A 230,686-nucleotide genomic window follows, 5' to 3' on the forward strand; every position below is an offset into this window, starting at 1 on the left:
TAAGTTTAATTGCCATTAAATTTACCTTTTTAAATAGTCGAGAATCACTTTTAAAAGATTGCTTTATTTCAATAAACTGCAACTGAAAAACAACTTTATAGAGAAGCTAACTTAACTACTTGTTACGTTTCCACCTTCTGCAAATAACTATCCTCCAATCGCGAAAGTGATTATTTAACCTAGATCAAACTTTGTTAATGTTTTGTGCTAGTTTGCTGTGATTTGTTAATAAATGTGTGTTTTTTGTTTTAAGATGGGTAAACCACAAACATGATTCAACCTTATAATTTTTATGGGTATTAATATGACTAATCGTTACAAAGCATTAATATATGCAGCCTTAATTGGCCTGATCACAGTGATTATTTTTCTTGGTTTTTTAATAGGCTTTGATAACAAAATATCTTGGTTATTGATTGCCTTATTGATTGCTACTCCTTGGGTCTACAATCTTAAGAAAAATGGCAAAATAATAAAGTGGAAAGCTGAATATTCTGTCGGGGTAAAATCTTTAGATCTTGACCATCAGAAACTGATCGCTTTATTAAATCAATTTAATACCGCATATGATTACGAGATGGGCGAAGCCTTTGAGCACCAAAGTTTGAAAGATTTAATTGCATACACTGAATATCACTTCGATCGAGAAGAACAAATGATGAGTGATTGTAACTATCCTGATTTGGAAGAACACAAACAACAACACCAACTCATGATAGATAAAATTAAACAAATAGAGACAAAGTATGATGCTATTGGCCATAATGCGTTTCAAGAAGTAAGCGAATTTTTGAATGGCTGGTTAATCAACCACATCAACGGTACAGATAAACAATACACGCGCCACTTAAATAACCACGGCATTAGTTAATGCCTGAGCATATAAATAAAAACCCGGAGAAAAGTAAATCTTCTTCGGGTTTTTATTTATATTTATCTATTTATCTATTTATCTAGGTAAATAGAAAATCATAAACACACAAAAAATAACAATCAGCCAAAACGCTTTATGAAATAATTTTAATCCACGTTTACGGCTTTGTGGATGATATTCAGCAATTGGCATTCCACAATTTTTACAGTCACTCTGGCCTGCTTCATTTAACGTTTGGCAATACAAACAAGGCGTCTTTTGGTCCGACATAATCACTATCCTAGTGTGCTGTTAATCTGTGGTAGATCTGTGGTAAACAAACAGGCAATTCTGTAGGGCTATGCATCACGGTATAGCTATACCGGCCAAAAATATAAGGCAAATATTCTTCGGCATCTGTATCTACAGTAATACAAAATGGCTTTAAGCCGGCTTGTTTTGCCTCGACAATGGCTTGTTTAGTATCTTCGACACCAAACCTCCCTTCATAGTGATCAATATCATTAGGCTTGCCATCAGTAAGTATTAATAATAATTTTTGTGATGACTTTTGTTCAACCAATATTTTAGTTGCCTGTCGAATTGCGGCGCCCATACGGGTATAGAAACCTGGACGTATCGCTTGGATACGGCCCCGTACATTATCATCGTATGACTCTTTAAAGTTTTTTAATAACGAAAAGCGTACATGTGAACGTTTAACCGATGAGAAACCATACATTGCAAAGTTATCACCCACTACATTTAACGCTTCACCAAACAATAATAAGCTATCGCGCACAACATCAATTACTCGCATGTCATTATTAATATGCGAGTCGGTAGACATTGATAAATCGGCAAGTAATAAACAAGATAAATCGCGGTTATTACCGCGAAAACTCTGATAAAGGCCTTTTTCAGCGGTTGCTGAAATTTGTCGCTCAACATGAAAATCTAACCAAGCATTTAAGTCTAACTCTTCACCTTGCGGCTGGCTTTTTAACCAATAGCGCATGGTTTGCAATTGTTCAAATTGCGCTTGAATATTTTTTGCGGTTTTTTGCAAATGGACAGGTAATTTTTGTGCAACAGCATCTTTTGGCAGCATTGGCTGTAATAAGCATCTATCTACGACTAACTGCTGCTTACGATAATCCCATTCAGGCAACTTTATGCCTTCACCTAATGGTAAGTCATCTTCTGAGCTTGATGGTAAGTCTAGATCTATTTTTATTTGGGCGCTTTTTTGATCTTGTTGTTTCGAAATCGTTATTTTGTCTAAATCGTCGGCAACTTTCTCGCCGTCATCATCATCGCTGTCATCTGTACCACGATCAAGATTAGCAAACTCGCTCCACGAGAATAAACTCTCTAAACGGAATATCATCATGCCATCACGACTATCTGAGGATTCAACTCGTTCAGTTTTTTTACGAGCTGCCTTATCTTTCTTTTTACTGTTTATACTAGCCTGCTCTTCAGCTTCATCAGGTCCATCCCCATACTCAGCTTGTATTTGGCCATCAATCTGTGCTGCTGGATAAAGCCATAAGAAAACCGCTTGCGGGGCATAGTTAACCGTTGGAAATGAGTTTACTGAACCAGGATTTATAATTGCTTCAACGATAGCTTTTTCCATTGCCTGTTCCGCACTTGGTAATTTTTCAACATTAGGGCGTAATTTTACAAAAGCTTGCGCTAATCGTTGGTAACGAGGCTTCAATGCCGGAAATTGAGTTAGCACGTCAGCGACTAATTGTTGGTTATCAATAGCCCAATGTTTAAAACGTCCGCTATGATGCGCAGCAAGAACCGCAAGCCAAATATATAGGTCAGCATTAAGTTCTTGCTCAGGGAAAACAGCTATAGATTCAGGTAAACGAAGGCTATCTTCATCTTGCCAAGCAAGACTTAGCTGTTGATTGTCGCCTGAAATTTTTTGTAAAAAACTACGTCTAGATAAATAATCTCGAGTACTTGCAGCTTCAACTCTTTTAACCGCGTCACCGCCTAAAGCCCGAAATACCACACCAACCGATTTACTCACTTGAGTAAAGTTCACCCGAGCGAGATCAAACTCAGTACTTGCTTTACGGGTGATAAATTGATGCCAAAGACTGCCAACCCATTCTTCCATAATTACCCAATAATAGTTATTTCAATTGTGGTTATTATAACTATCTGCTAACAACAGGTTCTGATTTGTATCAACAAATCATTAACCATTATCTTTGGTGATTTACATTTATTCATATCGGAAGTGAGCCAATCTTTTTACATCCATGTAAGCTTGGCATTATTTCTTCCCTGAAATAAAACAGAATTAAAAAAGCCAGTTACTAGGTAACTGGCTTAATATCTTTAGTGCTATTATTTTCTGCAGAGCTAAGCTCGCGTTAATAATTACATAACTTTATGCTGTGGCTTTTTCTTTTACCCAAAAGCTTGAGATGTAAGCGATTAGACCTAATAAGAAAATAACACCAGCAACTTCACGCATCCAATAGAATATGGAGAGTTTATCTTGAGTGGCCATAAAGCTTAGCGCTTCGCCTGTTTCAGGTAAACGTTGTAACCATACTTGTAAAACACCTGCACCGGTTAAGAATAAGGTGATAAAGACCATAGCAACAGTCATTAACCAGAATCCCCACATCTCACGTACTTGCGCACGGTTACAGTTAGCTTCACCAATACCACGTAACTTAGGCATAGCGAATGAAATGATAGTCATTACGATCATCGCATAAGCGCCATAGAATGCCATGTGACCATGAGCAGCGGTTATTTGTGAACCATGAGTGTAGTAGTTTACCGGAGATAAAGTATGTAAGAAGCCCCACACACCAGCACCCAAGAATGCCATAACTGCAGTACCTAACGCCCATAATGTAGCGGCTTTGTTAGGATGTTCACGACGACGACGGTTAACCATATTAAAGGCGTATAATACCATCGCAAAGAACGGTAATGGTTCGATTGCTGAGAAGATTGAACCTACCCACTGCCAGTATTCTGGAGTTGCTAACCAGTAGAAGTGATGACCAGTACCTAAAATACCTGAGATTAACGCCATCGCAATGATTACGTATAACCACTTTTCTATAACTTCACGGTCAACACCAGTAACTTTGATTAATACATAAGCCAAGATTGCACCCATGATTAATTCCCAAACACCTTCTACCCATAAATGTACCACGAACCACCAGAAGTATTTATCTAATGCTAAGTTAGTTGGGTTGTAGAATGAGAATAAGAAGAATACTGCCAAACCAATTAAACCGGTCATTAGCACCATGTTAATCGCAGTTTTTCGACCTTTTAAAATTGTCATACCAAGGTTAAATAAGAAACCTAAACAAACGACAACGATACCTATTTTGGTAATTGTTGGCTGTTCAAGGAACTCACGCCCCATAGTTGGCCATAACTCGTTAAAGGTAAAGTCAGCTAAGGTTGAATATGGTACAAGTAAGTAACCTAAAATAGTTGCTACACCTGCAGCAGCAAAAACCCAAAATAAGATAATTGCTAGTTTAGGACTGTATAACTCCGTTTCAGATTCCTCAGGAACCAGGTAATAAGCAGCCCCCATAAAGCCAAACAACAGCCAAACAATTAGCAAGTTGGTATGCACCATTCGAGCTACGTTAAATGGAATTGCGCCGGCGAGGAAATCGCCTACGACATATTGCAATCCCATGATCAGACCAAATAAAATTTGTCCGACAAATAAGATTAAAGCGAACACAAAATAAGGTTTTGCGACAGCTTGTGATTGATATTTTAATGTATTCATCTGTCTTACCCTTCTATGTTTGGCGGCCAGCCGTTAATGTCCATCTCTGAGGTCCATTTTAAGAACTCAGCTAAATCTTCAATTTCTTGATCATTTAAGTGGAAATTAGGCATTTGACGACGACCTGGTATATTTAACGGTTGTGCTTTCATCCAACCATTGAAAAACATTTTAAAGCCGGCTTCGCCACCGCGACGTTGAAAAACATTACCAAGTTCTGGCGCAAAATACGCACCTTCACCTAGTAAAGAATGACAGCCAATACAATTGTTCTTTTCCCAAAGGTGTTTACCACGCTCTACGGATTCGGTTATGTTTTGACGATTATCTCTTTCTGGCATTTCTTTTGTAGTATGAAAAGTTAAAGCAAGAAATACCAAGAAGAAGAATACACTTCCACCATAATAAATATTTCTCGCCATGCCTTTAGTAAAACTTTCTGACATGGGTTGCTCCCTTATAGTATTTAATAAAGCAAATACATCTTAAAGCTCTATAGCGGTGCAAATCTTGATAGAAATCAAACTAATGAATATTGTTGCGAAAATGTTTCAAAATATGTCGATTTGTATTTGTTGTTTAACTGTATTGCGAGGGAATATTTAGAAGATAGGCAGCTTTTTAACCATAGCCCGAGCAAGGTTAAGCATGCCAATTAATACAAAACCGGTATGCACTAAGATGAAATACAGCAACATTGCCATCAATTGAAAAGGCACTGTATCAGAAAGTAAAATAAAGATTAAAGGAGTAAAGACCACAAGCCCAACGGCAACAGAAAGTTGCACCGCGCGATACAGATGAATTCTTACAATGGCGCTTTGTTGTTTGTATTTAATAAGCATCCATAGCAATGCAATAAATGACAAACCGGGTAATACTAATAAATTAGCCAGAAACAATGATTGACAGGTAACGGCTAAATGTACAGATGACTTTGGATTAATTAACATAATGATCTCATACACTTAGCAGCTACAATAATTTTAACTATATACCGATGCTCAACTCACTTCAACATGCGCTTGGGGTATAAGCAACTTGATGATAAGCCACTATCCATCAAAATAAATGCGGGCAATATCCATTAACGCTTTAATCGTTTCAGGATCATCGGACAACGGCTCTGCTAAACAACATTTGCAAACCTCTAAAGGATCCATGCCACTTGACATCATTTTGGCCGCGTATATCAGTAAGCGGGTAGAAACCACTTCATCTAAATCGTTTTGCTCTAAGCGGCGTAATGCTTGGGCAAGCTCAACTAATGTAAAGGCTAAATGACCTTCTACGTTCGCTTCACTCATTAGTATTTGTTGTTCAACTTCTTTTTCAGGGTAATCAAAAGATAAAGCGACAAAGCGTTGTTTCGTACTAGGTTTCATCCCTTTTAATAAGTTTTGATAACCAGGATTGTAAGAGACTACCAACATAAAATCAGGATGAGCATCAAGTAACTCTCCCGTTCTTTCTAATGGCAAAACTCTACGGTCATCGGCTAAAGGGTGCAAAACAACCGTTGTATCTTTACGCGCTTCAACCACTTCATCAAGGTAACAAATGCCACCTTCTCGTACAGCTCGAGTTAATGGTCCATCTTGCCAATAAGTGCCTTCTGGGCCAATTAAATGGCGACCAACGAGATCTGCAGCAGTTAAATCATCATGACAAGCAACAGTATAAAGCGGCTTATTCAGTTTTTTTGCCATGTGTTCAATGAAGCGAGTTTTACCACACCCTGTTGGGCCTTTGATTAAAATTGGCAAATGATGTTGATGAGCGTATTCAAACAAGGACACTTCATTGTTCTGCTCTTTATAATACGGTACATCTACTGATGTGGTGGTTAGTTTTAAATTTGTAGTACTCATAAAATCTCAATACCGAACTTACATTGAGCATAAGTTACTCTTATGTTAACCGTGGTGCAATTGAGATACGAGCTTAGTTGATACAGATCAAGGTAAAAACAAGTGTGGCCTGACAATTGTCAAGCCACAGGTAATTATTGTTATTCTAACGCACCACCATCATTGAGGCGCTTTTCGGATTTGATAATAATTCGGCAAATACCTGCCAACGTTTTTGTTCATCATCACCACTTCTAAACTCTACATAGTCTTTAACCAGATCTTTGCCAAGATTATAATTAATCACATAAGCGCGGTAACGCTCAATAAAACCAACTCGTTGATTAGACTTTTCTGGAGTACTTAGCTCATATTTCATTAAGAAGTCTGCAGCTTGTTCCTTGTCAATTTGTCCATCTAAATAACGTTTGGCTGCTACATTACCAGCGTATGATAGTTTTCCTAATAAACTTTCAACCTGATAGTAAGCTTCAGCCTTTTCTGGATCCAAACCTGCTAACGGGAACAATACAGCTTTTTCAAACGCCATACGTTCAGTATGATTAAATGCCACCTCAATACCGTAATTGGCACTGCCTTCTGCTAATAAAGATAGTGGTGAATACAAAGGATATACTGAATATTCCAACCAGCCTTTACCATTAACTAAATGTTTTTCCATTAATGAGTTAAACACATGGTGACCGGGGTAGCCCTCATGACTAGCGAGATCAATAGCGCGATCTATTTGGATCGGAAAGTCGGTATTTACCTGAATCAAACTGAAGCTATTACCTTTATACCAGTTATAACCACTCCAGGGCTTATCATTCACATACTCTATGGTAAACGACTCATTCTCTGGTAAATCTATATTAGCTTTAGTGCGCTTTTGTGACTCTTCTATCGCAGCAATAAACACTTTACCAAGTTTATCTAATGGAATAACAAACTGATCTTTGAACGCTTTTAAACGAGGGTTCAATTCACCTTCGCCTGGCAACAATTCATTCAGTTCGGCCAACGCTTTATCAAAATCAGTTTCGCTTAAGTTTGGCGATTTTGCATCATAAAGTGCCATTGATTCTTGATCAAAAGTAAATTCTTTGCCGCTTAATTGCTGAATAAATGCTTTTACCGAGCGCACCTGAACAACTAACATATCTTTACGAAGTTGCTCGCTGGCAATGGCTGTAGAATTGTTTAAGTCAAGCTCCAGTTGCTCGGCAAAACTTAATAGTTTATCAAGCGGTTGTTTATCTGCAGCTTCTTGCCACTCTTTAGGGCCATAATAGGCATCAATATAATAGCTTTGATGCTTACCTACATGTAGCGCTAGTTTAACGTAACGCTCGGCTAATTGGTTCATATCCATTACCACCTTACTGGATTCACTTGCACTGTCTGAAGTGGAGTTACCACCACACGAAAATAATGTTAACGCTATAAGTATTGTTATTATTTTGTAGGGTTTAATTAGAGTTTTCATTTGCTGCTCCAGTTAATTTAGGTTGCGTAATACCATTAGAAAGACTGGCATAATATTTCGCCAATTCAAGCATATCTTCTTCATTTAAACGACTGACCATGCCTTGCATAATGGGGTCTTTGCGTCTTCGGTATTTAAAAGCCAACAGTTGTTTGAATAAATATTCTTGGTGTTGACCAGCAAGATTAGGATAAATAGGCACATCTGATAGGCCATTTTTACCATGACATGGTGCACAAAATTCTATTTGAGTTTTTAGTTTTTGGTGTTTTATTAACAACTGCTGCTCGTCAAAATTAATTTCTTGCTCAGCAATTTCCAGCATATCAGGGCTAGGCTCTACGGCATCAATAGTTGGTTCTGATTTGGTCAGTATTTCAGCGTTGGTTTCTGCAGCCCAGGCATGCAAGTTAAAGGTAAAAATGGTTAAAAATAGAACAAACTTCATTATATTCAACTATTAAATTTAGGGCACAAAAAAAGCGCATCAAATGCGCTTTTATCTTCTAATGTCACTTACTTAATGCTTGCGTAATATGCAGATAAGTTAGCGATATCTGCGTCAGTTAATGGCATAGCCATGCCTGACATTACTGGGTCTTTACGAGTACCAGATTTAAAATCTTTAAGTTGCTTGGCAAGATAAGCTTCTTTTTGACCCGCTAAGTTAGGGTACATTGGTACAGCTGAAATGCCGTTAGCGCCGTGACAAGCAGCACACATTGCTGATTTTCCTTTACCGGCTTCTGCGTCTGCAGCCATTGCTGGAGCAGCCATTACTACTGTTGTTGCTAGTGCTAGAGCTAATTTTTTCATAGATAAATACTCTTCTTATGTTTATAAACATTATGTTAACTGTAATTGATTATATGGAAAAAAAATTAACCTGTCTGCGATTTTTTTAATAAAAACTTGATCTTGATTAAAATATTTGTGCATTTGCGGCACAATTCGATAAAATTGAACAAGTTATTCTTGTAAATAAGTTGTTAACTTTGAAATTTAATAATACCTACCATCAACTAGGCGACAAGTTTTATCAAAGCGCGATCCCAGCCAAGGTATCTAACCCAACCTTATTGCTTTGGAATGATACCCTTGCCGGTAATTTGAACTTAGAGGCATCATTTTGTCGGGATAAACTTGCGCTCGCCCAATATTTTTCTGGCAATAAAATACTTACTGGCTCAGAGCCTGTCGCGCTGGCTTACTCTGGTCATCAATTTGGCCAATTCAATCCTTATATGGGCGATGGTCGTGCCCATTTATTGGGTGAAGTATGTGATAAAGGCAATACTCAACGTGACATCCAACTTAAGGGCTCTGGACAAACGCCATTTTCAAGAAGGGGGGATGGCCTTTGTGCCATAGGTCCGGCAATTCGTGAATATATAATGAGTGAAGCCATGTATGCTCTAGGGGTTCCCACATCTCGTTGCTTAGCTGTTGTGTCTACTGGCGAAACGGTCTATCGCGAATTACCAAAACCTGGTGCTGTTGTTACGCGGGTTGCCGCTAGCCATATTCGTGTAGGAACATTTCAACATTTTGCCGCTCGAGCCGATGTAGAGTCGTTAAAAGCATTGACCGAATATACAATTAATCGCCATTACCCAACTATTGATATCAAGGCTGATGACTATATTCTAGAATTGATAAAGGCAGTTGGCGCCAATCAAATAGAGCTTGTAGTGCAGTGGATGCGAGTTGGCTTTATCCATGGAGTGATGAATACCGATAATTGCGCTATATCAGGCGAGACTATTGATTATGGCCCATGTGCAATGATGGGCGTTTATCACCCTGGCACCGTATATAGTTCTATAGATAAAAATGGCCGTTATGCGTTTGCTAATCAACCAAACATTGCGCAATGGAATATGGCGCGCTTTGCCGAGAGTTTAATTTCATTAATTGATGAGGATAATGAAAAAGCAGTTGAGCTGCTTACCCCTATCATTTCGCAATTTTCTGAAGATTTTAATAATGCTTATTATGCAATGTTAGCAACTAAACTTGGTGTGCATGACTTATCGTTAATCGATAAGGCATTTATTAAAGAATTGCTCGATATTTTGCAAAACCAAGAACTTGATTACACCTCAACATTTGTACAGCTCACCCACTCTTTAAGTGACGTAGAGCAAGCTGAAAACTTAAAGATATCCTTTGGAAAATGGTACAATGATTGGCGAACCCTTTTACAAGATGGCAAAATAGATAACAATACCGCGCAAGCATTAATGCAAGTTAATAACCCTGTGGTAATACCTAGAAACCACCACGTAGAAGCCATTTTAACTGAGTGTGAAACTAGCGGTGATTTAAGCAGAGCAGACAGGTTTTTACAAGTGTTACGTTCACCCTATAAACAACTGCCACATACCAGTGAATTTCAAGACTTACCTGAAGATGGCGATGTAAACTACCGTACTTTCTGTGGAACTTAATAGACATGCAACAAATACAAACAGCCAAATTAGATAATAACAATCTGCTGCTCATTTCTTTTACCCGAGGCTGGGATCAAGATGATATTAATCTACTGTCACAGTGTATTTTCAAACACTTGCCTGAACATCAAATAAAAGAGCATATTCAGGGGGCGGACCGAGAATATTTCCGCTTTACTTTTAACGACGAATACCTAGTACTGCAATTTGAAAGCTATAGTGAATCTTGCTGGATAGAGCCTGAAGATCAGCTTAACAGCCAACAATTGCAAAAAATCAACTCATTATTAAATAACTAATTTGGAGCGTTAAATGAAATTTATCTTAATTGTATTACCATTGTTTTTAACCGCCTGTGTTTCAATCCAAGAAAAGCAGGAAGCTAATGTTACGCCACAGTTAGCAGACAATCTGGATGAAGGAAATTATAAAGACGAAGATGAAAATATGGTTATTATGATGGGTAACTGTAAAGGACTGGAGAATAGTGACTACTGTGATTCACTTAAAAAGAATGAAGAAGATAATCAAAAACAACTTGATGAGTCACTGAAAAAACACAGTAAAAAGTAGAATGCAATAGTCATTTCAACCTTGATTTGAACCTCTATCTAATTGATCCAATAAGAAATAGAAAAAAGCACCATCATCCCCAATGAGAGGAACGTGATGTGGGATCTCCTGAAGCGTGCTGTAACTTAATTAAAGTGAATCTTTAATCAAACCACAGTTATTTAGTTCGGATTATATCCTACACCATACGAATATTTTGCTAATGTTTTCTTCATATGTCAGCATATAAATCTATATTCATTTAAGAGGAATATTCTGTGATTAAACCTACTGTTTGGATTGAAGCAGGTGTAGTTATTATATATGGCTCTAGTCTAGATGCAGCTCCTCACAGTCATCAAGCGATACAAGTTACCTGGCTGCAAAAAAATTCGCTTTGTAAATTTAATGGCAAAAACATTGCGGAATTAATTATTATCGACTCTAAAGTTGAGCATCAATTGCATATGTCTGCAGGATGGATACTTCTAATTGAGCCAAAAAGTGATTTAGGGCGCGAGTTGTCCAAGCTACTTGCAGGACAATCGTTCAAAACATTTAGCTCAACCTTTTCTATGACTTATAAACCGCTAACACGAGCAGACGACGTAGGTAAGTTTTTAACACCTTTATTCAAGGAATTAAACATGACCAACCAATCCTTATCTGCCAGTAAAAGTACGGTAGTAGATACTCGCATTCAACAACTATTAAGTGATTTAGACCAATGTTTACACGGTGACTGTATTAAACCCTCGAGCTGGCGAGCTGCTGAAGTCGCGCAGCAACTCGCTTTATCTGAAAGCCGTTTTCTTCATTTGTTTAGCGAAGAATTAGGTATAGCATGGCGCCCCTATTTGTTATGGCGCCGTATTATGTGTGCGATTCAAGCATTATTAAATAATGTCTCTGCTACTGATGCAGCTCATCTGGCAGGGTTTAGTGACAGTGCTCACCTAAGCCGAACATTTAAAAATACCTTTGGTATGACAATTAGGCAAGCTCATGCTTTGTTCAGCAAAGATTAGCTAGTTTATTCAAGTTTCTGGTTTAGCGATTGGATATGCTGTGCACATATTCATTGAGCGAGAGTTACCCATGACTAAATTATCAAAAGATTTTCTTATAGAAACCCCTATGCTGGATTTTAACCATCCGCAGATACAAACGTTGATTGAACAACGAAAATGGCGAGAGTTGTCGCGCTACGATGCAATAGGTGCAATAGGTGCAATTTACAATTATGTGCGTGACGACATTCGGTTTGGCTATAACGCAGATGACCGCTTATCGGCAAGTCAGGTGCTTAAAGATGGTTATGGGCAATGCAATACTAAAGGTACATTATTAATCGCTCTATTTCGTGCGGTTGGCATACCAACACGATTTCATGGCTTTACTATCTACAACGAGTTACAACGCGGCGCAATTCCTAATTACTTATTTGCCATAGCACCTAAGCGCATTATCCATAGCTGGGTTGAAGTTTATCAAGACGAACGCTGGATTAATTTGGAAGGGTATATCATCGATAAACCTTATCTTAAGCAAATTCAACATGGTTTTGCCAATCGATGTAAACAATTTTCAGGCTTTGGTATTGCAACTAAATGTCTTGCCGCTCCTAATATTGATTGGCAAGGTGAAGACACTTATATACAAAGTGATGGTATTGCCGATGATTTTGGCGCATATACCCAACCCGATGACTTTTACTCAAGCCACGGCAGTAACCTTTCGGGGATTAAAAAGATTCTTTTTCGTTATGTACTTCGCCATTTGATGAATTTAAACGTGAACAAAATTCGTTCTTATGGCGTTGTCCTAAATGACAGAGCATAGAGAAAAGCTTGTATTTTTATGTGGAAAAATCAAATCGCTGCTTTAGAATCAGCTAACGTTAATAGTAAATTATTTTTATTAGCTAACTTTATTACATGATAATTTATGCGACAAACCTGTCATCAGCTATGTTCAAGTTAATAACCGGTGTTGAACGGACAGCTGACGATAACGACTTGCTAAGCGAAAAACAATGATTGGCTATATTCGAGAAGCGATGGCTAACTGGTAATTATCCGCTTAAGCAGCTTTAGGCAAAAGTTGACTTTGGTTCAAATTACTTCGTAGTCGATTTCCATAAAGCTTTCAACTTCGTGAATCCAGTAATTATTTACAAAACTCTGATGGTCATCATGATCACAGTAAAACTATAATCTTCGTAGTTGTTAAACTCCATTGACAGGCCAAAGTCAAAGCTATTTTGATCACTTATTTGACGCAGTGCTTCAAAATTATTTACGGTAGAAATGGAAGCCAAACTTTTTGCAGTGTTGATAAAGTTTTTTTCATTTTGTGATCCTCTTTCGTGCTTTAAACGTAGCGAAACCAATAAAACTATTTACAGTCCCACTTTAAATGCGTGTATAGACTCAATTTAGCTAAGTTAAAACTTTATCATTTCTATAAGTGACTCTTGAATTGCTTCTATTGAGCTGTATCTAGGATTGTAATTTAACAACTGTCGCGCTTTTAAGTTGCTGCAATTGCTATTGTGGCTTATGTGCTCGACTGTTGCATTATAGTCATCTTCACTTACAGTATTTTTCAATTCAGCTAGTGGTAGATAACGAATATTTACTGGCTTTGATAACCAATCAGCAATAGCTTGCGTGTAGCCCCTTAGGGTTAAAGCTTGGTTAGAAACTGCATGAAAACTTTCACCTAACGCATTATTTCGATGTAATATTGCTTGCATAAAAACCTGAGCTACGTCATCAGCATGTACATGATGAAGAGTTTCCAAGCCTAAGTTTGGCAATAAAACTTCATTGCCTTCTTCAATATCAATAAAGAACTGTTCATTAAAATTCCCGGCCGGGTTTAAAGGGCACCAACCAGGGCCAACGATATGGCCGGGGTGAACAATAGTGGCAGGAAAACCTTGATAAATATATTCATCAATCAGGTAAGACTCTATTGCAGCTTTATTTATTCCATAATCGCCGAGCGGAAACTTTTGTTGCTCTTCCGTTGAAGGAACAAATCTTGTATTGCCATGAACCCAGATGCTGCCACAGTGGAGTAGTTGTCTTACTTTACCTCGAATAGCATTAACAAGCTGTTGAGCACTTTCCTGGGTAAAACAAATCAGATCAATGACAATATCAGGATTTAATTGCGCAATTTCATTGCCAAACTCACCTGTTTGTTCAAGCTTTTCTCGATCAAGAGAAATTGATTTAACACTGCGCCAAGCTGGATTAGTTTTATATGGAGTATTTGCATGTCGACTAACCGCAAAAACTTCAAAGCCAGCGTTGACTAATTTTGGTATCAAAAAACTACCAATGTGGCCTGTAGCCCCTATAACAATAACGCGCATAAAATTTCCTTTCGTAATGACCAATAGCAGGCATATTGATAGCTAACAATTGCTCAGATTAAGTTCTAGACTGTGGCTTTAGTTGCTCCGGTACTAACACCGCCATCTATGAGCAGTGTTTGCCCAGTAATGTATTCACTCGATTTTGAAGCTAGAAAAACCACAGCACCATCAAGATCATGTGGCCTTCCAGGTCTCCCTATAGGTATTCGATCACAAATATAATCTAACCATTGTTTATTTTCGTACAACACTTTATTTTGTGCCGTTTCAAACCAACCCGGCGCCAGACAGTTGACCGTGATGCCTGACTTGCCCCATTCATCTGCCAAACTCATGGTAAGTTGCTTAATACCACCGCGACTAGCGCAATATGGTGCTAAACCGGCAAAGCCTGATACACTCGTAACGGAGCCAATATTAATGATTCGACCGTATTGCTTTTTAAGCATATGCTCTGCTACTTTTTGAGCAACAAAAAATGATCCACGTAAATTGGTATTAACCACTGAATTCCAGTCAGACCAACTAACTTCAACTGCAGGTTTACGAATATTACAGCCGGCATTATTTATCAGAATATCAATCTTTGGAAAGACAGAAACTGCTTGTGAAACCATATTTTCGATGCTCTGAAGATTTTCAACATCCAAATCTACAGTAATAACTTTTCGCCCAAGGGATTTAATCTCTTGGGCAAAAGGCTCGATATCGGTACTGTTTCTCGAGGTGAGCACTAGATCTGCACCAGCCTTGGCTAAGGCCAATGCAAAGTATTGCCCTAAACCTCTACTAGCTCCGGTTACAATGGCGACATTATTCGTTAAATCAAAAAGTTCACTCATATTATTTTGTACCAATAGCGGAGGTAACTTTATCAACTAAGTAAATTATCGACTGATAATCTATGCCTGAATGTTGTGTTAAGCCTATTTCACAGGTTCTACTGTTACTGTACCCAACACTACAACCTTGTGGAACTTGCTCCTTCAATGTTGCCAAAGCATTTTCATTAAGCTCAGGTGTTGTGAAGCCTTTATCACCAGCAAAACCGCAACAGTAAATATGCTCAGGTATTTGAACATCACGAGCACAGCGATTTGCCAAATTGATCATTTTATCGCTCAAGCCCATACGACGACTGGTACAAGTAATATGAAGCATGATGGTTTCGTCAACAGGCGTAAAGTTTAAATAATCAACTAAAACATCCTCAATAAAACCTACTGGTTCGTATATTTTTAAAGCACCATATCTATCATCATCTGCAGTTATCATGGCCTTACAAGGACTGGTATCAATTAATATTGGGTATTCACCGTCATTACTTAGCTGATTTAATTGTTGCAAGGTTGAGATACGTTTTTCTTCAGCTTGTGCAAACATGCCTTTACTGTTAAAAGGCATGCCACAGCATTGCCCGGTAAAATCAGGACTGATGATCTCAAAACCGGCTTTTTTCAATAACTGATAGGTTTTATCCGGTAAGGAATCTTGTTCCTTAGCATCAATTGCAGGACCCATAGAGCGACTAGCACAACTAGGGAAATAAACAACTTTGGGGCGGTCACCAATGATCTTATGTACTATAGATACTGGTCGATAATTTGCCCTGTTTGGTGTTTCTTTACTCCACAGAGGTATAGTATCAAATGATAATTTGCGCAATAGCACAGCTATGCCAGCGTGCATTTTCTTGCCAAATATATTTTGCAAGAAAGCCATAAAAGCCAGCACCAAACGGGTAGATTTTTCAATTAATGTAAAATTACTAGCGAGTAATGCCGATATTTTTTGAAACTTTTGGTTGCTCTCACTGCGCAATTTTCTCACCAAATCACCTGTATTTATACCCACAGGACAGCGTTCTGCACACAAACCTGTAGCGGCACACGTTTCAATGCCTAAATAATCAAATTCAGTTTCAAGCTCTTTTAATAACTTAGAGTTTTCATCAGTTTTTCGTAACCTTTGTATCTCTCTATAACTGGTAATACGCTGCCTTGGCGTAAAACTTAATCCATTAGAAGGGCACACAGGTTCACAAAAACCACATTCTATACATTTATCAATTAACTCATCGGCTGCGGGTAATGCTTTCAATGACTTAAGGTGAGCTTGCTTATCCGCATTAATGATCACTCCCGGATTCAATATACTTTTAGGGTCAAATGCAGTCTTGATGTTTTGCATCAGTTCAAAACCTTGTTGGCCCCACTCCAGTTCAATAAAAGGTGCCATGTTACGACCAGTACCATGCTCAGCTTTTAAAGAGCCTTGATAATCAATGGCAACCAGCTGGCAAACATCATTCATAAAATCATCATAGCGCTGAACTTCTTTCTCGGTTGAGAAATCTTGAGTAAAGACAAAGTGCAAATTACCATCCAGAGCATGGCCAAAAATAATGGCTTCATCATAGTGGTATTTGTCAAATAAGGCTTGCAAGTGGGATACGCCGCCGGCCAGTTTATCGACCGGGAAGGCAACATCTTCTATGATCACCGTAGTGCCAGTTTCTCTAACCGCGCCTACAGCGGGGAAGGTCTGTTTTCGAATAGCCCAAAGCTTGTTGTAATCACTGCTGTTATCTGAAAAAGCGACGCTGTTACTTTGCTCAAACTTAGATAACAACGTAGTCAAATTATCAACTTGCTGATCCAGTAAATTTTGATTGGCAGCTCGAGTTTCAATTAACAACGCTGCCACGCCCTCATCTAGGTTGTAGATGAATTCGGGTAAGCCTGCCATTCCTCGAACAGAAACTAACGAACGACGATCAAGAAGTTCCACTGCGGAAACATTGGCATTGGCAAGAGCACTTACAGCACGACAAGTGGTATCAATATCAGGAAAAAGTACTAATGAACTCGCCCGGTATTTGTGTTCAACCACAGTGTTATAGGTAATGGATGAAATGAAACCTAAAGTCCCTTCCGAGCCAATCATTAAATGCGCAAGAATATCAATTGGATCGTCAAAGTCAGTTAAAGAATTTATTGCATAACCAGTAGTATTTTTTAAACGGTACTTATGCTCGATTAGCTGTTTCAGCTGTTCATTGTCTTTAGTCTTGGTGGATAGTTGTTTGAGATCGGCTAACAATCCGGCATGAGTTTTTCTGAAGCTTTCAACACTTATTTGCTCGGCAGTATCAAGCACAGTTCCATCATGTAAAATCACCCGAATACTGTCCAAAGTATGGTAGCTATTTTGCGCTACACCACAGCACATACCACTTGAGTTATTCGCGGCAATTCCCGCTATTTTACAGGTGTTGATTGAAGCTGGATCAGGTCCTAATTTACGTCCATAAGGAAGTAAATACTTGTTGGCATCCCCACCTATAACTCCAGGGCCTAGTTTAATTTTCAGGCCGAGATTTAAAACCTCATGATCGCGCCAGTTATTCGTTAACATGATTAACACTGAATCAGATTGAGCTTGTCCGGATAAACTCGTTCCTGCAGCTCGAAATGTTACTGATAATTTTGCACTGTTCGCTTTTTTCATCACCGCAATCAATTCCGCTTCATCATCAATCTTAACGATAATTTTAGGGAGCAATCGATAAAAGCTAGCATCAACTCCATAAGCTAGCCGTCTGGCATAATCGGTAATAATGCGTTCTTTAGGCAATATATCAGCCAAATTCTTAGCAAAATTTTGGTATGGAGCAGGCAACATTAAAAGCTTCCTTTTTTAAAAGTACTAATATCTTTGATAAAGCTACTATATCGAAACAATGTACTTATTCACTACTTAGAGGTTGGCTGTTCATTGATATTTTTTTAACGTTACAAAGCCTAATACCAAAAAACATGATTCACTTTAATACTTTATAACCTAATGCTTTATCTGAAAAAATTAGCTATATAAAAAATAAATACAAGGTACTTTTATGGCGTAAAAAGTCCTTCAGTAAATAATTCCATGTTAAATCAGTATCAATAACTCCCCATATATGGCTTAGCGGAGTATCGATGATTATCGATATAGTAATGAAAACTTAGCAGCCTTTATGAGAAGTAAAATGACAAAAGCAAACCTTTCAATCAACAATAAACTGGCTATCGTTACCGGAGCCAGTTCAGGGATCGGCAAGGAACTCGCCATATATCTAGCCAAAAACGGTTGGAATGTAGCCATTAATTATGCAGGTAATGCGGCAGGAGCTGCAGAAGTGGTCAACGAAATTGAAAAACTTGGGCAAAAAGGTTTCTCAAAGCGTTGTGATGTTGGTATGAGTGTCGACGTTAACGAATTTGTCGCTGCCATTGAGCAAGAATTTAACCAAGCTCCGTCATTATTAGTCAATAATGCAGGATGTCAAACTTGGTCACCATTTTTGCAGTTAAAGGAAGACGACTGGGACAAAGTCATTCGCACTAACTTAAAAGGCTGCTTTCTTCTTACTCAAACGGTCGCCAAGTTAATGGTAAAACACAACGAAATGGGTTCGATTATTAATATTGGATCTGGTTGTAACAAGGTTCCGTTCCCAAATCTAGTTGATTATACCGCCTCAAAAGGTGGTATAGAAATGCTAACGCGTTCAAGTGCTATCGAACTTGGCCAATATAACATCAGAGTAAATTGTGTTGCTCCTGGTGCCATCGAAATCGAACGAACCAGGCTCGAAGATCCTGATTATGCAAAAACTTGGGCGAAAGCCGCGCCGATTAGTAGGGTTGGTAATCCAGAGGATATTTATAATGCAGTGGAATTTTTCGCTAGCGAAAAGTCAAGTTTCGTTACCGGTCAGACATTATGGGTAGATGGTGGCGTTTTCACTTCTCCTAATTGGCCAGAAGTGTATCGTGACTCTGATGATTAACGTGTAAACAATATCGTTTTTGTGTGAATAAACTCAATGCTATTCACACAAGGCATCGTTTTTTACGGAAAGGTTACTGATTCTTTCTACTTCACCACTTTATGCTTCTGTTAAGGTTTTTATTATGCCGCAAATCAAAAACAATGTGTGTTTCTTATTATGTTTTCTTATTGTTGGCTGTGACAACTCTAGTACAGAAATAAACATCCCTCTAGCTCCTATTAAAGCAATTCAACATACCACTATCAGCGAAGAGTGGATCGAACAAGAAAGGAACCTTTCTGGATATTTGCGACCAATTAAAATATCAAATTTATCTTTTAACGTATCCGGTAAAATATTAGATATTAGTGTCCATGTGGGCGATAAAGTCACTGAAGGACAAGTGTTAGCGACTCTTGACCCCATTGAATTTGAGTATCGCTTAAATCAAGTGAAAGCAGAGTTGGCGAGTGCAAGATCTGAGTTTAATGCGCAAAAAGAGCACTATCAGCGACAAAAATTGGTTTTTGAAAAAAAGATCATTAACAAAAGTGCATTCGAAACTGCATTATCTAAATTTGAACAAGCACAAAGTGCGGTAACCTTATCAGAATCGTCTGTTGCTCTCGCCCTTCGAGATTTAAACAATACAGTACTACGCGCACCATTTAATGGGGTTGTTACCCAGCGACATGTTGAAAAATATGAAGAAGTGACTAGCCGAGAGTCTGTCGTTGAAATTCAAGGGCAAGAGCAATTAGAAGTGGCATTTTTAGTACCAAGCAACCTAATTGGTGAAATCAGCCAAGGCGATAACATCGCCATCCGTATTCCTACCGTTGGCAAGCAAAAATACTTGGCACACATTACCAAAATAGGGATGAAATCCGATCTTCGCGGAGCCTACCCCGTCAGTGCAAAAATTAACAAACCAGCTCCAGGCTTGCACTCTGGTATGGCTGCAGATGTAATGCTTACCCTGTCTCATAGATCAGCAGGTATTGTTCTACCTGAGTCAGCAGTCATCATTGCGCCAAATGGCAACAAGCAGGTATTCATTTATGATGCAAAACAGCAGAAGGTGTATGCCCGAACCGTTTCTACGCAATTCAAAAACTCCAATACTGTGGCGATCACACAAGGCTTAAATCCCGGAGATATTGTTTGTACTGCCGGCTCTGAATTTCTTCGCGAAGGTCAAACTGTGACCTTGTATCAAGCCGTGCATTGATAGTATCTGGAGAATTCTGATGAACATTACCAAACTTACCCTAAACAACAGTAGAATGACCTTCGTACTCATGGCCTTGATAATCTCACTGGGACTTATGGTCTATACTGATTTTCCTAGCCGTGAAGACCCATTGGTAAGAATCAATAAGGCGATGATAATCGTTAAATTTCCTGGCCTTCCTCCAGAACAAGTCGAAAACCTGATAACCAAAAAGGTAGAGGAAAAACTCAGAGAAATCCCTGGTATAGAGTTTATTAATTCGGTTTCTAAAACCGGTCAAGCGGTTATTACGGTTAGTGCATTTGAGCATATTGAAGATTATATAAAAGTTTGGGATAAAGTCAGACGTAAACTAGATGAAACCAAGCAGGTATTACCACAAGGTGCGATAGGCCCTATTTTCAATGATGATTATGGTGATGTTTCTATCTTTACTGCAGCATTAACCGGCCAGAATTGGAGTATGGCTCAGTTAAGGGCACATGCTCGGAAAATAAGAGACAGGTTATACACCATCAATGGTATTCGGCGTGTCACCTTACATGGTTTGCAACAAGAAAAAGTCTACGTTGAAGGTGTGAGCAGTGTCGTTGAATCGAACAGCATTGACTTTATCAATCTGGTCGGTTCCATTAAAGATCAAAATTTGATCATTCCTGCCGGTAAAGTATTAACTGATGTCCGTGAAATTACCGTAGAAACCAGTGGTAAGCTGCAGTCTAAGAAAGATTTGGATGAGCTTGAAATTCGCTCGACAAACGGTGGCACAGTGCCGTTAAAAGATTACCTGTCACTCCGTTCAAGTTATGGTGAGCCGTCGACCGAACTCGCCTACTTCAACGGTAAACCTGCGGTTGTCATTGCGGCTTCGATGCAGATGGGTAGAAACATACTGGAGCTTGGTCCACAACTTAAACTGCTGTTAAAGCAGGTGAACCTTGAATTGCCCGTTGGCATGCAATTGCAAATAGCCACATTTCAAGCGGATGTTGTCGAACACTCGATAGACAGTGTAAAAGAAAGTTTGTACCAAACATTGCTGATCGTATTAGCGATTGTGATCCTAAGTCTAGGAGTTACTGAAGGCTTAATTGTTGGTATCACTGTGCCTTTAACAATTTTGGCATCCTTGCTGGTAATGTTCTTCCTGGAAATAGATTTACAGTTTATTTCTTTAGCAAGTTTGATCATCGCTCTTGGGATGCTGGTAGATAATGCCATTGTCATTACTGAAAACATACATTTACGCCTTCATGCCGGAGAGAATCGCCGCAAGGCCGCCTTAAATGCTTGTCAAGAATTGGCCTGGCCGTTATTAACCTCAACATTAACAACTGTTTTGGCTTTTTCACCAATTTTATTAGCGCAAACTACAGCCGGTGAATATACCCGCTCATTAGCACAAGTAGTTTCCATCTCACTGTTGATCTCATGGCTACTTTCTCTAACTGTCGTACCATTACTGGCGGTGCATTTCATCCGTAAAAAACAGTTGCATGCGCCTTTTATTCTGATCCCAATCTATCAAAAATTTGTCACTTGGGTAGTTAATTTCCCTAAGCGCTTTCTGTTGGCGATCACTGCAACATTTATGTTCTCTGTATATATACTTTCTCTGGTACCTGTTGAAATGTTCGCGGTGTCTTCACGCTCTGAAGTACTAGTCTATGTTGACTTACCCGCAGGCTATAACGTACGACAAACAGAACAAGCTACATCAAAGTTAACCGACTGGCTACTCGACAGTGAACACAACCCTGATGTTAATTATGTTTCTAGTTATATTGGCACAGGCGGCCCAAGGTTCTTCTTATCAATAATTCCAAACAGCCCTGCACCAAATAATGCCTTTATGATTGTTAATACCCAATCGGCTGATAGTGCGAGTAACATGCTTGCCAAAATTCGAAATTATGCCGCAAAAAACCTTGCTCATATCAACATCAGAACTGAGCTCATATCTCGGGGAACTGTACCTCCAGGGGTAGTACAACTTCGCTTTACCGGGCCTGATGCCGATCAGTTATTTGCCCTGAGCAAACAAGCCGAAGCAGCACTGGCAGATATTCCTGGTGCATTGCATGTACGCAACAGTTGGGAAAACAAAACATCTCGTTATCGTATTAATATTGATCAAGCAAAAGTACGCCGCAGCGGCATCACCTATCAAGCAATTTCGCAATCCTTGCAAGCAACATTTTCAGGAGTAGAAATCACCACGATCCGTCGCGATGACACACTCATACCGGTAATTATGAAAGTTAAATCTACCAGCAGAGAGATGGCCAAAAGCAGTAATCCGCTTGACTTGGTTAAAGTCTATTTAAACACTGGAGAACCTCAATACGTGCTACTTTCGCAGGTGGCCACTATTGAATCGGTAAGCCAGTTTGGCAGTATCGTCAGACGAAACATGCAAAAAACCATCACTGTCGAAGGCAAACACAGCCGTTGGAAAGCACCTGAATTACAGGCGGCATGGGATAACAAAATAAAAGATATATACGAAAATTTACCCTCTGGTTATAGCATTGAATTAGGTGGTGAGTTGGAGGGCTTTAAAAACAGTGCCGGCACATTATTTGTTACCTTACCGTTATTTATCGGACTAATTTTATGTTTGATTGTCAGCCAGTTTAACTCTTTTCGAAAAACCTTAATTGTTGCCTGTACAATTCCTCTTGCCTTTTCTGGCGGCTTTATCGGTTTATATTTAACCGGTGCCAACTTTGACTTCATCGGCGCTCTCGGCTTCATTTCACTGGCTGGGATCATCATCAATAACGCCATCGTGTTAATTGATAAAATTAGTGCTGAACAGGTACGGGGGAAAACAAAATTAGACGCTATTTTATCCGCTAGCACTAATCGTCTTCGTCCTATTTTAATCACTACAGTAACGACAGTACTGGCGCTTATACCATTGATGATGATGAGTGAAAGCTTATTTTATAGCATGGCAAGCGTGATAATTTTTGGCATGAGCTTAGGCACAATCATGACTCTGGGAGCAGTGCCAGCATTGTACATGATATTAATCAAAGGCAGTAAGACATCAGCTAATCAACTAAAGGAAAATCGATGAAACCTCAAAAAACACCAATAATAAAATTGTTGCTAAATGGCTTTGCGTTAATTCTTGTATTCTTTAATTTACTTGGCTGCCAGGGTATTTCAACCACGACTGCAGAATTAAACAAGCAAGGCAACGAGCCCTTTTATGGCGCTAAATTTGAACCCGAAGCTGGTCGAGCAATACATGGCTGGGGGCAAATAACCCATGGTTGGAACACTAATCACCCGGGTGCTATTGGTGATAAACAAGATTACTACGATTACTTAGCAACAGTTGGCGATCACGCCCCCGCGATTGTATCATTTTATATCCATCCTCAGCGCAAAGATGGACAGCAACAACTTGACGGTTTTATTGAACGTTATAAGAAATTTGCTGAAGAAGATAGCTGGCAAATGGCACAAATTGCCTATGATTTTGATCCAGAAATGACCTTGTCAGGTCAAGGAGATAAACAACTAGAACAATTTTTTAGCGCTGTGTCAGCTATCGGAAAACCAGTTTTAATGCGCATCGGCTGGGAATTTAACAATCGCGGTCATTTTGATCCTAAAGGTTATCGAGAAGGCTATCGCTATATAGTTGATAAAATGAGAGCGATGAATGTTACCAATGTTGCTACCTTGTGGCATGCATCAGTACCTGATTTAAATGAACTAAGCGGTATGCCAATTCTTGAACCGCATGATTATATGGATTATTACCCTGGCGATGATTATGTCGATTGGTGGAGCATCAGCCAATTTAGTATTGAATCATTTCGCTCTCCAGGCAGTATTGAATTTTATAACAACGCTGCTGCTCGTAAAAAGCCGGTATTCATCGGTGAGTCATCACCATGGTTTACGGTTGGTCGGAGCATGAAATTTCGCGACCCTGAATCTTTCGACGAATCGATTGCCTGGTTTGACGCTTACTTCACCCTGTTCCATGAATTTCCACAGATAAAAGGCATGAATATCATCATTGTTGACTGGCAACGCTGGAATTGGATTTGGCCACAACTTACCGGTGGCTTTAACAACACCCGTCTTGATTTATGGCTATCATTGCCACAGCGCTTCCAACAATGGCTGAATGATCCAAAATTTATTCATGCGAATGAAGCAAAAGTACTATTTAACTAAACAATGATTTCCTGGTTAACAACACATATAGGAGTAAACAACCATGTATTTAGGTATTGACCTTGGTACCTCAGGGGTAAAGGTAGTAGTTATAGATGAACAGCAACACCTAGTTGCACAAGCTACAGTTTCTCTTAAAGTATCTCGTCCTAATGAGCTATGGTCGGAACAAGAGCCAGAACACTGGTGGCAAGCAACCAATGCTGCTATGGCCAAATTAAAACGTAGTTATAGCAGTACATTAATGCAAGTAAAGAGTATTGGTTTATCTGGGCAAATGCACGGTGCTACTGTATTAGATCAAAATAATAAGGTGCTGCGTCCAGCAATTTTATGGAATGACGGTCGCTCAGAAAAACAATGTATTGAGATTGAGCAGAAAGTAAAAAATGTGCACAATATTACCGGTAACTTGGTTATGCCAGGTTTTACTGCGCCTAAATTATTATGGCTACACCAGCATGAAAATGCATTATTCAACAAAATAAATAAAGTACTGTTACCAAAAGATTATTTACGTTTTTTAATGACCGGGGACTTTGCTTCAGATCTTTCTGACAGTGCCGGCACCCTGTGGCTAGATGTTGAAAAGCGTCAGTGGTCTACTGAAATGTTATCTGCATGCCATTTAAATGAATCGCAAATGCCAGCGCTATTTGAAGGCACTGAAATTACTAGTTTGCTAAGCAAAGATGTAGCCGATAATTGGGGGATGAAACGTGTTCCTGTAGCAGCTGGCGCTGGCGATAATGCTGCCGGAGCGGCAGGGATTGGCGTTGTTAACCAAGGGGATGCATTCCTATCTTTAGGAACATCTGGTGTTTATTTTGTTGCCAATGACGCATATAGGCCCAACCCAACGGGTGCACTGCACACTTTTTGCCATTGCTTCGAGAATCGGTGGCATCAAATGTCAGTAATTCTAAGTGCTGCCAGCTGTTTGAGTTGGGTAACAAACTTAACTGGAGCTAAAAGTGAAGCCGAGTTACTGGCAGAAGTTGCAAAATTGGACTTTAATATCCCTTGTGAGGTAACGTTTTTACCTTATCTATCAGGGGAACGAACACCTCATAATAACCCGCATGCTAAAGGAGTGTTTTTTGGTCTTTCACACACTACCAACCGTGCAGTTCTTTGCCGAGCAGTTTTAGAGGGGGTAGCCTATGCTTTTGCCGATGGTCAACAGGCTCTGATCGATGCAGGTACAGTAATTAATCAGGTATCTGTAATTGGTGGCGGTTCACGTAGCCAGCTTTGGGGCAAAATTTTAGCAAGTACCTTAAATAAAACATTAGTTTATCGAAAAGACTCTGATGTAGGTCCCGCATTTGGTGCCGCCAATTTGGCTAGGCTTGCGATAAGTGATGAAGCGGTAAGTGATGTTTGTATTGCAGGAGAGGTCATTAATGTGATTGAGCCAGATCCAGAATTAGTCCAACAGTGCTCAGAAGGGCTCGCTCTATATAGAAACTTATATCAAAGCTTAAAACCGCATTTCAGCAATATATAAGTCAGCTCAACGAACATCTTTTCAGTTGTCATATTTGATAGATGTTCGTTCTCCTATATTTTTTTACCATTTTGTTTACAAAGAAAAATCACCTTACGTTAAAAAAGTATTATTCACATTGTAACTGTAACGTAGCCCCGCATAGTGTATAGCCAGTAAACTTATCTACAATATCCCTAAAGTAGATACGGCCATGACTGACAAAAAATCTAATTCAAGAAAACGCTTACGTAGTGAAGAATGGCTTAATGAGCCAAATCATCCAGATCAAACTGCCATATATTTAGAACGTTATATGAATTACGGCCTCACCCGTGAAGAGCTGCAATCTGGCAAACCCATTATTGGTATCGCGCAAACAGGCAGCGACTTAACGCCTTGTAATCGTCATCACGTTGCTCTTGCACAACGGTTAAAAGAAGGGATTCGTGATGCTGGCGGTATTCCATTGGAATTTCCAGTTCATCCTATCCATGAAATGGGCAAGCGTCCAACCGCAGCTTTAGATAGAAATCTAGCTACATTAGGTTTAATTGAAATACTTTATGGTTACCCACTAGATGGCGTTATTTTAACGACTGGCTGTGATAAAACCACACCGGCAACACTGATGGCTGCGGCAGCAGTTGATATCCCAACCATTGTTTTTTCTGGTGGCCCTATGCTTAACGGTTGGGATAATGAAAAGCGCATTGGCTCAGGCAGCATTATTTGGGAGTGTCGAGAAAAATACGCCGCAGGTGAAATTGATTATGAAAATTTCATGGAACAAGTGTCGTCTTCAGCGCCAAGTTCAGGGCATTGCAATACCATGGGCACGGCATTAACGATGAATTCTTTAGCAGAAGCATTAGGCATGTCACTGCCAGGTTGCGCAGCAATTCCGGCACCATATCGTGAACGAGCCCAAATGGGCTATTACACCGGTCGACGAATTGTAGAAATGATCGATGAAGATTTAAAACCTTCCGATATCATGAGCAAAGAGTCATTTTATAACGCTATCCGGGTTTGTAGTGCTATTGGTGGTTCCACCAATGCGCCACCTCATATTCAAGCCATTGCTAATCATATGGACGATATTGATATTTCAATTACCGACTGGCAATTATACGGTGAATCAGTGCCGTTAATTGTTAACTGTCAGCCTGCTGGGGAATATCTGGGTGAAGAATTTCATCGTGCTGGAGGAGTGCCAGCAGTAATGGGCGAGCTACTTAAGACAGGCGCAATATCACCACACGCGATGACAGTGACCGGCAAAACTGTTGGTGAAATCTATGGCAAAGCCAGTAGTAAAGAGCATAAGGTGATTCGCCCAACCACAGAGCCGTTGATGGAAAAAGCCGGTTTTGCCGTAATGTCAGGGAATATTTTTGACTCTGCAATTATGAAAAAATCCGTTATTGATGAGCATTTCAAATCAACCTACTTAAGCGATCCAGAACATCCGAATGTGTTTGAAGTACGCGCCATTGTTTTTGAAGGGCCAGAAGATTATCACCACAGGATCAACAAACCTGAATTAGCCATCGATGAACACTGCATGTTAATTATTCGAAACTGTGGCCCTGTCGGATACCCAGGATCAGCAGAGGTGGTAAACATGCTACCCCCTGATTATTTGGTCAAACAAGGTATTACCTGTTTGCCCACCATGGGAGATGGACGTCAAAGTGGCACATCAGCGAGCCCATCCATTTTAAATATTTCACCAGAAGCTGCGGTTGGTGGCGGCCTGGCATATTTAAAAACGGGCGATATGCTCAGAATTGATTTAAATAACAACACAGTAAATTTATTAATCGAAGCACAAGCATTCGAAATCCGTAAAAAAAGCATGGAACGCATTCCAATTGTTAATCAAACGCCATGGCAAGAAATATATCGAAGTAGAGTTAATCAGCTTAGTGAAGGCGGAACATTAGTCACTAAAGATAAACATACCCGTATAGCCAGTAAACACGGCATACCTAGAAATTCGCACTGATATTTAAGAGTAAAAGTACTATGAAAAATTTTGAATGTATTTGGGATGCAAAAGCTGAGCTGGGTGAAGGTCCATTGTGGCATGAAGAAGATAATGCTTTGTATTGGGTTGATATAAAAAACTCAAATTTGCATCGCTTTCGTTTCGATAGAGACGGCAATGAATATAAGCACAGTTGGCACTTTCCTGGCTCAATCAGCTCCGTAGTGGTTGCTAAAAAAGGTGGTTTGCTTGCTACCTTTAAAAACGGAGTTTTCCATATCAATCTCAACAATGGAAAATTAACCCAAATCCGCGAAATTGAAGATCATTTAGAGAGTAATCGTTTTAATGACGGTAGTTGTGATAGCCAGGGAAATTATTGGTTTGGCAGCATGGATGAGAATCAATCCGCTGACACCGGCAGTTTTTACCGACTAAAGAATAATGGCCAGTTGCAACAAATGACTCAAATGGGTAATTGCAGTATTACCAATGGTCCCACGTTTAGTCAGAACGGTGAATTTATTTACTTCACCAATACCTTAGAAAAAACAATTTATCGAGCTAATTTATCTGAAAATTGCGACATTTCAACACCACAAGTACACATTAAATTTGGTGATGATGATGGTCATCCAGATGGTATGTGCACAGACTCGGAAGGCTTTCTGTGGGTATGTCACTACGGCATAGGGCGTGTTAGTCGATTTAATTTTCAAGGTGAATTAGTTAAAGAAATTTACTTACCCGTACCAAATGTCACCAAATGTACTTTTGGTGGCACAAACTTTAAAACCTTATTTATTACCACCGCAATTAATGGCATGAGTGCAGAAGCACAATTACAATTTCCATTATCGGGTGGTCTTTTTTCGATTGACGTTGAGCAACAGGGTTTTGCTTATCCAGCGACAGCAATCCATTGTTAACTAGGAACACATGATGAAGCTACAAAATAAGACAATATTAATTACTGGCGCAGCACAAGGTATAGGCAAAGAAATGGCATTGCTGTTTGCCAAACAAGGTGCCACGGTTATTGCAACAGATATAAACGCTGATCAATTAGAAGCATTTGAAAAAATTGAGAATATTAAGACTTATCCGCTTGATATTACTAATCAGACTCAAATTCAAGCTTGCACAGATAAGTTTCCCAACATCAATGTATTGGTGAATTGTGCCGGTGTTGTTTTCAATGGCTCTATTGAAGAGTGTTCAGAAGAGCAATGGGCAATTAGCTTAAACGTTAACATCACTGCGAGCTATCACCTGATTAAAGCGGTATTACCAGGCATGGTTCAACAGCAACAAGGTTCTATTATTAATATTGCCTCAGTTGTTTCCAGTGTAAAAGGTGTGCCGAACCGTTTCGCCTATGGCACCACGAAAGCTGCGCTAATTGGCTTAACAAAATCAGTTGCCGCTGATTACATAGCTCAAGGCATACGATGCAATGCCATTAGTCCGGGCACTATCCAATCTCCGTCTTTAGAACAACGTTTAAAAGCGACAGGAAACTATGAGCAAGCGTTACAAGGTTTTATTGAGCGACAACCGATGAAACGGTTAGGCCAACCTTCTGAAATTGCAGCGCTTGCCAGTTTATTGGCATCAGATGAAGCAACATTCATGACTGGCGAAAATATTGTCATTGATGGCGGCATGAGTTTATAAATTTAACAATTTAGTTAAGCCGTTAATTTTTTAACGAATTAACGGCTGAACATCTAGCTTTAATCAATAAAACATTTATTCCTAACAACATTAAGGAACAATATGTCTCAATCAATTATCGAAAATCCTATTCTCAAAGGATTCAATCCTGACCCTTCGATCATTAGGGTAGGTAATGATTACTATATCGCAACGTCAACGTTTGAGTGGTTTCCTGGCGTGCAAATATTCCATTCCACCGACTTGGTCAATTGGAAGTTAGTGGCAAGACCATTAAATAGAGTGTCGCAATTAGACATGCTTGGTAACCCTGATTCTTGTGGTGTCTGGGCACCATGCTTGTCTTATGATGATGGCACTTTTTATCTTGTCTACTCTAATGCCAGAAGGTACTGGAGCCATTGCAAAGATGTGCATAACTATCTGGTAACCACCAACGACATTCTCGGTGACTGGTCTGAACCAACATATTTAAATAGCAGTGGTTTCGATCCTTCATTGTTTCATGACAGTAATGGCAATAAATGGTTAGTTAATTTACGTTGGGATCATAGACAACGAGAAACAGGTTTAAATCTAGACCCGGAAGTTTATTTTGGCGGTATTGTGTTGCAACAGTATTGTCCTGAGAGTAAAGAACTAACCGGTCCGGTAGAAAAAATATTCAGTGGTTCGTCCTTAGGCCGTACCGAAGGACCTCATCTATACCAGCGTGATGGCTATTATTATTTATTAGTTGCGGAAGGTGGCACCGGTTACGACCATGGCGCGTTATTACTTCGTTCTGAAAATATTGAAGGACCCTATGAAGCTGATCCGCAAGGGCATTTTTTAACCTCTAAAGACAGTGATTGCACCTTGCAGCGAGCCGGGCATGCGGACATTGTCGAATGTGCTGATGGCAATACCTTTATTGTGCACTTATGCAGTCGCCCGCTTGAAAACAAACGTAGTGTTATGGGACGGGAAACTGCAATACAGCAAGTAAGCTGGAATAAAGACGGCTGGTTACGATTAGTATCTTCAGATGTCACGCCAGAAGAAACGATAGTTTTGCCTGATAATTCGGCTATACCCGAACAGCTTACCGAACACTTTGATGATTTTGACAGCACAGCGCTATCGATAGACTTTCAAACACTAAGAATTCCTCTCGATGAATCTAGCTTGAGTCTTATTGAGCGACCAGGTTATTTACGCTTAAAAGGCAGAGAGTCTCTGGGTAGCTCTTTTGTGCAAGCTTTAGTTGCCAGAAGACAGCAAGCGTTTCGTTATAGTGCGGCAACTAAAGTAGATTTTTCTCCAGAAAATTTTCAACAAATGGCTGGGCTAGTCTGCTATTACAACAGCAGTAAATACTATTATTTGCATATTACTCATCATGAAGATTTTGGCCGGGTAATTGAAGTAACAGGTTGTATCGGAGATAACGCCGCTGAATATTTTACTTCGGCACCAATAAACATACCCGATCACGGTGAGATATATTTAAACGCTGAAGTCGACCATGGCAAATTAGTCTTCTTCTACGGGACCTCTAAAGATAACTGGCAAAGAATTTATATTGACCTAGATTACAGTATTCTTGCTGATGAAACAGGTAATGGTGGTGAGCACGCCAACTTTACCGGCACATTTGTAGGCTTGTGTTGTCAAGACTTATCAGGCAAGAGACACGCCGCAGATTTTGATTCCTTTTTATATGTAGAGCGTTAACCACTTTATCAATGTAGGGAGCTATCGAAACTTCCTGCCTCGACGTTGCTCATGCTTAATGATAGTGAGCAACTAATCAAATTATTCTAGCAATAAAATTATTTAAATGGAGAACCAAATGAGCGAGCAATTTTTCAACAACGTCAATAAAATTCAATTTGAAGGCGAAAATAGCACAAACCCACTAGCCTTTAGATATTACGATGAAAATCAAGTCGTACTTGGTAAAACGATGAAAGAACATTTACGTTTTGCTGCCTGTTATTGGCATAACTTCTGCTGGAAAGGCTCTGATATTTTTGGTGCTGGGACCTTTGATTTGCCTTGGATTCAACCGACAGGAAACCAACTACAATTAGCCGAACAAAAAGCTAAAGTTGCTTTCGAATTTTTCGAAAAACTCACCACGCCATATTTTTGTTTCCATGATACAGATATTGCCCCAGAAGGTAGAACACTAAAAGAAAGTCATGCAAACGTAAATCACATCACTGAGATTTTCCAAGGCGAAATGCAACGCACCGGCGTTAAATTATTATGGGGTACTGCTAACTTATTCTCTAACCCGCGTTTTTGTGCCGGTGGTTCAACTAACCCAGATCCTGAATTATTTGCCTATGCTGCGGCACAAGTTAAACACGCCCTAGAAGTTACTCACCGCTTAGGCGGAGAGAATTATGTAATGTGGGGTGGTCGAGAAGGCTACGATACGTTACTAAATACCGATCTAAAACAAGAAAGTGAACAATATGCCCGCTTTTTAAAAATGGTTATTGAACACAAGCATAAAATTGGTTTTAAAGGGACTTTACTCATTGAACCTAAGCCACAGGAACCAACTAAGCATCAATACGATTATGATACGGCGACGGTAGCAGGTTTCTTACATGAGCATGGCCTGCAAGATGAAGTTAAAGTGAATATCGAGGCAAATCACGCTACATTAGCGGGCCATAGTTTTCATCATGAAATAGCTACCGCCTGTGCTAAGGGTGTTATGGGCAGTGTCGATGCAAACCGCGGTGATATGCAAAATGGCTGGGATACAGATCAATTCCCTAATGATGTAGCAGAGTGCACGTTAGTTATGTACGAAATTCTTAAAGCCGGCGGCTTAACTACCGGTGGTTTTAATTTCGATACTAAGTTACGTCGTCAATCATGTGCTCGTGATGACTTATTTATTGGTCATATTGGCGGCATGGATACCATGGCTAAATCATTATTAAATGCGGCGAAGTTAATAGAAGATGCGCCATTATCTAATTTTGTCGAGCAACGCTATGCCGGTTGGAAAAATGAATTAGGGCAAAGCATTCTTAACGGTACTGCAAATTTAGACAGTTTGTCGCAACTTGTGCTTGAGCAAGATATAAATCCAAAACAAGTGTCTGGCCGACAAGAACTGTTAGAAAACATCGTAAATCGTTATGTTTAATGAGGTTGGAATGAATTTATTAGAACAACTTAAAAAAGTTACCGTTGTCGTTGCCGACAGCGGTGACGTGGATTTGATCAAAAAGTTAAACCCGACGGATGCAACCACCAATCCATCACTAATTTTACAAGCGGCCAAATTGCCTCAATATCAACACTTAATTGCTGATGCTATTGAAAAATCCGATGATGATATTGATGATATTTGCGATCAACTGATCGTTAATTTTGGCTGTGAAATATTAAAACATATCCCTGGTCGTATTTCTTCAGAGGTAGATGCACGTTTGTCCTTTGATACAGTGGCCAGTATCAATAAAGGTCGCAAGCTAATTAGTTTATACGAAAAGGCAGGGATAGATAAAAGTAGAGTACTGATAAAACTCGCTTCAACCTGGCAAGGAATTAAAGCTGCTGAACAACTCGAAAAAGAAGGGATTGCTTGTAATTTGACCCTTTTATTTTCAATGGCCCAGGCCATCGCCTGTGCCGAAGCTAAAGTTACCTTAATATCTCCATTTGTCGGTCGTATTTTAGACTGGTACAAAAAAAATGAAGGTAAAGATTACACTGGCTCTGATGATCCAGGGGTGATGTCAGTTACCCGTATTTATAACTATTACAAAACATATGGTTATGAAACCGTAGTAATGGGCGCCAGCTTTAGAAATACCAATGAAATTATCGAATTAGCCGGTTGTGATTTACTGACTATTTCTCCCAACTTACTTAACGAACTGCAAGATACAAAAGGGCTACTTGAAACAAAACTATCGCCAAAGAATGTTGTTACTAAAGATGTGAATGACCTCATTTCATTAAATGAATGTACTTTTACTTGGCAACATAATGAAGATGCCATGGCTAGCGAGAAACTATCGGAAGGTATTCGAAATTTTGCCAAAGATCAAAATATTTTAGAGCAGCTCGTTACTGAACTTGTAAATAGTAAAGCCGTAGCTTAATCGCTTTTACATGAAATAAACCCTTTCAATAATCGCCCTACCCTGGGCGATGCATTCAAGCAATACATAATCTGAGTTTGTGAGAATTTACAAATTTAATGAATTACATTATCAAGACTGACAACTAAGTTCTCTAAGCAGAAGGTTTAGGTTATTGATATTCAGGCACCGCACAAAAGCTGAATACTGATTTCTGAAGAAAACTATAGGAAAACTCAAAAGCAGACGTTTGAAACTTTTAAATTCCGGCTTTTCAGTTATTCGATTCGGTTCTAAAAAGGAAGGCAAAATGACAAGCTCGATCCGTCAGGTCAGTGCCAATAGCGGTAGTAGAAGAACCTTGATTTCAAAGTTTCAACGGTCTGCTTAGGAGAAGTGATTTGTTTGCTTCCTAAAGCTCCGAATCGGTATTTGTTAGGAGCCTTAGTATCCGTAGCACAAACCTTCAGCTTTGTGGCAGCACTCGCCCATTAGCCATTGAATTTATTACTTAGCATTTTATGTGGTGATTAAACAGTCTATTCGGTTCGCAAATAGGAAGCTAGCTTAAAAACATTTGTGATATATTTTCTAATGAATTAGACAACTATTAAATCCCGCTTATTCGGGCGATGGTTTCCGCTTAAAATATAAAAACGGTTTCCTCAAGATACGAATCCAGAAGTTGATGACAAATAACGGATCTCGATAGACTTAATTCCAACAGGCAGTGTTGTTGATTAAGGTCAAATAAAGTCTATAAAATACATCTATTCATATTCAATAGAGCAAGATCAGTAGTAAGATAATAGCCCTCATTTCAAAACTAAGTTATTACCATGATAGTTGATCTAAATAGCCGTTACGGCTTAAATCCCGCGCATAGTGAAGTGGTAGAGGCATGCAAAATAATTAAGCCGTGCGATACTTTAGATATGGGGTGTTCGAATGGGCGTAATGCTGTGTATCTCGGCCAACTCGGATTTAACGTTACCGCCATAGATACTAATCCCAGTGCCATTGATATGCTACAAAGTATTAGTATTGAAGAGAAGATGAATAATATTAAGACTCATGTGTACGACATTAACAATGCGAGCCTTAGTGACGACTATGGTTTTATTTCCTGTACTGTAACCTTAATGTTTATCGACCCACCTCGTGTTGATGCTATTATTGCTGATATGCATAAGCGTACTCTGCCCGGTGGTTATAACCTAATTGTATGTGCCATGAGCACTGAAGAACACCCATGCCCAGTTCGCTTCCCATTTACCCTAGAAGCGGGGCAGTTGCGTGAGGCTTACGAGGGGTGGGAGCTGATTAAATACAATGAAGATGTAGGTACTATGCACAATGGCGCTAAATTGCAGTTTGCGACCATGTTGGCGCGAAAACCTGGCTAAAACAAGTAAGACATCCATTGTTACAGTCTTTTCAGTAGGTAAATCGATACTGCGTTTCGCTCCACAACGTGTTTCTTTTTACCTGCGAACGTTATCGGTACAAAACCTAATATGAACCAACCTAATAGCTTTGATGGTTAGTGTCTGCTGTGTGGCAATTACTGATCAAACAAAATGTACGATTAAGTCAAAACTAATATTCAGTATTGCCAGACCAAGTATGAGCTACTACACATAATAATGTTAACACCAAGCGACTTTGTCGTATCTTAATTACCAAGCGATTCTGTCGTAATCGCTAATTACCAAGGGAAATTGACGGATCTATTTTATCAGTCTTTCTTAAGTATTCTGTTTTGAATATTTGAGGAACGCAGAGGATGATCGTGATGGATTCCAAAGCCCAACTCACCGTTGATATTATTGCTAAAGTCGCTGAGCACAAAATGACTATTGTTAATGCGGCCAAGCTCCTCAACAAATCTCGAAGAACCATAGAACGTTACCTTCAACAATATCTGAAAGTCGGTATTCAATTTGTTGTTCATCGAAATACTGGCAAAGCGCCTGTGAATAAAACGCCGGATTCGCTCAAGCGCCAAGTCCAGGCACTGATCAAAGAGAAATACTTTGATGTGAACCTACTGCATTTAGCCGAGTTGCTTGAGGTTAATGAGCATATTTTGGTTAAGCGAGAGACACTACGGTCTTGGGCACACAACATTCATCACGTAAAGCGAGCCAAGCGCAGACGAGCTAAAGCACGTAAAAGACGTGAACGTATGGAGTCACCAGGTTTGTTGCTGCAAATGGACGGTAGCCCTCATCGTTGGTTCGGCGATAAAAAGTCTTGCCTGATCGCGATGATTGATGATGCCACCAGTGAAGTGCATGCTGAGTTTTTCCCGTCAGAAACCACGGTTGGTTGCCTGAAAGTGATGCGGGACTGTATCGAGTCCAAAGGACTCTTTAAAGCGCTATATGTGGATAGAGCGGGTATCTTTGGCGGCCCAAAACGCTGCAACTTCTCACAAATGCAACGGGCTTGTGAAGAGTTAGGGATTGAAATTATCTTTGCTAATTCACCGCAAGGTAAAGGCCGTGTTGAACGTGCCTTTAATACCTTCCAAGACCGCCTTGTGCCAGAGTTAAGGTTAAACAACATTAAAGACATGGCAAGTGCTAATGCGTACCTGAAACATGTGTTTATACCACAGTTCTGGCAATCACAGATTCAAGTCAAAGCCAAAGATCGGGCATCGGAGTTTACGCCATTGCCCACGCACATTAACCTTGATGATATCTGCGTGATTAAAGAGCACCGTAAAATACGAAACGACCATACCTTCAGCTATGGCAACAAGTTGTACTTGATTGATTCGCCGCTAAAATATTCCATTGCGAATCAAAAAATCGAAGTTAGAAACACCAGTAAAAAAGGATTTACGGCGTACTTCGCGGCTCGCCGCTTACAGGTATCTGAAGTCGTTGAGACCAGCAAGTTCGATACGGAAGAGCTCGAAATCCAAAAGAAACTGGACGTGTTAGCACTGGCTGAAAAATTAGGTAATATCAGTGAAGCATCGAGATTGAGCGGTGTCTCTCGCGATACGATTTATCGCCATTTAAAGCTAGTGAAAGAAGGTGGTGCCGATGCGCTTAAACGGCAAGAAACACCAAATCTACGACATAAAAACTGTGTGGATCTTGATGTCGAGAAAACCGTCATAAACTTCTCTCTTGAACATCCACATCTTGGTCAACAAAAGGTCGCTCTACAGCTAAATGCTAGATACGGTTTAGATATCAGCCCTAACGGTGTTCGAGGAATATGGCTTCGGGAAAAAATGAATACAACGGCATTGCGTGTTGAAAAGTCACTGTCATTACTGAAAACGGCCTAATAACGGCCGTTTTATTGCTGACATGGTGGTGAACTGATAAGGTTGCTACGACAAAGTCGCTCGGTAATTAGTCCGACAGTCTCCCTTGGTAATGACACTACTACACATAATAACGGAGCATGCCTATCACATACTCCGTTCTGGGTTTTAATTGCCTTAAAAGCTCATTGGGATGAACTTAACCATACCTTCAGGGTACTTTTCTACTGGTTCACGTTTCTTAAGTAATACGTCATAGATACCTTGGTTAGCAGCTTTATAACCTTCGATAAAGTTTGTATAAGGTTTATGAGCCGTTGTTACAAAGCCGTGGTGGAAGTTTTCACCATCAAACCTACCTAGTACAGGGTCATCATTGTAGGCAAAGTAATGTATACCAATGCTATTAGGATGCGCTGCTGCTTTTTCAGCATAGTACTGATAAGCAATAGCTCTTTCTGCTTCTGTTTTCGTCCAACGAGCGCCGTAAGTAGGATGCCCACCTTCCATTGAGCCGTGATGAAATTCACCAATAAGAATTGGTTTTCCACCAGACATATCTGCGGCAATATCTAGGCGCATAGTAGGGTCATCAGTATAGTTGTTCATTGAAAACACATCTAAATATTGACTACCTGCAAAACGCCATTTTTGTTTTAATGCACTAGATGCCCAGCGCATCCCCATATTCAAATGGTTAGGATCTACTTTCTTCGTGGCTGCAACAGGCACACGGATATACTCTTCAAGCAAAGTTGTTGAGAATGTTTGTAAATCATTTCCTGCCGTTTCAGATAACTCTGCAGCGCGTCTAATTGGTTTATTTAAATCACTAAACTGTGCAAATTTGGTATTCCATGCCTGATTAAAGGCTTGAATATCACCCTCGTATTGTTTAGTTAAAAACTCTATAAGTTTTCTCTTAGAAACAAAGCCATCACCTTTAGAGAGTAGTTCTTCAGCTAAGTTAATAGTTGGAATATATGCCCAACCGGGCTCATTATTCATGAAATAGCCAATTAAATATGGGTCATCTTTATAGGTTGCTAATTGTTGAGCAAAAGCCTTAGATTTATTCGCATACTCTTCACTGAAAACATCTGGGAAGTCTCTAAATATACGCTTGCTGGTTACTGGGAATTTTTCCATAGGCATAACATAAGGTGTTTTACTGCTTCGAGCAAAATCCATATCAGACCAATTACCAATAGTATTTACGTTCCATTCAATTAAACGGCGCGCCGTAATATCACTCCATTTCTGGTGCCAGTTTTCACCAAACGCTTTAATTAAATTGGCCGTACCAAAATCGAATAAGTTAGCGCTAGATAATCCTGTTTCAGAGCGAATATCTGAAATGTAATCAGCCTGAATCCATGCCTTTGAATAAGTAGGGTCATCTTCACTTGGTAACCATTCATGTAAGCCTTTTATACCATCAATATTACCAGCAACACCTGCGCCAACTATATCAATACCAATACTGTAAAAAGCGTATCCTTGCGGATCAACGAGGAACCATCGTTCATCATCAAACTGGGTACGAAAATAACCTGTCGCATCATATTTCTTGGCTTTAATGCCGCCAAAATGACTTAAGGTATCCGTCTCTCTCTCTGGTACGGCTTTACTTGCTTCGCTTTTTAAATATTGAATCATGGCATCAGCATCAGAAAGCTTGTCTTTAAAATCAACAACTGTCCATTGGCCAATTTCATCAACCATTACTTTATCGCCAACCGGATAATCTGGCTCGATATCAGTAAACATGAATTCATCTAAAATAACCGTTTGCTCTCCACCGTAAAAATTCGTTACTGAAACAGCAAACCTTGCCCATTCATCGAGGTGAACACCACTACCAAAAGCAAAACCTATTAAAGAACCTGGGGTTTTCGGTGTACCACGACCTTCTGCCAGCAGTGTCAGAGGAATTGCTCGACGAGAAGGCAAATCTGGGAAAATACCATCCGCTATGGTTAAATCAGGTCTTTGTCCTTGGTTATTTTTGGACCAAAAAAGCATACTAGTACCTAGCGCTTTTTTACCATCACCCTTGCGCATAAAAGACAACCACTTATCTTTACTCAATTGACTTAATTTGTCGCTCATTAACATCAAAGTACATGGTTGCGCTGCAATTTTTATTTTAATTTGATTCGCTTTCAAGCGTTCGACTTTACAACCATATGGTTGAAAATCATCCCAAGTGATATCGTTAATAACAACAGGTTTAACTGCTTTAACTTCTGTTATAACAGCTTTATCATCAACAGCTGTTTGCTGCTTATCAGCACAAGCTGAAAGCAATAAACCGCACCCTGCACTGACAAGCAATGCTTTTAACAATGTTTTAGACATTTTGAATTTCCTTTTTGGTAAATTTTCATGCTTATTTTGGAGAGTTCAGCACATTATTTTGGCAATCTTCTCTTAGCGTTTCTGGCACAGGCCACGGATTGTCTTGTTGGCACTGCGCGGTGCAGCTGGCATTGTCGGCGCTGTTGTCACTATTGTCACAACGATTGCTGATACACGCCTTAACCTTTTCACCGCCGATAGAAAACATATTGTGAATTACACATTTCTTTTCATCAGCATTTGGATAATTAACGTTACTGGTCAAAACATTGACCTTGCTCGGTTTGTTTTTGATAGTTTCAGGCCCCAACTCTTTAGCCAGTACTTCTTTACCCAGTAAATAATGGATACTATTACTTAAAAACAGTTGGAAATTTTCATCTTCCAATGTTTCTTCATTATGCCCAAGAGTTGTACCAATCACTTGCCCTTTGCCTGATTGATATAACCAAGCTTGGGTATGATAAGCCTTAGTTTCCACGCCAAAACTTTTTAATAATGGAGTTGTTTTTTGATTTTCACTAAGGGTGATATAGAGTTCGTCACTGGCAACTTCCCAGGTATCCGAGATATCATTAACAAGCTCATGATCACCGACTTTTTCGATATTAAAACTACGCTGGGTCTCATGACGTAAAGTATGTAATCCTAAAAACTCTGACCACTGAGGATCAAATTGAAATGAGTGCATAGCACAATGCAGTGCAATTGCCGGTATCGATTTTTCTGTGACCGGCGTAATTAAACTTTGTACGAGTTGTTCATCTCTTTGTGCTGCATGACAAAAATTATAAACAAGCAAGTCATACCCTTTTGAAAAATCGGTGGTTTTCAAGCGTTCAACATCGCCAACAATAACGTCGACATCGGCATTAATTGATTGTTGGATGGTTGAACTTAACAGTTTAATTTGCTGTTGATAGTCATGAAACCAACCAACGCTGGTTACGTATAATACTCTGATTTCTGCTGTCGTTTTTTGTACTTGCTGTGCAGGCGTATTCGGCTTGTCACATGCTGCCAATAAAAAGCATAAAGACAATAAAGTGATGTTGATGATTACTTTAAAATATTTCATAAAAGCTGTCCTGATTGGGAATTCAATGTTTTCAAATAATTTAAACTTGTGGTTAACTCGGTGAAAATATTGCCGCTGGTATGATCTTGTTCGACAAATCCACAGTTAACCCCGGCAGATTGTGCGGCTGATAGTATCGCGGGAAAATCAATAATTCCCTGGCCTAAAGGTTGAAAAAAACCTTTTTCCGCAGGCTCTTTCATTGAAGGCATTTGTTTAAGGTCTTTTAGGTGTAGTAAATGGCAGCGAGAACCTAACTCGGTGATTAATTTCGCCGGCTCTAGGCCTGCATACTTTACCCAAAACACATCAAGTTCAAACTTAACCTTTTCTGAGTCTAATTCTTGCAAAAACAGCTCAAACGGGGAATGTTCATCGAATCGGTTAAATTCAAAATCGTGGTTGTGATAGCAAAGTTGAATACCAGCTGGCTGGCATAACTCTCCAACCCGGTTTAAGTGGTCGCTTAACTGCTTATATTGTTCAAGATTTTGTCGTTCATCCTCAAATAAATACGATAAAACCAAATTTTTCACACCATGTGAATTTAACGTTTCAATCAATTTTTCTGGTGAGCTTAACGATGTTGGTATATTCATATTTAATCGCTGCTGACCAGTTAAATATGGTGATAGCACATGGGCACTAGTGATAGTTAAATCTTCAGCTTTAGCAAGGCTTGCCTGTGCGGCTAAGGTAGTCACATCAAACCATTCAACATGCTTATAACCAATCGCTGCCAGCTTTTCAAAGGTAGCACCGGCATTGTTACCGAGGTGGTCACGCACACTGTACAGTTGCACTCCCGGATTATCGATTAAAACCGATGCTTTAGTAGACTGCTGCTGTGTTAATTCTTTTGCCATAGCGTACTTATTTGATGCTGTTAACATTGCACTAATACCTAGGGAGTACTTAAGTATATTTCTGCGGGAAATATTAGAAATGGGCATTACGCTCTCTCCATAGTCATGTCTGGTCTGGCACTTAGCTGTTGTTGAATATTTTTTAATTGCACATTATTTAGTTTATATTTTCGAACCAACCCGAAGGCAATTAGAGATGCCGTAGCAGGAATGATGGTAAACAGTAAATTAATGCCTTCTAGAGCCCTTTCGGTTTGCTGCTCCGCCCCCTGATAACCGTAAAAAGCCAAAATCCAGCCTGCAATTGCCCCCGCAACAGACATACCTAGTTTTAGAATAAACAACGAACCCGAAAAAGTGAATGCAGTCATCCGCTCACCAGTTTTCAATTCACCATAATCAACAGTATCAGTCATCATCACCCAGATAATAGGCGTGGTCATCTGTTGTAAAAAGCCGATCAAAAATTGAAAGCCAAAAGCTAAGAGTACGTAACTGTTATCGAGGAAATACAAAGCAAAGCATAAGCAAGCAATGGTTAACGTGGTGTAGCTATATACCTTTACCTTGCAAAATTTGTCGGTGATAGGTTTGGCAAACAAAGTACCTAAAAACATCCCCACCATCCCCGTAGTGACAAATGCGGTCGCCAAATCAGGGCGGTTTAATACATAGTTGACGTAATACAAAGAAACAGTGGCTCTTAAAATAACTGCAAACATCACGATAAACGTAATAATACCAACAACAATCCATTGGTCATTTTTCAGCAACATTTTTAAATCATGTTTTATCGAATAGTCCGCTCTCTTAGGACTTGGAATGCGCTCTTTTGTGGTGGCAAAGCAAATAATAAATAAGCCAACACCAATCATGCTCATTAAAATAATGGTAAATTGATATCCTTGCGCTTTGTCACCATTGCCAAAAAAATCAACCAATGGCAAAGTAAATGCGGTGATCATAATGCCGGCTAGCGACGCGAGAGCAAATCGATAGGACTGAATTGAGACTCTCTCTTTTGGATCTGAAGTTAACACTCCACCAAGGGCACAATATGGAATGTTAATAGCCGTATACATGATCATCAATAAACCATAGGTGACAAAAGCATAGACCAGCTTGGCGTTCTCACTCCAGTCAGGAGTGGTAAACGTTAAAATACAAATAGCCGCATAAGGAATACAAAGCCAAACTAAATAAGGTCGATATTTACCCCATTTTGTTTCCGTTCTATCCGCAACCGCGCCCATAACAGGATCAGTGATTGCATCAAGTAACCGCACTGACAAAAATAGTGTGCCAACTGCGGCTGCTGAAATTCCAAAAATATCAGTATAAAAGAAGGCTAAGAAGGTCATAACTGTTTGAAAGATAATATTACTTGCGGCATCGCCCATGCCGTAGCCTAATTTTTCAGTTACCGATAATTTTATATTTGACTGAGTCATTATTTAATTTCCATCAAGTAATGTTAGTTAAGCTTTTCAATATCATAGAATACAATCGCACAAGGTGTTAACAAGTGTTTTAAAGTCAATTCTCCGTCGCATTCAACGGTTTGTTCTAAAAATAGAGCTGGCTCAGATGATTCAATTAGTTCATTAACTTGTTTAGTAGATAAATACTCCGGTGAGTCCATAGCCTGCCAACTGCGATAGCTGTTACCGACTAGCTTATCGACCCGGTAGCCTTTAATTTTATATTGACCACTAACTTGTGTTAAAGCGAAGGACTCTTCTTTATCTTGCTCATCAAGTACATAGTCTGCACCATTAAAATCAACACTTATTGGCTCATTAAAGTTCCAGCTTAACACTCTGATATTTCCAGATTTTGAGCGCGTCACCCAATTTGAATCACCAGTACCAGGTAAAACATTGTCATACAGCTTTGCTAAAAACTCATAAGCGTGAAAGGCTGCTTTTTTAATACCATGCATATTAACCAAACCATATTTTCCGGAATAAGGGCTATTTCCAGGGCCTGTTTCTTCAAAAATATCAGACAGGCACCAGAACGAATACGAGTCAACCACACCACTTAAGTCTTTTAATGTTTGCAATAGGAACGCAGCAGTAAACTCAGAATCTTTACCATATCTGTCTTCATGACATGGCGAAACATTCCATTCAGAGTAATGAATTTCAGCTTTAGAAAACGTTGAATTTCGTACTAATCTAACAGTTTCAAGGACATCACTAAGCATAGCTTTTTGCCCTCGGTACTCTAAGTTAAATACATTGGCATCAGTTTCAAGGGCTGCATCGGCACAGTAATGATGAGTTGAAATAAAGTCGATCGGTAGGTTATTTTCTTCGCAGAAATCAATGATTTCCTTGATCCAAAGATTTTTTGATGTTGACGGTCCACCAACTTTCAAGGATGGATCAATCGTTTTGATTGCTGTAACGGTATGGCGATATAATTCAAAGTAATCTGCTTGACTGCCCGACCAAAATAGATCTTTAAGATCAGGTTCATTCCATACTTCAAAATACCATTGGCGAACTTCTTCTTCACCATAACGATTGATTAAATGACTAACAAAAGCAGTGATCATATCAGACCAAAGCGTTAAATCTTTCGGAGGACTAATATTCGCCTGATAATGAAATATAGTTGACTCGTCGCTTGCCAGAGCACTAGGCATAAAACTAAGCTCTACATAGGGACGCAGACCTTGTTCAAGGAAAAAATCGTATATTTTGTTAACATTTTGAAAATTATAAGCCGGTTTACCTTCAACTTCTTTATAAACGCCAACCCAATCATGAAAGATGCCGTGACACCTGAGACTATTAAAGCCAATCTGCTGCTGCACCGTACGAACATGCTTGCGAAAGTCTTCACGCAGAGTTAAATAAGCATGACAAGAGCCAATGCTGCTTTGGAAATATCGATCAAATTTAGTCGATTCACCATCTATGTTTATTTCTTTATTCGACACTGATGTCATAACTGCCTCAATACGAAATGTATTTATAGTTAATACAATTCACTTTATTCTGTTGAAATCGTGCTCCTAGAGCACCTAAATGTAATTCAATCCTAAACGCCCTTCACACAAGAGTAATCGATTACATTAAATACTAAATAAAGCCGCCATAACTGCGGGTTTATTTAGCTAAAGTTTGTTGCCAATTGTTTTACCGCATGATCTACGGCTCTTGCTGTTAACGCCATGTACGTTAATGACGGATTCACGCAAGAAGCGGACGTCATACAAGAACCATCGGTGACATAAACATTGGCCACATCATGGCATTGATTAAAATTATTCAATACGGAAGTTTTAGGGTCGTTCCCCATGCGGGCAGTACCCATCTCATGAATTGCGCCGCCACCAGGATGAATATGTGTTGACAGTTCAATATCAATGGCGCCACAAGCTTTTAAGATAGCCTCGCCTTCTTTGGCCATATCTTCACGCATATCGAGTTCGTTTTTACTCCATTCGAAGTTAAATTCCACCTGCGGAATACCGTAGCTATCTACTTTGCTTGTCGATAATTTCATATAGTTTTCAAAACGAGGCAAACACTCACCAAAGCCGATTAAGCCAACGCCCCAAGGTCCAGGCTGCTGTAAATCTTCTTTAAAATCTTTACCAAAACCTGATTTGGCAGCATGAGTTCCCCGCCAGTCCATGCGCCCTCCCCAACCTTGATATCCGTATCCGCGAAGAAAACTAGTTTGCTGTTTGTTGAGGTTTTTGAAACGAGGAATATAAGTACCATTAGGTCGATTGCCATAATGATAATCTTCTTCACTACCAGGAATGACTCCCATCGCAGACATACCGATAGTATGGTCCATTAAGTAGTGTCCTAATACGCCACTGCTATTGGCTAGCCCATTGGGAAAATTCTCTGATTTGGAATGCAGCAGAATTTGCGTACTACCGACAGTGGAGGCACATAAAAATACTAACTTACTGGTAAATAATATTTTCTCTTTGCTATTAGCATCAATAACTTGCACACCGGTAACTTTCTTGGTTAACGGATCATAGTCGAGCTTTTCAACAACACTGTGGCTACGGATGGTTAGTTTACCGGTTTTTTTTGCCGCTGGTAATGTTGAGCTCTGACTACTGAAATATGAACCTGTCATACAGCCTCGATGACATGGCCCGCAGTAATGACAAGGGGCACGACCGTTATGTGGCTTTGTTAAAATAGCGCATCGGCCAATAGTCATCATCCGATCATCGAAATGCTCGGCGATGCTATTTTTCATGTCTTGTTCAATTTTGGTGAATTGCATTGGCGGCAAAAATTCACTATCGGGTAATTGTGGCAAGTTTTCGGCTTGGCCGCTTACGCCTATAAATTTTTCTACGTATGAATACCAATCTTTAATATCATCGTAACGAATCGGCCAATCAACCCCATGATTGTCTTGTTTATTTGCTTTGAAATCTAGTTCACTAAAACGATAAACTTGACGTCCCCAAGTTAAAGAACGACCGCCGAGTACATCACCTCGTAGCCAATAAAACGGTTTATCTTCGTTATAGTCATAGGGGTTTTTTAGATCATTATTGAAAAAATGACGCGTTAGCTCACTAAAAGCATGATTGTTCTTTTGAACAAAGTACTCTTTATCATAAAGCTCCCGATCAGGCATATTTCGATATTTAAAGTCCCAAATGCCTTTATGTTCGGTAACATAATCTTTGACGTGTTCCACCGGACGACCACGCTCAAGTATCAAAACATTTAAGCCTTTTTCGGTTAATTCTTTTGCCGCCCAACCTCCGGAAATACCAGAGCCGACAACAATTGCATCATAATTTGTATTGTTCAACATAACTCTTACTCGCTCTGCTATTTAATAGAATGGCGCCCAGGCTTTACCCACTTTACTCAAAGGGTAATCACCGACAAATTTTCCGGCCATATGATTATGTACAAGGGCTTGAGTTGCTCCAACCTTAGAGGTAAAGAAGCCAACTACCACTAATTCTCTTAACGTCGTAAAAATTGGCTTTGACGTTTGCTCAGGCGACGTTTTCTCATGCGTCGTTGTCTCATGTAACGCTTTCTCATGCTTAACTGCTTGCATTTCAAATTCTGTCAAAACACTATCTAGTTGTACTGGTGACGCTTGTACTAATGGGCAATTGCATTGCTTAATGCAAAAGCTGTCCATCGCTTTTAGTCCTGAGAAAAACGCTAATCGCTCCTCATCGTTATACCATTGAGAAACAATAATATTGATAAAATCAGGTACACCAGCATCTATCGCACCTGGAGTATCTGTTTTCGGGATAATTCGCTCAGAAAGTAAAGTTAAAGCCGACAGTTGTTGCGAGGATAACTTCGACATGTTCGACGTTACTTTGTTACTTGCACCTTTCAGTACTGCCGCGGTTACTGAAGTTGAAATGCTAGCTCCAAGTACTATAGCCGCTTGCTTTAAAAATCGTCTTCTACTCATGAGTTCTCCAAAATTAAAGGCCTAATGAACCATTAGGCCTTAATGTTAATTAAAAAGAATAACCAAGTGTTACACCATAAGAGCTAGGCTCTGCAGGAAAACCAACATCAACACCTAATCCTGACGTTTCAGCATCATTACCAAAGATTAAATACTCTTCATCGGTAATATTTTTCGCCCATGCGGTAATACTCCACTTACCAGAATTACTTCGTAATCCTGCAAATAGGTCAGCGGTCACATAGCTATCTAAAACAGCTTTATCTCTTTCACCATTATATTTAGCCGTTGCACGTACAAACCAGTCTAAAGATGTATCGGCAAATTCATCTGCGTATTCTACAAATAAGCTGCTCGTCCATTGTGGATTACCTTTTAAAACTTCTCCGGAGACATCTTTTGTCGGGATGGTAGAGGTATCACCACCAGCACCTGGCATTACACGCGGGTCAATAATAACAGGACCAGCTGTTGCGTATCCGGCATCAGCAAAGGTAGTTGGTACATTTTCAAGGCTGCCAACTTCAATGTGGTTGTAAGCAACAGAGCCTTTTACCGTCAGTTGTTCTGATAATAATACGGTAAACTCAACTTCAGCACCTTTAGCTTCGGCATCACTGCCATTTAAGCGCACATTACCCGCTGGGGCTGAAACAACAAAAAATGGAGCAAAAGCGACAGCTTGTTCAGTTAAGAACATGTTGTATTGGTAATCATCAAACTCTTGATAAAATACTGCCGTATTTAACTGGAATCGGTTATCCCAAAATTGAATTTTCGAGCCAATTTCAATGGCGTTACTTGTTTCAGAATCGTATTTATCGTAACCAGCTTCTTTATAATGTTGTGGAGCAACCACATTAAAACCACCGGCACGGTAGGCTCGATCAAGAGAAACATAATAAGTTTGATCAGTTGTAGGCATATAACGAAGCTTTAAACTTCCAGAAAAGCTTTCAAAATGTTCACTATCACGACCTTGAACTTCACCTAGAATACTATCTACCTGTGTGGTTGTTGCTGACTTTCTGTCATCGCTGTAGCGTAAACCAAAAGTAACGGACCAATCATCATCTAAAAAGTAGGTGTTGTTAGTGAAAATACCAAAGCTTTCAGTAACATCGACGCCGCTAATGTTTTGATTAAAGAAACCATTATCAAACAAGCTGCCACCGGCTAATTCTTGATTAGAATAAAATAGCCCTGCCATAAACTCAAATTTGTCATTATCATAAGAAGTCACTCTAAACTCATGGCTTTCACTTTCTAATTTTTGATCAATAGTTAAAATTGATCCGCCCATGCCAACTTCAGCAGGAGAAAAATCATTATCTCTAGGTCCAGTGAATTCATAATCCTGCATAGCACTAATTAAAGTAAATTCTAAGGAATCTAATTCCCAATCAATTTGAAGAGAGACAGATTCATTTTTATCTTCAGCGATTCCAGGATCATTTTCGAATGTTTCGAATTCATAAATACTATCACCCATCAGTTGCAGAGGGTTGCCGACTTCAGAATCACTGTAATTAACATTAAGAATAGCTGAAAGGTTTTCCATTGGCGTGTATAACAATTTTAAACGCGCTGCCGAACGCTCTCTAGAGTTGGCATCTTTATCAAGTAATTTATTTTCAATGTAACCGTCAGATTCTGAAAACAAACCAGAAACACGAGCGGCGAGAACATCTTCGATAAGAGGAATATTTACAGTACCCTTATATTCTTGGGTATTCCAAGAACTGTAAGTTGCTTCAACGTTGCCACCAAACTCGAGTGAGTCCGGAGTTTTAGTGATAATGTTAATAGCACCTGCGGGAGCATTTTTTCCGTATAGAGTCCCTTGTGGGCCACGTAAAATCTCAATTCGTTCAATATCAAGCAAAGAGCCAAATGCTGAACCAACATTATTCTGTACTACACCATCAATAAATACCGCAACAGCAGGATCTAATCCAGAAATAGATTTAGCACCAATACCACGAATGCTAATACCCGCATCGTGACCTGATTCTCCAGAGATGCTAAATCCAGCAGTCATTTTTTCAATGTCTGTCAGCTCAAAAGCGCCTGACTTTGATAATGTATCAGCATCAAAAGTATTAACCGTTAAAGCAACCTCTTGTTGTGATTCCAAACGTTTTTGTGCTGACACTGTAATGACTTCAATGGCCAATTTCTTTTCAGTATCCGCTTGTGTGTTATCAGCTTCTTCTGCCACAGAATAGCTACTTAAAGATGTAGCTCCTGCTAACAGCATCGCTTTAGTTAATATATTTAGTTTCATGTTGTCTCCCACTTCTCATTATGAATGTTGTAGTCAATTTTTAAAAGTAATTGATTACATTTTTACTAACCTTAATATCCCCAGTTTCTTAGCACTGTCGTCAATAATGCTAACATCCTGTTTTAAAAGATTATTTTTCTTATTAATAAAGCAACGATAATAATCGTGCCTTATATGTTATTTTGATAATTCTTTAGAAGTCACAAGTACTGGTGAATAGCCACCTTTTAAGCGCTCTCGATACCAAATAGCCCCAAAAACAAATAGTAAAGACAAAGGAAACAAGGCTATAGACTGAAATGTAGTTCTTGCGGCAGAAATTAATGCCGCATTTAAAGATTCTCCTTCCAATAGAGAAAACGCTTGTATGCCGCCAGCAAAATCTTGTTTAGCTTGGTCAAAAATCCCGCCCAATTCAGGTAACACAAAGTTAATAGATAATGCCCCTGCAGCGCCCATTAGACCGATAAAGAATGAGCCACCTCGAGGGTATCGCTCAGATGCGGTTGCCAGCATAGTAGGCCACATATAACAAACCCCAATACCCCATATTGTCGCCGCAAGAAATCCCGTTAATGGTGAATTTGCAAAGCTAAGAAGATATAGACCTGCGGCAGCAAGAGCACAAGAGCACCATAATAAACCTACCGGAGAAATAAAACGCAGTAGCACACCTGAAAAGTGACGCATTACAAACATTAATCCACTTACATAAACGAGTAATAAAATGCCGTCCATACCGACAGTGCGAGTAAGTACCAAATCAACTAATTGACCCGGAGCTAATTCTGAAGCTGCGGTTAATATCATTGCACCTAACCAAACGAAAAAGCTTGGTTGACGTGTAATTTCAGTGAGCATTTCTTTCATACTCACACCCGCAGCTGCCCGCTCAGTTAAAGGAAATTTCATACCAAAAACCATATAGGCATAAACCAATGAAGGTAGTAATACTAATGAAAATTGTACTTTCCAACTCAAGTCGAAAGCCGAAAGAGCTACACCTGAAAGTCCACCAACCACCAATCCTGCTGGCCACCATGCATGTAGGATATTCAAGCGATTGGTTTTATCTTCAGGATATAACGATGTAGTCAATGGATTTGTGGTTCCTTCGACTAAGCCCCAACCAATACCACTAATTAGCATTCCACCCCATAAATACCAGTAAATATCACTTCCAACAGCAAAAGCATCGGCAAAAATCACGATTAATGTTCCGCCAATAAAACAAACTGCGGATAGCATCAATAACCTTGACATACCAATAGCATCCAACAACGGACTTGAAAAAAATAAAGAAAATGCAAACCCTAAAAAGCTAATACCAAGGATCTCTCCTATCATTATTGTCGAACTCGCTAAATCAATTGCATCTAGATAGTTTCCCTGTATATCCCCAGCAATTGATGCTCTTAATGCAGCACTCAATCCTGAAGTAAATAATGCGATAACGCTTATAAGGAATATTTTTTGACGGTTAATTCCGTCATTTACATTTTTTGTCATGCTATCTCTCCAAAAGTGAACCTAAATATTCACTTTTAAATCGTCGAAATATTAGGCTTGTCATTTAAATGTAATCTATTACATTAAGAAGATCAAGGGCATTATGTAATCAATTACATTTTAATTTAAGCTTCCCTTTTCGTTAAATTAGCGTGCGAACCATGTAAATAATTAATCTAAATTGCTAATTTCTGAAAAAAACATAGGCAAATCCCTGAGTTTGAAGTAAATTTAACAATGAAATCGATACCATTTAGTTAACCAAATAGAAATTTATATTCATATGTCATCAGTTAAAGCAGTAGCCAAAGAGGCAGGCGTATCAACCGCAACCGTTTCACGTTTTTTAAATACTCCAGAGCTATTAACAGAAAAAACTCGAATAAAGGTAACTGCTGCAATTAAAGCAACTGGCTATTCAATGAACAGCCTTGCAAGAAACTTTCGCCGCGGAAAATCCAATACGATTGTTGTTGTTATGCCTTCAATTGGGGTTCCTCACTTTGGTAGTGTAATGAAAGGCATTGAGACGGTAGCCAGCGAAAAAGGCTTTAGTATCATGATAATAGACACTCAATTTAATACCTTACCTGCTGATAAAATGGCCGGTATGTTTTTTTCAAATCAAGCTGATGGCATAATATTATTGGGAAGTTCTTCACCGTTTAAACATGCCTTATCACACGCAAGTAGCCCAGAGAAGCATCCTCCTATTATCGTAAGCTGTGAAAATGCTACGCCTGAAATAATTGATTTTCCAAGTGTTAGAATAGATAACAGAGCTGCATCTATCGCGGCAACTAATCATTTAATTTCTCTAGGGCATATAAGAGTTGCATTTATTTCTGGGTCATTATCAACTGGCGTTTCTGGCGAACGCGAATCTGGTTATCGACTTGCGATGAATGAACATAATTTAGACACTTGTGAAGATTTAATTTCAGATGGAAATCTTACAATTGAAGATGGTAGACGACTAACTCGACGACTCTTAAATCAAAATCAACGACCAACCGCAATTCTTTGTGCCAATGATGAAATGGCCCTTGGTGCGATATACGAAATTAAGAATTATGGCCTAAAAGTGCCTGAAGATGTATCTGTTATTGGTTTTGATGACATTCGTTATGCTGAGATAAGCGATCCGCCGCTGACCACTATTGCCCAGCCCGGCGAGGAAATTGGTGAAAAAACCATGTATCAATTATGCAATGTAATTGAAGGCTCAAAAATTGATTCGACTCCGGTGATTGTTCCGCACCAGCTTATTATAAGAAGTTCTACAGCCGCTCCTCAAACTAAATAATCCCATAAATTTCACTATTAGGTGCTCTCTCTTGACACAATGTAATCAATTACATTATGCTGATCTACACAGTTTTATCAGATCAAATCAGAATGGAGAGCACAAATGAATTGCGCAATGAACATGTTTCTGTGGACCACCCACGTTACCAAAGAACACCTGCCAGAACTGAAGTTAGTCAAAAATAGCGGCTATAATATGGTTGAAATTCCAATTTTGAATGTTGATGACATCAGTCATTACCAATGGTTAGGAGAACAACTAAAAGACATTGGCTTGATCCCTTTATCAATTACCGCAAGAGGAGAAGAGGACAACCCCTGCTCACCAGATCCTGCAGTACGTCAACTTGCTGTTAATAATAATAAGCGAGCAATAGACTGTGCCAATGCATTAGGCGCAAATAAAATATCCGGTTTGCTACATACCGCCTTAGGTGTTTTTACCGGCCAGGGACCAACCTCCCAAGAATGGCAATGGAGTGTTGAAGTAATGAGGGAAACCGCTGCCTATGCACAGAAGATGAATATTGAAATCAGCCTTGAGTTCATTAACCGCTTTGAGTGCTACTTAACGAATACGACAGCTGATATGGCACGTTTGGTTAAAGATATTGATTATCCCAATGTTGGGATCTTATACGATACCTTCCATGCCAATATTGAAGAAAAAGACGTTGCAGAGGCCATTCGAGAGAATGCTCACCTAATTAACCATGTCCACATTTCTGAGAATGATCGTAGCACTCCTGGTAGCGGTCATGTGCGCTGGGATGAAACCTTTGCAGCACTAGAAGAAGTTGGTTATAACGGTACTTTTGCCGTTGAGGCATTTGGCTTGAATTTACCTGAACTTATACCAGTGGTTAAAATTTGGCGAAAAATGTATGAGTCAGAAGAACAAATTTGTCGAGATGCCTACCAATTCATTAAAAGTTATCGAGTAAAAGATTAACTCGATAATCACAACTACTGGGTATTTATAAACAAACACTAAAAAGCGAGTCAGTTTTACTGATTCGCTTTTTTAGTTGTGACATTTATAAAAACTCTGAATATTAAATAGTTATTCGTCTGCAATAACTTGTTGAGTTTGGCTACCTAATCCATCTATCGATAAAGTGATTTTATCACCTACATTCAAGAATACTTCAGGTGATTGCCCCATACCAACCCCAGGAGGTGTACCAGTAGAGATGATGTCACCAGGCTCTAATGTAACAAACTGACTTAAATAGCTAACCAGAAATGCAGGCTTAAAGATCATCGTTTTAGTATTGCCATTTTGATAACATTTTCCATTCACACTTAAAGTCATGCCAAGATTGTGTACATCTTCAATTTCATCACTCGTTGCCAACCAAGGACCTGTTGGACCAAAAGTATCGCTGCCTTTGCCTTTATCCCATTGACCACCGCTAATTTCCAACTGGAAATGTCTTTCTGAAACATCGTTAATTAAACAATAACCGGCGATATGGTTTTCCGCTTCGGTTTCGTCTACATATTTGGCAGGTTTACCAATGACAATGCCTAACTCAACTTCCCAATCCATTTTGATACTACTTCTTGGCTTCACAATATCATCATTTGGACCACAAATAGCACTCGACCATTTTGTAAATACAATAGGCTCTTCCGGAATTGCCATATTAGCTTCAGCAGCATGATCTGCATAATTTAAACCGATACAAATAAACTTACCCACGGAACCAACACAAGAACCAAGGCGAACATCTTTATCAACGATAGCTAGTTGCTCTACATCAACGTTCGCTAACTTTTGCAAGTTTTCAGGCAACAGCTGATCTCCTGAAATATCACTAATTACTGTTGATAGATCTCGAATATTGCCTTCACTATCTAATACTGCCGGTTTCTCTTGGCCTTTTGGTCCGAAACGCAATAATTTCATTTGTTTGCCCCTTGATAATTAACTTATTAAAAATGAATACTGGAATATCACTATAAAGCGTAAACGCCCCGCCCCTCTACTTAACCCTTAGCCTTTTACAGATACTTTTTTAGCCTTAAAGTCAGCAGGTAGAACTTTACGGGCTAAAAAAATACCTGTGTAACGATAATTGTCAGGTAGTCTTCGTTTTAATTTGTCTATAGTTTTATAGGTAGTTTTTCGTTAACTGCGACTCTTATAAGTCATGGAACTAAATATGTGCCAGCTACAAGAATTTGAGCTTAAAAATAGTCAAGGAACCCAAGTAAAAATAATCAATCTTGGGGCAAGGCTTGTTGAATTCATTGTTCCAACCAAAAAGTATGGCCAAATCAATACCATTTTAGGTTATGACAAACCAGAACATTACCTTAATGATTCCATGTATCATGGTGCCATTGCAGGCCAATACTGCAATCGGATCTCAAATGGAAATTTTTCATTAGACAATCAAGCGCATCATCTAGAAATTAATGAACATCCTAATCATCTCCACGGTGGCGAAAACGGGTTTCACCGAAAATATTGGGATGTTTTAGAACACAGTGATTGTGAATTAAAAATGCAATTGAAACTTAAAGATGGTGAAAATGGCTACCCGGGAAACACCACAGTTACGTTAATTTATCAGTTAAAAGCTGATCACACGTTAAAGATATATTGGACTGCCATAAGCGATAAAAATACTGTATTTAATATTACCAGCCATAGTTATTTTAATTTATCTGGGTTTGACGAAATAAAAAATCATTACCTTAAAATTCCAACCGGTTTTTATACACCACACAATGAACAGCAAATCCCCACAGGGGAGATAAAGTCGACTGTAAACACCCCTTTTGATTTACGAGAATTTACTAAATTAGATAGCATCATCAATAGTGAACACCCAGAAATAGTTTGTCATGGCGGGTTTGATCATAACTGGGCTTTTGGCAATGCTAATGAATTAAAGTTGCTAGCTGAATTATACAGCTACGATACTGAATTGTTGTTACAAGTACATTCAACATTACCCGGCTTACAATGTTACACAGGAAACCAACTTGCGTTGTCAGGTATTCACGGTGCGCATGAGGGAGTCTGTTTAGAGCCTCAGTACTATCCTGATTCACCTAACCAAACTAACTTTCCCAAGTGTACTCTTAAAGCTAATCAGCCAATGACGCACGAGATAAATTTAACATTCAAAGAAATAACAAAATAAATACTTAACTTTAATGAGGATATCAGTATGACTAAAAAGCTAAAAATGGGGATGGTTGGCGGTGGCCAAGGCGCATTTATTGGCGCAGTTCATCGTTTTGCAGCAGCTTTAGATGGCGAGATAGAACTAGTATGCGGTGCATTTAGTAGCGAGCCGAATAAGGCTCTTGCATCAGGTAAAGAGCTAGGTATTCCTGATAATCGAAATTACCCAGGTTTTCAGGAGATGTTCGCTGCTGAACAGCGCTTGCCTGAAAATGAACGTATGGATTTTGTCGCTATTGTCACGCCGAATCATATGCACTTTCCTGTGGCTTGCGCTGCTTTAGAATCGGGCTTTCACGTCATTTGTGATAAACCCGCTACTTTAAATTTAGGCGAAGCAAAAGAGTTGTCTGCAATTGTTGCTAACACAGGACTGCTTTTTGGATTAACCCACACTTATACCGGTTACCCAATGGTGAAAGAGGCACGACAAATTGTTGCCGATGGAAAACTTGGAAATTTGAGAAAAGTTATCGTTGAATACACTCAAGGTTGGCTAACTGAAGCAGAAGACAGCAATAACAAACAAGCCGCTTGGCGAACAAACCCTAAAACGTCAGGCATAAGTGGCTGTATGGGAGATATAGGCTCCCATGCCGCAAATTTGGCTGAATATATTTCCAGCGAAACCATTGAACAGTTGTGTGCAGAATTAACAACATTTGTTCCGGGTAGATTGCTTGATGATGATGGCATGGCATTAATGAAGATGAGTGGTGGCATAAAAGGGATTTTACATGCTAGTCAGGTGGCCTGCGGAGAAGAAAACAATTTAACGATCAGAGCTTATGGTGATAAAGGCGGATTAGAATGGCGCCAACAAGAGCCTAATAGTCTGGTATTAAAATGGTTAAATGAGCCGATGCAAATTATGCGAACTGGTGGTAATAACTCAGCTCTCGCGACTGCAAATACCCGAACACCTATGGGACACCCAGAGGGTTATCTGGAAGCATTTGCCAATATATATCGAAATTTTGTACTTGCTGTGCAAGCACACAAATTAGGCAAAAACTCATCACCAAAGGCTTTCGATTACCCTGGCATAGAGGATGGTGTTCACGGCATGGCGATTATTGAAAGCCTCGTTAACAGTCATAACTCAAATGAAAAATGGCTAACAGTAAATTCTTAAAGGAGATAGACAATGAAACAAATTAAAGGCCCTGGTATATTTCTTGCTCAATTTATGGGCGATAACGAGCCATTTAATAGCTTTAGAAGCATTTGCCAATGGGTCGCGAGTTTAGGTTACAAAGGCATTCAAATACCAACTTGGGACCCGCGTTGCATGGATCTGGTTAAGGCTGCTGAAAGCCAAGACTATTGTGATGAATTAAAAGGAACTGCAGCCGAATTCGGTCTCACTATTACCGAATTATCAACACATTTACAGGGACAACTGGTTGCTGTACATCCTGCATACAATCCTATGTTTGATGGTTTTGCTCCTGAAGCAGTTCGAGGTAATGCTAATGCCAGAACAGAATGGGCTATTGCACAGATGCACCTTGCAGCTAAAGCAAGTGAGCGATTAGGACTAGCAACTCATGCAAGTTTTTCTGGCTCTTTCTTATGGCATACTGTTTATCCATGGCCACAACGACCTGCAGGGTTGGTAGAGAGCGGTTTTAAAGAACTGGCAAATCGATGGTTACCAATATTAAATTCTTTTGACAACTCAGGTGTAGATGTATGTTACGAACTGCACCCTGGAGAAGATTTACATGACGGTGTGACTTTTGAAAGATTTTTAGAAGCCACTGGGAATCACTCAAGAGTAAACATTTTATATGATCCGAGTCACTTTGTATTACAGCAGTTGGATTATCTAGCGTTTATCGATATTTATCACGACAGGATCAAAGCTTTTCATGTAAAAGATGCTGAATTCATCCCCAATGGGCGCAGCGGTGTTTATGGTGGTTATCAAAGTTGGGTAGACAGACCAGGCAGATTCCGTTCACTTGGCGACGGACAAGTGGATTTTAGTGGTATATTTTCTCGATTAACCTCGCATGGTTATGACGGTTGGGCCGTACTTGAATGGGAATGTTGTTTGAAACACCCAGAGGATGGAGCTAAAGAAGGTGCGCCATTTATTGAAAAGCATATTATTAGGCCGGCAGAGCATGCCTTTGATGATTTTGCCAGTGGCGGTGAAGATGAACAAACCAATAGAATCATCTTAGGTTTAGATTAAGTTGAACAATTAATTTTTATCTTATAACCTTTAAAGGTACTAATGTAATAATGGAAAATTAAAGCTATGAACCCTCTTTTTGAAACCGTACAGCTTGAAGGTAATAGTTGCTTTAAAACGCAACACTTTGAATGCGGATACTTACAAGATGATCATAGTTGGCATTATCATCCAGAATGTGAACTTACCTTCATTGTTAAAGGCAAAGGCACTCGTTTTATTGGCGACAGTGTTGAGCATTTCGATGAAGGTGATTTAGTATTAATTGCTCCGAACATCCCTCATTGTTGGGCTAATAACAATAAAGATGAACATAATGAAATTGTCACAATGCAGTTTTTACCAACCTGCTTAGGTGACGATTTTCTAAATTCACCTGATGCACACGTTCTCGTTGAAATGTTTTCAAGAGCTAAACGAGGGATGCAAATAAAAGGAAACGTTGCTGCTCAAGTAGGCCAGTTATTAATATCTTTACATGAAAAAAATGGTCTATCAAGGCTCTCGGGCTTCATTGAAATTTTAGATTTAATCAGTCAAAGCAATGACAACTCTCTTCTCTCCAGTGAGCTATATGCTATCGATAATAGTGAATTCCATAGCGGCCGAATGCGCAAAGTCATGGAATACATTCAAGCCCATTTAATTGATGAAATACGACAAACAGATATTGCAGAATTAGTACACATGACGCCTCAAGGCTTCAGCCGTTTTTTTAGAGCCACCACTGGCCGAACATTTGTCTCATTCGTAAATATAGTTAGAATAATGGAAGCCTGTCGCTTACTGGTTAGTTCAGAAGAAGATATTACTACTATCGCCTTTGAATGTGGCTACGGTAATTTGTCTAATTTCAATAGGCGATTTATGGAACAAAAAAACTGCACCCCTACAGAATATAGAAATAATCATAGCTTAATCGCAACAAATCCTGAATAGATTTGAGTTTCAGCTATGGAGCATTCTGATCTCTTTACCATAATTGCCCATTGCCTGCTTTAGAGCCCATAGTTGAGTTTTTATTTTCATATCATTATTAACAATAATGGAAAAATAAATTAAAGTAGAACAATCTAAAAAAGAAAAGAATTAATATGCATAAATTAAGCATCAGCCATTTGCAAACCGTTGTTTCAATTTCAGAAAGTGATGGAAATATTACCAACGCAGCGCATAAGCTTAATCTTTCTCAATCTGCTTTGAGTCATCGCCTTAATGAGGCTGAGGCACGGTTAGGACTATTACTATTTGAGCGAAGAAATAAAAAGCTTACATTATCCAAAGCAGGAAAAGTACTAGTCACTTCCGCTCAATCAATTCTCAAACAACTACAAAATACAGAGCTTGATATTGAACGCATGATGGATGGCATAGATCAGGTTCTAAGGATAAGTACCAGTAGTTTCAATTGTTATCATTGGTTTCCAAAAGTATTAAAGTCTTTCAATAAGTCTCATCCTGAAGTCGACATTGAAATAGTGGCTGATGCATCACTTGATCCACTAAAAGCATTGAAAGATGGCACCATTGATTTGGCGATTACTCATTTAAAGCCCAATAATATCAACTTTAATGTTGTTGAATTGTTTGAGGATGAGATGGTGGCAATTATTCCAGCCAACCATTCCTTAAAAGATAAATCGTTTTTAATAAATGAAGATTTTGAAAATCACGCTTTTATTACAAATGCTACTACGCCACAAGAAGGACGAGAGTATGACCTTTTCTTTAAGCACTCATCGGTACAACCAAAGAAAATACTATGTGCCGGGCATACTGAAGTTATTGTTGATTTGGTTAAGGAAGAATTGGGCATTTCAATACTTACACGCTGGGTAATGAAACGCTTCAAACTACAAAGAAAAATCATCGAAAAGCAATTAACCGAAAAGGGAATTTTCATCCAATGGTACGCAGTAATTCGAAAAAATGATCCCTCAGAAAGTAAGGTATATCAATTCCAGAAAAAGTTAGAAAAACTAAAACTGTAAAAGCTTCTAATAATATAAATAGGTCTTTACGGCCTTTCTCCGTTTAGAATTTTAATGAAGTCCTTATCATCAATATTCCCCCCGGTAACAACACACACTATCTTTTTGTGATTGTTTGAGTTTTCCATTGCTGCTGCTACAGATGCAGCCCCAGCACCTTCAGTAATTATTTTGTTTTTATGAAACAATAAACCAATCGTCTGGCTAATTTTGTCGATATTAACGACTGTATTTTTTACAGAAAGCTGATTTACAAATGTAAATATTTGCGCAAACACCGAATCTCCGCCGATACTTTTGATATAGGTATTTTCAGTCTCAATACGTACCGGTTTTTTCGCCGCTATAGATTGTGCAAGTGGTGAGCCATGACTCGATTCAACGGCTGAAACTGTCACGTTGGCCGCCAGCTTTTGAATGGCATTGGCTATACCTACTGCGCATGATCCTCCACCAAAAGGAACATATATTTCATCCACATCAGGCAAGTCTTCTAGTATTTCCATCGCTATAGTGCCGTTTGCGGCTAAAACTTCATTATTCAAAACCGTATGGATTTCAGTTTCTTCAGTACTTAACTCTTCATCTTTGTAAAGGCAGCGCCACCAGGTTTCAGTAGGAAGATAACGTATTTCCCCGCCTAATTCCCTTATACCGCTTAGTTTTGCTTCAGGAGCTCCTAGATAAACGTAACCAACCATTTTCACCTTTAATTTATTGGCTGCCCAAGCCAATCCCAAAGCCATATTACCTGAACTTATAGTAAAAACGCCTTTAGTCAGTTGCTTTTTTGGCAAGCTGAGCAGGCTATTTAAAGCGGGTCTAATTTTAAATGCTCCTATTGGCTGTAAGTTTTCTAATTTCAAATAAATCTCATTGGAGCCCTCAATATTCAGCTTAATTAAAGGGGTTCGAACAATATAGGGAGATATTTTCGTCCTTGCTAAGTTAATTTGTTCTAACGAAGGTAGTGATAATTTGGCCATAAGTAGTCCCAGTAAGTAATACTGTAAAGTAAAAAAGAGTAAAGTTAGCTAAAGCTAATTAACGTTCGAGGTAAATTAACTTGAAGTTGGTGCTGGTTTTGATTTGAACTTCTTGTTTAGAAAAAACAAAAAAAGCGGTACGACATAAATAACTAGCATGCAGTAAGCCAATAGTGAATAACCATTAGCAATTAAAGCGATCATCCCTACCTTGCTCAATACAAAACTAATGCCCATTAAACTCGTGCCAATGACAAGGGAAGATTTTATTGAAAGAGGCTTATTTTGCTTATTGATAACAAATTTATTCACTCTTTCAAGGAAGCCTTCTATTAAACCTAACGCAGTTGCGGTAAACGTTAGGAATAACATTAAAATATAGAACGGCATTATTGTAGATAAACCCATTTCTGCAATTACAGAAAAAATCGGTAAAGATTGCTCTGTCACACTTGGGTAATCAGACAATAATATAAAGTGGATCATAATACCTGGAATGATTAAAATTGCGGCGGCAAGAACGCCTGATATTGTAGCTTGCTTGCTTGTTTTTATACCTTTACAAGCAAATAGCAAACCTGGTATTACTGCAATGTTATATAAAGTAAATTTACTACCAGACAAGAACCAACCGGCTTTTATTTCTGCTTGTTGCAAGTTTGAAACTATTTGCTCCCAACCTTCAATAAAAACAAAAGTTACTACCACACTCAATACTAAATAAACGCAACTCGTACTAAGCACCAGAAAGTTTGCAACATGTTTACGCCCAAAAGTAAGTAACGACAAAATAAGTACAAGTAATAAAATAATTCCCGCTATCTTTGGTAATAATAAGTAATCGGCAATTAACTTTCCTGCTGCTGCACTAATAATGCTGAGAACTAACACTAAAGATAGCAGGTAAGTAATTTCATAACTTATAGCAAACTTGCCGATAAGATTAGAGAAAAAGTTTTGGTAATCGAATGCTGCGAACTTCAGAGAAAATTTAAAGCTTAAGCTAATTACTAAAGAAAATAATATAAAAGCAGTTAATAGTCCTAGCAGACCGCCAACACTACCAAAGTTGGTAAAAAATTCGACAATCTCTCTACCAGTGCCAAAACCTCCTGCCATTAAGACCGATTGAATAACAAAGCCTGGTAAAAAATAGGTTTTAAAAATATTTGTTACTACCACAACTTTCTCCGAAAATATCTAAACGTATTTGATTTATTAAAACTGTAGCAATTTATCAAAACAGTTAAAAATGAATTTTTTGACTTATCATGATGAAAATAATGAGTTGGTTTGTTTATTTTGAATAGTGTAGTTTTTATAACAAGCGTCAATGCAAATGGCTTTAATGAGTGGGCCTTGCGACAAACAATTCCATTAAAAGTTTTAATATTTAAGAAAAGGTGACTAATGAATACCTCCCTTATCGTCAGTACTTGGTTACATCTAGTCAATCGGATGAAATCATTACTTCAAAAGAATCTGATTGCCCCAGCTTCTTTGTTTAAAGGACTAAGCTATCGCTTTATTAGCTTGGTATTACTCGTGAGCCTCTGTGCTTGTTCACCAATACAAACAGAGAAAAACGAGACCAAAGAGTTACCAGATAAACAGTTACCACAATTATCTGAAAATAATGCTGCAGTTAAGCCAGATGGCACAGATACAGGCATATTACCTGAGTTTTATTATGTTGATAAAGTATTAGGGGTATTGCCCAAAAAGTCATTAACTCCTTTAAGTGAAGCAGCGGGCAGAATAGATGGTGAAGTCGAACACCCTGATCCGTCGACTTTCGGGTTTAACAAAACGACAGGAAAATACACACACCCTAAATTTGCGCCAGAAATAAAAGGGCCTAAACCATTTAAAGGCAGCCTAACGTATATCGATATGGAGCAATACAGTCAAAATATCAAAGTAGAAGCCTTCTATCCTTATGTGACAAGTACCGGTCACACTTACCAATCGGTATTAGATTTTGATGGTCGTCGTTATATGTACAATAGTGGATATCCTAACATGCATATTTATGACATTACGGATCCGCGTAAGTTAATTAAAGTTCCTACTCCCAAAGCGGTGAAATCTGATGTGAATGGAGAAGATGACATTTCTTTATGGGGCTTTTTCCGCTATGTACCACGGCTTGATAAATACTACACCATTAAAACTTATTCTCCACCATACGTTGGTTATCTTGAGAACAAATATTTAGATCCTGATCGAGTAAAAGGTATACGCAACTGGCCAACGTTAAAAGGTTTTAGGGTTTTTGAAATGACTGACAAAGACAAGTTTGAATTAGTTGCGTCTGTTACTTCAGATCCAAATGCTACTGTTGAACAGCGCCCCCAGCAAGGTGGAGGCTGCTCTGAGTTCGCTTGGGATGGCAACAGTAAGTATATGTTTATTACCTGTGCTCCTGATGATAGCTATGGCAATCAGCCTTATCGCAGCATGCTCTATAGTTATGGCATAAGTGCTTATGACATGACTGATCCAAGCAAGCCCAAATACCTATCTACATGGCATGTACCTGGCCAGTTATTGAGCGAGCAAGAAGCCTTTAAAAAGAATCCTCGCCATAGTAATAAAGCATCCCGTTTAGGTGCAAGGGCTATGTTTGTGCCTAAATATCCAGATTTTGGCGGTAAATACGGCTATGTTGCCATGGGCGGCTGGGGTTTTCATGTTGTTGATATATCAGATCCTAGCAATATGAAAACTGTTGGAAAGATAGATGACTTCCCTATGTCGGTGAGTGGTAACGAGGGGGATAGTGTATATGTTGACGTAGTTGCTAAAACAGGACATGTTTATTTTAATGGCTACCCCTTTGTTGAAGACTGTTATGAACCATACAAAGATATTTTTTCTATTGATGTCACGGAGCCAACCAAGCCTAAAGTGGTCAGTACATTTGAACGCCCAACCCCTCCACAAGAGGCAACATTTACTGATTATTGTCAACGCAGAGGCAGCTTTGGCCCTAAACGCCCTGGAGCATCTGGTCGTTCTATTCAACCAGGAACGCCAAATGAACGTTATGCACCATGGTCATTTTACAATGCCGGCTTACAATTATTTGATTTAAAGGATCCTAACAATATCAATGTGGCTGGCTACTTCGTCCCCAAAATGATGGATCCTGAAATGAACTGGCACTTTGGCAATCCAACCAATGCTGTTTTTGTCGAGTGGGACAGAAACTTAATGTATTTATTTACTAACCATGGATTCTATGTTCTATCAAGTCCTTTACTCGGTGACCCCCTGTTTGAAATACCACCTGGGCAAACAAATGTTGGGCGGATAAAGCAATGACGTATTGCTCAAAAATACTGCCTTAAATACAAGCATAGCAAATAACTAAACCGCAAAAACAACTGTAACCAATTGAATATATTGGGTATTTATAGCGGGTAAAATTCAAGCTCAGTTATAATAAAAAACATATATAAACAAGTACACAAGTTATTTTACCTATATAACAATGTGGCATAGCTTGAAAAAAGCAAGTGGTTATAGACCAAATATTAATCACTGAAGCTTAGACAAAATTACAAAACTTAATGCCCCCAGTTCAAATGGGAAGGAGAAAGAATATGAGAAGTTCAAAAGACAATATAAAATTTAGCCCAATAGCGATATGCGTGGCAATTGCGTTAAATGCGACAGCAGTATCAAGCTATGCTGCGGATAGTTCACAAGCAGCTGCGCAAAATGCCAGTAATATTGATAATCCAAAATCTACCGACACCTCAATAGAAAAAGAAACTAACTCAATTGAGGTAGTTACAGTAACAGCACGACATAAAATAGAAAGTTTACAATCTACCCCCATTGCTGTTTCGGCTTTCAGTTCAGACCAAATGAAAGAGCAACGAATTGTTGGACTTGATGACATATCAAGCCGCGTACCCGGTTTTCAAATGAACATGTACAATTCAGCTGAGCCAGAGTTATTCATGCGCGGAATTGGTAGTGATGTTGAAAGTGCTGGCGCGGCAACTGCGGTAGGTATGTATATTGATGGCGTGTACATTTCACGTGGCACAAGTGCAGCAATGGACTTATATGACCTGCAAAGTGTAGAAGTATTACGCGGACCTCAAGGGACACTTTATGGAAAAAACGTTGTTGGTGGTGCTATCAACTTTATCACCAAGCGTCCTGTCGATGGCGATATGGAAGGAAGCATGGAAGCAACCGTTGGTGACTATGGCTTAATGGAAGTCAAAGGATACGCTACAGGTGGTTTAACCGAAAATATTGCTGGTAAACTTGCTCTTTCTGGCACCACTCGCGACGGATATGGTGAAAATACTCATACTGGCAATGATGCCGATGAAACAGAGCGTATGTCTGCCAGAGGGCAATTACTGTATACGCCTACGGATGATTTAGAATTTTTATTAACGGCTGCGGTTTCTGATCTTGAAGGTACACCCAGAGTAAAACATATTGGTTATAGTGCCGGCAGGAACGCAGCTTTTATAAGTACCGACCCAAGAAAAGATACAGTCAGTGAAGACGGTTACGAAGAATCAGATAACTCGTCTGTCAGTTTACAAATAAATTGGAGTTTTGATAATTTACAGTTCACTTCAATTAGTGCTTATCGCGATAATGAATATAGTATTTATGAAAATGGGGCCGCCGGTTTGGTTGATGATACTATTCACTTCGATCCTTGGGGTGACCCAGCAAACAACAATCCTTTGGGTATAGACGATGATTGGATTGCAAATACTCAAGTAGATGACGAATGGTTAGTATTGAAAGCAGAAGAGTCAGATCAAATTTCACAAGAATTTCGTCTTGCTGGTGACTTAAATGAAAGCTTTAGCTGGTTAGTTGGTGCTTTTTACATGGAGGAAGATATAGCCCGTAATGAACTTGTTGATTATTGGTTTCATACTCAATGGGGCACAACAGCAGGAAATAGAGCGAACGATAATAGCTTAGGTAACACAACCCATAACATCACCACAAGCTATGCAATATTTACCAATGCGACTTATAACTTTACCGAAAAATTATCAATGACTACAGGGATCCGTTGGAGTAAAGATGAAAAAGAATTTAGCGGTACAGCTTTTGGGCGTCGTTTCGACAATTGGGATACCCTGCATGAAGATTTAGATGGCAATCGAGTCGACAGTTATGCTTTTGAAACCTCTGATTCATGGGATGAATGGACACCTAGCTTAAATATTGACTACCAAGCCAATAAAGATGTTTTCTTGTATGGCTCAATTGCTAAAGGTTACAAAGCTGGTGGATTTAATGGGGAAGGCCCAGAGAGTGCTAAGGAAGCGATTGTGCCATTCCTACCTGAAGTTGCATGGAACTATGAAACTGGTTTTAAAGTACAAGGTTTTGAAGATCGCTTGCGAGTGAATGGTGCCATTTTTTATACAGATTATACCGATATTCAAAGTGCTGTATGGGTTGATGGTGGTGGAACAGGCATTCCAAACTTAGTTGTAATTAATGGTAGTGGTGAAGCTCAGGGCTTTGAACTGGAAGTTACCGCATTAGCGACAGATAACCTGACACTTTCAGGTAGTTATGGTTATTTAGATACCGAATTCACCAAAGATGTATTTATCGATGATGATAATTTAAACGGTAATAAGATGCGTCGAACTCCTGAGCATTCACTAAATATTAATCTTGCTTATGAGTGGAAATTTTTCGAGTTAGGTGATGCTACAGCGCGCTTAAGCTATCAATATCAAAGTGACTTCTTTTTTGATAACTCTAACGAACCGCTAACTATGATTGACAGCCAATATACTTTTGATGCGGTCTTTATGCTTCGAGATTTCGATAATAATTGGTCTCTACAGTTATGGGCGAAGAATCTCACCGATGAATTGAATGTTGCATCTAAAACACTTTATGCCGCATGGGACGATACCGTTTACAACGTTTACACGCCACCACGTACAGTAGGAATAACAGCCACTTATAATTTTTAAGTGGAATAACAGTTTGCACACTTCTATTGCTTTTTATTGACCGTTTATGCGGTAACTCATCTCAATAAATAATGTGGTATAGAAGTGTGCCTTTTCTACAAAGGTGTTATTAATTGGAATACTAAATAGAAGCTAGTCCTAAAATTCGAAAATCATAGTAAAGATGCTGTTACTTTCGCTTTGCGAAGAAAGTGATCATTAATTCATGCTATCGAACAAACGAGTTGAAAAGGTAAGCCAAGAGAGCTTTATTATTTAGGTTAAAAATGCCCAGACTTACGTTGGGCATTTTTAAATAATTGTTATCTTAACAATCTTCATTGTTCATTTTGAGTAACCGGGAAACCCATTTTCTCAACCATTCGTACCCAAGGTTTACGCCATCCGCCCTTTTCATCAAGGGTATCTAAAGCATACATGGTGATCTTGGCGCCAATCCAACGAAATGGCTCTGGCGGAATATAGCCAGGTAATGTTGTCGCAAATTTCATTTTAGTTTCCGGCGCATCGGTTTGCAATAGCACTTCCAAACCAACCCTTGCGCCAAAGCGCGTGGCGGTTACACCAAACCCAGAGTAGCCACCAGCATAAATCATATCGCCATTATAATAATGCTGATAATGAACCGCCATGCGGGTTGTTAGTGCAATGGGGCCACTCCAGGCGTGCGAAAATTTAATATCAGTTAAGGTTGGAAACGTTTTATAAAAATTGTCGACTAAACGTATATAATTGTCTGCCACTTTATCTTGTTTTGGGTCGGTGTGATTATTGAAAAAATAACCTAAACGGCCTCCAAAAAGAATACGGTTATCTGCAGTTAAACGCATATAATTCAATTGCGTACGAGTGTCGTATATACCTTGACGATTCTTCCAGCCAATGACTTCCATTTGCTCATCGGTTAGCGGTTCAGTAACGACGATACGGTCACGAATCGCTGAAACCCGTTGCGTAATTTTATCGCTACCTGCAGCAAATGCGTTAGTGGCTAACAGTACTTTTTGGGCTTTTACTGAGCCTGTTGGCGTTGTTACCAGCACACCTGGTTTTAAGTGCGTTGAACTAACTAAAGGGCTATATTCAAAAACCCGAACTCCAAGCTGCATTGCAACTCTTTTAAGACCCCAAGCTAATTTGGCAGGGTGAACAGTACCGCTGCGTTTTTTCGACCATAAACCACCATGAAATAAAGGCGAATTAATTTCGTTTTTGATTTCATTTTTATCTAACAGGTGGGCATCATGTCCGTATTTTTTATATAATTTGTACTCACTTTCTATATCAGCAATACCTTCATCACCGATTGAAACGGTTAGTTCGCCGCCCCATTCAATATCACAATCAATATTATGACGTTCAATGGTATCTCTAAAACCATCCATGTTGTCTTTGCCTAAGCGTTCTAGCTCATCCATCTCGTCAGGAAACAGCTTGGCTGCATTTGCTAGCCCATGCATAACTGATGACGATAAAATAGCTGCAGGTCGACCTGATGCACCAATGGCAATGCATTGTGCTTCAATAATTACTACATCAAGTTCAGGGTTAGCTTCTTTGGCCTGTACCGCCGCCCAAAGGCCGGTAAAGCCAGCACCGACGATCAGCAGATCACAATTAATATTGTCTATAAGCGCAGGTTCTGCAGCAGGGGCAGCTTCATTATCTAACCAATAAGGAAAGAATTTAGTTTTTAGTAATGCTTTTTCTGCATTTGATTGTATCGCCATAATAATATTGTCCATTATATGAGAGAGGCCAAAAAATTTATCAGTTTGATGATTTTGTGTTGTTAGATTGCCAAGTGCACAAAATATTAACAATCCCACTATTAGGGGATAGAGGTTTTTCAACTTAATGAGCTTGCTGTGAAGTGCACAAAATATTAACAATCCCACATTCACTTAGGGGATAGAGGTTTTAAGCGTAATGAGCTTGCTGTGAAGTGCACAAAATATTAACAATCCCACATTCACTTAGGGGATAGAGGTTTTAAGCGTAATGAGCTTGCTGTGAAGTGCACAAAACATTAATAATCCCCCATTCACATAGTGGATATAGGTTTTAAGTTTAATGATCTTGCTGTGAAGTGCACAAAATATTAACAATCCCCCATTCACTTAGGGGATAGAGGTTTTTCAGCTTAATTATCTTGCTGTAAAGTGCACAAAACATTAATAATCCCCCATTCACATAGTGGATAGAGGTTTTAAGTTTAATGATCTTTCTGTGAAGAGCACAAAATATTAACAATCCCCCATTCACTTAGGGGATAGAGGTTTTTCAGCTTAATTATCTTGCTGTAAAGTGCACAAAATATTAACAATCCCCCATTCACTTAGGGGATAGAGGTTTTTAAGTTTAATTATCTTGCTGTGAAGTGCACAAAATATTAACAATCCCCCATTCACTTAGGGGATAGAGGTTGTTAGGAATAAAAGCTTTTTAAGGCTTAAGAATGTTTCAGTTTAATGGCTATGGATCTTAGAACAGATAATAAACTTGTTCTAAGGTTCAAAGTGATGGACAGATGTTGCTAATTACTACAGCAATGTACTTATCTAAATATTTCGGCAACTAGTAACTTTATTAAAGGGTTCTCCTTTGCTTGTTTTTTATAAATGACCATATTATCTAAAGTGTAGTCAAAACCTGGTACGTCCAGCTTTTTAATACGACCTTGGTCAAGCCATGTTTTGGCAAAATAATCAGGTATAAAGCCAACATAACCACCCGACAACAGCAATACCATACGTCCTGACATATGGTTGGCTACAGCACGGTTAGGAAATTGGCTAAAGATTTTATGGAGCGTATTATTAACCGCATGACTGGTCGTAATTAAGTCACATTGCAAGACTTCTTCGGTAGTTACCTTACTGTGATTGAATAACGGGTGTTTATCGCCACAATACAAACTACCACAATGCGCATACAAAAATTTGTACTCTAAACCTGGCCGTTTACTATAAGCAACATTAATAGCGATATCGGCTCGATTGTTCATGATGTCCAGATCAATCTCATTAGGCGCATGTGCTAAAACTTCCAATTCGACTTGCGGGGCTTTTTGTCGAAAACGGGCAATCGCCGGAGATAATTTTTCTTGTGTCAGTTGCAACCAGTCGTCCGGCAGAGCAATTCTTAATTTACCGGTTAATTCTGACTGAATGGCATTAATGCGGCTGCGAAAGCTATCAAGCTGGGCAAACAGCTCAACGATGGCAATGTAAACTTCCTTTCCTTGTTCAGACAATGAAAATACCGTTCGACCACGGCCACGATGACAAAGATTAATACCTAAACGTTGCTCTAAGTCAGACATGTGAATGCTAATAGTTGAACGATTTATATTAAGCTCAAGCTCTGCCGCTCCATAGCCTCCACATTCAGCCACAGCTTTGAATACCCGCAGCAAGCGTAGATCTATATCACTAAGCTGCCCTCGTAATGTAGGTTTTGTATTCATAGCTTGCCTTAATCAATCAAGTTAACTTTTTAAAGTTGACGGAACATTCATATTAGTCATTAAAGCCAGTGTTTTAAAGAACTTTGTTATGTTTGATAAAATCAAACATAACTTTGAATGTTCATTATATATTTTAACTTAAGGATAATTGTACAGTGTTCAAACTAACAATGATTAAAGCTACCAAATTGAAATATGGGAAGGGCAGCATGCAAAATAGTAACAATACAAACACCGAAAGTGATATTGATAAGGGCATTGAAGAATCCATTCAACCTAATCAGGCGTTATCTTATGAAGCGGCCATTCGATTTTGGTTAGCATCAAATAGTCCCCAAGACTAGGATATTCATCATGCAACAAAGGTATAGTAAAGGGCAAAATAGACAGCTTCTGACAGCATTTACGGCAATGCTTGAAGAAGGGGAATTTCGCACTCAAAACGAATTATCAGATCAGCTTTCGCAGTTGGGCTTTAACTCTATATCGCAACCAAAAATATCAAGAATGTTAAAGCAAATGGGTGCAGTTAGAATTCGTAATGCAATGAACCATTCAATTTATAGTTTACCTATTCACTCTGAACAACAAGAAATTAAAGACTCAATAAATGCGTTAGCACTTGAAGTAATTAATAATGGTGTGCAAATAATTTTGAAAACAACGTTTGGTGGCGGCGCAATTTTGGCTAACATTCTTGACGATCTTGACGACTCATTTGGTATTCTCGCAACCATGGCAGTTGATAGCACGGTACTGATTATTCCAAGAGACATAAATAACATTGATGAACTTAGCAATTCTATAAAGAAACTTGTTTGTTTAACGTAAAATAAAGCTGTTTACATGGGTTGTTGCATCGACAAACTCTATCCCCCTTTAATGGTATTACATGTTAAGCCTCTATTTGAAATAATACATTCAGATCACGGGGGCATACTTGTAGGTTTCATTGGCCATTAATTATTTGGCACTTTAATAGGTATATATTATGAGAACTAGAAAAGATCGTATTCGTCATGCGATTGCTTTTGAAATTATTGGTTTAGCAATTCTTATTGGCGTAATGGGTCAGATGGGCTATGACATGGCGCATGTAGGATTAATGGGAGTTTTCTTCTCGATTATCGCCACGTTCTGGAATTACGCCTTTAATGTCGGCTTCGATAATTTAATGTTGAAAATATTGAATACCATCAAGAAAACCTTCTGGTTGCGCGTTATGCACAGTTTGGCATTTGAAGCTGGATTATTAGTAATCACTATACCTGTTATCGCCTGGACGTTAAATCTTAGCTTATGGCACGCTTTTATGATGGATATTGGTATGGTTATTTTCTATGTTGTCTATGCTTATCTTTTTAATCTTGCTTATGACAACATATATCCCATCGATGAAGGGCAATTATCCTAATGGTGATTTACTTATTAATTCACCACTATCTTTGTAGTCTAAACAGCCCACAGTTTTAGCCTCTTCAAATAATTGGGGTCAGGTCTAAATTAAATAATTTAGATCTGACCCAAATTATTTCAGTTCATTATGTTTGCGGTTTATAAAGTGCTAACAGCTCGCCAACTTTCTTCCTATTAGTACCTTTTTGACTGATCGTTCGCGCTACTTTAACCGACTTAATTTTAGAGGCATGTTCGTAAATTTTACGAGTCCAAATGGTGTCATGGTTAGAAATTAATACCGTAACGTTTTTTTCTGCAGTTATTTCTTCTGCGGCATTGGCTAAATCAGCTTGTTCATCTAAACCGAAACCATTACCGGCATAACTAGTAAAGCTGGCAGTTTTACTTAATGGCACATAGGGTGGATCGCAGTAAATCACATCGCCATCTTTAGCTCTGGCAAATGTGTCACGGTAATTTTCACAAACAAACTCCGCTTTTTGTGCTTTGTCAGCAAAGTTAATTAATTCATTCTCAGGAAAGTATGGTCGTTTGTATTTGCCAAACGGCACATTGTAGCCGCCTTTAGAGTTATATCGACACAAACCGTTATAACCATGCCTATTCATGTATAAAAACATTAAAGAGCGCTGATAAGGGTCGTCAGTAGCGTTAAACTGCTTTCTGATCTCATAGTACTCTTCACTAATATTATATTCAGGCATGAACAACCTGGCAGCATCATTAATAAACTGCTCAGGTTTAACTTGCAGGGTTTTATAAAGGTTGATTAAGTCTTTATTAATATCATTGAGAATATAGTTAGAATAATCAGTATTGAGGAATATGGAGCCGGCACCAGCAAAAGGTTCGATCAAGCAACTACCTTTAGGCAGCATTTTTCTGATCACATCGCTGAGGGTATATTTACCGCCCGCCCATTTTAAGAAAGCCCTTTGCTTGTTGATCATATTATTATTCTTATACTGCTTTATCGGCTTACTTATCTTAGTGGGCGATTTTGTGTTTGAAATATGTGGAAAGCGTAATCAGATCACGTGATGTAATTGCTCATGAGTAATGTTATCAAACATTTCAGACTTTCCAATGGCAGTAGGAATAATCAAACGTAATTTACCGCCTAAATTTTTCTTATCACGCGCCATGTGTTTGATGAAATCATCAAAGGTCATTGATGCCGGAGCTTTAATTGGTAGGTCAAAATAGACAATTAAATCGATAATCTGTTGTGTCTCGGCACTACTGATATAATTTAAATGTTCGGCTAATTGCGCAGCCTGCACCATACCGGTGGCAACCGCTTCACCATGTAGCCAAACACCATAGCCCTGTTCGGCTTCTATGGCATGACCAAAGGTGTGGCCTAAATTTAATAATGCGCGAACGCCAGATTCTTTTTCATCCTGACTAACAATGTCCGCTTTATTTTGACAACAGCGTTGGATCATCTCGGCTAAAACAACTTTATCTTTTGCTTTAATCGCTGCTTTGTTGTTGCTTAGCCAATCAAAAAATTCTTTATCGCCTAAAATACCGTATTTTATTACTTCTGCCATACCCGCGTTAAATTCACGCACAGGTAAAGTAAATAAGCTATCAATATCAATCAACACCGCTTTAGGTTGATAAAAAGCACCGATCATATTCTTACCAAGCGGATGATTTACAGCCGTTTTACCACCAACAGAAGAATCAACTTGCGATAGCAACGTTGTTGGTATTTGAATAAAATCAATACCACGCTGATAACATGCTGCTGCAAATCCGGTAATATCACCAATGACACCACCACCTAAAGCAATTAATGTTGAATCCCGGCCATGAGTATTAGCGAGCATATGCTCCATAATTTTTTCAAAATTAGCGAGACTCTTCTGCGCTTCACCATCAGCTAAAATTATTTCATCAACAATAAAATCAGACAATTGTTGTTTTAATGCTTCTAAATAAAGTGGCGCAACAACAGTGTTAGTAACAATACAAACACGTTTGCTATTGATATGTTTAGGCAAAGGGCTATTGTTTGATAATAACCCTGATTCGATATAGATAGGATAGCTACGTTCATCTAATGAAACGTTTAGGCTGGCCATTTGGTGTTAAAAGTCCAGACGTTCGACGATTTTATTGGCGACAATTTTTGCGCTTTGGTCGTCAGTTTGAACGATCACATCAGCAATTTCTTCGTATAAAGGATTACGCTCTACCGCTAGGTTTTCTAGCACAGTTCGCGGCTCTTCTTTGGTTTGAAGTAATGGACGACGACGATCACGCTGGGTGCGGGCAACTTGCTTATCGATAGTAGTTTCTAAATAAACTACAACGCCGCGTGCTGATAGGTGATTACGAATTTGATCGCTAATTACTGAACCACCACCAGTGGCTAGTACTATGCCCTGCATCAAAGATAAATCTTCAATTACAGTTTCTTCACGCTTTCTAAAGCCCTCTTCACCTTCAAGATCAAACACCCATGCGATGTCTGCACCGGTACGACGTTCAATTTCTTGGTCTGAGTCAAAAAATTCTAGGTGTAGCTTATCAGCTAATTCTCGACCAATTGTGCTTTTGCCTGCGCCCATTGGGCCAATTAGGAAAATGTTACGTTTTTCTGCCATGAGATTCTTTAATACTCGTAAATTGTTATACCAAAGCGAAGAATATTAAGTCAACTTGGTATTTGTTAACGAAATTGAGGACACTCCTCGAAAAAATTAAGGGCGCAATTATCGCAATTCTTATAGACAAATTGCAAGCATGCGCCTTAAAAAAATACAATCTAACGTAATTTACTTATTGTTAAAGTCGATTAGCTAGATTGTTATTTGCGATTTCGTTTAAAATTTTTCGGTTACTATTCTCGGTGTTACGAAGATAAGTAGTTCTTTTTTCTCATTAAATTCTGTCGTAGTTCTGAATAACCAGCCAACATATGGAATATCGCCCAGTACCGGAACTTTCGAAATTGAATTGATCACTTGTTGCTGATAAATACCGCCTAAGACGATAGTTTCACCATTATTTACTAAAACTTGCGTACCAATTTCCTGCGTATCAATTGCTGTGGCTAAACCAGTACCTGTAGCGATAGTGTCACCACGGGTATCTTGAGTAATAATTAAATCAAGGATGATACGATTATCAGGAGTAATTTGCGGTGTAACTCGTAAGCCTAAAACTGCTTTTTTAAAGGTAACAGAAGTTGCTCCACTTGACGCTGCTTGCACAAAAGGAATTTCCGTACCTTGTTCAATATACGCTTCTTTTTGATTCGAGGTAGTAATGCGTGGACTAGCAATGATCTCTCCTTTGTTTTCTTGCTCCATTGCCGAAAGTTCAAGGTCAAGAATGGTACCATCTGCCAATCGAGCTACTTGGAATGCTATTGCTCCGGCGGGATCGGCAACAGGTAAGTTAACATTTAAACGGTCGTTGATTGATGGAACAACACCAGCATTCGCTAGGTCAGCTCCCTCTAGGCTACCAGAACTAGACGTATCGCCACCGTTGTGAGTTACTCCCCAACGAATACCTAATTCTTCACTGATGTTATCTTTAACCGTTACCATGCGTGATTCAATCACAACCTGGCGAATGGGGATATCAAGCACATTGATCATCCGCTTTATATCTTCAATACTGTTGGCCGTATCGCGAATTAATAAGGTGTTGGTACGCTCATCAACAGTTACGCTACCACGCTCAGATAAAAGGCTAGTGCCTTCATTTTTAAGTAAATTTGAAAAATCAGCCGCTTTCGCATAATTAATTTGTACATATTCTGCATAGAGAGGTGCAAGTTCGGATACTTGCTGCTGCGCTTGTAATTCTTTTGCTTCACGGGCAACAAGTTCATCATTTGGGGCAATCATTAAGATGTTTCCATCCATACGCTTACCTAAGCCTTTTACTCTTAAAATGATATCAAGCGCCTGATCCCATGGAACCCCATCTAAGCGTAAGGTGATATTGCCATTTACCGTGTCTGAAGTTACTAGGTTAAAACCGTTATAGTCAGCAATAATCTGCAATACTGTGCGGATTGGAATGTCTTGGAAGTTTAATGAAATGGCTTTGCCGTTAAAGTCTTCGCCATCTTCTAAATACGACTTTTTTTCTTCCTCTTCTTTCACTGTTAAAGAGAAAATATTGTCAATTTGGTTATGCTCAATGGTAAACGGCTTATTGGTACCTATTTCCAAGCGTGCATTGTTGCCTTCTTTAAAGGTTTCTATGCTAGTCACTATTGTGCCAAAATCGGTAACATCCAGTTTATAAAGCAATTCTTCCATAATATCGGTGTTATGAAATTCAATATTGATTTTGCCTAGTTTGTCTTTAACATCAACCGCAGACATGCTGTCATCTAAGAAAACTAATACTTGCCCGGCGTTTGCTTCACCTTTTCTAAAATCAATCGCTTGAATGTTATTAATAAATTCGCTGGCAACATCGGCTTGTGGATCTGTTTTATCAAACGTAGATAGGCTGTTTAGTAAAAGTACGAATTTACCTTCAATAATTTCCGCTTGATACAATTTCAATTCTTTAAGAAAAACCGTGGCTTTAATTTTTCCAGCAATTTGCTGTACATCGATGTTTTTAATGCCCGCATGGTTTACTTGAGTATCAGCTAGAGGGGTAGCAAACTCAGTAGCATTGAACATAATTTCAATACGAGCAGGTTCAGTAAATGTTTTTACCACCGGCTCGGCGGTTAACGCTTGCTCAAAACCAAAAGTAAATTCAATTTCATCTGCAAGAAGTGTGTTGTAATAAATATCATTAAGTTTACCTTCGGCATAACTGCCAAAAGAAACCAACAATAATACTGCAGACAATACAAAACCAAGCGCTCCCTGTCTTGATTTGTTTGGTGATTTTATTTTTATTTTACGACTAAACATTAATTCCCTTACCCCTCTTGATCCGGCTCAACCATAGAAACAGTTGTTTCTCGTTCAACCCAACAGCCTGCGCCATCTGGAATCAATTCTACTATTATTATTTCTTCTTGGCCGACATTGGTAATTCGACCGTTATACAAGCCTAAATAGCTGCCAATAGATACTCTGTGGAGAGTTGAATCTGCCGCTTCTACTAATGCCCAAATAATTCCTTCTTCACCTAAGGTACCACGCATATTTAAACTTTCTAAAGCAAATTTTTCTAACGGTTGCTTTCTTCGACGTGGATCCGGGTGTAAACAATCTGACATTTGTTGCATTTTTTCCTGAATTGCTTCAGGTTTTGGAGCAACAAACGGGCTGCGCAATGCAAATGCCGAGTAATCAAAGTGATTAAACTCGGTTAACGGTGGCATTGGCTCAATTTTATTTGGTGTTGATGCCTTCACTTTATCAATATGGGCGTGCAAGTCTGTTAAGTCATCAAAACAGGCTGATAATAAAAATACTGAAAGTAAAACTAAATAACGCATTATTTACCCTCCCTGTACTTATACGTTTTAGCTTGCAGTGTTAGCGTTAATGAATTTTCAAAGCCATTGTCATCACCAACAATAGAAAAATCATGCAAGGTTACAATACGCGGTAACCCTGAAATCTTACTTACGAATTCACCAAAGTCGTGATAGGCACCAGTAACTCTCACCTCTATCGGTAATTCAGTATAGAATTCTTGTTGAATTTCTGGCTGCCAATTTAACTTAACAAAATCTAGGCGGCTGGTAGTACCAACAAAAGTAATATCATCAAGTAATCCAGGGGTTTCATGACTTTCAGGCAAGCGTTTAATTTGCTTAGAAAATAATTCTTCCGCTTCAAGCATTTGCTCTCTGAACAACTCTAAATTAGCAGCAACAAAGTACTTGGCCTGGTAATCGGTCTTTAATTTACTTTCTTGTGCCGCTTCACGTTCCAGCTCAACAAGTTTATCACTTACTAACAGGTAATAAACAAAGTAAGAAACGAAAGCGACCAAAACAATGGCAAGTATTATTTTTGCCGCTTTTGGCCATTGACCAATATTATTCAGGTCAAGATTATCAAATTGGGAAAGATCTAAATCCATTATCGACCTCCTGCATTGCTGATTTGTTCGCTATCAAGTAAACCTTGAATACGTAAACTCATTTTAAAATCACTTAACAGTTTGCTTGATTTACTTGAATTGGTAATAGATTCAAGCTCTGCATCGGCCAATAAGTTTGAACTTTGAATTTCACGGATCATATTGGCAAGATGGTTATTCGATTCACTTTTACCTTGTATCAACAACTCATTGCCTTGTTTTTCAAGCTTAACTATATAAACCCCTGACGGAACAATTTTAGCAATTTCATCAAGCACTTGCGTACCAACATTACGACTCTTCTGTAATTGTTCGATCAACGTCATACGTTGTATTAAATCTTTTTTCTTCTCTTCCAGAGTTTTAATTTCAGCAATCCGGGCATCTAGAACTTTAATTTCATTGGTTAAGAATTGATTACGAGCACGTTGACCATCAATTTTTGCCTGATAAAACTGGCTGATTAAAAATACAACCAAAAAGCTGATTAGTGCTAAAAACGTTAGTATTGAAAAATATTGTTGCTGCCTTAAACGCTGAGTTTCTTCACGCCAAGGCAATAGATTTATATGTGGCATGGTGAAAAACTCCTTAATGCAAGGCCAGTAGCAACCATTAACTGAGGTGCAATCTGGGCTAAGACGTTTTCATCTATTTGCTCACCGATAGCCATATCATTGAATGGATTTGCAATGACGGTGTGAATGCCAAGCTCCGCCGAGAGTAGCTCTTGAATATTTTCAAGTGCCGCGCTACCACCAGAAATCACTAGGTAATCAAGCTTTTCCTTACCACTAAAGGTTAAATACATTTGAATTGCACGACGAATTTGTTGAATTAATGTCGTTTGAAAAGGCGCTAACACTTCAAAAGTGTAGGTAGGTGGTAAATCTCCGCTTAATTTTTCTTTTTCAGCATCTTCGAAAGTTTTATTATAATAAGAAACAATAGAACGAGTATATTGTTCGCTACCGAATAGTTGGTCGCGTGTATAGATAGTGTCGTTACCTTCATTTACGGTAAACAAAGTCATGGTTGCGCCAATATCAATAAAAGCTACAACTTTTTCCGGGGCATCATCTGGCAGCGTTGGCAAGCATAGTGCTGAAGCTCGACTTAGGGCATAAGATTCAACATCAACAACTTTGGTGTGAAATCCGCCAGCATCAAGAGAAGCAACACGAGCTTCGATAGTTTCGGTTCGTACAGCACTTAATAAAACATTGACTTTACTAGGGTCGGCTTCATTAACATCGAGTTTTTCAAAATCAAGACTAACTTCATCGAGAGGATATGGGATTAAGCTATCAGCTTCAATCTCAATTTGGCTTGCTAATTCGTCATCATTTAATGACACGTCCATGTAGATTATTTTAGTAATAACAGTAGAACCAGAAACCGCAACAGCTGCATTTTGTACAGCTGAAAGTACTTTTTTGCGTACTTTTCGAATTACTGCCCCGACCGCTTCAATATCTTGAACTTTTCGATCGACTACAGCGCCTTTTGGCATAGGCTCTACTGAAAATGCATCTAGTTGGTAACCGTTTTTATCTTCACTAATAAGAACAGCTTTGACCGAATAAGATCCAATGTCTATTCCGACCATTTTAGACGCATTTTTATTCCATAATCTACTTAGCATAACTTCCTGTGATTATTCTTATTATTTTTCTTATTTAAACATAATATAGCTAAAAATACATTTATTACACTAAATATCTATATATACTAGTGAATTATATTAATATCTTTTTTACCATGAGTTGAATTTTAGTGCAATTTTTCAAACGTTTAACGCAATTATTTCTCTTCGGCATTCTTCTTGTCAGCCTAATTATAGGCGGCTTCTACCTTACCATGCGCAGTGACCTTCCCAGTGTTGAAGTGCTAAAAGATGTTCAATTACAAATACCAATGCAAATTTATAGTAGCGAAGGCGAACTCATTTCACAATTTGGCACAAAAAGACGAATTCCGGTCGAGTTGAAAGATATGCCACAGCAACTCATAAATGCCGTATTAGCGACTGAAGACAACCGCTTTTATGAACATTTTGGTGTGGATCCTATCGGTATGACACGCGCTATTATAGGCCAAATTACCGGTAACGATGCCGGTGGAGCCAGTACTATTACGATGCAAACTGCACGAAATTTCTTTTTAACACGCGAGCAAACCTATATTCGAAAAATACGAGAAATTTTCATCTCTTTGCATATGGAAAAGCTGTTAAGCAAAGACGAAATTTTAGAACTGTACCTCAATAAAATCGAATTAAGCCATCGCGCTTTTGGCGTAGGTGCTGCTGCCCAGGTTTATTACGGTAAAGAAATAAATGAACTTACCTTAGCTGAAATTGCGGTGATCGCCGGCTTACCAAAAGCGCCAAGCACATATAACCCAATTAGTAACCCTGAGAAAGCCAAGTTTCGTCGCACCACAGTATTACAACGTATGTTAGTAAGTGGTTACATCTCCGATGCAGAATACCAACAGGCAAACAACGAAGAAATTCATACTAAAAGGCACGGCGTAGATATTAAGCTAAGTGCGCCTTATGTTGCTGAAATGGCCAATAAAAAAGCACTGGAAATGTATGGCACTGAAGTCGCTTATGGTAAAGGCTTAAAGATATATACCACGGTGCAATCAGACCTGCAACACGCAGCTAAAAACGCTGTTATCAGTAATATATATGCATATGATGAACGTCACGGCTATCGCGGTCCAATTAAGCGTCTATGGCTTAATGAAGCTGATAAAGCTTATTTATTAGCAAGTGCGAAAAAGCGTTTAAGTGAGAATGACTTTGAAGCTTACGAACAAGCTTTAATTAAAATCAGCAATAAACAACCTGATGCAGAAGACATAGCTGACCATTTAAACAAGGTTCCTGTTTATAACGATTTGCTTGTTGCCTTAGTCACCCACGTTGAGGAACAGCATGCACAAGTTCAACTTAACAATGGTGATATTGGCACGATTGATTGGCAAGGTATGTCTTGGGCAAGAGCCTATCTTGATGATAAAACTCAAGGTAAAGCACCTAAGCTAGCCCAGCAAATTCTCACCAGCGGTGATGTTATCTATGTTAAGGCGACTACAGATAACGTCTATCGATTAAGCCAGTTACCTGAGGTTTCTGCTGGTATTGTTGCTATTTCACCAGATACAGGCGCTATTTTAGCCAGTGTTGGTGGTTACAGTTTCAGCCAAAGCCAATTTAACCGGATAACCCAAGCGAACCGTCAAGTGGGCTCTAATATCAAGCCATTCGTATATTCTGCAGCCCTCGCCAATGGCTATACCTTAGCCACTATTGTTAATGATGCACCAATTAATCAGTGGGATAAACGATCAGGTTTTGCCTGGCGACCAAAAAACTCTCCTGCCGTTTATGAAGGACCACTACGAGTAAGAATAGGTTTAGCCAAGTCTAAAAACGTTATGTCTGTCCGCTTATTACGTGGCATGAAATTAAGCACATTAATTAAACATTTAGGCAAATTTGGATTTAATCAATCCGCGTTACCAAAAAATGAATCAATTGCTCTGGGCTCAGCTTCAATGACACCTATGCAGGTTGTTACTGGCTTTTCAGCTTTTGCCAACCAAGGTTATTTAGTAGAGCCTTATATTATTGACCGAATTGAAGATGCTGATGGGGAAGTTATTTATCAAGCCCAGCCGAAGGTTGCTTGCTATGAATGTGAAGTTGCACAAGCAGAGTATGCCAATAGCTTCGATGCCAGTGATGATATTGATGTTGAAATGATCACTACTCCTTTAGCTCCTAGAATTATTAGCCGAGAAAATGCTTTCTTAGTTACCGAAGCGATGAATGGTGTTATTTGGGGCGGTGGTGGTGACTGGTCCAAAGGTACAGGTTGGAGCGGTACAGGTTGGCGTGCAAAAACGCTGAACCGTCGAGATATAGCAGGAAAAACTGGTACAACCAATGAATCTAAAGATGCCTGGTTTAGTGGTTTTAGTCGTAGAATTGCAGCAAGCTCTTGGATTGGCTTTGATGATCCGAGTCGTAATTTAGGTCGGACCAATGTGAATAGTAATTTAGGTAGAAACCAAACTGCAGGCGGCGAAGCTGGGGCAAATGCCGCCCAACCTTCATGGATTAAATTTATGGAAGTTGCCTTAACTAAGTATGATCCTGAAGCATTTTTGCAACCAGACAATATAGTCTCCATTCGTATCGATAAGTTAACAGGTAAAAGAACCAATCAAACCAATAGAAGCTCAAGGTTTGAGTACTTTATTAAAGGGTCAGAGCCAACCGAGTGGGTTGATAAAGATAATATTGAACAGATAATAGAAAGCCAGGAAGAATCAATCGAAGAAGAAGAGTTGTTCTAAATAAAATACAATTAATGCAGTCAGGGAAATATTGTTATGAAATATAAACTGTTAGCGCTAAGCATAGCGTTAAGTAGCACAGCAGCGATAGCTGAAGAAGAAGTTAAGATTTGGTCGGGAGATGTAGATTTTGGTTACACTAACCTAACAGGTAATACTGAAGAAACAACCACCAGTGGTAAAGTTCATGTTTTACGTGAAAGTGCGCCGTGGAAATATGTTGCTCATTTCGAAACCTTATATTCTGAAAGTAATGATGAAAAAAGTGCTGAGCGTTGGGGTGCATTCACCCGCTTAGAGTATAATTTTACTGAAAAAAACTATGTTTTTGGACGTATATCGTACGATGAAGATAAATTCAGTGGTTATGATTCACAAAGTACAGCAACTGCTGGTCTTGGTTGGAATTTGATCGAATCTGAAGACATGGATTGGGATTTTGAAACCGGTGTTGGTTATCGTTCGGCTAAAGTTGAAGATCCATTAGTAGCGGAAGATGAAGAAGAAACCATAGTACGACTATCGACATTATTTAGCTGGAAATTTTCACCTACAGCCTCTTTCGTACAATTATTAAGTACTGAAATTGGTGAAGAGAATACTATTAGTCTTTCAGAGTCGGCACTTAAAGTTCAAGTGATCGGCCAGTTATCTTTAAAATTAAGTTACATAGTTAAACATACTGAAGAAGTACCGGTTGATACCGAAGACACTGACACTGAAACCGTAGTAAGTGTCACTTACTCATTTTAACCTTTATAAGAATGGAGACCTAAGGCCTCCATTCTTATTCACTTTGCTTATTTAATTAGCCAAGATTTGTGAACATAGATCCTAACCACTAAAAGAACCCTAATGGATTTACATCATAGCTCACCAATAGATTTTTAGTTTGTTGATAATGCTCTAACGCAACTTTATGGGTTTCTCGACCGACACCCGATTTTTTATAACCGCCAAACGCTGCATGTGCAGGGTACATGTGATAACAATTAGTCCACACTCGGCCAGCTTGTATTTTTCTGCCCATACGGTAAGAGCGATTCATATCTCTGCTCCACACACCAGCACCTAAACCAAATTCAGAGCTATTGGCTAAAGCTAACACTTCGGCTTCATCTTTAAACGTTGTTAACGAAATAACCGGTCCAAAAATTTCTTCTTGGAATACGCGCATTTCATTAGTACCTTTTAACAATGTAGGTTGAATATAAAAACCATTGTCTAAGTCTTCACCTAGCTGCTCAATATTACCGCCCATTAATACTTCGGCACCTTCTTCTTTGCCAATTTCTATATAGCTTAATATTTTATCAAACTGCTGCTTAGACGCTTGCGCTCCCACCATGGTGTTAGTATCCAAAGGATTACCACGAGTGATTAACTTTGTTCGTTCAATCACTTTGGCGATAAACTTATCGTATATTTTTTCATGAACAAATAACCGAGATGGACAGGTACAAACCTCTCCCTGATTAAAATAAGCGAGCACTGCGCCTTCAATACATTTACTTAAATATTCGTCTTCAAAATCCAACACATCTTCAAAAAATATATTTGGCGACTTACCACCTAGTTCAACCGTTGAAGGGATAATGTTTGCCGCAGCGCATTGGAGAATTTTTTCACCAACGGGAGTTGAACCTGTAAACGCTATTTTAGCTATACGCTTACTACTGGCTAACGCCTGCCCGGCTTCAGGGCCAAAACCATTCACAATATTCAGCACACCTGCGGGTAACAGATCTTCAATTAACTCCATCAGAACTAAGATAGATGCCGGAGTTTGTTCTGCCGGTTTAAGTATTATGCAGTTACCACCAGCAAGGGCTGGCGCCAGTTTCCAGGCAGCCATTAGAATAGGAAAATTCCACGGAATGATTTGCCCAACCACACCAAGTGGCTCGTGAAAATGATAAGAAACCGTTTTTTCGTCCAATTCAGCTAATGAGCCTTCTTGCGCACGTAAACAACCGGCAAAGTAGCGAAAATGATCAACTGCTAATGGAATATCTGCCGCTAGGGTTTCTCGTACAGCTTTGCCGTTATCCCATGTTTCGGCAATCGCGAGTAATTCAATATTTTGCTCGATACGATCGGCTATTTTAAGCAGAATATTTGAGCGTTCCGTAACAGATGTTGTGCCCCAAGCCTCTTTTGCTTGATGTGCGGCGTCGAGTGCTAGCTCAATATCATCGCCATCTGAACGAGGTATTTGGCATATCACTTCACCATTTACCGGGCTAATATTATCAAAATATTGACCGTTTCTAGGCTCTACCCATTTGCCACCAATGTAGTTTTGATAACGAGATTTAAAGCTCATTACCGCTTTATCTGTGCCTGGTGCTGCATAAATCATAATACCTTCCTCTAGTTGTTTTTTTAATCTATACACCTTATCTTAGTAGGAGAATTAACATTCGACTATGCTGATAATTCAAAAAAGTTGACTGTCAGTTCACTCGTTTCGAACAACTTAATGGTATTAAAATGCTCAAGGAACTCGTTGAACATAAGCGAAGGTTACCCAACGTACTGGTTGAAAATAAAATCAGTTTTGCCGGCCCCGAATCTGAGCTTAGTATTTATGATACTTATCAACAGGCTTCCCGAGTAAAGCTAAAATCAGATCAATTACTTTTTTGTGGTATGGTAACGGGGAAAAAAATCATGCATGCCGAGAATGATTATTATCACAGTGACTTTTTCCCCCATGAATCTTTCATTATGGCACCAAGCCAAGAGGTAGAGATTGATTTTCCGACTGCAGACCTTAACAACCCGACAACATGTTTAGCGATAGAAATATCAAAAGAACGGGTTAATCAAGTAGCCGATAAATTGAATTCATCAATGGCAAAGCAAGAGGTATTTGGTCATTGGCAATACAATGAACAACTTGTGCATACTCATCACAATGCAGAAACGCAGGCATTATTAAGTCGTATTGTTGAAATTTATACTGAAAACCATCAAGATCGTAGTTATATGATTGACCTGGCTGTGTCAGAATTGACAATTCGCTTATTACGTCATCAAAGCCGAGATTTCATTCTATCATTCTCTGGGCAAGAGCCTGATAATAATGGTTTAAATGCAGCACTTAATTATATGGTTAAGCATATCAACGAAACCTTAGATGTTGATCACTTATGTCGGTTAGCCTGTATGAGTCGAACTAAATTTTTTCACAACTTTAAAGTTAACCTTGGTTGTAGCCCCATTGCCTTTCAACAACAAATACGCTTGAAACAAGCGGCGATGCTGATTAAAAGCGGTCTACAAATTACTCATGTTTGTTTTGAACTGGGTTTCTCAAGCACTAGCCACTTTAGCCGTAGCTTTAAGCTATTCCACGGTTTAAGCCCGAGCCAATATAAAGCCAGATCTGATCAAAAGTAATGGCGCGGTACAAATACTAAGCGGCTTAATCAATAGAAAAGGGATCAAACGATCCCTAATATAAAAGTAAACTACAAAAATAGATGTAGTTGCAATAAGTTACCTTACGTATAATATGCCAGCGAAAGGCAACATTAGTACTAAGATTTATTGCTTAATTTTCAACTGGGGATAGACCTTGTTCTCTGGCTTTTACGGCCTCATTCAGATCAAAACCACTCCCTTTCCAGCTTTTAGCTTCTTCTAAGTTGAATAATTGATTCTTCCAACCCGAAGCTTCGTCTAACTTAAAACCCGCTTCCGACCATTTAGTTGACTGCTCCGGCGTAAACCCCCCACCTTTCCATGCCTGTGCTTGTTCTACTGTAAATTCAATGTCTTTCCAAGCATTGATTTCACGTTCAGACATCCCTTTCCATGTTACAGGAGGCGGTGGTGGTGGCTCCGATGCACACCCTACGATTAAGAGTAAAAGTAAAGCTAAGCTCATCTTTTTCATATTGCGAACCCCTCGATTAATGATTATCAAAAAATGAAACCGATATAGTATGTATTTCAAAACGTACTAGAGAGTATGGTACTTGATTCAATTTACAACAAGTTATTGCTAAAGATAGTTTTATTAAATATTAAAATTTTTTGATTACCAACTTTTGGCTAGGACATAAAAAAGGGAGATGATTTATCAGCATCTCCCCTGTCATCACAATCAGTCTATTGAATTAACTTTCAACTACTTCAATACTACCTAATATTTGTGGCAGGTTATGCTCACTTAAGTTGTACATTAACGCTTCTTCATCGCAGTTATCTTGCTTAGGACATAAATCACAATCTTTCATTACTTTCTCTGGTAAAGAGTCTTTATCTCCAGGAATAAAGTCTAATTTTTCAAAGAAGGTTGGCTTACGAGTTAATACAAATACTTTTAATAATGCCATTTCTTTGGCTCTGCCTAATAAGTATTGACATAACTGCTGTCCATAGCCTTTGCCTTGATGGTTAATGCTTACTCCTAATGAGCGTATTTCAGCTAAACCAGTACTGTAAATATAAAGCGCTGCACAAGCACAAACTTGACCGTTAACTTCTATTACCGCAAAGTCACGAATACTCTTAATTAAGTCATCTTCTTTACGAGGTAAGTTTTCTTCGCGCGAAGACCAGTAATTAACAAGCTTAACTATTGCGCGTAAATCAGTAAGTTTCGCGTCCCTAACTACATAGTTGGCAGTGCCAAACTGGCGGCGATTGCTATCAATCACTTTTTGCACCGGCTCAATACCGGTACCACCAAGGATGTTACGTTTATCAACTAAATACTCCAGTTCTAGAACGGGATAAACATCAGCTTCAATTAATGGCGAAAATTGCTTAAATTCATCAAGTCGTAAACTCTCTAATGGCTCACCTTGATTAATGGCATAAAGAACAGCAGACCCGGTAATATCGTGCGCAGTTCTAAATGGTACGCCTTTACCTACTAGGTAATCAGCAAGCTCAGTTGCATTTGCATAACCGCCACGCGCAGCTTTTTGACATTCGGCACTGTTTAGTTCAATTGAGTTCACAACTTCTACGGCCATGACTAAACAAGATAGCCATTGCTCTAACGCATCAAACAGGCCTTGTTTGTCTTCTTGCATATCTTTGTTGTATGCAAGAGGTAAGCCTTTAAGTGTAACTAGCAACGCTTGCAATGAACCATATACTCGGCCACATTTACCGCGTATAAGCTCTAACGCATCAGGGTTTTTCTTTTGCGGCATTAAAGAACTACCAGACGTTACCTGATCGCCTAACGTAATAAAATTAGCTTCGCCGGAGTTAAAGAAAATTAAATCTTCTGAAAAACGTGATAAATGCATCATGCCAGTGCTGGCAGCAAACAATAGCTCTAACACGTAATCTCGATCAGATACCGCATCAAGCGAGTTCATACACGGGCCATCAAAACCTAATGAATGAGCTAACTCAACTCGATCTATTGGATAGGTTGTACCTGCCAATGCACCACAGCCTAACGGCGACTGGTTCATACGTTTACGTGCATCTTCAAGACGTGAAATATCACGTTTAAGCATTTCAACATACGCCATACACCAGTGCGCAAAACGTACCGGCTGAGCACGTTGCAAATGAGTATAACCCGGCAATATATGCTGTTTGTTGTTATCGGCTAAATTAATTAACTGCTGTACGCAGGTTTTTAGCATATTCAAAACAACATCGGTTTGTTCACGCGACCATAAACGTAAATCAGTAGAAACTTGATCATTACGGCTGCGACCAGTATGGAGTTTACGAGCAGTGTCACCAATAACTTCGATTAGCTCTGACTCAACCCAACTGTGGATATCTTCAGCTGTTGCCTCGCTAAAATCAACGTCTCCAGATTCCACTTTTTCAGCCAAGTCCAGTAACGCTTGTTCCATTTTCTGTTGTTCTTCAACGGTCAATACACCAGCTTTTTGAATCGCTTTCGACCAACCAATAGAACCTTTAATATCTTGTTGAGCCAAGACATAGTCAAACGGCAGAGAATCGTTAAATGCTTTAAAGATATCACTGCTGCCCGACTTAAAACGGCCACCCCATAATGCTGCCATATTACTTCTCCTGCTGTTTTAACGCGTTTATGCGGCTTGATAAGCTGAATAAACGGATAAAGCCTTCTGCGTGTTTTTGGTCATACACATCATCAGCACCAAACGTAGCAAATTCTTCAGAGTACAAGCTATTAGGAGAACGACGTTGTGTGACATTCGCCTGACCTTTGTAAAGCTTCACAACTACATCACCGGTTACTTGCTCAGCAAATGAGTTAGTTGCCGCCATTTGTGCTTTTGCCAGCGGAGTAAACCAACGACCATCATAAATAACATGTGAATATTCTAAGGCAACCGACTCACGGAATTTTAACGATTCTTTATCAAGAATTAATGACTCAAGACCTTTGTAAGCAGCCATTAATACTGTGCCGCCAGGAGTTTCATAACAACCGCGAGATTTCATCCCTACTAAACGGTTCTCAACAATATCGATACGGCCAACACCATGAGCGCCAGCTTTATCATTAAGATACACTAATGATTCGTACGCAGACATTGCTTTGCCATCTACTGATACCAGCTCACCCTTATCAAAAGATAGCATTACTGAACCCGGTTCATTTGGCGCATCCATTGGATCGGTAGTCATAGTCCAAACTTCTTTAGTCGGCTCACACCACGGGTCTTCTAGCTCACCACCTTCGTGTGAAATATGCCAAGCGTTTGCGTCACGAGAGTATATTTTAGTTAATGATGCAGCACATGGAATATCACGTTCTGCCAAGTAATCAAGTAGGTCTTCACGAGAAACCATATCCCATTCACGCCATGGCGCAATAACGGTTAATTGTGGAGCAAGGGCCGCAAAGCAAGACTCGAAACGAACTTGGTCATTACCTTTACCAGTACAACCATGACATACGGCATCAGCACCCACTTTTAGCGCTACTTCAACATGTGCTTTAGCAATAACAGGACGAGCCATTGACGTACCTAGTAAGTATTGACCTTCGTATACCGCGCCAGTTTTTACAATCGGGAAGATATAGTCTTTTACGAATTCTTCTTTTAAGTCAACAACGTGACATTCAGATGCACCAGAAGCGATAGCTTTTTCATGAATGCCTTCAAGCTCCTCTTCACCTTGGCCAACGTCAGCACAAAAAGCAACAACTTCACAGCCTTCATAGTTTTCTTTTAACCATGGAATGATCGCCGATGTATCTAAACCGCCTGAATACGCTAATACTACTTTTTTAATTTTCTTGCTCATTTTCTTTCTCTCAATTCTTTAATTTTTAAATTTGATTAGGGTTAGTAAGGTTTATTTGAATAAGCTTACTAAAACTGAATTTTGTGCCCACATGCGATTTTCTGCTTGTTGAAAAGCGATTGATTGCGGTGAATCAAACACGCTAGTGGTAATTTCTTGTTCCAAATGTGCCGGCTGACAATGCATTACTGCAGTAGCACCTGCTTTTGCCATTAACTGCTCATTAATTTGATACGGCATAAATTTTTCTAGGATGGCATCAACTTTAGTACTGTCACCCATAGAGATCCAAGTATCGGTATAAATAACTTGCTGATCTTTTGCATCTTCGATATTAGTCGACACCGTTAAGGTTGCGCCACTTTGCTGTGCAAGCTTTTGTGCCTCGGCTACTAAATTACTTTCAGGCTCATAGCCTTCTGGCGTAATTACTGTAACATTCGCACCTAAAATACCGCCCATTAACATTAATGAGTTTGAGACATTATTGCCGTCACCGATATAAGCAATATTTAAACCTTCAACGCTGCCAAAGTTTTCGGTAAGTGCCATATAGTCAGCTAATGCTTGGCAAGGATGGTATAGATCACTTAAGGCATTGATTACCGGAATGCCCGCATGCTCGGCCATTTCATCTAATACTTGTTGTTTAAAAACTCGTGCAACAATAGCATCGGCCCAACAAGCCAGGTTTTTAGCCACATCTTTTACACGCTCACGTTCACCGAGCTGACCATTTTGCTGGCCAATATAAAGGCTATGACCACCTAATTTTTGAATGCCAATATCAAAACTGATATGAGTACGCAGTGATGGTTTTTCAAAAAGCATAACCACAGATTTACCCGCTAATGCTTGCGAATATTTACTCGGGTTGTTTTTAATATCAATAGCTTGCTCTATTAATGCGATTAATTGTTGTTTGTCTTGCAGTTGGTCTGCTAAAAAATGTTGTAATGACATAAGTATCCTATTTGAAATCTGTATTTAACCTGTTCTATTAAAGAACTAACAATTTGGTTCAATGCGAGTGCCAAAAACGTTCCCTTGCTGCAGCGTAATTAACTGCTCAGGCGTCTTCCAACTGGCAACCGCGATACTTCGTCGTAATTGAGTAGCAGCAGTAAAAGCGGCGTTTACTTTAGCGATCATACCGCCATCGATAACGCCTTGTTCAATAAGCTGTTGCGCATCATTATAGTTCAGGCTTTCTAAATATTCTCCTGAAGCTCCTTTAACACCAGCAACATCGGTTAGTAAAATTAGATTGCCATTAACTAATTGACTAATAGCAACGGCCGCATCATCGGCATTTACGTTAACCAATTGGCCATTATCTAAACTGCCAATTGATGAAATAATGGCAACGTTATTACTGGCAACTAAGCCGTTAATAAATGCGTTATTATTTGCTTTCGGCACACCAACACAACCTAAAAATTCTTCTGCCGGTGTACATTTGATCATTTGTCCATCATGTAAAGCCAAACCTACGGCAGATATTCCAACGGTATTAGCACTGGCAACTAATGCTTTATTTACCGTGCCAGCTAATGCGCCGGTAATAATTGCCATATGCTCTGGTTCACTTACCCGTAAACCGTTAACTTTTTTACTGGTGTAGCCTGCTTTGGCAAGTAGCTCATCTGCTACACAACCACCACCATGAACTATGATAATTGCCTGGTTGGTGTTTTGTAGGGTTTTTACTACTTTAAATAATTCAATTAGTGCTTGTGGCGATTCCATGATCGCGCCACCAATTTTAATAACTAAAGGCGTGCTCATTTAAGCACCTCCTTGGTTATTTGAATTAGTCATTGAATTGGGAAGCAAACCGTAATGTGAATCTAAACCTAATGTTAGGTTAAAGCACTGAATCGCTTGTGACGCCGCACCTTTTAATAAGTTATCGATCGCACAGCTAGCCACCAATACGTGCTTTTCTTGATCAAACTGCCATTTTACATTGGCAAAAGGCGTGCTGCTTACATCGTCAATTTTTGGCCAGTCGTTACTTATTCTAACTAGCGGCGTATTGCTATAGGCATTTTTAAACGCTTGCTCTACTTGCTCAGCAGTTACGTCGGTTTTTAAATTTAACGTCACCGTAGACAGCAGCCCACGTTTATAAGGGGCAATATGCGGATTAAAAATCACTTGCTGGCCACATTCCTGGCTAATTTCAGGTTGATGACGGTGCTGTAAAATGTTGTAAGCTTTTAAACTTAATTCATTAAAGCTGGTCGCCAGTGATGCTTTTCTACCTGCGCCACTCACACCGCTAATACCATTAACAACAATTAAACCATCGTCTTGTTGTAAGTTATTTTCAGTAATTGGTTTTAAGGCTAATAAACTTGCTGTTGGGTAACAACCAGGAACGGCAACAAGGTTTGCATTTTTAATCGTTTCGCCATTAAATTCGGCTAAACCATAAATTGCGGCATCGAGTAAATCTTGATGCTTGTGTTCAAAACCATAATATTTTGGATAATCAGCGCTTTCGCTTAAACGAAACGCGCCGGAAAGATCGAACACTTTAATGCCGGCATTTACAAATTCAAATGCCCACTCTTGTGAATATTCATGAGGCGTTGCAAAGAATACAGCATCTAAATCTAAATTCTGTTCAAGCCAGTTTTTTGAGAACGGTTGCAATGGTTTATCGCATACAGATTGCATGCGCGGGTAAAGGTCAGAAAATAGTAATCCACTCGATGCACTACCTTCAGATACCAACACCTGAAAATCACTAATTTTGTTATGTTGAGTTAATATTTCAACTAATTCAGCGCCGGCATAACCACTAGCACCTACAATCGCTACTTTCACAAATTTACCTTTTTGCAATTTTATTCATTAAATTATAATCAATATTTGTTTATCTAGTGAACTTAATCAGCTGTAGAGTACAAATAAAAACACTGTATTTACCTAAAGTTACCGGTTAAAAAATTATTTAGTAGCCAGAAAACTTAAGCTTGATTACACTGATAGTGTGAAAGTAACAAGTATTGATTATTTATGCAACATTTTAGCATAAGTATTTTGCAATTTAATATGGATTAATTATGTCTTTACCAAATTTTCAACAAGCCTTAACAGAATTGATTGCCAGTCCATCGATTAGTGCCACTTCAAATAAATGGGATCAAAGCAATCAAGCAGTAATTGAACTATTAGCAAGCTGGTTTAGTGATTTGGGCTTTAACATAAATATTCAACAAGTTCCCGACAGTAGAGGAAAGTATAACTTACTTGCCAAACTTGGCGAGGGTGAAGGCGGATTATTGTTATCTGGACATAGCGATACCGTCCCTTTTGATGAAAAAGGCTGGGATAGCGATCCGTTTACCATTACCGACAAAGCAGACAAGTTTTATGGCTTAGGTACTTGTGATATGAAAGGTTTTTTTGCCTTCATATTACAGGCTTGTAAAAATTTACCGGTTAAGGGTATGCGTAAACCTTTGTACGTATTAGCAACCGCCGATGAAGAAACTACCATGGCCGGTGCTCGCTTTTTCATTGACCAGCAATTAGCAAAACCCGATGTGGCAATAATTGGCGAGCCAACAAACTTAAAACCAGTGATCATGCACAAAGGCCATATGTCGCATCGAATTTCAGTAAAAGGTAAGTCTGGCCATTCAAGCATGCCGCAAAAAGGCGTAAATGCTATTGAGGTGATGTATTTCATTATTGAAAAATTAATGACCTTAAAAAAAGATCTCAAAGATAAATACATCAATGAAGCGTTTACCGTTACCGAACCAACGTTAAACTTTGGTGCCATAAAAGGTGGTGACAGCGCCAACCGGATATGCGGTGACTGCTATTTAGATATCGACTTACGTGCCCTACCAGGCATTAAAGATGATGAACTTGTGCACTGGTTAGCCGAAGCATTAAAGGCTGTTGCTGAAAATTACCCGGGCAGAGTATCAATGGAAGAACTGCATGCCAGCTCACCAGCATTTGCAGAAGATGAAAACAGCGAATTAGTGCAACTTGCTGAAAAATTCTCAGGTCATTGCTGCCAAGCAGTAAATTACGCCACCGAAGCTCCGTTTATTCAACAACTCGGCTGCCAAACAATAGTATTAGGGCCAGGTTCAATTGACCAAGCTCATCAAGTAAATGAGTACTTAGCGTTTGATCAAATTAAACCGACCGAAAAAATATTACTGCAGTTCATCCAACAATATTGCTTTTAACAGTATAAGGCTCGATTAAATACTACGTGATTAACCTTAAGTTCTGAAAAGGTCACATAATGGCATCATAGGTTTGATTCAAGACTTCAACGCTAATATTGTTATTTTGGTAGTTACCGACAATTCGCTTGAACTTAAGCTGCTTACTGCGAATAAACTCAATAAAGGTTCTGGAGTAACTGGGTATGACCTTAGCAATGGTATTATCGAATGCGATGTGGAGAAATTTTGATTGAAAAATAATCTCGCTGTCCTTGAAATAAACAAAGCTTTGTCGTTTAGCGTGCATATTTTCCAATACATAAAAATGTGCGCCATCAATGGTTTGATCATGCTCAATGGTGCGGAATTTGAATTTAGTGATGTCGTCAGCAAACTTTGGGTAAGCTTTAATGGCAGCGATACTATATTCATCGGCAAGTATCTCTATACCTTTATCGGCGTAGACTTTGAGACCAGCAATTTCATAACCGTGAGGATGGGTAACATAAACTGAAGTAATTTTATTTTTTGGAAATTGTTCACCAATAAGTTTAATCGTTTTTTCTGCTAAAGCGGGATAGCCACTGGCACCAAACACCATAATTTCATCGCCATTAACTTTAAATAAACTGTTGCGCCAAGCTGAAGAGTCGGTAACAAGATAAAGGTCTCTGGCAATTTCTTTTGAAACTAGCACGCCATCGCCTTCTGGAATTTCAGGGCCATATCCTGGTGGCACTTTAAGTTTGGCAGGTTCCACTTTCTCAATGATCTCAAATTGATCATTGTAAATGCTGTAGTATGGCACCGCTGCGCCATCAATATATTGGTGTACGGTTCGAGCATAGGTTAACCCCCTTGCCGTTTGATAATCTTCATAGGTAAGGATTGCTCGCTTCAGCTTGTCGTTGAGCGACACCAATTGCAATGGAGCGTTACTAAATTCATAAGCGACAACATTATCATCAGCCGTTTTATGGGTGAGCGTTGTTGTCCCCAATTTTTTGTCTTGGCGAAGGGTAATATTATCTTCAATATTGGTTTCCTCAAGTAGCGGCCTTACCGCTAGAAAGTCGACATCCAGGAGGATATAGCCCATTCTATAAAATTGCCCCTTGCCTTGATTGATAGTACGCTTGCCTAAATAGCTACCATTCATTTCATAGGCAAAACTTTCAGTATCATTTTCAAAATGAGCCCGGTCGAGTAGCAGACCACCGGAAGTGTAATATATATCATTGTCGTAAAAGTGCTTGTTGACCAAATCAATTTCAACCGTTCTTTGTGCCATAATTCTATTGGGTATTTGGTAGTCCCAATAATCATGGGATCGGTATTGTCTGTTTAAATAGTGATGGCTCAGTGAGAAGGCATTAATTGACAGTGTTTTTTGATAGTGTATTTTGAGCTTAGCGACAAAGTCTTGTGCTTCTTCTGCCGATGCCATTGCTGTCATGACGGTGAGTAGTGACAGAAAAATTAATGCTTTGAGGTAATAAATCATAATAAATATTCCTATAGGTAAACCGTATCGTTGTGCTTTTGTATGGCTAATATAAAGCAGCGAATAGCGTTGCAATAGGCATGCGATGTAAAAAAATTTAAGCTATATTTTACAAAAGTTTACATTTACTTTAGCAACTCCTATCAGTTGAAAATTAGCGGGGCAGATCTTCTTTGTTGCAATCAAATGCTCTGGCCCGATGAATTTCAATCGAGGTAATGCTAATTTAGTCGTTGCGCTCTTTTTTCACTGTATCTAGCCTCGATTGAAAACGCTTTTGCTGCCATTCAGGATTCAATTCTTCGGCGAGCCTTACCGCTTTTCGATGTGCCGTAATCGATTTATCGTACTGTTTCATCGCATTATAAACTTGTCCTAAACCGCTGAACGATGCTGCCGATTCTGGGAAATCATTGGTAAGTTGCGAGTACACTTGCAGCGCAGCCTCTGTTTTCCCTTCATTTAAAAGCAGACTCGCCAGGTTAAGTAAGGTATTTTCTGGTATGTTTTTATCGGTACCGTATATGTTCGCACGTTTTTGATAATGAGCTTCCATGCCGTGCATACCACCAAAATCCATGTATTCGTTATAGCTTGCAAAACGAGGTGCTTGGTAGCTACTAAAAACATGAGTCATACCATTATATAAGGCGGGGATAGATGTTGTCATATGAGTGTGATTGGCAAGAAACTCGTAACGCCAGTCTAGATTTTTAGGTGGGTTTGCTGTTAATAGTTTAACGAAGTTATTGAATGCATCTGAATATAGTTTGCTTTCTTCGGCTTCGTTAGACAAGGTAAAATAGAGTGATTTCTCAGGTGTTTGTTCCGTCTTACTATTTGCTAAAATTTTATTATAGATATCTACTTCATCGTATTGTAAAGGCGCACTCGCAGAAATATAGTTTTTAAAAAGTTCAGGGTGGCTTGCCAGCAACTCAATGGTTAACCACCCTGCCTTGGTATGACCAAATAAGGTATTTAAGCCTGTTGTTCTATAGTTTTCATCAACATAAGACATCACCTCGTTTTTGACAAACCGGGTAAATTTTTCCTTTCCACGATCAGGATCATGATCCATATTATCATTATTTGCAATGGCAACGATAATCAGCTCAGGCACTCGTTGCTGCTGTTGTAATAACTGAGTTGAAATTATTGCATGGTTAAAATGCCGGCCACCATCGATCAAGTAAAGTACAGGGTAGGGTTTATTTGACTCGGTATAGCTATCTGGCAGATGTACTAACAGGTGTCTATTTTGTTCCTGCGCTTTAGAATATATATGAATGCGACTAGCATCCCCGATTGATATGGCTTCTTCAACAACGTTCGATGCAGTCGCGGGCAAGCCAATACAGGCAGCGATTAGTAAAAAGGGGGTTAAAATTTTCAACATATTATTTCCCATGATTTTAAAAGAATAATTTTTAATTCAGTTAATTATTGTTTAGTCATTGAACTCTTTCATTCACTTTATCTAACCTCGATTGAAAACGCCTTTTCCGCCATTCAGGACTGTGCTTTTCACCAAGCTTCACCGCAGTTTGATGCGCCGTAATCGATTTGTTGTACTGTTTCATTGAACTATACACTTGTCCTAAACCGCTGAACGACCTTGCTGATTCGGGAAAGTCATTGGTTAGTTTCGAGTACATTTGTAGCGCAGCCTCAGTTTTGCCTTCACTTAACAGCATGCTCGCAACGTTAAGTAAGGTGATTTCTGGGACATTTTTATCAGTACCATAAATCTCCGCCCGTTTCTTATAATGAGCTTCCATCCCTTGCATACCACCAAAATCTAAATATTCTTCATAACGGGCAAAACGCGGGGCTTGATAGCTCTTAAACACATAAGTCATACCAGGGAAAAAAGTCGGGTAATATATGGTGCTATGGGTTTGATTATCAAAAAACTCATAATGCCAATTGAGTTTTGCTGGTGGGTTTTCTGTTAATAACTTAGCAAAGTTATTGAGTGCAAGGGTTACCTCCTTGCTTCGCGCTTCGTCTTCACTAGCCAAGCTAAAGTAGAATGATTTTTCAGCGGTGTTCTTTACCTTACTGTTGGTGAGTATTTTTTCATAGATACCTATCTCATCGCCTTGTAAAACAGGGCTTGCGGCAATGTAATTGTTAAAGAGCTCTGGCTGAGTTGCCAATGAATTAGAGGTGAAATACCCAGCCAAAGAATGACCAAATAGGGTATTTAGCCCTGTTATTCTGTAGTTTTTATCAACATAAGGCATCACTTCGTTTTTGATATACAAAGCGAAGTTATCCTTTCCTTCATAACCAAGATCACGCTGTCGGGAACTATTATCACTACCCCAAGTACTGGTATTGGTAATGGCAACGATAATCAATTCAGGCACTCTTTCATCGTTTTGTAATACCTGAGTAGCCATTATTGCATGGTTAAAATGTCGCTCGCCATCAAGTAAATAAAGTACCGGGTAAGGTTTATTTGACTCGGTATAGCTATCTGGCAGGTGTATTAACAGATTTCTATTTTCATTCAGCACGTTGGAATCTATCGAAATACGACTAGTATTTCCAATTGTTCTGATTTCTTCAACAACGTTTGCTGCCGTCGCAGGCAAGGCGATACACGTAGCCATTAGTAAAAAGGGTTTTAAAATTTTCAACATATTATTTTCCATGTTTTAATAGAATAATTTTTAAATCTTCAGATTAGATCGTATTGATGCACTTCAATTGAATATAACTAAGCTTAGGCGCCATTAACGCCTCTATCACCGGCGCAATTTTTTTTCATCCGAGAGTCTTGACTGGTGAACATTGACGCTATTTCTGGGCTCAATGTTTTGAGAAAGTCATCAACATTACTTGTGTAACAAGAACCTTTACCAAGTTCTGAGTTTATTTCTCCATGCGATAAATCTACGGCTAGAATTTCTACATGAGTTCCAAGGTCTTTGGCTTTTTTAATGAAATTTTTAGATTCAATACATGCATCATCACTTCGACGTGAGCATACTGCTAAAAACGGCGGTAATTTATCGTTTAGTGCATAGAAAGGAGATGCCTTTTGCCAATAATCAGGATTTTCACCAAACCTCTCTTTATAAAATTCAGAATCTTTTTGAGAGGTTAGTCTTTTCACCACGTCATAGGTAGACGTATCCATCGAGACAGTGCCTAACCAAGGTATTATCTCATTTCCGGTGATAGTACTGTAATTAGATGATATAAGAGAAACCAAATGCGCTCCTGCGGAATGCCCCATTAATATAAACTTTTCTGGAGAACCGCCCCATTCACCAACACGTTGCTGAGCAACAAGCAAAGCTGCTTCCACATCTTTTGCTTGTCCAATCGGCCCAATTTTCGGCAGTGTACGATAATTGGTAGAAATAAAGATAAATCCTCTTGTCACCCAGTGAGCCACCTTGTTTTCAAATTCGGCTTTAATAGCCTTATCTCCTCCGCTCCACGCACCACCATGTATCATGAAAATTACTGGGGCATCTTTTGCATCAGCAGGAATATAAACATCTAGAGTCTGATCTGCATCCTTACCGTACGAAATATCAGACAATACTTTAATGCCAGAAGGAACTGCATAACCATTTAAAGAAATTAGAACTAAAGACAGAAGAATGAATGTTTTGATGTTATAAAGCATAATGAATTTTCCTATATTCAAACAGTTTGAGTTGTGCTCTTATATGGCTAATATAGAAAACCGTTTAGCGTTAAAAAAGGCATATTTAGTAAAAATTCGAGGTATGATATTTTACAAAAGTTTACATTCGATTTTTGTCGAAATCCTGTATCTTGAACAATTAGGGGAATAATCTCATTAGCAACAACAATAAAAACAAAAAGGGCACAGCTTGAGTATCAAACCGAAACTCCTCATTGTAGAAGACGAACCCAGTATATTAAGAGGCCTAACCGATCTATTTATATTTCACGGTTATGAGGTTGAAAGCGAGAACAACGGAAAAAAAGGCTTAACTCGAGCATTGGATGGCCAGTATTGCTGCATTATCCTGGATGTCATGCTGCCATCCATGAATGGTTTTGAAATCTGTAATATCCTCAGACAACATTCTCGTAGTCAACTCATTATGATGTTAACGGCAAAAAATTCAGAAGAAGATATTATTAACGGTTTGACACTTGGAGCAGACGACTATGTAGCCAAGCCGTTTTCAACCTCTGAACTGGTGTTACGGGTAAATGCGTTGATCAGGCGTTCAGGTTGGACGGGCACAGATAACCGCTTGGTATTAAGCGCTGAGGTGTCGATTTGTACGCAAACATTATTCGGTAGCTCATATCAGCAGGAAACAAAATATACTCGCCGTGAAATTGAGATATTAAGTTATTTACTGCGCCAGAATAACCCCGTCTCCCGTGATGAGTTACTCAAGCAAGTATGGGGATATAAGACAACAAGTGATATAGATACACGCACGGTTGATATTCATATGGCAAAAATTCGCAAGAAAATAGAAGTAGACCCTAAGTCCCCCAGACATCTAGTGACTCACCGTGGTGAAGGGTATCAGCTTTATGTTATTTAGTGTGTTGTCTAATATACTGTCTGTTACTTTGGTTAATATGACGATTATTACGGTGTGTAGTTAAGTTGATATTTTCAGATAAACGGTTGCTTAATTATTCTCAGCGGTTGCGTCGTTTACGCTATTTAGCCATAGGTTTGTTACTGTTTCTATCAATCCCTATTGGCACGCTTCTGTATTTCGGTTTTCAGCAAATCGAAGATAACTTACTCACTGAATATCAGCGCGAAGCAAGTAATCTGGCTCTGAAAATCAACAGAACCCTGTATAAGAAACTAACTTTTACCAACACCCTGTCGGTGCATGATTTTGACTATTATCAACAAGTGTATAATCCGGTCACCAAGCAGCAACAGCAAGTACTATCGCCCCTCTCAAGCTTAAGTCATTTACAGCTAAACAATGAGCAACCGATAAAAGGGTTAGTTGGCTATTTTCAATATGACAGCCAAGGCCGTTTTAATAGTCCTATCTGGCCAGAACCTTTATCAGAACAGGATTTATCTGATAAGCGCCTAACAATAGATGATGCAAACAAGGGCAACCAACAGGCGTCCTATCCAAAATTAAACCCGGAATCAGTTGTACGCAAGAAAGCAATGTTTAAGATTTACCAGATCCTGTCTCAGTCTAAGGCTTTAAGTCAAATGATTGAGGGAGGGGACGATAAAAATAACCACTATTTTAGTATTATTTTTGATATCCCTGATTATTTTATTTTTTATCGGATTGTCTCAGTTGCAGAGCACAGCCGGTTGCAAGGGTATCTGGTAAAACGCCAACCTTACCTGCGTGAACACATCAATGACACCTTGGCATGGAGAAGTTTTAAGAGCCCGGTATTAGTTAAGCTACAGGATGTGGAATATTCCGCTCAAACAGAGCTTTTTTTCTATGAAAACTTACCTGACGGTCAAGCTACAGTGAGTCATCCCTTACAACCAGACAGCGACTTTGAACAGCAAGCTATATACCATACTAAGCTGCAATGGCCATATGAAGGTTATTCATTGTCCTTGTCGACGTACTCGTTACCTTTGACGTCGGCTATGGTGTATAGCGGTATTTTTATTATTATTCTGATTGCCGCAATATTGTCAGCTTGTTTTGGTTTTTATCGCTTAGGCGTTAAGCAGCTGGCATTGGCCGAACAAAGGCTTAACTTTGTTTCTTCGGTCAGCCATGAGCTAAAAACACCGCTAACCTCAATTCGTATGTATTCACAAATGCTCAAGGAGGGGATGGTAATATCCGAAACACACCAGCAAGATTATTACGCATTTATCTATGATGAAAGTGAACGTCTTACGCGATTAATCAATAACATCTTGCAGTTGTCTACACTTAGCCATCGACAGCAAAAAATACAGCCGGAACATACCCGACTCACTATTTTACAGGATGTAATTCGTTCTAAAACATCTTCCATCATTGATAATAGTAATTTTCAGCAGAATATAGTGATGGAAATAGCTGACGCTGAAAATATGCTGGTTTTTGTCGATCTGGACGCTTTCTCCCAAGTGGTCATCAATATTACCGACAATGCCGTTAAGTTTTTTGACCAGCAGCAGATTAATGATCTTTCTCGACAAAAAATTGATTTTATATTTCGCCAGCACCCCAAACATAAGCACCTGATTCAGCTGGAAATACGGGACTATGGTGAAGGAATAACCCTGGAACAGGAAAGTAAGATTTTTGAGCTTTTCTATCGTGGCGGTGATGAATTAACCCGGACCACGCAAGGAACGGGGATAGGATTGGCTTTAGTTAATGAGCTGGTACTGGCACAACAAGGGGAAATTAAACTAGAAAGAAAAGAGCCTGGGCTAGCTATGTTGCTTTCATTTCACGCTAAATATTGATTAGGTAAATTAATGGATAGATATTGGATGTCTAACAACTAATAAGGCTAGAATTGAGTTATATTTTAGACAATCTAACGTCCGTTTTGGCACTGTGATCTTACCCCAAAAAAATGGAAAGCTCTAAAAACTAAAAACGTCAGTAGGATTCAATCCAACTGACGTTTTGGGTAATAATTGAAACGGTATTTTTGTTTCTAGCTGCTAACTTCAAAACCCTACGGGCGAACGCCTAACGTATGGCAAATTGCATAAGTTAGTTCAGAGCGATTAAGCGTGTAGAAGTGGAAATCATTAACGCCTTCACTTCTTAAAATCTTAACTTGTTCCATCGCAATGTTAGCACCAACCATGTTACGAGTAGTTGGGTCATCATCAAGACCTTCATACATTTTACCCATCCAATCTGGTACATTTACGTTGGTCATATCGGCAAAACGTTTTAGCGTGGCAAAGTTTGATACTGGTAATATGCCAGGCACGATTTCAACATCAATGCCAACTGCAACACAGCGATCGCGAAAGCGTAAGTATGAGTCCATATCGAAGAAAAATTGGGTAATAGCACGGTTAGCACCAGCATCTACTTTTCGCTTTAAGTTTACTAAGTCAAACTGTGCATTTGGTGCTTCTGGATGCGTTTCAGGATAAGCAGCAACAGAAATATCGAAATCGGCCACACCTTTTAATAATTCAACCAAATCATTTGCGTACATATCTGGCTTTTTACTGTTATTTGGTAAATCACCACGTAAAGCGACAATGTGGCGAACGCCACTTTCCCAGTAGTCTTTGGCAATATCAATTAACTCTTCACGGCCCGCATCTATACAAGTTAAATGTGGCGCAGCAATCAAGCCGGTATCCTTTTGAATACGTTTAATTACCCCATGAGTTCGGTCACGAGTACCACTGCCAGCACCATAGGTTACTGAAACGAAGCTTGGATTTAATGGCGCTAAACGCTCAATAGATCCCCATAAGGTGTCTTCCATCGCTGGCGAATTTGGTGGAAAGAATTCAAATGAAACATTCAAATCATTATCAATATCTCTTACGGTTCTGTTTAGTAAATCTAATTGTCTAGCTCTGGCATTCATTAGTTAATCCCCTTAATTTCTACTTCTTTGGTTTTTACAGCAAGTTCACGACATAGGTTAACTAAATCTGAGTGTAATCCGCCGGCAGTTACGTCACGACCAGCGCCAGGACCTTGAATAATCAATGGATTATCTTGATACCAGTTGGTTGTTAATAAAAATATATTGTCACATGGTGTTAAGTTAGCAAACGCATGTGCATTTGCTAATATTTCTAGTCCTACTTTGGCTCGATAGCCTGTTTCTGTTTTGCTAAAACGTGCAACGTAACGTAAACAACCGTTTTGTTGCTTAGCTTCCAGCAATTTATCGGCAAAGTATTCATCAAGTTCATTCGCTTGTGTTAAGAATTCATCTACAGATAAGTTTATTAGAGAGCTAGGTACTAAGTTTTGGCACTCTATATCTTCAAGTTCCAATTCAAAACCGGCAAGTCGCGCTAAAATAAGTAATTTACGCTGTACATCCAATCCCGATAAGTCATCACGAGGGTCGGGCTCGGTAAAGCCTTGCTCTAACGCATTTTGTAATAACTCTGAAAACGCTAAGCTGCCATCAAAGTTAGAAAATAGCCAAGATAACGTACCTGAAAATATACCGGCAACTTCATTTATAGTGTCACCACTATTAAGTAAATCTTTAATCGCATAGTTTACTGGTAAACCGGCACCAACTGTGGTGTTTACTAACCACTGGCTGCCCGTGCTCTGTTGCGTGCTTAATAATTTATTATAAGTTGCAGTGCTACTTGAACCGGCGCATTTGTTGGCACTAATAACGTGAATGCCTTGCTCGAAAAACGCTTGATATAGGTTACTAAATTGCTCACTTGGGGTTATGTCGACCAGTACTAGCTCATCATACGGATGATGTGATAACCATTCCAAAAGTAGTTGGTTATTGTAAGCTAAACCGTCTTTTTGAAATAACTCCAGGGCCTGATTAACCTCAATTCCGTCGGTGTTAATCAATGCTTTTTTTGATGTTGCCAGCCCCACTAAGTGTACGTTTTCAAGCGCGTGCACACGAGCTAACTGTGCTGGCAGCAACTCAAGAAAACGCTTACCAATATTGCCAAGTCCGGCGATCACCACACCAATGTTACGCGAGTCTTTGGTTACTTGTGAATGCACATTATTGATTAATTCAACGGAGCTTTCATGTTCAAAAAATGCTAATAAACTATGACCATTACTTGAACCAACAAACTGAGCAATATCAGTATGCTTAAGCGCTCGTTTAAAGCGGGCTTTAATTTCACCTCGGTTAGCAATTTGATAACCAACAACGGCAATTAGCGAGACATTTTTTATCGAAAACTTAATCCCTTGCTCTTGCAAGTAATGTAATGCTAAATCGGCAAACTGTTGCGAAATGACAAAACAGGTTTTATTTTGGCACTGGTAAATTGGCTGAAAACGGGTATTTATTTGTTCTAGGATTCTCGCGTCAAATTCATCAGAATCAATTTTGATCAGTTCATTATTATGCGTTACCGAAATCTCACTTTTGGCTATGTCACCAAACGCACCAATTTCAGTACCGCTATCTTGTGGCTCAAAACTACTTGCTACATTCAAATGAATATTATGGGTAGTTAATGGCTTCAGCGTATTGGCATGTAATATAGGATTACCCAAGCGGCCTAACTCTTTGGCTACTGAATTTTCTAGACGAAATAATTTACGCGCCGTGTTCACAATTCGCGGGTCGGCACTATAAACACCGTTTACATCTGTCCATAAGGTAACATTTTTAGCATTTAATAAATGCGCCGCTATGGTGGCAGAATAATCACTACCATTACGGCCAAGCGTATGAGAATTTCCAAGCTCATCGCTGGCGATAAAACCGGTAAAAATATTTAAATGATTTGCTAACTTTTCAGCGTTTATATTTTGCTTACTTAATTGCTCATTTAGCTGAAAGTTGTTGGTTGAATCGAGTATAAATACGTTTCTCGCATCAATAGCATTAGCTTGGCAAACATTATGGCTTAGCACTGTGGCTAATAATCTTGCCGACCAAAGTTCGCCAAAAGCAAGTACGTCATTACGGTTACTTGTAAAGGCATTGCTAAATTCAACATCAATAAAAGTAATATCTTTATCTAACTGTTGGAGTAACTGCGCAGCTTGAGAACTATCAAGCAACTCATTGATTAACGCAGCTTGGTCATTTTTTAGCTGTTCAAGTTGGACAGTAAATTGATCTTTATCATCAACACACTCAAGCAATGAAAACAATTGATCCGTGGTTTTACCATTGGCAGAAACGACAATAAAGTCATTCAATTTAGCATTGTTTTTAATGATCTCAACGACTCGATTAATGCATTGGGCATTCGCTAAACTGCTGCCACCAAACTTATGCACATTCGTTGTGACTTCAACTTGTTTTAAAGGGTTTAATGAAGCGCTATATTCAATATTTTGTACTTGCTGTTGCATTATTTACTCACCGCTTGTGATGCATTTAATGCATTATTTAAATCTTCAATAATATCGCTGATATCTTCAAGACCAACCGATACCCTAATAAGCGTTTGGTTAATACCGGCAGCCTTTTGCGCATCAAGATCCATCCCTGCATGGGTCATAGTTGATGGATGAGAAATCAAGCTTTCAACACCACCTAGTGATTGTGCCAAAGTAAATAGCTTAACATTGGCAAATAATGCTTTAACTTGTGCTTCGCCGCCATTAAGTTCAAATGAAAACATGCTACCAAAGCCAGTTTGCTGTGCTTTGGCAATGTCATGCCCAGGATGATCAACTAGACCAGGATAATGAATAGTGCTAATAGCTGGGTGGCTTTGTAAAAATTGTACTAACTGCTTGGTATTTTCATCATGTTGCTTTAAACGAATAGGCAATGTTTTAATACCGCGTAAGGTTAAATAACTATCAAATGGCGAACCGGTAATGCCAATACAATTTGCCCACCAAGTTAAGGTTTCGCCCAGCTCTGCATCTTTAGTAACCACCGCGCCACCAACTACATCTGAGTGGCCATTAATAAACTTAGTGGTTGAATGAATAACAATATCAGCACCTAAATCTAACGGACGCTGTAATAATGGTGATAAAAAGGTATTGTCTACAGCAACCAAGGCGCCAACGTCTTTCGCTTGCTGACAAATTTTAGCAATATCAACCAGGCGTAATAATGGGTTACTAGGGGTTTCTAATAAGACTAATTTAGGCTTTTTCGCTAATGCATCACTAAGTTGCTGTTCATTAGTTTGATCAACTACCTGTAATTTAAATACTCCGCGAGCAGCTAAATGGGTAAATAAACGATAGCTGCCACCATAACAGTCATGTGGAATAAGTAAGGTGTCTTCGTTAGTTAGCAATTGGCAAACTAAGTGAATCGCAGACATGCCCGTACCAGTGATCACGCCAGTGCTACCACCTTCCAGGTCAGCAATAACCTCTGCTAAAGTTGTTCGCGTTGGGTTACCGCTTCTTGAATAATCATACTGACGCTTTTCATTAAAGCCTTTCAAACTGTAAGTGCTCGATAAATGCATAGCAGGTACAACAGCACCATGATGTTCATCACTATTTATGCCAGCTTGTACAGCTATGGTGTTCAATTTATCGTGTTTCATATTAAGCTCTTTGTCAGTTTTTTTGATTCAAATTTAAAATTAGATGTTTAGACGTCTATAAATCTAAACGTATTCGTCTTCGAGGTCAAGAAGTTTTAGCCATCTAAACATCTTTGCTTTTAGATGTTGACTAGAATTATATAACTAGTACAATTTAGTTATAACAAGAAAGAACTAGAAAACTTATTGAATTGGGGAAGATCGATGGCTGAATGGAATGGGGAATACATCAATCCTTATGCACAACACGGTAAAAAAAGTGAGCAAGTAAAAAAGATCACAGTATCTATACCGTTAAGAGTATTAAAAGTTCTTACCGACGAAAGAACTCGCCGACAAGTACAAAATTTACGTCATGCGACCAATAGTGAATTACTTTGTGAAGCATTTTTACATGCATTTACCGGTCAGCCGTTACCAGACGATACAGATTTAGCCAAGGGTAACGAACAAGTGTTACCGGAAAGTGTTCGTAAAATATTAGAAGAGCAAGGTGTTACTGATTTTTCTGAGTATGAAGAGCAAGAATAAGTAATTCCTTTCACATAAAAACAGCACCTAGTATGGTGCTGTTTTTGTTTAAAAGCTTAGTAAAATAATGATCAATATTATACCAATCTGCATAAAGAATGACTCACTCAGCGATTGTTAAAAGAGTTTTAGGCAAGGCTTTCATTTTGTACTGTGGTTATTCCACTGAAAAAATGTTTAACGCAGCATAAAACTCTTTTAACATCGCCCTTTGGGTGCTTATCAAACCCACGATAACGGCCCTAAATTTAAAGAAGATAGAATAATATCTACTTCAAATTTTGGTTGCTCTCGAGCGTTTGAAAAGCACTGAGTTGACCATATCTTTATGCAGAATGGTATTATTGAGTCACTTTAATCCGTTCAACTAAACTTGCAGACTTTTCATCTTCTTTAGTAACGAAATCTAACTGTACCAGCTGATTTTTTAAGCCATGACTCGACGCTTGGTATTGCCATTGTCTTAAAGCTATTTTAGCTGACTTATCGAATATTTTTTCAGGTTGGGCACTAATCACAATTACGTGTTCGACCTTACCGGCAGCAGATACATCAAATTGTAATACTACTGAACCATTCAAATTTTCTGCAACTGCTTGCTCTGGGTATATTGGTTCAACTCGCATCAGCGGTGAAATAACGTCCTCTGAACTTTTTGCTTTTGACTTATGATCGGCATCAGCAATAGCCATACTACTCAATAAACTGGCAATTACCGCTAACATAGTCACTTTGATGAAAGGCTTGTTCTGTTGTTTTTGTTTAATAAAATTTAATCTTTTTAACATAGTTTGCTTCTCTGTGTAGTGGGTGTAGGCATAAAGCTGATTACTGGTATTTTCTATACTCAGCAACATCGCTTTACTGTATTGAATTTTCTCTTCAGTATTTTTGTTGCTTAAAACGTTTTCATCACAAGAAATTTCTTGCAACCTTCTATAACTTTTATAACCAAGCCACATGAGTGGGTTAAACCAAAACAAACTCAGTAGCATTAATGCAATAAAATTACAGCGCGTATCTTGGCGGTTAAAATGTACTACCTCATGCTCGACAACCATAGCTAATTGCTTGACACTGTACATTTTTTGATAATTTTCAGGCAATATGAGTTTAGGAAAGAACAGCCCCACCAACAATGGGCTGGCGACCTTGCGACTAACATAAGGTTGTAATGAATTCGGTAATTTAAGGTCTTGTGAGCTATTGTTGATACGACTTGAAAGTTCTGAAGTTCGTAATTGTAGGTGCGATAAAATGCTAATCACAATAACTATAATGGCACCAGACGCCCAAATGGCGAGCCAATTAATATTAATACCTATATCAACATTATTACTATTAATTGCGACTAAATAACGGCTAATTTGCGGTGCTAGTTCAGCCTTAAGTATGTCTGGCATATTTGCCAAAAGTAATGCGACAGGAATAGCCGCAAATAGACTATAACAAAACTTAGCGCCAAGTGCGGGCAGTAGCTTTGCTTCAGCAAAAATTAACAATATTAGCAATAAAGATAAAACCAGTTGTTGCTCAATAAGCCAATCAATCATTATCTTTCTCCCATTGAGCGATGACCTTCTTGAGTTCATCGATATCATCTTTTGATAGCTTTTCAGTTTTAGCAAAACCAGCAACTAAAGGAGCAATTCGTCCGCCAAAAAAGCGCTCTACCAAACTTTTCCCTTCTTTGTAGGTATAAGATTCGCGCTCAAGAAGCGGTGAATATAGATAATGTCGTTGTTGCTTTTCAAAACTGATGGCCGCTTTTTTTACCATACGATTCAATAACGTCTTTACGGTTTTGTCGTGCCAGGTTTTTTCTTCATTTAATTTACTGATTATGTCGCTTGCACTAGCCGGGTAATTTGCCCAAAGAGCTTCCAACACTTCAAATTCTGCTTTGCTAATTTCTATCATAAACCTACCGATTACACTTGTAATTTCAATTAAGGATTACACATGTAATTGATAAACGCAAATGTTTTTTATTTTATGGTTTTGATAGCAAATAAAGAATTGAGCGCATTTGACCGTGTAAAGTATCTTCAACATAGGATATCTTTACCTATGTTGAAGATACTTTAAACATTGAGGGACTTCATTATCCCTAACGGTAATGAAGTCATTATTAAGAAGGTGATAAAAAGCGGATCTAGCCTATAACAACTACCAGCTTTTTGATCAAAACAGATCTGTGGATTAAGCGTGTGGGGTTAAAATCACTTTGCCGTCGCTCTTATGCACAGCATAATGTTCAAGAGCTTTAGGAAAATCAGCAAAACTAAACTGGCCATATATGTCCGTTTGAAAAATGCCCTCGGCAAATAGTTTCTGTACTTTTTTACTTAATGAAAGCACTTGCCATGGTTTAGCATTGCCAATGTAGGTCGCCAGCCAAAAGCCTTCTATTTTTTGATTCTTAAAAATAACATCGGCAACAGAAAATTGACCGCCAATGGGGTCTTGGGTTTCGGTTAATCGACCATAAACGATGCCAGTAGATCCACTTGGCATACAGCTCATCGTTTTCGGCGTATCAACATCGGCAACTGCATCTAATAACACTGTTGCTTTTAACTTTTTACTCGCCTGTTTCAACTCACTTTGAAACGACTCAGTGCTGGTTAAAATGACTTTATCAGCACCAAGTTTTTTTAATACGTCAACATTCGCTTGCGAACGAACGGTAGCAATGGTTTTTACACCCTGCATTTTTGCATAACGAATTACCCCCTTGCCTACTTGGCTTGCCGCAGCGTTAATAACAATAGCTTTCGCCCCAAGTTCGATAGCACGTTCAACCAAACATACTGAAGTACATGGGTTCACAATGATTGTAGATGCTTGTTCGTCGCTTATTTCTTTGCGAACAGGTAAGCAATAGTTCGCTTTAGTTATTGCATACTGAGCCCAAACACCATCTTTACCCGGCGTAGCTGACAGAGCTACACGTTTACCACTTAACCACTTACCATATAGCCCGGCATTCGCAGCGACGACTATCCCACAACCTTCAAAGCCGACAAAAGCACCATCGACGGGAGGAAGGCCATATTTACCCATTAAGTAAACCAAATCAGAGGGGTTAATTGGCGCTGACAACATTTTTACTAACACCTCACCTGGCTTTAAATTTGGTATTGGCTTTTCGATAAGGCTGATGCGGTCACTTAACGGTGCTTCTAAGTCGTCAATTAAATTTAAACTGAAGCCAATATTAATAACTGGGGTTGCCATGAGTTATCCTTTATTATTTTACTTATAAAATGTTTATAAGCCTCTTTGCCATTCTTGGCGTAATGGAATGGCATCATTTAAAGCCATATTCACTTTCGTGAGCAGTTGTTGTTTATCTTTACCTAATATTCCTTTTAATACCAGATAATTAGAGGCATGATCGGAGCGGAAAATGGTTTTCTCTAATTCTAAATGCTCCAATAACGTGTGCATTTCTACAAATAACTCTTGCTGCTTAAGTTGTCTGAATTTACCGTCAAAGTTTGTCGCAAAACGCTCTTCCCCTAATGGAAAAGATACCACTAACGTTGATAAATAATCAGGTTGCGCCGCATTCATTAATTTTGCTGAATTAATAGCATGTTGCTCGGAATACTCTGGTCCACCTAAACCATTTAAAATCATTACCGAGGATTTCATTCCTGCTTGCTTTATTTTATTCAAAGCAATCAATGAGCTGTCAAAAGTTTCCCCTTTTTCAATGAGTTCCAGCACTTGATCGTCGCCACTTTCGCAGCCAACATACATTAAGCTCAAGCCTAGCAGTTTAAGCTCACTCAGTTGCTCGACAGTTTTATTTCCTAAATTACGAGGTAAGCAATAACTGGAAATTCGACTAACATTTGGAAAGTATTTACGGACAAGTAATAAGATATCCTTCAGACGATTAAATGGTAACATCATGGCGTCGCCATCAGCTAAGAACACTCGTCGTACCGGCAAGCCAGATTCTTTAATGGTGATTAACTCTGTCTCAATAACATCGAGTTTTTTCGGTTTAAATTTTTTGTCTTCGTCGGTATACATATCGCAAAATGTGCATTTATTCCACGAGCAGCCATTGGTAACTTGTAAAATTAAACTTTTCCACTCTGATGGTGGTCGAAATACCGGTTGGATATAATCTAATGGATACATGTAATAAAATTCTACTAATTTAATTGTTGGGCTAAATAATCAATAAAGGCTCTGATTTTGGGTGTTGCGCCTTTACGGCTGGGATATATCGCATAAAGGTTCACTTTTCTTCCGTCCCAATCAGGCAGAACTCGCTGCAAATTGCCAGTGGTTACTTCTGCCTTGCATAAATACTCTGGTAGCAATGCTATGCCCATATCTGATAATGCCATTTGTTGTAGGGTAGCAAAGTCATTACACAACATTGAGGGAGTAATATCTAGATGAATTTGACGCTCAGAGTTAGATAAATGCCAACGATGCTTTTCATTTCTAGCATTCATATAAAGACAACTATGCAGCTGCAAGTCATCAGGATTTTTTATCGGCATCACCTTATGTTTTTCTACATAACCGCGACTGGCAAACAACGCTAATTTTACTGTCGTTAAGCGCTTAGTAATTAAGTTCGAATCAGGAGACTCTCCAACTCGAATGATCAGATCGAAGCCCTCTTCAATCACATCAACACGACGATTGGTTAAATTTATATCAAGATGAACATCAGGATATTGTTCACTGAACTTTGCTAAATGCGGACTTATTAAAGTTTGCCCAAGAGTAAGTGACGTACAAAGTTTTATCCAACCTTTTGGGTTATGACTTAATGTTTCAATACACTCTTGAGCGCTAGCTACCTCGTCAGCAATGCGTACACAATGATCATAAAAAATTCTGCCAACTTCAGTAAGGTTTAAAGATCGGGTCGATCGTTCTAACAACTTTGCCTGTAAACCTGTTTCTAAACGCGAAATTTTTCTACTAATATTAGACTTTGGCAAGCCAATTTCATTAGCCGCAGCCGTAAAGCTCCCCTGTTCCACTACTTGGCGAAATACCATCATATCGTTTAAGTCAGTCATAACGTTTTTATATGCACACATATTCTGTCATTTTATTGTTACCCAATATAGAACAATTAGTTACCTATTTACATATTTATCTGCATTGTTAAAACCAATAAACTGTTTAACATCTTAATGAAATACAGAGCAGCGGAGAAATATGATGGAAATATTAAAATTTAATGACTTAGCAAAAGGCGGCTTTGCCGGTTTAAAAGAACGCCAATTTGTTACTGACCGTCGTGTTTTCAAACACGCAAGAAAACAAACTTTTGATGGTATTGGTAATTTCGTTTATTTAGCCGATGCCAACTTTAATGCCAAAGGTGAAACCGGAATGCATCCGCACCGAGAAATTGATGTAATTTCAGTCATGGTTGATGGCCGTATTAGTCATGAAGGCTCTTTAGAACACGGTCAAGGCTTATCAGCAGGTTACACACAAGTGCAACGCGCTGGCGGAGAAGGTTTTGCCCATAATGAAATTAATCCTGACAACCAACAAAACCATATGATTCAACTATGGGTATTACCCGATGAAGCTGGTGAACCAGCAGGTTATAAAGTTTATAAGCCGCAGGTAGGCAAATTGCAACACATATACGGCGGCAGTAAAAATCAAAACAAAACGTTTTATAGCCGTACATCAATTGCTGTTGCTAACGTAACAGCTGGCCAAACCGTGAAACATGAAGGCGAAGTAATAGCCTTTTTAAGTAAAGGAAAGGGGATTTTTAATAACCAAAAAATTAATGCCCGTACCGCCATAAAAACTATTGATGGTGTAGATTTTATCGCCGAAGATAACGCGCAACTTATTGTTGTATACGTAAATAATAAGGATTAGGCCGTGAGTGAGGAGAACACATCAGTTCTGAATAGGCACATGATGGCATTATTAACCTTTTTGGCTTTATTACCACTAGTGTATTTTATCCCTCCCTATGTCGCTAGGTTTACCAGTAACCATTTATGGATAACGGTTATTTCTGTCGCGATAATTGTGCCAATAATTACCTATGTATTACTGCCAGCAATGGTGAAAATGCTAAGCAGTAAATAACAAAACCCTAAATTGAACATTCAATTTAGGGTTTTATTTATTCAATGATTTATTTTAATAAACTAAATAATTAGAAGAAAGCAGCTTGTGCTTCACTGCTAATATCAATACCACTTACATGAGCGCGTTGTAATAATTCCCAGAAATAACGATACGTTGCTCTGTCGTGTAATTCACCTTTATGCTGAATTGGCCCCCAGCTGTTCGCTTGAGCAGCGAGTAAAATAGCTTGTGCATCTTCTACTTCTTCATAGTTTGGCTTCATCGCATCAACAATTGCGGTGATCTGCGTTGGATAAATACTCCACATACGCATAAAACCAAATTCGTTGCGTGCACGGCTAGCATCATCAGTAGTTTGTTGAGTATTTTTTAAATCAAGAGTCACGTTATGCGCTGGAATAACACCATTTGCAAGAGCGGCAGCAACCATTTCAGTTTTAGCTCGTTTGAGTAAAGCGTGGTCGAACTGACCAGGGCTGCGCATACATGATGCAGGAATAGCACCGTAGTGACCGGAAACAAAATCCATCATACCAAAATCAAGTACTTGCACCCAATCTGTTGCCGCAATTTGCCAAACATCGCGTAAAGCACCGTGGGTTTCAACCAATACATGAACCGGGATTTCACGATCGATTGCATGATAGGTAACAAGGCCTTGAATATAAGTCACCATCTCTTGAATTTGGCGACCTTCAGTGCATTTTGGCAGGGTGATATAGGCAAGTTTTTCACCACAGCCAGGGATTAGAATATCTAAATCTTTCTTCCAATGAGGGTGTGATGGATCATGAATACGCACACCCATCATATTAAATTCATTGTCATCACTACCTATGATGCGAGCTACCATTTCAGCATGCTCCTGCTCTGAACCTGCTGCAGCACCATCTTCACAATCACAGGTAATATCAAAGACTGGTCCAGTGTCTTTTTGCATTTGCATCGCTTTGAGGATCAGCTTTTCTGAACCGGCAAAATGCTCACAGCTTGGGATCACTGGAAATGGTTTTTCCGCATCAAAAAGTGCGTCATTTGGATGTACAGTTGCAGACATTGAAAATTCCTCAAGTTTAGTTTGAAAATGTAAATTAATTACAGAAGTTCGGTAGCAAGTCAATGCTTGCTCAACAAATTTAGACTAATTGATTAGTGCCGTAGCAATTATTTTAACAACTACCACTAATGGATTAGATACTTTTGCACTAAAATTGTTATACCTTAATAGTATAAAGTTAGTAAACAACGCACTGTTACCTATGTGACAGCGACGTATTAATCATTTGTTGTAACTTACACTACAATATAAAAATGAAAATTCAAACACTTTTTTAAAACTATTGTTTGAAATATTTACTCTAATCGTGTAACTATAGATAAAAGTTTTCATGAATATGACAATTTTTTTCATTGATTGGCTATTAAATAACCTTGGAGAGAAGTAGATGAACTATCATAACGAGTTCTTAGAGCAGGTAGACGAAGAAGATGTACTCGGTGGTACATGGCCGGGAATTCAGTTGTACTATCCGCCAGTCAAATACTCTCCCAAAGATGAAGAATATGAAAATATGGAGCAAGCGGCTGAGCGTATGCGCAAGCATGCCCATAACTGCCAAGCCCATACGCTATTATTCGATTTGGAAGATGGATGTCGTCAAAAAGAAATGAGTCGTGAGTTATTGCTTAACGAGCTACCTAAATTTCCAGAGCGCGATTTTCAAATAGCCTTGCGTATTAATCCATTTCGTACTGATGAGTATGAAAAAGATTTAGAAATGATCATGAAAGTGGCTGAGCACATTGATGTAATCGTACTTGCTAAAGCAGGTGAAATGTATGGCGCCGCTGAAATCAGAGATCTTTCTGCCTGGTTATTAGGGGTTAATCCTAAAATTGAAATACAACCAATTATAGAACACCCGAGAAGCTTAAAAATTGCTTCGGAGCTCATGGCTTTCCCTGCGGTTAAACACGTGGTATTTGGTATTCACGATTTCTCTAAAGCAATGGCGATTCACTTAACACCTGAAGGCTGGATTGAAGAGTTACTCACTTACTTAAGAATGCTGCTACTTGAAGCAAGAATAGCCGGTAAAGGTGTTATTGGCGGGGTTGAAGTATTAATTAACGATACACCAATGCCCGAAAAGTTTATTGAACCTGACGATGTACGTCGCTGGTTAGATTTACATGGTGACCGTGAATCGCACGTCGTCCATGGTCATGCAGTGGTTGAAACTCAAATGGGTTTAACCGGCAAACAACTTATTCACCCGTACCATATTCATTTATGTAAAGTGGCATTCACACCATCGCCGGAAGTTATCAAACGCAACGTGAATATATTGCAAATGGCCATAGATGCTGATGCATTATTGGGTGGTGCAATAAAATATGATGGTGAAATGCTTGATCCACCAATGTTTGGTAAAGCATTGCAAACACTATTAAGAGCCTATGCATTAAAATCTTTAGATGAAAAAGATAAAGAATTTGCTATAGATGTATTGAAGAAACTGCCAATCACGGTTATTCGTGAAAACTGGCCATACGGCCGCATTTAACCGGCGTTTATGAGGATAGAATTATGATTAAATTTGATGATTTATTAACACAAAACGCAAATGGTTGGCAGTGGCACATACCTAAGCATTTCAATATTGCCTATGCCTGTGTGCGCCAGCATGTGGAACAAAATAATGGCAACAAAACAGCGTTGATCATTGAAGATGACAAGTTAGGTACATGCGAGCTCAGTTATGCTGAGTTAGACAGTTTAAGTGGTCGTTTTGTTTACACGTTAAAAGAGCTTGGCTTAAATGCTGACGATAGAGTATTAATTCGTTTGCCAAACTCTAGTGATTACCCAGTGAGCTTTTTTGGTTGCTTAAAACAAGGCGCCATAGCCGTACCTACATCAACGTTACTTTCAGCCCCAGAAGTTGCTTACCTGGCCAAAGATTCAGGTGCAAAAGTTTTGGTTACCGCCAAATCAATGTGGCCTGAGCTTAAGTCTATTTTAGCCGAAGACACCCAGCTTAGCGCGGTATTATTAGCTGGCCCAGGTGAAATGCCGAGCGATTGTGTTGGTTTAAATGTACAGGTTTTGGATTTAGAAGAGCTGCTAAATACGAATCCCATCGATGACTCTATTGTAGCAAGTACACCAGATGATCCTGCCTATTTAGTCTATACCTCAGGTACCACTGGGTATCCTAAAGGTGTGTTACATGCACATCGTTCTTTAATTGGTCGTTTACCGGCAAGTCGTTTTTGGTTCGATTTTAAGGAAGGCGATCGCATAATGCATTCTGGTAAGTTCAACTGGACTTACGTATTAGGCTCAGCATTAATGGACCCACTATTTCATGGCCATACCGTTATTGTGCATGAAGGCGCTAATGACGCTTCTACCTGGCCAAACCTTATTGCTAAACATGACTGTACGATTTTTATTGGAGTACCAACAATTTATCGTCAAATTATTCAAAAAACAGAATTTAAAGGCAGCGATGTGCCTTCGCTACGCCACTGTATGAGTGCTGGTGAACATTTAAGTGATGAAATGCTACTAGCTTGGCGTGAACGTTTCGGCATGGATGTTTACGAAGCTATCGGCATGTCAGAATTTTCTTACTATATTTCGCAAAATAAACAGCAACCTATTCGCCCAGGTGCGGCAGGCTTTACTCAACCTGGCCATGATGTAGTATTGTTAAATGAAGAAAACAAACCCGCACAATCTGGTGAAGAAGGTATGATTGCCATTCCAGAAAGTGATCCGGGACTGTTCTTAAACTACTGGCAATTACCAGAAGAAACAGAAAAAGCCAGACATAGTGGCTATTTCTTTACCGGCGATTACGCAAGAATTGATGAAGATGGCTATATTTGGTTTGTGGGTCGTAAAGACGACATCATTAATACCTTTGGTTACCGGGTATCACCACACGAAATTGAACGAGTGATAAAAACTCATCCAGATGTGGCCGATTGTGTTGCTTTGGGTGAAGAACTTGGCAAAGATAAGGTATTAGTTAGTGCCTGCATTATTTTAACGCCAAACGCAACGACGACTGAAGCAGAGATATTAAGCTTCGGTAATAGCCATTTAGCTAAATATAAAGCGCCTAAAATTGTGCACTTTTACGATGATTTTCCACGTACTAAAAATGGCAAAGTACTACGCAAACAAATGTTAGCTGAGCTTGCTGAGCAAAACAAACAACCAGCCACACAAGGGGCCTGAATATGAACTGCAAAACTCAAGAAAATTTTCGACCAAGACGCAGCGCATTATATGTTCCAGCACATCATGAGCAATACATTACGAAATCACGTGGCTTGTCTGCAGATGTAATTATTTTTGATTTACAAGAATCAGTTCCGCCTTCGCGTAAAGTAGAAGCAAGAGCACTATTGGTAGAACAATTAAAAAATAGTGATTTTGGTTACTCAGAAAGAATTGTTCGTGTTAATAAGCTTGATTCTCCTTGGGGTAAAGCTGATATAGCCGCTATTGCAGAGCTTGATATTGATGGTGTTTTGTTTCCAGATATTGAAAGCGGTGAAGAATTAACCTTAGCCATTGCCGCGTTAGACAATGCAAATGGTGAAAACAAATTAGTGATGGCTAATATTGAATCACCACTTGGCGTATTACGCGCGGAAGAAATTTGTGCTGCCAGCCCAAGATTAACAACCATAGTAATGGGCACAACTGATCTTGCTAATTCATTGCGGGTTAATGTAACGCTTGATCGACAAGGGTTATTAACCTACTTGTCAATGTGTATTTTGGCCGCTAGAGCGCACAACAAAAGCATCATAGATGGCCCACATTTTAACTTAAAAGATGTAGTTGCTTGTGAATATAGTTGTCGCCAAGCTCGTGATCTTGGGTTTGACGGTAAAGCAGTAATTCATCCAGTACAGTTAACGTATACCAATGATGCTTTAACGCCAAAAGGCGAAGATATTCGCAAAGCCAAGGGCATTATTTCAGCCATGGAACAAGCAAAATCTGATGGTCAAAGTGTTGCGGTGATCGATGATAGATTAATTGAACCATGCTTAGAACAATGGGCAAATCGAGTAATTTGTTTATACACAAAAGTGAACGAAATTGGTCAAGGTGAATTAACTTTAGGTTAATTGCTATTTAAAACAAGTAGTAAAGGTAAACGAGCAATGACAATACAAACAAACTATTTGCCAACACCGACAGGTCTTTATTTTGAAGATTTTGCTGTCGGCCAGCCTTTGGTTCATGGTGTGCCGCGCACTATTACTGAAGCAGACTGTACCCTTTATACGGCGCTAACTGGTTCTCGTTTTGCCTTGCATTGTGCCAAAACAGTCGCAAATGTTGTTGGCTTTGCCCAAATGCCAGTCGATAACTTTTTACTGTTTCACATAGCTTTTGGCAAAACTGTTAACGATGTATCATTAAATGCTGTGGCAAACCTTGGCTATGCCGAAGTTACTTTTAAGCGTCCAGCATTTGCTGGCGATACTATAAAAGTAGTCAGTGAGGTTATTGGTTTAAAAGAAAACTCTAATGGCAAAACCGGAGTGGTTTATGTGCACTCTACCGCGGTAAATCAAGATGACCATATCGTGCTTAGCTTTAAACGTTGGGTAATGGTTCATAAAAAAGATGTGCACACTAAATGCCCTGCACCGCAACTACCAGAGCTAGCGAGTGAGGTTACTGCAACACAGCAAGTAATTCCGGCTCAAATGAATCTTGCTGATTGGCCAGACTATGCCAGTGATTCACAGCTGAAGGCATCTGACTTTAATGTTGGCGATACCTATTTTCATCGCGACGGCATTACCATTAATGATTCCGATCATTCGCTAGCTACTCGTTTATACCAAAACAATGCACGAGTTCATTTTGATCAACACATGATGGACAATTCAAAGCACGGTAAACGGTTAGTGTATGGTGGCCACATAATTTCATTATGCAGAGCACTCAGCTATAACGGCTTAGGCAATGGTATTTGGTTGAGTGCTATCCATAGTGGCAGTCATTGCAACCCGTCATTCGCGGGTGACACCATATATGCACAAAGCAGTATTCTAGAGATCACTGACGTAGCTGAACGTGATGATTTAGCGTTAGTGAAAATCAATATGCTTGGTATAAAAAATAATAACCCTGAGCAAATGGAATATTTAACTCAAACTATTGATGGTAGAAAAAAATATCACTCGGATGTGGTACTGGATTTGGTGTTAACCATCATTATGGTTAAGTAATACCAATTTGATTATGTATGTGATCTACTTTTTCATGAGGAAAAATGGATAAATACAAGGCATAAAATTTAGTAAGTAGTTATTCGTTTTAACCATTAAAAATGAGCAGATATTTAATCAACTTGGTAAAAGTCTCCAGCAAATTTTAACAACTTAAAAGATGGCGTATAATATCCCAACCGTTATGCGTCATCGCCTTAAGGTAAGAAGTTATACAACTCGATTTCCCTCTTAAAATCAATAACATTCCATGCGCATTATACCATTCTGCATAAGGAATGAATCACTCAGCGATACTAAAAGAGTTTTAGGCAAGGCTTTCATTTTGTACTGTGGTTATTCCACTGAAAAAATGTTTAACGAAGCATAAAACTCTTTTAGCACCGCCCTTTGGGTGATTATCAAACCCACGATAACGGCCCAAAATTTAAAGAAGATAGAATAACTATCTGCTTCAAATTTTGATTGTTCTAGTGCGTTTGATAAGCACTGAGTTGACCATATACTTATGCAGATTGGTATTAAAGAATATGCTGAATAGCAGGCATAAAAAAAGCAAGACTAACAGCCTTGCTCTTTATTCTAAATTCTTAATGTTTTTGGTTGGTAAGCCAACCTAAACAATCAATTATAAAGGTTTGATGTTCTCTGCTTGAGGGCCTTTTTGACCTTCAGTTACAGTGAATTCAACTTTTTGACCTTCAGAAAGAGTCTTAAAACCGTCAGCAACGATTGCACGGAAGTGAGCAAAAACGTCAGGACCATTTTCTTGTTCGATAAAACCAAAACCTTTAGCTTCGTTGAACCATTTAACTGTACCAGTAGTAGTGTTAGACATAATAATATCCTATTTAATATAAAGTAATTTAAGCCTTTCTTATGAAAGACCAAGATGTTGGAAGCAAACTATCAAATATCAAACAGGAAGAAGTTTTAGAAAAACATCAACTTGGCGTACATAAATCAAGGTCGAACTTTCAAGCAAGGTGAATTATATACTAGTTTGATTTTTAAGCTAGCCCATTATTGTTATAAATTTGTTAATTTTTGTATTTAACTAAAAAAAATTACCAAATAAAGGTTAGTTTGAGTGCTCATTCGTCACTATATTAAGTTTGTCTCGCCTACTTACATCTCCCATGATACGGTTCATTCATTTAAATCGCCGATAAAATCAACTATTGCCACAACCACAATGTGGTGACAGATAATAGGGCAATACATGTATTCATTTAATGACTTAGATGACATCAACGAACAACTCATACCATTAAAGATAATGGCCGATAAAGAACTGGCTTCTGTGCGTGGTTTAAATGGGCTGGTTTTTACCCCCCATTTTGATGAGTATATGAAGGTCTGCATCAAAAAAGCCGAAATATTACGGTTTTTGAAAAACACTAACCTTATGCCTTTATCACCTGTTGAAGTTATTAGTGCAGATTTAGAGCAACTTTATAAACGAACACAAAACAATGCAGTGGTTGAATATAAAGGCAATAGCTATCAACGTCGCTTTACTCCATTGAAATTAAGTAAATCCGGTAAAAATGTGCAAAAGTGGGCCAAATTTTGGCTGTTGCAACAAGACAATGGCGATATAAATAGTGACTGGGAACAACAAATAAAAGAGATTTGGCCGCAATACTTTTTAATCCGCTCCATCTTAATATAGCAAAATCGTAAAGCCGAACGGGTTTAATCAAGTGCGAGCCTAACTTAAACCACATAAGTCTTTAGCCAATATCCGTATTACTAAATTTCTTGTGTGTACCATCACAAAATGGGGCGTTGGCCGTATGCTTGCACGCACAGAGAAAGGCATCACCATCCTCATTGGCACGAAACGCTTTCGGTTGAAATTCTGAGCCCTTATGTGAACCATCACAAAATGGTTGCTTGGCGGATTTACCACAAGTACAAAAAAAGTAATCTTTGTCTTTTATTAAAGTAACTTTCTTGGGCTTATTATCCGCAACTATTGGTTTGGTCATATCTGGCTCTATTTAATCTATATTCAACATCTATGTGTACTTAAGTATAGGTTTAAAATTGAAAACTTTTTTCAACCACACCAAATGTGAGAATCATAATCTGTCCTATGTTTGCTTTTTCTACTAAGCCAATACGTAGAAAACAGTTGGTTGTTGTCAGTAGATTTTATACTATCAACACATCTCTTTTACCTCGGTTAAGAATTCTCTAAATGCAAATTACCAATGATGAACGCGATGCCGTTTATAAAACCATATTCTCGCGCCGAGACGTACGAAGTGAGTTTAAGCCAGATGCAATTCCAGACGATGTATTAACTCGCATATTAACCGCGGCTCATCATGCACCCAGTGTTGGTTTTATGCAGCCTTGGGATTTCATTGTGGTTAAGAGCCAACAAACCAAAGCTAAAATAAAGGCAGGGTTTGATTTGGCGCATGCAGAATCAGCAGCAATGTTTAATGATGAAAAAATGTCAAAATACACAAAGCTGAAATTAGAAGGAATTTTAGAGTCTCCTATAGGAATTTGTGTTACCTGTGATAGAAGCCGCAATGGCCCGGTGGTAATTGGCCGCACAATAAACCCCGAGATGGATTTATACAGTACAGTTTGTGCAGTGCAAAACTTGTGGCTAGCGGCGCGCGCTGAAAACTTAGGAGTTGGTTGGGTAAGCATTGTCCACGACGATGTGCTCAAAGATGCCTTAAATATTCCTGACGACATTAGTATTGTTGCCTACTTGTGTATTGGCTACGTATCGCATTTTAATGATAAACCGGAATTAGAAAAATTAGGTTGGTTACCAAGGCGTAATATAGATGCTGCCGTTCATTTTGAAGGTTGGGGTAAAACAGCTAATTAAACGGCTTATACCAAGCGACATAAAATAATGATCACTCAGCGATAGATAAAAAGGGTTTAGGTAAGGCTTTCATTTTGAACTGTAGTTATTCTACTGAAAAAATGTTTAACGCAACTTAAACCCTTTTTAGCATCGGCCTTTGGCTGACTATCAAAGTCACTATAACTTCAGGAAATTTAAAGAAGATAGAATTATTATCTACTTCAAATTTCATTTGTTCTAGCACCTTTGATAGACACTGTGTAGACCATATATTTATGTCGTTTGGTATTAACTTGTCCTAATGAACAGCCACAATGCCTATTTGTACTCAATAAAATGTTTGCTGGCAAGTCATCAGCCAGCAAAGAATTTCATTAATTATTAGAGGCTAACGTTATAGATTAGCTACCTCCTAAATGTTTAGCCAAAAACTTGTCTACTTTTCGATAAAGGTTGTAAACATTTTCTTGTTCTCTAAAGCCATGTGCTTCATCTGGTTCAATTATTGATTCATATGGATAACCCATTTCATCAAGTTTTTCAGCAACCGCCTCATAATGGTTAATGGTTACGCGCTTATCCATACCACCATGAACAAAGAGTAACGCCGCTTTTAATTTATCTAAATGATAAATAGGCGATCTTGCTTTTACAAACTCCTCATCATAGGCATTCCAAGCTTCTTCTAAAAAACGTTTTCCACTGTCGCGAACTCTAAAATCAGTATTGTTCCTGAATATCTCAATATCATAGACACCTGCATATGGTACGGCACATTTATATAAATCGGGCTCCATCACCGCGCCCATTAACGATGCATAACCACCGTAACTAGCCCCATAAATACATATTTTATCTTTATCTACTATGCCCTGTTCGATCGCCCAATGTACTGAATCGGTGAGGTCATGCTGCATTTCTTTACCCATTTTCTTGTAACTATCATATAAAAACTTATCACCTCTGCCACCTGAACCACGGAAATTCACTTGCATTACCGCGTAACCGCGATTGGCAAAAAACTGAGCTTCTCGGTCATACCGCCATTTATCAAAAGGACCATATGGACCACCATGCACAACTTGCACTAAAGGTAAATTTTTAGTTTTTCCTTTTGGCAGAGTTAAATAACCGCGAATTTCCAAGCCGTCACGGGCAATAAAGCTGAATGGATTCATCTCTGTTAGCAGCTTTTCATCACGATCAGGAGAAGTATCTAATAAATAGGTTAAAGAGTTTTTCTTACGATCAAATAGATAATAGGTGCCAGAGTTTTTGTCACTGACTACCTTTACTAACGTAGTTTCTTTATTTTTTGTACTATTAACCAGTCTAACATTAGAGTTTGGAAATGCTGCTGCAATGCCTATTCGGAGTTTTACTTCTGGATTTTTGTAATCGAAGTATGTACTTTCAATTTTACCTGGCATACGTTTAATGCCTATCAGTTCAGGGGAGGTGTAATCGTGATTGTTTATATAAGATGATATCTCGGCATCCCCCTCTATTTTCAGAACTGTTTTATAAACTCTGGTTAAAGGGTTGTACAATACTATTTCATCATTTTTATGTATTAAAACTTCTGTATTGTCTTTGTTGAATCTAAGGATTTCAAAATTACTCCTTCCCTTTTTTCTAGTATCTTTATCAATTATCGTTTCATGCAGTTGCCAATCATCATCATGACTGTCGCGATATAAAACTTGTCTAGTAGATATATCTTCGTCGACATCATAATCACCTACAATTGAAAATCGCACAATATTATCATGATCCAATTCCATCGAGGCATTAGACTTATGTGCTTTTTTATATACTATTTGTTTACCAGTAAAAATGTTTAATTTATAAAGGGTTTGGAATGCACTATTTGAGATATAGGCTAGCACATGCTTATCATCATCAGGCAGCCTGTCAGCTAAGCTAAAGTTTCTAGGTCGATCAGCGGCTTTTCCAGGTCTAGGCGGTGTTGGCAGTAACTGCCGTTTTTTTGAACCATCGGCATTTACGGCAAATAGAAAACCTGTGCGTCTTGGCTCTAGGAGTGGACCAACACGAGTTACCATTTCGGCATAAGCACGTTCATCGGTTAACCAACCAATACTGCCAACATCTTTGTCATCACCAAAGTGACTTACCGATAATATTTTATTGGTTTTGGTTTCCATTATCGCTAATTTTTTCGAGCCTTTCATTTTTAAACGGGCAGCGATATATTTTCCTGTTGGAGATAACACCATGCGATCAAACTCTGAGAATTTAAAAAATGTTTCAACGGGTAATTTAGGAGCTATTTCTTCTTTAGCTATGGCAACTTGGGTAACTGAGCAGCAAACGATAAGGCTGTAACATAAGAGCGTTTTTGCGATGTTCATTTAAATCCTTTTCTACATTTCAAATGTATATGTTAATTGAGTTAAAGGTTATTAAGAAAACCCAACATGAAAACTATTTATAAATTAAAACCTGTAGTGCGACAATGGTATTGATATCTAATAATTCTTTAATTTCTATCGTTTTATTTATTATTGAATATAACCCTTCAAACTAAAGTCGAAAATACGGTTAAATTACTTTCTAAAGTGCAATTTCTAAGTAGTACTGATATTCTTTAGCGACAGTTTAAAATCAAAAATAACAATAATAAAATCTCTATGGATTACACAACTACCGTCCTCATCACTCTCGTTATCTACAAAATTGTCCTAATTGGCATAGGCTTTTATGCCAATAAAAAAACCAGTTCTACCGAAGATTATTTTATTGGAGGCCGAGGTTTAGGGCCTTGGGTGGCAGCGATTAGCTCAGCAGCCAGTGCATCATCAGCATGGACACTGCTTGGTATGAGTGGCGCAGCGTATGCAATGGGTTTACCAGCCATTTGGTTGGTACCGGCTGTAGTCAGTGGTTATATATTTAACTGGGCTTGGTTAGCCCCAAGACTGCAAAAAAAAGCAGAAGCAGAACAGTCAGTGACTTTAACTGAATTATTGGCTCATGGCAGTGGACAGTTTAAAAAACCCATTTTGTGGCTGTGTTCACTATGTATTGTTTTTGCATTTACCTTTTATGTTGCGGCACAATTTCAAGCGGCCGGTAATACGTTTGCCACTACTTTTGGTGTTTCAATGGAAAGTTCCATTGCTTTGGGCACAACTATCATTCTTATTTATACATTACTAGGTGGATTTTGGGCGGTCAGTATTACTGATACTTTGCAAGGTCTGCTAATGGCTGTTGCCGGAGTAATTTTACCGGTTGCAGGTTTGCTCGCTGTCGGCGGTTTTGCTGAATTATGGCAGCAAATGCAAATGGTTTATTCTGGTCCACAATTACAACTCACCGGTGAGCATTCCGGCTTTATAGCTCTGGCATTTATTATCGGTTTATTTGGCATTGGTTTAGGCCAACCCGGGCAACCTCATGTCGTCAACCGAATGATGGCTTTAAGAGATCAAAAATCAGTAGCACAGGCAAAAATTATCGCCATTGGCTGGGCTGCTATTGTAGTTGGCGGAATGTTGATAGTTGGCTGGTGTGCCAAAGTGCTAATTGAGCCAGTTGCAAATAACGAGCAAGCCTTATTAGAGGTTACCAATGTATTATTTCCTCCAGTAATTGCCGGTATTATGATTGCAGCGATTTTGTCAGCAATTATGTCAACAGCCGATAGCCAATTATTGGTTTCAGCTTCGGCAATCTCTTACGATATTGGTGATGATAAAAATCATAAAAACAGTTTGTTATATTCACGTTTAACTGTCGTGATTATGTGCGTCATTTCAATGCTAATTGCCATCTACATCCCCAAAGATATATTTACTCGCGTGTTATTTGCCTGGAATGCGTTAGGCGCAGCATTTGGGCCTTTATTAATTGTGAAAGTCATTAGTAAGTCTGTAGAGGGTAAGTATGCTTTTGCTGCGATATTTACCGGTTTTACTTTGTCGGTAATATTAAGTTTATTTCCGTCTGCACCTGGAGATTTTTTAGAGCGCATAATTCCATTCGTATTAGCATTCATTCTCGCTTGGTTAGGTCGAAATAAATAACGTTGTGTAGATTATGATCACTAAAATAAAATTGTTACTTGCTGGCGCATTACTCTCAACATCATTAGCATATGCGGCTGTAGATGAAATACCGGTTGTAGGCGCCATTTATAACAGTTCATTAGTGGTTAAAGAACATATTGTAAAAGATATAAGTTTATCTACGGTTATTGCCCGTGACGCGTCGATATACACTTTTGCAGGATTAACGTTAGATGCTTATATTTTAACCTTACCGTTAAAAACTAAAGTTAAAAAAAATGTCATCAAACGCCTGGCCTATCCTGAATATTCGATTACCTTAGGCAGGTTTCTTTACCACTTTTATCAACGTTATACAGGAAGCAGCAACGTTGAATTATTTAATGACTATATTCAGTCGGTTTATAGCGAAGCCGAAATGGCTCAATATCAACACTCACTGTTTAGCAGTATTGAAAAAACAGCTGTTATTAAGCCTGAGCAAGAGCAAGAAAGCATTGTTAATGATGAGCTCATTGCTGCGCTAGTCACTATCTACGATATCCTCTTCAATAATGATGACTGGCAACTAGGCAAAAAATTGCCCGATAGTTATCAATACATAACAAACAGTCCTAAAGATTTAAAAATAGTTAATAAAATTCAACCAATAATTATTAGCTTAATGGCTAAGTATAATCAGTCGTTACCAGCGGGCGATTTCAAATCGGCCATTAATGCCATAATTAACGATGCCAAGCCTGAGTTTATTAATACAGTAAATAATAAAGCACAAGCTATAACAGTTACGTTAATTGATTTCATTCGCCTTAATACCCTGAAAAGTTATCGACAATTTTCCCTAAAACAGCAAAGAATAGATGCTTTTGACCGCTGGATGATTAAGCAATTTAAACATCAACCTGATAATTTAATTGAATTCTTAAATGCTCAAAACCAAAAACGCTATGGCGTACAAATTGTTGTAGATGGGCTACAACAAGGGTTAGTAAAAGCGTTAGTGAAGGAACAACGCGGCCCGTTTATAAATCAGGTACAGAGCAATTTAAAGCAAAGTAAGCAATATCAACCTAAGTTTGAACCAACATTTCCGCCTGAACATAATCAACAATTAGACTACCTAAACTCCCTTTCATCAGGTAAAGACAGTGATAGTAATTACTTACCTTTTTTCAAATCTTTATATCAACAGCATGCCGCCAATATCGCAGAGTTTGGCATATCATCAACACCTACAATCAGTGTCCGAAATTTACCTGTTGTATTAACAGGTGCCAAAGTTGCAGGCCAAGGTGGTACCGGTATTCCTAATTTTCATTTTGTCGATCGGACCAAAGACCGGGCCTATTACTTTTTTGGTAACGATGCGCTGCAACTGGACAAGTTAATTGCGGAAAACCAAGTACAAACCATGTTTGACCGGTTAAATTATTTAAAAACGTTGAATTGTAATGGTCAATACGATTGGAACGCCCATGTAAGTTACGACGGACTAGTCAATTTGGCCGCGGGGGAGTTTAAGCGTGACTATGGCGAGCAACGTTGCTTACGTGAACTTGGCCAAAGAGCCAAGGTAGAACAACAAGTGTTTGCTGCGCGGAATGAATTGATTAAACTTATCGGAGAATATCAGAAAATTAGCGCTTGGATGTTTTTAAGCAAGATCACCAAAAAACAACTGGTGAAAGAAAAAATTCACTTACTCGCAAAACTTGCTGAAGATGGCATGCCAGATTTTGTGTCAATGTATATTCCTTGGCCCGATCATTTTGCTCACTTTAAAGGGCCATTTAGTGATGAAATTATTGCTCCAACCGGCGAATTAAATCGTCTTGATTATTGGTTAACACAGTTGCAAAAAACCTATAAACGGGCCGGCGTATACAATAAAACCCTTTGGGGAATGGCTGGCGATCATGGCTTGGCACAAGTGTTTTATACCTTAAACCCTGAGCAACAAGTACTTAATAACCTAGAAAAAGAATTAAATGTTTCTTTGAATATAGTCAAAATTTCCAGTGATGAAGGTGAAGGCCCGAAAATTACCAATGCGATAAATTACCCAAGTTCGAAAAACGTTGACGTGGTAGTAGCATCTACTGCTGGTGGTAATTACATGATGGACTTTTTCAATTCGAGTAAAGGTTGGCAGCAGCAGCCTCTGTACAGCGAATTACAACAGTGGCAACCAATAAGCACCTCAACTATTGCACCAATAGCTATGATTAGCGAAATAAGTAACCGTTTAAAAGAAAGCCTTGATTATTTAGCGGTGCGCGAACAGCAATGTGATTTAAGCCAATGTAAAATCAGAATTGTTGGTCATCGTAATAACAAGCGATTGGACGAAATAATTATTCGTGAAGATGATCGAGTGTTCTATGGTTTTGCTGACAACCTGCTTGAAATGTCTGTTCAGACATTGCCGCAGCTGCTAGATATTCAGCAGCAAAATCCATATACAAAAGCACTCACCAGGATTGAACAGGCTGAGAAACAACAACTACTTAAGCAATGCTTAATTTCTGCTAACCAACATAACAGTGACTCTTGGTGTACGTCCAGTCAATGGCGCCAACTCACCAGACTTAGCCCAAGACCCGATTCAGTTAATCAACTAGCCCATATCTATGATGAAGATAGAGCCGGTACCGTCAATTTATTTCCCCAAGAAGGCATTGGTTACAACACCTCAGTACCTGGACGTCATGCCGGTGAACACTATTTAGAAAAAGATGCGTTTATCGGCTTTTGGGGTACGCCCATTACCAGCAGAAAACAAATTACCACAGCGGAAAATGGCTCACTGGCTCCCACTATTTTTGAATACTTAAGTGGTAATAAAGTGCAAGCCGGTGAAAATGGCTGGGGGTTCCCTTCGCTGTTGCCGCAATTAATACCTGCACAACTTCCCTCTTCGCAACAAGTGTCAAGAACAGTGAACTAGTATCATATAGGTCAGAGCAAACTTTAACGGCTCTGACCTTTGATTTAAGATGGATATAGTTTAAGCTGCATGTTCATTTAAATTGAGTAGTAAAAAATGATGAAATTTATAAACCTTTCTTTGACCACAAGCTTTTTTGTCGGCTTGTTAACTCTAAGCATGCCAAGCAATGCAACCATTGTTTTATTTGAAACTAATATGGGTGATTTTGAAGTAAATCTTCTGGATAACGATACCCCTAAAACCGTTGCTAATTTTTTAAAATATGTCGAAGCTAAAGGTTACAGCAATGCGATAGTTCATCGCTCTATGCCAGGCTTTATCACCCAAGGTGGTGGTTTTACTTACAATACTGAAACCACAGCAGTAGAAGATGCAATGTTATTTGCCAGCGTAGTTAATGAACCTGTGTTTTCTAATGTTCGCGGCACCATCGCGATGGCTAAAAAAGGAACTGATGAGAACAGCGCAACTAATCAGTGGTTTTTCAATGGTGCTGACAACGCAGCAAATCTAGATAATCAAAATGGTGGTTTTACTGTATTTGGTGTAGTTACTGGCGATGGCATGGAAATTATTGATGCTATCAATGACCTACCTACATATTCAATTCAGGGATTGTCAGCATTTACCGATACACCATTACAAACAGAGCCAACAGGTAATGGTATTACCGATGAGCATTATGTGATTATTGAATCAATTACCGTTGTTAATGCTAATCAAGATACACAACCTGCATTGCCGCCTTTATCAACAGCTAAAGAAGAGGATGATTCTGATTCATCTGGTGGCAGCAATGGTTTATACATGCTTGGTTTATTAGCCCTTGTTAGATTATTCCGTCGCAGCTAATTCTGTCAGGTTTAACTAAGCAAGTATTATGAAGTTAAGAGTATTTATTTTTAAAGCGCCTTTTCGGGTTGTTCGAATCCAAAGAAGGCGCAGTGTTTATCGATTTAAACGACAAATGCTTACTCTAAAAATAGCTCTAAGCCAAGAAAAGCAAGAAACCAAAGAAATGTTGGCGATATATAAAAAGTATACTCGCCGCCAAGCATCGCCAGATGAAATGAACATGGCTAACAAGCAATTTATCGATTTGTTAAAAGGCTTAGGGCTTGGTGTTTTCGCTGTATTGCCATTCGCACCAATTACCATCCCGGTAATGATAAAGTTGAGTCGTTTAGTTGGCGTTGAAATACTGCCAAGTTCATTTAGCTCTGAGAATAAAATCAAGAAACAAAGTAACAGAATTTAAAAAGGACGCTTAGCGTCCTTTCATATCAATTCTCTTAATTAAATGTTCAACTTTTTCATGAGGAAAAATGGATAAATACAAGGCATGAAATTTAGTAAGTAGTTATTCTACTTATAAATTTTATAACGTAGTAGTTATTCATTTTAACCATTAAAAATGACCAGTTAGTTATGAGACTTGGTATATTTTATCTGTTTGTTACTTCTTTAGTTCGATATTTTTCAAACCAAGCCATTATATTACCGACCTTTTGAATTAAATTACTTGGTCTTCTGGCAATGCCATGCCCAGACTTTTTAATTTTCACCATAGCTGATTCTACCTTTTGCAGTTGCAGCGCTTGGTAGTATTGCTCGGTTTCACTCATTGGTGTGCGATAATCAAATTCGCCGGTTAATAACATGGTCGGTGTTTTCACATTACCTACCAATGATAACGGCGAACGTTCCCATAAGTGCCCAGCATTATCCCACGGCATTCCCGGCAGCCAGTATTGACTGAAATAAGCATAACCATCGGCGGTTAAGCTAAAACTCATCCAGTTAATCACTGGTTTGGCAACAACAGCAGCTTTAAAGCGGTTTGTTTTACCAATGATCCAAGCCGTTAATGTGCCACCACCTGAGCCACCAGTAACAAACAATTGCTCTTGATCGACATACCCCTCTTCTATAATGCCATCAACTACATCCATTAAATCGGTATAGTCATTTGATGGATAATTGTGATGAATTAAATTGGCAAAGTCCTCACCATAAGATGTGCTCCCTCTCGGATTGGCCCAAACAACCACGTAACCTTGTGCGGCCATCAGCTGTATTTCCATCGCAAAATTAGGACCATATGCAGCGTGTGGGCCGCCATGAATTTCAAGGATCAGTGGATATTTTTGGGCTGGGTCAAAGTTTGGCGGTAATGCAACCCAAGCTTCAATTGATTTTTCATCTAAGCTGGATATGACTGTTAAGCCCCTGACTTTTGCCATGGTTTTATGAGCAAATATATCCTCATTCAACATCGTTAATTTTTTAACTTCACCTTTGGTATTTACAATCGCTAAGTCGGCCGGTCTATTTGGGTTACCTTGCGTAAATACCACTCGGCCATCACCGACGGCTTTATAATCACCAGAGGTATATGGCCGACCTAAAGATTGACCACCAAGTGGAGTTTTCATTTTGGTTAACTGACCGGCTAAATCAACAAAGCCAAGTTGCTGTTGACCATGATCAGCAAATGAAAAATATAAGCCTGCACTATCTGCACTCCATTGAATGTTACCCACTGAGCGGTCAAGTGTTGGTGTTAAGTCGATATTATCTTTACCATCGATAGTCATCACACTTAAATGCATATTCTGACTACTGAGTTTTTTATCTACAAAACCTAAATAAGCAATGTGTTTACCATCAGGGCTAATTAACGGCCGAGCTTCTGGCCCTTGGCCTGTAGTTAATTGGGTAAATACACCGTCGCTGACATTAATGGCATAAATATCAGTTTCTCTTGGTCTTAATTGCCAGTTTTCATTGCGGTCTGCATCGATAATAATTTGCGTGCCGTCTTTGGTCCAGTTAATAGGCCCATTATGATGAAAATCGCCAGAGCTAATTTGTCTAGGGCTGCCGCCATCACTTGGCACCACATAAATATGGCTAAATCCGGGTTTAACATAGCCACCGCCATCGTTGCGATAATTAGTAGTATCTATGTAGGTAGCCGTTCCAGCCCATTTAGCGCCGTCTGGTTTTTTCGGCATGTCTTTAAATAACGACTTGCCCTTACTTGGCGTAAACATAGAAAACGCAATCTGCTTACCATCAGGAGACCAAGAAATTGCGCCGGGAGAGTGTTGTAAATTCGTAACTCTTGCTGTTTGGCCTGTATCCAGCCATCGAACATATAACTGAGTCGAACCTTCAAAAGCAGATGTATAAGCTAAGCGTTTACCGTCGGGGGAAAATATTGGTGAGCGATAACTTTCTTTGCCCGAGAGCAGTGGCCGGTGATTGCTGCCATTCAAATTCATTTGCCATATGCTAGTACGGGTATTATCGCCAATAATATCCATTGAGCGGCGCTCATAAATGAGCGTATTTTTATTCGGGTGAACTTGTGGAGAAGCTGCGTATTCAAGTTCAAAGACATCGTTATAATCAATAACTTCTGCTGCGTAAGCGCTGCCAGTTGCTGCCAAGCAAACCAACAATAACAAATTATTTTTTAATAATTTATTACTCAATATCCATTTCATAACTCTACCTTATAATTACTTAAATCAAACACTTAACAATTACAAAAAGTGTTTTATAAATTTACTTTAGCTTATAGACTGACAATAGTATATAAACTAGGAAGACGCCATAAATAAACAATACATAAGAGATTTATAATGAAGTTAATCATGCGAAGCGAATTTGATAATTTACGGTTGAATAATAAGCACAGCTATGAGGTTGATACCAACACAGACAAGCAAGTGGTAAAAATATATTGTGGTGAAATACTTATCGCCAAAAAAATAACACAAAAGAAATCGATTCGTTATTTTGCTATCAAGGGTTATAAAGACTACTTAACCGAAGAATAAACAACATGTGTTGTTAATTATTGCTAGTTTATTAAGTTATTTGCCACTAGTTTTCGCTAAATGAATTAGTTGCTCTAAATAGGCAGGCCTCTGCTCAGAGCTACGCAAACCAACATATATACACTTATGCACACCACTCTTGCCTAACCGAACCGCTTTTATGGGCATTTGTTGCTGAAACTCGTTAACTAGCCATAAAGGTAGTGCGGCGACACCTCGATTAGCGTTAACCATTTGTAACATTATCTCTGTATTTTCAATAGTTTTGTGTTTTTTAATACTCGCTCCGGCTGGAGTAATAAACTCATTGAATATATCCAGGCGGCTTATTTCAATAGGATAGGTAAGCAAAGTTTCGTCGGCCAAGTCATTGACATTAATCCATTGTTGATTGGCTAAACGATGCTGATTCGAGACCACCAACACTTGCTCATACTCAAAAACAGGTATGTATTGCAGGCCACTTTTGTGCAATGGGTCTGGGGTAATTAATAAATCAATATCGTACGATAACAAAGCCCCTAGCCCACCAAACTGAAACTCTTTACGAATATCTACATCAACGTCAGGGTATTGCTTTAAAAAAGGCGCAACCACCTTCAACAGCCACTGGAAACAAGGGGAGCATTCCATACCTATGCGCAAAGTTCCTCTTTGGCCAGCAGCAATATCTTGAATTTCTAATTCAGCATGTTCAAATTGTGGTAACAAGCGGTTTGCTAAGTTTAATATTCGCCGGCCTGATTCTGTCAATTGTAGCTTTCGTCCATCTTTGATCCATAGTTGTACAGCTAATTTTTGCTCCAATTTTTTAATCGAATGGCTTAAAGCGGATTGGCTCAAATACAGAAAATTAGCGGCCTCTGTTAATGTTCCTTGTTGATTTACCGCTCTTATTATTTCGAGATGATGGCGCTCTATCATGTTAAAACTTGCCTATACAGATGAATAAAATTCATAGAATAATGAATTAATACCAATATTATTAATTGAATTGGGTGTCTATTATAGCCATTAAATTAATCAAATGGATAGATAGATGGCTAAACTACATAATCTTGGTTTTCCTCGCATTGGCGAAAACCGACAATTAAAATTTTCACTTGAGCAATATTGGCAAGGAAAAATTGACCAATCAGCTTTACAAGTTAGTGCTAAACAAATTCGTGCTAATAATTTAGATCAGCAAAGTAACCTAGATTTTGCGCAAGTGGGCGACTTCTCTTTTTATGATCATATTCTTGATACCAGTTTTTTATTGGGTAATGTACCAGCAAGAGCAAACAGTAAAACTGATCAATACTTGGACGATTATTTCAGACTCGCGCGTGGACAAGCGCCAGGGGATGACAGTTGTTGTGGTATTGCCGCCGGCGAAATGACCAAGTGGTTTGATACCAATTACCATTATATTGTTCCTGAGTTTAATAAAGACACCACGTTTTCTTTACACGCAGACAAACTTATTAAACAGGTGCACGAAGCTAGAGCAAAAGGTTTTGTCACCAAGCCGATAATCATCGGACCGATTACTTATCTTTGGTTAGGTAAAGCCAAAGATGACATTAACCCACTTCACTTGCTCGATACCTTACTACCTGTTTATCAAGAATTATTAGATAAATTGGCTAAATTAGGCATTGAATGGGTGCAAATAGATGAACCTGCCTTAGTAACCGATTTAGACAATGAATGGTTATTAGCCTATCGCTATGCCTATCAATATTTAAAAGAGCGAGAAGTTAAAATATTGCTAACCACATACTTTGGCTCATTGGAAAGTAACTTGCCAATTGCTTGTCAATTGCCAATTGATGGTATTCACCTGGATGCAATACGCGGTAAAGCGGATATTAGCAAAGTACTGCCTCTGCTCAATTCACAGCAAGTTTTATCTGTGGGCATCATTGACGGTCGTAATGTTTGGAAAACGGATCTAAACAAAGCGTTAGATTTTATCGAACCGCTTGCTGAAAAGCTTGGTGATCGACTTTGGCTAGCGCCGTCATGTTCACTACTGCATGTGCCCGTTGATTTAGCTTTGGAAAAAAATATTCCTGAAGAGGTAAAAAACTGGCTAGCTTTTGCCAAACAAAAACTTGCTGAATTGACTCTGTTAGGAACCGCAATAAAATTTGGCCGTAGCAAAGTTGCTGCTGAACTTGCCGAGAATTCTTACTGTCTGACAGCAAGAAAATCTTCAGCATTAGTAAACAATACAGTAGTTACCAAGGCCGTTCAGCAAATACAAAAATCAGATAAACAGCGCATATCTGCTTATCGACAGAGAGCTGAAATACAGGCAACAAAATTCAATTTACCAAAGTATCCAACCACCACAATAGGTTCATTTCCACAAACCAGCGATATTAGAATCGCACGCCGAGAATTCAAACAAGGCAAGATAGACTTTAGCGTTTACCAACGACTGATCAAAGCTGAAATACAGCAGTGTATTGCCATTCAAGAAGAATTACAGCTTGATGTATTGGTACATGGTGAAGCCGAACGTAATGATATGGTTGAATACTTTGGTGAACAACTTTCAGGATTCGTATTCAGCCAGTTTGGCTGGGTACAAAGCTACGGCTCACGCTGCGTTAAACCGCCAATTATTTATGGCGATGTTAGCCGCCAATCCAGCTTAACTTTAGACTGGACCATTTATGCACAATCGTTAACAAAGAAACCATTAAAAGGCATGTTAACCGGTCCGGTAACCATCTTAAACTGGTCTTTTGTCAGAGACGATCAAAGTAGAAGTGAAACCTGTGAGCAAATTGCGCTAGCGATACGAGAAGAAGTGATCGAGCTGGAGTCAGCAGGTATTGGCATTATTCAAATTGATGAAGCCGCATTGCGTGAAGGACTACCATTGCGCAAAAGCCAGTGGCAGGATTACCTGAACTGGTCGGTTGACGCTTTCAAACTTTGCGCTAATGGCGTGCAGGACAATACCCAGATACATACGCATATGTGCTACTCCGAATTCAATGACATTATTGAAGCAATAGCAAATATGGATGCCGATGTGATCACGATAGAAACATCGCGTTCCGATATGGAGTTGTTAGATGTATTTGATCAGTTTTCTTATCCTAATCAAATTGGTCCAGGTGTATATGATATCCATACGCCAAACATACCGACGGTTGACTCTATAGTGCAGTTGATGGAAAGCGCTAAAGGGAAAATACCAGCCGAGCGATTATGGCTAAACCCTGACTGCGGCTTAAAAACCAGAGGCTGGCAAGAAGTTACGCCAGCACTTGAGAACATGATGGCCGCGGCACGTATTTTACGTCAATAATGATGAATTAATTTTCGGTACAAACCAATCCATACAGCCTCAAATTATTTTGAGGCTTTTTATTAACCGTGATTATTTCGGCGCTTCGTTATCGAACGATACTTTGCGCAATAATTCGTGAAAATATTGTATACCTTCGATGTAATCTTCAATTCTAATTCGTTCATTAATACCGTGCACCGTTTTGCGCGTTTCAGGGGTAAATTTAATCATCAAAAATCGATATACCGAATCTGTTAACTGATAAAAGTATTTCGAGTCTGTACCGCCCATTACTAAATAAGGGGCAACTAAAGCATCAGGGGCAAATTCTCGCACTGTCTGTGAAATCCATTTATAGCCATTTGATTGTATACTTGAAACTGTTGATGGATTGTTATTCATGTACAATTCATAGCTTACCCTGTCATCATCAATGATCTCTTTTACAGCAGCTAAAACTGTTTCATCTGTTTCACCGGGTAGTATTCTAAAGTTCACTACAACACTTGCTTTTGTGGGTAGAATATTTGATTTACTACTGCCTTTCATCATAGTAACCGCTGTTGTGGTACGTAAACCCGCAGCAGTACTTTGATTGGCTAATAACTTTTGTTTAATAATAGGCGCCATAAGCCATTGGTTAGCCATGGCAAACCGGGTTTTAAAGTCAGCATAACTACCTATAGCATTAAAGGTTAGGTTGGTATAACGCAATGTTGCAGGAAATTTATTGTCTTCGAGCTTTACTATTGCTTGCGCTAAAATACCGGCGCCGGTATTTTCTGGCGGCATTGATGAGTGCCCCCCATCTCGTTCGGCAATTAAACGAATATTCATAAAGCCTTTTTCAGCTATACCAATAATGCCAACCGGTTGTGCAACGGTATCAATATAACCTTCTAAAATAGCTCCGCCCTCATCAAGCACAAATTCAAAATAAACATCCTTATTTTGAAAGTATTCAGCAACTTTTTTTGCCCCTTGGCTACCGCCTATTTCTTCATCATGGCCAAAGGCAAAATACACCGTCCGTTTCGGTTGTTTTCCGGCAGATAAACTGAGTTCCATAGCTTCCATCAATGCCATTACTGTTGATTTATCATCTATTGCCCCACGCCCCCATATTTGGCCATCAGCTACGGTTCCGGAAAATGCTTGATGTGTCCATTTATCCAAGGTGTCTTGATCGACTGGCACTACATCCATATGGCCCATAAATAATGCCGGCTTTAAATTCGTGTCACTGCCTGGAAACTTATATACCAAGGAGTAATTATTAATAACCTCGCGATTGGCAACTTTATGAATCGTAGGAAAACTAGCCTGTAAATGCTGATGAAAAGTAAGAAATGGCTCAGGTACAACTGGCGCTGGATAGTCATGCGAAATGGTAGCTATTTGGATTGCTTTGGAGAAATTAGCAACCACTTTATCTTGATCAACCGCGACCCGTTTAGTTTGTATTTGTGGGTGATATTGTTGATCCTTAAATTCCGTATTGGCCCGATAAGCACCAAACAGATAAATACCGATAACAGCAAAAATTATCAAACCTATTAGTTTATTCATATTATTCTCTGTTAATTAACACAAACTTAATCAACATTAGCATAAGATAAGAAGAACACAAAAAGAGGCTTACCTTGGTCAATATTATTGCTATGATGATTTTTTGGATACTAATAAAAATAAAAAAACTATAAGGATAGTTACATTGAAAAAGAGATTAATTGCCACCGCTGTTGTATCGGGGTTATTGGTTGCACCATATTTTTCCGGCAAGTTGGCGCAAACGGAAATGGAAAACATGGTTGCGAAGATGCAAAACCTGCCAAATGCGACTGTAAGTATTAAAAATTATCATCGTGGATGGTTCAACTCTACAGCGGATATAGTAGCCACAATAACCCAAGATATTGCCGAGCAAGTACAACCTCTACAAATTACCGTAACGTCAAAGCAAACCATGCAACATGGTCCAGTTTTGTGGCAGTCAAACGGATTGGGGCTTGGCTTAGTTGATATCAATTATGATTTTGATATTGCGCATAATCAAACTGATGCATTAGATATTAGCCATACCTTCAGTGAAGATAAACTCGCAAGCTACGTGCGTATCGGTTTTAGCGGTGCCATGACTTCTTCAATAAACTTAAAGCCGTTTCAAATATCAACTGAACAAGGCACGTTTGATATTCACGCGATGAATGTTGATTCTGTGATGACTAAAGATGGCAAGCTACAATTTTCAGGTGATTGGCAAGGCGTAGACTTTAGTGAATTTGATGAAAAAGTTTTAGCCATTGGAAAAATGCAATTCTCAGCTGAACATCAAGTAGTTAGGGGTGACTTACTGAGTTATAACGCATTAACAGTTGGTGATACCAACTTCACTCTAGCCAATCTTGATATTTTAGGTCCAACACAAGCTGAACAAATCAGTATGAAAGACTTAAGCGTTATATCTGCTAGTCATGAAAAAGATGGCCTAATGTATGCTGATGCGGATATTAAAGTAGCCAGCATCAATGCTATAGGTCAAGAGTTTAAAGACTTCTCCTATTTAGTTAGCTTTAATAAGTTAGATTTAGATGTGTATCAAGAATTTCAAAATGTATTACTAAATAATAATGATCCACAAAATCAAATGCAATTGGTGATGGAGATTCAAGCTTTACTACCAAAACTTTTGGCTGCAGGACCTGAGCTTAAAATTAAAAAGTTTGGCATGAAAACCAGCCAGGGTGAAATTGACAGTCAGTTAAATATTGAATTCGATCAAAGCTTGCTAGATGCCAATAATCCAATGAGCATAATGATGGCCTTAAAAGCTGATGCTAATGGCAGCGCGCCGGTAGAGTTCTTTAATGCCATTGGTATGGCGCAAAATATTGAAGCATTAATAATGCAAAAAATGTTAGTTAGCGACGAAGATGAAGTAACCTTTGATTTTACTATTGCTAATGGCCAGGCATTAATTAATGGTATGCCAATACCGTTAGGCTAAATCTTAACGTTATTTACTCTAAAAGTAGACAAAAAATGCCGGATGAAATTGAATTCATCCGGCATTTTATTTATTTGAAACTAAATTTAGTTAAACTTAAGCTTCTACAACATCTTGGTTGATTTGGCCAAAAATAGATTGGCCATCGGCAGCAAACATTTCAATTTGAATGTTGTCACCAAAGCTCATAAATGGCGTGCTTGGTTTACCATTTTCAATGGTTTCAATCATACGAATTTCAGCAATACAACTGTAGCCTACACCACCTTCAGCAACGGGTTTGCCTGGGCCGTCGTTCAGTTTGTTGGAAACAGTACCCGAACCAATTACAGTTCCAGCTGCCAATGGACGAGTTTTAGCTGCGTGAGCAACTAATTGACCAAAGTGAAAGGTCATATCAACGCCGGCTTCTGGCTTACCAAATAGTTCATTATTGTACTTTGAGCATAATGGTAAGTGTAACTTACCATCTTTCCATGCGTCACCCAGTTCACTTGGTGTTACACAAACAGGGCTAAATGCGCTTGAAGGTTTAGATTGGAAAAAACCAAAACCTTTGGCTAATTCACCAGGAATTAAGCCACGTAACGATACATCATTAACAATCATTACTAAGTTGATGTATTTAAGCGCGTCTTCATTGCTAACGCCCATAGGCACATCACCGGTAATTACTGCAACTTCGGCTTCAAAGTCGATACCAAAACCTTCTGTTTGAGGCATAACAATTGGCGAGCGTGGTGCTAAGAAACTGTCTGAACCACCTTGGTACATTAAAGGATCAGTCCAAAATGTTGCTGGCATTTCAGCATTACGAGCACGGCGAACCAATTCAACATGGTTTACATATGCACTGCCATCGGCCCATTGATAGGCTCTTGGGAGTGGTGAATGACAAGCTGTTTGATCAAAATCTACACCGGCAATTTTACCTGATTCTAATTCAGCAAACCGTGCTTCTAATTGTGCTTCAACCGTTGCCCAATCATCTAATGCGGCTTGCATTGTTGGCGCAATATCAGTGGCACTTGCCATTTTAGTAAGCGCGGTGTTAACCACATGTAATTGGCCATCGCGACCTGATTTAATACTTGCTAATTTCATTATTTATCACCTAGAAAACTTTTTTCATCAAAATCAGCACCGTTGTGTAACCATGCAGCATGATTTGGTGCTTTTTTAGTTATTGCCCATTCATCTAACATGGCTGGTGCAACACGCTTTAGTTCTGCCATCATACCTGGTTTTGCCGTCTGTGCAGCAAGCTCCATACGATGGCCATTTGGATCAAAGAAGTAAATTGATTTAAAGATAGTATGGTTAACTGGGCCCAACACTTCAACACCAGCATCTTCAAGTTTCGTTTTAGTCGCTAATAACTCATCCATAGACTCTACTTCAAAGGCAATATGTTGTACCCATTCAGGCGTATTAACATCACGTCCCATTTTCGGAGAGTTAGGTAATTCAAAGAACGCCAATACATTACCCTGACCTGCATCTAAAAATACATGCATGTATGGATCTGGTGCCTTTGTTGATGGTACTTCGTTTTCAGCAATTGCTAATTGAAAATCCATACCTAACATGTCGCGGTAAAATTCTACCGTTTCTTTTGCGTCATTGCAGCGATATGCTACATGATGAATACGCTTGATAGCCATAATCTACCTCTTACTTGTCTTGACCAATTACGCCACGTTCAATTTGATCGCGCTCAATTGATTCAAATAATGCTTTAAAGTTACCTTCACCAAAACCTTCATCTTCTTTACGTTGAATAAATTCAAAGAAAACTGGCCCTAATAAAGTATCAGAGAAAATTTGTAATAGTAAACGTGGTTTACCGTCACCAGTTGTACCATCGACTAAAATACCACGAGGTTGTAATTGATCAATTGGCTCGCCGTGACCTGGAAGGCGATCTTCCAACATGTCATAGTAAGTGCCCGGAGGGGCTGTCATAAACTTGATGCCCTGCGCCTTAAGTTTATCCCAACAAGCAACAATATCATCACAAGCAAAAGCGATATGTTGAATGCCTTCACCGTTATATTTCATTAGGTATTCTTCAATTTGACCGCCGCCGCCAGCTTCTTCGTTTAATGGAATACGAATTTTTCCATCCGGAGCTGTCATTGCTTTTGACGTTAAGCCAGTGTATTCACCTTTAATATCGAAGTAACGAATTTCACGGAAGTTAAATAAGTTCTCGTAGTATTCAGCCCAGTAAGCCATACGACCACGGTAAACGTTATGAGTTAAGTGATCTAGCGTATGGAAACCACAACCTTCAGGGTGACGGTCTACACCTTCAATCCAGTCAAAATCAATATCATAAATAGTGTTAGTACCTTCATATCTGTCGATTAGATATAAAGTAGCACCGCCGATACCTTTAATTGCCGGTAAACGTAATTCCATTGGGCCAGTTGTTACTTCAATAGGTTGAGCGCCTTGCTCAATAGCACGGTCGTAAGCTGCTTTTGCATCTTTAACACGAAATGCCATGCCACATGCTGATGGACCATGTTCTTGCGCATAGTAATCAGCATGGCTTTTTGGCTCATAGTTGCTGATTAAATTGATGTCGCCTTGACGCCATAATTCAACTTGCTTTGATTTGTGTTTAGCAACCAGGGTAAAGCCCATAGATTCAAATACCGGCTCTAAAATGCCACGCGTTGGTGCGGTAAATTCTACAAATTCAAAGCCATCTAGGCCCATTGGGTTTTCAAATAAATCAGTCATGTTCTCTCCACCATGTTGAGCACTATATAAATTGTTGCTGCGCTCTTATCTTAGTTATATGTTATGATTAGTTACAGATGAAACCATTTTAGTTTCATCTGTAACTAATTACAATCAAGGCACGTGTTATGACCACAGCAAATGATGGCACTTTATCTTTACAGCAATTTCTACCGTATCGCTTGTCTGCGTTGGCCAACCGTATTTCTCAGTCGTTAGCAATTAAATATAGCAAACAATATGGAATTAGCGTGCAGGAGTGGCGTATTTTAGCTGTGCTTGGCGAGGGAACTAAACTTTCCGCCGTAGCGATTACGAATCGTATTGCGATGGATAAAGTAGCAGTGTCTAGAGCGGTGAAAAGGCTAATAGAAAAAGGCTTGGTAATTAAGCACTTAGACAGTAAAGATCAACGCAGCCATGAATTGGCTTTATCTAATGAAGGTATTGAGATGTACCAACAGCTTGTGCCAATTGCCTTAGAGCATGAGCAACAAGTGACTGACAATCTCACTTTAAAAGAACAGCAAAGCTTACTTAAGTTGTTGAGTAAGCTGGATAATGCGCCGCTATAACGATAATGTTGATGTAAACAATTCGATACACTTGTGCAACAACTCCTACTTTTTGGCTGAAATTAATCTATTGAATCTCAATCGCCCCTAAATCAGGCTTGTTGCGAATTGGATTATTCAATATATCCCGATTTACCTTAAAGCCGATTTCCAATCCAATGTTATCGCCTGGCAAAGCTTTTATTGCAATGCCTTTACCCTTAATTAATGAAGCAGCTGTCGGGCGATAATCGCTCTTATTTAATCCGCCAGCGTTGATAAATCTGGCATTACCAAACAGCGGATTGCTATCTTTGATGGCTATGTCGCTTGGCCAATTTTTCTGATTTAAAAACAGGTTGTTGGTAAATACAACATTTTCTATCGGCTGGTTGTTGGCAGTATCCGCCCGGTATTGATCACCCAACACGGCTTCACTTTTACCGACAATATGAAAAATATTATTGGCGATGAGAATGCCTTTTGCTTTGTTATCGATCGCAATTTTAGAGATTATGGTGTCATCAACATATATGGTGTTGTTGTAAAAATAGCTATGAAATGGACCACTTCGTGTTTTATTTTTTCCGCGGTAACCACTCAGCCAGAAGGTTTTGCCCTGTTGAAATGCCCCATCTACACCTTTCACTCGTCGGCCATCATTTACACTAATGTTGTAACGATAGGCGTTGTTAAAATTGTTGCCTAAGATCTCACAAAAACCACCTGCATTGTTGGCGCTAAAATTGTATTGCACCACTACATTGCTGCAGTTGAAATCGATATGCACCCCGGCCGAATCCCCTGGACCATTGGCATTTTTAAACTCATTATGTTCAATCAGGATGTTATCGCTGCCCCAGGTCCACAAACCGCTGCCGCGGCCCCACTTTCTTGAATCATTATTACTGCCCGAATAATTCACTCGGTTGTGCGCGAAGTAGCCATTTTTGACACCGCTTAGCTGTATACCTGGTCCACCCGTTTTCAGCACGTCATTATTAATCACTCGAACGTCTTCAATATTTTGATGTTTTGAGGTGAATTTGATACCGGTGTGAGATACGTTTGAAATGGTGCTGTCGCTGATCTCCAGGTCTATGAACGACGCTCGTTTTAAGTTATTGATGACTCGAATTCCCCAGCCATAACTTTGTTTACCATTGGCGGTTTTGACTTCATCGCTGCCGCGTTGAAAACCCGCCTGATGATAAAAAACGTCCTTTATTTGCAAGCGCTTTAATACGATGCCCGGATACTCTCCCGGCAGTGTGGTTTTCACTAACACCCCCAGTCGCATCGCCGGCTTCGCCTTATATTTAACAACTTTATTGTTATGAGCAACAATTGGGGTAATTGCAGACAAGGCTAAATCGCTTACTTCGATATAGCTGCTATTGATTAACGAAAGTGCCGTGTGCTCTTTGCCGGCATCAATGTAAGCGGACTGATCGTTAATGCCCGTCTGAGCATAACTAGAAACTCGTATTGGCTTGTCTGGCTGACCATGTTGCCCGCTTAGTAACAATTCACCATAAAATTGCTGTCCTTTAGCCAATAACAAATTATCACCGGGTTGATAATGTTGCTGACTCGCTTTGCTTAAAGTTTGCCAAGCATCAAACTGAGATAAACCCGAGTTCTTATCATTCCCCTGAGGATGCACATAATAATCTGCTGCGTATACATTGCTGATCAAGGCAATAATTATCATCATGGCGGTTATTATTCGCATCATAATTTTTCTCATTTAGTTGTTAATTCAATCTGCTATTATTTTTGATAAATACGAACATAATCAATTTCATAACGCGACGGAAAATAGCTCTGAGCAGGGCTCCCGCCTTGCTCTCCACCAATAGCCAGGTTCAGAATAAGATAATGCGGCTGTTGAAATGGATGACGTGGCACTACGCCTGCCGGGTTAACCGCCTTGGTGAGGTCAATGGTATTGATTAACTCACCATCGACAAACAGTTTGATCGAATTTTTATTCCAATCCATCCGCCAAAGATGAAAATCTTGATCCCACCCCTTATTTTTAAAACTTGTCAGCGGTACTTTTACAGTATCCCAAATCGCTTTGTTATCGCCCCAGGCGGCATTTGCCAAAATTTGCCCCTGATAATATTCCATCAGATCAATTTCGCCTTTGCTTGGCCAGTTTCCGGTATTGCCGAGGAACCATATCGCCGGCCATAATCCATCTTCTGCACGAATTTTGGCTCGCACTTCAAAACGACCATACAACCAGCTATGTTTGCCTTTGGTGGTAACTGACGCCGAGGTATAGTCAATATGTGCTCTGCTATTACGCCAGTTTTCGCTATTGGCTTGATATTTTGGATTTAGTTTTGACTCACGTCGACCTTCAATAATCAGCAATCCGTCATCACAATAAGCATTGTCCTGTTGATACCACTGCAATTCATGGTTACGCACAAAACCTTGTTCATAATCCCAGTCGGCATTGCTTAATCTATTCTGACAGTTAAATTCGTCTTGCCACACCAGTTGATAATCCCCTAACTCCGCGGGGCTAGACCAACTTAGTGGGGCCAGCAAAGTTAGACAAAAAGCAAAGTAGCAATATGTTTTCATAAGGACCTCATCGGAGTTGGGCAAACAATTGCATTACCCAACCAGTTAACCAAAAAGTCTATTATTGTTTATCTACCGAGGTAAATATTGAATAACGCTCACGGTTTTGTTTTATCCATTTCGAATGGGTTAAAAACACCGGTGCCTTTAGTTCATTTTCCCAAGCGAATAGTTTCTTCATTAATGACCTGACCAACTCTGGTTTGGAACCGGCTAAGTTATGCTCTTCAGCAAGGTCATTAGATAAATCATAAAGTACCGCCGGTCTATCTGGGTAACGTACTAACTTATAATCGTTATCACGAACCGCGGCAAACGCCGACCGACGCCAAAATAGCGTTTGGTGCGGTTGTTCCGAATTTTTTTCAGATAAAAATGGTAACAAATCAACGCCATCAATTGGATTTTTACCTACTAAGTCAGCTCCGGCAGCAGCTAACGCTGTTGGTAATATATCTAAAGAGGAAATCATCTTTTTATATTCACTATTAGCTTTAATTTTACCCGGCCAGCTCATCGCAAAAGGAACCCGTACACCGCCTTCATAAAGGGTACCTTTCACGCCGGAAAATGGCTTGTTAATCGAAAAGTTATAATCTGAGGGGCCACCATTGTCATTTAAAAATACCACTAAGGTATTTTCCGTTAACGCAAATTCATCCAGTGCATTCATCACCTCACCAACTGACTCATCAAGCGCTAAAGTCATGCCAGCTAAGGTACGACGATTTTTATCTTTGATATGACTGAGCAGTTCTTCATGCTCGGGTTTCGCTTCCATTGGTGCATGCACTGCCGTATAAGACAGATATAAAAAAAACGGCTGCTCCTGATTTCGACGTATAAAATCGATAGCTTCATCACCCAATTTATCGGTTAAATAACCTTGATAATTTTCGGCATTTTGATTTCGATAAATACGACGATAATCGGTATTTTGCTTGTCGTTTTCCCAATAGCTTCGTCCACCACCCAATAAACCATAAAACTCATCAAAGCCACGCTTATTCGGATGAAACTGCGGCTCAAGACCCAAGTGCCACTTACCAATTAAACCCGTACGATAACCCGACGCTTTCAAATGGTCGGCAATGGTTTTTTCGCCCACTAACATGCCGCTGTATTCGGCGGTGTCGCCTGGCTCTGGCGTTACCGGCAAATTGTATTCATGACCAAATCGCTGTTGATAGCGACCGGTTAGCATACCCGCACGCGACGGGCTACACACAGAAGCCGTAACGTAGGCTTGCGTAAACTTAACGCCACTGTCGGCCAATTTATCAATATTAGGTGTGGCAAAGTTTGCTTTACCAAAGATATTGCCACTAAAACCAATATCAGCATAGCCGGCATCATCCGACATGATCACGATAATATTAGGTTTAGACTCTGCTCTTACCGGGGCGATCGTTACCGCCATGACTAAGCCAAGGACATTCATTGCCAATGTTAGTAAATTTCTCTCTTTAAACATGTTCACTTATTACTCCTATTTACTACTTTGACAACGGCTTAAAGAAAAATACAAATTGGTAATCTTTAGGCGGTATTAAATATTCTTGATGCGGTTTAGCACCCCAACTATTGTCACCGCCCACGCCCATATGCAAAGCATCAAGTCTAAGGGTGGTAACCGCTTTTTGCGGTACTTGCGCAGAGTGTTTTGGGATTACTTTGCTATCAAATAAATCAAACTTTTCAAAAGGCAATGCCGAGAATGAGAACAGTTGCTCAGACGTCACCAAAAAACCGGCGCCGGTTTGGTTGGTTAACGACACCCAGCGGGTATCAGATTTAGTGCCAGATTCTTGTGGTCTAGAATAATCGTGCACTTGCTCATTCACCAGACCTTGATATTCAGCCACTGCCGCACTTTGTTTTCGGTCGGCATAATTCTCAAAAGGGCCGCGGCCAAACCAATTAACCTGGCTAAACCCTGGCGCAAGTTGCAAGTGTAATCCCACACGTGGCAAAACCTTCAAACCAGATTTTAACGGCGTGAGTTCGCTGGCAAGCTTAAATTGACCATAACCGTCAAATGTATAGGTTAAGGTTAAATCTGCGACATCACCAGCCAGACGATAGCTGGTGGTCACGGATAGCTGATTGTCAGTAATTTCACTCACAGCTATGTTTGTCAGTTGTTGGTTCTTTGTAGCACGAAGCCACTCATTGTTCTTCTTAACCCAGGCGCGATCATTATCGGTTAAGGTGCGCCAAAAATTTCCGCTAATGCCGGCACTAATCAACTCAACACCTTGATAAACGAATGAAGCTAACTGACCATTGTGCTGATTAAAAGTTGCTGAAAATTGTTCTGCTGAAACCTGCAATTCACCACCCTCTTCAGTATATTGCAATGGTTTTTGACTGCTCAGTACATTGGCAAAGCGCGGACTGGTCAATTCGAACTGGTGCCAGGCAACAACATGATTAGTGTCTATCAGAGGGTGGTGTTCGCCTGTTGCTGTGGCCTTTACCGTCAAATGATATTCAGCATTGTTGCTGATAGATTGGTTGAAACCAAGCAGCTGAACTTTAGCGCTTTGACCGGCTGGTACATTGAATCGGGCAATATCACCGGAAGCGATAAGCTTGCCATTTTTCGACAAATCCCAGGAAAATTGCAAATGCGAAACATCACTGAAGTTGTAGTGATTGGTTACCGTGAGTTGCTTATTCTCTCGGTCAAAATCGGAAAAATAAAGTGGCTGATATATTTTTTTCACTTCAAATAAGTGCGGATTCGGCGTGCGATCCGGTTGAATTAAGCCGTTTGCCAAAAAGTTGGTATTACTTTTCTGTTCGCCAAAATCACCGCCATAGGCCCAATACTCTCGCCCTTCGTTATCCACTTCGGCAAAGGTTTGATCTACCCAATCCCAAATAAAGCCGCCTTGCAATTGCTTATGCGCGTACATTACCTGCCAATACTTGTCTAAATTACCCATACTGTTACCCATGGCATGGGCATATTCGGCCATGATCAACGGGCGTTCAGGGTTGGTTTTAATATAATTGGCAAGCTCCCAAATACTGTCATACATTGGCGTATAGATATCGGAATAATCGACTATTTTATGGCCTTCAACTGTACCCCAGCCGCCATAGGTGACGGGGCGAGTTGGATCATTTTGCTTTATCCATGTTGCTGCATCAGAAAAAGCCTGACCAAGCCCCGATTCATTACCTAAAGACCAAAAGATCACCGAAGGATGGTTTTTATCACGCTCTACCATTCGGCTTACTCTGGCAAGATGAGCCGCCTGCCACTCAGGTTTAAAGCCCAGGTGGTGGTGTTTTTGACTCTGCGCTCGATTAAATTTCGATTTTGGCTTTTTAATTACCACTTTATCATCAATTTGCTGACGCTGATCCGGCTGATTACCAATTTGCATGTATTTATGCGCCTCGATGTTCGCTTCATTTAACACATACAAACCATATTGATCGGCTAGTTGGTAGAAATAACTATCATTGGGGAAATGGGCGGTACGCACGGCGTTGATATTGTTCTGCTTCATTAACAATACATCTTGCAACATCGAGTCTTTGGTTAACGTTCTGCCGCCTTGTGGATGGTGTTCCACTCGATTGACACCACGAATAGTCACCGGCACACCGTTGACTAAAAACAGGCCATCCTGCATCTTTAAGTTGCGAAAACCTACCGGTTGTTCAATCGCTTGCAGTAATTGCCCTGACTGGTCTAACAGTTGTAATTTCAACGTATACAAGTGAGGTTGTTCAGCGCTCCACTGTTTCACCTTGGCAATCTTTTCGGAAAACGTTACCGCAGTGGCATTATTTTTTATGCTACTTTGCTGTTGATAAATGCTGTTGCCATTATCGAGTAATTCCACTTGCACACTACCGGTGATGTTTTGCTGTTGATGATTGGTTAAATCCACCTGCAGATTTAGCAGACCCTGTTGATAGCTATCATCCAAATCTGCCGTTACGGTGAAATCGCTGATGCGAGTATTCGGGGCAGCATAGAGATATACGTCTCTCTCGATGCCGCTTAGACTCCAGCCATCCTGATCTTCTAAATAACTGCCGTCCGACCAGCGGTAAACTTCTATTGCGATTTTATTTTCACCGACTAATAAATAATCGCTAATATTAAATTCTGCCGGCAGTTTAGAGCCTTGGCTGTAACCTACTTTGTTGCCATTAACCCAAAGGTACATTGCCGAGTTCACCGCACCAAGATGAATAAATACTTGTTGATCCTGCCAATCTTGCGGCACTTTAATGTGTTTAATATAAGAGCTGACCGGGTTATAACTGTGGGGAATATTGGGTTGCTGTGCCGGGAACACGTATTCAATATTCATATAATGAGGAATGCCATAACCTTGTCTTTCGACATTACCAGGCACATTAATGCTACTCCAGGCAGAGTCATCAAAATCAGTTTGGTAAAAGTCCACCGGTCTTAACGCCGGTTTCTCGACCCAATTAAATTGCCATTTACCGTTTAACGATAAAAATCGCTTTGAATTTATCGGTTTACTATCTACAGCCAATTCAGCCGATTCATAGGCAAAAAAAGATGCATGAGCAGGCTGCTTATTGATTTCAAATATTTCCGGATTTTCCCAGTCAACCGTCGACTGTTTGGTTGCACTTACTGTCGAGGCTTCTCCCTGTTCATCTTTTGCACAGCCCGTCAATAAGCCAAAACAAAAAGCCGCCAGTGCCACTTTGCTACGTGTTAACTTTATAGGATGAGCGTTTACCTTGGCGGTAAAATAGTTTATGCATTTAGGCATCATTATACTCCAATGAATTGTTGCGCTAGTTTAGTAACCTGAATTAATTATTTCAGTCAGCCTAAGCTGCATTTGTTGAACAAGTTTTGGATTCGCACTAGCAAGGTTATTCTGCTCAGTAATGTCTTTTGAAAGATCAAAAAGTTGTGGCTTTTCAGCAAAACCACCTTCGATGTTCTTATGAGCTAAAAATGCTGCAACATTGTTATTTTTTACTGGTGCGATATATTTCCACTGGTTAACCCGCAGAGAGTTAGTCGCCACCGATTCCTCTATCAATGCCTCTCTAGCTATTTCCTCTTCACCCAGCAATACAGATAAATATTCAACGCTATCTACTGCTTCATTATCTTCGAGTTTTACGCCAACTAGTTTTGCCACAGAAGCGTAAATATCCATTTGCGACAATAATGCATCACTTACCTTAGGCTTTACTTTTCCAGGCCAGTAAACAATGGTAGGCACTCGGGTGCCGGCTTCAAAGGCACTGTATTTTCCACCTCGAAATGGTCCCCATGGCTTATGATCACCAAGCAATTCGATTGCCTGGTCGTCATACCCATCGGTTAATACTGGGCCATTATCACTGGTGAAGATGATTAAGGTGTTCTCGGCTAGACCTAATTGTTCAAGCTCGCTCACTACTTTGCCGGTCATCCAATCCATTTGCGCTATCGCATCGCCACGCGGCCCCATACTACTTTTCCCTTTAAACCTTGGATGCGGCAAACGAGGAACATGAATATCATGGTATGAATGGAACAAGAAAAACGGCTTGTTTTTGTTTGCGTGGATGAAATCAATCGCTTTGCCAGTAAAAACATCAGGGAAGTCTTCGTCTACCCAAAGAGCAGATTCACCGCCGCCCATAGTACCAATGCGACTAACGCCGTTAATGATGGTTTCACTGTGTTGCTCATCGGCTACAACTCTTGCTAAATCTGGACGTTCTAAACGAGTTGGACGCTCGCCGACCTTGCCTTTATAGCTTACGCTAATTGGATCATTAGGGTCTAAATTTACCACTTTGGTGTTTTCAAGATAAACCGTTGGTACCCGATCGCCAGTGGCAGGTAGTAAGAAGCTATAATCAAAGCCGATATCAAGTGGTCCTGGGCTCACATCGCCATTCCAGTTAACATCTCCGTCGCCTAAACCAAGGTGCCACTTACCAATGACCGCGGTTTGATAACCCGCTTTTTTTAGCATTGCCGGTAATGTTGCTTTTCCTGGACGAATGAGTGAAGGTGCATCTCCTGGCAAAATTGCCGCATTATTGCGAAAGCCATGTTCACCGGTTAACAGTGAATATCGAGAAGGGGTACAAGTGGCCGCTGAGCTATGGGCGTCGGTAAACCTAACACCATTTTCGGCAAGCTTATCAATTGATGGCGTTTCTACACCGACGGCTCCATAACTGCCGACATCACCATAGCCAAGATCATCAATATAAAAAATAACGATATTGGGTTTAGTATTTTTCTCATGCAGCACATGGTTACCATGATTAACCTCATCACCACAACCCATTTGCAGTAACGCCAGAATTGCTGTGCTGAGCGCAGATATTTTTTTTAACATTATTATTTCTCTTTGAACAATTTAAATGAATGCTGTTTGGATAAAAAATTATATTTTTAGAAAACCTTTCGCTTCAACTTAATAAGACGAATAAGGTGTTAATTTCCGCCATATAAATTTAATGTTTTCGAAAAAGTTATTGCAGAGGGGGACTACTGAGCAAAAATTGTTGAAGGAAACATATGGGTGCGATGTAAAGGGTTAAAAATTGAAAAACTGCTAATTTATAATTCTACGGACGATTAAAAACGATAGACTAAACCCAGGTTATATTTGACCCCGGATTCAGCAATGTAATTGACCAACTTTTCGTACTTCATATAGCGTTCTGATCTTGATTCGTTAAGATTTATGGCCGAGAAGTTGATTTTTAAATTACCGTTAATAGAATAGTTTGCCGTTAAATCTAACTGGCCTCGTGCTTTTTCTATTTCAGGTAGTGTTTCTGGACGGTTAAAACCAAGCGCAACACTGGGTCTGCGCACAAAGTCATCGCGCCAATTATAGGCTAGACGGATGCTAAAAGTATCATCATCATAGTAAGCGGCTAAGTTATAACTATGCTCTGACAAGCCAACACGGCCAATTGGATCGCCTTCTTCATCAAAGTTATTTGAGTCTTCATCGGTATAGGTGTAGTTGATGCCAAACCCAGTATTTGACAACAAGCTTTGCAAGTGAGCGAAGGAATGTTGTAGATTCAGCTCAACGCCATTTATTAAGGTGCCTTCTTGGTTTTGTGGCTGAGTCGCCAAGAACAACTGACCGCCAATTTCCACCGCCATTTTATCCGCAGCATCAACAAAAATAACCGATTCTAAATCTTTACTAAACAGGGCAGCAGAAAACATACTGCTTTTCGAGTAATACCATTCATAAGAAATATCGTAGTTGATTGTTCTGATTGGCTCCAATTTTGGATTACCCATATTGGCTGTTCCGACATAACCTTCTATATCAGCGTTATAATTCAGCCTAATACTTGGAGATAAATCAGCTAAATTAGGACGAGAAATGGCTTCATAAGCGGCAAAACGAATTAACATTTCATCAGTTAAACTCAAATTAAGGTTCAATGATGGCAATACATCTTGGTAATTACCATTCAAGCTAACCCATGAAAAGCTTGTAGGCATGCCGGCAACTGGAGCATTTTGCAAGTAACCTGAAGATTCTGTATCAGTGACTACGTATCTAACACCGAAATTACCAAAAAATGGCATGTCTCCCCAAAAAGTATAAAAGTCGGCTTTAAAATAAACCGCTTCGGTGTCTTCTACTACATCATAGCGTGAACCTTCAGTTTCATAATACCCCGAGCCTGAATTAGGGTTAATCGCCCTGATATCATGCATGTTAAAATACTCAGTAAAGGTATCACTACCACAACGAGTTGTCGTCCAGCTGCTCGGTAAGTTACTCCTGCCGACATCTATACCGTCATGAGTAAAACATTGCATCAGATCGATTGCAGTTTGAGCATCTTCAGGATCATCATTAGCATCTGGATTTACTTTTATCTGTTGAATATCAACCGCAGTAACTAACCCATTGGCGGTAAAACCATCTTTTTGGTTGGAGTTGATATAAGAGGCACGTTCAAATTCTCGAGTCGCGACTCTGGCACCTACTTTTATTGATGTAAAAAAATCACCTTCAAGATCATAGGTGAAATCTAATTTGTAGGCCGAGTCTTCATTTTGGGTATCATCGGCATTTCTTTGCATCTGGAAATAATTCAACCGGTCATAAGATAAACTGGTTGGATCCAATGCGACTAGCTCATTAAAACTGGTTGCTGGTTGCAAGCCATCAGCAGGGTGTTGTGGCGATTGGTAAAACGTGGCATTTGGAATATCGCCATTGCTAAAATCATAAGCAACGAGACCAGCCCAATCAGCGGGATCAATATTACTATTTGAGTCCCAATCATAACCCATGTTTAATTGTGCCTGTTTGGTTTTACTTGAACCGTTCGAGGTACTGAAGGCAAATTCTGTTAGCAGGTCGTTGCTGAGTTGGTAGTCTACACCAACCGTGACGTTTTCGGACTCACGCCAGGTATTTCTGACCGAAGGCGCACCGCCCATCCTAACGCTCGTCGCGCCTATCAAGCCACTTTCAAGCATATAAGTATCATCACTAACGGGCGTTAAACTGTAATCCGCGCCATTAATGGGAAACGAACGGGCGGCGTTAAACGCCAGACTCATCTGTGAGCCATATAAATCTTCGTCACTATCAGCCGTTGAATAATCAAAGTAAACATTTACCTTGTCACTTGGTTGCCATTGCGAAGTAAAGTTTAAAGAGTCTCGTTGTGATTCAACATAACGTGAAAAGGTTCTTATACCGCCGGGCGTATAATAATTATCGTGTTGATCAACAACGCCATCTTGGTTTACGTCAATACCATAAACAGTATCGCCATTGTCGTCATCGCTACTTAAATATTGAAACGACCCATCGGCTAAAAATTGATTGTTGCTATTATTGCCCGCAGGGATTTGGCCACCACTTCGACGAAACCATTGCGCCGGGGCAGCGCCAAAACTGCCACCACCAAACACATCGGTTTGACTGATGATTTCTTTATGGCCAAAATTGATGACAAACCCCACATCACCCACAGCCGTGTTTCTAAAGTTTTTCGCAAAAAAACCACTGAAATCAGGTGCGGTTTTGTCGCTAAATTCATTATATTTAACCTTGGCGGTAATTGAGCCAACTTGATCATCCTGAATATTTAACGGCCGTCGAGTTTTTAAATTAATGGTACCACCGAGCGAACCTTCTATTTTATCAGCGGTTGGCGCTTTTAATATCTCGATAGCAGAGAATAGTTCTGATGGAATGTCTTGAAAATTAACACTGCGATCGGCGCCAGAGCCTGATGCCGTCTGCCCGTTGATCTCGACATTGTTATTAGAAAGGCCACGTATTTGTATCGAGGTACCTTCGCCATCTGGCGCTCGCGTCATTTGAATGCCAGTAACCCGTTGCAGTGCTTCAGCAATGTTTTCATCGGGTAACTGGCCAATATCTTCGGCTGAAATACTGTCTTTGATTTCGGTGGAAAAGCGTTTATCGTTTATCGATTGGGCAATACTGCCTCTGACACCTGAAATAGTAATAACTTCCATTTCATCTTTTTCTGAAATGTTCTTTTTAGTTATTTGAGTCATGTCTGACGAAGATGTAATGCCGCTCTCCTCGTCTGAAGTAACAGCCGCGGCTTCATTATTGCTTAACTGCGTATCGCCAAAATTTTGTTCTATAACGATAGAAAATAGCCCACTATCACCCATTTCAGCTTTAAGACCAGTATCGGCCAATAACACTGTTAACGCTCGGGAAACTTTATACCAACCCACAACTTCATTAGTTGTTACTCCCTCAAGCTTATCCAAAGGAAACAGTAAAGTGATATCAGCCTGTTCAGCAAACGCTATAATTGCCGAATCAGCATTCTGTTTAGGCAGGTTGAAATTTACAATGGTATTTTTGCTATTGGCAAAGGTTGTAGTCGATATAACCATCAGTAATATTGCGAGTAAATTTGACCTTTGCATACAAGTCGAATTTTTACGCCACTTTAACACAATCAAAAAATTAAACATTAGTTTGACTGACGACATTTATTTATAAACAACATTAAAATGCATCCGCAACAATTAAACATAACCAACTGAAATATCTACATATTTAAAACATACTTACGGAAAGATATATGAATACCCAGCCGAGAAGTGAAAAATACATGATAGCCAAAACGCTAGCCAATATACAAATATAATATTTTTAATATTCGAAGTGGCGGATTTTTATTGCTCATTCGTCTTAATAAGAAGCCATAGAAAAATTGTGCTTATAAACCGCACGTTGAAAACAATGTATACTAACAAAGGTAAGTGTATGCTAACAAATTATGTGATGCCTGGAGACGGTATGTTTCATCAAATATATTTGGCCTCGAGAGAGAGTTTGCGAAGAGTTGTTGCGCGCATTGCTCCGCCAAGTGAAATTGAAGATATTGTTCAGGAAACATACGTAAGAATATGCCAGGTGAAAAACCCTGAGGCTATCACATCGCCAAAATCATTTATCTTTACTACAGCTAAAAATTTGGCTTTAGATTACCAAAAACAAGCTGGCGTACGTTTAGTTGACAGTGTTGATGACTGGACTGAATTTGAACGTGTTATCAACGACGCCAGTACCGATGAAGTATTTCAGGCAAAAGTGGCTAGTGATGAGTTTGCCGAGCTTTGTGAAGCAATTAGATTATTGCCGGTGCAATGCCGGAAAGTTTTTGTGTTAAAGAAAGTGTATGGCTATTCACAAAAAGAAATTTCCCATCAATTAGAAATTAGCGAAAGCACGGTAGAGAAACATATATCGTCCGGTACCAAACGCTGTATGCAATTTAAGCGCAACAGAAACAAGATTAACGAAGCTAAAATGAATAATTCAAAAGAAGGATTTGGAGGTGCGTATGAGTAATATACACCAATTACATCAACAGGCTGAGCAAGATGATTTAGTATTAGATCAGGCCAGTGACTGGATTGCTAAAATGGATCGTGGGTTAACCACGAAAGAATCTAAACAATTTCAACGATGGATACACATGTCACCCGAACATATGAAAGTAATGTTTGAAGTGGCGCAAATGTGGGATAAATTAGATGAGCTAAATCGCTTGTCAGACATCTTTCCCAAGTCGGCAGTAAAAGGTAATTGGTTTTCCAATCAATTTAAAGCCATTGCCGCTTCGGTTGTTTTCTTGGTATGTGTTTTATTACTGCAAACAGAGCAACTACCATTTTTGCATGGACAACAGCAGTACACTACGTTAGCAACACAATATGAGACTGAGGTTGGTGAAAGCAATACTATACACTTACCTGATTCCAGTGTTCTAGTGCTAAATACTAACAGCTTAGTCAATGTAACATATAGCGAAGAGGCTCGTACTATTGAATTACAACGAGGCGAATTGCATATTGAAGTCGCTCATAATAAATCTCGTCCACTGAGAGTATTAGCCGCAGGAAAAGTAATTCAAGCTGTTGGTACTGCATTTAATGTACAAGTAAGTGATAAGCTGGTTGAACTGATTGTGACCGATGGCAAAGTATTAGTAGACTCTCAAAATTCACTGACGCAGGAAAGCCCTATCAGTAACAGAGCGATTCCCGTTGCTAAAGGTGAAATGATTGATTTACATATCTCCTTACCGGTCGCAGAAGGTGTGGTAAAAAAAGTTGAGCAAAGTGAAATATCCTCGAAGTTATCTTGGCGTAAAGGTAATTTAATTTTTAGAGGCGACTCATTAGCCGACGCCATAAAAGAAATCAGTCGTTATAGCGATATTTCCTTTGAGTTAGCCGACGATGAACAACTCAGAAAGATTAAAGTAGCCGGAATGTTTAAAACGGGTGATATCGATGGACTGTTATCGGTATTAGAAAAAAGCTTTAACATTGAGTACAAAAAAGTCAGCGCTAAAAAAATCACCTTGGCATTAAAAGGTTAAGCCGCGATGAAACTTCGTTCACTTGCGATTAATGTATCAGGGCTCATTTCAGCTCTGATACATTTGGCCTATTTAGCAATCGAAGATGAAATCATTAGTTAAATAACAGGCAAAACTTGGCTTCTTTAAAGTTATCCTACAACCTGGCCTTTACAAAATAGTGACGTAAACTAACTTGGTTGTCCGTCACCAAGAAAAACGCAATTCCTCAAGGTTTAGCATGATTAAATTGTTCTATTTATTATTTTTCATTTGTATAATTTCTGGCTGCGCAAGCACGCACAATTCAGCAAAGCACGTATTTATTTTGTCTGGACAGTCAAATATGGTCGGTTTAGATGTGGATACTTTTTTCACTCCGAGGATTATTGAAGCATTTGGCGCTGATAATACCATTGTCGTTAAAGACGCTAAAGGTGGGCAACCGATAAGGCGCTGGGACAAAAATTGGCAGCCATCATTAAATAATGTTTCGAAAAACTATCAGGCAAAAAATAATGGTGATTTATATCAACGCTTAATTGCCAAGGTTGAACTTGCCATTAAAGATGAACAAATTGCCTCGCTGACCTTCCTATGGATGCAAGGTGAGCGTGATGCCAGAGAACAACATGGTCATTTATACCAACAAAGTTTTCTCAATATCGTTGAGCAACTAAAGCGCGACCAGGGCCAAGAAAAAATGAATGTGGTGATTGGTCGGCTGAGTGACTTTGATCTGGCGAATAACAAATATAAGCACTGGACCTTGGTCAGAGACGCGCAGGTACAGTTAACAAAACAGTTAGACAACGCCGCTTGGGTAAATACAGATGATTTAAACGATGGCCTTAACCGTCAGGGAAAAGTGATTAATAATGACTTACATTACAGCCAACAAGGCTACCAACTTTTCGGCAAACGCCTAGCTGACGCTGCAATCGCGTTGCTCAATGAATAGCAATACTATAAAACTAAAACATAGTGTGGCAAGTTGCGCTGCAAGTATACCTGGCCAGATCAGCAGCCGTATTTTCAAAACATAAATAATTTCTCAAATATTAATAAATAATCACCAAACATCTATGGTTTATGCAGCCCGGAGGATCATATCCTCCGGGCTTTTTTCGAGATCCTAGTACTCGCCCCAACTTGGAATAGATCGATCACGGTTCAAACATAATATTTTATGAAAACTACGGCGGATTTTTTCGACTCATTCGTCTTAACATTTAGCCATAAATAAAAGCGACCGAAGTTATCGGTAAACGCCGGGCTGACGTCGCAATAATAAAAAATTTCTCAAATATTAATAACTAGCCTACCAATAAGAAGGATTTCACCTTCACCGAGGCAAAACTAAAAGCCTCTTATAGAGAGGCAAAACAACTGAGGAAGAAAGTAAGATGAAACAACAAGCAACAAGTGTGATCACCGCAATAGCAATAGCGTGTGGCTCTATCAGCGCCTTGGCCGCAACCGTGGATCCACAAACCCCCGTTGACGCTCTGCCAGCATCAGAAGAAACAGGTTGGAGTTTAGAATTTACTGATGAGTTTAACGGCGCCAGTTTAGATGCAACGAAATGGAGTATCGATGTAAGCACCAAGACTCGGTCGCCACGCTGGGATCGCGGTATTGATGATTGGTGGTTTGTAGCTGAGAACGTTTCAGTCGATGGCATTGGCAACTTAGTGTTAGATGTCAGTAAATTTGATGCCAATACCATGCACACAGGTTCCGTGAGTTCAAAAAACCTTTATGAACCTACCTATGGCTATGTGGAAGCAAGAATACAAATCGCTGACAGCACCAAAGACACCCACACCGCGTTTTGGCTGCAAGGTCAGAATCAAAGCAATGTAGATGGTACCGGTAACGATGGCGCGGAAGTCGATATTTTTGAGTCCGCATGGTTTAGCGATAGCACCAAAGCGGTTGTGCATATCGACGGCTACGGCGCAGATCATCAGGCAAATACCAAGCCGTATAAGACACCTGGCATTCATAGTGGCTACCACACCTATGGTATGGAATGGAACGAGCACGTGATGAATATTTATTATGACGGCGTGTTGAAAACTCAATATGAAGGCACTTGGGTTCCGCAAGTCGCCGAATTTCTCTGGCTCTCAGACGGGGCAAGTTTTGGTGATATCGGCACCTTTAGCAGCGAACCTGTGGGTTGGTTAACCAGTGCAAAATTTGATTATGTTCGTACCTGGCAAGCAGTATCGGTTACTGACTTAGTGCTTGTTGGCGGCGCAAAAATGAACGGTGATTTCAATTCTGCAGCCGGCACTGCAGTGACCTTTGCCAACACCCCAGGCTGGTACAACCTCGGAGGTGCACAAACACAAGTTGCTACCAATAATAATATTACTTTTGATGCCAGTCAGAACCTTGTGGCCACATCCGCTCGCATTGCCGCACTGAATACCGGTTATGCTATGGTTGCAGGTGATGCCTTTGATATCAGATACGTATGGAAAGATGACTGGAACTGGGTTGATGCTACAGACAACATCAGTGTTAGCTTGTTTGTTACCGATGATGATACGCTTGCCGGTGTGCGTACCGATTTAGTCATAGATGTCTCGCCACTTTCTTCACAAAATGGTAGTTATGAAACCGTTGCTCATGACGGAATTTACACGGCGACAGCATTGGATGCAGGTAAAGTAATCTTTGTTGCCATTCAAGGGGACAGTGCCGGTTATGCCCGTGTTGATAATTTTGAATTAGTCAGACACTCTGCACCAGCAAGCAACGACGCGCCAGCGTTCACTGTGAGTCCGATTAACAAAGCCAATGCCACGGTAGATGTGGCTTACAGCGGCTCACTCGCAGGCTCGGCGACGGATGCCAACGGTGATACATTAACTTATCGTTTAGTGTCAACACCTACCTGGTTAACCCTTGCCTCGGATGGCACCTTTTCAGGCACGCCAACGCAAGCAGCAGCAGACAGCTGGACGGTAGAAGTCAGTGATGGTACAGATACGGATACAACAACATTAAATATCACGGTAGATCCAGCGTCTTCAGAACCCGCGACATTATTTAGTGATGATATGGAAAGTGCCAGCCTAAGCGCCTGGACGGTAACTGGAGATGCCAGTGTTAAAACCCCTGCCGCATATAATGGTACTTATGGTGTTGAGCTTAAAAAGACGACTATCATCGACCGCATTGTCAGCACGTTAGGTTACACTAATATTACGCTGAGTTATGCTCGTCGCACGCTGTCGCTAGCCGGCGCTGAAAACCTTAGAGTGCGTTGGAAAATACAAGGAACCGGCACTTGGTATGACCTGGAAACCCTTAATACCACAGCCTATGCGAACCATTCTAAGCTGCTTCCTGTTGCCGCGGAGAATACCAGTATCGTGATTCGATTCGTCACCAATGCCAACAAAAACAATGAAAAAGCATATGTCGATGACATTGTTGTGACCGGTGAATAATCACTAAACATCTATTGTCTATGCCGACCGGTGGATTTTATCCTCCGGTATTTTTTTAATTTTTCGGTCAGAGGTTCAAACAAAATAACCTAGATCTTTGATTAGTAATAATTATAATCACCTTTGCCTATGATAAAGGTTATATAACTGGCTTGTTGGAATAGTTCAGGAATTGTTTTCTGCTTGTTTTTTAAGGTGGTGCGAAAATTTTCTTCAGTGTCGTTACCCTCAGGCTTGTCTTGTAGGTTGTGGTGATGACCAAAACGTTGTTGATAACGACCAGTTAACAGTCCAGCCCTTGACGGACTACATATTGACGCAGAAACCTAGCCTTGGTCAAAACGACACCGGTTTCCGCTAACGTATTTATTACTTATTGAACCGTTATGCTAGTAACATCACTGACTTCCAATTCTTCGCCAATAATTTCATTTATCTGCCGACGCAACTTGACTTTTACTGGTTGATTTTTTGGTTGATAAGCAAGATTGTGCCATTCATAAGGATCATTTTGATGATCATAAAGTTCTTCCTGACCATTGGCATAACGGATATAACGCCAGTTTTTTGTTCGATAGGAATAAGTTTGTTTTGCCGGTCGCCATTCTTTCATGCTGCCACCAAAATTACCGATGATGGATAGTGCACCATTAGGGCCTTGCCACATTTGCGTTGCCGGGTTTTCCAAAAACGCTCTTAAGCTATGGCCTCCTAGCGGTAGTGCTTGATTACTTTTTTGATGATTTGCAGAAAATTGCACATAATCCGCTAGCGTTGGATAAATATCGATTAACGATACTGGATGAGCGACTTGGCGGCCATTATGTGGATTACCAGGAAGACGAATGATCAGCGGAATACGGGTACTTTCTTCCCATGGTGAATTTTTAAACAGATAGTTTTTTTCGCCCATTTGCCAGCCATGATCACTGGTAAAGACCACAATAGTGTTGTCGCGCAACTTCGGGTGACTATCAAGTTGGTTCAGCACCTTGCCAATTTGCTCATCAACAAAGCTAATGCAGGCAAGGTAAGCTTGTAAAAAATGCTTAATAGCAATTTCTCTGTCGCCCTTATAAGAAGCCAGTAACTGCTTATAATAATTCAAGCCTTTGCTGTCAGCGGCGATATTATTCTTTAGAAAGGTATCGCCGTTATCGCCGGCTAACCAAGGCGGTATGATAAGACTGTTGAGTGGAAATAAGTCAAAAAATCGATCGGGGGCATATAATGGCGTATGTGGACGGACAAAGCCAACCCCCATGAAAAACGGCGGTTTGTTTTCTTGTCGTGCCAGTTGCTCAAGCTGCTGTATTGCCCATTGTGCATGCAATTCATCTTGCGTTTTACTGCGGTTGTTATCATTAACATAACGAAAGGGCTTTTTATCCCAACCATAAACCCAGCCAATAGCGTCTTTTTCACCAGTCGATTGACCAACATCAGATAACCGACCGTAACCACCGTCGACAGCACCAATGTCACTATATGGTGTGGGCACCGTCGGTACGGCCCCCATTGTCTCACCATCGAAATAAAACGGACCATAATTATGGTTGCGATTCATGCCCCACTTTTGCCAAAGATTTTGACGCTCACTGTGCAGCAATTTACCCGTGCCTAAAGTGTAATAGCCGGTTTCATTAAAGCGCTCAACTAAGGTTTTATTATCTTTTAATCCCTTGATTTTGTAATGAGCCTCCCAACCAAAGTCTTTTGATCGATGCGGATAGACCCCAGTAAACATGCTATTACGTGACGGTTGACATACTGGTACATTCGAGTGTGCATTGCTAAAGCGCACACCACTTTCGGCCAGCTTATCGATATTCGGTGTTTTCGCTTGTGGGTGACCACCAAATATACCTTGGTAGTCGTTTAAATCGTCTACCAAAATCAACACAACATTAGGTCTGGTATCCGGTTTATTGATTTTTTGGTCCATTTCTGCGGCGAATATGCCTTGGCTAAAAACGGTTAAAGTGAGAACCAATCGACAAAGCATGTGCATAATTATTTTTCTCTATTCTTATTCTTCTTATTCTTATTCTTATTCTTATTCTTATTCTTGGCACTTTGACCTTGTAGCGGCCTAAAAACAGGATCGATCAATTCAGTCTGCCACGCTTGCATTTCTTGCTTGTGCTGTTTGAATTGCCCCTTGTTATATTTAAGCAGATTGCTTGTTTCGGCTAAATCATTGTCTAAGTTATACAGATGATCGCCCACTTTTTTAGAATGAATCGCTTTGCTGTATCCTCGACGAGTGGCTAACGTGCCTTGGTCGAAATTCCGCCAGAACAACACTTCATGGGGTAACCCGTCATCCTTTCCTGTTATGTAAGGCATTAAATTAACCCCATCTAACGGACGTTCTTTTGCAATCGGGGCATCGGTTAATCCGGCAAAAGTCGCTAAAATATCTAATGAACTTACCGGGTTGCGATAATCTACCCCAGCAGGGATTTGGCCAGGCCAGCGAACCGCAAACGGTACGTGAATACCACCTTCAAAATAGTCACCTTTGTGACCACGTAGCGGGGCATTATTAGAGGTATTTTTGCGTGGGCCACCATTGTCAGATAAGAAAAACACTACGGTATTATCGTCAATATCCAACTCTTTTAGTTTCGCTAATATACGGCCAACACCATCATCAACCGCCGTGATCATGGCCGCATAAGTACGACGGTCTTTATTGTCAATATGAGTATTGCGGTCTAAGTATTGTTTTGGTGCCTGTAACGGGGTATGCGGTGCGTTATAAGCAAGATATAAAAAAAATGGATTTTCTTGTTCTCGTTCGATAAATTTTACCGCTGCAGTTGATAACTCATCGGTTAGGTAGGATGAGGTTTCGACGCGCTTGTTATTTTCTAGTAGTTTGGTTTTGTACCAGCCAAAATTTCCTCCCGCCTCTTCAATAGAATTAAAGACTAGCTGCTCGGGAAAATATTCATGGCCACCGGCCAGAAACCCATAAAAATGGTCAAAGCCGCGGTTATTCGGATGAAATTGCTCATGGGTGCCCATATGCCATTTGCCGATAATACTGGAGGTATAACCGACTGGTTTTAGCACTTCTGAGATCATTTTTTCCGATAATGGTAAACCTGACTGGGTATCGGTTGGGTCGATTACCGGATTGCGACCAAAGCCAAATCGCCCTTGATAACGTCCAGTTAATAAGCCGGCTCGACTCGGACCACATACCGCGTATGTGACATAGCCATTGGTAAACCTGGTACCTTCAGTCGCGATTCGGTCAATGTTGGGGGTAATGATGTCGTCACTACCATTAAAGCCGACGTCGGCATAACCTTGATCATCGGTTAGTACCACAATAAAGTTTGGCTTGTTAGCGGCGAACAACTGTCCGCTACAAAGTAACAAACCAGTTAAAATTATATAGTTTAAAATCTTCATCAGTTAAGCCTGTGGGTTATTGTTGTTTGTATAGTGACGTTAACTTTAGTGACAAAGTCTCTGTCTAAATATCGAGGGACCAAAATTGTAAACATTCATCATCTGCTCAAGAAACAGATGATGAAATATTATTAACATTACACTGCATGCCGATATGATTTACATGCTTGCTAGCTTAGTTCAGTTCTTTTATTACGACATTGTCGACAAAAAACATCTCACCAGGAGCGTTACCCTTCCAAAGAACAATGCGATGCTTTCCGGTTTCAATACAATCATAGGTGAATGCTGTTTCAGTCCATTCAGTAGTAGTAGGTAGAGCAACCAACATAGTTGCGGCACCATTGCCCGGTTTCTTCAGGGCTACGTTAGTCGCTTCTGCGGGGGTGTTGTGCCACTTAGAATACAAAGATACAGAATAAGATTTACCCGCTTCCAGTTGAAAATCTTGGAACAAAGACCCGTCAGAAGCATTAACTTTACCGGCATAATTACCATCATATGGCAGGGTAACATCCATCGTTACCACGTTATTATTATAGCCACCCCAAACGTCTGCAGTTAACAACTCAAAGTTGGGGTCGACGATGATATTGTCAGGATCTACAGGTGGTAACACAGGACTTTTACCCGGTCCAGCGTTGGTATTAGGCGTATGGTCCGCATAAAATTGACCTAATGGTGTAAGAGCATCGTTTTCATCAAATAACGCTGACGGCCATAATGCGTTATAGCCCGCAGAACTTTGACTAGCACTAAACCAGCTGTAACGAAAAACATTCGCATTGCTGTCAAGAGCCGGTAATACTTCCTGCATGAAGGTTAATACTTTTTCTGGCGTATATTTGTTAGTTTCTTTTGACTCAGCGGTCCAATCGGCAACAGCAAATTCGGTGATCCAAATAGGTATGCCCCATTTTGCATAAACCTCATCAATTTTTGTTATTAATGCATCAGCGCTTGCACCACCGTAGGAGTGCATGGCGATATAATCAATTTTTAAACCTTGTGCTTGCGCTTTGGTCATAAAATCATCCATCCAGGGATTATCAACACCGACTGGAGCAGGACTCACCAAAGGAGCACCTACCGCTTCTAATTGAGTCCAGTTAGCGATTGCTTCATCAACTGTCATATTAGACTGTTCAACGCCATCGGGCTCGTTAAAACCCAAGAGGTATTTAAATTTACCATCGGCATAATCTTGTGCCAGCTCGATGACTTGCTCATCGGTTAAACTGCCACCCCATTTCATCGGCACAAATTCAACATCATCGGGTTGTTGTTCGGTGATTGTGTCTAAGCCCCAGTTATAATTCCAATGTGGTTTTACAGCGGCAACTTTATCAGACCAAGATATTGTCTTTTTAGAAAATGCTGCGCCTTTTTTCTCGGCTGGCTCAGGTTCTGGCTCAGGTTCTGGCTCAGGTTCTGGCTCAGGTTCTGGCTCAGGTTCTGGCTCAGGCTCTGGCTCAGGCTCTGGTTCAGGCGCAGGTGCTGGAACTGGTTCTGGCTCTGGCAGAACTTTTTCATTTTTTGCATCATCAGCACCACAACCGGCCAGTAAGGTGCTCGTGCTTAATGCTGTTAACATTAGCAAAGTTGATATTTTCATTGCTCAATTCCTCTTTCGTTACTTGTTGTTTTCGTTGTTTTTATTAATAAATTACAGCTACATATTAGTTTTGTTATTACTAAAATTTGGCTGCACTAATTTCGCGGAAAAATATTCCACAATTTTTTATTTGTGCTGGTATAAATTATGTAGCCTAATCTCTAGCAGAAGATTACTGACTAGTTTTAATAAACGTCATTAGAACTTTGGTTGCCACGGTTTTTTATTGCTAGATTTCTCTTTGAGAAACTGGGCATCAACCTCTTGATACCATTGCAATAATAACCGATATAACTCAGTCACTTTTTCTGGTTTTTGCGCCGATATATCGTTTTTTTCTCCGAGATCTTTATCTAGATCGTATAGCTGCACAGCACCAGTTTCTAAGCGCTGTATTAATTTATATTTGCCTAAACGAACCGCTGATGCAGGCAAACCGCCTTGATTGCTATAGTGTGGATAGTGCCAAAATAATGGTCGCTCAATTGTGGCATTTTCATCTAACAATAATGGCAATAAGCTCTGACCGTCCAGGTTAACGACTTTGGTATCAGTTAGGTGATAAATTGTCGCAGGAATATCCATGCCAATAACCGGAGTGGATTGCATGGTATTCGCCTTGCTCATCCCTGGCACTTTAATCATTAACGGTACCTTGATGCCGCCTTCGTAGATCCAGCCTTTACCTCCCCTTAGAGGTAAGTTACTGGTCGGCAAACCTTCTGAAGTTGCAAGACCACCATTATCAGAAGTAAAAATAACCACGGTGTTATTAGCCAAGCCCGCTTGTTCAAGTTGAGCTAATACTCGTCCGACATTGCTATCCATTTGCTCGACCATTGCCGCGTATGCTGGTTGGTTCTGTACTTTTCTTACTTTGCGAACCGTTTGCAGTTGTGGCAGAACTTGTTCTTCTTGGCCAAATTCTTGTTGCTCGGTTAACGTGCGTGTCAGTTGTTGATATTTTTCTATCGAATGCTGTGGTGCTTGTAATGGCACATGCACAGAATAATAGGAAAGCACGAGTAAAAATGGCTTATCTGCTGCGCTCTTTAAGGTATTAATGGCTTCATTGGTTAAACGTTGGGTTAAATGTTCACCCTTTTCACCTTGTACTAACCTTGGATTTGAATAAGGAGCGAAATAGCCGCCTTTAGGAGAGCCGGCAGCCCAGCCGGCAATATTAGTATCAAAACCTTGGTTTTCAGGCCAAAGTTTTTCGTCTTCACCTAAGTGCCATTTTCCAATAAAGGTCTTTTGATAAGATTTCGGTAAAGCCTCTGCTATGGTTAGCGCTTCTTTGGGTAAATAATCAATACTATTAGCAACCTGATAGTGACCAGTAAGACGTTTGCCGTTTTTATGATGAAACCAGTCTGTTGCTTTCAATCTCGCCGGATTTACGCCGGTCATCAAGGCAACACGCGATGGGCTGCAAACCGGATTGGCGGCATAACTGTTAGTAAAATTGACGCTTTGCTGAGCAAGCTTGGTCAGGTTGGGGGTCTGATAAAAACTGTCGGGATTATTCGGTTCTATATCCATAAAACCGAGATCGTCGACCACAATCACTAAAAAGTTCCAAGGTTTTTCATTTATGTCATGAGTTTTATTTTCAACCGCTTTAGTTGAAACAATACTGAAACACAGCAAAGCCGATAACAACATGCTTATAGGTGTCTTTTGCAAGTATTTTATCGATTTCAATGGACTCTCCATATAGATGCGTCAGCACAAGCAGCAACAGGATTTAAATGACTCATGTTAAAACTCTTTTGATTACACTAAGAACAAATAAAGCAGAATTAAAGAAAAGGAATAGATAAATTTTGCGATAACATGAACGCTATTCCTTTCCTCAAAACCAGCCAAACTGCACTGGTTTTGAATCATTACTGAGACATTAGAAACGATAAACAAGACCTAAGTTATAACGACGGCCTGACTCAGAAAGATAGTTATTCATATCTTCATATTTCAAGTAACGTTCACTCACCGAATCATTCAAGTTAATAGCAGAGAAGTTAAGTTTAAGGTGCTTGTTAAAGCTATAATTAACGGTTAAGTCTAATTGGCCACGAGCATCTTCATATTCAGGTAATGCTGGTATTGCATTCCAACCAAGTAATACCGTTTGACGCTTAATATACTCAGAACGCCAGTTATAAGCTAAACGCACACTAAGACTTTTATCGTCATAAAATGCCACTAAGTTTGCACTGTCTTGTGATAAACCTTTACGGCCAATTGAGTCGCCTTCATCATCTTTAATTTTGCTCGGCTCATCGGTATAAGTATAGTTTGCACTCACCCCTGTATAAGACAATAAGCCTGGTAGCGAATCAAAGGTATGAGTAAGACCTAACTCTACACCTTCCAGTGTTGTGCCTTCAGCATTTTCTAAACTATTAACACTCCATTTTTCTTGGTCACCATTTGGTTTTTCGATCCAGATAGTGGTTCTATCCTCAGGTAACTGACGGGCAATAGTCGACTCAATATCCTTATAAAATAGTGCCGCTGAGAACATACTGCTGTCGCTGTAGTACCATTCAAATGATAAATCGAAATTAGTGGCACGAACGGGATCTAAGTCTGGATTTCCAGATTGACCAGTGCCAACAAAGCCATCTTCAAGATCATCCTGATAGGTTAACTTCAATGATGGTGAAATCGCGGCTAAACCAGGACGAGACATCACTTTTGCAGCAGCAAATCTTAATACCATTTTCTCATTTAAGCCTATATTAAGGTTTAAACTCGGTAAAAAGTCATCATACTCGCCACGTATGGTGGCCCAGTCAACTGTGCCGCCAACATCTTTATAACCTGATGAAATAGTTTCCGTTTCAATATAGCGACCACCAACATTACCAAACAAAGTCATACCTGAGAATATTTCAGTATAAAAGTCAGTACGTATATAGGCGGCTGAAGTTTTTTCGGTAACATCAAAACGAGCGCCTACGGTTTCAAACATAGGAATACCATTAGCGCCGATAGCTCTCATTGGCGCAAGGTTAAATAAATCAGTGTAATAATCACTGCCACACTCAGTTGTTGCCCATGATTGTGGCACGTTGCCAGAGAAGTTATCTAATTTTACACCTTCGGTAGAAAAGCAGTCATCTTGAAGCTGTTGTGCAACTTCGGTTTGAGTCATACCACTATCAGCAAAAAGATCATCACCATTAGCTGCAGGGTCAACGGACAAACTTTGAATATGAACAGCTGTATTAACAACATTGCCATCTATATCTGTTGCCGAGTTTGTCGACTTTTGGCTTTTATTGATGTAAGAAATTTTGCCAAAACTACGTTCCGCTTTACGGACACCAACTTTAATACCAGTGAAGAAATCACCATCTAAATCTAAGGTAACATCAATTTTAAATGACTCATCATCTTGTTCAGTGTCATCAGCATTACGTTGCATTTGAAAGTAACTTAATTTGCTTTGTTCTAGACTGGTTGGATCCATTATTTCATTTAATGGGCCATTACCATAAGGTGAATCATATGAGGTATATGTACCTAAATCAGTACCGCGCAAGTCAAAACTTGTAACGCCTGCCCAATCATTACCGTTAAATTGGTTATTTTGATCATAGTCGTAACCCATATTTAACTGGGCTTGCTTGGTATAACTTGAACCTTCAGAAGTAGAATATTCAGCCGAGACATTTAAATCATCGGTAATTTGAATATCACCGCCAATAGTAAACTTCTCTGACTCACTAAATAATTCTTTTTCTGATGGAGCACCACCCATTCGAATATTTGCACCAGAAATAGTTCCGGCATCATAGAGATGACGTTGAATACCATCTGCACTGGTACCAAGGGAAGAAAAGTTTTGGGCAAAACCCATGGTTGGCATGGCATTAGTAAAAGCGGTATTAAATTGGGTGCCGCTATCTATTTGTTCACCATCAGTGATGGTGGTATCAATGAAAAAGTTCATCTCATCGTTTGGTTGCCATTGTAAAGTGGCATTTAACGAGTCACGAGTAACCTCAGTATTTTTAACGTAAGAACGGAAACCGCCAACCATATAATAGTTATCATTAGCGTCGATAACGCCGTCCTTATTAACATCAATAGGCGCGGTATCTAAGCGGTGAGTATCGTAATTAGTATTTTTAAACGGCGATTTAGCGCCAGCTGATTGATCTACCCGATACCAGTTACCTGGGGCATCATCCCAATCACCACCACCAAAGGCTTCTGTACGTTTATGTGATTCTTTACGAGCTACGGTTGCTAAAAAGCCAAAATCACCAAGAGCGGTATCACGCCAGTTTTTAGCTCCAAAAACGCTAAAATCAGGTGAGGTTTCTTCTGCTAGCTCGGAATGTTTTGCTTTTGCTGTTACAGATAACACGCCATCTTTTTGAATGCCTAATGGACGACGGGTTTTTAAGTTAATGGTCCCCCCTAAAGAGCCTTCAATACGATCAGCAGTAGAAGCCTTCAATACTTCAATACCTGAAAATAACTCTGAAGGTAAATCTTGGAAGTTAACACTACGGTCAGAGCCGGTACCAGAGGAAGTTTGACCGTTAATTTCTACGTTGTTATTTGAAATACCACGGATTTGGACAGTAGAGCCTTCACCATCAGCATCACGAGTCATTTGAATACCAGTGACCCGTTGTAAGGCTTCAGCAATGTTTTCATCAGGTAACTGACCAATATCTTCTGCTGAAATGCCATCCATAATTTCAGATGAAAAACGTTTGTCATTCATTGATTGCTGAATACTGCCACGAACACCTGTAACAGTGATAACTTCTACTGCGTCTTCTTTATTATTTTTTTCCGCTGTTTGTGCTTCTTCTGCTGCCAATAATGGCATTGCACTAACACTAATCGCTAACAAACAAGCTTGACTTACCGTTGTCAGTTTGAATTTTTTCATATTATCTTTTTGCATAATAAACTCCCCTCTGTAATTACATTGTGTTTTAGGCTTACATTTCGCTGTTACACGCCTGTAATTACATAAATTTAATCTTAAACTTTAATTGCCATTACTCTTGGTTAAAGAGAATGAACTCAAATTAACTGGTCAATTAACTGGTCAATTAACTGATAATGGTTATTCAACTTCTAAGAGAACAACTTCATCTAGATAAAAGAATGGCGGTGTACCACCAGCATGCCAAAAAACTACTTTATACTCGCCGGCACCTGCTGATGCAGCAAAGTTATGCTCAGTTGCAGCCCAATCACCGTCGACAAAGTTGATATCTTCAGCGAAAATTTTAGTGCCACCTTTCTTAACAACCGCTTTCATTGGTGCTGTACCGGTGTGCCATCTCGCGTTATAAGTCAGTTTGTAGGTTTTATCTGCTTCTAAGTTAAAGAACTGAAGTAAAGAGCCATCTTGATTTTGGTTAATTCGGCCAAATTTAACACCATCGGTTGCTTGTATCTCTGCGGTTTCTATCTGACCTGAACGGTTGTAACCTTCCCATGGCGCTAGAGTTGCGTCTTCAAAATGGCCATTAATAATAAGGTTGCCTGGTACTAAATCTACAAGAGGAGGGGTTTTACCGCCGCCAGCATAACCATTCGGAGTATGTACTGCATAAACTTCACCTAAAGCCGTAATGGTAGTTGCACCTGTTTCCATATCACGGGCATCAAATAAAGCCGATGAGGCTAAATTGTGAAAATTATCAGCCGCTGCGTTAACACTAAACCAGCTATAGCGGAAAACATGTTCATTTTCATCTAGTGCTGGTAAAACCGCTTTCATGAAATCAATCACTTCTTGATCACTGTACTGGTTCTCTTCTTCCGTAGTTGCAGTCCAATCAGCAACAGCAAATTCGGTGATCCAAACCGGCTTACCATAAGCGTTATATACTTCATCAACCTTCGCTAAAAAGGCACCAACATCAGTGCCGCCATACCAATGCATAGCAACATAACTAACTTCATTACCGCGCGCGGTCATGAACTCTTGCATCCAATCATTTAAAGGATCAACTGTTGCAGGGCTAACCATAGGAGCGCCAACAGTGACTAATTGGTCCCATATAGGTAAAGATTCTTCAACACTTAGATTTGCCTGGTCTTCACCATCAGGTTCATTAAAGCCTAGTATGTATTTAATATCACCATCTGCGTAAGCTTGGGCAAGGGCAGCTAATGCCTCGTCACTTAATGCCCATTTCCCCCATTGCATTGCAACGAACTCTATGCCATCAGGTTGAAAAGAAGCACTTTTGGTTAAGCTCCAGTCATAGTTCCAATGTGGCTTAAGATCTGCAGTTTGATTTGACCAAACTAAATCTTTATTGCTAAAAGCTGAACCTTTTTTAGTCGCTGGAGTTTGATGTGAATATTCTTCTTCATTCGATTCTACTTCCGCTTTGGAGCCATCCCCCCCACAACCTGTTAAAAATAGCGTCATGGCAAATAAGCCAGATGATATTGTTTTAATATTCATAGCGTTCATGTTCCTATCGATCATTTTCATTACCTTATTTGTAATACCTGTTACAGCTGCTACCTTGCTTGTTTTATTATTTTTCTCAAATATCATCATGTTTGGTAAATTAAGCTCAGTAAATTTTGATTCCCGTTTGTACGTTATTTTGTCGTACAGTAATTAAAACGATTGTGAAAAAAATTTCCGCCATATAAATTTAAAAATAAGTTAAAAATTTGTTAACGCTACGTTTGAATAAACGCGTTTTAAGGAAGCTAGCTGGTACTAAGGTGCTAAATATTTATTGTTGTTTTTTAGTTAGAGTTGAAGTTGAGAATTTCAAACAAGGCAAAAATTGATGACACTAAAAGGTAAGGTTTCGCTAATAACAGGCTCAACCAGTGGTATAGGATTAGCTACCGCACATGTTCTTGCTGAACAGGGGATCAACTTAGTATTACATGGTCTTGCCAGTGACGCCGAGGGCAATAAATTAGCGCAGCAGTTTCAACAAAATTACGGCATTGAAACTCTGTTCGACAATACCGATTTAAAAGACGAAACCGCGTTAATTGCCTTTATGGATAATGCTATTGAGCAGATGGGTGCAATCGATATTTTGGTCAATAATGCCGGGATACAACACACCGAGAGTATTGACACTTTTCCTGCCAGTAAATGGAATGATATTATCGCGATTAACCTAAGCGCCGCATTTCATACCATGCAAAAGTCAATTCCTAAAATGCGAGAACAAGGTTGGGGCCGAATCGTTAATATTGCTTCCGTTCATGGCTTAGTTGCCTCTGCCAATAAATCAGCATACTGCGCAGCAAAGCACGGCATTGTCGGTCTAACCAAAGTCGCTGCACTCGAATGCGCAGAACATGGTATTACGGTTAATGCTATTTGCCCTGGTTGGGTTGATACACCACTGATTAACAATCAAATAAATGCTATGGCTGGCAATGATAAATTAACCGTAAAACAGGCAAAATATAAATTAATCACTGCCAAACAAGCATTACCTGAAATGACCGACCCTTTGCAGGTAGGCGAATTAGTGCTGTTTTTATGCAGCAACACTGCCCGTACAATAACAGGCTCGGCAATACCTATTGATGGTGCATGGACAGCCCAGTAACATTTACTCTATTAGTTTTGTGAATTTGGCGATACTACCTAGAGTTTCTGCATCTTTAACAATATGAGCCAATAATCTATCTATGGTCGGACTCCCTGCCGCAGGTGCCGTACCAGAATGTTCTGCTGAAAAAACATAGCCTTGTACATTTTCGCCGGCACTGTCTTTGCCTTGTGCCAGTAATGCGGTTAGTTCAATAGTATCTTGATCGACTCCCCACTGTACTTTTGAATGGTAACCTATCTTAGGTGCCGGTAAATCTTTGATATCTTCTGGGTTAAATTCCGATTTCATCGCCGCCATCATCAGTCGTTTAGCAATAACTTCAGAAATAACGTAAACATGTCCAGCTCCCTCTCCTTTGCTATCAACAGAGCTGACCGTTCCTGAACAAGCAATTAAAGAGAAAGATAACAGTAAAAAGCCAATAGTTTTAAAAAAGAGTTTCATAATATTCTCTATATTTTCATGTGTTAATATTGTGCTAAAAAAATTCTAAAAATTTATTCACAAAGGGCGCGTACTTTCACCATGGCATGATCGATTTCAGCATCAGTTGTGGCTGCTAGTACCGTTTGTCTAGCTTCTTTGCATTGTTGGGCTTGTGATTGCTGTTGCTCGACCACTTCCTCAGAAGAAAGTGCTTTATGGCCTGATTGTAAACAGAAGGTAGAGGATACCGCCCTAATGTTGGTGTGATTGTCATCAGTTTCGATGGCGACGCAGCGACCTTCGCCAATCCCCCCCTCTTCCATAGCTATTTTCTTTTGTACATCATTTACGTCTATGGTGTATAAAAACACCCGTCGATCGCCTTCTATAATTGAAGTGATTGCAAACCCTACCGCGGCACCATCTAAAGTCGCCTGAGTATTGTTGCCAATTGCCATCCCTAACGCGCCGCCGATTATTGTGTTTTGTAAAATATCAGAATCGGCGGTGGTGATGAGAACCGATTTTACATTGCCATAGCTGATTTGGTGCTGCTCATTTGCCAAAGCATTAGCAGACCATGCAAGTGCTAAAGTTTGCATAATCATTAAACAGAGTATTTTGATCATGTACTCTCCTTATTTAATCAGGCTTAACTAACAAAATTGCCAAGGGTCATAAGCCACTAATATATATCAATAATAAAGTATAGAGAGGAATCCAGAATAGGCTAGGCAGGAATGAAAAACAGTTAATAAGCTAACTGCGAATCTACGTTATCCTTATGTGCTATGCTGTTTTGGATAAAAAATTCGCTATCGAATGGTAAGTTTGTTGGCATTCTTCCTCTACCAGAGAATACAACAACATATAGGCGTGAATCATTCCCTCAAAATGTATGCTTTCAACCTCAACACCTGCGTTTCTAAGCGCTTGGCCATAGGCTACCCCTTCATCTCTTAATGGATCACAACCACAGGTAAACAATAAGGTTTTTGGCATAGTCTTAGCGAAGGCCCCATTTAAAGGAGAAACCGACTTTATAAATTCATCATTAATCGTATTATTTTGAAAATACTGTTCGAAATACCATTTTATTTTTTCTTGTTCAAGCAAGAAACCCTGACCATTTTTATCCATAGAAGCACTACTCATCGAGTAGTCGACACTGGGGTAAATTAATATTTGTTTATCAATTTTCAAATCGCTATTTGTTATACTGCGCTGAGTCAGTGTGGTGCAAATTGCCCCGCCAGCACTATCACCGGCAATATAAACTTGCTCACAATATGCCATGTCAGTAAGCAGCTCTTTATAACGCATTAGTACTTGCTGGCAATCATCTATGCCGGCAGGATAAGGATGTTCAGGTGCTAAACGATATTCGACACAAATTACAATGCATTGACAAATACTAGCAAGGTTACGACTGACAGGGTCGTACAATTCAACGCTACCGCACATATGGCCACCGCCGTGATAATGAATCAACACCGGTAATTGTTTTTCTGGTGCTGGATTGTAAATAGTTACCGGAATTTCTCGGTTGTGCGCTTTTAAATGCCTATTAATAACTTTGGCAATTTTGGGGCCTTGCGGCATAAACGCCGACAAATTATTTAAATTTATGCGCGTTTGTTCTGGCGTAAAAGTAACGTTATTACTTTTTGCCTCACTGATTGCCGCATTCACTTGTACTAAAAACGCTTCTAACTTTGGCGACACTGAACCGCGCATAATTTATTCCTTGATTTCTTTAGGTTCGGGCAGAAAAAAACTGCCAAAGAAAAACGTTGAACTTAATGCCGTGATCATTATCAATGAGCCAGTATAATCGCCATTGTTGGCATCTACCAGTTTGCCAAACACCCATAATACTATCGTTGCGACAAGATAACTGCTAGACCAAAACAGACTGAAGATCACGGTAATTTTTTGTTGATTCATCCGCGGCAATTCGTGTGGAATGGTAACCAGTGCGGTAACCGGAAAGAAGATAAAAAAGCCAAGCACAATGGCTGAAATTGATTGCACTAAAGCGTTTGCGCTAAACGACAACCCTATAATGGTTATCACCATCATCAAGCCCGAGAATCGGATCACCGGAATACGTTTGGGGAATTTTTTACTGTAGAGAATGCCGGCAATGGTACCAATAATACCAAAACCTATCACCCATTTGCTCTCGCTGATGCCGGCTTTTGGGTAAAAGGTAAATAAACAAATATAAAACGCCAGTAAACCCGAATAAGTAAACGCATAAGCCCAGTTGAATTTGTCTTTAAAGCCGTCAAGGTAACTGTAACTGGTAGATTCCTCGCTTTCTTTCTCTCGATTCTTGCCATTTGTAGCTTGTGAATCTGTTGTATCAAATTTAACCAGTAACCAAGCCACAGCAAGCACTAAACTGGCTAAAGAAAATATCAGCAAACTGGTTTGCCAATTTCCGGTGAGTTCATTGAAATCACTCATTGACCACAAAATTATTGCCGTACCTACATTAAATGCGACCGCATTAATCCCATTAACCGTTGGCCGCTGTTCGGCATCAAACCAATGCATCACGATAGGGTTAAAATAAACAATCATGAACGCACCGCCTAAGCCCATCAAAAACCGACTTAGCAATAGCACTTCATAATTTGTCGCAAAAGGGGTAAATAAACCAAAGGTTATTAATGCACAAGCAATGAAAAAAGCCTTTTTGATGCCCATTTTAATCGCCAGCCAAGCCGCGGTAAAGGTACCCACAATTTTTGCCAAAGTGACAGAACCACTAATAAAACTTGCCGATGCCAGGCTATCAATCTGCATTGCCGCCATGATTTGATTCATGCTCGCAGTACCACCAACCCATGCCATAGCAAAAAGAACATAGCTAAAGAAAACAATGGCTTCGACAATATATTTGTTACTGATCTGCATATATGCTAATTTCAAAATAAAGAATAATTACTATTCAGATTACCTTAAGGTGTCTTATAAATAAGTACTACCTTAGTGCACTATCGGTTAAACTCTAGCGTGTTATTCTGCTTATATACCTGTCAAAGAAGCGCTTGAATAGCGACGTGTATAGGAATTACTATCATCGAGTAAAAATCGATGCCACATTGCTTATCTTGGGGATTTATCTTTGTTAGTTTGGCTGTCTTTAGATGCATGGTTAATCACCTTCATTTCTATTGGTTATTTGGCGCTGCTGTTTATTGTTGCCTATTGGGGGCAACATAAAACTAATAAGAGATGGTTCAGTAACCCTTGGGTGTATAGTTTATCTTTAGGGGTAAGTTGTACTACCTGGGCGTTTTATGGCACCGTTGGCCAAGCTGCTACTACAGGTGCCTGGTTGGCACCAATTTACATCGGTTCAATTCTTTGTTTAATTTTCGCCTGGCCCACGTTAATGCGAATATTACAAATAGTTAAACAGCAAAATCTTACTTCAATAGCCGATTTTATTGCTTGTCGATATGACCGCTCGCCAAAAATTGCCGCCACGGTAGCCACCATAGCCTTAGTCGGTACCATCCCTTATATCGCCCTGCAATTACGGGCGATAAGTACCAGCTTTGATTTACTGACTGGAACTTATCAAACAGGTATAGGCACAACATTTACTGTATCTTTAGTTTTAATTGTGTTCAGTATACTATTTGGAACTCGCCAACTTGCTGCCAGCAAACAAAACCAAGGATTGGTGCTCGCTATTGCGTTCAGTTCAATCGTGAAACTTTTTGCGTTAACCGCTGTCGGGATTTTTGCGACGTTTTTCATATTTAATGGTTTTACAGATTTATTCAGCCAACACGCGTTAATACAAGGAGATACTGATAGTTCTACGGGTAGCTCAATATATCTAGGCGTTTCTCATGCAGTACTTGGGGCAATTACTATTTTTATTTTGCCGCAACAATTTCATTTAATGATGATCGAAAACCATAACCAACAACAATTAAAATCTGGTCGATGGTTATTTTGTTTATACCTGATTTTAATTAACGTGTTCGTGCTGCCAATTGCATTAGCAGGACAACTAACATTTCCCGGTGGGAGTGTTGATGCTGATACTTATGTGCTTACTATCCCATTATTTTATCAACAAGCTTGGTTGGGTGTATTAGTTTATGTAGGCGGCTTAGCCGCAGCAACGAGTATGGTGATTGTTGCCACAATTGTATTAAGTACGATGATCTCGACTGAAGTATTAAATCCGATGATATTGCGCTTTCGACTATTTAATTCAAAACAAGCACCGCAACTATCAGGGCTGTTATTAAATCAAAGACGATTCGCTATTGCGACGATTTTACTATTAGCATTCGCTTTTGAACGCTACATTCATCATCAAAATCATTTGGCTGCAATCGGTTTACTGTCTTTTGTGCTATTGGCGCAATTTGCGCCAGCTATTATTGGCGCCCTTTATTGGCGAAAAGCCACCACCAAAGCGGCATTCATTAGTTTAATAATAGGCAGCTCTGTTTGGCTTTACACTCTATTGTTGCCAACCGTTTTCCCACAAGCAAGCTGGGTTAGCGTTGGGCCATTAGCATTAAGCTGGTTAAAGCCTACAGCCCTATTTGGCCTTTCATTTCTCGATAATATTAGTCATGGGGTATTTTATAGCCTACTGCTAAACCTGATCAGTTATATCTGTATTTCACTATTCACGCATCGCAGTGTAGGTGAAAAGCTACAAGCTGAATTGTTTGTCAATAAAAGCCAAAGCCAATTTGAACGACATCTGTCTAAAGATGATCTTTATAATCTATTACAGCGCTTTATCGATAAGAGTGCGGCACAAAATTTCGTCCAATATTACAGAATAAATGCTGATTTAAGCGACGAAAAACTGGTTGAATATACCCGTTTACAGTTATCTGGAGTATTAGGATCGGCATCAACAAGCATGGTGATGAAGGCCGCCTCCAGTCAACAAAAAATGCCCCTGGAAGATGTGGTGAGTATTGTTGATGAAGCGAGTCAAATGTTTGAATTTAACCGTGAATTGTTACAATCTGGCGTTGAAAACATCGAACAAGGCATCAGCGTAGTTGATGCCGATATGCGTTTGGTCGCTTGGAATCAGCGCTATATTGAATTACTGGATTACCCGAAAAATGTTGTTAAAGCGGGCATGCCTATTGAACAACTGCTTAGAGTTAACATTGACAGTGGCGTCATTGCTGGCGATGCAGCAGAGCATTTGATTAATAAACGATTACAACATATGCGCAGTGGCAGCTATCATCATTTCCAACGAGTTATGCCAAGTGGCATCGTACTTGAAATCAGAGGTCAGGCGATGCCAGGCGGTGGCTTTGTTAGTACATTTTCTGATATCACCGCCCATATTGAAGCGGAAAAAGCGTTACAACAAGCGAATCAAACGCTGGAGAAAAGGGTCGAAAATAGAACCGCTGAATTACTAACCGCTAAAGCTGAAGCAGAGGCTGCCAACAGCAGTAAAACTCGTTTCTTAGCCGCAGCGAGCCATGATTTAATGCAGCCATTTAATGCCCTTACGTTATTTACTTCAATGTTAAAGAAAAAGGTGCAAGGCGATGAATTAGCATTATTAGCCAATCAAATTGGTGATTCGCTAAATGTTGTTGAAACACTATTGTCTGATTTAGTTGAAATTTCAAGACTTGATAGTAGCCCGCAAAAGCTAATTAGAAGCAATTTTGCTATTGATGAATTGTTAACGCCATTAAAAAATGAGTTTACCGTATTAGCAGAGCAAGCGGATATTAGCTTTCACTACCAGCCTTGCAGCGGTTATGTAGACAGCGATAAGCGTCTGTTAAGACGTATTCTGCAAAATTTTTTATCAAATGCAGTGCACTATTGTGTGCAAAGAGCAGGAATAAAAAGCAGAATTTTACTCGGCGTGCGACACCGACCAAATCATTTAAGCGTTGAAGTCTGGGACAATGGGCCTGGTATCGCAAAAGATAAACAACAAACCATTTTTAAAGAGTTTGAGCGCTTAGAGCAAAACCGTGACATTCCAGGGCTGGGCTTAGGCTTAGCTATTTCAAATCGCATGGCGGTAATGTTGGGGGTAACCATTACAGTTAAATCAATAGTTGGAAAAGGCACAGGCTTTATTATTGAGTTGCCAAGAGTTGAGCCAATTGATGCTCCGGCACCTGAAAGTAATATCCAATCATTAGATTCACAAAGGAAAAGCTTTAACAACACGCCGATTTTATTAATTGATAACGATAATTTAACCCTTTCAGCCATGTCATCATTGCTTAGCGATTGGGGCTGTCGTGTAATTACGGCAAGAGATGAAACGTCTATGCTAGCGCAGTTAGCAGCGAATACTGTTGTACCCAAGTTAGTTATTGGTGATTATCATTTAGATGATAATGAAAATGGTGTCGACTTGATTTCATCGCTATTCAAACAACGGCAATGGCAAACTCCCTGTGTGATATGTTCAGCAGATCCGTCCGAACAAGTAAGACAACATACCAGCGATGCGCAATTTTATTTCTTAAGAAAACCGGTAAAAGAGTTGGCTTTAAAGCGTTTAATAAAACAATTAATACAAAACTAACTTGCTCAATAGATTATAAATTAAGTTGTAGTAGCTCATATTTGACCTAACACTATAGAATATTAAGCTTAACCTAATCGTACAATAGGTTAGGTCATGTTGTGCCACTAAGCGGAACGTTTGGTTTGGCCTACAGGTATTCAGGCACCGCATAAATGCCGACTCAGAGCCTTCGGAAGCAAACAAATCGATTTCTTCTGTGCTGACCTTTGAAACATTGAAATTCGGGCTTTTCTACTTATTCGATTTAAATCTAAAAGCAAACTGTCTTGAGGCTGGGTCCTGCCCTTCAGGATTTACGAATGGTGCTTGTCATAATTAATCCTTTATTTGGCCTTGATATTTGATTATGGATAAAATTAGCCATTTGTCCAAAATCTTGACAGAGATGACTCTGAGATCTACGTTTATTTTGGTAATGATTTAAAAAGGAGGTTTATTATGATTGCTAGATTGTCGTGTTTAATACTATCTTTATTATTGGTGATCGGATGGCGACAAAAGACACTTTTTATTAACAAATGAAGTATTTCGAAAAGTTTGGCCTTTATTAAATCTTTATGGTGATCACATCGGGAGATCATCTTCATTTTTTATATGAATATTGCCTTAGGGTTATTGTGATGCGACTTAAAATAAAATTGCTTGTTGTTTTTTATAAGTTAATCATTTTCTACAAAAAAGTAGTTAATTTTTTCTCTAAACGAATTTTTAAAAAACCAACCAATGATAGAAATGCTACTGCTATGAATAACAAAGTCATTAATGATGCAGCTGGAAAAATTGGTGTTTCAATAAGGAAGATGCCTCACGGTTACTTTCAGCTTAAATATGATAATTCTGTTCACTATTCAAAAAGTGCAGACTTTAGTTTTGAAAATTTAATGGCTTATAAGATGTGTGGCAATAAACTCCTGACATCAACAATACTCGCAGAAAACGAGATCCCGGTTCCAGTTTTTAAGGCATTTTCTCAGGATGATTATGATAGGGCGCTGGAATTTTTTCTCTCCCGAAATAAGCCTGTGGTTGTGAAACCTTGTAGTGGGACATCTGGTGGAAAGGGTATTACTGTTGGGGTGTCTTCTCCTTCTGCTTTTGCACATTCCTTCGCGAAAGCTTTGTGTTTTTCGATATCAGTGATGGTAGAGGATTTTGAAAAAGGTGAAGATTACCGATTTACAGTTCTTAATGGCCGGGTTCTGACGGTGGTTAAGCGTCTTCCCGCCTACGTTGCTGGAGATGGAGTAAATAATATTGGCTCATTGATTTCTCTCAAGAACAAAGCTTTTTTTGACCCAACGGCGGATTCGAAAATGTTTTGCACGATTACTGTTGATGCTGACTTGGTAATGTGTTTGAACGATCAATGTTTGACTCTGAAATCAATCCCAGAAAAAGGGAAAAAGGTCTGTTTACGAAAAATGTCAAATGCAAGTCAAGGTGGAGAGGTATTGGAGGTCACTGAGCAATGTCACAGTGATTATTTAAAAATGGCAGTGAGAGCTGCCAACTTAATGAAAACAAAACTTTCAGGAGTTGACTTTATCATTGAAGATATTAGGTGCCCTTACGAAAGGGGGAAAACGTTCATAAATGAGGTTAATACGACGCCTGCTCTATATATTGTGCGTGAGCCTGGAGTCAACGGGGTAATAAATTCCAAGGTGGGCGAGGAAATATTAAAGTATGTATTTGATATTGTGACTAGCAGTGATGACGATTAGTAATAATTTTTGTGAAAATAAACATTTCCTTCACGAGCTTGAGATAAGGGATAATATCGGTAATGAGGTTATCTTAGATATAATTAAAGGAGGTCCCTCATCTCGCTCAGCTCATTGGGGATGACGGTGCTTTTTCTCTACTTCTAATTGTGGCACTGAAAGGACTGTTCAAGCCTGGCATCCCGTCCTCAAACACACCTTGTTTTACCATCGAAATCGAATAAATAGAAAAGCCCGAATTTCAATGCTTCAAAGGTCTGCACAGAAGAAATCGATCTGTTTGCTTCCGAAGCCTCTGAGTCGTCATTTATGCGGTGCCTGAATACCAATAGGCCAAACCAAGCGTTCCGCTTAGTGGCAAAAGTGAACATCCTTATTTCAGTCATGACAGTCAACGAATTGTCAGTTTTAATAAACTTCTATTATCAAATTTGTAAAATCAAATGCTGACTAACCCAATTAAGTGTATTAACTTTCTACGAGTGCTTCATTCTCTGCGGCAGTATGCATTAGTTCTTGGTAGGCTAGCCCTGCTAAAGTTCGGTTGTTTACCTGTAACTTTTCTAAAATTGCCGACACATGTTTCTTTACTGTGGTTTCTTGTATTTTTAGATCGTAAGCGATTTGTTTATTAAGTTGGCCATCGGCAATTTGTGCCAAAACGTTATACTGCTGTGGTGTTAAACTTGCTAATTGCTTCGCCAGTTTTTGATGGTTCAATGCAGCTTGTTGATCGACACCTTCTTGATTATTTTCAGGTAACCAAACATTGCCCTCTAACACACTGTCTATTGCGGTCGCAATTGTGGTTAAGTCTGCCGATTTAGGGATAAATGCTGACGCGCCAAAGTTAATTGCTTTTTGCATATTGTCACCATTACAGTCTGAAGAAACCATAACAATAATCAAATCAGGATAATGATTCACCAGCTGAGTTAGGCCGGTAAAACCGTCATTGCCAGGCATATGTAAGTCTAAAAATATTATTTCAAGCGTTGGAGTTTGTTCAATTAATTTAAGTAATTCGCTGAAGCATTCCGCTTCCAACATACCGGCATTGGGGATGCAGTCAATAATTGCTTGTTTTAATGCGGCTCGAAACAATGGATGATCATCGGCTATCGCAACCTGTGCCCCTATCATATGTACCCCTTACTAAAATATACTTATTTGATTATGAAAAAAAGTGCCAACATTTGCCAGCACTTTATTATTACTAAGTAGTCACTACTAAATAATATACTTTCTAGAACTGGTAGCCCACGGTGAATGCGACAGTTTGCGGGTCACCATAATAACCAATGAGGGTATTGTCACCACCAGTACCAGGCAAGTAACTACCGTCATCTTGTGGTGTTACAAAGGCATATGTACCCACCAAGTACTCTTCATCAGTCACGTTTTTCATATGCAAACCAGCTTCCCAGTTGCCATCATTGCTATACCAGTTAATGCCTAAATTAACTAAACCATAACCATCTTGAGTCAATAAATTACCCGTTTCAGTTAAGTCATATTCGCCACGATAATAATAGTTACCGTTAAAAACAAAACTGCCTAGGTCGGTTTCAAGGTCATAGTTTACGGCAAAATTGGCGGTAGTTTCAGGCGTGTTGGATACCGTAAAGTCATCCGAAATATCGTCATAACCAGTACCATTCCAAGTTAGAACTTCGTTAAATTCAGTATCGATAACTCCGACTGACAAATCAAAACTTAATGATTCTGTTGCTGCATACTGTATTTCAAGTTCAGCGCCGGTTGCTTCTGAATCACCTATGTTGCCTAAGCGCTGATCTACTACTGTAAGATCTTCGTTAGGAAAGACACTAATATATTGACGATCTTTATGCTCTAACATAAACACAGTGGCATTTACTCGCAGGGTATTATTCCATTCACTTTTCATGCCCAGTTCAAATGAATCAACAATTTCAGGATCTGCTGCAGGCTCAGCTGTGGTTGCACGAGGATTAAAAGTGCCAGATTTAAAGCCTTGCGAATAACTGGCAAATAACATCATGTCATTGCTGTATTGATATTCAACCCCAACTCTAGGGGTAAAACGTGACCATTCTTCAGAATCGTCTAACACTGTATTAATACTTCCAGCTAGTGCTGCATCATCACGCACATAACCTGGCACCCAACCAGATTTTGGGTACACGGTTTCAAAAAAGGCAGCAGTGTTTACCGTAGCTTCTTTTTCTTCTGTGGTATAACGTGCACCTAAGGTCATTGATAATTTATCAGTAAAATCATACGACCCTTGCGCATACACAGCATAAGATTCACTGTTATTACAACCACTTTTTTCAGCGGTAAATCCTGGTAGAGTTAAAGCGTTACCTAAAACTTCTAAAATAGCATCGTAATGACCACACGATTCACCATCGAAATAATACAAACCAGAAACCAGTTGCAGTTTATCTGAGTTATAATTTAACTGAAATTCTTGTGAGAATTGCTCATCATCATAAATGGCGGGTACATCAAAAATGCGCAGACTGGTGTTGTCAAAATCGATATTAGTCGGTGAGTAACTTTCGCGTGAAGCGGTTACTGATTTTACTGACCAAGTATCATTGATGTCATAAGAGACGGTAAGGCTGACCCCTTCAGTTTCTACTTTATTCCAGGTTGGCAAACTTGTGTATGAGTCATATACGCTATCAGGTACTGGTGCGTCAGTTAATAAACTTGGTAGTAAGCGATAGCCACCTTTTGAATTTGAATCATCGTCAGTTTTATCGTAGTTCAACCGAAAAAATAAATCGTCTGTAGGCGTATACTCTAACGTTAAGCGACCAGCAAATACGTCTTTATTATAATTTTCTCTGTCTTGGCCATCTAAATCAGAAGTTATGTATTCACCATAACCATCACGTTGCAGGCTAGCACCGGCAAAACCTAAGTATAATTTGTCATCAATTAATGGGATTTGCCCAGAAACTTTAAAATCTTGGCGAGAATAATCTCCCACCGTTGCTTGTACTTTAAACTCAGCATCGCCAGTCATTTTTCGGGTAACGTATTTTACCGCGCCGCCAATTGTATTTTTACCGTAAAGTGTACCTTGTGGACCACGTAACACTTCAACGCGTTCAACATCGATAATATCTAATACCGCACCTTGTGGGCGCGCCATATATACGTCATCAATATAAATACCAACACCTGGTTCATAACCCCATAATGGATCTTGTTGACCCACTCCACGAATAAATGCGGTTAATGTTGAATTTGTACCTCGGCTTTTTTGCAAGGTAGTATTTGGTGAAAACTGTTGTAGCTCAGTTAATACACTGACGCCATTTTGAGCTAACTGTTCAGCGCCTATGGAGGTAATGGCAACCGGCACTTCTTGTAAATTCTCAGCTGTTTTACGAGCAGTAACTTCAATATGTTCAAGACCTGAATCTGAAGTATCCAGGCCTTGTGTATTGTCTTGTGCAAAAGCGACATTACTTGATAATGCAGTTGCAATTACCAATGCCATATAGCTAAGTTTATGTTTGCCGTGTTCCATAGTTATTCCCATTTTGTATTTTATTATTGTAAAAGTTAATACCGCTTAAAGTTAATAATTTGTTAATAGCTTTCTATGGTTTAGACTCTATCGCACTTTTTACATAAAACAATTTGTACTATAGTAGTATACGCCCTACACCTTTGAATTTTAACGTTTATTTAACATTTTTAAATTCTATATTGCTATTTAAAACTAGTTTACAAACCAAAAGTTGATGATTTCATTTGCTGCAGATAACGGTGTTTTTAACAGAAAAGGAGCCTCGACTCCGCCATTTTCAACTGTGTCATTAATGGCCAAACCATGCCCCATTTCTGCAATTTGAAATAGTTCAACCGCTACAATCCCGTTATCACTTCGCCATTGGCTTTGCTGGTAACCTGAATGCTGAATTGGTTGTGATTTTGTTGAAATGCCATGCAAATGCACCCACTGCTGAGCGATACTTGCCGCGTTTATTGGCGCAACAATCTTGTCTTGCTCACCTGTCCAAACAGAAAGACGCGGCCAATATTTTTGCTCTGGTTTAAGAGCTTTCGCTTGTTGTACTAGCTCTTCAATAGTTTGCGAAGGACCGTTTCGCATACAAGAAATGGCTTTGGTTAAATTGTCTGCACAAGGGTAGGCAATGCCGGAAATAACAGCGCCAGCGTTAAATAAATCAGGGTAATTTATTAACATAGCACTCGCCATCGCTCCCCCGGCTGATAACCCTACTATGTAAACATTTTTAGCCTGGGTGGTTTTTTTCAGGGTTTCTATCATTTGTTTTAACGATAGAGATTCCCCTTGCTCAAACTGCTGATCTTGCGGTGAAAACCAATTGAAGCAGGTTTGAAGATTATTTTTTTTACTTTGCTGAGGGATAAGGAGATGAAATTGCTGTTGCTTGGCCAAGCCTAAAAAGCCGCTTTCAATTGCCAGTTGCTTGCCGTTTTGTGAGCAGCCATGCAAGAGCACCACTAAATTATTACTTACCTTGGCACTGGCAAAATAGCTCGCTGTTAACTCGCCTGGGTTGCTGCCAAAGCGGGTTAAATTATTGAAGTGTTCTGATAACTGCTTGGCCATTAAAGAGGTAGAGAATAATGACAATAGCAAACAAAGCTTTACGACTAGCCGCATGAAAAATCCAATTAAACTTTTTCATTAATAATGGCTAGCCGTGCCACATACATCAATGGCACTTTAGTTCCATAAGCTAAAAGAGAACTTCTGCTTTTGATTACTGTCAGTTTAATATTATTGTGAGAGTAACAACTTGTATTCTCAATACTTACTCGCTAGTCTTTAATTCGAGATTAACAACGATCGAAAATACGAATGTTCATATTTAGCCAGTTTAAGCCAACAATAACCACTACATTAACCCTCCTATTTTTTAGTTTTTTAATAACGTCCTGTTCTCCTGATGGCACAAACACAGCCAAAACAAATGTTGAACGTTGGGAAAGCCAAGCCAAAGCTATTACCATCATGCGTGATGAATGGGGCATTCCTCACGTATATGGTAAAACCGATGCAGACGCAGTATTTGGGATGGTATATGCCCAAGCAGAAGATGATTTCAACAGAATCGAAATAAATTACTTAAATGCTATGGGGCGCCTGGCTGAAGCAGAAGGTAAATCTGCTCTTTATCGTGACTTACGGATGAAATTATTCATCAATCCAGAGGTATTGAAACAGCATTTTGATGCCAGCCCTGAACCAATGAAAAAACTGATGGTTGCCTTTGCTGATGGTTTAAATTACTACTTATACAAGCACCCAGAAGTGACGCCAAAAGTTATCAGCCATTTTGAACCTTGGATGGCTTTATCATTCACTGAAGGCTCTATTGGCGGTGACATTGAACGAGTTAATTTAGCTGATTTAAAAGACTTTTATCAAGGCAACAAGTCTGCAACTTTAGCCATGAGTAAACCTTTCCCACATGCCGAGCCAACAGGTTCAAATGGTTTTGCCATTGCGCCTGGCAACAGTAAAACAGGCAATGCCCTATTATTAATTAACCCACACACTTCTTTTTACTTTCGTGCAGAAATGCACATGGTAAGTGAGCAAGGTTTAAATGCCTACGGCGCAGTCACGTGGGGACAATTCTTCATCTACCAAGGCTTTAATAGCAACACTGGCTGGATGCACACTTCAAGTGGTGCCGATGCCATTGACTGGTATGAAGAAGACATCGTTCAAAAAAATGATGGCGTTTATTACCGCTACGGCGATGAATTGAAAAAGCTTACATCGCAAGTAATAAACCTACCTTACAAAACTGATACGGGAATGAAAACCAAGCAGGTTACTGCCTACTTTACACATCATGGGCCGATCGTTGCAGGCACAGATAATAAGTGGCTTAGCATTAAGTTAATGAATGAGCCCGTAAAGGCATTACAGCAATCTTATTTACGAACTAAAACTACTGATTATGACAGCTACAAAGACACTATGCGCTTTCATACCAACTCATCAAACAATACCGTTTACGCCGACAATAGCGGCAATATCGCCTATTTTCATGGGAATTTCATTCCTAAACGCGACACTAAATTTAATTGGAGTAAGCCAGTAGATGGTAGTGACCCAGCCACAGAATGGCAAGGGTTACACAGCATTGAAGAGACGGTTGGTATATTAAATCCAGCCACGGGGTGGCTACAAAATACCAATAATTGGCCTTATTCGGTTATCGGTGACACAAGCCCGAAACAAGATGATTACCCCGCATATATGGCCACATTTCCTGAAAACTATCGTGGTGTTAATGCGGTAAACATCCTGAAAGATAAAAAAGACTTTACCATCGATAGCTTAATTACCGCGGCTTATGATCCCCATCTTGCAGCGTTTGACGCTCTATTGCCGATTTTGTTTACCCAATATGATTTATTAGATGATGCCGGCAAAGCTGAATTAAGTAAGCAAATTGAGATGCTAAAAGGTTGGAATAGAAAATCGAGTATTGATAGTAAAGCAACATCACTGGCAATATTTTGGGGCCGAGAATTACGCGAACAAGCATTGCAAGATGACGCGGGCCTAGCAAGCTACAAAATGAGAAATATCACCTTTGATCAGTACATGCTCGAAGTTGCCAATAATATAGGCATACTAAGCTTAAAAGTTGCAGTTAATAAATTAACTACGGATTTTGGTCAATGGGATACGCCTTGGGGGGAGATAAATCGTTTTCAGCGCTTAACTGGTGATATCGTACAACCGTTTGATGACTCACAACCGAGTTATCCGGTTGGTTTTGCTTCATCTCGTTGGGGCTCATTAGCCGCTTATGGCCAGCGTACGTTCAACAACACTAAAAAAATCTATGGTACGCGCGGCAATAGCTTCGTTGCGGTTGTAGAGTTTGGTGACAAGGTAACCGCAAAAGCTATCACAGCAGGGGGACAAAGCGGCGATCCACTATCGCCACATTTTAATGATCAAGCTGAACTGTACTCACAAGGTAAATTACGCCCTGTGCATTATTACCTGGAAGATGTGAAAAAGGCAGCAAAAAGTAGTTATTATCCAGGACAGTAACTCTAGTTAATTTGATTAAGTTATTACAATAAAAGCATAATTTAAAAACCTTAAAAGCAAAGGCTTGCCTAGAATACAAGGTTACAAGAAAAATTGGCAAGAATAGTCGGATATGTGTCATTTAGCCAAAACATGTTAGCTGTTATGATTTATTCATACTAACTAAAAGGAACATATTATGCGTAATTTATTAATCTCACTTTGTTTATTTATCGTTACACTGACCAGCTTTAGTACTTGGGCATTTGAAAAGAAAGAACCCTTTAAAGTTGGAATATTAATATTTGATGAAGTGCAGATAATCGATTTTGCTGCACCTTACGAAGTGTTTGGTCATGCAAGATTTGAAATTCATACCGTATCAGTCACAGGTAAACCAATAACGACCGCAATGGGGTTAAAAGTGAGCCCGGATCATAGTTTCAGTAGCCTACCTGAGATGGACGCAATTTTGGTTCCCGGTGGTGATGTTTCCATTGTCCGGAAAAATAAACAGGTACAAAACTGGTTGAAAGAACAATACGGGAAAGTGGATCATGTACTTTCAGTTTGTACCGGTTCGAATATTATAGCTGAAACCGGTTTACTCAATGGTCTCAATGCCACTACATTTCATCGCGACCTCGATAATTTAGCCAATAACTTCCCTGAAATTAATGTATTGGATGATCAACGCTTTGTTGATAATGGTAAAATTATTACTTCGGCAGGCCTTTCCTCAGGGATCGATGCTTCATTATATTTGGTTAGTAAAGTTAATGGCATAGAATCGGCTAAGACCATTGCAATGTTTATTGAATACGATTGGAAGCAAAGTGATGTGTTTATTCGTGCTGCTATGGCAGACAAACATTTGCCAACTAATGATTATCAATGGCCGGCAGATGCTAAGTTTTCAAATGCTATTGCCTTTGGTGATAAAAACAATTGGTACCGAAGTTATGCAGTAGAAACATCAGAAAATATTGATAAATTACTTAATGTTTATAGCAAGGCAATGCTAGCTAATACTGACTGGGTATCGAAAGCATCTAGTGCAAAAGATACTGTGTTGTGGGAAAAAACTATCAACGATAACTTGTGGCAATTAAAATTGAAAGTGTTGGCAGACGAAGAGGGTAAAGCAAACAAGCTTATTAATACTCTTACAAATACAAGTGCAACAAAAAATATAGCTTTGGCTCAAATAAAATGAATCGCAGTATCGGTACTCACAGCAAAGTCATAAAAAAAATAGGATGCTTAATATTTGATGGCTTTAATGCTCTGGATGTTGTCGGCCCACTTGAAGTTTTTTCTATCGCCACGGAGCAAGGTGGTATTAACTACCAAATATGTATGGTGGGTCTGGAGCAAAAGCAATATACCTCAGAGTCAGGGGTACGTATTGTGGCTGATTTGTCGATAAATGAGATTGATCATTTAGATACATTAATTATTCCTGGTGGTGGAGGTGCAAGAAATTGTGAATTGCAATCTTCACACCAAGATTGGTTATTGTCTATGCAGGCAAATTGCCGCAGAGTAGTTAGTATTTGTACGGGGGCTTATTTACTGGCCTCAACCAATGCGCTTGATAATAAAAAAGCGACAACTCATTGGCATTACCTTGATGATTTTCAAGAGAAATTCCCCAATATTAAGGTTGTTAAAGATGCGTTGTTTATTGATCATGGCAATATAGCTACCTCAGCGGGAATAAGCTCAGGTATAGACCTTGCGCTCAAACTAGTTGAAGACGATTGTGGCGCAACTATAGCTGTAAATGTTGCTCGATTTCTTGTAATACACTACCGTCGTTCAGGTAATCAAGCTCAGTACTCAGTTCCGTTACAACGCCAGCAAAATTGCAGTAAAGAATTTTCAGATTTAACCGGCTGGATATTACAAAATTTAACCGAAGATCTGTCAATAGAAGTGCTTGCAGACAAAACAGGAATGAGTCCGCGAAACTTTTGTCGGAAATTCAAAAAACAAATGGCAGAGTCTCCTGCTAAATATGTTGAAATACTACGGTTAGATTACGCGAGACAATTATTAACTGAGAAAGATTGGCGACTTGAAAAAATTTCACAGTGCTGTGGGTATCGTAATATTGATGTTTTTCGCAGGGCTTTTGAAAGACGATTTATTATCTCACCTAATGTTTATCGGGCTAGGTTTAGCTAGTGCTAGTCCAGAATAGAGTCGTAGCTAAGGCGATCCAATAAGACCAGGTGTGCTTAACGGCCATAGGCGTTTATTCACTCTAAATAACTGTATCAAAAACTATTAATATCTGAATGATATGTGACAATTATATCTATCTACTATTGCCTCAATCTATGTAGAAGCTTACATTTTTAGGCCCATAGGTTAATGTACATTCAGATTTAATAAGACAATTGGTTAGATCAAAAAATGTCACAAAGAGGGAATTTCAGGCTCACAATTATTAATTTAGGTTTATGATCAGTATTGCGACAATGTATGGACTCCTCCAACCTATAAGCTAGGTTGGAGGAGTCCATATACTTTGCTGACGTGAAATAGTTATAGAGCTTGTTGGTAGAATATTCAACTCAGCCTCCCTCAACAGACATTACTATAGTAACGTAAAAAATTAAATGGCAAAATTAGCTATACCATTACACACATCTGAAGTGCTTGCTGAATTAAGAGAAAATCGGAGACCATTAAATGATTATCGCTCAATATTTATAGACAGAAAATACATAAACTATAAGTATAATCTATGAATACTAAAGGTGTAGATGACTATATCACACCACTTATCATACTCAGCATTATTAGTATGTTGTATTAATCAATGACTTCAGTAGTATCATTGATTCGATCCATAAAAATATTGTCATAATTCCAGACCAGAAAATTCCCCTTATTTGATTAAATTATTTTCATTGAAAACTTGCTAACGCAGAAATCATGTTATATGCTTATATGAAGACTGATATGAAGATCGGCAATTGAACGGCGATTAATATTATCTCAGTTTAAAATTAATATCGGAGGGTTGACCATGAATGTTCTAACTTTTGATGAAAAAACAAACCAGTCGGCTATGCCAGTTGTTACTGAATCGCGAGTGATTTTTCGCCGGTTCAGAACTCTAACGAAAATAATCATCACCTTACTAATAGTTATTGGCTTCTTGAATACGGCAATGAGCTCGTCAGACATTTATTTCACTCTGGCATCGATGATATGGTTATGGCAAAGTTCTCTGGTAAAAATTGAGTTTACAATTTTTAATAAAATAATTCGCCAAGCCAAGTAAAGTCATAATAAAAGCAGCTATTAAGATCTCAAAGCAGTTGTTGTTCACCATTAATATTCAATTCCTCTCCTAAATTTCATCAAGATTAGCTGACAGATCATGCTAATCTCGACGTAGAACATCATAGAAATTAATAAAAATGTCCCATCCTAGAATGCGTTGACGGTTTTAATGAAAGTCCAAGAGCCTTTCTTAGATAATAAAACGCTTTATTACCACTGCACCGTAATTGCAGGGCTGTTTCACGTATTGAGGAGTTCAGTCAAGTAACAAACAACTCACCTGAACCTATTCATTCGCCCTAATGGTTTTATAGTACTTAATTAAACCGTAAGTCGAACTATCGTGGTTAATATTAAGTTCTCCATTTTCAAGTTCTTGTTGGATTTTATTTGCCAGGCCTTTACCCAATTCAACCCCCCACTGATCGAAAGAACATATTTGTAACAGAACGCCCTGAACAAAGATTTTATGTTCATACAATGCAATTAAACTACCAATCGTGTGTGGTGAGATACGCTCCATTAGCAAGGTATTGGTCGGACGGTTGCCTTTGTGCACCTTATGTGGTGCCACTTTGTTAATGTACTCTTGTGTTCGGCCTTTCGCTTTTAAATCAGCACGAACTTGCTGTTCATCTACGCCTTCCATGAGCGCCTGAGTTTGGGCGAAGAAGTTAGACATCAAGGTTTCATGGTGCCCTATTACTGGTGTGACACTTTCAACCGAGCCAATAAAATCAGCAGGCACGATATTATTACTTTGATGCAGATACTGATAGAAAGCATGCTGGCCGTTTATTCCCAGTTCACCCCATATTGACGGCACGGTTGAGTAATTAATCTCATCACCATGCCAGGTCACTGATTTGCCGTTGCTTTCCATTTCAGCTTGTTGCATATAAGCCGACAACATATGCAAAGATTGGTCATAAGGCAGTATCGCTTGCGATTGCGCGCCCATAAACGTACAGTTCCACACACTTAGCAACGCCAAAATCACCGGTGCATTTTGCTCTAACGGGGTTTGACAAAAGTGTTGATCCAGTTGTTCAGCACCTTCGAGTAACTCGATGAATTTATCAAAGCCAAGATCGATGGCAATCGGTAAACCGATTGCTGACCAGAGTGAAAAGCGGCCGCCGACCCAATCCCACATATCGAAAATATTTTCTTCAGCAATACCAAACCTCACTGCATTTTCTTTATTACTCGAAACCGCAACAAAGTGTTTGCCAATCGCCGATTGATCAAACGATGAAGCAACCAGCCATTTCATTGCGGTATTGGCATTGGTCATGGTTTCTGTGGTGGTAAAAGTTTTACTGGAAACAATGAACAGCACTTTTTCTGGGTTAAGCGGCCGCAGAACTTCGGCAATTTGAGTACCATCAACGTTCGATACATAATGCACATTAACGCTGTTATCGCTGTATTGTTTCAGTGCTTCGGTGACCATCTGCGGCCCCAGGTTCGAGCCGCCGACACCAATATTGACCACATCGGTAATGCGTTTGCCGGAATAGCCCTGCCATAAGCCCTGTCGAATTTTATCACTAAACACTTGCATTTTATCCAAGGTATTTTGTACGCATGTTGAGATATCGACGTCGTCGACAACAATGGCTTTGTTCGATCGATTGCGCAACGCGGTATGCAACACCGAACGCTCTTCGGTGCTATTAATGCGCTCACCATTAAACATTTTTTCACGCCAGGCCTCTACTTCACACTCTTTGGCCAGGGCAATAAGTTTTGCCATGGTGTCGTCAGTGATCAGATTTTTTGAGTAATCGAGCAACATCGAAGGCAGCTGCACAGAGAATTTATCGAAGCGCTGGTCATCATTAGTGAACAGCTCATTCATATGATGTTGCTTCATCTGTTGCGCATGGCTTTGTAGTGATTGCCAACTTTTCATTGCCGCTCTGGTGGTCATATTTGTCTCCGTAACATTTGGCTTGATTACTATTTCGTTATTCACGAAACATTTTACACCGCCAAGATATCAGTCTTCATATGAGCAGACAAGTTATTTGTAATGAAAACACAGAAACCATCAATATAAGGCGTGCCATTGTCAGTTATCATATAAGATGGTAACATCATTAGTAATCGTCATTCATTAACCAGGAAGTCTGAGTTTTCTTTCGGTTAATTAATGAGAGTTAATTTGATCATCACCAGAGGGCCTTCGATGTTTACTAAAAAATCGCTCAATAAATTTTTCAAGCTATCGCTAACGTTGCTGACCACACTAGGCGGCGTATCGTATAGTTATGCTGAAACCGAAAACACCAGTTCACCGAACATTGTTATTATTTACACCGATGATTTAGGTATTGGTGATGTCAGTGCCTATGGCATGGGAAAATTATCGACACCCAACATTGACAGTATTGCCGAGCAAGGCATTAGGTTTAGCAATGGCTATGCGACGGCGGCTACTTGTACACCGAGCCGATTTTCTATCCTTACCGGCCAATATCCCTGGCGCAAAGGTGCGGCGATTTTGCCCGGTGATGCACCATTATTAATCGACCCAAGCAAAATTACCTTGCCGAAAATGCTGAAAAAAGCGGGCTATCGCACTGCGGTTATCGGCAAATGGCACTTAGGTTTAGGCAGTGGTCAAATGGACTGGAATGAACATATCCCATTAGGACCAAATGAAGTTGGTTTTGATTATTCATACATTATGGCCGCCACTAACGACCGCGTACCTAACGTCTATGTGAAAAATGGCAACGTAGTGGGATTAGAAAAAAATGACCCACTGCAAGTGAGCTACCAGAAAAATTTCCCGGGTGAGCCAACGGGTATCGACAACCCGGAATTACTGACAAAAATGAGCTTCAGCAATGGTCATTACCATAGTATTAATAATGGCGTGCCTCGTATCGGTTACCAAAAAGGCGGTAAAAGTGCGCAATGGATAGACGAAGAGATGTCAGATTTGTTTTTAAATGAAGCGCAAAACTTCGTCAAAGCCAATAAGAGCAAACCATTTTTCTTATTCTACACCTTACATCAACCTCATGTACCACGGATCCCCAATCAGCGTTTTGTTGGAAAATCGGGTCTTGGCCCACGTGGTGATGCCATTTTGGAAGCCGACTGGGCGATAGGTGAATTTTTAACAACCTTAGAACAAACCGGTTTAACAGATAATACCTTAGTGGTTTTTTCTTCCGATAACGGCCCCGTTTTGGATGATGGTTATCACGATGACGCAGTAACTAAATTGGGTAAGCATACCCCTGCGGGCAATTTACGCGGCGGTAAATACAGTTTATTCGACGCAGGCGCGCATATTCCATTTATGATTAGCTGGCCAGGTAAAATTAAGCCGGGTGTATCTGATGCGCTTGTTTCACAACACGACCTTCTCGCTTCACTAGCAAACTTAACCGGGCAACAAATTGCTGCCTCCGATAGTCAAGATCACCTTGATGCCTTATTAGGTAAATCAAAACAAGGTCGTCAAGGACTTGTTGTTCAGGCATTAGGGGGAAAAACGGCTTATCGAGAAGGGAACTGGCTATTCATTCCGCCCTACTGGGGCGATGAAAAGCTTGCCAAAGAAGACGTGGAAACAGGTTATTGTTCTTGTTATCAACTGTACGATCTCAATGAGGACCCAGGACAAATGCACAATGTTGCTAAAGAATTTCCTAATGAAACTAAAGCAATGTTAACGGCATATAGAACTGTCATGGCAAGCAATTAAGCTAACTTAATTAAATCGGCCAGTATAAAGGTATTTACTGATTATATTGGCCCTTTTTATTAAAAAATATCAATATTTACTTCAGCAATAAGTGTAATATAAAAAGCGATTTATAGCGGCCAAATCTCGTACTAAAATGAAAGTTAATATTGCTTAAATATAGCCTTTCATTAAAACTTAAACAGAACCACATCAAAATATTTCGTAAAAATTTTTCATTATACTATTTAGCTCATCCAGTATATAAAATTTAAATTTTAGACTTAATTTCAGATACTTACATCGTTTCCTCTTGTGCATTAATGAATAAGCCACACCACTTAATTTCATTTTATTTCAAAAACAGTTGATTATAATCTAATCTGATTGTATGTTGTATGACAACTGATAAGTTAAACATTAAATAATTACAAACGCATAAAGCGAACTTAACTTACATCCCCCTGTAACCGGGGTTAAATAAAAAGTAAGTATCTAATCCATTTAAGTGTATTATTTCTAATATAATAAAGGTGTTATAAAATGATTCAGACTAAACTCGATAAATTCAGAATAAAACAGGCGCTGGTGCTAAGTAGTACATTAATAGCGGCCCTTGGTAGTTCTGCTTACGCTGCCGATGCGGATATATGGCAGCAGTATACCGGAGTTATTTCCTCTCCAACTATCCCTGTATTACCCGACTATTCCTATGCAGGTTATAAACTTGGCATGGAGGGGATACCTGAAAATCATACTTTAGATGTGTTCAATGTTACTGATTATGGCGCAATAGCTAATGATTTAGTTTCTGATCAGAACGCCATTCAGTTAGCAATTGATACGGCAGAAGCTAATGGTGGAGGTGTGGTTTTTTTTCCTGCTGGTGAATTTTTGGTTAATACCGATGCTGAAAGCACTAGTACCATTCAGATAAGCTCATCAAATATTATCCTCAAAGGAAGTGGCTCAACACCTGGCGGCACAATTATTAAAATGCAAAATCATATGTTGCTGCCTGATGGTGCCCAGCCATGGGCTACGCCTAATATGATCACCTATTCAATTCCTTCTTCTACCAATGCGATTACCTCCATCACACAAGATGAAAGCAGAGGCAGCACTATTATTCACGTTACAGATGCAAATATTTTCGCAGGTGAAAAATACCTTCGACTAAAAATGACTGCAAATCTGACCGCCAACTCTGATTACCTTGATAACAGAACACCAAACAGTGTGTGGTCTGCTATTAATGATAACGGCGTTGAATTAAGCGAATTCCATCAAATCGTCGCAATTAATAGTACTGACAATACAATTACCCTAAAAGATCCCGTTGTTGATGATATCGATGCGAGTCTCAACTGGACTGCAGAACCTTATACCATGATGGAAAATATTGGTTTTGAAGATATTCATTTTAAAGGTAACTTCACTGACAACTTTGTTCATCACAAAGATTATATTCATGATTACGGTTGGCATGCTGTATCTATGGTACGTGCTGCTAACTCTTGGGTGACTCGTTCTCGATTTACCAATGTAACCAGACCTGTAGGCATGTCACTGTCGTATGCTTCGAGCATACATACCATATTAGCTGATGGCAATGGTGGCCATGCGCTGACCAATATTGGTGGAAGTTCTAGCCGAATTTTACAGGGTTTGATCTGGGATAATACTTCCAATGGCTTTTATCATGGTGCTGATATGTCAGGCCGTGCAAATGGCTCAGTTACCTGGAGAGTGGAAGCAGAAATGGGTAATGGTTGGGACTTACACGCGGCTCAGCCACGTACAAACTTGATCGATAATTATGCCAGTGCTGGTATCTCCAGTTCTGGTGGGCACTATTCTAATAACCCTAATCACTTAACAGGTTTGACCATATGGAATCAGTCTGCAACCGAAGCGGAGACAGCCGACCCTGTTAATTTTTGGCCAGGAGAATGTGGTTCTAACTATTGTGGTACAACTTTAGTTAGCCCCACTATTGTCGGCTACCATGGTAATGACACAACGTTTGCAGCTGCAAGTCTAAAATACCAAGAAAGCACAGGAAGTAAAGTTAGCCCTGAGTCGCTTTATGAAGCGCAGCTAGCCCATCGTTCTGTCGTTGGAATCCCCGTTCCTGTTATTGAAGACCCCGTTGTTGAAGAACCCGTTACCCAAACAGAAACCTTTACTAATATGACGATAACTAGCTGGGGTGCGGAAACTTATGTCGGTGATAATGGTAATACATGGTCTATTAATGGCAGTGGTAGTGGCACTTTTGTCGATGGCACTAAAGGCCTTTATTTTCAAATTCCCGAGAACGGTCCCGTATTAGCGGTAGAATCAGGCACCATTTCTGGTGGTATTAGCTCATTTTCTATTGATTTGATCGATAAATGGGATGCTGGTGATGAACGCACCCTGGAATTATTAATTAATGGCGACGTGATTGCTACATCAACTCATACCGGTACCGAAGTATATACCTTTACGGTCAATGATATTAACATTGCCGGCGATTTTATCATTGGTATTCAAAATGTCAGTGCTGGGGCTGAGAAGACACACTCTATTGCTGTTGATAATATTTCATGGGTATCATTTGCGAGTAATGAACCACCAGTTATTGAACCACCACTTGTTACTCAAACTGAAACCTTTACTAATATGACCCTAACTACCTGGGGCGCTGAAACCTATGTGGGTGATAATGGTATTACATGGTCTATTGATGGCAGTGGTAGTGGCACTTTTGTAAATGGCACTAAAAGCCTTTATTTTCAAATTCCTGAGAACGGCCCCGTGTTAGCGGTAGAATCAGGTACTATCTCTGGCGGTATTAGCTCATTTTCTATTGATTTGATCGATAAATGGGATGCTGGTGATGAACGCACCCTTGAATTATTAATTAATGGCGACGTGATTGCTACATCAACTCATACCGGTACCGAAGTATATACCTTTACGGTCAATGATATTAACATTGCCGGCGATTTTATCATTGGTATTCAAAATGTCAGTGCTGGGGCTGAGAAGACACACTCTATTGCTGTTGATAATATTTCATGGGTATCATTTGCGAGTAATGAACCAGATTGGACAGTGGCAGCAAAAGCTCAATTCGATACGATGAAAACCAACTGGTATGCAGCAGGCATACCGGTAACTGGAATCAGTATGGCTCAAGCCAGTGCACAAATAATTGCAGGCCAGTTTTTAACTCTATCTGCTATGGTAACACCTTCATATGCCACTGACACTTCTATAGTCTGGAGTTCGAGTGATCCCGCAATCGCAACCGTTGATGCTGGCGGATTGGTAAAAGCTCTATCCAGTGGTAGTGTTACTATTACTGCAACAACTAATGACGGTAATTTTACTGCAACAACAGTTATTACATCTGTAGAAGAGCAAAGCAAAGAGACTTTCAGTAACTTAGCATTGGATGGTTGGGGCACTGAAACCTATGTTGGTGCCAATGACATTGAGTGGACCGTCAATGCCAAAGGCGTAACCGAGTACCTGAATCCATCTAAGCACATCTATTTCCAGGGTAATCCAAGTAAACCAAGATTTATAGCGATACAATCAGGCTTAATTTCAGGCGGAATCAGCTCATTCTCGGCTCCAGCTAAAGATTTATGGAGTGAAGGAAATGAGCGTACACTAGAATTATTGATTAATGGTGAAGTGGTCGATACGTTTACTCATACCGGTGAAGACGAGTACACCTACCAGGTGAATGACATCAACATTGAGGGCGATTTCACCCTTGCTATACAGAATATGAGTACTGGCGAGGGAGACAATGCCGTCGCTATAGATAATATGACATGGAAGCCGTATTCAGGAGGCACAACAGAACCTGGAGAAACTGGTGAACCAGAACAGCCTACGAATGTGGCGCCAATTGCCTATGCTGGTACCCTACAATCAATTGTATTACCTAGTGATAAGGTAAACTTAAGTGGTGCTTGTAATGATGATGATTTGCCATCAACAGATGCAAAAACCTGTACATGGTCAGGTCCAGAAGGTGTTACCTTTGCCGATGTAAATTCAGCTGAAACTATAGCAAGCTTTGCCGCTGCGGGTACCTACGTATTAACCTTAACGGCAAATGATGGTGAACTAACCACAACCGATAAAGTGACTATTATGGTTAATGCTGAAGTTCCGAATGAAGACAAAGCAAGCTCTGGTGGCGGTTCAATGGGTTACATGTTATTTACTTTAATTTTACTCGCTAGAAGAAAATTAACTAAATAGATTGGCACTCTAACTAACGAAAAAATCTAGATACAAACTGGCAGTCCTGTACGCTTTATTGGGTCACTGTCAGTTTTGTTTTGCACTGAAGCTTTTATCAAACTTTCCATTGTCTAATCGTTTGTACTAATCATAACTAATGCCAACCATACGGTGCTAAACCTGCGTCATTTGCTAGTCTGAATTTAAGCTTTTCCTATCGTTCTAGATATTAATAACTATCATATTGCTTTTTTATCTGGAAAAACCAAGAGAATTCGTTCATGCGAGGAGTAAATGAATTGCATATGTAAGCAACAAATATATTATTTGAACAAAATTGGAGAACAATAAGATGAATACAAAATTACTATTTTCAATCGCTATGATATTGAGCATCTCTATCATTACTTTAATGTGCTTCCTATCCCCCGCACATGCAAAATCGAGTACTTCACCCAATATTGTATTAATCATATCTGACGATGCAGGTTACGCCGATTTTGGTTTTCAAGGCAGCAAAATAATCGAAACGCCTAATATTGATGCTATCGCGAAGTCAGGTGTAACATTTACCCGAGGTTATGTATCTGCTCCAGTATGTGCGCCATCACGCGCGGGGTTACTAACCGGCCGTTACCAGCAACGTTTTAGTTTTGAAAGAAATCTAACAACTAAAGAGGATCTTAACAGGGGTATAGCCCAAAGCGAAAAAACTATGGGTGATCATTTTAAAGCCCTAGGCTATCGAACTGCAGCAATAGGAAAATGGCACTTGGGTAATAAAGATGTGTATCATCCCAATAATCGAGGTTTCGATCATTTTTATGGTTTATTAGACGGCTCGCGCGACTATTTTAAACAAGTAATTAAAAAGCCTGCTGACAAATATAAAGTGTTGCAAAGAAATGGCGAGTTACTGACCGAAACGACCGGCTATGTTACTGATTTATTAACCAATGAAACCATTGACTTTATTGAACGAAATAAGACACAACCTTTTTTTGCTTATGTTTCATATACTGCCGTCCATACCCCCATGCATGCACAAGCTCATCGTTTAACAGCAGTCCCCGAAAGTGTTGTCGATCCTAAAAGAAGAAAACTTATAGCCATGACAGCCTCTTTAGATGATAACATCGGGAGAATTATCGCTAAATTAGATCAACTCGGTTTAAGTGAAAACACCCTAGTTGTTTTTTTGAATGACAATGGTGGTGCACTTACAAATGCATCAATTAACGCCCCATTACGTGGTTATAAAGGGTCAACATTTGAAGGTGCTATTAGGGTGCCTATGGTCGTAAAATGGCCTGGGCATATCAAAGAAAATAGTCATTATGATCAAACCGTGATCTCACTCGATTTATTACCAACGCTATTAGCTGCTGCGAACGCCAAACCAATAGAAAACACACCAACTATCGATGGGAAAAATCTATTACCTTATTTGAGCGGGGCGAACGCCAGTTCACCACATGAGTCAATATTTTTCAAATATCATTCTGGTCGAGCACATATTAAAGGGGATTGGAAATGGATGACCACCAAATTAAAACAAGCCGATGGCAGTAAAAAATTATTTAAATTTTTGTTCAACCTTAAAAACGATCCGGCTGAGCAAAACAATTTACTCAATTCTCACCCAGAAAAAGTCACTGAACTTAGACTTGAATGGCAAGATTGGTTTTTTGACATGCCAGGAATTTGGACCCAGCTTTAATATTATCACTGCAAAACAGGCCTTGTTCTGAAACTAGCAAGGTCATTTTTAATGCCTTAAGTGAATAACACAAACCACTTGTATGATAACAAGACTTCTGATATATTTTATCGTAATGATGCTTAAATAGTACAACATGAAAATGTCTAAATAGCTTATTAAATTAAGCAAATGGAGTAACATTCTAAGTTTCACTATATCTAATTAAGTAACGTTCACGTTACTCGTTTTTATGGGCCGGCATATTCTGGCTCTTCTGTTTGATAATTTTTATATGAGGTCCTATGATGCGAATTACTTGTAATCTAAAACAGGTGCTTTTACTCAGCTGCTTAACTTCTCCTTTTAGTTATGCCACTTCAGAAACTTCACCTGAGGCAAAAGAGCAGTATGTAAATAATGAAATATCTGCCAAATTCATAAAGCCCGCTGTATATAAAGCGATGAAAAAAGTTGCTGACTGGCAATTAACGCGGTTTAATAAAAAAACCTATCTATTCGAAGGCTATGATGAAGGTGCATATATGTCACCAACCGACAGCGATAGTCATCCGCAGGGATGGGTTTATGCGGCCTATCATGTAGGTATGTCTCGTTGGTCTGAATTAGCAGACTCAAAAGGTGACAGTAGCTATTATCAATTGCAATATGATATTGCAAAGCAGGGGAAATACTTATTCTCTCCCCGAATTTATAACGCTGATGATTATGCGATTGGCCAACTCTATTTAGATCTTTATAAAAAATATCAAGAACCTGAGATGCTAGTGCCGTTAAAAGTCATTTTTGAAATGATCATGCAAACACCATCAACAATATCTCTAAATTATGAACATGTCGTACAAAAATCGAATTTAACTTCGGATGAACTTGATGACAAATTTGGCGGCAGAAAATTCCCGATAGTACCCTGTAAAAATCGCTGGTGCTGGGCTGACGCTTTATTTATGGGTCCCCCGGTATGGATAAATCTAGCGAAGCAAACCGGTGATCAACGATATTTAGACTTTGCCGATAAAGAATTTTGGGCGACGGTTGATTTTTTATGGGATAAAGAAGATCACCTTTTCTTTCGTGATTCTAAATTTTTTGAAAAACGAGAAAAAAATGGTGAAAAGGTTATTTGGGCTCGAGGAGTCGGTTGGGTTGCAGCAGGTCTCGCACGCATTTTAGAAAATTTACCAAAGGATCATAACAAGCGGGCGAAGTATGAAGATATCTTTGAAAAAATGATGACGCGTTTAGCTGGCGCTCAACAATCAGATGGTTTATGGCGTCCATCAGTTTTAGCGCCTGAATCAAAACCATTTAAAGAAACAAGTGGCACCGCATTAATGGCCTTCGCTTTTGCTTCAGGTATTAATCAAGGAATTTTAGACAAAAATACTTTCCTGCCAGTGGTCAGCAAAGCATGGACAGCATTAGTAGATGCCGTGCAACCAAATGGTAAACTGGGTTGGGTACAACAAATAGGTGAAGCACCTGATAATGTATCCAAAGAAGATTCACAAATTTATGCCGTAGGAGCCTACCTACTTACAGGCAGTGAAGTGTATAAGCTATCTAAAGATTAGTGCGCACAATAACGATTATTGATAAAGGTATACGATTATATGTATTAATATCGTATACCTATTTATTAAGATTAGGCCTTAAATACTAGACTTAAGTGCTCCAATAGGTTTGACAACTAGTAAAGTGAGTAAACTAAACTCGCAGTGGTGACATATGTCAAACCACGTAATCAGTATGTGCAAAACTATCTCAAATGACCTTTCACTTGCTCAGGGAGAGAAGATTAAAAATCCGTAACTTGAGTTTCGTTGATTGTCATTGATGAAGATACACAATGGCAATCGTCCTTTGCTAATTTACATTATTGATTGGATGGCTAAAAACCGGTTTAATTATGTTATGTGGAGTCCACGTCGTGATAATATATTACCGGATGAGTACGAAGAGTAAATGATGAATTTTGCTGATATCTATGGTCACCTTATCACCAACCTAAGCAAACGAGGATTGATTTATTCAAGTTCTGAGCACAATACATCGCTGCTTTTTCCATACTCTCTTTTATGAAAAAAATTCGACGAACTTTGCAAAATACGAAGGCAAACAAAATGCCGATAACCTGGTTAATTACTCCAATTCTCAAGCAATTGAAATTTACACCAAACATAATACAATCGCCCTTGACTTTAAATTGCCGAAAAACATGTCTGTGTTGCACTACCCAAATCTTAAGCCGGGGGATAAGAATAGATCCGAAAGAGTGGATGCGGCAAAAAATGCTTAGGGCGTGAATAAATAAATGATCTTAAACGCCGAAGGTGGGACAGATATCAGCAGTCTTAAACTCTACAAACTTGAATTTAACCAAGTTTACTTATGAGTGGTATTTTAGCTTTGTGATCTGCTACTCGGGGCCCAGGGATAGGAAATAACAGCAATCTATGGCAAACCGAGACGAGGTTATTCCAACAAGTGTTAATAACACCAAATCAACTAACCTGTTTAGGCGCAAATAAGTTTAACGACAAGTGTTCTCTAGTGCCTCCTATTTTTAAGTATTTGCCATTGCTCTATCGATTCAATCAACCAGTCAGGCGTTGTACCTAACCTATGGTTAAGTTGTGCTTCAAATAATGAAGATGGGGTTACATGCTGATTAACGCTTTCTAACTTTAATAAATTATTTTCGTTAATACTGGTCGCACTGCCTCGATAACCGACTAAAATTGGATTTACCGCAGTTAAAAAACCATACTTTTCACTATCACTTTCGGGTAAATTCCAAAAGTCGATATTATCTTCATTACCCTTACTGACTGCACTGCCTAGCTGGGTAAAATTCCAAAAAACCAAGCCTTCAAGATGATTGGGTAAAGTTGCATATGAGCCGCCCCAGCCGCCAAAACCATGACTTGTTATGGCATCAAATAAGGTGTGTCTAGGAAAAACCGAATGAGCATCAATTCCTCGTGAAGTCGGACTATAAAATTTCCAAAAAACGTTTCCAACCGATAAATGTGATGCCCCGGGCCCATGCCATTGACCTTCACTACTGGTATCGATATTGAGGCCAACTAGATTTCTGGTGCCAAACGAAACGGTAAAGCTGCCATGCCCGGAATTACCTTCAATCGAGTTCAATAAAACACTATTAGCCATCCCGCCCTCTACGGTTACAGCATAAGAAACATCAGTAAACTTACAGTTTCGCACCCAGGAGTGACTTGTTCTTATTAACTTAACCGCAGAGAAACCCGAGTCATGAATATAATTTTTGTGATGCTTGAATTTTTCATTGAAGTTACCTTTAAAACTTATTTTTTCGATGCCTACGTTCGTGATAGATGGCACTTTTCCTATTTTCCAACCATAGTCGACATTTATCCTGGTCAATGTCGGACGCATGAAATACAGGCGATTACCCGATATTTTTTTAATCTGATGGCTTTCTGCCACCATCACACCTTTGGTATTTATTCTTTGCCAAATACCTCTTACTGGTTTGCCATGTAGATATTCATTATTCGCGGCTGGGTCTTCCATTTCAAAGGTAACCATATCGCCAATTTGAAATTGCTCTGCATTTAAAACTGTCACATATTCACTATTGGCAGCTGAATTTTCGATGATTTGTGTATGAAATGAATACTGTCGTTTTGCGCTGTTTGAGGTTAATGCCTGACTGTTGGCAGGTTGAAAGGTGATCATCGCTGGCACTGTCCATAACTGTTCAGCAACCACAGGTTCTAAATGATGCTCCATAAATAACTCAGTTTGCCTGCTATCATTTTGACTCCCTCTTAAAATGACATTCGAGGAAGACACTCTAAGACCTGCCCGCTGTCCTGGCATTTCGTTTACCAAAAACCTGCCAGCAGGGAGCTGTACAATTCCACCTCCGGCCTTTTCGGCGGCGTTTATTGTGCGCTGGATTGCATCTTTATCTTCAATACCATCGTCAGCAACGGCGCCATAGCTAGTGACATCAAATATAGGAAGTGCGAGTTCGGGGATAGCTGAATCAGAAAAATTAACCCCTGCATGAGAAAAATCCATTAGCACCCTTTCTTGACTACTGTTCTTTAGATAATTTTGCCATAGGGTTTCTTTTTCAGACTCTACGCTTTCGTCGATTATACCGGTACAGGCCGAGATGAATAAGCAGCACATTAGCTGAACCATATTCTTTGTCATTTTTTATACCTTTTTAAAATTCTAGTTGAGTTATCTGATTAAATATTTGTCATCAGGAGAAATCCCCCAAAAAAAATGCGCTACTAACATGGAATTCGAGACTTTATTCAGTATAGCTTCACCATTTAAATATTTGCGTCGCAAGCGACGGAGAATTAACTCAACAGAGCGCTACATATTGGCATTAATGAAGATGCTCAGTAGATTTATTAAATATGTGAACAATAGATGATTTATAAAAAAGAGATAAGCCCCAATATAAAGGCTTATCCCAGCGATAAATATGCTATTTAGAAGGTCGCACGTACACCGACAGAATAACGGGTACCAGTATCGGTAATACTAATAGTTCGGTTTTTATGTACGGTATATTTGTATGGGTCTTCATCAAGTAAATTAATAACATCGGCAAAAACAGTGAATTGTTCACTAATGTCATAACTAACAGAAGCATCAACCTGACCATAGTTATCTACTTTCATCGGGTCTCCCCACGAACAACTGTTACAGGTTGTATAACCTTCGCGCCAATTATAAGCAATACGTGCCTGTATAGGACCTTGCTCATAGTAACCAATTAAGTTGTAAGACGTTTCAGACAAACCATTCATATTTACATTAGATGTACTGGTTTCATCGGAAGCCGCACTAGTATCTAACAAAGTATAGTTAGCCTGTACACCAAAACCACTATCAAAGTTGTGCAGCATCGCCATTTCTATACCACTTATTTCAGCAGATTCTGTATTAAATGGTGATGTTTGCTGGAACTCACGATCAACATTGCTGATTGAATCGTATAAAGTTACATCTTGAGTAGACGAAACAATCCAGTCGGTTAAATTTTTCGAGAAATAAGTCGCGCCAAGATAACTGTCATCTGAGTAATACCATTCCAATGCGATATCAACATTTGACGAGGTGTACGGCTTCAATTCCGGGTTTTGGCCATTAATAGTACCATTAAATTCGGTGCCGCCTTGACCATCTGAGATAGCCGAGGCACTGATACTTTGCGCAGAAATAAGTTGACTTAAATTTGGTCGAGTCAATGATTCCGAATAAGAAATACGAGCAACGACGTCTTCGGTCAAGTCAAATTTTAAGTTTACACTTGGTAAAATTTTATCATAACTGGCACTAGCCATAATAGTATCACTAGTGTTGGTGTGTTCAATATAACCACCAGTACCAGGGATCTCTTCCATGCCGACAAACTCTTCGCCTGCACTTACTGATTCGGTATCGGTTGTGATATAACGTAAACCAAAGTTACCTGACCATGAATCGCCTGCAAAGTTTGCCTCAATATAAGCAGCAATAGTTTCTTCAGTGACTACCCAAGATTTACCTGCATTGTGCACAGGGGTGTATGGACCATATTTGCCGCCAGAAGGATTAGCCGCAAAACCAGCGTCAATTTTAGCTAACTGTAAAGCCACTGCGGCATCTGCTGCGGCTTGTGCTTCGGCTTCATTTGCATAAGTGTCATCACCATTGGCAAAATTATTCATAATTTGTTCACCACGGTGGTCAGCATTAGCTCTTGCTTCGTCACTGATCAAGTAGGCAAATAAATCATCCGGATTAAAGGTGAGCCAGTTATTTACAAATCCGCCATCATCATGGTCAGATAAAAAACCGCCATCAGGACTTATTTTATAAAATAACGACTCAGGTACATTGGCATAAAAACCGGCATACATGCCCTTAACAACATCTCCCCAAGGCGTTTCCGCACGATTTTTTGTTTTTTCCCGATCTGAGTAATAAACACCGGCTTTTACAGAGGTTAATAACCCTAAATCTTCTGGTTGCCACTCTGAATCAATACGAAACTCGGTGATTTCATCATCACTATCATCACTGGTTAAATAAACATTATTGGTATGATATTGAGACGCATCGCCATAAAAGTTAGCATCGTTTGTTTCCCACTTGAATGAGTCACCGGTATCTTCCCAATGTGCAGGAGTTTGCGTTGGATTAGCAACAGTTATATTGGGGTTATTCTTTGAACGTGCTTCTGCTTTTGAAGAATGAAGATCTACGTTGACAACAAAATTATCAGATACATCCCATGCAACATTTAAACCGAACATTGTGGTAGTGCTATCACGATCCTGATCCGCATATTGAGCACTGTTCCATTGACCTATTGGTAGCTTTTTACCATTATCATAGAGTTGAAATACCCCAGGAGAAACAAATGGTTTAACCGATCGGTCAAATTCAGTAACAGTGCCATTACCATCGACCTCGGCATTAAATTGAGGGTTGGAGAAATAACGGCTCAGGGTATGACCTTCTTTCTCGGCAGTTAAGTTTGAATATAAAACATCAGCAGTCACTAACACATTATCAGCAGCTTGCCATTGACCGACTAAGGTACCACCAATGCGCTCTCTATCTGATAATTCATATCGTTGAAAGGCACTTTGTGGTCGTCTAAACTTGTCTTCGGTAAAGTCAGAATCCGGACCACCAAGTTGAACATTGCTTTCTCGGAAGTTGGTAGAACCGGCTTGATCCATGCGAGCATCCCTTTGCTGGTATGCAAATGAGGCTAACACACCAAAGTCACTATCAAAATTTTGACTGATCAAAGCAGAAACAAATGGAGTCGTGCTATCCGCTAAGGTGTCATGAACCCCCTTCACTGATGCAACACCTTTAAAACCGTCATAATCAAATGGACGAGCGGTATGAACATTCACCGTACCACCAAGACCACCTTCTATGGTATCTGCTCGAAGTGTTTTATATACATCGGCACCACTAATAAGCTCGGATGCAACTAGATCAAATGAAAAACCACGAGATGAATCGTCTGTAGGCATAGAACGGCCATTAAACAATACATTGTTAAAATTAGAACCAAAACCACGGATGGAAATTTTTTGGCCTTCACCACCTTCACCACGATCAATCGTTACACCAGTGATTCGTTGTAATGATTCGGCAACGTTTTGATCAGGAAATTTACCGATATCTTCAGCGGCTACACCATCAATAATACTGTCTGACGCACGCTTATCAAATAAAGAGTTAACTAAGCTACCGCGAATACCGGTTACCTCAATTACTTCAACCTCTTCTTTGTCCTTCAATGCTTCTTCAGCCATTAATGGAGTACTAGAGATTGCAGCAAATACAGCGGCAGCTAAACTACTAGTTTTAAAATTCATTGTTTCCACCTTTTATGATCTTATCTTATATGTTTTTAAACCAAAGTTCTTGTTTTCTATATGTTGATAATTTTGCCTTCGAAGCGACTTATTAACATAGTGTTATCTTTCTTTTTACTTATCAGTTGTCATACAACATACAACCTGATTAGATTACAATCAACTGTTTTTTTAAATAAAATAAAATTGAGTAAATGTGTTGAATTAAAAAACCAACGCATAGCCACCATAAGTAATTGATATTATTAGAAAAGACCACATCTAAACGGGCATAAATAAGATAAGGACAAATTAGCAAGATATTTATCTTTAAGACCACTTTAATGCTTCATAAAGTTATGAATTTAGGATTGATAAACCGAAAATTTAGGGGGGATGGCTTAAAAATAGTTATGAATGAAACGCTCAACTAATTGGCAAACGCTTCTATATTGGAGGTGATAAATATAAGTTTGCCGATGTTAAAACATCGGCAAAAGCTGCTTACTTTCACTTACAGGTTAATGCTTATCATTAACGCTTGAAGTCCAACTACGAATTTTATGACCATGTAACGCGTACCATAAAATAACCAAGTAACACGGCAACATGATCCAATAAGAACTTTGTGAATTACCACTGGATTCAACTAAATAGCCGTATATTAAAGGCATCAAAGCACCACCGGAAATCCCCATAATAAGTAAAGCGGAACCGGTACTGGTGTGTTTACCCAAGCCAGTTAATGCCATAGGCCAAATGGCCGGCCATACCAATGCATTAGCAAAACCTAACAAGGCAACATAAAGCACGACATTTGGGATTTGAGGTGCGCCAGTCCAGAAAAATAAAGACTGCCAAACATTGGAACTATCAGACGATGAGGTGAGTAGCAATATTGATAAGACAATACCGAAAGCGCCAGACAGCGCTAACGCGGTTTCCTGACTAATAAAACGTGGGATCACCACCATACCAGTGATGTATGCCGCAACCATAAACGCCATGGTGTAAGAGGTGAGCTGGCCAAAGTTGCTTACTCCCATTTCTTGACCAAACAGGCCAATAGTATCACCGGCGATCACTTCGACGCCGACATAAAAAAACAGCGTCAAGGCGCCAAAGATTAATTGTGGAAAGCGTAAAATTGCCCATTTATCATCATCGCTGTCATTAGTATTTTCTTCTAAATTGGGCTCAGGCAGTGGCGACAATTTAATTACCACAGCCAATATCGCTAACATTATCGCCATCACAATATAGGGAGTGACCAGGCGGCTTGATAGTTCCATTAGTTCGGCATTACGTTTTATTTCATCCAAGGGCGCAAGCCGTGTTTCGTCAAACTGCGACATGTCACTTAACACAAACGCGGTAAAAATGATCGGCGCAACAATACCGGCACTTTTATTCAGTAACCCCATAATACTAATACGCACCGCCGCCGTTTCTTTCGGACCGAGCAAAACAATATAGGGGTTGGCGGCAGTTTGTAACATGGTTAAACCGGATGCCAGAATAAATAACGCCAGTAAAAATATGCTGTACATTCGCTCTTGCGCTGCGGGAATAAAAATAATGGCGCCAACCGACATCACTAACAGTCCCAACACCATGCCATTTTTATAGCCGCTGCGTTTTAACACTGTGGATACCGGCAATGCCATTACTGTGTAGGCAATATAAAACGCCATGGTGACTAAATAGGCTTCCATATGATTGAGTTCACAGGCGATCTTTAAAAACGGTATCAATGAACCATTTAGCCAAGTGACAAAACCAAAGACGAAAAACAGACCACCAACAATGGCCATAGGCACCAAACTTGATTGCTTAACTTGTGTATTTTCTATTGCCGCTTCCATAAATCTCCCCTTTTATTTCTGATTAATAACAAACGAATTTACTTGCATTTTGTTGGTAAAAATGAAGCTAACCGTTCTTTCGATTTATTTCATTTCAAAGAAAAGACTTTGAAAGTAACGAATATCTTGTTAGCATGTTATCAGATAACATGAAGACATATCAATAGATTTGTATTTTAAGGAGGGGCCATCATGCTCACCACGATTGAAAGACATAGTGAAATAATTCAACAAATCAATAAAACAGGTAAAGTATCTGTTGAAGCATTAGCATCCGAATATGCTGTTTCTACGGTTACTATTCGTAACGATTTAAACCAATTAGATAAAAAATCACTGTTAGTTCGCTCACGCGGTGGGGCTATTTCCAGTAGTAGAATAACAAAAGAGCTATCCTTCAAACAAAAGCACATTCAAAACCATAAGGTTAAAAAGTTACTGGCAAAAGAGACAGTAAAGTTAATCAATAATGGCGATTCTATTATTTTAGACTCAGGCACCACTACCGAAGAAGTCGCGCTTTGTCTGCATCAGCATCAACAATTAAAAGTAATGACCAATGGTCTGAATGTAGCGGCAAAATTGGCACAACATGATGGTATCGAAGTCATGGTGACCGGTGGAACATTACGGCAAAAATCGCAATCTTTCTTTGACAGTCAGGCCAGAGACAGTTTACGTCATTACCATTTTGACAAAATTATTTTAGCGGTTGACGGTTTTGATCTGCAAGCAGGTATCACCACTCACTTTGCACAAGAAGCCAGTTTGAATCGATTAATGTGTGAAAAATCGGCTGAGATTATTGTGGTAACCGACTCATCAAAGTTTGATAAACGCAGCTGCCATGTGGTGCAAAATATCGACAAAATCAACACTGTAATCACCGATAAAGGCATTCCCGCCGAATACATCAAAGCATTTGCGATCGCTGGCGTCGAATTAATTATGGTCGATTAGCAAGTAAAGCTAACGGCTATTTACAAGTTAAGGAAATAAAATGAAAGAAATCACTGACATCATCAAAGCTAACCGAAACGGCGAAACTCGTGGTATTTACGCCATCTGTTCCGCCCATCCGTTGGTAATCGAAGCATCTATCGAACAAGCGCTAAGCGATGACTCGCCAATATTAATCGAAGCCACCGCCAATCAAGTCAATCAATTCGGCGGTTATACCGGAATGTTGCCGGCCGATTTTTTAGAATTTATTGGCAGCATTGCCGATGCCAAAGGCTACCCTAGAGAGCGTATCATCCCGGGTGGTGATCATCTTGGGCCGGTTTGTTGGGTTGATGAGCCGGCCGAACAAGCGATGCTCAAAGCTCAGCAACTAATCAAAACCTATGTCGCCGCCGGCTTTAAAAAAATTCATTTGGATACCAGTATGAGCTGTGCCGATGATCCACAATGTTTAGCCGATGAAGTTGTCGCCGAACGGGCAGCAATACTATGCGCCGTGGCAGAGCGAACCGCTATCGATAGCTTTGGTAAATCTGATTTAGTCTTTGTGGTAGGAACCGAAGTTCCCCCTCCAGGCGGTGCTACAGAAGAAATCGAGGAATTAGAATTAACGCCGGTAAACAGGGTAAAACAAACCTTAGCACTGCATCAAAATGCGTTTTCGGCACGTGGCCTTGAGGATGCGTGGCAGCGTGTCATTGCCTTGGTTGTGCAGCCTGGAGTTGAGTTTGATCATACCAGTATCATCGATTATCAATCAGAAAAAGCGCAGGCACTAAAAGCATGCATTGCAGAGGTACCTAATATTGTTTTTGAAGCGCACTCGTCTGATTATCAGAATGATCAAGCCTACCTTGATTTAGTGAAAGATCACTTCGGTGTTTTGAAAGTAGGTCCGCAATTGACCCTGGCAATGCGAGAGGCGATGTTCGCCTTGTCTTATATTGAAGATGAACTGTTACCGGTAGAACAGCGTTCACATTTACGTGCTGTTTGTGAGCAAGAAATGTTAGAAGCGCCAAAAAACTGGCAACGTTTTTATCCGGTTCCCGCCAGTAAAGGCACTCTATATCGCCGATATAGTTACAGCGACAGAATTCGTTATTACTGGAATCAGCCACGCATTCAACAAGCTGTGGACTGTTTATTTACCAACCTTAGCAACTCAGGTATTCCATTACCGTTAATCAGTCAGTTCTTACCTGAGCAGTACCGTGCAATTCGTAACAACGACTTAACAGTATCACCAGCAGAATTGGTGAAAGCAAAAATAAAGCAAGTAACAGGATCTTATGCACAGGCGTGTTGGCAGCAATAGCTAAACGATAGTTAAGCAATAGCAAACAAATTAAAATATTTAGTACAAATTTAGGAACAATGATGAGTGAATTATTAACGTACAACGAAGAATTTTTAAAATCTCAAAACGGCTACTGGACGGCAAAAGAAATATGCCAGCAACCGCGCATATGGCGTGAAGCAGCAGCAAACGTTGATAGCAAAAGAAGTGAACTGGACGCATGGTTAACACCTATATTGGCACAAGCGAACTTACGTATTATCTTAACCGGTGCCGGTACTTCGGCTTATGTTGGTGAAGCTATCGCCCCGCATTTAAGTCAACAATCAGGTCGTTTATTTGAAGCGGTCAGTACCACAGACATTGTCAGTAATGCACCGCAGTATCTATTGAAAACCATTCCCACCTTGTTGATCTCCTATGGCCGTTCTGGAAATAGCCCGGAAAGTGTCGCGGCAGTGAAGTTAGCCGAGCAAGTGGTCGATAATTGCTACCATCTGGTTATCACCTGTAATCCAGAGGGCGATTTAGCCACTAATGCAGAACAGCAAGATAACGCGTTTTCACTACTGATGCCAGAAGGCACGCTTGACCAAAGTTTTGCCATGACCAGTAGTTTTACTTCGATGTTAGTGAGCACGGTTGCTATTTTTGCCCCGCAAACAGAGCAGCTTGAAATCGCCGCGCAATGGGCAGAAAACTTTCTCGACAAAAATGTGGATGCATTAAAGGAGCAAGCGAAGCAACCAACGCAGCGCTTGGTATTTTTAGGTGCCGGTAACTTACAGGGTATTGCTCGTGAAGCGGCCCTTAAAGTATTAGAGTTAACGGCCGGACAAGTATTAAGTTACTTTGAAAGTCCTTTAGGCTTCCGTCATGGGCCAAAGTCATTAATGGACGCATCTACCGAAGTGGTATTTTTCTCATCGAGTGATAGCTACACTAAACTCTACGATCAAGATTTACTGGCCGAGTTACATCGTGATGATCAAGCACTGGCGATCACCACATTAACCAAAGCTAGCTTCAACCACGCCGAAGATATCGCCGATGTCTGGGCCGGGTTACCTTATATTCTCTATTGCCAAATATTGGCATTTTTCAAATCAATGCAAGCCAATATTACGCCCGACAATCCATGCCCTACCGGGGAAGTCAATCGTGTTGTTCAAGGCGTTACCTTATATCCGCTTGAGATGCACTAAAGGTTATCATTATGTCACATCCAAAAAACATACCGCCTTCTGCCGTTCACTATGGCATTGACATAGGGGGGACTAAAATTGAGATAGGAATTTTCAACGCCGAATTAGCCATGATCGACAGCTGGCGAGTGGCTACACCAACAACAAACTACGATGAATTTCTTGCTGCGCTCTGCGAGTTAATCTTCACTGCAGACAATAAAACAGGCCAACAAGGCAGCATCGGCATCGGCATGCCCGGTATTATCGATAATAAGAACCAGGTGAAATCGGCCAATGTGCCTTGCGCTACCGGAAAATCTATCACTGCCGATTTGCAAAAGTTAATCGGCCGAGATATCGCCATTGCCAACGATTGCCGCCTGTTTACCCTGTCTGAGAGTTATGGTGGTGCAGGAGATAAGCAGAGTGTGGTTTATGGTGCCATCATCGGCACAGGCGCCGGCGGTGGCCTTTGCCTAAATGGTAAATTACTCCAAACAGTGAATAACATTGCCGGTGAATATGGCCATGTCGCGGTATCGGGACTGCTTCTCGAGCGCTATAACCTGCCCGTTAGAGGCTGTGGTTGTGGTTTAACCGGTTGCATTGAAAGCTATATTGCCGGTCCTGGGCTGGGCTGGCTTTATCAGCATTTTGGTGCCAATAATGACAGCACTACCGATTTTGTTGACCAGTTAAAAGCCAATGATGCCATCGCTGAAAAAACATTCCACTGTTATATGGATCTGTTAGGTTCAGCTTTTGCATCCTTAGTAATGTCTTATGATCCGAACGTGATTATCGTCGGCGGTGGGCTATCAAAAATTGACGAAATTCTCGATGCCCTGCCGGATGCAACCAACAAGCATTTATTCACCGGTATCCGTGCTCCAGCGATAAAACGTGCCACATTTGGTGATTCCAGCGGTGTGCGCGGAGCTGCCATCTTAGGAAGTCAAGAGTTAGGAAATCAATATGTCGTTAACTAAGCGTTACTATTTACACGCCAAACAGGTTTTTGCAGAACATGATGTCTTGCATAGCCATTATGTGTTGATTGAAAATGGCAAGATTTCAGCGCTAACTGCCACTGCAGAAAGCGGAATTGAAGTCATCGACTTAGGTCAAAATCGTCTACTTCCTGGTTTTCTCGATTTGCATATCCATGGCAGGGAAGGCTGCGATATTATGGATGCAAAACGCGAATCCATTGAAGTAATTTCAACATCACTGGCAAAACATGGTGTGGTGGGGTTTCTCGGTACGACAGTTACCTCGACTTGGGACAATACTCTAGCTGCCTTTACAACGATTGGTCAGGCATACCATGATCAGCCCGGCGGTGCACAAGTGCTAGGGGCTTATAATGAAGGCTTATTTTTTACCGAAGATCACAAAGGTGCCCATGATGAAAAATACTTTTTGCCATTAAGCAAAGACAATATCAATGCCATCATTGAAGCCTCACAAGGTGCCTTAAAAGTGATGGCGCTCGCACCTGAGTTACCCGATTCAGAAGCCATCATTAAATATTTAGCTTCACAAAGCATTCGTCCCATGCTGGGCCATACCAATGCCGATTATCAGCAAACCTGTAACGCACTCCACGCCGGAGCGTGTGGTGGTGTTCATGTCTTTAACGGCATGAAAGGAATCCACCATAGAGATCCAGGATGTGCCGGTGCGGTTTTAATGGAAAAAGATGCCTATGTCGAAGTGATCGCTGATGGCGTACATTTACATCCGGTTATTTTACAGATGATTTACCGCTTAAAAGGGCATAAAAAGATGGGTTTAATCAGCGACTGTATTGTTGCTGGAGGCTTATCTGATGGGACTTACCGCTTAGGTATGCTTGAGGTCACCGTTGATAATGGCGTTGCCCGAACCGATAGTGGCTCACTAGCTGGCAGTACTCTCACTTTAGAGCGAGCAGTTGCCAATTTAATCAACCTAGCCAATATACCGGCGCTGGAAGCGGTACATATGGCAAGCTTAGTACCGGCTCAATTTTTAGGGTTAGGAGATTCATTAGGCAGTATCGTTGCAGGAAAACGCGCTTGCCTGACCGTTGTTGATGATGCCTATAACGTTCAGGCAACCATTATTGATGGTCAGTTCGTTTATCAAAGCCGTAAGTTCTTAGCGTAATTAATCTTGTTTTGGCGTCAGCATAGCAGGTAGCAGCAATCGGCATAAGGGATGAATTGAATATATACTTATGCCGATTGTTATCATATACAACAATAACTCTCTTTTAACTTAAACCTACTGATGATAAACCGTTTAATATTTCTCCTGCGCTACACATCCCCCTTAATATCCTAAATCATGTAGTAGCGCGCACGAAAGATATTGGCGTAGCTGAACCGGAAAAGGTTTATATGCTAAGATGAATGGCGAGAAATTAATAAATTATCCGGCTATATGCAGAGTATTTAGATTGGTTAACCCCATCCTTGGGAGTAGAACCGAATTATTAACTCAGGCTTATTAAACCGTTAATGTATAGATGTTTTTTATTTAACTGTATTGTATTGTTGTAAATATTCGTGCCAAGCTTGCTTCGATGTTATTTGATTTGCTCTTTCCCATGCATATCCAGCCTGGTAACGAAACTTTCCATATTCGTCAGTATGTGAAACCAACCAAATATGACTTTGATCTTTTTCTTCACTCGCCTGATGGATGATTTCATCGACTAAATTAGGTGCCACCATAGCGCCGGTCCCCAAATGAAAATCACCTATTTTTTCCCAAGTGGCGATCCAGGCAGATTGTTGCTCAGAAGAGACACTGGCGGCACCATCATGAGTCGATAAACCAATGGCAATACTCAAATGCTTTGCCGGCAGGTTATTGAGTAGAAACATCGATTCTACCGCAAACAGTTGCGAGCCTAATGCCAGGCTGACCCGTTTGGTTTCCTTGATCTGGCCCAAATCAGTTTGCCAGGCGTAATCGAGCTCAAAGCTAACTTGCTGCTTACTATTTTCGATAATACGCCAGGCTTTAAATGTTCCTGCTGCCTGCGGCTTTCCTTCTAACCAAATAGCTGTACCACCACAGCCGCGGGTAGTACCGGTGTGATAAGGGTCATAGCCTTCGCCTCGATCAACATGGTAACTAATTTTGTTTTGGAAATTGTCATACCATTTATCAAGAATGGAATAATTGACTCTTTTTAACCAGCAATCTACGCCACTGGCAGGTCCGGTAGATTTTGAGGATGGCCCATACATGCGAAAGGCAACCAGATCATTCTCCCAGGCAAAGTCATCTTCACGTTCAGGCACAAATTTGGCGTAAGCTTTCACTTCACTATGTTCAGCTTGTTGTTGATTTGAGCATCCCGCAGATAGCACTACGGAGGTAAAAAGGCTGAGCAATAATATATTTTTCAAGATGGTACTCTCTCTAGTTAACCTAAAATTATGGTTACCTTGCTTCTCAACATGGCTGCGAACAAACAAGTACTACTACCAATATTTGCTTGCTGGCGGTAACCCCTTTTCTGTTTTATGACCTCTAAATAAAGTTTTTTACGATCCACAGCGTTCTGCATAGAACTTGATGAGTTTCCTCATTTAGCGAATAATTTATCCTTTAGTTATCAGTAGTTCTAAAACCTTTTGCAATAAACTCATCGGCTTTACGCTGCAAAGAAATAACCAATTTAGGGTTAGATGCCGCGACATTATTTTTCTCACCAAGGTCTATCGCAAGATTGTAGAGCTGAGGCTCTTTAGAATAGCCCATTTCAATGTCTTTATTAGATAACCATGCTGGCAATATTTTATCTGTAGGGATCGGTATAATATATTTCCACTGATTTTTTCTTAATGACAAGGTACCAACAGACTCCTCAATCATATAGTCTCTCGCTGTTGTGGTTTTACCTAACCAAGCATCCATTAAATTTTGACTATCAATTGCTTCATCGCTTGCCAATTCTATCCCTAATAAGCTTGCCATTGATGCATAAATATCAACTTGTGAGATCAAGGCATCACTCACCAAAGCTTTAGTTTTTCCTGACCAATAAACAATCATTGGCATGCGTGTTCCACCTTCGAAGGCACTGTATTTTCCCCCCTTAAGCGGACCTGATGGCCGATGCTTACCTAACATTTCAAGCGCCTTATCGTCATAACCATCGTCTAACACAGGTCCATTATCACTGGTAAACATCACCAGAGTGTTTTCTAATAAATCTTGTATTTTTAGCTCTTTCATAACTTCGCCAACCATCCAGTCCATTTGCACAATGGCGTCTCCACGAGGGCCCATCATGCTTTTTCCTTTAAATCTAGGATTTGGTACACGTGGCACATGAATATCGTGAAATGAGTGAAATAGAAAGAAAGGATTTTTCTTATTTTTGCGAATAAACTCAACAGCTTTTGAAGTAAAAACATCGGGGAATTGCTCATCAATCCATAAAGCGTTTTCCCCACCACTCATAGTGCCAATACGACTAATACCGTTAATGATAGTTTGACTATGCTGTTTATCCGCTTTGAATTTTAATAATTCAGGATGATCAATTCCCGTAGGTCGATCTCCTACTTTTTCACTATAACTGACTTCAATGGGATCTTTTAAATCTAGATTAACGACATGGTGGTTTTCTAAATATACTGTAGGCACACGGTCACCTGTAGCAGGCAACAAGAAGCTATAGTCAAAACCGATTTCAAGTGGCCCTGGTTTTACTGCTTTGTTCCAATCGACAAAACCATCACCTAAACCCAAATGCCATTTACCGACAACCCCTGTGGTGTACCCAGCCTTTTTTAATAATCTTGGTAATGTTGGTTTTCCTGGAGGGATCAGTGCTGGTGCATCACCTGGTAAAATAGCCGCATTACTACGAAAGCCATGCTCCCCTGTTAGCAGAGAGTAACGAGATGGTGTACATGTTGCGGCAGTACTATGTGCGTCAGTAAACTTAACACCTTTACTTGCCAGTGAATCGATATTAGGCGTATTTACACCTGCAGCACCGTAGGAGGAGACGTCTCCATAACCTAGATCATCGATGTAAAATATGATCAAATTGGGCTTCCCCCTCGTTGAAGCACTGCTATCTAAATCGCGCTTCTCGGTTGCATTGTCTTTATTGCAAGCTGTTAATAAAATAACTAAACAGCCGAAAAATACCTTTACAAATTTCATCAATTTCAATCCTCTCTTACTTAATAACTAACAGGTTTCTCTTATCATTTCTTGTCGGCATATATCGCTAGCACAATAGTTCTTTTCAATATCCGACACGGAGAAGTCTGATGTCATATAAGCATATCACCATAATTAAACATTTAAAAGTAATTAATCCTGCGTCTTTAAGCTCTTTCAACAAAACAAAATACGAAGACATTTTCCGCAAAATGAAGACGCGCTTAGCCGGAGCGCATTAATTGATGCGGTGCAACCAAATGGTAAACTCGGCTGGGTACAGCAAATCGGAAATGCTCCTGATAATGGATCAAAGGATGACACTCAAATCTATGCCGTTGGTGATTTTTTGCTTACTGGCAGTGAAGTTTATAAATTATCTGAAGATTGATTATTCAGCTCAAAGGAGTGACTTTTTAGGTTCAACAGAACAGAACAGAACGCTTGAGAGTATATTGCCAATTTATTAAAAGAAAGGCTTATTTATCGCTGTTATTTAAGTCATTATTTCAAATTTAACATAAAGTCGGAAAAAACGGGAGCTGCCACAATCGCGCCTTTGTGCTGAATAACCAAACCCGAGACTTTACATCCAAGCTTAACTGCTTCAACCACACTTTGGCCTTTAGAGCGGGCAGATAAATAACCGGCGTTAAATGAATCACCGGCAGAAGTACTATCAACCACTTGCTTAACTGGGGTTACTGCAACTAAATCCTGCTCGTTGTCATAAAGACACATCACCCCTTGCGCACCATTTTTAATGATTAATTCGTCAATCTCATACGAACTTAAATACAGGCTAATTTGCTGGTAGGAATTAAAGCCATTTAGCAATTCAAAATCTTCTACGCCAGCAAAAACGATATTGCTATACTTTAGCGCTTGTTCGTATTGCTCTATCGCATCTTCCTGACTTTGCCATAAACGCGGGCGATAATTTGAATCGAAGACAATGTCTACCCCTGAACTTTGCAAATCTTGTAGCAATTGCCAAAACAACTCTCGCTCTTCCGGTTCGATTATTGCCAGTGATATGCCAGAGAAATAAAAGGTATTGGTGTTGGCTAATAGTTGTGCCCGGCTATCTTCACTAAGGAAAGACAAAGTTCGTTTAGCGGCGGACGTTTCGCGCCAATAAACAAAGCTACGCTCTCCTTCTGCTGATATGTTAATTAAATACGCGCCAAGGATGCGATCGGCAACCGTTTGCACCAGATCAATATTAAGCTGTTCGCTGGTAAACCTTGTAAGCATTTGCTCGCTTAAAGAGTCATTGCCAATGCCCGTTAAAATTGACACTTGGCTGTCATCCCCGTTTAAACGCTTCAAATAGACGGCAGTGTTGTATATGTCGCCGGCAAATGATTGCCGATAGTCGCCACTGGACATAGGTGAAAATTCAACCATACACTCACCCATGACAACAAAATTGGACATAAATTTACACCTCTAAATTCGATAGATAAAACATGTTAACTTATAAGACATCATACAAGATATAATAAAAAGGTGCTAGTTTATTATCTGGTTATTACTCTATGGCTGCAGCGTTTTTTCGACTCGCAAGGGCAAAATCTGCTGAAAAGGCTAGCTAAGTGTTAGTTTTTTGTTAAAGTATTTCAATATATTATATTGTAATGGCGATGTTAGCTGTATTGTTGTAGTATGGTTATCAGACATCAGTTCTAAATGGAAATAAAGGGATTAATCATGACCGAAATGCAATTTGCCGTTGGCCAACTTCAAAACTCGCGCAGCCTTACCAATGAGCTTGTTGAGTCTTTACGTGAACAAATCGTTGGCGGAAAAATGCAACCAGGCACTAAATTACCCGCAGCTAAAGTCATTGAAGAACAAGCTGGCGTTAGTCGCAGCGTGGTACGAGAAGCCATAGCAGCACTAAAAGCCGAAGGTTTAATTATCAGTCGTCAGGGGGTCGGAGTTTTTGTTGCGAATTCAACTCCGAAAAAGACCTTCGAAATTGAAGAAGAAGAATTTAACTCTGTTGATGACGCCATTAAAATATTGGAGCTGCGTATTGCAGTTGAAGTAGAGATGTCGGTCATGGCGGCGAGCAACCGCAGTGTAAAACAGATGAAAACAATTTGGAAATGTTTAGATAATTTCGATAAACAAATCGAAGCGGGTAACGATGCAGTAAAAGAAGACTTTTTATTCCATTTAGCCATTGCTGATGCATCAGGCAACCCTTATTTTTCCCGCTTTATTGAATACATCGGCTCAGGTGTGATCCCTTCACGAGAAATCATAACCAATAATGAGCGTTCTTATGAACCAAGCAATTATTTAGCGCTGATCCAACAAGAGCACCGTAATATCGCTCAGGCGATTGAAGACAAAGATATCGAAGCCGCAAGACTTGCCACTCGCGAGCATCTTGGTAATAGTCGTGAACGTCATATTAAAATTGCTAAACGATTCAAAAAGAACAAAAAATAACAACTAATTCACTCTACAAGCTACCCTGCTTTTAGGGTAAAAATACAAGGTCACAACAATTATGTTGTGACCTTTTTTGTTTGCCCTGTCCTGATACTACTTTATCCCTATCTGTATATGCACAGAGTTGACTACATACTTACTGCATAATGGTATTAGATTTGAAGAACTAAACTTGGACTAAGTACTAAGTTGCAAGATTGGTCAGTAGGTAAAATAACGAGTCCATTATCTAATTCATTAATACATTAGATAATGAACTTGCTATAGATGATGTAAAAGCCTATACCAAATCCGTCAATGTTGGGCTTGGTATTATTTCATTAAGCCCATTGCTTGCGGTAACCACTCGCTAATGGCGGGTATGAAGGTGACCAGCATTAACACGGCTATCATGGCAAAATACAATGGGATCATCGGTTTAATGATCTTCTCAATGGAAGTCTTGGCCACCGAGCAACTGACGAATAAGACTGATCCTACTGGTGGTGAGCATAAACCAATAGAAAGGTTTAGTACCATCATGATACCAAAATGAATAGGTGAAACGCCGATGCTTTCTGCTACCGGTAAGAAAATTGGCGTAAATATTAATACTGCAGGAGTCATATCCATAAAAGCGCCAACGACAATTAATATCAAATTAATAATCAGCAAAATCAATAATGGATTTTCACTCAAGGCCAACATAGTATCAGTGATCGCCTGAGGAATATTCTCGTATGATAATATCCAGGACATCGCCGACGAGCTGGCGATTAAAAACATCACTATGGCGGTAATTCCCACTGATTTTAACAGGATATCGGGCAGTTGCCTTACCCTTACTTCTTTATATAGCACGATTGATAAAAACATCGAATACAGCACGGCAATGACGCCGGCTTCGGTCGCGGTAAATACGCCGGCAACAATGCCACCAATTACGATGATAATTAATAGCAAACTCGGTATCGCCGCTGCCACTTTGGTCACTACGGTTTTTAACGGTAATACTGGCTCGGTAGGAAAATTATGCTTTTTCGCATAAACCACACAAACTAGCATTAAGGCCAAAGCCACTAATAGACCAGGCAAATAACCGGCGATAAATAACGCCGAAATAGACACGCCGCCACTAGCTATAGCATAAATAATGAGTATATTGCTGGGCGGAATGATCATTCCAGTAGTTGCTGCAGTTGCCGTAACAGCAGCCGCAAAGTTACGCTCATAACCTTTTTTTTCCATCTCTGGGATCATGAAGCTGCCAATAGCGCTGGTTGCCGCCACTGCAGAGCCCGATATACCACCGAACAAGGTACACGAAAGCACATTCACTAATGCCAAACCACCCGGTAACATGCCGATTAGCGCCATTGCGCACTCAATCAACCGTCTTGCGATACCTCCCTGCCCCATGATCAGGCCTGAGAGGACAAAAAATGGAATCGCTAATAAAGCAAAGCTATTTAATCCCCCCGCCATGCGTTGAGCAACTGTAGTTATCGCAGGTACAAAGTCGATGCTATACAGCATAGTCGCTAAGGTGGCGATACCAATACTAAAAGAAATGGGTACGTTTAATGCCAACAAAACAAAAAATGTAACGACCAAAATTAAGGCACTGACTTCCATTAGTGAACCTCCTTCTGTAGCATTCTTTGCTGCCAAGTTGTGACCAATTCATTTAAGGCAGACAGACTCATTAGCACGCCGGATAATGGCAATACCATGTAGACATAGCCCATATGAATGCCTAACGCGGCAGAAATTTGCACAGGATTAAAGGTCAATATCACCAAGTTAATGCCGCCCAAAAACAATACAGACACTGAAAATGCTAGTACCAGAAAATGACACAATAATTGCGTTGCCAGCTCTTGTTTTGGTTGCATTTTTTTAACCAAGACATCGAGCCCTAAATGCATTTTCATTCGATAACTATAAACGGCGCCGAGCAAAGAAATCCAAATCAATAAAAAGCGGGCTATTTCTTCTGAGCCAGAACTTGGTGATTGCAATAAATACCGCGACAGCACTTGCCACAACACCGCCAAAATGATGGTACTGATCATTGCAATCAGGCTTAACTGCAATAGTTTATCGATGGCTGAAATTATTTTATTCATTGCTTGTACCTGCTTTAGGTTTGCTGACAGATATGCGTTCCAGGTAATCGCCAACCAAAGTATTGTTAAACGACTGATGGAATGGCACTACGGCCTCAAAAAACGGGGTTTTATCGGGATAAATAACTTCTACTCCAGCCGCTTTTACCGCGGCTAAGGCTTCAGTTTCGGCCTTAAGCCATAATGATTTTTGCAGCTGAACGGCATCATTCATCGCTTGCTTCAACCACTGTCTCTGCTGCATAGTTAATGAGTCCAGCACATGCTTAGAGCTCACTACCACATCGGGTACCGAAGTATGTTCATTCAAAGAATAATAAGGGCAAATTTCATAGTGACGCGACAGGTAATAACTTGGTGGATTATTTTCGGCACCGTCAACCACACCTTGTTGTAATGCGGCATATAGTTCTCCCCAAGAAATCGGAGTGGCGGCACCGCCAAAGGCTGAAATCATTTTGACTGCGGTTTGGCTGTTCATTACTCGAATTTTTTTACCCTCTACATCGGCTGGCGAATTCACCATTTCATCACAGGTATAAAAACTGCGACTACCGGCGTCAAAATAACCAAGTCCGCGCAGATGAGCTTGTTCGAGAGAGGCTAAGATGTCTTCGCCAATATCGCTTTGTAACACCTGCCAGCGATGATCTCGACTGCTAAAAATATAAGGTAAGCTGAATACTTTCATATCAGCAACAAAGCTTTCCAGTGCGGCGGCGGATACTTTAGTCATGGCAAGGCTGCCTATTTGTAGCAGCTCAACCATTTCCCGTTCCGAGCCAAGCTGGCCATTAGGGTACAATTTTAACGTTAAATTACCATCCGAATAGTGCTCAAGCTGCGCCGCCATATGCAGTAACGACTTATGCACGGCATGCTTGGTATCTAATGTGTGACCAACCCGGAGCACGGTTTTGTCGTTTTCAGAGCTACAGCCAACTAGCGTGAGTAGACACAAGGACAATAGCAGTTTATTTTTTAAAGACATTAGCTGTACTTCCTATCATTAAATCATCACTCATAGACATCGGCTTCACAGAATTATTAACACTGTAAGGTATTCACCGTTGAGATTAAATCAATAAAAATCTTTAATGTATGGACGAAATAAAATGCCGTGATTTATCACGGCATTTCAGGGTTAATTATCTTAATTCAGCCGGGCTGTATTTATCCATATCGTCATAGTCCAAATTTTCACCGGCCATGCCCCAAATAAACGAATAATTTGACGTACCTGAGCCACTATGAATTGACCAGGCAGGGGAGATAATCGCCTGCTGATTTGTTACCCAAATATGGCGTGTTTCTTTCGGCTCTCCCATAAAGTGACATACCGCTTGCTCTTCGGCGACATCGAAATATAAATATGCTTCAATGCGACGGTCATGTTGATGCGCTGGCATGGTATTCCAGACACTACCTGGTTTTAACATGGTTAAGCCCATTTGTAGCTGACAAGTTTCCACCACACCATTGATGATCAACTGATAAATGGTCCGCTCATTAGAAGTTTCCAGCGAACCTAGTTCAAGCACTTTTGCGTTGTCTCGGTTCACTTTTTTGGTCGGGTATGAGCAATGCGCAGGTGCTGAATTTAAGTAAAATTTAGCTGGTTTATTGCTATTCTCACTACCAAAGATCACATTTTTGCTTCCGGCACCTACGTAAAGTGCTTCTTTATTTTCCAGCGTATAAACTTGTCCATCAACCTCCACAACACCAGTGTCGCCAATATTGATAATACCCAACTCACGTCGATCTAAAAAGTTTTGTGCTTTTAACGGATCAATGCTGTCTAACGCCAGTACCGAGTCTACTGGTACCGCACCACCAACGATATAGCGATCGTAGTGGGTATAGGTTAAATTGATCTGGTTATCGGTAAACAAATCGGCCAATAAAAATGCGTCTCTGATCTCATCGGTATCAAATTTCTTGGCTTCATTTTGCCCTACGGCATAACGGGTTTTATAATTTATTGTCATCTTATTCACTCACATCTTAAACTTTTTCATTTATTGTCGGTTTGGACTATCTGGCTAACCAGCCACCATCTACGGCAAGTACATGACCATTGACATAATCACTGGCCGCGCTGGCTAAAAATACTGCGGCGCCTACTAATTGCTCAGGTTCGCCCCAGTTACTGGCTGGAATACGTTTCTCAATTTCGGCATTGCGAACCGGGTCATCCTGTAACGCCTGAGTGTTATCGGTTTTAAAATAGCCGGGAGCGATGGCATTAATTTGTACGTTTTTACTCGCCCATTCATTAGCTAATGCCTTAGTGACTCCTACCACAGCATGTTTACTCGCAGTGTAGGCTGGCACAGTTATGCCACCGGTGTAGGACAGCATTGACGCAATGTTGATAATCTTGCCTTCGCCGCGCTTTAACATACCCTTGCCTAATTGCTGACAGAGTAAAAACGTCGCATTCAAATTGACATTAATCACTTGCTGCCAGTCACTTAATGGAAAATCAACCGCAGGCGCCCTGGCAATGGTGCCACCGGCATTAACCAAAATGTCGATTTGACCGGTAAAGCTTTCAGCCGTCTCGGCCATCGCCAGTACAGAGCTCGCATCAGATAAATCTGCGGCTACTTCGAACGCTAGTTGTCCACATTGCTCAATTTTTTCACGAGTTTGTTTAGTGCCACCATTGGCTGAACTAGAACAAACGACTGTCGCGCCTGCTTGCGCTAGACCGATTGCCAATGCCTGCCCTAAACCTCGGCTAGCACCTGTAACTAATGCCGTTTTATCTTTTAGCGTAAATAATTCTTTGTTTGGGTCATTGCTCATAATTAGCCTTGATGTTGTTATAACCTTTTTAATTAACTTTAAGATATCATCTTGTATGTTGTCATACAAGTGATATGTTAAAATAAGATATCTATGTTTGAATCCTTGTGAATTTCTATCTTATTATTGATATAGGAAAGGTTTTGTTTGCTCGCTTAACTGGTAATTAGAAACTTGTCGAGTGCCAAAGAGCTGAAATCGCAATAGCGAAATCCGTAGAACCTGAATCAGATTAGTATCTTCGAAAGGAACAGGTAACTGGTATAACCCGAATGGTAATTTAAGTACTGAAGACTCTGAAACAAAGCTACTGGCCGATTTTATATAAGCCAAGATGAAACACTGCAGTTGTAGTATAATTGGCAATTTTGGATATTAGTCTTGACCACGTCGTACAATTAATTAGGCCAATAAGTGCAACTTTCAGAACCTAGAAAGCTGCCCGAAATGAACCGGTTTTCGTAACGGAACCCTCGATCATTAAATAAAAATTCAGCTCCAATTTATACCTGCTCAGTGATTGTTTGGATCATAAATTTCTCCATTCTTAGGTCAGCTGTCTATCCTATAGCTGACAATCATAGCAATGGTGCCTCGACTTCCGCTCAGCGAAGTTTTCTGACTAGACAGTTCATGCGACAAAACGGGAATGATAATTTGCAAATAATGAGCCATAAAATGCTCGGTTTAGACTACAACAGCCGTTAGCTTTAATTTTTCAATTCTACCTATGCCAATTATCGCCCTTGGTTGATTAATACTAAGGCACAAATTAAGCCACTATTCTTAGATCTCATATAGTATGAGCAATAACCAGAGGCTATAACTCTCCAAAAAAAACATATTGGCAAACCTTTTACTACCAACCTAGTATAAAACAGTAGAAAATAGTAAAGTCAATTTTGATTACATTTCTATGAGCCACCCAAACGCTTTAGCCTTAAGATATAAAAATGAAGTGATTATTAACCCCGACGTTGAAAATTCTTAAATGAGATATGAAACAGATAAGTCTTACATGTAAAAATAAAATTATGTTTATAAAAATTCCATTTTTATGTTTTTTGCTGTTAGCCGTAGTCAGCTCTTTAAGCGTAACGGATGCCAAGGCACACAATGCCCCAGAAAGGAAACAATTACGAAAATTGTCTCACTTCAATAAAGAAGGCGTATACTTCAGCAATTTAGCCAACGGCACCCGGTTGAATAAGGTTACGAAACTTTCCCGTGAGCATTATGAAATAACCATTAGTTCTGAATTTATACCCACCAATTCTAGTTCTTTTTTTGCTTTTCAACTTTGGGCTGATGAGAAAAAGACGATTAAGATAAGTTTGAAGTACACCGAGTACAAACACAGATACATTCCAAAATTAAGTGAAGATGGTTTAATTTGGCGACCAATTAAGGGATTGATTCTGAGCGAAAGTGACACTACTGCAACGTTCGATATTACATTGTCTTCAAAAAAACTGTGGTTGTCAGCTCAAGAAATAGAATCGTCTGAACATACTTATGAATGGCTAGACAAATTTATATCAAATAAATCTTACATTCGAAAACATTCAGTTGGTAAAACAGTCTTAAAGCAAGATTTGTTCGTGGTTTCTTCTGAACAGGAAAGTGTAAAGCCTAGTGTAGTATTAATTGCGAGACAACACCCACCAGAAATTCCAGGGGGAGTCATTGCTTTTAAGGCGTTTTTTGAGGAAGTCATGGGTGTCTCTAATCTAGCCCAGAACTTTAGAAAAGAGTTTAACATTTACGCCTTTCCTCTTCTAAATCCTGATGGCGCGGATAACGGTAATTGGCGTCACAACTCAAACGGGAAAGATCTAAACCGTGATTGGGAAGCGTTCACTCAACCAGAAACCCTCGCTGTTAAAAATTTTGTCATAGAAAAAGTTAAACAAGAAAATAAAAGTATATGGTTCGGTATCGACTTTCATACTTCATACAATGGACCTTATTTACTGATTTTGAATGAAGAAAATGAGCAAATGGCAAAAACACGGATCATTCCTCGCTTGATTAACAATATCAATGATCAAACACCGATATTTAACCAATATCGTAGAAGGGATCAAGATCTACCTTATTGCTATAACTGGTTTTATAAGGCTTTTGGTTCGGAGGCTATAACCTATGAAGAAGGGGACGAAACGGACCGCAGTATTATAAAAGCTAGAGCCAGGTTATACGCAAAATCATTAATGCAACAAATGTTATTGGAATTAAAACTTAAATAAAGCTCATTGCCGAACAACACTTTTTAACTGCCCTCATCCTTAGGTCAGCTGTTTATTCTACAGCTGACAATCATAATGATTATGGTCCTGCTTCCGCTTAGCGAAGCTTTCTGACATGACTGTTGATGCGACAAAGCGGTCTAAGTCTAGGAGTCAAAACCATTTAAGAAGATGATCACTTTGTAAAGGAAAGCAGAGATGAATCTTCTAATCACCACCCCTCTGCTTACCTCTCTTAAAACTGTATTTAAAAACTAGATATTCTAGAAATAAATGGTTATTTTTCTATCAGTTTAATTTTCTTCTACTGCTTAAGTCGTGACGCTAAAACTAAATCATCACATATCTCTGTACTATTAGATAACCAGCAGAGCTTTATTCTTTGCAGGTTTGAAGCCAAAGTTGAAGTTAATGTCGAGAATCCCTCTGGAGTTATTTTCTTACCGTTATAACTCGTAATAATATCGCCTGTTTTTAAACCTAAGTTGTCAGCACCTGTTTTAGCGGAGACATCATTTACGATTGCCCCCAACTTATGAGGCATTAGTCTTAAACCACTTTTATCCAAATTAATCGGGCGATCAAAATTCTGGTTAGGTTTAATAAATAGTTGCTCATTGCGGTAATCAAAAATAATATTGAAATGCTTAAGAAACTGATTACCTAGCAATTCACTATTTTCGACGTCTTTATTGCTCGACATATTAAATAGAACAGGCACATTGTTTTTACTATAACGTCCTAATGATAGTGATTTACTATTAGACACATGCACAGTGCTATAGCCATTTAGTCCTTGAATTCTTGATGGATAATAAGGTGCCAAATAATTTTCATGCTGCGCTTGAACTATTTCAAAAGTACCAGAAAAACCAGTATCGATAAGTAGCTTTAAAGGCGTTACTTGTTTCGTGCTTAGCTGTGCATCAACGGAGACATAGGACATACCGCCTTCGATTGATATTGGTAACGGGTGCCAACTTTTATCATGTTCTATCTCTGCTTTAGCATAATCAGTCTGCTCCGACAGGGTAATTATCGCTTTATCGTAATCAACTTTGATGGCAAATCTTTTTAAAAAGTCATAACCAATAATGCCGTCAAAGAAAACGGAATCACGATCCTTAAAAAAAGGGACAGAGCTAACGGGGAGGTGAATAATAGTTTGCTCTATTAATTCAATATCGCCTAGAGTTACATTTATATTTGGCACTACATTGGCGATTGATTGAAAGCTTTCACCACCACCAGAGATGTCTAATTTAGTGTCTGATTTTAACTCTAATGAATGAGTATCGTTACTTTCTAAAATAACAGTAGCTGCAGCTCCTGTGTCGAAAACAAAATTCAGTGGTTCACTTCCATTTATACTGACCGGCACAATGATCAAATCAGAAACCAAGGTAAACGGTATCTGTGTGGTGTTGCTATTACTGAGCCACTTATGTGTCGAAGTGGCGTTGGCATAAGTGAATTTTGCGGCTTGAAATAATTGGCAACCACTTAATGCTGCGGTAATAAGCGCAATAACTAATAAATTGAACAATCCAGGTTTTAATTTCATCACTTTACTTTTTTTGTTGCAGAGAATGAACTATAGGAAGCTATTACCATGCCAATATAATTAAGTGAATAAAATCAATGCAATACAGTTTCTGAGCCATGCATATGTGTGGCTAATGTTCGGTTTTGTTGTTGACCTGTTCGATAATGGCCCGTTCAACTTTACGATCATATATATTTATGAAAGAGGCTATGCAGCTGCCTAAATTTCAAAAATCCGCTGGACTCTTAGGTTGAAAGTAATTTTATTAATTAGTGCCCACAAAAGTAATGACTGCTATCAAGCCAACAACAGAAGTTTAC

Annotated in this window: 173 protein-coding genes; 76 read left to right on the plus strand and 97 right to left on the minus strand. The window is 39.6% G+C overall.

From position 1 onward, the window contains the following. Positions 1-304: 304 nt before the first annotated feature. Positions 305-871 (plus strand): bacteriohemerythrin, encoded by a 567-nt coding sequence (locus RI844_RS12160; protein WP_348394936.1) that lies wholly within the window; start codon positions 305-307, stop codon positions 869-871. Positions 872-949: 78 nt separating this feature from the next. Here the strand turns inward: RI844_RS12160 and RI844_RS12165 are convergent, their stop codons facing one another. The 9 genes from RI844_RS12165 to RI844_RS12205 form a co-directional block, all read right to left on the minus strand. Next, on the minus strand, positions 950-1,144 hold the full coding sequence (locus tag RI844_RS12165; protein ID WP_348394937.1) for a DnrP protein: 195 nt from the start codon (positions 1,142-1,144) through the stop codon (positions 950-952). Between the two features lie 10 nt (positions 1,145-1,154). Beyond that, positions 1,155-2,993, minus strand: coding sequence for a nitric oxide reductase activation protein NorD (locus RI844_RS12170; RefSeq protein ID WP_348394938.1), 1,839 nt, complete (start codon positions 2,991-2,993; stop codon positions 1,155-1,157). A gap of 276 nt (positions 2,994-3,269) precedes the next feature. Next, the gene (locus RI844_RS12175) at positions 3,270-4,658 is read right to left on the minus strand and encodes a cbb3-type cytochrome c oxidase subunit I (RefSeq protein ID WP_348394939.1); all 1,389 of its coding nucleotides are present in this window, start codon (positions 4,656-4,658) and stop codon (positions 3,270-3,272) included. Positions 4,659-4,663: 5 nt separating this feature from the next. Next, positions 4,664-5,104, minus strand: coding sequence for a c-type cytochrome (locus RI844_RS12180; protein WP_348394940.1), 441 nt, complete (start codon positions 5,102-5,104; stop codon positions 4,664-4,666). A gap of 156 nt (positions 5,105-5,260) precedes the next feature. After that, a complete protein-coding gene (locus tag RI844_RS12185; protein WP_348394941.1) occupies positions 5,261-5,611 on the minus strand; it encodes a hypothetical protein in 351 nt (116 codons plus the stop codon). A 102-nt stretch (positions 5,612-5,713) separates the two neighbouring features. Then, positions 5,714-6,529, minus strand: coding sequence for a CbbQ/NirQ/NorQ/GpvN family protein (locus tag RI844_RS12190; protein ID WP_348394942.1), 816 nt, complete (start codon positions 6,527-6,529; stop codon positions 5,714-5,716). 145 nt (positions 6,530-6,674) lie between these two features. After that, entirely contained in the window at positions 6,675-7,997 is a 1,323-nt protein-coding gene (locus RI844_RS12195; protein WP_348394943.1) for a hypothetical protein, read from the minus strand. Beyond that, entirely contained in the window at positions 7,981-8,445 is a 465-nt protein-coding gene (locus RI844_RS12200; protein ID WP_348394944.1) for a c-type cytochrome, read from the minus strand. Before RI844_RS12200 ends, RI844_RS12195 begins: the two co-directional genes overlap by 17 nt. Before the next feature lie 68 nt (positions 8,446-8,513). Then, positions 8,514-8,813, minus strand: coding sequence for a c-type cytochrome (locus RI844_RS12205; protein ID WP_348394945.1), 300 nt, complete (start codon positions 8,811-8,813; stop codon positions 8,514-8,516). Positions 8,814-8,992: 179 nt separating this feature from the next. On the opposite strand from RI844_RS12205, the gene RI844_RS12210 reads away from it, so the two are divergent. The 5 genes from RI844_RS12210 to RI844_RS12230 all read left to right on the plus strand — a co-directional run bounded on the left by RI844_RS12210 (position 8,993) and on the right by RI844_RS12230 (position 12,844). Beyond that, on the plus strand, positions 8,993-10,447 hold the full coding sequence (locus tag RI844_RS12210) for a protein adenylyltransferase SelO (protein WP_348394946.1): 1,455 nt from the start codon (positions 8,993-8,995) through the stop codon (positions 10,445-10,447). Between the two features lie 5 nt (positions 10,448-10,452). Further along, on the plus strand, positions 10,453-10,749 hold the full coding sequence (locus tag RI844_RS12215) for a DUF3630 family protein (RefSeq protein WP_348394947.1): 297 nt from the start codon (positions 10,453-10,455) through the stop codon (positions 10,747-10,749). Positions 10,750-10,762: 13 nt separating this feature from the next. Continuing rightward, positions 10,763-11,023: a hypothetical protein gene (locus tag RI844_RS12220; protein WP_348394948.1), complete on the plus strand. Its 261-nt coding sequence runs from the start codon at positions 10,763-10,765 to the stop codon at positions 11,021-11,023. Between the two features lie 257 nt (positions 11,024-11,280). Further along, the gene (locus RI844_RS12225) at positions 11,281-12,030 is read left to right on the plus strand and encodes a helix-turn-helix transcriptional regulator (RefSeq protein WP_348394949.1); all 750 of its coding nucleotides are present in this window, start codon (positions 11,281-11,283) and stop codon (positions 12,028-12,030) included. Between the two features lie 70 nt (positions 12,031-12,100). Continuing rightward, positions 12,101-12,844 carry a transglutaminase-like domain-containing protein gene (locus tag RI844_RS12230; protein ID WP_348394950.1) on the plus strand — a complete coding sequence of 248 codons (744 nt, stop codon included), beginning with the start codon at positions 12,101-12,103 and terminating at the stop codon, positions 12,842-12,844. Positions 12,845-13,175: 331 nt separating this feature from the next. Here the strand turns inward: RI844_RS12230 and RI844_RS20285 are convergent, their stop codons facing one another. The 4 genes from RI844_RS20285 to RI844_RS12245 all read right to left on the minus strand — a co-directional run bounded on the left by RI844_RS20285 (position 13,176) and on the right by RI844_RS12245 (position 18,074). Beyond that, positions 13,176-13,394, minus strand: a complete 219-nt coding sequence (locus RI844_RS20285) for a Dabb family protein (RefSeq protein WP_405054394.1) — start codon at positions 13,392-13,394, stop codon at positions 13,176-13,178. Between the two features lie 54 nt (positions 13,395-13,448). Continuing rightward, a complete protein-coding gene (locus RI844_RS12235; protein ID WP_348394951.1) occupies positions 13,449-14,387 on the minus strand; it encodes an NAD-dependent epimerase/dehydratase family protein in 939 nt (312 codons plus the stop codon). A gap of 65 nt (positions 14,388-14,452) precedes the next feature. Further along, positions 14,453-15,232: an SDR family NAD(P)-dependent oxidoreductase gene (locus RI844_RS12240; RefSeq protein ID WP_348394952.1), complete on the minus strand. Its 780-nt coding sequence runs from the start codon at positions 15,230-15,232 to the stop codon at positions 14,453-14,455. Position 15,233: 1 nt separating this feature from the next. Further along, positions 15,234-18,074 carry an FAD-binding and (Fe-S)-binding domain-containing protein gene (locus RI844_RS12245; protein WP_348394953.1) on the minus strand — a complete coding sequence of 947 codons (2,841 nt, stop codon included), beginning with the start codon at positions 18,072-18,074 and terminating at the stop codon, positions 15,234-15,236. 346 nt (positions 18,075-18,420) lie between these two features. Between RI844_RS12245 and RI844_RS12250 the strand changes: the two genes are divergently transcribed. The 13 genes from RI844_RS12250 to RI844_RS12310 all read left to right on the plus strand — a co-directional run bounded on the left by RI844_RS12250 (position 18,421) and on the right by RI844_RS12310 (position 37,209). Then, positions 18,421-19,224: an SDR family NAD(P)-dependent oxidoreductase gene (locus RI844_RS12250; protein WP_348394954.1), complete on the plus strand. Its 804-nt coding sequence runs from the start codon at positions 18,421-18,423 to the stop codon at positions 19,222-19,224. Between the two features lie 124 nt (positions 19,225-19,348). Beyond that, positions 19,349-20,437, plus strand: coding sequence for an efflux RND transporter periplasmic adaptor subunit (locus RI844_RS12255; RefSeq protein ID WP_348394955.1), 1,089 nt, complete (start codon positions 19,349-19,351; stop codon positions 20,435-20,437). 19 nt (positions 20,438-20,456) lie between these two features. Further along, positions 20,457-23,525, plus strand: coding sequence for an efflux RND transporter permease subunit (locus tag RI844_RS12260; protein ID WP_348394956.1), 3,069 nt, complete (start codon positions 20,457-20,459; stop codon positions 23,523-23,525). Next, positions 23,522-24,643 (plus strand): glycoside hydrolase family 26 protein, encoded by a 1,122-nt coding sequence (locus RI844_RS12265; RefSeq protein WP_348394957.1) that lies wholly within the window; start codon positions 23,522-23,524, stop codon positions 24,641-24,643. Before RI844_RS12260 ends, RI844_RS12265 begins: the two co-directional genes overlap by 4 nt. Before the next feature lie 43 nt (positions 24,644-24,686). After that, positions 24,687-26,153 carry a xylulokinase gene (xylB, locus tag RI844_RS12270; RefSeq protein WP_348394958.1) on the plus strand — a complete coding sequence of 489 codons (1,467 nt, stop codon included), beginning with the start codon at positions 24,687-24,689 and terminating at the stop codon, positions 26,151-26,153. Positions 26,154-26,346: 193 nt separating this feature from the next. Further along, positions 26,347-28,143 (plus strand): IlvD/Edd family dehydratase, encoded by a 1,797-nt coding sequence (locus tag RI844_RS12275; protein WP_348394959.1) that lies wholly within the window; start codon positions 26,347-26,349, stop codon positions 28,141-28,143. A 20-nt stretch (positions 28,144-28,163) separates the two neighbouring features. After that, a complete protein-coding gene (locus RI844_RS12280) occupies positions 28,164-29,054 on the plus strand; it encodes an SMP-30/gluconolactonase/LRE family protein (protein WP_348394960.1) in 891 nt (296 codons plus the stop codon). Positions 29,055-29,064: 10 nt separating this feature from the next. Beyond that, positions 29,065-29,802: an SDR family oxidoreductase gene (locus RI844_RS12285; RefSeq protein WP_348394961.1), complete on the plus strand. Its 738-nt coding sequence runs from the start codon at positions 29,065-29,067 to the stop codon at positions 29,800-29,802. A 102-nt stretch (positions 29,803-29,904) separates the two neighbouring features. Then, positions 29,905-31,518 (plus strand): glycoside hydrolase family 43 protein, encoded by a 1,614-nt coding sequence (locus tag RI844_RS12290; RefSeq protein WP_348394962.1) that lies wholly within the window; start codon positions 29,905-29,907, stop codon positions 31,516-31,518. A 118-nt stretch (positions 31,519-31,636) separates the two neighbouring features. After that, entirely contained in the window at positions 31,637-32,956 is a 1,320-nt protein-coding gene (gene xylA, locus RI844_RS12295) for a xylose isomerase (RefSeq protein WP_348394963.1), read from the plus strand. A 10-nt stretch (positions 32,957-32,966) separates the two neighbouring features. After that, positions 32,967-33,920 (plus strand): transaldolase, encoded by a 954-nt coding sequence (tal, locus tag RI844_RS12300; protein WP_348394964.1) that lies wholly within the window; start codon positions 32,967-32,969, stop codon positions 33,918-33,920. Positions 33,921-34,738: 818 nt separating this feature from the next. Further along, a complete protein-coding gene (tehB, locus tag RI844_RS12305; protein WP_348394965.1) occupies positions 34,739-35,305 on the plus strand; it encodes a tellurite resistance methyltransferase TehB in 567 nt (188 codons plus the stop codon). 380 nt (positions 35,306-35,685) lie between these two features. Next, the gene (locus tag RI844_RS12310) at positions 35,686-37,209 is read left to right on the plus strand and encodes an ISNCY family transposase (RefSeq protein WP_348394966.1); all 1,524 of its coding nucleotides are present in this window, start codon (positions 35,686-35,688) and stop codon (positions 37,207-37,209) included. 156 nt (positions 37,210-37,365) lie between these two features. On the opposite strand, the gene RI844_RS12315 is transcribed toward RI844_RS12310, so the two are convergent. From RI844_RS12315 to RI844_RS12355, 9 genes are all read right to left on the minus strand, one after another. Next, on the minus strand, positions 37,366-39,549 hold the full coding sequence (locus tag RI844_RS12315; RefSeq protein WP_348394967.1) for a beta-galactosidase: 2,184 nt from the start codon (positions 39,547-39,549) through the stop codon (positions 37,366-37,368). 31 nt (positions 39,550-39,580) lie between these two features. Next, positions 39,581-40,627, minus strand: a complete 1,047-nt coding sequence (locus tag RI844_RS12320) for a ThuA domain-containing protein (RefSeq protein ID WP_348394968.1) — start codon at positions 40,625-40,627, stop codon at positions 39,581-39,583. Further along, entirely contained in the window at positions 40,624-41,520 is an 897-nt protein-coding gene (locus RI844_RS12325) for a sugar phosphate isomerase/epimerase family protein (protein ID WP_348394969.1), read from the minus strand. The genes RI844_RS12320 and RI844_RS12325 overlap by 4 nt, the downstream gene beginning before the upstream one ends. A gap of 59 nt (positions 41,521-41,579) precedes the next feature. After that, positions 41,580-42,944 carry a glycoside-pentoside-hexuronide (GPH):cation symporter gene (locus RI844_RS12330; RefSeq protein ID WP_348394970.1) on the minus strand — a complete coding sequence of 455 codons (1,365 nt, stop codon included), beginning with the start codon at positions 42,942-42,944 and terminating at the stop codon, positions 41,580-41,582. Positions 42,945-42,967: 23 nt separating this feature from the next. Next, on the minus strand, positions 42,968-44,452 hold the full coding sequence (locus RI844_RS12335; protein ID WP_348394971.1) for a GH39 family glycosyl hydrolase: 1,485 nt from the start codon (positions 44,450-44,452) through the stop codon (positions 42,968-42,970). A gap of 164 nt (positions 44,453-44,616) precedes the next feature. After that, a complete protein-coding gene (locus RI844_RS12340; protein ID WP_348394972.1) occupies positions 44,617-46,308 on the minus strand; it encodes a GMC family oxidoreductase in 1,692 nt (563 codons plus the stop codon). A 21-nt stretch (positions 46,309-46,329) separates the two neighbouring features. Continuing rightward, complete coding sequence (locus tag RI844_RS12345) at positions 46,330-46,938, minus strand: gluconate 2-dehydrogenase subunit 3 family protein (RefSeq protein WP_348394973.1); 609 nt, start codon at positions 46,936-46,938, stop codon at positions 46,330-46,332. A 49-nt stretch (positions 46,939-46,987) separates the two neighbouring features. Further along, a complete protein-coding gene (locus tag RI844_RS12350) occupies positions 46,988-49,225 on the minus strand; it encodes a TonB-dependent receptor (RefSeq protein WP_348394974.1) in 2,238 nt (745 codons plus the stop codon). A 177-nt stretch (positions 49,226-49,402) separates the two neighbouring features. Then, the gene (locus tag RI844_RS12355) at positions 49,403-50,734 is read right to left on the minus strand and encodes an MFS transporter (protein WP_348394975.1); all 1,332 of its coding nucleotides are present in this window, start codon (positions 50,732-50,734) and stop codon (positions 49,403-49,405) included. A 283-nt stretch (positions 50,735-51,017) separates the two neighbouring features. Here RI844_RS12355 and RI844_RS12360 point away from each other — a divergent pair, with 283 nt between their 5' ends. Together RI844_RS12360 and RI844_RS12365 are read left to right on the plus strand one after the other, a co-directional pair. Further along, positions 51,018-52,040, plus strand: a complete 1,023-nt coding sequence (locus tag RI844_RS12360; RefSeq protein WP_348394976.1) for a LacI family DNA-binding transcriptional regulator — start codon at positions 51,018-51,020, stop codon at positions 52,038-52,040. 105 nt (positions 52,041-52,145) lie between these two features. Next, positions 52,146-52,994, plus strand: a complete 849-nt coding sequence (locus tag RI844_RS12365; protein ID WP_348394977.1) for a sugar phosphate isomerase/epimerase family protein — start codon at positions 52,146-52,148, stop codon at positions 52,992-52,994. Between the two features lie 111 nt (positions 52,995-53,105). Here the strand turns inward: RI844_RS12365 and RI844_RS12370 are convergent, their stop codons facing one another. Further along, a complete protein-coding gene (locus tag RI844_RS12370) occupies positions 53,106-53,954 on the minus strand; it encodes a fumarylacetoacetate hydrolase family protein (protein ID WP_348394978.1) in 849 nt (282 codons plus the stop codon). Positions 53,955-54,210: 256 nt separating this feature from the next. Here RI844_RS12370 and RI844_RS12375 point away from each other — a divergent pair, with 256 nt between their 5' ends. From RI844_RS12375 to RI844_RS12395, 5 genes are all read left to right on the plus strand, one after another. Continuing rightward, positions 54,211-55,200 carry an aldose epimerase family protein gene (locus RI844_RS12375; RefSeq protein ID WP_348394979.1) on the plus strand — a complete coding sequence of 330 codons (990 nt, stop codon included), beginning with the start codon at positions 54,211-54,213 and terminating at the stop codon, positions 55,198-55,200. A 27-nt stretch (positions 55,201-55,227) separates the two neighbouring features. Then, positions 55,228-56,379, plus strand: a complete 1,152-nt coding sequence (locus RI844_RS12380; protein WP_348394980.1) for a Gfo/Idh/MocA family protein — start codon at positions 55,228-55,230, stop codon at positions 56,377-56,379. A gap of 12 nt (positions 56,380-56,391) precedes the next feature. Further along, entirely contained in the window at positions 56,392-57,447 is a 1,056-nt protein-coding gene (locus tag RI844_RS12385; protein WP_348394981.1) for a sugar phosphate isomerase/epimerase family protein, read from the plus strand. Positions 57,448-57,513: 66 nt separating this feature from the next. After that, positions 57,514-58,386 (plus strand): AraC family transcriptional regulator, encoded by an 873-nt coding sequence (locus RI844_RS12390; RefSeq protein WP_348394982.1) that lies wholly within the window; start codon positions 57,514-57,516, stop codon positions 58,384-58,386. A gap of 155 nt (positions 58,387-58,541) precedes the next feature. Continuing rightward, positions 58,542-59,438 carry a LysR family transcriptional regulator gene (locus RI844_RS12395; protein ID WP_348394983.1) on the plus strand — a complete coding sequence of 299 codons (897 nt, stop codon included), beginning with the start codon at positions 58,542-58,544 and terminating at the stop codon, positions 59,436-59,438. A gap of 26 nt (positions 59,439-59,464) precedes the next feature. On the opposite strand, the gene RI844_RS12400 is transcribed toward RI844_RS12395, so the two are convergent. Next, positions 59,465-60,424, minus strand: coding sequence for a pyridoxal-phosphate dependent enzyme (locus RI844_RS12400; protein ID WP_348394984.1), 960 nt, complete (start codon positions 60,422-60,424; stop codon positions 59,465-59,467). Between the two features lie 75 nt (positions 60,425-60,499). Then, the gene (locus tag RI844_RS12405; protein WP_348394985.1) at positions 60,500-61,606 is read right to left on the minus strand and encodes a hypothetical protein; all 1,107 of its coding nucleotides are present in this window, start codon (positions 61,604-61,606) and stop codon (positions 60,500-60,502) included. Positions 61,607-61,834: 228 nt separating this feature from the next. Here RI844_RS12405 and RI844_RS12410 point away from each other — a divergent pair, with 228 nt between their 5' ends. Then, positions 61,835-63,751, plus strand: a complete 1,917-nt coding sequence (locus RI844_RS12410; protein ID WP_348394986.1) for an LVIVD repeat-containing protein — start codon at positions 61,835-61,837, stop codon at positions 63,749-63,751. Between the two features lie 281 nt (positions 63,752-64,032). Continuing rightward, positions 64,033-66,414 (plus strand): TonB-dependent receptor, encoded by a 2,382-nt coding sequence (locus RI844_RS12415; RefSeq protein WP_348394987.1) that lies wholly within the window; start codon positions 64,033-64,035, stop codon positions 66,412-66,414. A gap of 317 nt (positions 66,415-66,731) precedes the next feature. Here the strand turns inward: RI844_RS12415 and RI844_RS12420 are convergent, their stop codons facing one another. Together RI844_RS12420 and RI844_RS12425 are read right to left on the minus strand one after the other, a co-directional pair. Then, positions 66,732-68,144 carry an NAD(P)/FAD-dependent oxidoreductase gene (locus RI844_RS12420; RefSeq protein WP_348394988.1) on the minus strand — a complete coding sequence of 471 codons (1,413 nt, stop codon included), beginning with the start codon at positions 68,142-68,144 and terminating at the stop codon, positions 66,732-66,734. Positions 68,145-68,971: 827 nt separating this feature from the next. Continuing rightward, on the minus strand, positions 68,972-69,883 hold the full coding sequence (locus RI844_RS12425) for a LysR family transcriptional regulator (RefSeq protein ID WP_348394989.1): 912 nt from the start codon (positions 69,881-69,883) through the stop codon (positions 68,972-68,974). 209 nt (positions 69,884-70,092) lie between these two features. Here RI844_RS12425 and RI844_RS12430 point away from each other — a divergent pair, with 209 nt between their 5' ends. The 3 genes from RI844_RS12430 (at position 70,093) to RI844_RS12440 (ending at position 71,297) form a co-directional block, all read left to right on the plus strand. Continuing rightward, a complete protein-coding gene (locus RI844_RS12430) occupies positions 70,093-70,227 on the plus strand; it encodes a hypothetical protein (RefSeq protein WP_348394990.1) in 135 nt (44 codons plus the stop codon). Between the two features lie 10 nt (positions 70,228-70,237). Further along, the gene (locus RI844_RS12435) at positions 70,238-70,714 is read left to right on the plus strand and encodes an arginine repressor (RefSeq protein ID WP_348394991.1); all 477 of its coding nucleotides are present in this window, start codon (positions 70,238-70,240) and stop codon (positions 70,712-70,714) included. Between the two features lie 160 nt (positions 70,715-70,874). Continuing rightward, positions 70,875-71,297 carry a PACE efflux transporter gene (locus RI844_RS12440; protein WP_348394992.1) on the plus strand — a complete coding sequence of 141 codons (423 nt, stop codon included), beginning with the start codon at positions 70,875-70,877 and terminating at the stop codon, positions 71,295-71,297. 127 nt (positions 71,298-71,424) lie between these two features. On the opposite strand, the gene RI844_RS12445 is transcribed toward RI844_RS12440, so the two are convergent. The 8 genes from RI844_RS12445 to RI844_RS12480 form a co-directional block, all read right to left on the minus strand. Beyond that, positions 71,425-72,252 (minus strand): Dam family site-specific DNA-(adenine-N6)-methyltransferase, encoded by an 828-nt coding sequence (locus tag RI844_RS12445; protein ID WP_348394993.1) that lies wholly within the window; start codon positions 72,250-72,252, stop codon positions 71,425-71,427. 78 nt (positions 72,253-72,330) lie between these two features. Further along, on the minus strand, positions 72,331-73,395 hold the full coding sequence (gene aroB / locus RI844_RS12450; RefSeq protein WP_348394994.1) for a 3-dehydroquinate synthase: 1,065 nt from the start codon (positions 73,393-73,395) through the stop codon (positions 72,331-72,333). A gap of 6 nt (positions 73,396-73,401) precedes the next feature. Beyond that, a complete protein-coding gene (gene aroK, locus RI844_RS12455; RefSeq protein WP_348394995.1) occupies positions 73,402-73,920 on the minus strand; it encodes a shikimate kinase AroK in 519 nt (172 codons plus the stop codon). Between the two features lie 219 nt (positions 73,921-74,139). Further along, positions 74,140-76,209: a type IV pilus secretin PilQ gene (locus tag RI844_RS12460; protein ID WP_348394996.1), complete on the minus strand. Its 2,070-nt coding sequence runs from the start codon at positions 76,207-76,209 to the stop codon at positions 74,140-74,142. Positions 76,210-76,217: 8 nt separating this feature from the next. After that, positions 76,218-76,742 (minus strand): pilus assembly protein PilP, encoded by a 525-nt coding sequence (locus tag RI844_RS12465; protein WP_348394997.1) that lies wholly within the window; start codon positions 76,740-76,742, stop codon positions 76,218-76,220. Further along, positions 76,742-77,335 (minus strand): type IV pilus inner membrane component PilO, encoded by a 594-nt coding sequence (gene pilO, locus RI844_RS12470; RefSeq protein WP_348394998.1) that lies wholly within the window; start codon positions 77,333-77,335, stop codon positions 76,742-76,744. The genes RI844_RS12465 and pilO overlap by 1 nt, the downstream gene beginning before the upstream one ends. Beyond that, positions 77,335-77,913, minus strand: coding sequence for a PilN domain-containing protein (locus RI844_RS12475; RefSeq protein ID WP_348394999.1), 579 nt, complete (start codon positions 77,911-77,913; stop codon positions 77,335-77,337). The genes pilO and RI844_RS12475 overlap by 1 nt, the downstream gene beginning before the upstream one ends. Continuing rightward, positions 77,901-78,980: a pilus assembly protein PilM gene (locus RI844_RS12480; protein ID WP_348395000.1), complete on the minus strand. Its 1,080-nt coding sequence runs from the start codon at positions 78,978-78,980 to the stop codon at positions 77,901-77,903. Before RI844_RS12480 ends, RI844_RS12475 begins: the two co-directional genes overlap by 13 nt. A gap of 131 nt (positions 78,981-79,111) precedes the next feature. Here RI844_RS12480 and RI844_RS12485 point away from each other — a divergent pair, with 131 nt between their 5' ends. Beyond that, positions 79,112-81,709, plus strand: a complete 2,598-nt coding sequence (locus RI844_RS12485) for a penicillin-binding protein 1A (RefSeq protein WP_348395001.1) — start codon at positions 79,112-79,114, stop codon at positions 81,707-81,709. A 36-nt stretch (positions 81,710-81,745) separates the two neighbouring features. Continuing rightward, entirely contained in the window at positions 81,746-82,462 is a 717-nt protein-coding gene (locus RI844_RS12490; protein WP_348395002.1) for a DUF481 domain-containing protein, read from the plus strand. Between the two features lie 88 nt (positions 82,463-82,550). Here RI844_RS12490 and exaC read toward each other — a convergent pair whose 3' ends face one another. After that, the gene (gene exaC / locus RI844_RS12495) at positions 82,551-84,071 is read right to left on the minus strand and encodes an acetaldehyde dehydrogenase ExaC (protein ID WP_348395003.1); all 1,521 of its coding nucleotides are present in this window, start codon (positions 84,069-84,071) and stop codon (positions 82,551-82,553) included. Positions 84,072-84,202: 131 nt separating this feature from the next. Here exaC and RI844_RS12500 point away from each other — a divergent pair, with 131 nt between their 5' ends. Continuing rightward, positions 84,203-85,114, plus strand: coding sequence for an AraC family transcriptional regulator (locus tag RI844_RS12500; protein ID WP_348395004.1), 912 nt, complete (start codon positions 84,203-84,205; stop codon positions 85,112-85,114). Between the two features lie 154 nt (positions 85,115-85,268). Here the strand turns inward: RI844_RS12500 and RI844_RS12505 are convergent, their stop codons facing one another. The 6 genes from RI844_RS12505 to argC form a co-directional block, all read right to left on the minus strand. Next, entirely contained in the window at positions 85,269-85,613 is a 345-nt protein-coding gene (locus tag RI844_RS12505; RefSeq protein WP_348395005.1) for a hypothetical protein, read from the minus strand. Between the two features lie 223 nt (positions 85,614-85,836). Continuing rightward, positions 85,837-87,723, minus strand: coding sequence for an argininosuccinate lyase (argH, locus tag RI844_RS12510; RefSeq protein WP_348395006.1), 1,887 nt, complete (start codon positions 87,721-87,723; stop codon positions 85,837-85,839). Position 87,724: 1 nt separating this feature from the next. After that, positions 87,725-88,939: an argininosuccinate synthase gene (locus tag RI844_RS12515; protein WP_348395007.1), complete on the minus strand. Its 1,215-nt coding sequence runs from the start codon at positions 88,937-88,939 to the stop codon at positions 87,725-87,727. A gap of 51 nt (positions 88,940-88,990) precedes the next feature. Continuing rightward, positions 88,991-89,902, minus strand: a complete 912-nt coding sequence (locus tag RI844_RS12520; protein ID WP_348395008.1) for an ornithine carbamoyltransferase — start codon at positions 89,900-89,902, stop codon at positions 88,991-88,993. A gap of 45 nt (positions 89,903-89,947) precedes the next feature. Beyond that, positions 89,948-90,727, minus strand: a complete 780-nt coding sequence (gene argB, locus RI844_RS12525) for an acetylglutamate kinase (RefSeq protein ID WP_348395009.1) — start codon at positions 90,725-90,727, stop codon at positions 89,948-89,950. After that, a complete protein-coding gene (gene argC, locus RI844_RS12530; RefSeq protein WP_348395010.1) occupies positions 90,728-91,774 on the minus strand; it encodes an N-acetyl-gamma-glutamyl-phosphate reductase in 1,047 nt (348 codons plus the stop codon). A 239-nt stretch (positions 91,775-92,013) separates the two neighbouring features. Between argC and argE the strand changes: the two genes are divergently transcribed. Further along, entirely contained in the window at positions 92,014-93,159 is a 1,146-nt protein-coding gene (gene argE / locus RI844_RS12535; RefSeq protein ID WP_348395011.1) for an acetylornithine deacetylase, read from the plus strand. A gap of 52 nt (positions 93,160-93,211) precedes the next feature. Here the strand turns inward: argE and RI844_RS12540 are convergent, their stop codons facing one another. The 4 genes from RI844_RS12540 to RI844_RS12555 form a co-directional block, all read right to left on the minus strand. After that, positions 93,212-94,645: an MBL fold metallo-hydrolase gene (locus tag RI844_RS12540; RefSeq protein WP_348395012.1), complete on the minus strand. Its 1,434-nt coding sequence runs from the start codon at positions 94,643-94,645 to the stop codon at positions 93,212-93,214. Between the two features lie 226 nt (positions 94,646-94,871). Then, positions 94,872-96,044, minus strand: a complete 1,173-nt coding sequence (locus tag RI844_RS12545) for an alpha/beta hydrolase-fold protein (protein ID WP_348395013.1) — start codon at positions 96,042-96,044, stop codon at positions 94,872-94,874. A gap of 55 nt (positions 96,045-96,099) precedes the next feature. After that, the gene (locus tag RI844_RS12550) at positions 96,100-97,296 is read right to left on the minus strand and encodes an alpha/beta hydrolase-fold protein (RefSeq protein WP_348395014.1); all 1,197 of its coding nucleotides are present in this window, start codon (positions 97,294-97,296) and stop codon (positions 96,100-96,102) included. Positions 97,297-97,379: 83 nt separating this feature from the next. After that, a complete protein-coding gene (locus RI844_RS12555; protein WP_348395015.1) occupies positions 97,380-98,294 on the minus strand; it encodes an alpha/beta hydrolase in 915 nt (304 codons plus the stop codon). Positions 98,295-98,505: 211 nt separating this feature from the next. Between RI844_RS12555 and RI844_RS12560 the strand changes: the two genes are divergently transcribed. Together RI844_RS12560 and RI844_RS12565 are read left to right on the plus strand one after the other, a co-directional pair. Then, positions 98,506-99,201, plus strand: a complete 696-nt coding sequence (locus RI844_RS12560) for a response regulator transcription factor (RefSeq protein ID WP_348395016.1) — start codon at positions 98,506-98,508, stop codon at positions 99,199-99,201. A gap of 65 nt (positions 99,202-99,266) precedes the next feature. Continuing rightward, complete coding sequence (locus RI844_RS12565) at positions 99,267-101,069, plus strand: sensor histidine kinase (RefSeq protein WP_348395017.1); 1,803 nt, start codon at positions 99,267-99,269, stop codon at positions 101,067-101,069. A gap of 218 nt (positions 101,070-101,287) precedes the next feature. On the opposite strand, the gene metF is transcribed toward RI844_RS12565, so the two are convergent. From metF to metB, 3 genes are read right to left on the minus strand one after another with little or no spacing between them, the layout of a single operon-like run. After that, complete coding sequence (gene metF / locus RI844_RS12570) at positions 101,288-102,169, minus strand: methylenetetrahydrofolate reductase (RefSeq protein ID WP_348395018.1); 882 nt, start codon at positions 102,167-102,169, stop codon at positions 101,288-101,290. Continuing rightward, positions 102,169-104,619, minus strand: coding sequence for a bifunctional aspartate kinase/homoserine dehydrogenase II (metL, locus tag RI844_RS12575; protein ID WP_348395019.1), 2,451 nt, complete (start codon positions 104,617-104,619; stop codon positions 102,169-102,171). The genes metF and metL overlap by 1 nt, the downstream gene beginning before the upstream one ends. Beyond that, entirely contained in the window at positions 104,619-105,785 is a 1,167-nt protein-coding gene (metB, locus tag RI844_RS12580) for a cystathionine gamma-synthase (RefSeq protein WP_348395020.1), read from the minus strand. Before metB ends, metL begins: the two co-directional genes overlap by 1 nt. Positions 105,786-105,989: 204 nt before the next feature. On the opposite strand from metB, the gene metJ reads away from it, so the two are divergent. Further along, the gene (gene metJ, locus RI844_RS12585) at positions 105,990-106,316 is read left to right on the plus strand and encodes a met regulon transcriptional regulator MetJ (RefSeq protein ID WP_348395021.1); all 327 of its coding nucleotides are present in this window, start codon (positions 105,990-105,992) and stop codon (positions 106,314-106,316) included. 341 nt (positions 106,317-106,657) lie between these two features. Here metJ and RI844_RS12590 read toward each other — a convergent pair whose 3' ends face one another. From RI844_RS12590 to RI844_RS12610, 5 genes are all read right to left on the minus strand, one after another. Then, positions 106,658-107,869, minus strand: coding sequence for a TonB family protein (locus RI844_RS12590; protein ID WP_348395022.1), 1,212 nt, complete (start codon positions 107,867-107,869; stop codon positions 106,658-106,660). After that, positions 107,862-108,236 (minus strand): BlaI/MecI/CopY family transcriptional regulator, encoded by a 375-nt coding sequence (locus RI844_RS12595; RefSeq protein ID WP_348395023.1) that lies wholly within the window; start codon positions 108,234-108,236, stop codon positions 107,862-107,864. The genes RI844_RS12590 and RI844_RS12595 overlap by 8 nt, the downstream gene beginning before the upstream one ends. A 282-nt stretch (positions 108,237-108,518) precedes the next feature. Further along, positions 108,519-109,556: a zinc-binding dehydrogenase gene (locus RI844_RS12600; protein WP_348395024.1), complete on the minus strand. Its 1,038-nt coding sequence runs from the start codon at positions 109,554-109,556 to the stop codon at positions 108,519-108,521. A gap of 33 nt (positions 109,557-109,589) precedes the next feature. Next, positions 109,590-110,474, minus strand: a complete 885-nt coding sequence (locus RI844_RS12605) for a radical SAM protein (RefSeq protein WP_348395025.1) — start codon at positions 110,472-110,474, stop codon at positions 109,590-109,592. Positions 110,475-110,488: 14 nt separating this feature from the next. Beyond that, positions 110,489-111,376 (minus strand): LysR family transcriptional regulator, encoded by an 888-nt coding sequence (locus tag RI844_RS12610; RefSeq protein ID WP_348395026.1) that lies wholly within the window; start codon positions 111,374-111,376, stop codon positions 110,489-110,491. Positions 111,377-111,521: 145 nt separating this feature from the next. Here RI844_RS12610 and RI844_RS12615 point away from each other — a divergent pair, with 145 nt between their 5' ends. Further along, a complete protein-coding gene (locus RI844_RS12615; protein WP_348395027.1) occupies positions 111,522-112,205 on the plus strand; it encodes a pirin family protein in 684 nt (227 codons plus the stop codon). A 39-nt stretch (positions 112,206-112,244) separates the two neighbouring features. After that, complete coding sequence (locus RI844_RS12620; RefSeq protein WP_348395028.1) at positions 112,245-112,421, plus strand: hypothetical protein; 177 nt, start codon at positions 112,245-112,247, stop codon at positions 112,419-112,421. 70 nt (positions 112,422-112,491) lie between these two features. Here RI844_RS12620 and RI844_RS12625 read toward each other — a convergent pair whose 3' ends face one another. After that, positions 112,492-113,481: an HpcH/HpaI aldolase/citrate lyase family protein gene (locus RI844_RS12625; RefSeq protein ID WP_348395029.1), complete on the minus strand. Its 990-nt coding sequence runs from the start codon at positions 113,479-113,481 to the stop codon at positions 112,492-112,494. A 388-nt stretch (positions 113,482-113,869) separates the two neighbouring features. Here RI844_RS12625 and RI844_RS12630 point away from each other — a divergent pair, with 388 nt between their 5' ends. The 4 genes from RI844_RS12630 to RI844_RS12645 are packed head-to-tail and all read left to right on the plus strand — an operon-like array spanning position 113,870 to position 118,697. Further along, complete coding sequence (locus RI844_RS12630) at positions 113,870-114,991, plus strand: HpcH/HpaI aldolase/citrate lyase family protein (protein WP_348395030.1); 1,122 nt, start codon at positions 113,870-113,872, stop codon at positions 114,989-114,991. 23 nt (positions 114,992-115,014) lie between these two features. Further along, positions 115,015-116,676: an acyl-CoA synthetase gene (locus RI844_RS12635; RefSeq protein ID WP_348395031.1), complete on the plus strand. Its 1,662-nt coding sequence runs from the start codon at positions 115,015-115,017 to the stop codon at positions 116,674-116,676. 2 nt (positions 116,677-116,678) lie between these two features. Continuing rightward, positions 116,679-117,581, plus strand: coding sequence for an HpcH/HpaI aldolase/citrate lyase family protein (locus RI844_RS12640; protein WP_348395032.1), 903 nt, complete (start codon positions 116,679-116,681; stop codon positions 117,579-117,581). A gap of 36 nt (positions 117,582-117,617) precedes the next feature. Next, entirely contained in the window at positions 117,618-118,697 is a 1,080-nt protein-coding gene (locus RI844_RS12645; protein ID WP_348395033.1) for a MaoC family dehydratase, read from the plus strand. Between the two features lie 628 nt (positions 118,698-119,325). On the opposite strand, the gene RI844_RS12650 is transcribed toward RI844_RS12645, so the two are convergent. Further along, on the minus strand, positions 119,326-119,535 hold the full coding sequence (locus RI844_RS12650; RefSeq protein WP_348390208.1) for a cold-shock protein: 210 nt from the start codon (positions 119,533-119,535) through the stop codon (positions 119,326-119,328). Positions 119,536-119,919: 384 nt separating this feature from the next. Here RI844_RS12650 and RI844_RS12655 point away from each other — a divergent pair, with 384 nt between their 5' ends. Next, positions 119,920-120,372, plus strand: a complete 453-nt coding sequence (locus RI844_RS12655; protein ID WP_348395034.1) for a hypothetical protein — start codon at positions 119,920-119,922, stop codon at positions 120,370-120,372. Positions 120,373-120,433: 61 nt separating this feature from the next. On the opposite strand, the gene RI844_RS12660 is transcribed toward RI844_RS12655, so the two are convergent. Then, positions 120,434-120,691: a CDGSH iron-sulfur domain-containing protein gene (locus tag RI844_RS12660; RefSeq protein WP_348395035.1), complete on the minus strand. Its 258-nt coding sequence runs from the start codon at positions 120,689-120,691 to the stop codon at positions 120,434-120,436. A gap of 212 nt (positions 120,692-120,903) precedes the next feature. Between RI844_RS12660 and bluB the strand changes: the two genes are divergently transcribed. Then, positions 120,904-121,557, plus strand: coding sequence for a 5,6-dimethylbenzimidazole synthase (gene bluB / locus RI844_RS12665; protein WP_348395036.1), 654 nt, complete (start codon positions 120,904-120,906; stop codon positions 121,555-121,557). Positions 121,558-121,940: 383 nt separating this feature from the next. Here bluB and RI844_RS12670 read toward each other — a convergent pair whose 3' ends face one another. Next, a complete protein-coding gene (locus RI844_RS12670; protein WP_348395037.1) occupies positions 121,941-123,914 on the minus strand; it encodes an alpha/beta hydrolase family protein in 1,974 nt (657 codons plus the stop codon). A 279-nt stretch (positions 123,915-124,193) separates the two neighbouring features. Between RI844_RS12670 and RI844_RS12675 the strand changes: the two genes are divergently transcribed. The 4 genes from RI844_RS12675 to RI844_RS12690 all read left to right on the plus strand — a co-directional run bounded on the left by RI844_RS12675 (position 124,194) and on the right by RI844_RS12690 (position 129,781). Further along, positions 124,194-125,591, plus strand: coding sequence for a sodium/proline symporter (locus tag RI844_RS12675; protein WP_348395038.1), 1,398 nt, complete (start codon positions 124,194-124,196; stop codon positions 125,589-125,591). Between the two features lie 13 nt (positions 125,592-125,604). Beyond that, a complete protein-coding gene (locus RI844_RS12680) occupies positions 125,605-128,520 on the plus strand; it encodes an alkaline phosphatase family protein (protein ID WP_348395039.1) in 2,916 nt (971 codons plus the stop codon). Between the two features lie 96 nt (positions 128,521-128,616). Further along, entirely contained in the window at positions 128,617-129,375 is a 759-nt protein-coding gene (locus RI844_RS12685) for a peptidylprolyl isomerase (protein WP_348395040.1), read from the plus strand. A 28-nt stretch (positions 129,376-129,403) separates the two neighbouring features. Continuing rightward, positions 129,404-129,781 (plus strand): hypothetical protein, encoded by a 378-nt coding sequence (locus RI844_RS12690; RefSeq protein WP_348395041.1) that lies wholly within the window; start codon positions 129,404-129,406, stop codon positions 129,779-129,781. Positions 129,782-129,968: 187 nt separating this feature from the next. On the opposite strand, the gene RI844_RS12695 is transcribed toward RI844_RS12690, so the two are convergent. Beyond that, positions 129,969-132,035 (minus strand): S9 family peptidase, encoded by a 2,067-nt coding sequence (locus tag RI844_RS12695; protein ID WP_348395042.1) that lies wholly within the window; start codon positions 132,033-132,035, stop codon positions 129,969-129,971. A 138-nt stretch (positions 132,036-132,173) separates the two neighbouring features. On the opposite strand from RI844_RS12695, the gene RI844_RS12700 reads away from it, so the two are divergent. After that, a complete protein-coding gene (locus RI844_RS12700; RefSeq protein WP_348395043.1) occupies positions 132,174-132,371 on the plus strand; it encodes a hypothetical protein in 198 nt (65 codons plus the stop codon). 36 nt (positions 132,372-132,407) lie between these two features. Here the strand turns inward: RI844_RS12700 and RI844_RS12705 are convergent, their stop codons facing one another. Continuing rightward, a complete protein-coding gene (locus tag RI844_RS12705) occupies positions 132,408-133,295 on the minus strand; it encodes a LysR family transcriptional regulator (protein ID WP_348395044.1) in 888 nt (295 codons plus the stop codon). A gap of 115 nt (positions 133,296-133,410) precedes the next feature. Here RI844_RS12705 and metE point away from each other — a divergent pair, with 115 nt between their 5' ends. Next, positions 133,411-135,681, plus strand: coding sequence for a 5-methyltetrahydropteroyltriglutamate--homocysteine S-methyltransferase (metE, locus tag RI844_RS12710; RefSeq protein WP_348395045.1), 2,271 nt, complete (start codon positions 133,411-133,413; stop codon positions 135,679-135,681). 72 nt (positions 135,682-135,753) lie between these two features. On the opposite strand, the gene RI844_RS12715 is transcribed toward metE, so the two are convergent. Then, on the minus strand, positions 135,754-137,232 hold the full coding sequence (locus RI844_RS12715) for a M20 family peptidase (RefSeq protein ID WP_348395046.1): 1,479 nt from the start codon (positions 137,230-137,232) through the stop codon (positions 135,754-135,756). A gap of 145 nt (positions 137,233-137,377) precedes the next feature. Between RI844_RS12715 and RI844_RS12720 the strand changes: the two genes are divergently transcribed. Further along, the gene (locus tag RI844_RS12720) at positions 137,378-138,670 is read left to right on the plus strand and encodes a YdgA family protein (RefSeq protein WP_348395047.1); all 1,293 of its coding nucleotides are present in this window, start codon (positions 137,378-137,380) and stop codon (positions 138,668-138,670) included. Between the two features lie 96 nt (positions 138,671-138,766). Here RI844_RS12720 and RI844_RS12725 read toward each other — a convergent pair whose 3' ends face one another. Genes RI844_RS12725 through hppD form a run of 3 tightly spaced genes read right to left on the minus strand, consistent with a single transcriptional unit; the run spans position 138,767 to position 141,421 of the window. After that, the gene (locus RI844_RS12725) at positions 138,767-139,774 is read right to left on the minus strand and encodes a fumarylacetoacetate hydrolase family protein (RefSeq protein ID WP_348395048.1); all 1,008 of its coding nucleotides are present in this window, start codon (positions 139,772-139,774) and stop codon (positions 138,767-138,769) included. Beyond that, positions 139,774-140,334, minus strand: coding sequence for a VOC family protein (locus RI844_RS12730; RefSeq protein WP_348395049.1), 561 nt, complete (start codon positions 140,332-140,334; stop codon positions 139,774-139,776). Before RI844_RS12730 ends, RI844_RS12725 begins: the two co-directional genes overlap by 1 nt. Positions 140,335-140,344: 10 nt before the next feature. Then, a complete protein-coding gene (gene hppD / locus RI844_RS12735) occupies positions 140,345-141,421 on the minus strand; it encodes a 4-hydroxyphenylpyruvate dioxygenase (protein WP_348395050.1) in 1,077 nt (358 codons plus the stop codon). Between the two features lie 128 nt (positions 141,422-141,549). Here hppD and RI844_RS12740 point away from each other — a divergent pair, with 128 nt between their 5' ends. After that, a complete protein-coding gene (locus RI844_RS12740) occupies positions 141,550-141,996 on the plus strand; it encodes a MarR family winged helix-turn-helix transcriptional regulator (RefSeq protein ID WP_348395051.1) in 447 nt (148 codons plus the stop codon). A gap of 67 nt (positions 141,997-142,063) precedes the next feature. Here RI844_RS12740 and RI844_RS12745 read toward each other — a convergent pair whose 3' ends face one another. From RI844_RS12745 to RI844_RS12770, 6 genes are all read right to left on the minus strand, one after another. After that, positions 142,064-143,713, minus strand: coding sequence for a right-handed parallel beta-helix repeat-containing protein (locus RI844_RS12745; RefSeq protein ID WP_348395052.1), 1,650 nt, complete (start codon positions 143,711-143,713; stop codon positions 142,064-142,066). Positions 143,714-143,748: 35 nt separating this feature from the next. Next, a complete protein-coding gene (locus tag RI844_RS12750; RefSeq protein WP_348395053.1) occupies positions 143,749-144,576 on the minus strand; it encodes a glycoside hydrolase family 16 protein in 828 nt (275 codons plus the stop codon). Between the two features lie 61 nt (positions 144,577-144,637). Further along, positions 144,638-146,050: a sulfatase-like hydrolase/transferase gene (locus RI844_RS12755; RefSeq protein WP_348398350.1), complete on the minus strand. Its 1,413-nt coding sequence runs from the start codon at positions 146,048-146,050 to the stop codon at positions 144,638-144,640. 22 nt (positions 146,051-146,072) lie between these two features. Then, a complete protein-coding gene (locus tag RI844_RS12760) occupies positions 146,073-149,354 on the minus strand; it encodes a glycoside hydrolase family 2 TIM barrel-domain containing protein (RefSeq protein WP_348395054.1) in 3,282 nt (1,093 codons plus the stop codon). 30 nt (positions 149,355-149,384) lie between these two features. Further along, on the minus strand, positions 149,385-150,935 hold the full coding sequence (locus RI844_RS12765; RefSeq protein ID WP_405054398.1) for a sulfatase family protein: 1,551 nt from the start codon (positions 150,933-150,935) through the stop codon (positions 149,385-149,387). 242 nt (positions 150,936-151,177) lie between these two features. Continuing rightward, positions 151,178-154,507 (minus strand): TonB-dependent receptor, encoded by a 3,330-nt coding sequence (locus RI844_RS12770; protein WP_348395055.1) that lies wholly within the window; start codon positions 154,505-154,507, stop codon positions 151,178-151,180. 343 nt (positions 154,508-154,850) lie between these two features. Here RI844_RS12770 and RI844_RS12775 point away from each other — a divergent pair, with 343 nt between their 5' ends. The 4 genes from RI844_RS12775 to RI844_RS12790 all read left to right on the plus strand — a co-directional run bounded on the left by RI844_RS12775 (position 154,851) and on the right by RI844_RS12790 (position 159,920). After that, complete coding sequence (locus tag RI844_RS12775) at positions 154,851-155,438, plus strand: RNA polymerase sigma factor (RefSeq protein WP_348395056.1); 588 nt, start codon at positions 154,851-154,853, stop codon at positions 155,436-155,438. Next, complete coding sequence (locus RI844_RS12780; protein WP_348395057.1) at positions 155,431-156,474, plus strand: FecR family protein; 1,044 nt, start codon at positions 155,431-155,433, stop codon at positions 156,472-156,474. The genes RI844_RS12775 and RI844_RS12780 overlap by 8 nt, the downstream gene beginning before the upstream one ends. 220 nt (positions 156,475-156,694) lie before the next feature. Beyond that, positions 156,695-157,414 carry a sialate O-acetylesterase gene (locus tag RI844_RS12785; protein WP_348395058.1) on the plus strand — a complete coding sequence of 240 codons (720 nt, stop codon included), beginning with the start codon at positions 156,695-156,697 and terminating at the stop codon, positions 157,412-157,414. Positions 157,415-157,859: 445 nt separating this feature from the next. Beyond that, complete coding sequence (locus RI844_RS12790) at positions 157,860-159,920, plus strand: glycoside hydrolase family 16 protein (protein WP_348395059.1); 2,061 nt, start codon at positions 157,860-157,862, stop codon at positions 159,918-159,920. Between the two features lie 101 nt (positions 159,921-160,021). Here RI844_RS12790 and RI844_RS20290 read toward each other — a convergent pair whose 3' ends face one another. The 7 genes from RI844_RS20290 to RI844_RS12820 form a co-directional block, all read right to left on the minus strand. Further along, complete coding sequence (locus RI844_RS20290; RefSeq protein WP_405054486.1) at positions 160,022-160,234, minus strand: sulfatase-like hydrolase/transferase; 213 nt, start codon at positions 160,232-160,234, stop codon at positions 160,022-160,024. A 59-nt stretch (positions 160,235-160,293) separates the two neighbouring features. Further along, the gene (locus RI844_RS12795) at positions 160,294-161,931 is read right to left on the minus strand and encodes a sulfatase (RefSeq protein WP_348395060.1); all 1,638 of its coding nucleotides are present in this window, start codon (positions 161,929-161,931) and stop codon (positions 160,294-160,296) included. Positions 161,932-161,933: 2 nt separating this feature from the next. Continuing rightward, positions 161,934-163,346: a sulfatase-like hydrolase/transferase gene (locus RI844_RS12800; RefSeq protein WP_348395061.1), complete on the minus strand. Its 1,413-nt coding sequence runs from the start codon at positions 163,344-163,346 to the stop codon at positions 161,934-161,936. A 175-nt stretch (positions 163,347-163,521) separates the two neighbouring features. Further along, positions 163,522-164,961, minus strand: coding sequence for a glycosyl hydrolase (locus tag RI844_RS12805; protein WP_348395062.1), 1,440 nt, complete (start codon positions 164,959-164,961; stop codon positions 163,522-163,524). Between the two features lie 198 nt (positions 164,962-165,159). Further along, the gene (locus RI844_RS12810) at positions 165,160-166,668 is read right to left on the minus strand and encodes a sulfatase (RefSeq protein ID WP_348395063.1); all 1,509 of its coding nucleotides are present in this window, start codon (positions 166,666-166,668) and stop codon (positions 165,160-165,162) included. Positions 166,669-166,864: 196 nt separating this feature from the next. Then, positions 166,865-169,897 (minus strand): TonB-dependent receptor, encoded by a 3,033-nt coding sequence (locus RI844_RS12815; protein WP_348395064.1) that lies wholly within the window; start codon positions 169,895-169,897, stop codon positions 166,865-166,867. Positions 169,898-170,062: 165 nt separating this feature from the next. Further along, on the minus strand, positions 170,063-171,421 hold the full coding sequence (locus RI844_RS12820; protein WP_348395065.1) for a glycosyl hydrolase: 1,359 nt from the start codon (positions 171,419-171,421) through the stop codon (positions 170,063-170,065). 340 nt (positions 171,422-171,761) lie between these two features. On the opposite strand from RI844_RS12820, the gene RI844_RS12825 reads away from it, so the two are divergent. Continuing rightward, positions 171,762-172,547, plus strand: coding sequence for a 3-hydroxybutyrate dehydrogenase (locus RI844_RS12825; protein ID WP_348398352.1), 786 nt, complete (start codon positions 171,762-171,764; stop codon positions 172,545-172,547). A gap of 3 nt (positions 172,548-172,550) precedes the next feature. Here RI844_RS12825 and RI844_RS12830 read toward each other — a convergent pair whose 3' ends face one another. The 4 genes from RI844_RS12830 to RI844_RS12845 all read right to left on the minus strand — a co-directional run bounded on the left by RI844_RS12830 (position 172,551) and on the right by RI844_RS12845 (position 175,904). Then, positions 172,551-172,997: a hypothetical protein gene (locus RI844_RS12830; protein ID WP_348395066.1), complete on the minus strand. Its 447-nt coding sequence runs from the start codon at positions 172,995-172,997 to the stop codon at positions 172,551-172,553. 53 nt (positions 172,998-173,050) lie between these two features. Beyond that, positions 173,051-173,608: a hypothetical protein gene (locus tag RI844_RS12835; RefSeq protein ID WP_348395067.1), complete on the minus strand. Its 558-nt coding sequence runs from the start codon at positions 173,606-173,608 to the stop codon at positions 173,051-173,053. A 160-nt stretch (positions 173,609-173,768) separates the two neighbouring features. Then, complete coding sequence (locus RI844_RS12840) at positions 173,769-174,716, minus strand: alpha/beta hydrolase (RefSeq protein ID WP_348395068.1); 948 nt, start codon at positions 174,714-174,716, stop codon at positions 173,769-173,771. Positions 174,717-174,719: 3 nt separating this feature from the next. Next, the gene (locus RI844_RS12845) at positions 174,720-175,904 is read right to left on the minus strand and encodes an MFS transporter (protein ID WP_348395069.1); all 1,185 of its coding nucleotides are present in this window, start codon (positions 175,902-175,904) and stop codon (positions 174,720-174,722) included. A 211-nt stretch (positions 175,905-176,115) separates the two neighbouring features. Between RI844_RS12845 and RI844_RS12850 the strand changes: the two genes are divergently transcribed. Both RI844_RS12850 and RI844_RS12855 read left to right on the plus strand, forming a co-directional pair. Then, positions 176,116-179,553 (plus strand): hybrid sensor histidine kinase/response regulator, encoded by a 3,438-nt coding sequence (locus RI844_RS12850; protein ID WP_348395070.1) that lies wholly within the window; start codon positions 176,116-176,118, stop codon positions 179,551-179,553. Positions 179,554-180,173: 620 nt separating this feature from the next. Next, positions 180,174-181,280 (plus strand): hypothetical protein, encoded by a 1,107-nt coding sequence (locus tag RI844_RS12855; protein WP_348395071.1) that lies wholly within the window; start codon positions 180,174-180,176, stop codon positions 181,278-181,280. A gap of 468 nt (positions 181,281-181,748) precedes the next feature. On the opposite strand, the gene RI844_RS12860 is transcribed toward RI844_RS12855, so the two are convergent. The 3 genes from RI844_RS12860 to RI844_RS12870 form a co-directional block, all read right to left on the minus strand. After that, on the minus strand, positions 181,749-182,423 hold the full coding sequence (locus tag RI844_RS12860; protein WP_348395072.1) for a response regulator transcription factor: 675 nt from the start codon (positions 182,421-182,423) through the stop codon (positions 181,749-181,751). Between the two features lie 103 nt (positions 182,424-182,526). Beyond that, positions 182,527-184,809: a TonB-dependent receptor gene (locus tag RI844_RS12865; protein WP_348395073.1), complete on the minus strand. Its 2,283-nt coding sequence runs from the start codon at positions 184,807-184,809 to the stop codon at positions 182,527-182,529. A gap of 195 nt (positions 184,810-185,004) precedes the next feature. Next, complete coding sequence (locus RI844_RS12870; protein WP_348395074.1) at positions 185,005-185,937, minus strand: extracellular catalytic domain type 1 short-chain-length polyhydroxyalkanoate depolymerase; 933 nt, start codon at positions 185,935-185,937, stop codon at positions 185,005-185,007. A 198-nt stretch (positions 185,938-186,135) separates the two neighbouring features. Between RI844_RS12870 and RI844_RS12875 the strand changes: the two genes are divergently transcribed. From RI844_RS12875 to RI844_RS12890, 4 genes are all read left to right on the plus strand, one after another. Next, complete coding sequence (locus RI844_RS12875; protein WP_348395075.1) at positions 186,136-188,358, plus strand: penicillin acylase family protein; 2,223 nt, start codon at positions 186,136-186,138, stop codon at positions 188,356-188,358. 178 nt (positions 188,359-188,536) lie between these two features. Then, a complete protein-coding gene (locus RI844_RS12880; protein WP_348395076.1) occupies positions 188,537-189,553 on the plus strand; it encodes a DJ-1/PfpI family protein in 1,017 nt (338 codons plus the stop codon). After that, positions 189,550-190,527 (plus strand): GlxA family transcriptional regulator, encoded by a 978-nt coding sequence (locus RI844_RS12885; protein WP_348395077.1) that lies wholly within the window; start codon positions 189,550-189,552, stop codon positions 190,525-190,527. The genes RI844_RS12880 and RI844_RS12885 overlap by 4 nt, the downstream gene beginning before the upstream one ends. 850 nt (positions 190,528-191,377) lie before the next feature. Further along, positions 191,378-191,635: a hypothetical protein gene (locus RI844_RS12890; protein ID WP_348395078.1), complete on the plus strand. Its 258-nt coding sequence runs from the start codon at positions 191,378-191,380 to the stop codon at positions 191,633-191,635. 288 nt (positions 191,636-191,923) lie between these two features. On the opposite strand, the gene pgi is transcribed toward RI844_RS12890, so the two are convergent. Beyond that, entirely contained in the window at positions 191,924-193,573 is a 1,650-nt protein-coding gene (pgi, locus tag RI844_RS12895; RefSeq protein ID WP_348395079.1) for a glucose-6-phosphate isomerase, read from the minus strand. A 258-nt stretch (positions 193,574-193,831) separates the two neighbouring features. On the opposite strand from pgi, the gene RI844_RS12900 reads away from it, so the two are divergent. The 4 genes from RI844_RS12900 to RI844_RS12915 all read left to right on the plus strand — a co-directional run bounded on the left by RI844_RS12900 (position 193,832) and on the right by RI844_RS12915 (position 202,888). Continuing rightward, positions 193,832-195,364, plus strand: a complete 1,533-nt coding sequence (locus RI844_RS12900) for a sulfatase family protein (RefSeq protein WP_348395080.1) — start codon at positions 193,832-193,834, stop codon at positions 195,362-195,364. A 522-nt stretch (positions 195,365-195,886) separates the two neighbouring features. Continuing rightward, positions 195,887-199,612 (plus strand): DUF4955 domain-containing protein, encoded by a 3,726-nt coding sequence (locus tag RI844_RS12905; protein WP_348395081.1) that lies wholly within the window; start codon positions 195,887-195,889, stop codon positions 199,610-199,612. A 334-nt stretch (positions 199,613-199,946) separates the two neighbouring features. Beyond that, the gene (locus RI844_RS12910) at positions 199,947-201,314 is read left to right on the plus strand and encodes a sulfatase-like hydrolase/transferase (RefSeq protein ID WP_348395082.1); all 1,368 of its coding nucleotides are present in this window, start codon (positions 199,947-199,949) and stop codon (positions 201,312-201,314) included. A 284-nt stretch (positions 201,315-201,598) separates the two neighbouring features. Continuing rightward, complete coding sequence (locus RI844_RS12915) at positions 201,599-202,888, plus strand: glycoside hydrolase family 88/105 protein (RefSeq protein ID WP_348395083.1); 1,290 nt, start codon at positions 201,599-201,601, stop codon at positions 202,886-202,888. A gap of 976 nt (positions 202,889-203,864) precedes the next feature. Here the strand turns inward: RI844_RS12915 and RI844_RS12920 are convergent. From RI844_RS12920 to RI844_RS12930, 3 genes are all read right to left on the minus strand, one after another. After that, positions 203,865-205,523: a DUF4955 domain-containing protein gene (locus RI844_RS12920; RefSeq protein WP_348395084.1), complete on the minus strand. Its 1,659-nt coding sequence runs from the start codon at positions 205,521-205,523 to the stop codon at positions 203,865-203,867. 290 nt (positions 205,524-205,813) lie between these two features. Continuing rightward, positions 205,814-208,711: a TonB-dependent receptor gene (locus tag RI844_RS12925; protein ID WP_348395085.1), complete on the minus strand. Its 2,898-nt coding sequence runs from the start codon at positions 208,709-208,711 to the stop codon at positions 205,814-205,816. Between the two features lie 500 nt (positions 208,712-209,211). Then, positions 209,212-210,555 (minus strand): sugar MFS transporter, encoded by a 1,344-nt coding sequence (locus RI844_RS12930; RefSeq protein ID WP_348395086.1) that lies wholly within the window; start codon positions 210,553-210,555, stop codon positions 209,212-209,214. 192 nt (positions 210,556-210,747) lie between these two features. On the opposite strand from RI844_RS12930, the gene agaR reads away from it, so the two are divergent. From agaR to nagA, 5 genes are all read left to right on the plus strand, one after another. Continuing rightward, a complete protein-coding gene (gene agaR, locus RI844_RS12935) occupies positions 210,748-211,515 on the plus strand; it encodes a transcriptional repressor AgaR (protein ID WP_348395087.1) in 768 nt (255 codons plus the stop codon). Between the two features lie 40 nt (positions 211,516-211,555). Next, positions 211,556-212,836 carry a D-tagatose-bisphosphate aldolase, class II, non-catalytic subunit gene (locus RI844_RS12940; protein ID WP_348395088.1) on the plus strand — a complete coding sequence of 427 codons (1,281 nt, stop codon included), beginning with the start codon at positions 211,556-211,558 and terminating at the stop codon, positions 212,834-212,836. 62 nt (positions 212,837-212,898) lie between these two features. Beyond that, the gene (locus RI844_RS12945; protein ID WP_348395089.1) at positions 212,899-214,023 is read left to right on the plus strand and encodes an SIS domain-containing protein; all 1,125 of its coding nucleotides are present in this window, start codon (positions 212,899-212,901) and stop codon (positions 214,021-214,023) included. Positions 214,024-214,034: 11 nt separating this feature from the next. Beyond that, positions 214,035-214,994 carry an ROK family protein gene (locus tag RI844_RS12950; protein WP_348395090.1) on the plus strand — a complete coding sequence of 320 codons (960 nt, stop codon included), beginning with the start codon at positions 214,035-214,037 and terminating at the stop codon, positions 214,992-214,994. Continuing rightward, entirely contained in the window at positions 214,981-216,156 is a 1,176-nt protein-coding gene (gene nagA, locus RI844_RS12955; RefSeq protein WP_348395091.1) for an N-acetylglucosamine-6-phosphate deacetylase, read from the plus strand. Before RI844_RS12950 ends, nagA begins: the two co-directional genes overlap by 14 nt. A 368-nt stretch (positions 216,157-216,524) precedes the next feature. Here the strand turns inward: nagA and RI844_RS12960 are convergent, their stop codons facing one another. The 3 genes from RI844_RS12960 to RI844_RS12970 form a co-directional block, all read right to left on the minus strand. Continuing rightward, the gene (locus RI844_RS12960) at positions 216,525-217,409 is read right to left on the minus strand and encodes a DUF4861 family protein (RefSeq protein ID WP_348395092.1); all 885 of its coding nucleotides are present in this window, start codon (positions 217,407-217,409) and stop codon (positions 216,525-216,527) included. Positions 217,410-217,611: 202 nt separating this feature from the next. Then, positions 217,612-219,183: a sulfatase family protein gene (locus RI844_RS12965; protein WP_348395093.1), complete on the minus strand. Its 1,572-nt coding sequence runs from the start codon at positions 219,181-219,183 to the stop codon at positions 217,612-217,614. 504 nt (positions 219,184-219,687) lie between these two features. Continuing rightward, entirely contained in the window at positions 219,688-220,623 is a 936-nt protein-coding gene (locus RI844_RS12970) for a sugar kinase (protein WP_348395094.1), read from the minus strand. Between the two features lie 273 nt (positions 220,624-220,896). On the opposite strand from RI844_RS12970, the gene RI844_RS12975 reads away from it, so the two are divergent. Next, positions 220,897-221,646 carry a FadR/GntR family transcriptional regulator gene (locus RI844_RS12975; RefSeq protein WP_348395095.1) on the plus strand — a complete coding sequence of 250 codons (750 nt, stop codon included), beginning with the start codon at positions 220,897-220,899 and terminating at the stop codon, positions 221,644-221,646. 315 nt (positions 221,647-221,961) lie between these two features. Here RI844_RS12975 and RI844_RS12980 read toward each other — a convergent pair whose 3' ends face one another. The 5 genes from RI844_RS12980 to kduD all read right to left on the minus strand — a co-directional run bounded on the left by RI844_RS12980 (position 221,962) and on the right by kduD (position 226,571). After that, positions 221,962-223,263, minus strand: coding sequence for a TRAP transporter large permease (locus tag RI844_RS12980; protein WP_348395096.1), 1,302 nt, complete (start codon positions 223,261-223,263; stop codon positions 221,962-221,964). Further along, positions 223,263-223,757 carry a TRAP transporter small permease gene (locus RI844_RS12985; RefSeq protein ID WP_348395097.1) on the minus strand — a complete coding sequence of 165 codons (495 nt, stop codon included), beginning with the start codon at positions 223,755-223,757 and terminating at the stop codon, positions 223,263-223,265. The genes RI844_RS12980 and RI844_RS12985 overlap by 1 nt, the downstream gene beginning before the upstream one ends. Next, positions 223,750-224,748, minus strand: a complete 999-nt coding sequence (locus RI844_RS12990; protein WP_348395098.1) for a TRAP transporter substrate-binding protein — start codon at positions 224,746-224,748, stop codon at positions 223,750-223,752. The genes RI844_RS12985 and RI844_RS12990 overlap by 8 nt, the downstream gene beginning before the upstream one ends. Positions 224,749-224,905: 157 nt before the next feature. After that, entirely contained in the window at positions 224,906-225,748 is an 843-nt protein-coding gene (gene kduI / locus RI844_RS12995; RefSeq protein ID WP_348395099.1) for a 5-dehydro-4-deoxy-D-glucuronate isomerase, read from the minus strand. 46 nt (positions 225,749-225,794) lie between these two features. Beyond that, positions 225,795-226,571: a 2-dehydro-3-deoxy-D-gluconate 5-dehydrogenase KduD gene (kduD, locus tag RI844_RS13000; RefSeq protein WP_348395100.1), complete on the minus strand. Its 777-nt coding sequence runs from the start codon at positions 226,569-226,571 to the stop codon at positions 225,795-225,797. 1,034 nt (positions 226,572-227,605) lie between these two features. Between kduD and RI844_RS13005 the strand changes: the two genes are divergently transcribed. After that, the gene (locus RI844_RS13005; protein ID WP_348395101.1) at positions 227,606-228,820 is read left to right on the plus strand and encodes a M14 family metallopeptidase; all 1,215 of its coding nucleotides are present in this window, start codon (positions 227,606-227,608) and stop codon (positions 228,818-228,820) included. A 304-nt stretch (positions 228,821-229,124) separates the two neighbouring features. Here RI844_RS13005 and RI844_RS13010 read toward each other — a convergent pair whose 3' ends face one another. Continuing rightward, positions 229,125-230,384, minus strand: coding sequence for an aspartyl protease family protein (locus RI844_RS13010; protein WP_348395102.1), 1,260 nt, complete (start codon positions 230,382-230,384; stop codon positions 229,125-229,127). Positions 230,385-230,686: the final 302 nt, after the last annotated feature.

This window comes from Thalassotalea fonticola (genome assembly GCF_032911225.1).
Lineage (GTDB): Bacteria > Pseudomonadota > Gammaproteobacteria > Enterobacterales > Alteromonadaceae > Thalassotalea_A > Thalassotalea_A fonticola.

Excerpts from the sequence above, each read along its gene's own strand:
- RI844_RS12160 (WP_348394936.1), top strand. The coding sequence starts at position 305 with ATGACTAATCGTTACAAAGCATTAATATATGCAGCCTTAATTGGCCTG.
- RI844_RS12165 (WP_348394937.1), bottom strand. The coding sequence starts at position 1,144 with ATGTCGGACCAAAAGACGCCTTGTTTGTATTGCCAAACGTTAAATGAA.
- RI844_RS12170 (WP_348394938.1), bottom strand. The coding sequence starts at position 2,993 with ATGGAAGAATGGGTTGGCAGTCTTTGGCATCAATTTATCACCCGTAAA.
- RI844_RS12175 (WP_348394939.1), bottom strand. The coding sequence starts at position 4,658 with ATGAATACATTAAAATATCAATCACAAGCTGTCGCAAAACCTTATTTT.
- RI844_RS12180 (WP_348394940.1), bottom strand. The coding sequence starts at position 5,104 with ATGTCAGAAAGTTTTACTAAAGGCATGGCGAGAAATATTTATTATGGT.
- RI844_RS12185 (WP_348394941.1), bottom strand. The coding sequence starts at position 5,611 with ATGTTAATTAATCCAAAGTCATCTGTACATTTAGCCGTTACCTGTCAA.
- RI844_RS12190 (WP_348394942.1), bottom strand. The coding sequence starts at position 6,529 with ATGAGTACTACAAATTTAAAACTAACCACCACATCAGTAGATGTACCG.
- RI844_RS12195 (WP_348394943.1), bottom strand. The coding sequence starts at position 7,997 with ATGAAAACTCTAATTAAACCCTACAAAATAATAACAATACTTATAGCG.
- RI844_RS12200 (WP_348394944.1), bottom strand. The coding sequence starts at position 8,445 with ATGAAGTTTGTTCTATTTTTAACCATTTTTACCTTTAACTTGCATGCC.
- RI844_RS12205 (WP_348394945.1), bottom strand. The coding sequence starts at position 8,813 with ATGAAAAAATTAGCTCTAGCACTAGCAACAACAGTAGTAATGGCTGCT.
- RI844_RS12215 (WP_348394947.1), top strand. The coding sequence starts at position 10,453 with ATGCAACAAATACAAACAGCCAAATTAGATAATAACAATCTGCTGCTC.
- RI844_RS12220 (WP_348394948.1), top strand. The coding sequence starts at position 10,763 with ATGAAATTTATCTTAATTGTATTACCATTGTTTTTAACCGCCTGTGTT.
- RI844_RS12230 (WP_348394950.1), top strand. The coding sequence starts at position 12,101 with ATGACTAAATTATCAAAAGATTTTCTTATAGAAACCCCTATGCTGGAT.
- RI844_RS12235 (WP_348394951.1), bottom strand. The coding sequence starts at position 14,387 with ATGCGCGTTATTGTTATAGGGGCTACAGGCCACATTGGTAGTTTTTTG.
- RI844_RS12240 (WP_348394952.1), bottom strand. The coding sequence starts at position 15,232 with ATGAGTGAACTTTTTGATTTAACGAATAATGTCGCCATTGTAACCGGA.
- RI844_RS12245 (WP_348394953.1), bottom strand. The coding sequence starts at position 18,074 with ATGTTGCCTGCTCCATACCAAAATTTTGCTAAGAATTTGGCTGATATA.
- RI844_RS12250 (WP_348394954.1), top strand. The coding sequence starts at position 18,421 with ATGACAAAAGCAAACCTTTCAATCAACAATAAACTGGCTATCGTTACC.
- RI844_RS12255 (WP_348394955.1), top strand. The coding sequence starts at position 19,349 with ATGCCGCAAATCAAAAACAATGTGTGTTTCTTATTATGTTTTCTTATT.
- RI844_RS12260 (WP_348394956.1), top strand. The coding sequence starts at position 20,457 with ATGAACATTACCAAACTTACCCTAAACAACAGTAGAATGACCTTCGTA.
- RI844_RS12265 (WP_348394957.1), top strand. The coding sequence starts at position 23,522 with ATGAAACCTCAAAAAACACCAATAATAAAATTGTTGCTAAATGGCTTT.
- xylB (WP_348394958.1), top strand. The coding sequence starts at position 24,687 with ATGTATTTAGGTATTGACCTTGGTACCTCAGGGGTAAAGGTAGTAGTT.
- RI844_RS12275 (WP_348394959.1), top strand. The coding sequence starts at position 26,347 with ATGACTGACAAAAAATCTAATTCAAGAAAACGCTTACGTAGTGAAGAA.
- RI844_RS12280 (WP_348394960.1), top strand. The coding sequence starts at position 28,164 with ATGAAAAATTTTGAATGTATTTGGGATGCAAAAGCTGAGCTGGGTGAA.
- RI844_RS12285 (WP_348394961.1), top strand. The coding sequence starts at position 29,065 with ATGATGAAGCTACAAAATAAGACAATATTAATTACTGGCGCAGCACAA.
- RI844_RS12290 (WP_348394962.1), top strand. The coding sequence starts at position 29,905 with ATGTCTCAATCAATTATCGAAAATCCTATTCTCAAAGGATTCAATCCT.
- xylA (WP_348394963.1), top strand. The coding sequence starts at position 31,637 with ATGAGCGAGCAATTTTTCAACAACGTCAATAAAATTCAATTTGAAGGC.
- tal (WP_348394964.1), top strand. The coding sequence starts at position 32,967 with ATGAATTTATTAGAACAACTTAAAAAAGTTACCGTTGTCGTTGCCGAC.
- tehB (WP_348394965.1), top strand. The coding sequence starts at position 34,739 with ATGATAGTTGATCTAAATAGCCGTTACGGCTTAAATCCCGCGCATAGT.
- RI844_RS12310 (WP_348394966.1), top strand. The coding sequence starts at position 35,686 with ATGATCGTGATGGATTCCAAAGCCCAACTCACCGTTGATATTATTGCT.
- RI844_RS12315 (WP_348394967.1), bottom strand. The coding sequence starts at position 39,549 with ATGTCTAAAACATTGTTAAAAGCATTGCTTGTCAGTGCAGGGTGCGGT.
- RI844_RS12320 (WP_348394968.1), bottom strand. The coding sequence starts at position 40,627 with ATGAAATATTTTAAAGTAATCATCAACATCACTTTATTGTCTTTATGC.
- RI844_RS12325 (WP_348394969.1), bottom strand. The coding sequence starts at position 41,520 with ATGTTAACAGCATCAAATAAGTACGCTATGGCAAAAGAATTAACACAG.
- RI844_RS12330 (WP_348394970.1), bottom strand. The coding sequence starts at position 42,944 with ATGACTCAGTCAAATATAAAATTATCGGTAACTGAAAAATTAGGCTAC.
- RI844_RS12335 (WP_348394971.1), bottom strand. The coding sequence starts at position 44,452 with ATGACATCAGTGTCGAATAAAGAAATAAACATAGATGGTGAATCGACT.
- RI844_RS12340 (WP_348394972.1), bottom strand. The coding sequence starts at position 46,308 with ATGTTGAACAATACAAATTATGATGCAATTGTTGTCGGCTCTGGTATT.
- RI844_RS12345 (WP_348394973.1), bottom strand. The coding sequence starts at position 46,938 with ATGAGTAGAAGACGATTTTTAAAGCAAGCGGCTATAGTACTTGGAGCT.
- RI844_RS12350 (WP_348394974.1), bottom strand. The coding sequence starts at position 49,225 with ATGAAACTAAATATATTAACTAAAGCGATGCTGTTAGCAGGAGCTACA.
- RI844_RS12355 (WP_348394975.1), bottom strand. The coding sequence starts at position 50,734 with ATGACAAAAAATGTAAATGACGGAATTAACCGTCAAAAAATATTCCTT.
- RI844_RS12360 (WP_348394976.1), top strand. The coding sequence starts at position 51,018 with ATGTCATCAGTTAAAGCAGTAGCCAAAGAGGCAGGCGTATCAACCGCA.
- RI844_RS12365 (WP_348394977.1), top strand. The coding sequence starts at position 52,146 with ATGAATTGCGCAATGAACATGTTTCTGTGGACCACCCACGTTACCAAA.
- RI844_RS12370 (WP_348394978.1), bottom strand. The coding sequence starts at position 53,954 with ATGAAATTATTGCGTTTCGGACCAAAAGGCCAAGAGAAACCGGCAGTA.
- RI844_RS12375 (WP_348394979.1), top strand. The coding sequence starts at position 54,211 with ATGTGCCAGCTACAAGAATTTGAGCTTAAAAATAGTCAAGGAACCCAA.
- RI844_RS12380 (WP_348394980.1), top strand. The coding sequence starts at position 55,228 with ATGACTAAAAAGCTAAAAATGGGGATGGTTGGCGGTGGCCAAGGCGCA.
- RI844_RS12385 (WP_348394981.1), top strand. The coding sequence starts at position 56,392 with ATGAAACAAATTAAAGGCCCTGGTATATTTCTTGCTCAATTTATGGGC.
- RI844_RS12390 (WP_348394982.1), top strand. The coding sequence starts at position 57,514 with ATGAACCCTCTTTTTGAAACCGTACAGCTTGAAGGTAATAGTTGCTTT.
- RI844_RS12395 (WP_348394983.1), top strand. The coding sequence starts at position 58,542 with ATGCATAAATTAAGCATCAGCCATTTGCAAACCGTTGTTTCAATTTCA.
- RI844_RS12400 (WP_348394984.1), bottom strand. The coding sequence starts at position 60,424 with ATGGCCAAATTATCACTACCTTCGTTAGAACAAATTAACTTAGCAAGG.
- RI844_RS12410 (WP_348394986.1), top strand. The coding sequence starts at position 61,835 with ATGAATACCTCCCTTATCGTCAGTACTTGGTTACATCTAGTCAATCGG.
- RI844_RS12415 (WP_348394987.1), top strand. The coding sequence starts at position 64,033 with ATGAGAAGTTCAAAAGACAATATAAAATTTAGCCCAATAGCGATATGC.
- RI844_RS12420 (WP_348394988.1), bottom strand. The coding sequence starts at position 68,144 with ATGGCGATACAATCAAATGCAGAAAAAGCATTACTAAAAACTAAATTC.
- RI844_RS12425 (WP_348394989.1), bottom strand. The coding sequence starts at position 69,883 with ATGAATACAAAACCTACATTACGAGGGCAGCTTAGTGATATAGATCTA.
- RI844_RS12430 (WP_348394990.1), top strand. The coding sequence starts at position 70,093 with ATGCAAAATAGTAACAATACAAACACCGAAAGTGATATTGATAAGGGC.
- RI844_RS12435 (WP_348394991.1), top strand. The coding sequence starts at position 70,238 with ATGCAACAAAGGTATAGTAAAGGGCAAAATAGACAGCTTCTGACAGCA.
- RI844_RS12440 (WP_348394992.1), top strand. The coding sequence starts at position 70,875 with ATGAGAACTAGAAAAGATCGTATTCGTCATGCGATTGCTTTTGAAATT.
- RI844_RS12445 (WP_348394993.1), bottom strand. The coding sequence starts at position 72,252 with ATGATCAACAAGCAAAGGGCTTTCTTAAAATGGGCGGGCGGTAAATAT.
- aroB (WP_348394994.1), bottom strand. The coding sequence starts at position 73,395 with ATGGCCAGCCTAAACGTTTCATTAGATGAACGTAGCTATCCTATCTAT.
- aroK (WP_348394995.1), bottom strand. The coding sequence starts at position 73,920 with ATGGCAGAAAAACGTAACATTTTCCTAATTGGCCCAATGGGCGCAGGC.
- RI844_RS12460 (WP_348394996.1), bottom strand. The coding sequence starts at position 76,209 with ATGTTTAGTCGTAAAATAAAAATAAAATCACCAAACAAATCAAGACAG.
- RI844_RS12465 (WP_348394997.1), bottom strand. The coding sequence starts at position 76,742 with ATGCGTTATTTAGTTTTACTTTCAGTATTTTTATTATCAGCCTGTTTT.
- pilO (WP_348394998.1), bottom strand. The coding sequence starts at position 77,335 with ATGGATTTAGATCTTTCCCAATTTGATAATCTTGACCTGAATAATATT.
- RI844_RS12475 (WP_348394999.1), bottom strand. The coding sequence starts at position 77,913 with ATGCCACATATAAATCTATTGCCTTGGCGTGAAGAAACTCAGCGTTTA.
- RI844_RS12480 (WP_348395000.1), bottom strand. The coding sequence starts at position 78,980 with ATGCTAAGTAGATTATGGAATAAAAATGCGTCTAAAATGGTCGGAATA.
- RI844_RS12490 (WP_348395002.1), top strand. The coding sequence starts at position 81,746 with ATGAAATATAAACTGTTAGCGCTAAGCATAGCGTTAAGTAGCACAGCA.
- exaC (WP_348395003.1), bottom strand. The coding sequence starts at position 84,071 with ATGATTTATGCAGCACCAGGCACAGATAAAGCGGTAATGAGCTTTAAA.
- RI844_RS12500 (WP_348395004.1), top strand. The coding sequence starts at position 84,203 with ATGCTCAAGGAACTCGTTGAACATAAGCGAAGGTTACCCAACGTACTG.
- RI844_RS12505 (WP_348395005.1), bottom strand. The coding sequence starts at position 85,613 with ATGAAAAAGATGAGCTTAGCTTTACTTTTACTCTTAATCGTAGGGTGT.
- argH (WP_348395006.1), bottom strand. The coding sequence starts at position 87,723 with ATGGCAGCATTATGGGGTGGCCGTTTTAAGTCGGGCAGCAGTGATATC.
- RI844_RS12515 (WP_348395007.1), bottom strand. The coding sequence starts at position 88,939 with ATGAGCAAGAAAATTAAAAAAGTAGTATTAGCGTATTCAGGCGGTTTA.
- RI844_RS12520 (WP_348395008.1), bottom strand. The coding sequence starts at position 89,902 with ATGTCATTACAACATTTTTTAGCAGACCAACTGCAAGACAAACAACAA.
- argB (WP_348395009.1), bottom strand. The coding sequence starts at position 90,727 with ATGAGCACGCCTTTAGTTATTAAAATTGGTGGCGCGATCATGGAATCG.
- argE (WP_348395011.1), top strand. The coding sequence starts at position 92,014 with ATGTCTTTACCAAATTTTCAACAAGCCTTAACAGAATTGATTGCCAGT.
- RI844_RS12540 (WP_348395012.1), bottom strand. The coding sequence starts at position 94,645 with ATGATTTATTACCTCAAAGCATTAATTTTTCTGTCACTACTCACCGTC.
- RI844_RS12545 (WP_348395013.1), bottom strand. The coding sequence starts at position 96,044 with ATGTTGAAAATTTTAACCCCCTTTTTACTAATCGCTGCCTGTATTGGC.
- RI844_RS12550 (WP_348395014.1), bottom strand. The coding sequence starts at position 97,296 with ATGTTGAAAATTTTAAAACCCTTTTTACTAATGGCTACGTGTATCGCC.
- RI844_RS12555 (WP_348395015.1), bottom strand. The coding sequence starts at position 98,294 with ATGCTTTATAACATCAAAACATTCATTCTTCTGTCTTTAGTTCTAATT.
- metF (WP_348395018.1), bottom strand. The coding sequence starts at position 102,169 with ATGAATGCCAGAGCTAGACAATTAGATTTACTAAACAGAACCGTAAGA.
- metL (WP_348395019.1), bottom strand. The coding sequence starts at position 104,619 with ATGCAACAGCAAGTACAAAATATTGAATATAGCGCTTCATTAAACCCT.
- metB (WP_348395020.1), bottom strand. The coding sequence starts at position 105,785 with ATGAAACACGATAAATTGAACACCATAGCTGTACAAGCTGGCATAAAT.
- metJ (WP_348395021.1), top strand. The coding sequence starts at position 105,990 with ATGGCTGAATGGAATGGGGAATACATCAATCCTTATGCACAACACGGT.
- RI844_RS12590 (WP_348395022.1), bottom strand. The coding sequence starts at position 107,869 with ATGATTGATTGGCTTATTGAGCAACAACTGGTTTTATCTTTATTGCTA.
- RI844_RS12595 (WP_348395023.1), bottom strand. The coding sequence starts at position 108,236 with ATGATAGAAATTAGCAAAGCAGAATTTGAAGTGTTGGAAGCTCTTTGG.
- RI844_RS12600 (WP_348395024.1), bottom strand. The coding sequence starts at position 109,556 with ATGGCAACCCCAGTTATTAATATTGGCTTCAGTTTAAATTTAATTGAC.
- RI844_RS12605 (WP_348395025.1), bottom strand. The coding sequence starts at position 110,474 with ATGTATCCATTAGATTATATCCAACCGGTATTTCGACCACCATCAGAG.
- RI844_RS12610 (WP_348395026.1), bottom strand. The coding sequence starts at position 111,376 with ATGACTGACTTAAACGATATGATGGTATTTCGCCAAGTAGTGGAACAG.
- RI844_RS12615 (WP_348395027.1), top strand. The coding sequence starts at position 111,522 with ATGGAAATATTAAAATTTAATGACTTAGCAAAAGGCGGCTTTGCCGGT.
- RI844_RS12620 (WP_348395028.1), top strand. The coding sequence starts at position 112,245 with ATGATGGCATTATTAACCTTTTTGGCTTTATTACCACTAGTGTATTTT.
- RI844_RS12625 (WP_348395029.1), bottom strand. The coding sequence starts at position 113,481 with ATGTCTGCAACTGTACATCCAAATGACGCACTTTTTGATGCGGAAAAA.
- RI844_RS12630 (WP_348395030.1), top strand. The coding sequence starts at position 113,870 with ATGAACTATCATAACGAGTTCTTAGAGCAGGTAGACGAAGAAGATGTA.
- RI844_RS12635 (WP_348395031.1), top strand. The coding sequence starts at position 115,015 with ATGATTAAATTTGATGATTTATTAACACAAAACGCAAATGGTTGGCAG.
- RI844_RS12640 (WP_348395032.1), top strand. The coding sequence starts at position 116,679 with ATGAACTGCAAAACTCAAGAAAATTTTCGACCAAGACGCAGCGCATTA.
- RI844_RS12645 (WP_348395033.1), top strand. The coding sequence starts at position 117,618 with ATGACAATACAAACAAACTATTTGCCAACACCGACAGGTCTTTATTTT.
- RI844_RS12650 (WP_348390208.1), bottom strand. The coding sequence starts at position 119,535 with ATGTCTAACACTACTACTGGTACAGTTAAATGGTTCAACGAAGCTAAA.
- RI844_RS12655 (WP_348395034.1), top strand. The coding sequence starts at position 119,920 with ATGTATTCATTTAATGACTTAGATGACATCAACGAACAACTCATACCA.
- RI844_RS12660 (WP_348395035.1), bottom strand. The coding sequence starts at position 120,691 with ATGACCAAACCAATAGTTGCGGATAATAAGCCCAAGAAAGTTACTTTA.
- bluB (WP_348395036.1), top strand. The coding sequence starts at position 120,904 with ATGCAAATTACCAATGATGAACGCGATGCCGTTTATAAAACCATATTC.
- RI844_RS12670 (WP_348395037.1), bottom strand. The coding sequence starts at position 123,914 with ATGAACATCGCAAAAACGCTCTTATGTTACAGCCTTATCGTTTGCTGC.
- RI844_RS12675 (WP_348395038.1), top strand. The coding sequence starts at position 124,194 with ATGGATTACACAACTACCGTCCTCATCACTCTCGTTATCTACAAAATT.
- RI844_RS12680 (WP_348395039.1), top strand. The coding sequence starts at position 125,605 with ATGATCACTAAAATAAAATTGTTACTTGCTGGCGCATTACTCTCAACA.
- RI844_RS12685 (WP_348395040.1), top strand. The coding sequence starts at position 128,617 with ATGATGAAATTTATAAACCTTTCTTTGACCACAAGCTTTTTTGTCGGC.
- RI844_RS12690 (WP_348395041.1), top strand. The coding sequence starts at position 129,404 with ATGAAGTTAAGAGTATTTATTTTTAAAGCGCCTTTTCGGGTTGTTCGA.
- RI844_RS12695 (WP_348395042.1), bottom strand. The coding sequence starts at position 132,035 with ATGAAATGGATATTGAGTAATAAATTATTAAAAAATAATTTGTTATTG.
- RI844_RS12700 (WP_348395043.1), top strand. The coding sequence starts at position 132,174 with ATGAAGTTAATCATGCGAAGCGAATTTGATAATTTACGGTTGAATAAT.
- RI844_RS12705 (WP_348395044.1), bottom strand. The coding sequence starts at position 133,295 with ATGATAGAGCGCCATCATCTCGAAATAATAAGAGCGGTAAATCAACAA.
- metE (WP_348395045.1), top strand. The coding sequence starts at position 133,411 with ATGGCTAAACTACATAATCTTGGTTTTCCTCGCATTGGCGAAAACCGA.
- RI844_RS12715 (WP_348395046.1), bottom strand. The coding sequence starts at position 137,232 with ATGAATAAACTAATAGGTTTGATAATTTTTGCTGTTATCGGTATTTAT.
- RI844_RS12725 (WP_348395048.1), bottom strand. The coding sequence starts at position 139,774 with ATGAAATTAGCAAGTATTAAATCAGGTCGCGATGGCCAATTACATGTG.
- RI844_RS12730 (WP_348395049.1), bottom strand. The coding sequence starts at position 140,334 with ATGGCTATCAAGCGTATTCATCATGTAGCATATCGCTGCAATGACGCA.
- hppD (WP_348395050.1), bottom strand. The coding sequence starts at position 141,421 with ATGACTGATTTATTTGAAAACCCAATGGGCCTAGATGGCTTTGAATTT.
- RI844_RS12740 (WP_348395051.1), top strand. The coding sequence starts at position 141,550 with ATGACCACAGCAAATGATGGCACTTTATCTTTACAGCAATTTCTACCG.
- RI844_RS12745 (WP_348395052.1), bottom strand. The coding sequence starts at position 143,713 with ATGATGCGAATAATAACCGCCATGATGATAATTATTGCCTTGATCAGC.
- RI844_RS12750 (WP_348395053.1), bottom strand. The coding sequence starts at position 144,576 with ATGAAAACATATTGCTACTTTGCTTTTTGTCTAACTTTGCTGGCCCCA.
- RI844_RS12755 (WP_348398350.1), bottom strand. The coding sequence starts at position 146,050 with ATGTTTAAAGAGAGAAATTTACTAACATTGGCAATGAATGTCCTTGGC.
- RI844_RS12760 (WP_348395054.1), bottom strand. The coding sequence starts at position 149,354 with ATGCCTAAATGCATAAACTATTTTACCGCCAAGGTAAACGCTCATCCT.
- RI844_RS12765 (WP_405054398.1), bottom strand. The coding sequence starts at position 150,935 with ATGTTAAAAAAAATATCTGCGCTCAGCACAGCAATTCTGGCGTTACTG.
- RI844_RS12770 (WP_348395055.1), bottom strand. The coding sequence starts at position 154,507 with ATGCAAAGGTCAAATTTACTCGCAATATTACTGATGGTTATATCGACT.
- RI844_RS12775 (WP_348395056.1), top strand. The coding sequence starts at position 154,851 with ATGCTAACAAATTATGTGATGCCTGGAGACGGTATGTTTCATCAAATA.
- RI844_RS12780 (WP_348395057.1), top strand. The coding sequence starts at position 155,431 with ATGAGTAATATACACCAATTACATCAACAGGCTGAGCAAGATGATTTA.
- RI844_RS12785 (WP_348395058.1), top strand. The coding sequence starts at position 156,695 with ATGATTAAATTGTTCTATTTATTATTTTTCATTTGTATAATTTCTGGC.
- RI844_RS12790 (WP_348395059.1), top strand. The coding sequence starts at position 157,860 with ATGAAACAACAAGCAACAAGTGTGATCACCGCAATAGCAATAGCGTGT.
- RI844_RS12795 (WP_348395060.1), bottom strand. The coding sequence starts at position 161,931 with ATGCACATGCTTTGTCGATTGGTTCTCACTTTAACCGTTTTTAGCCAA.
- RI844_RS12800 (WP_348395061.1), bottom strand. The coding sequence starts at position 163,346 with ATGAAGATTTTAAACTATATAATTTTAACTGGTTTGTTACTTTGTAGC.
- RI844_RS12805 (WP_348395062.1), bottom strand. The coding sequence starts at position 164,961 with ATGAAAATATCAACTTTGCTAATGTTAACAGCATTAAGCACGAGCACC.
- RI844_RS12815 (WP_348395064.1), bottom strand. The coding sequence starts at position 169,897 with ATGCAAAAAGATAATATGAAAAAATTCAAACTGACAACGGTAAGTCAA.
- RI844_RS12820 (WP_348395065.1), bottom strand. The coding sequence starts at position 171,421 with ATGAATATTAAAACAATATCATCTGGCTTATTTGCCATGACGCTATTT.
- RI844_RS12825 (WP_348398352.1), top strand. The coding sequence starts at position 171,762 with ATGACACTAAAAGGTAAGGTTTCGCTAATAACAGGCTCAACCAGTGGT.
- RI844_RS12830 (WP_348395066.1), bottom strand. The coding sequence starts at position 172,997 with ATGAAACTCTTTTTTAAAACTATTGGCTTTTTACTGTTATCTTTCTCT.
- RI844_RS12835 (WP_348395067.1), bottom strand. The coding sequence starts at position 173,608 with ATGATCAAAATACTCTGTTTAATGATTATGCAAACTTTAGCACTTGCA.
- RI844_RS12840 (WP_348395068.1), bottom strand. The coding sequence starts at position 174,716 with ATGCGCGGTTCAGTGTCGCCAAAGTTAGAAGCGTTTTTAGTACAAGTG.
- RI844_RS12845 (WP_348395069.1), bottom strand. The coding sequence starts at position 175,904 with ATGCAGATCAGTAACAAATATATTGTCGAAGCCATTGTTTTCTTTAGC.
- RI844_RS12860 (WP_348395072.1), bottom strand. The coding sequence starts at position 182,423 with ATGATAGGGGCACAGGTTGCGATAGCCGATGATCATCCATTGTTTCGA.
- RI844_RS12865 (WP_348395073.1), bottom strand. The coding sequence starts at position 184,809 with ATGGAACACGGCAAACATAAACTTAGCTATATGGCATTGGTAATTGCA.
- RI844_RS12870 (WP_348395074.1), bottom strand. The coding sequence starts at position 185,937 with ATGCGGCTAGTCGTAAAGCTTTGTTTGCTATTGTCATTATTCTCTACC.
- RI844_RS12875 (WP_348395075.1), top strand. The coding sequence starts at position 186,136 with ATGTTCATATTTAGCCAGTTTAAGCCAACAATAACCACTACATTAACC.
- RI844_RS12880 (WP_348395076.1), top strand. The coding sequence starts at position 188,537 with ATGCGTAATTTATTAATCTCACTTTGTTTATTTATCGTTACACTGACC.
- RI844_RS12885 (WP_348395077.1), top strand. The coding sequence starts at position 189,550 with ATGAATCGCAGTATCGGTACTCACAGCAAAGTCATAAAAAAAATAGGA.
- RI844_RS12890 (WP_348395078.1), top strand. The coding sequence starts at position 191,378 with ATGAATGTTCTAACTTTTGATGAAAAAACAAACCAGTCGGCTATGCCA.
- pgi (WP_348395079.1), bottom strand. The coding sequence starts at position 193,573 with ATGACCACCAGAGCGGCAATGAAAAGTTGGCAATCACTACAAAGCCAT.
- RI844_RS12900 (WP_348395080.1), top strand. The coding sequence starts at position 193,832 with ATGTTTACTAAAAAATCGCTCAATAAATTTTTCAAGCTATCGCTAACG.
- RI844_RS12905 (WP_348395081.1), top strand. The coding sequence starts at position 195,887 with ATGATTCAGACTAAACTCGATAAATTCAGAATAAAACAGGCGCTGGTG.
- RI844_RS12910 (WP_348395082.1), top strand. The coding sequence starts at position 199,947 with ATGAATACAAAATTACTATTTTCAATCGCTATGATATTGAGCATCTCT.
- RI844_RS12915 (WP_348395083.1), top strand. The coding sequence starts at position 201,599 with ATGATGCGAATTACTTGTAATCTAAAACAGGTGCTTTTACTCAGCTGC.
- RI844_RS12920 (WP_348395084.1), bottom strand. The coding sequence starts at position 205,523 with ATGACAAAGAATATGGTTCAGCTAATGTGCTGCTTATTCATCTCGGCC.
- RI844_RS12925 (WP_348395085.1), bottom strand. The coding sequence starts at position 208,711 with ATGAATTTTAAAACTAGTAGTTTAGCTGCCGCTGTATTTGCTGCAATC.
- RI844_RS12930 (WP_348395086.1), bottom strand. The coding sequence starts at position 210,555 with ATGGAAGCGGCAATAGAAAATACACAAGTTAAGCAATCAAGTTTGGTG.
- agaR (WP_348395087.1), top strand. The coding sequence starts at position 210,748 with ATGCTCACCACGATTGAAAGACATAGTGAAATAATTCAACAAATCAAT.
- RI844_RS12940 (WP_348395088.1), top strand. The coding sequence starts at position 211,556 with ATGAAAGAAATCACTGACATCATCAAAGCTAACCGAAACGGCGAAACT.
- RI844_RS12945 (WP_348395089.1), top strand. The coding sequence starts at position 212,899 with ATGAGTGAATTATTAACGTACAACGAAGAATTTTTAAAATCTCAAAAC.
- RI844_RS12950 (WP_348395090.1), top strand. The coding sequence starts at position 214,035 with ATGTCACATCCAAAAAACATACCGCCTTCTGCCGTTCACTATGGCATT.
- nagA (WP_348395091.1), top strand. The coding sequence starts at position 214,981 with ATGTCGTTAACTAAGCGTTACTATTTACACGCCAAACAGGTTTTTGCA.
- RI844_RS12965 (WP_348395093.1), bottom strand. The coding sequence starts at position 219,183 with ATGAAATTTGTAAAGGTATTTTTCGGCTGTTTAGTTATTTTATTAACA.
- RI844_RS12970 (WP_348395094.1), bottom strand. The coding sequence starts at position 220,623 with ATGTCCAATTTTGTTGTCATGGGTGAGTGTATGGTTGAATTTTCACCT.
- RI844_RS12975 (WP_348395095.1), top strand. The coding sequence starts at position 220,897 with ATGACCGAAATGCAATTTGCCGTTGGCCAACTTCAAAACTCGCGCAGC.
- RI844_RS12980 (WP_348395096.1), bottom strand. The coding sequence starts at position 223,263 with ATGGAAGTCAGTGCCTTAATTTTGGTCGTTACATTTTTTGTTTTGTTG.
- RI844_RS12985 (WP_348395097.1), bottom strand. The coding sequence starts at position 223,757 with ATGAATAAAATAATTTCAGCCATCGATAAACTATTGCAGTTAAGCCTG.
- RI844_RS12990 (WP_348395098.1), bottom strand. The coding sequence starts at position 224,748 with ATGTCTTTAAAAAATAAACTGCTATTGTCCTTGTGTCTACTCACGCTA.
- kduI (WP_348395099.1), bottom strand. The coding sequence starts at position 225,748 with ATGACAATAAATTATAAAACCCGTTATGCCGTAGGGCAAAATGAAGCC.
- kduD (WP_348395100.1), bottom strand. The coding sequence starts at position 226,571 with ATGAGCAATGACCCAAACAAAGAATTATTTACGCTAAAAGATAAAACG.
- RI844_RS13005 (WP_348395101.1), top strand. The coding sequence starts at position 227,606 with ATGTTTATAAAAATTCCATTTTTATGTTTTTTGCTGTTAGCCGTAGTC.
- RI844_RS13010 (WP_348395102.1), bottom strand. The coding sequence starts at position 230,384 with ATGAAATTAAAACCTGGATTGTTCAATTTATTAGTTATTGCGCTTATT.